The sequence below is a fragment of the Yinghuangia aomiensis genome, from assembly GCF_039542225.1.
In the GTDB taxonomy this organism is placed as follows: Bacteria; Actinomycetota; Actinomycetes; order Streptomycetales; family Streptomycetaceae; genus Yinghuangia; species Yinghuangia aomiensis.
Genome location: NZ_BAABHS010000012.1, coordinates 1 through 229,489, shown reverse-complemented (window position 1 = coordinate 229,489; position 229,489 = coordinate 1). Strand labels below are relative to the sequence as shown.

The 229,489-nt window shown below is 72.6% G+C and carries 207 protein-coding genes and 1 pseudogene; 113 read left to right on the top strand and 95 right to left on the bottom strand.

From position 1 onward, the window contains the following. Positions 1-26: 26 nt before the first annotated feature. From ABEA93_RS18735 to ABEA93_RS18720, 4 genes are all read right to left on the bottom strand, one after another. The gene (locus tag ABEA93_RS18735) at positions 27-2,900 is read right to left on the bottom strand and encodes an ABC transporter permease subunit (RefSeq protein WP_345676738.1); all 2,874 of its coding nucleotides are present in this window, start codon (positions 2,898-2,900) and stop codon (positions 27-29) included. A gap of 1 nt (position 2,901) precedes the next feature. Continuing rightward, positions 2,902-5,154, bottom strand: coding sequence for an MFS transporter (locus ABEA93_RS18730; RefSeq protein ID WP_345676737.1), 2,253 nt, complete (start codon positions 5,152-5,154; stop codon positions 2,902-2,904). A gap of 447 nt (positions 5,155-5,601) precedes the next feature. After that, positions 5,602-6,108 carry a GNAT family N-acetyltransferase gene (locus tag ABEA93_RS18725; protein WP_345676736.1) on the bottom strand — a complete coding sequence of 169 codons (507 nt, stop codon included), beginning with the start codon at positions 6,106-6,108 and terminating at the stop codon, positions 5,602-5,604. Further along, positions 6,105-6,806, bottom strand: coding sequence for a TetR/AcrR family transcriptional regulator (locus ABEA93_RS18720; protein WP_345676735.1), 702 nt, complete (start codon positions 6,804-6,806; stop codon positions 6,105-6,107). Before ABEA93_RS18720 ends, ABEA93_RS18725 begins: the two co-directional genes overlap by 4 nt. Positions 6,807-6,912: 106 nt before the next feature. Between ABEA93_RS18720 and ABEA93_RS18715 the strand changes: the two genes are divergently transcribed. The 4 genes from ABEA93_RS18715 to ABEA93_RS18700 all read left to right on the top strand — a co-directional run bounded on the left by ABEA93_RS18715 (position 6,913) and on the right by ABEA93_RS18700 (position 10,107). After that, positions 6,913-8,082 carry a sulfotransferase family protein gene (locus ABEA93_RS18715; RefSeq protein ID WP_345676734.1) on the top strand — a complete coding sequence of 390 codons (1,170 nt, stop codon included), beginning with the start codon at positions 6,913-6,915 and terminating at the stop codon, positions 8,080-8,082. Next, positions 8,079-9,188 carry a DUF1214 domain-containing protein gene (locus tag ABEA93_RS18710; protein WP_345676733.1) on the top strand — a complete coding sequence of 370 codons (1,110 nt, stop codon included), beginning with the start codon at positions 8,079-8,081 and terminating at the stop codon, positions 9,186-9,188. Before ABEA93_RS18715 ends, ABEA93_RS18710 begins: the two co-directional genes overlap by 4 nt. Positions 9,189-9,274: 86 nt before the next feature. After that, positions 9,275-9,703, top strand: coding sequence for a DnaJ family domain-containing protein (locus tag ABEA93_RS18705; RefSeq protein WP_345676732.1), 429 nt, complete (start codon positions 9,275-9,277; stop codon positions 9,701-9,703). A 14-nt stretch (positions 9,704-9,717) separates the two neighbouring features. Then, positions 9,718-10,107, top strand: coding sequence for a VOC family protein (locus ABEA93_RS18700; RefSeq protein ID WP_345676731.1), 390 nt, complete (start codon positions 9,718-9,720; stop codon positions 10,105-10,107). A gap of 2 nt (positions 10,108-10,109) precedes the next feature. Here the strand turns inward: ABEA93_RS18700 and ABEA93_RS18695 are convergent, their stop codons facing one another. The 4 genes from ABEA93_RS18695 to ABEA93_RS18680 form a co-directional block, all read right to left on the bottom strand. Further along, the gene (locus tag ABEA93_RS18695; protein WP_345676730.1) at positions 10,110-11,669 is read right to left on the bottom strand and encodes a glycoside hydrolase family 31 protein; all 1,560 of its coding nucleotides are present in this window, start codon (positions 11,667-11,669) and stop codon (positions 10,110-10,112) included. A 71-nt stretch (positions 11,670-11,740) separates the two neighbouring features. Further along, a complete protein-coding gene (locus ABEA93_RS18690) occupies positions 11,741-13,081 on the bottom strand; it encodes an ABC transporter substrate-binding protein (protein ID WP_345676729.1) in 1,341 nt (446 codons plus the stop codon). Between the two features lie 110 nt (positions 13,082-13,191). Then, positions 13,192-14,142 (bottom strand): carbohydrate ABC transporter permease, encoded by a 951-nt coding sequence (locus ABEA93_RS18685; RefSeq protein ID WP_425584990.1) that lies wholly within the window; start codon positions 14,140-14,142, stop codon positions 13,192-13,194. Beyond that, positions 14,139-15,023, bottom strand: a complete 885-nt coding sequence (locus tag ABEA93_RS18680; RefSeq protein ID WP_425584989.1) for a carbohydrate ABC transporter permease — start codon at positions 15,021-15,023, stop codon at positions 14,139-14,141. Before ABEA93_RS18680 ends, ABEA93_RS18685 begins: the two co-directional genes overlap by 4 nt. Positions 15,024-15,350: 327 nt before the next feature. Here ABEA93_RS18680 and ABEA93_RS18675 point away from each other — a divergent pair, with 327 nt between their 5' ends. The 6 genes from ABEA93_RS18675 to ABEA93_RS18650 all read left to right on the top strand — a co-directional run bounded on the left by ABEA93_RS18675 (position 15,351) and on the right by ABEA93_RS18650 (position 25,178). Then, positions 15,351-16,400 (top strand): LacI family DNA-binding transcriptional regulator, encoded by a 1,050-nt coding sequence (locus ABEA93_RS18675; RefSeq protein WP_345676728.1) that lies wholly within the window; start codon positions 15,351-15,353, stop codon positions 16,398-16,400. Between the two features lie 184 nt (positions 16,401-16,584). Then, a complete protein-coding gene (locus ABEA93_RS18670) occupies positions 16,585-18,657 on the top strand; it encodes a beta-galactosidase (RefSeq protein ID WP_345676727.1) in 2,073 nt (690 codons plus the stop codon). Then, the gene (locus ABEA93_RS18665) at positions 18,654-19,802 is read left to right on the top strand and encodes an aldose epimerase family protein (RefSeq protein ID WP_345676726.1); all 1,149 of its coding nucleotides are present in this window, start codon (positions 18,654-18,656) and stop codon (positions 19,800-19,802) included. The genes ABEA93_RS18670 and ABEA93_RS18665 overlap by 4 nt, the downstream gene beginning before the upstream one ends. Continuing rightward, a complete protein-coding gene (locus ABEA93_RS18660) occupies positions 19,799-21,700 on the top strand; it encodes a glycoside hydrolase family 5 protein (RefSeq protein ID WP_345676725.1) in 1,902 nt (633 codons plus the stop codon). The genes ABEA93_RS18665 and ABEA93_RS18660 overlap by 4 nt, the downstream gene beginning before the upstream one ends. A 239-nt stretch (positions 21,701-21,939) precedes the next feature. Beyond that, positions 21,940-24,009: a phosphocholine-specific phospholipase C gene (locus tag ABEA93_RS18655; RefSeq protein ID WP_345676724.1), complete on the top strand. Its 2,070-nt coding sequence runs from the start codon at positions 21,940-21,942 to the stop codon at positions 24,007-24,009. Positions 24,010-24,281: 272 nt separating this feature from the next. Beyond that, complete coding sequence (locus tag ABEA93_RS18650) at positions 24,282-25,178, top strand: hypothetical protein (protein WP_345676723.1); 897 nt, start codon at positions 24,282-24,284, stop codon at positions 25,176-25,178. Between the two features lie 68 nt (positions 25,179-25,246). On the opposite strand, the gene ABEA93_RS18645 is transcribed toward ABEA93_RS18650, so the two are convergent. From ABEA93_RS18645 to ABEA93_RS18635, 3 genes are all read right to left on the bottom strand, one after another. Next, entirely contained in the window at positions 25,247-27,541 is a 2,295-nt protein-coding gene (locus ABEA93_RS18645) for an arylsulfatase (RefSeq protein ID WP_345676722.1), read from the bottom strand. 98 nt (positions 27,542-27,639) lie between these two features. Then, positions 27,640-28,335 carry a TetR/AcrR family transcriptional regulator gene (locus ABEA93_RS18640; RefSeq protein ID WP_345676721.1) on the bottom strand — a complete coding sequence of 232 codons (696 nt, stop codon included), beginning with the start codon at positions 28,333-28,335 and terminating at the stop codon, positions 27,640-27,642. Between the two features lie 80 nt (positions 28,336-28,415). Further along, complete coding sequence (locus ABEA93_RS18635; RefSeq protein WP_345676720.1) at positions 28,416-29,852, bottom strand: chloride channel protein; 1,437 nt, start codon at positions 29,850-29,852, stop codon at positions 28,416-28,418. A gap of 263 nt (positions 29,853-30,115) precedes the next feature. Here ABEA93_RS18635 and ABEA93_RS18630 point away from each other — a divergent pair, with 263 nt between their 5' ends. After that, positions 30,116-31,576 (top strand): MFS transporter, encoded by a 1,461-nt coding sequence (locus ABEA93_RS18630; RefSeq protein ID WP_345676719.1) that lies wholly within the window; start codon positions 30,116-30,118, stop codon positions 31,574-31,576. Positions 31,577-31,603: 27 nt separating this feature from the next. On the opposite strand, the gene ABEA93_RS18625 is transcribed toward ABEA93_RS18630, so the two are convergent. Genes ABEA93_RS18625 through ABEA93_RS18615 form a run of 3 tightly spaced genes read right to left on the bottom strand, consistent with a single transcriptional unit; the run spans position 31,604 to position 35,029 of the window. After that, positions 31,604-32,461: a geranyl diphosphate 2-C-methyltransferase gene (locus ABEA93_RS18625; RefSeq protein WP_345676718.1), complete on the bottom strand. Its 858-nt coding sequence runs from the start codon at positions 32,459-32,461 to the stop codon at positions 31,604-31,606. Between the two features lie 46 nt (positions 32,462-32,507). Next, entirely contained in the window at positions 32,508-33,596 is a 1,089-nt protein-coding gene (locus tag ABEA93_RS18620; RefSeq protein ID WP_345676717.1) for a family 2 encapsulin nanocompartment cargo protein terpene cyclase, read from the bottom strand. Next, positions 33,593-35,029: a family 2B encapsulin nanocompartment shell protein gene (locus tag ABEA93_RS18615; protein ID WP_345676716.1), complete on the bottom strand. Its 1,437-nt coding sequence runs from the start codon at positions 35,027-35,029 to the stop codon at positions 33,593-33,595. Before ABEA93_RS18615 ends, ABEA93_RS18620 begins: the two co-directional genes overlap by 4 nt. 397 nt (positions 35,030-35,426) lie before the next feature. On the opposite strand from ABEA93_RS18615, the gene ABEA93_RS18610 reads away from it, so the two are divergent. Next, positions 35,427-36,752 carry an NsdA family TPR-like regulatory protein gene (locus tag ABEA93_RS18610; RefSeq protein WP_345676715.1) on the top strand — a complete coding sequence of 442 codons (1,326 nt, stop codon included), beginning with the start codon at positions 35,427-35,429 and terminating at the stop codon, positions 36,750-36,752. A gap of 39 nt (positions 36,753-36,791) precedes the next feature. On the opposite strand, the gene ABEA93_RS18605 is transcribed toward ABEA93_RS18610, so the two are convergent. Continuing rightward, complete coding sequence (locus ABEA93_RS18605; RefSeq protein ID WP_345676714.1) at positions 36,792-37,634, bottom strand: SAM-dependent methyltransferase; 843 nt, start codon at positions 37,632-37,634, stop codon at positions 36,792-36,794. A 226-nt stretch (positions 37,635-37,860) separates the two neighbouring features. On the opposite strand from ABEA93_RS18605, the gene ABEA93_RS18600 reads away from it, so the two are divergent. Next, a complete protein-coding gene (locus ABEA93_RS18600) occupies positions 37,861-38,076 on the top strand; it encodes a DUF4287 domain-containing protein (protein ID WP_345676713.1) in 216 nt (71 codons plus the stop codon). A 45-nt stretch (positions 38,077-38,121) separates the two neighbouring features. On the opposite strand, the gene ABEA93_RS18595 is transcribed toward ABEA93_RS18600, so the two are convergent. Both ABEA93_RS18595 and ABEA93_RS18590 read right to left on the bottom strand, forming a co-directional pair. Next, a complete protein-coding gene (locus ABEA93_RS18595; protein WP_345676712.1) occupies positions 38,122-40,068 on the bottom strand; it encodes a PP2C family protein-serine/threonine phosphatase in 1,947 nt (648 codons plus the stop codon). A 581-nt stretch (positions 40,069-40,649) separates the two neighbouring features. Further along, a complete protein-coding gene (locus tag ABEA93_RS18590; protein WP_345676711.1) occupies positions 40,650-41,696 on the bottom strand; it encodes a LacI family DNA-binding transcriptional regulator in 1,047 nt (348 codons plus the stop codon). 286 nt (positions 41,697-41,982) lie between these two features. Here ABEA93_RS18590 and ABEA93_RS18585 point away from each other — a divergent pair, with 286 nt between their 5' ends. The 12 genes from ABEA93_RS18585 to ABEA93_RS18530 all read left to right on the top strand — a co-directional run bounded on the left by ABEA93_RS18585 (position 41,983) and on the right by ABEA93_RS18530 (position 55,991). Continuing rightward, positions 41,983-43,629: an ABC transporter substrate-binding protein gene (locus ABEA93_RS18585; protein WP_345676710.1), complete on the top strand. Its 1,647-nt coding sequence runs from the start codon at positions 41,983-41,985 to the stop codon at positions 43,627-43,629. Beyond that, positions 43,599-44,597 carry an ABC transporter permease gene (locus tag ABEA93_RS18580; RefSeq protein ID WP_345676709.1) on the top strand — a complete coding sequence of 333 codons (999 nt, stop codon included), beginning with the start codon at positions 43,599-43,601 and terminating at the stop codon, positions 44,595-44,597. Before ABEA93_RS18585 ends, ABEA93_RS18580 begins: the two co-directional genes overlap by 31 nt. Beyond that, the gene (locus ABEA93_RS18575; RefSeq protein WP_345676708.1) at positions 44,594-45,472 is read left to right on the top strand and encodes an ABC transporter permease; all 879 of its coding nucleotides are present in this window, start codon (positions 44,594-44,596) and stop codon (positions 45,470-45,472) included. Before ABEA93_RS18580 ends, ABEA93_RS18575 begins: the two co-directional genes overlap by 4 nt. Positions 45,473-45,475: 3 nt before the next feature. Continuing rightward, on the top strand, positions 45,476-46,438 hold the full coding sequence (locus ABEA93_RS18570; protein WP_345676707.1) for an ABC transporter ATP-binding protein: 963 nt from the start codon (positions 45,476-45,478) through the stop codon (positions 46,436-46,438). A gap of 65 nt (positions 46,439-46,503) precedes the next feature. After that, entirely contained in the window at positions 46,504-47,313 is an 810-nt protein-coding gene (locus ABEA93_RS18565; protein ID WP_345676777.1) for an ABC transporter ATP-binding protein, read from the top strand. Between the two features lie 279 nt (positions 47,314-47,592). After that, entirely contained in the window at positions 47,593-49,236 is a 1,644-nt protein-coding gene (locus tag ABEA93_RS18560) for an amidohydrolase (RefSeq protein WP_345676706.1), read from the top strand. A gap of 159 nt (positions 49,237-49,395) precedes the next feature. Beyond that, on the top strand, positions 49,396-50,424 hold the full coding sequence (locus tag ABEA93_RS18555; protein ID WP_345676705.1) for an MBL fold metallo-hydrolase: 1,029 nt from the start codon (positions 49,396-49,398) through the stop codon (positions 50,422-50,424). Positions 50,425-50,540: 116 nt separating this feature from the next. After that, positions 50,541-51,266, top strand: a complete 726-nt coding sequence (locus ABEA93_RS18550) for a hypothetical protein (RefSeq protein WP_345676704.1) — start codon at positions 50,541-50,543, stop codon at positions 51,264-51,266. A 174-nt stretch (positions 51,267-51,440) separates the two neighbouring features. Then, complete coding sequence (locus tag ABEA93_RS18545; RefSeq protein ID WP_345676703.1) at positions 51,441-53,096, top strand: AMP-binding protein; 1,656 nt, start codon at positions 51,441-51,443, stop codon at positions 53,094-53,096. Positions 53,097-53,289: 193 nt separating this feature from the next. Beyond that, positions 53,290-54,132: an LppU/SCO3897 family protein gene (locus tag ABEA93_RS18540; RefSeq protein WP_345676702.1), complete on the top strand. Its 843-nt coding sequence runs from the start codon at positions 53,290-53,292 to the stop codon at positions 54,130-54,132. A 132-nt stretch (positions 54,133-54,264) separates the two neighbouring features. Continuing rightward, on the top strand, positions 54,265-55,209 hold the full coding sequence (locus ABEA93_RS18535) for an ATP-binding cassette domain-containing protein (RefSeq protein WP_345676701.1): 945 nt from the start codon (positions 54,265-54,267) through the stop codon (positions 55,207-55,209). Further along, a complete protein-coding gene (locus tag ABEA93_RS18530) occupies positions 55,206-55,991 on the top strand; it encodes an ABC transporter permease (protein WP_345676700.1) in 786 nt (261 codons plus the stop codon). Before ABEA93_RS18535 ends, ABEA93_RS18530 begins: the two co-directional genes overlap by 4 nt. 12 nt (positions 55,992-56,003) lie before the next feature. Here ABEA93_RS18530 and ABEA93_RS18525 read toward each other — a convergent pair whose 3' ends face one another. Continuing rightward, complete coding sequence (locus tag ABEA93_RS18525) at positions 56,004-59,342, bottom strand: AfsR/SARP family transcriptional regulator (protein WP_345676699.1); 3,339 nt, start codon at positions 59,340-59,342, stop codon at positions 56,004-56,006. Positions 59,343-59,551: 209 nt separating this feature from the next. Here ABEA93_RS18525 and ABEA93_RS18520 point away from each other — a divergent pair, with 209 nt between their 5' ends. Continuing rightward, positions 59,552-59,791: a hypothetical protein gene (locus tag ABEA93_RS18520; RefSeq protein ID WP_345676698.1), complete on the top strand. Its 240-nt coding sequence runs from the start codon at positions 59,552-59,554 to the stop codon at positions 59,789-59,791. A gap of 54 nt (positions 59,792-59,845) precedes the next feature. On the opposite strand, the gene ABEA93_RS18515 is transcribed toward ABEA93_RS18520, so the two are convergent. From ABEA93_RS18515 to ABEA93_RS18505, 3 genes are all read right to left on the bottom strand, one after another. Beyond that, positions 59,846-60,160 (bottom strand): hypothetical protein, encoded by a 315-nt coding sequence (locus ABEA93_RS18515; RefSeq protein ID WP_345676697.1) that lies wholly within the window; start codon positions 60,158-60,160, stop codon positions 59,846-59,848. Continuing rightward, positions 60,151-60,759: a hypothetical protein gene (locus ABEA93_RS18510; protein ID WP_345676696.1), complete on the bottom strand. Its 609-nt coding sequence runs from the start codon at positions 60,757-60,759 to the stop codon at positions 60,151-60,153. Before ABEA93_RS18510 ends, ABEA93_RS18515 begins: the two co-directional genes overlap by 10 nt. A gap of 442 nt (positions 60,760-61,201) precedes the next feature. Continuing rightward, on the bottom strand, positions 61,202-61,861 hold the full coding sequence (locus ABEA93_RS18505) for an MSMEG_1061 family FMN-dependent PPOX-type flavoprotein (RefSeq protein WP_345676695.1): 660 nt from the start codon (positions 61,859-61,861) through the stop codon (positions 61,202-61,204). A gap of 393 nt (positions 61,862-62,254) precedes the next feature. Here ABEA93_RS18505 and ABEA93_RS18500 point away from each other — a divergent pair, with 393 nt between their 5' ends. Then, complete coding sequence (locus ABEA93_RS18500; protein WP_345676694.1) at positions 62,255-62,974, top strand: DUF4232 domain-containing protein; 720 nt, start codon at positions 62,255-62,257, stop codon at positions 62,972-62,974. Between the two features lie 224 nt (positions 62,975-63,198). On the opposite strand, the gene ABEA93_RS18495 is transcribed toward ABEA93_RS18500, so the two are convergent. After that, positions 63,199-64,692 carry an MFS transporter gene (locus ABEA93_RS18495; RefSeq protein ID WP_345676693.1) on the bottom strand — a complete coding sequence of 498 codons (1,494 nt, stop codon included), beginning with the start codon at positions 64,690-64,692 and terminating at the stop codon, positions 63,199-63,201. Between the two features lie 142 nt (positions 64,693-64,834). Between ABEA93_RS18495 and ABEA93_RS18490 the strand changes: the two genes are divergently transcribed. Then, entirely contained in the window at positions 64,835-65,806 is a 972-nt protein-coding gene (locus ABEA93_RS18490) for a helix-turn-helix transcriptional regulator (RefSeq protein ID WP_345676692.1), read from the top strand. Between the two features lie 126 nt (positions 65,807-65,932). Further along, entirely contained in the window at positions 65,933-67,411 is a 1,479-nt protein-coding gene (locus ABEA93_RS18485) for an MFS transporter (protein ID WP_345676691.1), read from the top strand. A 45-nt stretch (positions 67,412-67,456) separates the two neighbouring features. Here the strand turns inward: ABEA93_RS18485 and ABEA93_RS18480 are convergent, their stop codons facing one another. Next, a complete protein-coding gene (locus ABEA93_RS18480) occupies positions 67,457-68,269 on the bottom strand; it encodes an aminotransferase class IV family protein (RefSeq protein WP_345676690.1) in 813 nt (270 codons plus the stop codon). 144 nt (positions 68,270-68,413) lie between these two features. Here ABEA93_RS18480 and ABEA93_RS18475 point away from each other — a divergent pair, with 144 nt between their 5' ends. The 13 genes from ABEA93_RS18475 (at position 68,414) to ABEA93_RS18415 (ending at position 78,677) form a co-directional block, all read left to right on the top strand. After that, positions 68,414-69,019 carry a TetR/AcrR family transcriptional regulator gene (locus ABEA93_RS18475; RefSeq protein ID WP_345676689.1) on the top strand — a complete coding sequence of 202 codons (606 nt, stop codon included), beginning with the start codon at positions 68,414-68,416 and terminating at the stop codon, positions 69,017-69,019. Continuing rightward, a complete protein-coding gene (locus ABEA93_RS18470; protein WP_345676688.1) occupies positions 69,016-69,777 on the top strand; it encodes a nucleotidyl transferase AbiEii/AbiGii toxin family protein in 762 nt (253 codons plus the stop codon). Before ABEA93_RS18475 ends, ABEA93_RS18470 begins: the two co-directional genes overlap by 4 nt. 256 nt (positions 69,778-70,033) lie before the next feature. Then, the gene (locus tag ABEA93_RS18465; protein WP_345676687.1) at positions 70,034-71,014 is read left to right on the top strand and encodes a sigma-70 family RNA polymerase sigma factor; all 981 of its coding nucleotides are present in this window, start codon (positions 70,034-70,036) and stop codon (positions 71,012-71,014) included. Positions 71,015-71,021: 7 nt separating this feature from the next. Further along, entirely contained in the window at positions 71,022-71,546 is a 525-nt protein-coding gene (locus ABEA93_RS18460; RefSeq protein ID WP_345676686.1) for a DinB family protein, read from the top strand. An 8-nt stretch (positions 71,547-71,554) separates the two neighbouring features. Continuing rightward, positions 71,555-72,043 (top strand): GNAT family N-acetyltransferase, encoded by a 489-nt coding sequence (locus tag ABEA93_RS18455; RefSeq protein WP_345676685.1) that lies wholly within the window; start codon positions 71,555-71,557, stop codon positions 72,041-72,043. Between the two features lie 161 nt (positions 72,044-72,204). Next, positions 72,205-73,065 (top strand): hypothetical protein, encoded by an 861-nt coding sequence (locus ABEA93_RS18450; RefSeq protein ID WP_345676684.1) that lies wholly within the window; start codon positions 72,205-72,207, stop codon positions 73,063-73,065. Positions 73,066-73,231: 166 nt separating this feature from the next. Continuing rightward, complete coding sequence (locus tag ABEA93_RS18445; protein ID WP_345676683.1) at positions 73,232-73,552, top strand: nuclear transport factor 2 family protein; 321 nt, start codon at positions 73,232-73,234, stop codon at positions 73,550-73,552. A gap of 166 nt (positions 73,553-73,718) precedes the next feature. Next, entirely contained in the window at positions 73,719-74,789 is a 1,071-nt protein-coding gene (locus ABEA93_RS18440; protein ID WP_345676682.1) for a porin PorA family protein, read from the top strand. 112 nt (positions 74,790-74,901) lie between these two features. After that, the gene (locus ABEA93_RS18435) at positions 74,902-75,747 is read left to right on the top strand and encodes a hypothetical protein (protein WP_345676681.1); all 846 of its coding nucleotides are present in this window, start codon (positions 74,902-74,904) and stop codon (positions 75,745-75,747) included. A 175-nt stretch (positions 75,748-75,922) separates the two neighbouring features. After that, positions 75,923-76,285 carry a non-homologous end-joining DNA ligase LigD gene (ligD, locus tag ABEA93_RS18430; protein WP_425584987.1) on the top strand — a complete coding sequence of 121 codons (363 nt, stop codon included), beginning with the start codon at positions 75,923-75,925 and terminating at the stop codon, positions 76,283-76,285. 114 nt (positions 76,286-76,399) lie between these two features. Further along, positions 76,400-77,080, top strand: a complete 681-nt coding sequence (locus ABEA93_RS18425) for a DNA polymerase ligase N-terminal domain-containing protein (RefSeq protein WP_345676680.1) — start codon at positions 76,400-76,402, stop codon at positions 77,078-77,080. Further along, positions 77,077-78,024, top strand: coding sequence for a non-homologous end-joining DNA ligase (gene ligD / locus ABEA93_RS18420; RefSeq protein WP_345676679.1), 948 nt, complete (start codon positions 77,077-77,079; stop codon positions 78,022-78,024). The genes ABEA93_RS18425 and ligD (ABEA93_RS18420) overlap by 4 nt, the downstream gene beginning before the upstream one ends. Next, a complete protein-coding gene (locus tag ABEA93_RS18415; RefSeq protein WP_345676678.1) occupies positions 78,021-78,677 on the top strand; it encodes an HhH-GDP family DNA glycosylase in 657 nt (218 codons plus the stop codon). The genes ligD (ABEA93_RS18420) and ABEA93_RS18415 overlap by 4 nt, the downstream gene beginning before the upstream one ends. A gap of 31 nt (positions 78,678-78,708) precedes the next feature. Here ABEA93_RS18415 and ABEA93_RS18410 read toward each other — a convergent pair whose 3' ends face one another. After that, positions 78,709-79,329, bottom strand: a complete 621-nt coding sequence (locus ABEA93_RS18410) for a LysE family translocator (RefSeq protein WP_345676677.1) — start codon at positions 79,327-79,329, stop codon at positions 78,709-78,711. A gap of 188 nt (positions 79,330-79,517) precedes the next feature. Here ABEA93_RS18410 and ABEA93_RS18405 point away from each other — a divergent pair, with 188 nt between their 5' ends. After that, the gene (locus ABEA93_RS18405; RefSeq protein WP_345676676.1) at positions 79,518-80,564 is read left to right on the top strand and encodes a serine hydrolase domain-containing protein; all 1,047 of its coding nucleotides are present in this window, start codon (positions 79,518-79,520) and stop codon (positions 80,562-80,564) included. Between the two features lie 13 nt (positions 80,565-80,577). Here the strand turns inward: ABEA93_RS18405 and ABEA93_RS18400 are convergent, their stop codons facing one another. Then, a complete protein-coding gene (locus ABEA93_RS18400; protein ID WP_345676675.1) occupies positions 80,578-81,246 on the bottom strand; it encodes an NADPH-dependent F420 reductase in 669 nt (222 codons plus the stop codon). A 108-nt stretch (positions 81,247-81,354) separates the two neighbouring features. On the opposite strand from ABEA93_RS18400, the gene ABEA93_RS18395 reads away from it, so the two are divergent. Further along, positions 81,355-81,747 carry a winged helix-turn-helix transcriptional regulator gene (locus tag ABEA93_RS18395; protein ID WP_345676674.1) on the top strand — a complete coding sequence of 131 codons (393 nt, stop codon included), beginning with the start codon at positions 81,355-81,357 and terminating at the stop codon, positions 81,745-81,747. A 2-nt stretch (positions 81,748-81,749) separates the two neighbouring features. Here ABEA93_RS18395 and ABEA93_RS18390 read toward each other — a convergent pair whose 3' ends face one another. The 5 genes from ABEA93_RS18390 to ABEA93_RS18370 form a co-directional block, all read right to left on the bottom strand. Next, positions 81,750-83,231 carry an MFS transporter gene (locus tag ABEA93_RS18390; RefSeq protein ID WP_345676673.1) on the bottom strand — a complete coding sequence of 494 codons (1,482 nt, stop codon included), beginning with the start codon at positions 83,229-83,231 and terminating at the stop codon, positions 81,750-81,752. 123 nt (positions 83,232-83,354) lie between these two features. After that, positions 83,355-84,899 (bottom strand): proline-rich domain-containing protein, encoded by a 1,545-nt coding sequence (locus ABEA93_RS18385; RefSeq protein WP_345676672.1) that lies wholly within the window; start codon positions 84,897-84,899, stop codon positions 83,355-83,357. Positions 84,900-85,060: 161 nt separating this feature from the next. After that, positions 85,061-85,585, bottom strand: a complete 525-nt coding sequence (locus tag ABEA93_RS18380) for a DUF2231 domain-containing protein (protein ID WP_345676671.1) — start codon at positions 85,583-85,585, stop codon at positions 85,061-85,063. 164 nt (positions 85,586-85,749) lie between these two features. Then, positions 85,750-86,130 (bottom strand): hypothetical protein, encoded by a 381-nt coding sequence (locus tag ABEA93_RS18375; RefSeq protein ID WP_345676670.1) that lies wholly within the window; start codon positions 86,128-86,130, stop codon positions 85,750-85,752. A gap of 128 nt (positions 86,131-86,258) precedes the next feature. After that, positions 86,259-87,191: a formylglycine-generating enzyme family protein gene (locus tag ABEA93_RS18370; RefSeq protein ID WP_486394465.1), complete on the bottom strand. Its 933-nt coding sequence runs from the start codon at positions 87,189-87,191 to the stop codon at positions 86,259-86,261. A gap of 202 nt (positions 87,192-87,393) precedes the next feature. Between ABEA93_RS18370 and ABEA93_RS18365 the strand changes: the two genes are divergently transcribed. From ABEA93_RS18365 to ABEA93_RS18350, 4 genes are all read left to right on the top strand, one after another. Beyond that, on the top strand, positions 87,394-88,965 hold the full coding sequence (locus tag ABEA93_RS18365) for a flavin-containing monooxygenase (protein WP_345676669.1): 1,572 nt from the start codon (positions 87,394-87,396) through the stop codon (positions 88,963-88,965). Between the two features lie 105 nt (positions 88,966-89,070). Then, positions 89,071-91,653, top strand: a complete 2,583-nt coding sequence (locus tag ABEA93_RS18360) for a SpoIIE family protein phosphatase (RefSeq protein ID WP_345676668.1) — start codon at positions 89,071-89,073, stop codon at positions 91,651-91,653. Continuing rightward, positions 91,650-93,812 (top strand): SpoIIE family protein phosphatase, encoded by a 2,163-nt coding sequence (locus tag ABEA93_RS18355; protein WP_345676667.1) that lies wholly within the window; start codon positions 91,650-91,652, stop codon positions 93,810-93,812. The genes ABEA93_RS18360 and ABEA93_RS18355 overlap by 4 nt, the downstream gene beginning before the upstream one ends. A 178-nt stretch (positions 93,813-93,990) precedes the next feature. Next, on the top strand, positions 93,991-94,542 hold the full coding sequence (locus tag ABEA93_RS18350) for a GlcG/HbpS family heme-binding protein (protein ID WP_345676666.1): 552 nt from the start codon (positions 93,991-93,993) through the stop codon (positions 94,540-94,542). Positions 94,543-94,650: 108 nt separating this feature from the next. Here the strand turns inward: ABEA93_RS18350 and ABEA93_RS18345 are convergent, their stop codons facing one another. The 3 genes and pseudogenes from ABEA93_RS18345 to ABEA93_RS18335 all read right to left on the bottom strand — a co-directional run. Beyond that, on the bottom strand, positions 94,651-95,607 hold the full coding sequence (locus tag ABEA93_RS18345) for a cyclase family protein (RefSeq protein ID WP_345676665.1): 957 nt from the start codon (positions 95,605-95,607) through the stop codon (positions 94,651-94,653). A gap of 77 nt (positions 95,608-95,684) precedes the next feature. Further along, positions 95,685-96,125, bottom strand: coding sequence for a family 1 glycosylhydrolase (locus ABEA93_RS18340; protein ID WP_345676664.1), 441 nt, complete (start codon positions 96,123-96,125; stop codon positions 95,685-95,687). Positions 96,126-96,544: 419 nt separating this feature from the next. Further along, positions 96,545-96,964 (bottom strand): annotated as a pseudogene (locus tag ABEA93_RS18335) (family 1 glycosylhydrolase); the annotation flags it as partial. Between the two features lie 211 nt (positions 96,965-97,175). Here ABEA93_RS18335 and ABEA93_RS18330 point away from each other — a divergent pair. Beyond that, positions 97,176-97,415 carry a hypothetical protein gene (locus tag ABEA93_RS18330; RefSeq protein ID WP_345676663.1) on the top strand — a complete coding sequence of 80 codons (240 nt, stop codon included), beginning with the start codon at positions 97,176-97,178 and terminating at the stop codon, positions 97,413-97,415. Between the two features lie 148 nt (positions 97,416-97,563). After that, positions 97,564-98,631: an FAS1-like dehydratase domain-containing protein gene (locus ABEA93_RS18325; RefSeq protein WP_345676662.1), complete on the top strand. Its 1,068-nt coding sequence runs from the start codon at positions 97,564-97,566 to the stop codon at positions 98,629-98,631. Here the strand turns inward: ABEA93_RS18325 and ABEA93_RS18320 are convergent. From ABEA93_RS18320 to ABEA93_RS18300, 5 genes are all read right to left on the bottom strand, one after another. Further along, positions 98,612-99,907 (bottom strand): NAD(P)/FAD-dependent oxidoreductase, encoded by a 1,296-nt coding sequence (locus tag ABEA93_RS18320; RefSeq protein ID WP_345676661.1) that lies wholly within the window; start codon positions 99,905-99,907, stop codon positions 98,612-98,614. The two genes, ABEA93_RS18325 and ABEA93_RS18320, sit on opposite strands and share 20 nt — an antisense overlap. Continuing rightward, positions 99,904-101,907 carry a LodA/GoxA family CTQ-dependent oxidase gene (locus ABEA93_RS18315; protein WP_345676660.1) on the bottom strand — a complete coding sequence of 668 codons (2,004 nt, stop codon included), beginning with the start codon at positions 101,905-101,907 and terminating at the stop codon, positions 99,904-99,906. The genes ABEA93_RS18320 and ABEA93_RS18315 overlap by 4 nt, the downstream gene beginning before the upstream one ends. A 212-nt stretch (positions 101,908-102,119) precedes the next feature. Further along, positions 102,120-103,376: a vWA domain-containing protein gene (locus tag ABEA93_RS18310; protein ID WP_345676659.1), complete on the bottom strand. Its 1,257-nt coding sequence runs from the start codon at positions 103,374-103,376 to the stop codon at positions 102,120-102,122. Beyond that, the gene (locus ABEA93_RS18305; RefSeq protein WP_345676658.1) at positions 103,373-104,614 is read right to left on the bottom strand and encodes an AAA family ATPase; all 1,242 of its coding nucleotides are present in this window, start codon (positions 104,612-104,614) and stop codon (positions 103,373-103,375) included. The genes ABEA93_RS18310 and ABEA93_RS18305 overlap by 4 nt, the downstream gene beginning before the upstream one ends. A gap of 114 nt (positions 104,615-104,728) precedes the next feature. Continuing rightward, positions 104,729-106,087 (bottom strand): hypothetical protein, encoded by a 1,359-nt coding sequence (locus ABEA93_RS18300; RefSeq protein WP_345676657.1) that lies wholly within the window; start codon positions 106,085-106,087, stop codon positions 104,729-104,731. Positions 106,088-106,320: 233 nt separating this feature from the next. Between ABEA93_RS18300 and ABEA93_RS18295 the strand changes: the two genes are divergently transcribed. From ABEA93_RS18295 to ABEA93_RS18285, 3 genes are all read left to right on the top strand, one after another. Next, complete coding sequence (locus ABEA93_RS18295) at positions 106,321-107,274, top strand: SDR family NAD(P)-dependent oxidoreductase (RefSeq protein WP_345676656.1); 954 nt, start codon at positions 106,321-106,323, stop codon at positions 107,272-107,274. 115 nt (positions 107,275-107,389) lie between these two features. Continuing rightward, positions 107,390-107,854 carry a PPOX class F420-dependent oxidoreductase gene (locus tag ABEA93_RS18290; protein WP_345676655.1) on the top strand — a complete coding sequence of 155 codons (465 nt, stop codon included), beginning with the start codon at positions 107,390-107,392 and terminating at the stop codon, positions 107,852-107,854. A gap of 31 nt (positions 107,855-107,885) precedes the next feature. Next, positions 107,886-108,872 (top strand): LLM class flavin-dependent oxidoreductase, encoded by a 987-nt coding sequence (locus tag ABEA93_RS18285; RefSeq protein WP_345676654.1) that lies wholly within the window; start codon positions 107,886-107,888, stop codon positions 108,870-108,872. A 72-nt stretch (positions 108,873-108,944) separates the two neighbouring features. Here the strand turns inward: ABEA93_RS18285 and ABEA93_RS18280 are convergent, their stop codons facing one another. Both ABEA93_RS18280 and ABEA93_RS18275 read right to left on the bottom strand, forming a co-directional pair. Further along, a complete protein-coding gene (locus ABEA93_RS18280) occupies positions 108,945-109,850 on the bottom strand; it encodes an NAD-dependent epimerase/dehydratase family protein (RefSeq protein ID WP_345676653.1) in 906 nt (301 codons plus the stop codon). A gap of 83 nt (positions 109,851-109,933) precedes the next feature. After that, positions 109,934-110,746 carry a TetR/AcrR family transcriptional regulator gene (locus tag ABEA93_RS18275; RefSeq protein ID WP_345676652.1) on the bottom strand — a complete coding sequence of 271 codons (813 nt, stop codon included), beginning with the start codon at positions 110,744-110,746 and terminating at the stop codon, positions 109,934-109,936. A 128-nt stretch (positions 110,747-110,874) separates the two neighbouring features. Between ABEA93_RS18275 and ABEA93_RS18270 the strand changes: the two genes are divergently transcribed. Beyond that, positions 110,875-113,076, top strand: a complete 2,202-nt coding sequence (locus ABEA93_RS18270; protein ID WP_345676651.1) for an ATP-binding SpoIIE family protein phosphatase — start codon at positions 110,875-110,877, stop codon at positions 113,074-113,076. Between the two features lie 50 nt (positions 113,077-113,126). Here ABEA93_RS18270 and ABEA93_RS18265 read toward each other — a convergent pair whose 3' ends face one another. Continuing rightward, positions 113,127-114,035: a LysR family transcriptional regulator gene (locus tag ABEA93_RS18265; RefSeq protein ID WP_345676650.1), complete on the bottom strand. Its 909-nt coding sequence runs from the start codon at positions 114,033-114,035 to the stop codon at positions 113,127-113,129. An 85-nt stretch (positions 114,036-114,120) separates the two neighbouring features. On the opposite strand from ABEA93_RS18265, the gene ABEA93_RS18260 reads away from it, so the two are divergent. Together ABEA93_RS18260 and ABEA93_RS18255 are read left to right on the top strand one after the other, a co-directional pair. Next, a complete protein-coding gene (locus tag ABEA93_RS18260) occupies positions 114,121-115,053 on the top strand; it encodes an EamA family transporter (protein ID WP_345676649.1) in 933 nt (310 codons plus the stop codon). A 48-nt stretch (positions 115,054-115,101) separates the two neighbouring features. Beyond that, positions 115,102-115,302: a hypothetical protein gene (locus ABEA93_RS18255; RefSeq protein WP_345676648.1), complete on the top strand. Its 201-nt coding sequence runs from the start codon at positions 115,102-115,104 to the stop codon at positions 115,300-115,302. Positions 115,303-115,344: 42 nt separating this feature from the next. Here the strand turns inward: ABEA93_RS18255 and ABEA93_RS18250 are convergent, their stop codons facing one another. Beyond that, positions 115,345-116,268: an RNA polymerase sigma-70 factor gene (locus ABEA93_RS18250; RefSeq protein ID WP_345676647.1), complete on the bottom strand. Its 924-nt coding sequence runs from the start codon at positions 116,266-116,268 to the stop codon at positions 115,345-115,347. A gap of 190 nt (positions 116,269-116,458) precedes the next feature. Here ABEA93_RS18250 and ABEA93_RS18245 point away from each other — a divergent pair, with 190 nt between their 5' ends. The 5 genes from ABEA93_RS18245 (at position 116,459) to ABEA93_RS18225 (ending at position 121,463) form a co-directional block, all read left to right on the top strand. Further along, a complete protein-coding gene (locus ABEA93_RS18245; protein ID WP_345676646.1) occupies positions 116,459-116,782 on the top strand; it encodes a cupin domain-containing protein in 324 nt (107 codons plus the stop codon). 128 nt (positions 116,783-116,910) lie between these two features. Next, on the top strand, positions 116,911-117,627 hold the full coding sequence (locus tag ABEA93_RS18240; RefSeq protein WP_345676645.1) for a hypothetical protein: 717 nt from the start codon (positions 116,911-116,913) through the stop codon (positions 117,625-117,627). A 36-nt stretch (positions 117,628-117,663) separates the two neighbouring features. Further along, positions 117,664-118,815, top strand: coding sequence for a CoA transferase (locus ABEA93_RS18235; protein WP_345676644.1), 1,152 nt, complete (start codon positions 117,664-117,666; stop codon positions 118,813-118,815). Then, positions 118,809-120,239, top strand: coding sequence for an amidohydrolase family protein (locus tag ABEA93_RS18230; protein ID WP_345676643.1), 1,431 nt, complete (start codon positions 118,809-118,811; stop codon positions 120,237-120,239). The genes ABEA93_RS18235 and ABEA93_RS18230 overlap by 7 nt, the downstream gene beginning before the upstream one ends. A gap of 3 nt (positions 120,240-120,242) precedes the next feature. Then, positions 120,243-121,463 (top strand): CaiB/BaiF CoA transferase family protein, encoded by a 1,221-nt coding sequence (locus tag ABEA93_RS18225; protein WP_345676642.1) that lies wholly within the window; start codon positions 120,243-120,245, stop codon positions 121,461-121,463. Here ABEA93_RS18225 and ABEA93_RS18220 read toward each other — a convergent pair. After that, positions 121,414-122,895, bottom strand: a complete 1,482-nt coding sequence (locus ABEA93_RS18220; protein ID WP_425584984.1) for an MFS transporter — start codon at positions 122,893-122,895, stop codon at positions 121,414-121,416. The two genes, ABEA93_RS18225 and ABEA93_RS18220, sit on opposite strands and share 50 nt — an antisense overlap. Before the next feature lie 304 nt (positions 122,896-123,199). Between ABEA93_RS18220 and ABEA93_RS18215 the strand changes: the two genes are divergently transcribed. Next, entirely contained in the window at positions 123,200-125,401 is a 2,202-nt protein-coding gene (locus ABEA93_RS18215; protein ID WP_345676774.1) for a SpoIIE family protein phosphatase, read from the top strand. A gap of 57 nt (positions 125,402-125,458) precedes the next feature. Here ABEA93_RS18215 and ABEA93_RS18210 read toward each other — a convergent pair whose 3' ends face one another. Beyond that, positions 125,459-126,973: an MFS transporter gene (locus tag ABEA93_RS18210; RefSeq protein ID WP_425584983.1), complete on the bottom strand. Its 1,515-nt coding sequence runs from the start codon at positions 126,971-126,973 to the stop codon at positions 125,459-125,461. 266 nt (positions 126,974-127,239) lie between these two features. Between ABEA93_RS18210 and ABEA93_RS18205 the strand changes: the two genes are divergently transcribed. The 4 genes from ABEA93_RS18205 (at position 127,240) to ABEA93_RS18190 (ending at position 131,148) form a co-directional block, all read left to right on the top strand. Then, positions 127,240-128,124 carry a helix-turn-helix domain-containing protein gene (locus tag ABEA93_RS18205; protein ID WP_345676640.1) on the top strand — a complete coding sequence of 295 codons (885 nt, stop codon included), beginning with the start codon at positions 127,240-127,242 and terminating at the stop codon, positions 128,122-128,124. Positions 128,125-128,143: 19 nt separating this feature from the next. Next, complete coding sequence (locus ABEA93_RS18200) at positions 128,144-128,791, top strand: TetR/AcrR family transcriptional regulator (RefSeq protein WP_345676639.1); 648 nt, start codon at positions 128,144-128,146, stop codon at positions 128,789-128,791. A 94-nt stretch (positions 128,792-128,885) separates the two neighbouring features. Continuing rightward, positions 128,886-130,424 (top strand): sensor histidine kinase, encoded by a 1,539-nt coding sequence (locus ABEA93_RS18195; protein WP_345676638.1) that lies wholly within the window; start codon positions 128,886-128,888, stop codon positions 130,422-130,424. A gap of 79 nt (positions 130,425-130,503) precedes the next feature. Next, positions 130,504-131,148: a response regulator gene (locus tag ABEA93_RS18190; RefSeq protein WP_345676637.1), complete on the top strand. Its 645-nt coding sequence runs from the start codon at positions 130,504-130,506 to the stop codon at positions 131,146-131,148. Between the two features lie 46 nt (positions 131,149-131,194). On the opposite strand, the gene ABEA93_RS18185 is transcribed toward ABEA93_RS18190, so the two are convergent. Then, positions 131,195-132,115: a LysR family transcriptional regulator gene (locus tag ABEA93_RS18185; protein WP_345676636.1), complete on the bottom strand. Its 921-nt coding sequence runs from the start codon at positions 132,113-132,115 to the stop codon at positions 131,195-131,197. A 70-nt stretch (positions 132,116-132,185) separates the two neighbouring features. Between ABEA93_RS18185 and ABEA93_RS18180 the strand changes: the two genes are divergently transcribed. Then, the gene (locus tag ABEA93_RS18180; protein ID WP_345676635.1) at positions 132,186-133,130 is read left to right on the top strand and encodes a DMT family transporter; all 945 of its coding nucleotides are present in this window, start codon (positions 132,186-132,188) and stop codon (positions 133,128-133,130) included. Here the strand turns inward: ABEA93_RS18180 and ABEA93_RS18175 are convergent. Continuing rightward, positions 133,087-133,890, bottom strand: coding sequence for an enoyl-CoA hydratase (locus ABEA93_RS18175; protein ID WP_345676634.1), 804 nt, complete (start codon positions 133,888-133,890; stop codon positions 133,087-133,089). The two genes, ABEA93_RS18180 and ABEA93_RS18175, sit on opposite strands and share 44 nt — an antisense overlap. A 148-nt stretch (positions 133,891-134,038) precedes the next feature. On the opposite strand from ABEA93_RS18175, the gene ABEA93_RS18170 reads away from it, so the two are divergent. From ABEA93_RS18170 to ABEA93_RS18155, 4 genes are all read left to right on the top strand, one after another. Further along, on the top strand, positions 134,039-134,800 hold the full coding sequence (locus ABEA93_RS18170; protein ID WP_345676633.1) for a class I SAM-dependent methyltransferase: 762 nt from the start codon (positions 134,039-134,041) through the stop codon (positions 134,798-134,800). A 170-nt stretch (positions 134,801-134,970) separates the two neighbouring features. Next, positions 134,971-135,567 (top strand): DJ-1/PfpI family protein, encoded by a 597-nt coding sequence (locus tag ABEA93_RS18165; RefSeq protein ID WP_345676773.1) that lies wholly within the window; start codon positions 134,971-134,973, stop codon positions 135,565-135,567. 250 nt (positions 135,568-135,817) lie between these two features. Next, positions 135,818-137,170: an MFS transporter gene (locus ABEA93_RS18160; protein ID WP_345676632.1), complete on the top strand. Its 1,353-nt coding sequence runs from the start codon at positions 135,818-135,820 to the stop codon at positions 137,168-137,170. Positions 137,171-137,312: 142 nt separating this feature from the next. Beyond that, positions 137,313-138,656, top strand: coding sequence for an NAD(P)/FAD-dependent oxidoreductase (locus ABEA93_RS18155; protein ID WP_345676631.1), 1,344 nt, complete (start codon positions 137,313-137,315; stop codon positions 138,654-138,656). Between the two features lie 15 nt (positions 138,657-138,671). Here the strand turns inward: ABEA93_RS18155 and ABEA93_RS18150 are convergent, their stop codons facing one another. The 3 genes from ABEA93_RS18150 to ABEA93_RS18140 form a co-directional block, all read right to left on the bottom strand. Further along, positions 138,672-139,487, bottom strand: coding sequence for an SAM-dependent methyltransferase (locus tag ABEA93_RS18150; RefSeq protein ID WP_345676772.1), 816 nt, complete (start codon positions 139,485-139,487; stop codon positions 138,672-138,674). 139 nt (positions 139,488-139,626) lie between these two features. Beyond that, positions 139,627-139,779: a hypothetical protein gene (locus tag ABEA93_RS18145; RefSeq protein ID WP_345676630.1), complete on the bottom strand. Its 153-nt coding sequence runs from the start codon at positions 139,777-139,779 to the stop codon at positions 139,627-139,629. 251 nt (positions 139,780-140,030) lie between these two features. Further along, positions 140,031-140,438: a hypothetical protein gene (locus ABEA93_RS18140; RefSeq protein WP_345676629.1), complete on the bottom strand. Its 408-nt coding sequence runs from the start codon at positions 140,436-140,438 to the stop codon at positions 140,031-140,033. Positions 140,439-140,522: 84 nt separating this feature from the next. Here ABEA93_RS18140 and ABEA93_RS18135 point away from each other — a divergent pair, with 84 nt between their 5' ends. From ABEA93_RS18135 to ABEA93_RS18120, 4 genes are all read left to right on the top strand, one after another. Continuing rightward, positions 140,523-142,064, top strand: coding sequence for an MFS transporter (locus tag ABEA93_RS18135; RefSeq protein WP_345676628.1), 1,542 nt, complete (start codon positions 140,523-140,525; stop codon positions 142,062-142,064). Beyond that, complete coding sequence (locus ABEA93_RS18130; RefSeq protein ID WP_345676627.1) at positions 142,061-142,762, top strand: SGNH/GDSL hydrolase family protein; 702 nt, start codon at positions 142,061-142,063, stop codon at positions 142,760-142,762. Before ABEA93_RS18135 ends, ABEA93_RS18130 begins: the two co-directional genes overlap by 4 nt. Before the next feature lie 54 nt (positions 142,763-142,816). Beyond that, positions 142,817-143,437 (top strand): TetR/AcrR family transcriptional regulator, encoded by a 621-nt coding sequence (locus ABEA93_RS18125; protein ID WP_345676626.1) that lies wholly within the window; start codon positions 142,817-142,819, stop codon positions 143,435-143,437. A 143-nt stretch (positions 143,438-143,580) separates the two neighbouring features. Continuing rightward, positions 143,581-144,390, top strand: coding sequence for a DUF1444 domain-containing protein (locus ABEA93_RS18120; protein ID WP_345676625.1), 810 nt, complete (start codon positions 143,581-143,583; stop codon positions 144,388-144,390). 50 nt (positions 144,391-144,440) lie between these two features. Here ABEA93_RS18120 and ABEA93_RS18115 read toward each other — a convergent pair whose 3' ends face one another. Further along, positions 144,441-144,890 (bottom strand): hypothetical protein, encoded by a 450-nt coding sequence (locus tag ABEA93_RS18115; protein WP_345676624.1) that lies wholly within the window; start codon positions 144,888-144,890, stop codon positions 144,441-144,443. Positions 144,891-145,030: 140 nt separating this feature from the next. On the opposite strand from ABEA93_RS18115, the gene ABEA93_RS18110 reads away from it, so the two are divergent. Continuing rightward, entirely contained in the window at positions 145,031-145,222 is a 192-nt protein-coding gene (locus ABEA93_RS18110; protein WP_345676623.1) for a hypothetical protein, read from the top strand. 254 nt (positions 145,223-145,476) lie between these two features. Here ABEA93_RS18110 and ABEA93_RS18105 read toward each other — a convergent pair whose 3' ends face one another. Beyond that, positions 145,477-146,214 carry an SDR family oxidoreductase gene (locus tag ABEA93_RS18105; RefSeq protein WP_345676621.1) on the bottom strand — a complete coding sequence of 246 codons (738 nt, stop codon included), beginning with the start codon at positions 146,212-146,214 and terminating at the stop codon, positions 145,477-145,479. Positions 146,215-146,320: 106 nt separating this feature from the next. On the opposite strand from ABEA93_RS18105, the gene ABEA93_RS18100 reads away from it, so the two are divergent. Next, positions 146,321-146,974, top strand: a complete 654-nt coding sequence (locus ABEA93_RS18100) for a TetR/AcrR family transcriptional regulator (protein WP_345676620.1) — start codon at positions 146,321-146,323, stop codon at positions 146,972-146,974. A gap of 76 nt (positions 146,975-147,050) precedes the next feature. On the opposite strand, the gene ABEA93_RS18095 is transcribed toward ABEA93_RS18100, so the two are convergent. The 5 genes from ABEA93_RS18095 to ABEA93_RS18075 form a co-directional block, all read right to left on the bottom strand. Beyond that, complete coding sequence (locus ABEA93_RS18095) at positions 147,051-148,256, bottom strand: ABC transporter permease (RefSeq protein WP_345676619.1); 1,206 nt, start codon at positions 148,254-148,256, stop codon at positions 147,051-147,053. Next, the gene (locus tag ABEA93_RS18090; RefSeq protein WP_345676771.1) at positions 148,253-148,978 is read right to left on the bottom strand and encodes an ABC transporter ATP-binding protein; all 726 of its coding nucleotides are present in this window, start codon (positions 148,976-148,978) and stop codon (positions 148,253-148,255) included. Before ABEA93_RS18090 ends, ABEA93_RS18095 begins: the two co-directional genes overlap by 4 nt. Positions 148,979-149,064: 86 nt before the next feature. Continuing rightward, positions 149,065-150,396 (bottom strand): peptidoglycan-binding protein, encoded by a 1,332-nt coding sequence (locus ABEA93_RS18085; RefSeq protein WP_345676618.1) that lies wholly within the window; start codon positions 150,394-150,396, stop codon positions 149,065-149,067. Continuing rightward, complete coding sequence (locus ABEA93_RS18080) at positions 150,393-150,983, bottom strand: hypothetical protein (protein ID WP_345676617.1); 591 nt, start codon at positions 150,981-150,983, stop codon at positions 150,393-150,395. The genes ABEA93_RS18085 and ABEA93_RS18080 overlap by 4 nt, the downstream gene beginning before the upstream one ends. A 176-nt stretch (positions 150,984-151,159) precedes the next feature. Next, positions 151,160-152,437, bottom strand: a complete 1,278-nt coding sequence (locus ABEA93_RS18075; RefSeq protein ID WP_345676616.1) for a M20 metallopeptidase family protein — start codon at positions 152,435-152,437, stop codon at positions 151,160-151,162. Positions 152,438-152,781: 344 nt separating this feature from the next. Between ABEA93_RS18075 and ABEA93_RS18070 the strand changes: the two genes are divergently transcribed. From ABEA93_RS18070 to ABEA93_RS18060, 3 genes are read left to right on the top strand one after another with little or no spacing between them, the layout of a single operon-like run. Beyond that, positions 152,782-153,438, top strand: a complete 657-nt coding sequence (locus ABEA93_RS18070) for a response regulator transcription factor (protein WP_345676615.1) — start codon at positions 152,782-152,784, stop codon at positions 153,436-153,438. Beyond that, positions 153,435-154,679, top strand: coding sequence for a HAMP domain-containing sensor histidine kinase (locus ABEA93_RS18065; RefSeq protein WP_345676614.1), 1,245 nt, complete (start codon positions 153,435-153,437; stop codon positions 154,677-154,679). Before ABEA93_RS18070 ends, ABEA93_RS18065 begins: the two co-directional genes overlap by 4 nt. Before the next feature lie 44 nt (positions 154,680-154,723). Next, positions 154,724-155,833 (top strand): FAD-dependent oxidoreductase, encoded by a 1,110-nt coding sequence (locus tag ABEA93_RS18060; protein WP_345676613.1) that lies wholly within the window; start codon positions 154,724-154,726, stop codon positions 155,831-155,833. Between the two features lie 63 nt (positions 155,834-155,896). Here ABEA93_RS18060 and mgrA read toward each other — a convergent pair whose 3' ends face one another. Both mgrA and ABEA93_RS18050 read right to left on the bottom strand, forming a co-directional pair. After that, on the bottom strand, positions 155,897-156,880 hold the full coding sequence (gene mgrA, locus ABEA93_RS18055; protein ID WP_345676612.1) for an L-glyceraldehyde 3-phosphate reductase: 984 nt from the start codon (positions 156,878-156,880) through the stop codon (positions 155,897-155,899). A 147-nt stretch (positions 156,881-157,027) separates the two neighbouring features. Then, positions 157,028-158,503, bottom strand: coding sequence for an MFS transporter (locus tag ABEA93_RS18050; protein ID WP_345676611.1), 1,476 nt, complete (start codon positions 158,501-158,503; stop codon positions 157,028-157,030). A 101-nt stretch (positions 158,504-158,604) separates the two neighbouring features. On the opposite strand from ABEA93_RS18050, the gene ABEA93_RS18045 reads away from it, so the two are divergent. Continuing rightward, on the top strand, positions 158,605-158,982 hold the full coding sequence (locus tag ABEA93_RS18045; RefSeq protein ID WP_345676610.1) for a MarR family winged helix-turn-helix transcriptional regulator: 378 nt from the start codon (positions 158,605-158,607) through the stop codon (positions 158,980-158,982). A gap of 4 nt (positions 158,983-158,986) precedes the next feature. Here ABEA93_RS18045 and ABEA93_RS18040 read toward each other — a convergent pair whose 3' ends face one another. After that, on the bottom strand, positions 158,987-159,868 hold the full coding sequence (locus tag ABEA93_RS18040) for an alpha/beta fold hydrolase (RefSeq protein ID WP_345676609.1): 882 nt from the start codon (positions 159,866-159,868) through the stop codon (positions 158,987-158,989). Positions 159,869-160,001: 133 nt separating this feature from the next. Between ABEA93_RS18040 and ABEA93_RS18035 the strand changes: the two genes are divergently transcribed. The 4 genes from ABEA93_RS18035 (at position 160,002) to ABEA93_RS18020 (ending at position 162,327) form a co-directional block, all read left to right on the top strand. Further along, on the top strand, positions 160,002-160,148 hold the full coding sequence (locus ABEA93_RS18035) for a hypothetical protein (protein ID WP_345676608.1): 147 nt from the start codon (positions 160,002-160,004) through the stop codon (positions 160,146-160,148). Between the two features lie 122 nt (positions 160,149-160,270). After that, on the top strand, positions 160,271-160,660 hold the full coding sequence (locus ABEA93_RS18030; RefSeq protein WP_345676607.1) for an SHOCT domain-containing protein: 390 nt from the start codon (positions 160,271-160,273) through the stop codon (positions 160,658-160,660). Positions 160,661-160,774: 114 nt separating this feature from the next. Then, a complete protein-coding gene (locus ABEA93_RS18025; RefSeq protein ID WP_345676606.1) occupies positions 160,775-161,737 on the top strand; it encodes a GNAT family N-acetyltransferase in 963 nt (320 codons plus the stop codon). 116 nt (positions 161,738-161,853) lie between these two features. After that, positions 161,854-162,327, top strand: a complete 474-nt coding sequence (locus tag ABEA93_RS18020) for a carboxymuconolactone decarboxylase family protein (protein WP_345676605.1) — start codon at positions 161,854-161,856, stop codon at positions 162,325-162,327. Between the two features lie 36 nt (positions 162,328-162,363). On the opposite strand, the gene ABEA93_RS18015 is transcribed toward ABEA93_RS18020, so the two are convergent. After that, a complete protein-coding gene (locus tag ABEA93_RS18015; protein ID WP_345676604.1) occupies positions 162,364-162,579 on the bottom strand; it encodes a hypothetical protein in 216 nt (71 codons plus the stop codon). Positions 162,580-162,655: 76 nt separating this feature from the next. Between ABEA93_RS18015 and ABEA93_RS18010 the strand changes: the two genes are divergently transcribed. Continuing rightward, positions 162,656-163,222: a CGNR zinc finger domain-containing protein gene (locus ABEA93_RS18010; RefSeq protein ID WP_345676603.1), complete on the top strand. Its 567-nt coding sequence runs from the start codon at positions 162,656-162,658 to the stop codon at positions 163,220-163,222. A 55-nt stretch (positions 163,223-163,277) separates the two neighbouring features. On the opposite strand, the gene ABEA93_RS18005 is transcribed toward ABEA93_RS18010, so the two are convergent. Then, positions 163,278-163,595, bottom strand: a complete 318-nt coding sequence (locus tag ABEA93_RS18005; protein WP_345676602.1) for a DUF3759 domain-containing protein — start codon at positions 163,593-163,595, stop codon at positions 163,278-163,280. A gap of 155 nt (positions 163,596-163,750) precedes the next feature. Between ABEA93_RS18005 and ABEA93_RS18000 the strand changes: the two genes are divergently transcribed. Further along, positions 163,751-164,008, top strand: a complete 258-nt coding sequence (locus tag ABEA93_RS18000; protein ID WP_345676601.1) for a hypothetical protein — start codon at positions 163,751-163,753, stop codon at positions 164,006-164,008. Positions 164,009-164,051: 43 nt separating this feature from the next. On the opposite strand, the gene ABEA93_RS17995 is transcribed toward ABEA93_RS18000, so the two are convergent. Then, complete coding sequence (locus ABEA93_RS17995) at positions 164,052-164,798, bottom strand: SDR family NAD(P)-dependent oxidoreductase (protein ID WP_345676770.1); 747 nt, start codon at positions 164,796-164,798, stop codon at positions 164,052-164,054. 230 nt (positions 164,799-165,028) lie between these two features. On the opposite strand from ABEA93_RS17995, the gene ABEA93_RS17990 reads away from it, so the two are divergent. Then, complete coding sequence (locus ABEA93_RS17990; RefSeq protein WP_345676600.1) at positions 165,029-165,661, top strand: TetR/AcrR family transcriptional regulator; 633 nt, start codon at positions 165,029-165,031, stop codon at positions 165,659-165,661. A gap of 98 nt (positions 165,662-165,759) precedes the next feature. On the opposite strand, the gene ABEA93_RS17985 is transcribed toward ABEA93_RS17990, so the two are convergent. Together ABEA93_RS17985 and ABEA93_RS17980 are read right to left on the bottom strand one after the other, a co-directional pair. Beyond that, positions 165,760-168,507: a SpoIIE family protein phosphatase gene (locus ABEA93_RS17985; protein WP_345676599.1), complete on the bottom strand. Its 2,748-nt coding sequence runs from the start codon at positions 168,505-168,507 to the stop codon at positions 165,760-165,762. 78 nt (positions 168,508-168,585) lie between these two features. Beyond that, positions 168,586-169,419, bottom strand: coding sequence for an SDR family NAD(P)-dependent oxidoreductase (locus tag ABEA93_RS17980; protein WP_345676598.1), 834 nt, complete (start codon positions 169,417-169,419; stop codon positions 168,586-168,588). A gap of 255 nt (positions 169,420-169,674) precedes the next feature. On the opposite strand from ABEA93_RS17980, the gene ABEA93_RS17975 reads away from it, so the two are divergent. Continuing rightward, entirely contained in the window at positions 169,675-171,558 is a 1,884-nt protein-coding gene (locus tag ABEA93_RS17975; protein ID WP_345676597.1) for a cytochrome P450, read from the top strand. A 344-nt stretch (positions 171,559-171,902) separates the two neighbouring features. Then, complete coding sequence (locus ABEA93_RS17970) at positions 171,903-172,976, top strand: WD40 repeat domain-containing protein (protein ID WP_345676596.1); 1,074 nt, start codon at positions 171,903-171,905, stop codon at positions 172,974-172,976. Positions 172,977-173,465: 489 nt separating this feature from the next. On the opposite strand, the gene ABEA93_RS17965 is transcribed toward ABEA93_RS17970, so the two are convergent. Continuing rightward, positions 173,466-174,740, bottom strand: a complete 1,275-nt coding sequence (locus tag ABEA93_RS17965; RefSeq protein ID WP_345676595.1) for an acyltransferase family protein — start codon at positions 174,738-174,740, stop codon at positions 173,466-173,468. Between the two features lie 622 nt (positions 174,741-175,362). On the opposite strand from ABEA93_RS17965, the gene ABEA93_RS17960 reads away from it, so the two are divergent. Then, positions 175,363-176,526, top strand: a complete 1,164-nt coding sequence (locus tag ABEA93_RS17960) for a sensor histidine kinase (RefSeq protein WP_345676769.1) — start codon at positions 175,363-175,365, stop codon at positions 176,524-176,526. Further along, positions 176,523-177,194: a response regulator gene (locus ABEA93_RS17955; RefSeq protein ID WP_345676594.1), complete on the top strand. Its 672-nt coding sequence runs from the start codon at positions 176,523-176,525 to the stop codon at positions 177,192-177,194. Before ABEA93_RS17960 ends, ABEA93_RS17955 begins: the two co-directional genes overlap by 4 nt. Here ABEA93_RS17955 and ABEA93_RS17950 read toward each other — a convergent pair. Further along, positions 177,161-178,540, bottom strand: coding sequence for a CynX/NimT family MFS transporter (locus ABEA93_RS17950; RefSeq protein ID WP_345676593.1), 1,380 nt, complete (start codon positions 178,538-178,540; stop codon positions 177,161-177,163). The two genes, ABEA93_RS17955 and ABEA93_RS17950, sit on opposite strands and share 34 nt — an antisense overlap. A gap of 87 nt (positions 178,541-178,627) precedes the next feature. Here ABEA93_RS17950 and ABEA93_RS17945 point away from each other — a divergent pair, with 87 nt between their 5' ends. Continuing rightward, positions 178,628-179,296, top strand: coding sequence for a FadR/GntR family transcriptional regulator (locus ABEA93_RS17945; RefSeq protein ID WP_345676592.1), 669 nt, complete (start codon positions 178,628-178,630; stop codon positions 179,294-179,296). A gap of 58 nt (positions 179,297-179,354) precedes the next feature. On the opposite strand, the gene ABEA93_RS17940 is transcribed toward ABEA93_RS17945, so the two are convergent. From ABEA93_RS17940 to ABEA93_RS17930, 3 genes are all read right to left on the bottom strand, one after another. Further along, the gene (locus ABEA93_RS17940; RefSeq protein ID WP_345676591.1) at positions 179,355-180,020 is read right to left on the bottom strand and encodes an NAD(P)H-binding protein; all 666 of its coding nucleotides are present in this window, start codon (positions 180,018-180,020) and stop codon (positions 179,355-179,357) included. 91 nt (positions 180,021-180,111) lie between these two features. Next, the gene (locus tag ABEA93_RS17935) at positions 180,112-182,217 is read right to left on the bottom strand and encodes an MMPL family transporter (RefSeq protein ID WP_345676590.1); all 2,106 of its coding nucleotides are present in this window, start codon (positions 182,215-182,217) and stop codon (positions 180,112-180,114) included. 218 nt (positions 182,218-182,435) lie between these two features. Next, positions 182,436-182,744 carry a GNAT family N-acetyltransferase gene (locus tag ABEA93_RS17930; protein WP_345676589.1) on the bottom strand — a complete coding sequence of 103 codons (309 nt, stop codon included), beginning with the start codon at positions 182,742-182,744 and terminating at the stop codon, positions 182,436-182,438. Between the two features lie 209 nt (positions 182,745-182,953). On the opposite strand from ABEA93_RS17930, the gene ABEA93_RS17925 reads away from it, so the two are divergent. The 8 genes from ABEA93_RS17925 to ABEA93_RS17890 all read left to right on the top strand — a co-directional run bounded on the left by ABEA93_RS17925 (position 182,954) and on the right by ABEA93_RS17890 (position 191,419). Further along, positions 182,954-183,631: a DedA family protein gene (locus ABEA93_RS17925; RefSeq protein WP_345676588.1), complete on the top strand. Its 678-nt coding sequence runs from the start codon at positions 182,954-182,956 to the stop codon at positions 183,629-183,631. A 1,006-nt stretch (positions 183,632-184,637) separates the two neighbouring features. Next, complete coding sequence (locus tag ABEA93_RS17920) at positions 184,638-185,666, top strand: NrtA/SsuA/CpmA family ABC transporter substrate-binding protein (RefSeq protein WP_345676587.1); 1,029 nt, start codon at positions 184,638-184,640, stop codon at positions 185,664-185,666. Then, a complete protein-coding gene (locus ABEA93_RS17915; protein WP_345676586.1) occupies positions 185,663-186,532 on the top strand; it encodes an ABC transporter permease in 870 nt (289 codons plus the stop codon). The genes ABEA93_RS17920 and ABEA93_RS17915 overlap by 4 nt, the downstream gene beginning before the upstream one ends. After that, positions 186,505-187,329, top strand: coding sequence for an ABC transporter ATP-binding protein (locus tag ABEA93_RS17910; RefSeq protein WP_345676585.1), 825 nt, complete (start codon positions 186,505-186,507; stop codon positions 187,327-187,329). Before ABEA93_RS17915 ends, ABEA93_RS17910 begins: the two co-directional genes overlap by 28 nt. After that, entirely contained in the window at positions 187,326-188,381 is a 1,056-nt protein-coding gene (locus ABEA93_RS17905) for an ABC transporter substrate-binding protein (protein WP_345676584.1), read from the top strand. Before ABEA93_RS17910 ends, ABEA93_RS17905 begins: the two co-directional genes overlap by 4 nt. Further along, positions 188,378-189,475, top strand: a complete 1,098-nt coding sequence (locus tag ABEA93_RS17900; RefSeq protein ID WP_345676583.1) for an LLM class flavin-dependent oxidoreductase — start codon at positions 188,378-188,380, stop codon at positions 189,473-189,475. Before ABEA93_RS17905 ends, ABEA93_RS17900 begins: the two co-directional genes overlap by 4 nt. Continuing rightward, positions 189,472-190,653 (top strand): LLM class flavin-dependent oxidoreductase, encoded by a 1,182-nt coding sequence (locus ABEA93_RS17895; RefSeq protein WP_345676582.1) that lies wholly within the window; start codon positions 189,472-189,474, stop codon positions 190,651-190,653. The genes ABEA93_RS17900 and ABEA93_RS17895 overlap by 4 nt, the downstream gene beginning before the upstream one ends. Before the next feature lie 28 nt (positions 190,654-190,681). After that, on the top strand, positions 190,682-191,419 hold the full coding sequence (locus tag ABEA93_RS17890; protein ID WP_345676581.1) for a class II aldolase/adducin family protein: 738 nt from the start codon (positions 190,682-190,684) through the stop codon (positions 191,417-191,419). A gap of 76 nt (positions 191,420-191,495) precedes the next feature. Here the strand turns inward: ABEA93_RS17890 and ABEA93_RS17885 are convergent, their stop codons facing one another. From ABEA93_RS17885 to ABEA93_RS17870, 4 genes are read right to left on the bottom strand one after another with little or no spacing between them, the layout of a single operon-like run. Then, positions 191,496-192,566: an ABC transporter ATP-binding protein gene (locus ABEA93_RS17885; protein WP_345676580.1), complete on the bottom strand. Its 1,071-nt coding sequence runs from the start codon at positions 192,564-192,566 to the stop codon at positions 191,496-191,498. Then, a complete protein-coding gene (locus ABEA93_RS17880; protein WP_345676579.1) occupies positions 192,563-193,585 on the bottom strand; it encodes an ABC transporter ATP-binding protein in 1,023 nt (340 codons plus the stop codon). The genes ABEA93_RS17885 and ABEA93_RS17880 overlap by 4 nt, the downstream gene beginning before the upstream one ends. 31 nt (positions 193,586-193,616) lie before the next feature. Continuing rightward, positions 193,617-194,567: an ABC transporter permease gene (locus ABEA93_RS17875; protein ID WP_425584994.1), complete on the bottom strand. Its 951-nt coding sequence runs from the start codon at positions 194,565-194,567 to the stop codon at positions 193,617-193,619. A 24-nt stretch (positions 194,568-194,591) separates the two neighbouring features. Continuing rightward, entirely contained in the window at positions 194,592-195,554 is a 963-nt protein-coding gene (locus tag ABEA93_RS17870; RefSeq protein WP_345676578.1) for an isopenicillin N synthase family dioxygenase, read from the bottom strand. Positions 195,555-195,728: 174 nt separating this feature from the next. Between ABEA93_RS17870 and ABEA93_RS17865 the strand changes: the two genes are divergently transcribed. Together ABEA93_RS17865 and ABEA93_RS17860 are read left to right on the top strand one after the other, a co-directional pair. Continuing rightward, the gene (locus ABEA93_RS17865) at positions 195,729-196,364 is read left to right on the top strand and encodes a TetR/AcrR family transcriptional regulator (RefSeq protein ID WP_345676577.1); all 636 of its coding nucleotides are present in this window, start codon (positions 195,729-195,731) and stop codon (positions 196,362-196,364) included. Further along, positions 196,361-198,022, top strand: coding sequence for an FAD-binding dehydrogenase (locus tag ABEA93_RS17860; RefSeq protein ID WP_345676576.1), 1,662 nt, complete (start codon positions 196,361-196,363; stop codon positions 198,020-198,022). Before ABEA93_RS17865 ends, ABEA93_RS17860 begins: the two co-directional genes overlap by 4 nt. A gap of 97 nt (positions 198,023-198,119) precedes the next feature. On the opposite strand, the gene ABEA93_RS17855 is transcribed toward ABEA93_RS17860, so the two are convergent. Continuing rightward, entirely contained in the window at positions 198,120-198,479 is a 360-nt protein-coding gene (locus ABEA93_RS17855) for a BlaI/MecI/CopY family transcriptional regulator (RefSeq protein ID WP_345676575.1), read from the bottom strand. 194 nt (positions 198,480-198,673) lie between these two features. Between ABEA93_RS17855 and ABEA93_RS17850 the strand changes: the two genes are divergently transcribed. Both ABEA93_RS17850 and ABEA93_RS17845 read left to right on the top strand, forming a co-directional pair. Then, positions 198,674-198,859: a hypothetical protein gene (locus tag ABEA93_RS17850; protein ID WP_345676574.1), complete on the top strand. Its 186-nt coding sequence runs from the start codon at positions 198,674-198,676 to the stop codon at positions 198,857-198,859. Between the two features lie 106 nt (positions 198,860-198,965). After that, complete coding sequence (locus tag ABEA93_RS17845) at positions 198,966-200,513, top strand: multicopper oxidase family protein (protein ID WP_345676573.1); 1,548 nt, start codon at positions 198,966-198,968, stop codon at positions 200,511-200,513. Positions 200,514-200,585: 72 nt separating this feature from the next. Here ABEA93_RS17845 and ABEA93_RS17840 read toward each other — a convergent pair whose 3' ends face one another. The 14 genes from ABEA93_RS17840 to ABEA93_RS17775 form a co-directional block, all read right to left on the bottom strand. Beyond that, positions 200,586-201,026: a hypothetical protein gene (locus ABEA93_RS17840; protein ID WP_345676572.1), complete on the bottom strand. Its 441-nt coding sequence runs from the start codon at positions 201,024-201,026 to the stop codon at positions 200,586-200,588. A 160-nt stretch (positions 201,027-201,186) separates the two neighbouring features. After that, entirely contained in the window at positions 201,187-202,578 is a 1,392-nt protein-coding gene (locus tag ABEA93_RS17835; protein WP_345676571.1) for an MFS transporter, read from the bottom strand. 2 nt (positions 202,579-202,580) lie between these two features. Beyond that, entirely contained in the window at positions 202,581-203,264 is a 684-nt protein-coding gene (locus tag ABEA93_RS17830) for a GntR family transcriptional regulator (RefSeq protein WP_345676570.1), read from the bottom strand. Between the two features lie 62 nt (positions 203,265-203,326). Continuing rightward, positions 203,327-204,367, bottom strand: a complete 1,041-nt coding sequence (locus tag ABEA93_RS17825) for a right-handed parallel beta-helix repeat-containing protein (RefSeq protein ID WP_345676569.1) — start codon at positions 204,365-204,367, stop codon at positions 203,327-203,329. Positions 204,368-204,481: 114 nt separating this feature from the next. After that, positions 204,482-205,879 (bottom strand): acetyl-CoA carboxylase biotin carboxylase subunit, encoded by a 1,398-nt coding sequence (locus ABEA93_RS17820; RefSeq protein ID WP_345676568.1) that lies wholly within the window; start codon positions 205,877-205,879, stop codon positions 204,482-204,484. Positions 205,880-205,884: 5 nt separating this feature from the next. Next, the gene (locus ABEA93_RS17815) at positions 205,885-206,604 is read right to left on the bottom strand and encodes an acetyl-CoA carboxylase biotin carboxyl carrier protein (protein ID WP_345676567.1); all 720 of its coding nucleotides are present in this window, start codon (positions 206,602-206,604) and stop codon (positions 205,885-205,887) included. Beyond that, positions 206,601-208,439, bottom strand: a complete 1,839-nt coding sequence (gene accD / locus ABEA93_RS17810; protein WP_345676566.1) for an acetyl-CoA carboxylase, carboxyltransferase subunit beta — start codon at positions 208,437-208,439, stop codon at positions 206,601-206,603. Before accD ends, ABEA93_RS17815 begins: the two co-directional genes overlap by 4 nt. Before the next feature lie 40 nt (positions 208,440-208,479). Then, complete coding sequence (locus tag ABEA93_RS17805) at positions 208,480-208,815, bottom strand: TcmI family type II polyketide cyclase (RefSeq protein ID WP_345676768.1); 336 nt, start codon at positions 208,813-208,815, stop codon at positions 208,480-208,482. 168 nt (positions 208,816-208,983) lie between these two features. Beyond that, positions 208,984-209,466 (bottom strand): SRPBCC family protein, encoded by a 483-nt coding sequence (locus ABEA93_RS17800; RefSeq protein ID WP_345676565.1) that lies wholly within the window; start codon positions 209,464-209,466, stop codon positions 208,984-208,986. Between the two features lie 4 nt (positions 209,467-209,470). Beyond that, entirely contained in the window at positions 209,471-209,728 is a 258-nt protein-coding gene (locus ABEA93_RS17795) for an acyl carrier protein (protein WP_345676564.1), read from the bottom strand. 55 nt (positions 209,729-209,783) lie between these two features. Continuing rightward, a complete protein-coding gene (locus ABEA93_RS17790; protein ID WP_345676563.1) occupies positions 209,784-211,010 on the bottom strand; it encodes a beta-ketoacyl synthase N-terminal-like domain-containing protein in 1,227 nt (408 codons plus the stop codon). Continuing rightward, a complete protein-coding gene (locus ABEA93_RS17785) occupies positions 211,007-212,317 on the bottom strand; it encodes a beta-ketoacyl-[acyl-carrier-protein] synthase family protein (protein WP_345676562.1) in 1,311 nt (436 codons plus the stop codon). Before ABEA93_RS17785 ends, ABEA93_RS17790 begins: the two co-directional genes overlap by 4 nt. After that, a complete protein-coding gene (locus ABEA93_RS17780) occupies positions 212,314-212,733 on the bottom strand; it encodes a cupin domain-containing protein (protein WP_345676767.1) in 420 nt (139 codons plus the stop codon). The genes ABEA93_RS17785 and ABEA93_RS17780 overlap by 4 nt, the downstream gene beginning before the upstream one ends. 164 nt (positions 212,734-212,897) lie before the next feature. Beyond that, positions 212,898-214,121 (bottom strand): SchA/CurD-like domain-containing protein, encoded by a 1,224-nt coding sequence (locus tag ABEA93_RS17775; RefSeq protein ID WP_345676561.1) that lies wholly within the window; start codon positions 214,119-214,121, stop codon positions 212,898-212,900. A gap of 169 nt (positions 214,122-214,290) precedes the next feature. Between ABEA93_RS17775 and ABEA93_RS17770 the strand changes: the two genes are divergently transcribed. Together ABEA93_RS17770 and ABEA93_RS17765 are read left to right on the top strand one after the other, a co-directional pair. Then, positions 214,291-216,168 carry an FAD-dependent oxidoreductase gene (locus ABEA93_RS17770; RefSeq protein WP_345676560.1) on the top strand — a complete coding sequence of 626 codons (1,878 nt, stop codon included), beginning with the start codon at positions 214,291-214,293 and terminating at the stop codon, positions 216,166-216,168. A 138-nt stretch (positions 216,169-216,306) separates the two neighbouring features. After that, positions 216,307-216,696, top strand: coding sequence for a hypothetical protein (locus ABEA93_RS17765; RefSeq protein WP_345676559.1), 390 nt, complete (start codon positions 216,307-216,309; stop codon positions 216,694-216,696). A 75-nt stretch (positions 216,697-216,771) separates the two neighbouring features. Here the strand turns inward: ABEA93_RS17765 and ABEA93_RS17760 are convergent, their stop codons facing one another. The 4 genes from ABEA93_RS17760 to ABEA93_RS17745 all read right to left on the bottom strand — a co-directional run bounded on the left by ABEA93_RS17760 (position 216,772) and on the right by ABEA93_RS17745 (position 219,929). Beyond that, positions 216,772-217,461 (bottom strand): class F sortase, encoded by a 690-nt coding sequence (locus tag ABEA93_RS17760; RefSeq protein WP_345676558.1) that lies wholly within the window; start codon positions 217,459-217,461, stop codon positions 216,772-216,774. Between the two features lie 122 nt (positions 217,462-217,583). Next, positions 217,584-217,910, bottom strand: coding sequence for a hypothetical protein (locus tag ABEA93_RS17755; RefSeq protein WP_345676557.1), 327 nt, complete (start codon positions 217,908-217,910; stop codon positions 217,584-217,586). Positions 217,911-218,210: 300 nt separating this feature from the next. Then, the gene (locus tag ABEA93_RS17750) at positions 218,211-219,245 is read right to left on the bottom strand and encodes a methyltransferase (protein WP_345676556.1); all 1,035 of its coding nucleotides are present in this window, start codon (positions 219,243-219,245) and stop codon (positions 218,211-218,213) included. Between the two features lie 99 nt (positions 219,246-219,344). Beyond that, entirely contained in the window at positions 219,345-219,929 is a 585-nt protein-coding gene (locus ABEA93_RS17745) for a TetR/AcrR family transcriptional regulator (RefSeq protein ID WP_345676555.1), read from the bottom strand. 167 nt (positions 219,930-220,096) lie between these two features. Between ABEA93_RS17745 and ABEA93_RS17740 the strand changes: the two genes are divergently transcribed. Continuing rightward, on the top strand, positions 220,097-221,116 hold the full coding sequence (locus tag ABEA93_RS17740; protein ID WP_345676554.1) for an aldo/keto reductase: 1,020 nt from the start codon (positions 220,097-220,099) through the stop codon (positions 221,114-221,116). 34 nt (positions 221,117-221,150) lie between these two features. Here the strand turns inward: ABEA93_RS17740 and ABEA93_RS17735 are convergent, their stop codons facing one another. Next, entirely contained in the window at positions 221,151-221,456 is a 306-nt protein-coding gene (locus ABEA93_RS17735; protein ID WP_345676766.1) for a GntR family transcriptional regulator, read from the bottom strand. 294 nt (positions 221,457-221,750) lie between these two features. On the opposite strand from ABEA93_RS17735, the gene ABEA93_RS17730 reads away from it, so the two are divergent. After that, positions 221,751-222,554, top strand: coding sequence for a DsbA family protein (locus tag ABEA93_RS17730; RefSeq protein ID WP_345676553.1), 804 nt, complete (start codon positions 221,751-221,753; stop codon positions 222,552-222,554). Positions 222,555-222,563: 9 nt separating this feature from the next. On the opposite strand, the gene ABEA93_RS17725 is transcribed toward ABEA93_RS17730, so the two are convergent. Further along, positions 222,564-223,085 (bottom strand): DUF6529 family protein, encoded by a 522-nt coding sequence (locus tag ABEA93_RS17725; RefSeq protein WP_345676552.1) that lies wholly within the window; start codon positions 223,083-223,085, stop codon positions 222,564-222,566. A gap of 498 nt (positions 223,086-223,583) precedes the next feature. Here ABEA93_RS17725 and ABEA93_RS17720 point away from each other — a divergent pair, with 498 nt between their 5' ends. After that, positions 223,584-224,222, top strand: coding sequence for a carbonic anhydrase (locus tag ABEA93_RS17720; protein ID WP_345676551.1), 639 nt, complete (start codon positions 223,584-223,586; stop codon positions 224,220-224,222). Between the two features lie 124 nt (positions 224,223-224,346). Here ABEA93_RS17720 and ABEA93_RS17715 read toward each other — a convergent pair whose 3' ends face one another. After that, complete coding sequence (locus ABEA93_RS17715; protein WP_345676550.1) at positions 224,347-225,255, bottom strand: IclR family transcriptional regulator; 909 nt, start codon at positions 225,253-225,255, stop codon at positions 224,347-224,349. 255 nt (positions 225,256-225,510) lie between these two features. Between ABEA93_RS17715 and ABEA93_RS17710 the strand changes: the two genes are divergently transcribed. The 3 genes from ABEA93_RS17710 to ABEA93_RS17700 are packed head-to-tail and all read left to right on the top strand — an operon-like array spanning position 225,511 to position 229,121. After that, the gene (locus ABEA93_RS17710) at positions 225,511-227,004 is read left to right on the top strand and encodes an aldehyde dehydrogenase family protein (RefSeq protein WP_345676549.1); all 1,494 of its coding nucleotides are present in this window, start codon (positions 225,511-225,513) and stop codon (positions 227,002-227,004) included. Between the two features lie 20 nt (positions 227,005-227,024). Beyond that, positions 227,025-227,825 (top strand): SDR family NAD(P)-dependent oxidoreductase, encoded by an 801-nt coding sequence (locus ABEA93_RS17705; RefSeq protein WP_345676548.1) that lies wholly within the window; start codon positions 227,025-227,027, stop codon positions 227,823-227,825. A 24-nt stretch (positions 227,826-227,849) separates the two neighbouring features. After that, a complete protein-coding gene (locus ABEA93_RS17700; RefSeq protein WP_345676547.1) occupies positions 227,850-229,121 on the top strand; it encodes a cytochrome P450 in 1,272 nt (423 codons plus the stop codon). Positions 229,122-229,489 lie beyond the last annotated feature (368 nt).

Here is a 229,489-nt window from a genome sequence, read left to right as displayed (position 1 = left end):
GGGACAGGCTGTGGCAAACCCCGCGCTCAGGCGCCCGACGGCGCCGTGAGCCGGTCGTCGGCGGCCGCGCCCGGGGGTGCGGACTCGTCCGATGCGGAGCCGCTCCGGGCGATCGCCCGTTCGTCGGTGCCGAGGTAACTCGCGACGACCTTCGGATCGTTGCGGACGTCACGCGGCAGGCCTTCGGCGATGACCCGACCGGTCTCCAGACAGTACACGCGGTCGCTGATCCCCATGATCAACGGCATGTCGTGCTCGATGACCAGCAGCGACGCGCCGAGTTCGCGGCGGATCTCGTGCAGCAGCGGACCGAACGCCTCGGTCTCCCGCTGCGCGACGCCCGCGGTCGGCTCGTCCAGGCACAGCACGCGCGCGTCGAGCGCGAGGAGCCCGGCCAGCTCGACGATGCGGCGGGTGCCGGTCGACAGGTCGCCGATGAACGCGTCGGCGTACCGGCCGAGGCCGAGGAAGTCGATCAGCTCGTCGGCCTCCGCCCGCTTGGCGCGTTCGGCCTTGACTGACTTGGGCAGCCACAGCGCCGACGACAGCAGCCTGGTGCGGCCGCGTGCTTCCAACGCGATCTGCACGGTCTCCCGGACCGTCAGCTCCGGGAACAGCATCGCCGCCTGGAACGTCCGGCCCAGCCCGCGCGCGGCCCGGTGGGCCGGGGCCAGGCCCGACACGTCGCCGCCGAGCAGCTCGACCCGGCCGGTCGCGGGTACGAACCCGCCGACCGCGTTCATCAGCGTCGACTTGCCCGCGCCGTTGGTGCCGATCAGGCCGACGATCTCGTTCGGCCGGACTTCCAGGGACACCCCGTCGACCGCGGTGATCCCGCGGAACCGGACACGCACGTCGGACACCGCCAGCACCGGCGCGTCGTCCGGCAGCGGGTCCCGTGCCGGGCGCGCGGGAACCGCCGTCGGCCGGGCGTCCGCGGCCTTCGCCGGCTCCTCGCCGAGCCGGGTCTCCGCCCAGGCCAGCAGTGCGTCGCGGGCGCTGTAGCCGATCTGCACGAGCCCGCCGGGGAAGTACAGCAGCAGGAGCAGCAGCCCCAGGCTCGACGCCAGCAGCGGCACGAGCGAGTTGTCCGGGAAGAGCGCGGGCAGGCCGATCACCCACAGCGAGCCCAGCACCGGGCCCGACGTCGCCCCGAGACCGCCGATCACGACGACCGAGACCAGCATCAGCGAGTCTTCCGGCCGGAAGTACGCGTCGCTGTACGGCACGGTCTGCAACGCGCCCGCCAGCAGCGCCCCGCCCAGGCCCGCGACCCCGCCCGCGAGCGCGAACGCCCGCAGCTTCACCCGCGTCGCTCCGACCGTGTACGCGGCCGCCGTCGCCGGGTTGTCCCGCACGCCGATGGTCGTCCGCCCCACGCCCGTGCGGCGCAGCCGCCCGGTGACCGTCAGCACGACGACCAGGACGGCCAGCACCACGTAGTAATAGGAGCGCTGCGAGGTCACGTCGATGCCGAACACGTCGGTCCGGGTGAACGTCGCCAACGGCCGCGTCGGACTGTCGTGGAACACTTCCTGCGTGTACGCCCACTGCGCGCACGCCACCGCGAACGCCGCCGTGCTGACCGCCAGCAGCAGCCCGCGCACCCGCAGCGCCCCCACGCCGATCAGCGCCGCGAGCGCGGCGGTCAGCAGCGACGCGGCGGCCACCGCGGTCGGGAACGTCAGCCGGTCCACCACCAGCACCTTGCCGCCGCCGATGTCGAGGTGCAGGCCGCGGCTCAACGCCGCCGCGGTCAGCGCGCCGATCCCCCCGAACGCCATCTGGCCGAGCGACAGTTGTCCGGCCCAGCCGGTCAGCATCGTGACCGACGCGGCACAGATCGCGTAGGCGACGATCACCGTGTACAGCAGATGCCGCGACGGCTGCGCGACCAGCAGCGGCACCACGACCGCGACCAGGCCGAGCGCGGCGAGCCCGAACCGCTCCAGGTTCCGCACCCACCACAGATTCCGCAGCCGCTCCGGGACCGGCCGCACCTTCGGCGCGAACGAGAACGTGCCCGACTCGGCCTCGCCGCCGCGCCCGGCGACGAACACCGCGGCCAGCACCAGCCCGAACACCACGATGTCGGTGAGGCCCGGCTGGTCCAGCCAGTTGAACTGGATGACCGATTCGAGCAGCCCGAGGCCCACGCCGGCGAGCAGCGCGATCCGGAACGAGTACATGCGGGCGATCACCGCAGCGGCGAGCGCCCGCATCAGCGTGGTCATGCCGAGCACGGCAGGGGCGGTGACCGTGCCGGTGCGCGCCGAGATGAGGATCAGGCACACCGTGGCCACGAGTCCGGCGATCGCCCACACCGCGGTCGACACCGCCTTGGGGCTGATGCCGTTCAGCCGGGCCAGCTCCGGGTTGTCCGCGGATGCCTTGACAGCCTTGCCCAGTGTGGTCCGGCCGAGGAACCAGCCGAGCCCGACGGCCACCAGCGGCACCACGATCAGCACGCCCAACTGCGTCGCGGTGATCTCCACGCCGACCGGATGCCACTTTGCGCTCGACCACACCGGGTAGCTCTTCGCGCCGTCGACCTCCGGGTAGGCCGACACGACGACGAGCGCGAGCTGTGCGACACCGATCGACGCGACCAGCAGGATGACGCGCGGCGCACTGAACAGCCGCCGCACCACGACCAGGTCGATCACCGCGCCGAACGCGGCTCCGGCGACCAGCGAGATCGCCAGCGCGATCCAGTACGGGACGCCATAGCGGACCGCGAGCAGTGCGAACAGCGCGGACCCGACCAGGCCCATGTTCGCCACCGCGAAGTTCACGATCCGCGTCGAGCGGTGCACCAGCACGATGCCCATCGCGAGCAGCCCGATCACCAGGCCGTTGACGACGCCGTCGAAAGCGAGTTGGCGGGTCAGTTCGGGCATGTCAGCCGCCTTCCTTGCCGAGACTGCGATTGCCCAGAAACACCGCGCGGGCGAGGTCGTCGCGTTCGGCGAGTTCGCGGGCGTCGCCGGTGAACCGGACCTGGCCCTTCTCCAGGAACACCGCGCGGTCGGCGATCGACAGCGCGACGTTGAGGGACTGTTCGACGATGATCATGGTCAGGCCGTCCGCCTTGAGGCGCTCGACGATCGCCAGGAGGTCCTGCACGACGACCGGGGCGAGCCCGAGCGACAGTTCGTCGATCAGCAGGACTTCGGGGTCGTGCATGAGGACCATGGCGAGCGCGAGCTGCTGCTGCTGGCCGCCGGACATCGACCCGGCGCGCTGCCCGAGGCGGGCCGCCAGGTCGGGGAACACGTCCAGGACGTAGGCGAGCCGGCCGTCGCGGTGCTCGCGGGTCGCGTCGCGCAGCTGGAACGCGGCCATCTCCAGGTTCTCGCGCACCGTCATGCCGGGGAACACGCCCTTGCCGCCGGGCAGCAGGCGGATCCCGTGGCGGCCGCGCTGCTCGGGGGCCACGTAGGTGATGGTCTTGCCGTTGAGCCGCACCACGCCGCGCGACGGTGTGCCGAGGCCGCAGATCGTCTTGAGGATCGTCGACTTGCCGGCGCCGTTGGTGCCCAGCAACGCCAGGCACTCACCGCGCCGCACCTCGAACCCGACCCCGAACAGCACCTGCACTTTGCCGTATTCAAAGTCGACGCCGTGCACCTGCAAGACCGGCACCCGCTCCGGATCCGCGGCCTGCCGGTCGCGCTCCGCCAATTCCTCGCGGAGTTCGGCGACCACCCGCGACAGGTCGTTCTTGATGAACGACGAGCTGCGGATCAGCATCAGACTGCCGACGAGCGTGGAAGGGATGCCTAGGACCAGAGCGGCCGTGCGCGCGTCGTACGAGTCCAGGATCAGCGCCGACAGCAGCGATCCGCCCGTCGCCCCGATGAAGAAGATGTAGATCGCGGCCAGCGCCGAACCCAGGCCGCGCAGCCGGTACGGCGTCACCGACTGCATCACCGGGCCGACCATCGCGAACGCCGACGACAGCAGGATCATCGGCAGCATCTGCGCCACCACGAACAACGGCGCTGTCGGCATCGCCCACTGCAGCGGCATCAGCACCGCCACCGGAAGGATCAGCAGGCCGACCAGCTTGAGCGCCCGCGCCGGGTCGGTGCGGTACAGCCGGTCGTACCGCGGGCCGACGAACGGCAGCACGGCCAGCACCCCGAGCCCGCCGAGCGTGCCGTACACCCCGCGCTCGAACGTGCCCAGCCCGAAGTGGTCCTCCATCCACAGGTTGGTCAGCACCGGCCCCGTGAACAGCCCGAACCCCATCGCGGCGAACGCCATGACGACGGTCTTCGTGGTGCGGATCCGCAGCAGCCGCGCGAACGCCGCCTCGATCGAGATCGGCATCGGCTTGTCCTGCACCAGGACTTCGCCGAGTACCGCCTTCATCTCGTGCTGCCCACGCGGGGGCTCCGGAAGCCGGAACGCGAACAGCGCGGCAACCGCGGTCGGCACGGCGAGCACGAAGAACGCCCACCGCCACCCCTCGCTGCCGCCCGCCGCGGCGGCGATCCCGCCGACCGCCAGCGGACTCAGCACCGCCGCCAGCCGGCCCGCGATGCCGTTCGTCGCGGCGATCCGGCCGCGCACCCCGATCGGATACGTGTCGGCGTTCAACGACCCGTGCACCGGCATGGTGCTCGACTTCGCCACGCCGACCCCGAGCCGGGCCAGGAACATCAGGAACACGTTCGCGGCGGCACCCGACGCGACCATGAACGCCGAGAACGCCAGCCCCGCCCACCCGGCCACCCGGCCGCGCCGGCGGCGGTCCGCCAGCCAGCCCATCGGCAGCGCACCGAGCACCAGGAACGCGCCCGACGCCGCCGACAGGAACACGATCGCGCCGTCGCTCATCCCGAACGAGTCGCGGATGTCCGGCGCCAGCACGCCGAGCGTGGCCTGCTCCAACTCGTCGAACGAGGACAGCAGCATCAGCGTGAAGAACGTCGCCGACCCGCCCGCCGCCAGGCCCTCGCGCAGCGTCAGCTGTTGCGCGCCGACGCCGGGGAGCAGCTCGTCCGCGAAGAGCACGTCCCGCTCGGCGGCGGCCTGCTCGGCGCGTTCCGCCTCGGCGTGGATGAGCGTCGCGGTCAACGCGGCGGGGGCGGGGCCGGAAGCGCCCGGCGGGGCGGTGCCGGAGGCGGTGCTTTCCGGGGCGGTCACCGGGGGGCCTCGCAAGGACGGTGCGAACCCTGGCAGGCGGAAGGCATGGGTCTCCCAAGGAAGAGGTGATATTCGGTGATGGGTGCGACGCCTGCCGCCGGACGCCACGCCCCCCACCGGGGTGTCCGAGGCGAACGATCCGCGTCGCCCCCGAGTACTGCAGGCGTCTGCGTCGGTAAGTACGCGTGAATCTATGCCTTAGGTTGGATTGGCGAGATCTTGGTGTCAATAGGCGCAGCAAGCGAACGCACATATATACGTGAGTAGCTATGTGGTGCGTCTTGTGGGAGCCTCGTGCGGGCCTGCGAAGGGCACCCGCAGGGCACCGCTCCACCGGCCGGGCGGCGGCGGGGGTGCGGTGCGCGGGCATGCCCGAGTCCCGGCCGGCATCGATCCGCGCCGGTCGTCCGGGGGGTGAAACGGGAGGAGAGCGGGGGGAGGGGGTGCTCAGACCTCGGCGTCGACCGGCGCCGAGCCGGCCGCGCGGGGCGCGCCGGTCAGCCGCAGCGTGATCACCAAGTGGCCGCTGTCCTCGTCGTCTTCGTGGCCGCGGCTCTTCTCGGTGAAGCCGAGGTGCGCATAGAACGCGCGGGCTTTGCCGTTCTCCTCGTACACGTCGAGCGTCACGCTCCGGTGCCGGGCCGCGGCGAACGCCACCAGGGCGCGGCCGATGCCCATGCCCTGCGCGTCGGGGTGCACGAACAGGCCGCCGATCTCCGACCCGAGCATGCCGAGCAGACCGGCCACCCGGCCGTCGGCGGTCTCCGCGACCCAGTTGTCCGCGTGCACGAGGTAGATCTCGCGTATCTTGCGCTCGCGCTCCGGCCCGGCCGGGTCGCCCAGGAACGCGTGGGCGATCTCCGAGGCCCGCGCCCAGACTTCGACCGCACCGTCCGCGTCCTCCGGGCGGTACGGGCGGATCTGGAACGCGTGTTCGGCGGTGCGGTGGGTCACCCGCCGATCCTATGCCGCGCCGCGAAGGCCGCGATCGCCCGGGCGTGCGCATCCGCGGTGCGTGCGAACTCGGCCGCGAAGTCCGGTGCGGCGCGCAGGTCCGCGAGATACGCCGCGGCCGCCGCACGATGCTCCTCCGGAACCCGCAGCAGCGCGTCGGCCGTCCGGTCGGTCTGCGCGGCGAGGTTGCCCGCCTCGGCGGCGCAGAACCCGTGCACCGCCCACACCAACTGCCGGGTCGCCGCGGCCGCGTCGGCGGGGGACAGGCCGAGCGCGGTGAGTTGCGCGGTCCAGCGGGCGGCGACGTCGAGGAGCGGCGCCACCGACGCCCCGGTGGCGAGCAACTCGTGCAGCCGGGTCGTGACCAGCGCGTCCCGGTAGCGGGCCATCCAGTCGCGCACCCGTTCCTCGAGCGGCAACGCGGCGTCCGGAGCCGTGTTGTGACGGCTCATCAGGTGCGCGGCGAGGGCGTCGACGAGGGCATCGCGGCCGGGGAACGAGGTGTAGATCGTCATCGGCGCGGTACCGAGCCGGTCGGCGACCTTGCGGATCGACACCGCGGCGGCCCCCGACTCGGCCAGCACCGCCGCGGCGGCGTCGAGGACCTCGGCCTCGGTGCGGCGCCGCGGCCGGCCGCGGCCCCGCTTTCCCGCGGCCGGGCCTTCGGGGGCGTCCGGAATGCGGTCGCTCGCCGTCACGGTGCCTCCCTTTCCGCCGCGGAAATCCCGGGCGGCTCTTCCCTTCAATTTCCGTATAGCGTACAAGTAATCGCGTCAGTCCGGCCGGATCCCCGCGGAGGCGCACGTGGCGCAGCGCATCGACGACCTGCTCGACCTGGTGGCCGCGGAAACCGGCCTCGACGACTTCGGCGACCCGTCGTTCCGCGACGGCCTCGAACGCGTCCACGACGCCGTCGCGGCCACGGCCGACCTCACGCCGATCGGCCGCGCGGTCTTCGAAGGCCAGACCAAAGCCGCCCTCGCCAACCGCGCCAGAACCGCCGCCTGGGAGCGCGCCCATCCCGGACTCGCCGACGAGCGGGTCACCGCCCCGGTGTTCGTCATCGGCCTGCCGCGCAGCGGCACCACCGCGCTCAGCCACCTGCTCGCCGCCGACCCGGCCAACCGGTCGCTCCTCGGCTGGGAAGCCCAGGACTCCACCCCGCCGCCGGAGACCGCGACCTACCGCGACGACCCGCGGCTCCACGCCGCCCGCGGCGCGCCCAGCGTCCTCGACCGGCTCAACCCGGGCTTCAAAGCCATCCACCACGACCCGCCCGAGGCACCCGTCGAGTGCACGGTGCTGCTCGCCCAGCACTTCGCCAGCCTGATGCTGTCGACGATGTACAACGTGCCGGACTACGACGCCTGGCTGCTCGGCAGCGACCTGACCGCCGCGTACGACCACCACCACCGCATGCTCCGCCTGCTGCAATCCCGATGTCCCGGCCGCTGGTTCCTCAAAGCGCCCGTGCACTGCCACGCGATCGACGCGGTCGCCGCGCGCTACCCCGACGCCCGGTTCGTGGTCACCCACCGGGACCCGTCGGTCACCGTCGCCTCCACGTGCAGCCTGGTCACCTCGCTGTCCGGCACGTTCACCGAAACCGACCACCGCTACACCACCGGCCGCACCTGGTCCGCGAACCTCGCCGCGATGGCGGACCGCGTCGTCGACTTCCGGGACCGCAACGGCGACGAACGGTTCCTCGACATCGCCTACCCGGACCTGGTCGCCGACCCGGTCGGCACCGTCCGCGCCGTCTACACGTGGCTCGGACGCGACCTCGACCCCGCCACCGAAGCCGCGATGCGCGCCCACACCGGCCGAAACCGGCAGCACAAGTACGGCCGCCACACGTACGCCCTCGAGGAATTCGGCCTGGAAGGCGGCGCCGTCGCGGAGCGGTTCGAGGGCTACCGCAAGCGCTTCGGAATCGCCCCCGAGACACGTTCGACCGGAGGACACGCATGAGCACGCCCCGCAACGACCCCGGCCCCCTCGCCGACGTCTGGCACGCCCTGCTCGACGGGCTCCGCGACGCCGAGAACAGCTTCCTCGACCCCGCCCGCGGCGTCTTCGACCAGCGCACCGTCGCCGAGGGCTACCGCAGCCTCACCCACGTCCTGCGCTACGGCCTCGAGATCTACCTCGAAGGCGACCCCGCCGCCCCGCGGTTCCTCCCGCTCGCCGGACCCACCGCGCGGATCCTCGGCGACAACACCGACACCCACTACACGATCGCCCTCGTCGACGGCCGCCGCGACTACGTCGTCACCGGCCGCCGCGGCGACGAGTGCTACCTCTCCTTCACCGTGCACGGTGGCCCCGACGCCGCCGCCCACCTGCGGCAGCGCACCGTCGGCGACCTCAACCACGAGGCCATGCAGGTCGCCGACGACGGAGCCTTCCGCATCACCCTCTCCCGGAACCGCCCGGCCGACGGCGACTGGATCGAACTCCCGGACGACGCCGTGATCGTCATCTCCCGCGAGTACTACTTCGCCAAAGACACCGCCCGCCGGCCCGAATACACCATCGAAGCCGCCGAACCGGCCGCCGGCCCGCTCGTGTTCGACGCCGAACGGGTCGCCGCCGGGCTCCGCGCCACGACGGCCTTCCTCGCCGAGACGGTCCTCACCCAGCCGCAGCGCCCCGTCGCCCCCAACGAGATGGCGGAACCCTTCCGCTTCGGCCGCACCATGCCCGGCTGGGGCACACCCGACAACGTCTACTGCCGGGCCCGCTACGAACTCGCACCGGACGAAGCCCTGGTCATCGAAGGCGACGCGGGGGAGTGCACCTACTGGGGCATCCAGCTGTGGAACTCGTTCATGCAGTCCATGGACGCACCCACCGGCCCGGTCTCCCGCAACACCCGCACCGCCCGGCTGACGCCCGACAACCGGTTCCGCGTCGTCGTCGCCCACGAGGACCCCGGACCGGGCGAACCCGACTGGCTGCCGACCACCGGACTGCACACCGGCGTCGTCTTCTGCCGCTGGCTGCTGCCCAAGCACGAGCCGGAGGCGCCCACCGCCCGCGTGGTGAAGCTGGCGGAGCTGCGCGGCGGCGCCTGAACCGCGCGCCGGGCGTCCCCGCGGCCGGTCCGCCGCGGGGACGCGGCATCATGGAAGGGAACCCCAGCGGTAGGGAGGCCTTCCCCGTGACCGAACGCAAGCCGCCCGGCGTGCCCTTCGAATCGTGGGTCGACCGCAAGATCCGCGAGGCGGAAGAGAGCGGCGCCTTCTCGTCGCTGCCCGGCTTCGGCAAGCCGCTCGCCGCGCTCGACACTCCGTACGACGACCTCTGGTGGGTCAAGGACAAACTGCACCGCGAAGGCGTATCGATCCTGCCTCAGGCCCTGCGACTGCGGAAGGACACCGAGGACGCGCTGATCGAGGCCCGCACCGCGCCCACCGAGCGCGCCGTGCGGGAACTCCTCGACGGGATCAACGAGCGCATCGAGGCGATGCTGCGGCGCCCGCCGCCGGGCCCGATGCTCGACCGCAAGCCCGTCGACGTCGACGCTTTCGTGGCGCAATGGCGCGCCGAGCGCGAAGCGGACAGCGGGGCTCAGGGGCCGCCGCACTGATCCAGGACGCCGGCATGGCCGTCACTGTTGATCATGTGGGCATTCCCGCCCGGGACCCCGAAGCCGCCGGAACCTTCCTGGCCTGGGTGCTGGGCGAGGGGGCCGTCGTCCCGGACGGCCCGCCCGACGAAGAGCCCGGCGACATGTTCTCGCTCGTGCTCGACGGCTGGTCGCTCGCCTTCGTACGCGTCGAGGACCCGGCTCCGCTGCACCTCGCCTTCCGCGTCGCCCCCGCGGCCTTCGCCGCCGCCGTCGCCCGGCTGGCCGACCGCGGCATCGCCTTCGGCAACGACCCCGAGGACCCCGCCAACGGCCGCACCGACGACCCCCTCGGCGGCCCGGGCCGGGTCTATTTCCGCGACCCGGACGGTCATTTGCACGAACTCGTGTCGACGCCGGACTGACGTCAGCCCGCCGTGATCCGGCGGAAGTGCGGGAGCCGGGCCAGTGGTGCCGCGACCGTGACGCGTGCGGGCCCGGTGTGCTCGGTGCCGTCGTCGGCGCGCCAGGTGCCCCGGGGGATGTGGACATCGCGCGTCGTCGCGCCGCGGAGCGTGACGGGGGCGACCAGCAGGTCGTCGCCGATGAGGAACTGGTCGGTGACGTCCTCGTAGCCGCCGTCCGGGTAGGCCCAGGCAAGTGGGCGCTGGACGGGGTCGCCGGTCTTTGCCGAGGCCTCGGCGACGGTGAGGATCTCGGCGCCGAAGGCGGCGTGCAGCCGGGCCGCGTGGCGCACGATCGCCAGGTGCTCGGCGTCCAGGACCCGCCACGGGGCTGCGGAGAACTGCATCATCGGGAACAGCGCGGCGATCTGCGCGTAGCGGACGAACAGTTCCGGGTCGAAGCCCTCGCCGTCCTCGCCCGGCACGAAGCGGAACTCGCCGCCGCCGATCATGTCCGGACAGGTGAATGCGTGCCCGGTGAGGGCCTGCGCGAGCGCGTTCGGGATCAGGCTTTCGATACCGAACCGGCCCTCCCACAGGTGGTACTTGTCCTGCTGCCGCTGCGCGAGCGGCAGGCCCGCGGTGCGCCAGGCCTCGCGGTACTCGTTCAGCGGCCACGCGAGCCCGATGCGGTTCCAGGCGAGCGTGTACGCCTCCGGATCGGCCACCCCGAGACGCCGCCACCACTCCGCGTCGCCGCCGTCGAACTTGAAGCCGTCGATGCCGAACTCGGTGCGCAGCGTGCCCAGCACGCCCTGGAGCCAGGCGACCGTCTTCGGGTTGCCCAGGTCGAGCGCCGAACTCCAGCCGTTCCACCAATGCCCCACCGCCGCACGGTCGCGGTCCGCCGGGTCGCGCAGCAGCAGCCCGGCGTCGTTCAGCGTCCGCGCGGTGGGGGAGTCCGGGGTGACGTAGGGGACCAGCCACAGCATCACCTCGAACCCGAGTCGGTGCAGCTCGGCGACCATCCCGGCCGGGTCCGGGAACCGGCCGGGATGGAAGGTCCAGTTGCCGTAGTCGTTGCTCCACTGGTCGTCGATCATCAGCACGCCGGGTGGGAAGCCCTCGGCGAGCAGGCGTTCGGCGTAGTCCAGCACCTTCTGCTGGGTGGGCTCGAAGACCGTCTCGATCCACAGGTTGTACTGCGGCGCGGTGAACAGCAGCGCGGCCGGCCGGGTGCCCGACGCGGGGTAGTACCGCGCCAGCGCGTCGCGGTACGCGCCCCGCAGGTCGCCGAAGCCGCTGCCGTACTCCACCACCGCACCCGGCCGGTGCGGGGTGACCGTCAGCGCGTCCTCGCCCACCGCGAACGTGAACGTGCCCGTGCCGTGCACCCAGCGGCCCCGGTTCGACAGCAGCAGCGGCATGCCCTGGTTGCCGAGCAGGTCCCGCAGGTCGAAGCAGTATCCGGCGGCATACGGCATGGACCGGCCTTCCGCGGACGCGCCGCCCCACCACCGTTCACCGGGCAGCAGCGGAAGGACCAGCGGCATACCGGGATCGGCGGCGAGGACGGCGGTCATCGGGGAACTCCTACGGGAACCAAGGGAACTACGGGATCACGGGAACTGCGGGAGGAACGGACGGCCGCGGCCTACTTCATCGTGAAACCCTGCTCCTTGCCGTACGTCGTGACGCGGTTCTGCCACTCCGCGAGGCCGCGGGCCACGTCGCCGTCGTTCTGCAGCGCCTGGCCGACGGTGTCCTTGAAGACGCTGTTCGCGTACACCTGGAACGGCAGGTACTGCCACTCCGGCCGGACCGCCTTCGACATGTCGGCGAAGACCTCGTTGGGCTTCTGGCCGGGGAAGTACGGCACGTCCGCGCCGCGGAACGCCGGGTCGTCGAGCAGTGCCTTGGTGGCGGGGAACAGTCCGACCTCGCCGTTGAGCGACTTGACGGCCTCCGGGTCGGCGTTGAGCCACTCGGCGAACGCGACCGACGCCTCCTTGTTCTTGGCCTGCGTGGTGACCGCGACGGACGAGCCGCCGTTCTCCGCGCTCGCGCCGCCCGGCATCGGCGCCGCCGACCACGTGCCCTTGGCCTGCGGGATGTTCTTCTCCAGCACCGCCGGCGCCCAGGCGCCCGCGAGCCAGAACGCGTACTTGCCGGCCGCCATCGACTTCCACCACTCGTCGTTCCAGCTCGGCGTCACGTCGAGCAGCTTGTCCTTGACCAGGCCGGTGACGGTGGACGCGTAGGTCTTGGCGCCGGGGTCGTTCGCGAAGTCGGCCTTCACGTCGGAGGTGCCTTCGACGGCGAACGGCTTGCCGCCGAGCTGCCACATGAAGCTGGTCGACGCGCCCGCGTCGCCCGGGTCCACGAACGTGGCATACGTGCTCGGGTCGGCATCGTGCAGCTTCTTCGCGACCGCGGCGAACTCCTCCCAGGTCTTGGGCGGGGTCGCACCGACCTTGTCGAGGACGTCCTTGCGGTAGAACATCGCCATCGGCCCGGTGTCCTGCGGTACGCCGTAGACGCCGCCGGCGACGTTGACCTGCGACCACGCGGACGGGGCGAACTTGTCCTGGAGGCTGCCGGCACCGTAATCGGCCAGGTTGACCAGGCCCTTGGTGAGCGCGTACTGCGGCAGTGCGAAGTACTCGATCTGCGCGACGTCGGGGCCGCCCTTGCCGGACTTCAGCGCGGCCGTGAGCTTCGTGTACTGGTCCTTCGACTGGCCGACGTTGACCACGTGGACCTTGACCTTCGGGTACTTCTTCTCGAACAGCGCGACGGTCTTCTCGATGTTCGGGACCCACGTCCAGAACGTGATCTCGGCGGGCTTGTCGAGGGCCGCCTGCACAGCGGCCGGATCGGCCTTGCCGCCCGCGTTGTCGGACTTGCCGCCGGAACCGCCGCCGCACGCGGCCAGGGCCAGCGCGAGCACGGCGGCCGTCGTGGCGGTCAGGGCAGGCTTGAGCGAACTACGCATTTCGGATGCTCCCAAGGCAGGGTCGAGCCGGGGTGGGGACAGGGACGTGCAGGGACGTGCGTCGGGGGAGGCGTCGAGGTGCGCCGATCGGGACGGGGCGGCGGGCGGGGCTACTGCTTGACGCCGCCCGCGCTCAGGCCCGACTGCCAGAACCGCTGGAGGAAGAGGAACGCGGCGATCAGCGGCAGGATCGCCAGCAGGCTGCCGGTCAGCACCAGCGGCATCAGCGGCACGTTGCCGACGCTGTTGCCGCCCTGCGCCAAGTCGTTCCACTGGTGCAAGCCGACCGTGAGCGGGAACAGGTCCGGATCGTTGAGCACGATGAGCGGCAGGAAGTAGTTGTTCCAGGTCGCCACGAGCGTGAACAGCAGCACGGTGACGAAGCCGGGGACGAGCGGCCGCAGCGCGATGGTGAAGAAGATCCGCAGCTCGCCGGCGCCGTCGATGCGGGCGGCTTCGAGCATGGCGTCGGGGACGGCGTCGCGGGCGTAGACCTGCATGAGGTACAGGCCGAACGGGCTGGCCAGACTCGGCAGCAGGACCGCCCACGGGGTGTTCACGATGCCCATGTCGCTGAACAGCAGGTAGGTCGGCACCGCGATTGCGGTGGCGGGGATGGAGATTGCGCCGAGCACGAGCGCGGAGAGGAACCGGCGGCCGACGAAGTCGAACTTCGCGAGCGCGTAGCCGCCCATGGTGGCGATCAGCGCTGCGCCGCCGGCGCCCACGACGGAGTACAGGAGTGTGTTGCCGAACCAGCGCAGGTAGATGCCGTCGTCGTAGGTCAGCACGTCGTGGATGTTCGTGAACAGGTGGAACCCGTCGCCGAACCACAGGCCGGGGGAGTCGTACAGGGTCCGGTTCGACTTCGTCGCGCTGACGAACAGCCACACGAGCGGCAGCAGCGCGTAGGCCAGCATCAGGCCCATCACGATCGTCAGCGCCGGGCTCTTGCCGGTCCGCCGCTTGCGGCGGCGGGGCCGGACCGGACGGGCCGTCCCGTCCGTCCGGTTCCGGACCGCGGGGACGGTCGGCGGGGCCTCGGCGGTTTCGGCGCTCACAGCAGGCGCTCCCTTCGGCTGGTCACCAGCTGGACCGTGTACGCGACGACGACCGTCGTCAGACCGAGCAGCACCGCGATCGCCGCCGAGTAGTTGAACTGCCGCCCGTCGAACGCCAGGTTGAAGGCGTACATGTTCGGCGTGTAGTTCGTCGTCACCACGCCGGGCGCCATGAACTGCAGCACGCTCGGCTCGTTGAACAGTTGGAAGGTGCCGATCACCGAGAAGATCGTGGCCAGCAGCAGGGCCGGGCGCAGTGCGGGGAGTTTGATGCTCCAGGCCTGCCGGATGCGGCCCGCGCCGTCCATCTCCGCGGCCTCGTACAGCTCGTCGGGGATGGCCCGCAGGGCGGCGTAGAAGATGAGCATGTTGTAGCCGACGTACGACCAGGTCACGACGTTGCCGATGGACGCGAGCATCCAGCCGGACGACAGGAAGTCGGGCAGGTCGACGCCGAGGAGGTCCTCGATCTCGCCGGCCAGGCCGAACCGGTCGCCGTAGATGTAGCCCCACATGAGGGCGGCGACGACACCGGGCACCGCGTACGGCACGAAGATGCCGATGCGGAACACCCCCGGTGCGCGCAGCCGTCCGCTGTCGATGGCGAGCGCGGCCAGGAGCGCGAGCCCGAGCATCAGCGGCACCTGGACCGCGAAGAACACGGCGACGCGTTCCAGGCCGGCGTGGAACAGGCTGTCCTGGATGGCCTTGCGGTAGTTGTCCAGGCCGGTGAACGTCGTGCCGCCGATCATCTTCTCCTGGTACAGGCTCAGATTGATCGCGTAGGCCAGCGGCGCGACGATGCCGATCACGAAGACGGCGAGGAACGGCATAAAGAACGCGTGGGCGGTGGCGTTGCGCCGGACGGCGCCGCGCTTCACCGCGGCCCCCGGTGAAGTCCCGGAGCCCGGCGGGGCCCCGAAACCGGGTCGACTCTCACGGGAAGTCCTCCGGTTGTCATGTTAGCGCCAACATCGGTGGCGCGATTCGGAAGTGTGTCTACCGGCTACCGGAGTGTCAAGACCCGGAATGCCAACCGTTGTGATGCGGGAAAATGCCCTGTTAGACCGGAAGTTCATGAAGGAAAGGTCCCGCGGTGCGGCGACTTCCCGGCCGCAGGTGAACCTGTTGACCCGATCGGGATGTTTGCGCAAACATGTTGCCGTCCGGTGCCCATCACGGGTGCCGCAGGTGAGAGGATGCGCTCCATGGCACAGGACGGACGGCGGAAGCCCGCCGCGGCGGGACGTACGCGCGCCCCGTCCATGGCCGACGTCGCCGCCCTCGCCGGCGTTTCCGCGCAGACCGTGTCGCGCGTCGCCAACCACCGCACCAACGTCGACGAAGCCACCCGCGAACGCGTGGTCAACGCCATGCGGATGCTCGGCTACCGGCCCAACACCGCCGCCCGCGCCCTCGCCACCGGACGCTTCCGCACCATCGGCGTCATCAGCTTCGACCTCCAGGCCTACGGCAACGCCCGCACCCTGGAATCGATCGTGTCCGCCGTGCAGGACACCGACTATTCGGTCAACATCGTCACCATCAAGGACCAGACCGAGCAGGCCGTCCGCGAAGCCTTCGAACGCCTCACCACCCAAGCGGTCGACGGCATCATCCTCAACGAGGCGCAGATCCTCGACACCCCCGCGCTGCGCCTGCCCAGCGGGCTGCCCGTGGTGGTCAACGACGGCGACGGCACCCACCGGCACGCCGCCGTGCACACCGACCAGGCCGAAGGCGCCCGCCTCGCGGTCCGCCACCTCCTCGACCTCGGCCACCGCACCGTGCACCATCTGGCCGGACCCCAGGACTCGCACCCCGCGCGCGGCCGCGCCGAGGCCTGGCACCGCACACTCAAGGACGCCGGCTGCCCGGTCCCGCCCGTCGTGTACGGCGACTGGACGGCGGAGAGCGGCTACCGGGCCGGCCGCGAACTGGCCGCCCGCCCCGACGCCGGCGCAGTCTTCGCGGGCAACGACCAGATGGCCCTCGGCCTGATCCGCGCCCTCCACGACGCCGGCCGCGAAGTCCCCGGCGACGTCAGCGTCGTCGGCTTCGACAACGTCGCCGAATCGGGCTACTTCCTGCCCCCGCTCACCACCGTCCACCAGGACTTCGAGGAGATCGGCCGGCAAGCCGTCGCACTGCTCCTCGACCAGATCCACACGGGGCGGCCGCCCGAGGCCGCGGTCACCTCGGTCGCGCCGCGGCTCGTCGTGCGCGGCAGCACCGCCCCGCCCGCCCCCGGCGCCTGACCCCGCAGACTCCGCGCCGCCGGGCGATCATCCGGCTCCGTCCGGCGGCGCGGCCCCCTTCGCGGACCCTTCCGCACCCACTGTGTGAGCGCTAACATCCCGTGCCGCGCCTCCTGACACAGCTCCAGCCACGCCTCTCCCAAGCCACCTGTCACGTTCGGAACTCTCTCCCGAGGGAAGCCCCTTGAGCACATCGGAAGTGTCCCCGGCGCAGCGCGTCCACCGGCTCCGCGACCGCCTCGGCGGACTCGGCTTCGGCGGCGACTACAACCCCGAGCAATGGGACGACGCCACACGCGCGGAAGACCTCCGTCTCATGCGCGAGGCCGGCGTCACCCTCGTCAACCTCGCCGTCTTCGGCTGGGGCCGCGTCGAACCAGCCCGCGACGCCTACGACTTCCGCTACTTCGACACCGTCATGGACGACCTCGCCGCACACGGCATCGCCGCCGACCTGGCCACCATGACCGCGTCCCCGCCCGCCTGGCTCGCCACCGAACACCCCGAGATGCTGCCCGTCACCGCCGACGGCACCGTCCTCTCGCCCGGCGGCCGGCAGCACTTCTGCCCGTCCAGCCCGGTCTACCGCGACCGCGCCGTCAAACTCGCCGAAGCCCTCGCCGCGCACTACGCCGACCACCCGGCACTCGCGATGTGGCACGTCGGCAACGAATACGGCATCCACGTCGCCGAGTGCTTCTGCGACGTCTCCGCCGCCGACTTCCGCCGCTGGCTCGCCGACCGCTACGGCTCCGTCGACAAGCTCAACGACGCCTGGTCCACCGACTTCTGGTCCCAGCGCTACACCGGCTTCGCGCAGATCCTGCCGCCGCGCGTCGCCCCGACCTACCCCAACCCCGCCCAGCAGCTCGACTTCAAACGCTTCAGCAACGACGCCCTGCTGACCTGCTTCCGCCTGGAACGCGACGCGCTGCGCCGCATCACCCCCGACGTGCCGGTCACCACGAACTTCCTGGCCGGCCACAAAACCGTCGACTGGTACGCGTGGGCCCCGGAAATGGACGTCGCCGCCCTCGACAGCTACCCCGACCCGCACGGCCCCCACGAGCACATCGCCGCCGCCATCGCCTACGACGCCCTCCGCGGCGCCACCGGCGGCGCCCCCTGGCTCCTCACCGAACAAGCCCCCTCCGCGGTCAACTGGCGTGCCCGCAACGCCGGGAAAGCCCCCGGGCGCATGCGGCTGTGGAGCTGGCAGGCCGTGGCGCAGGGCGCCGACGCCGTCATGTACTTCCAATGGCGCCAATCCCGCGGCGGTGCTGAGAAGTTCCACTCCGGCATGGTGCCGCACGCCGGCGCCGACAGCCGGGTGTACCGCGAAGTGCGCGCCCTCGGCCGCGAACTCGCCCGGGTCCCGGAACTCGCCGGCACGGAGTCGAGCAACGACGTCGCCGTGCTGTTCGACTGGAACGCGTGGTGGGCCCTCGAACTCGACTCCCACCCGTCCGACGCGGTCCGCGCCCTCGAACGCCTCTTCGACCACTACGCCCCGCTGTTCGACCTCGGCGTCGGTGTCGACGTCGTGCACCCGTCGGCCGACCTGACCGGCTACCGGCTCGTCGTGCTGCCGAGCCTGTACCTGCTGTCCGAGGACCACGCCGCCCGGATCGCCGACTTCGTCGCCGCGGGCGGCACCCTCCTCGCCTCCTTCTTCACCGGCATCGTCGACGAGCACGACCGCGTCCACCTCGGCGGCTACCCCGGGCCGCTGCGCGACGTCCTCGGCATCCGCGTCGAAGAGTTCTGGCCCGCCGCGGACGGCGAACCCGTCCCGCTGCGCGCCGCCCCCGGCGGACCCGAACCCGCCGAGCCCGGGTCACTGTGGCGCGAGGACGTCGGCTTGGCCGGCGCCGTCCCCGAACTCCTGTTCACCGGCCCCGACTGGGACGACCGCCCCGCCGCCACCGTGCACGCACACGGCCGCGGCACCGCCCGCTACGTCGCCACCCGCCCCGACCCGGCGGCCATGCGCGACCTCACCCGCCGGGCCCTCGCCGACGCCGGCGTCGACCCCGTGCTCCCCGGACTGCCGCCCGGCGTCCAGGCGGTCGTCCGCCGCGGGGACGGCTACGACGTGCTCATCGTGCTCAACCACACCGAGGAACCGGTCACCGTCACCCTCCCGGCGGAACGCCGCGACCTCCTCGCCGCCGACCGCCCCCTCGTCGCCGGCCTCACCCTGGAACCGCGCGGCGTGGCCGTCCTCGGCACCACCGGGATGGCGGCCGACCGATGACCCCCACCGCCCGCCCGCACCCCGAACTCCGACTGCACCGGGAGCCGTTCGGCACCGCCCCGGACGGCGGACCGGTCGAACGCTGGACCTTCGGCGCGGCGGGCGGCGTCACCGCCGCCGTCCTCACCTACGGCGGCATCCTACAGTCCTGCCGCGTCCCCGACCGCGACGGCCGCACCGCCGACGTCGTCCTCGCACTCCCCACCACCGCCGCCTACGCGGCCGACGACACCTACCTCGGCGCACTCGTCGGCCGCTACGCCAACCGCATCGCCGGCGCCGCCTTCACCCTCGACGGCACGACCCACCGCCTCCCCGACAACGACCGCGGCAACACCCTCCACGGCGGACCCGACGGCTTCCACCGGCGGATCTGGACCGCCGACCCGGTCACCGCCGACGACCGGGTCGGCGTTCGCCTGCGGCTGCGCAGCCCCGACGGCGACATGGGCTTCCCCGGCCGCCTCGACGTCGAAGTCGCCTACACCGTCGACCGGGCCGGGACCCTCGCGGTCGACTACCGGGCCGTCGGCGACCGCCCCACCGTGGTCAACCTGACCCAGCACGCGTACTGGAACCTGGCCGGCGGGGGAGACGTCGCCGGACACCGGCTCACCGTCGACGCCGACGCCTACCTGCCCGTCGGGCCGACCGGCATCCCCCACGGCGGCGCCCCCGCACCGGTCGCCGGAACCCCGTTCGCGCTCACCGGACGGCCCCTCGCCGACGTGTTCCGCGCCGCCGCCACCGACCCGCAGCTCGCCGCCGCCGGCGGCCTCGACCACTGCTACGCGCTCCCCGGCGGCACCACCGCCCGGCCGCGCCGCGCCGCCGTCCTCGACGACCCCGCCTCCGGCCGCCGCCTGGAGACCTGGACCACGGAACCCGGGCTCCAGGTCTACACCGCCAACGGCCTCGGCACCCGCTTCGGCCGGCACGCCGCCGTGTGCCTGGAAACCCAGCGTTTCCCGGACACGCCGAACCGGCCCGACTACCCCTCGGCGGTGCTGCTGCCGAGGCAGATCCACCGCTCCACCACGCACTACCGCTTCACGCACATTGCTCCAACGAACACAGCCACCGGGTCGCCCACGCCGTTGTCGTCCTCCGGCGCGGCGGCCCCGGACCTGCGAAGGACACCGTGAAGAGAACCCTCATCGGGGCCGTGCTGGCCGGGGGCCTGACGGCCGCGGCACTCGCCGTCCCCGGCTCCGGAGCGGCCGCCCAGGCACCCGCCGCACCCGCCGCGGCGAGCGCGCCGCTCGCGGACACCTGGAAGGCGCCGCTCAGCACCCGCGGCCGCTACATCGTCGACGCCGACGGCGACCGGTTCAAACTCAAGTCGGCGAACTGGCACGGCGCGCAAGGCTCGTACACCGGATCGGGCGACATCAACGACCCGGCGAACCACAACGCCGGCGAGAAGTCCGACGAAATGCCGCTCGGCCTCGACCGCGCACCCGTCGCGACGATCCTGTCCGACTTCCACACCCTCGGCATCAACAGCATCCGGCTGCCCTTCTCCAACGAGATGCTGCACGACCAGCGGCCCGTCACCGACGCGTCCGTCGCGGCCAACCCGCAGCTGCGCGGCAAGACCCCGCTCCAGGTGTTCGACGCGGTCATCGCCGCGACCACCGCCGAAGGCTTCGCCGTCGTCCTCAACAACCACACCAACACGTCCCGCTGGTGCTGCGGCCTCGACGGCAACGAACGCTGGAACACCAGCCAGTCCACCGCCCAGTGGGAATCCGACTGGCTCACCATCGCCAAGCGCTACAAGGACAACAAGCGCGTCGTCGGCGCCGACCTCTACAACGAGGTCCGCCGCACGATCACCGACGACGCCAACTGGGGCTGGGGCGACGACCACGACTGGTGGGCCGCCTCCCAGCGCCTCGGCGACCGGCTCCTGACCGAGGCCAACCCCGACCTGCTGATCGTCGTCGAAGGCATCAACTGGCAGGGCATCCCCGCCGACGGGTTCTCCCACTGGCGGCCCACGCTGGAACCCGCCCGCACCCTGTCGCACACCCTCGTCGCGTCGAACAAGCTCGTCTACTCGGCGCACTTCTACGGCTACACCGGCCCCAACCACACCGGCGCGACCGGGACCGGCGAGACCCACGACTGGCGCTACCAGGAACTCTCCCGCGCCGACCTGTTCGCGACCCTGCAGAAGCAGGCGTTCTTCGTCGCCGCGGACACCGGACAGCACTACACCGCGCCGGTCTGGATCAGCGAATTCGGCATCGGCGCCGACGAAACCAACCCGCAGGGCAAAGCCTGGTTCGGCAACTTCGTCGACTACCTCATCGCCAACGACACCGACTTCGCCTACTGGCCGCTCGTCGGCTTCGCCGGGCACAACGCCTGGAACCTCCTCGACTACGACACCGCCGGGAAGCGCTCCGGCATCCTCGGCGGCGGCGACTGGCGCGCCGCCGACTGGAACCGGCTCGTCAACGCACCGTCCACGACCGGGCCAATCCCCGTCACGGACACGTGGGACATGCTCAATCTCGACCACGCGGACGCCGTGCAGTCGCTCCGCGTGCGCTCCACCGGCGACTGGGACTCCGGCGCCCGCAAGGGCGTGTGCCCCGACGGGCAGCGCCTCGTCGGCCTGTCCCACAAGGACGGCCGCGGGCTGTGCACCGACGCGGGCGCCCGCGACCTGACCGCGCCCACCGGGCCGTTCACCGTCGTCAAGGACGAGCGCTTCGTCCAGCAGGGCGACTGGGCGGGCGGCTACACCAAGTTCCAGTGCCCGCCCAACCAGTACCTCGTCGGCTACAGCGTCCGCGGCCAGGCGGTCTCCGGCGCGCTGTGCGGCCCCGCGTCCCGCGCGCTCCCGACGACGGGACGCACCGTCTGGTTCGACCGCGGCGACAACCGCCCGGCCGGGAACCCCGGCGGCGAGTTCGCCTCGGGCAACTACAAGGGCCAGTGCGGCACCGACGAGTACGCCGCCGGCATCGCCTTCACCGGCGCGTACGCCAAGGGCAAGACCCCCGACGCCCTGCTCTGCCGCAAGCTGTAGCGCCCCCGCGCCACCCGTGCACCGACTGAATCACCCCGAAGAACCCTGAAACACCCTGAACCGCCGCGGCGCCGGAGTCTGTCCCCCGGCGCCGCGGCGCCCCGCGAAATTTGCCGCAGGGTTCGCCGGAGGTTCTCCCGCCCGCCGCGCGCGATTCGGCGCCCTGCCGGACATTGAGCGGCGCACCGCCGACCGGCGCACCCGCACCCCCGACGGACGAAAACCGGAGACCCCCTGCCGTGAATGCTGTCAACCGCCGGAGATTCCTCCAGCTCGCGGGCGGCACCGCCGCCCTGTCGGCGCTGTCCGCGCCCATCGCCCGCGCCGCCGCCATCCCCGCGAACCGCCGCACCGGCACCCTGCGGGACGTCGAGCACATCGTCGTCCTCATGCAGGAAAACCGCTCGTTCGACCACTACTTCGGCACCCTGCGCGGCGTCCGCGGCTTCGGCGACCCGCGCCCGGTCACCCTGCCCGGCACCGGCAAGCCCGTCTGGCACCAGGCCAAGAACGGCCAGGAGACCCTGCCGTTCCGCCCCGCGAACAACGACCTGGGCATGGCGTTCCTCCAGGGCACCCCGCACGGCTGGAACGACGGCCACCAGGCCTGGAACAACGGCCGCTACGACGGCTGGATCCCCGCCAAGGGCACCACCACGATGGCGCACCTCACCCGCGAGGACATCCCGTTCCACTTCGCCCTCGCCGAAGCCTTCACCATCTGCGACGCCTACCACTGCTCGCTGATGGGCCCCACGGACCCCAACCGCTACTACATGTGGAGCGGCTACACCGGCAACGACGGCACCGGCGGCGGCCCCGTCATCGGCAACGCCGAACTCGGCTACGGCTGGACCACCTACCCCGAGCGCCTGGAGAAGGCCGGCGTCTCCTGGAAGATCTACCAGGACGAAGGCGACGGACTCGACGCGGCCGGCTCGTGGGGCTGGACCGACGACGCGTTCATCGGCAACTACGGCGACAACTCGCTGCTGTACTTCAACCAGTACCGCAACGCCCGCCCCGGCGACCCGCTCTTCGACAAGGCCCGCACCGGCACCCGCGCCAAGTCCGGCGGCGGCTACTTCGACCTCCTTCGCGCCGACGTGCAGGCCGGCAAGCTGCCCCAGGTCTCCTGGATCGCCGCCCCCGAAGCGTTCAGCGAGCACCCGAACTGGCCCGTCAACTTCGGCGCCTGGTACGTCTCCCAGGTCCTCGACGCGCTCACCTCGAACCCCGACGTGTGGAGCAAGACCGTCCTCCTCGTCACCTACGACGAGAACGACGGCTTCTTCGACCACGTCGTCCCGCCCTTCGCCGCCAACGGCGCCGCCCAGGGCAAGTCCACCGTCGCCACCACCGGCGAGTACTTCACCCCGGTCGGCGGCGACCGCAGCACCCCCGGCCAGTACGGCCTCGGCCAGCGCGTCCCGATGATCGCCGTCTCCCCGTGGAGCACCGGCGGCTGGGTCAACTCCGAGACGTTCGACCACACCTCGATCATCCGCTTCATCGAACAGCGCTTCGGCATCCACGAGCCCAACATCTCGCCGTGGCGGCGCACCGTCTGCGGCGACCTCACCAGCGCGTTCGACTTCGGCAAGACCGAGACCCGGGTCCCCGGCCTGCCCAGCACCGCCCGCTACGTCCCCGCCGACCGCAAGCGGCACCCCGACTTCGTGCCGGTCCCGCCTGCCGACCCCGCGCTCCCCGCGCAGGAAGCCGGCGTCCGCCCCGCCCGCGCCCTGCCCTACGACCTGTCCGCCGACGCCCGCGCCGGCGCCGGCAAGCAGCTCGGCATCACCTTCGCCAACGACGGCACCGCGGGCGCGAACTTCCACGTCACATCCACCAGCCACCCCGGCGCGCCGTGGTCCTACACCGTCGAAGCCGGCCGCAGCCTCGCCGGAACCTGGGACGTCACCGCCGACACCAACGGCGTCTACGACTTCACCGTGCACGGCCCCAACGGCTTCTTCCGCGCCTTCCACGGCCGCACCGGCGCCGCGGGCGCGGAAATCCGGGCCCGCCGCAACGGCAAGAGCGAGAAGATCCAGCTCGTCATCACCAACGAAGGCACCGAGACCCTGCAGCTGGAGGTCAAGGACGCCTACAACGCCCGGCAGAGCGCGTCCTTCCGGCTCCGCCCCGGTCAGCAGGCCGTGCACAACGCCCACCTCGGCGACAGTAACGGCTGGTACGACCTGGCCGTCACCGCGCCCGGCGACCCCGCCTACCTGCGCCGCTTCGCCGGCCACGTGGAGACCGGCCGCCCGAGCACGAGCGACCCGGGCAACGTGCACCGCTGACCACCGGTCCGCCACCCGGTGACCACCTGACCACCTGAGCACTTGAGCACCTGACCACCTGACCACCGGCTCGGCGCCGGTGCTCACCCGACGACCCCCGGCGGTCCGGCCGCGACCGGACCGCCCGGGCCGCCGGACCCCGCCCGGACGGCCCCGGACCGTCCGGGCGGGCCACCCCGGACAGCCGTACCCGGAAGGCACATTCGCGACAGACGGCCGGTCCCGGACGCGCGGCTTTCACCCGGGCACCGGCGCACGCCATGATGATCGCCATGGAACAGACGCAACCCGATCCCGAACCCCTGCGTAGGGGCGCGGCCGCCCGTCTGGCCGCCGCCGGACACCTCCCGGACCCGCGCTGGCAGCGCGTGGCCGAGGTGTTCCCGCGCGAGGAGTTCGTGCCGGGCGTGTGGGTCCCGTACGCGTCCCCGCCGCCGGGCGCCGCACCGCCGCGGGCCGCGGACCCGGCAACCGGGGGCGGCACCGCGGACATCGCCGCGGACACTGCCGCGGACGCGCCGCGCGTGTGGACGTACCTCGACGGCACGGACCCGGCGCACCGCGCCGCGTGGCTCCACGAGGTCTACTCCGGGACCCCGCTCGTCGTCCGCCTTGCCGCCGCCGCGCCGCACGGCGCCGACACCGTCACCGGCGACGTCGAGATCGCCACCGTCTCCGTCACCCGCTACCTCGCCGCCCTCCACGCCCTCGGACTCGCCCCCGGGCAGCGCGTGCTGGAACTCGGCTTGGGCGCCGGCATCGGCGCCGGGATGATCGCCGCCTACCTCAACGGACCGGTCCCGTCCGCGCCCGCCGTCGTCGCGGTGGAAATCGACCCGCACCTCGCCGCGTCCACCACGACCCGCCTCGACCGGCACCGCTACCGCGTCGAGATCCACGTCGCCGACGCGCTCGCGCCCGACCTCGCCACCCGGCTCGGTGCTGTCCCCGACCACTGCTCCGGGATGCCGCGTGCCGACGAACACGGCGACGCACGGCCCGAGTTCGACCGCATCATCGCCACGTTCCCGGTTCCCGAGCCGCCCGCGGAATGGCTGTCCCTCCTCGCCCCCGGCGGCCGTCTCGTCGCCTTCGCCGGCGAACACGGCGACGTCGTGGTGCACGAACGGGCCGCGAACGGGGCACCCGCCCCGGCCGCGGCCCGCTGACGCTCCGCCGCTCTTCCGCCGTCGTGCCGCCTGGCCGCCCGGCGGGCCTCGGCCCGCCGGGTCCCCGGTCAGTCGCTGTGCAGCGCCTGCCGCAGCTCGGTGTCCAGATCCAGCTCCGGCACCGCGGCCGTGTCGATGACGACCTCGTGCAGCACCCCGTTCCACGTGAACGGCACCCGGTAGTTGCGGTCCACCGGAAGCCCGCGGTCGCGCCCCAGCGTCAACCCGGCGCCGCCGTGCTGGAACGCGACCGGCCACGCCCCGCCCAGCGGCACGCTCGCGGTCTCCTTGCCGTCCTCGACCAGGCTCAGCGTCCCGTGCTCACCGCCCTCGGGGCGGAACCGCACGCCGACGCTGCGCCGGCCGGGCGCCAGCGCCGCGTCCGCCGCGACCCGGTCGACCTCGCCGGCCCGCGAGCAGGTGAACGTCAGCCGGCCGTCCTGCGCGTACAGCACGAACCCGCCGGTCAGGTCGCCGAACGAGCACACCACGCCTTCGGCGCCGTCCGCAGGGACCTCGACGTCCGCGGTGAGCGTGAACCCGCCGAACAGCGGCGGCAGCGACTCCTCGTGCACAGGGCTGCCGGCCGGCAGGTAGGTGCCGCGCGGCTGGAGCCCGTACTGCGGGAAGATCAGCGCGGCGAGGCGCTCCTGCATCGTGTCGTCGAGCGGCAGCACGTGGTTGCGCTCCGCCTCGTCGAACCAGCGGTCCTCCAACTCCGCCACCACATCAGGGTGCTGCTCGGCGACGTCGCGGGCTTCGGCGAAGTCGTCGGACAGGTCGAACAGCGACCACCGGTCGGTGGCGAAGTCCCGGCTGCCGAGCAGCAGCCGCTCCTCGTCCAGCACTCCGCGCGACACGTGGTCGGTCGTGGCCTTCCAGCGGCCGTGGATGATCGACCGTGACCCGAGCATCTCGAAGTACTGTGTGGTGCGCGGCGATTCGGCGTCCGGGTCGGTGAACGTGCCGACCAGGGAACGCCCGTCGACGTCCTGCTGGGCGACGCCGTCGACGACGTCGGGCTGCGCGACGCCGCACACGTCCAGGATCGTCGGCATCAGGTCCACCGCGTGGGTGATCTGGCTGCGGATCTCGCCGCGCGCGGCGATGCCGTCCGGCCAGTGCACGATCAGCGGGGCGCGCGTGCCGCCCAGCCACGTGTACCGCTTCCACAGGCGCAGCGGCGTGTTGCCCGCCCAGGCCCAGCCCCACGCGTAGTGCGGGTAGGTGTCGGGGCCGCCCCAGTTGTCGAGGTCGGCGATGTTGCGTTCGGTGGAGTCGCCCATCTTCGACGAGAACCGGTGCTCGTTGACCGTGCCGAGCTGGCCGCCCTCGGCGCTGGCGCCGTTGTCCGACATCAGCATGACGAGCGTGTTGTCGAGGCGGCCGGTGCGTTCCAGGAAGTCCAGCAGGCGGCCGATCTGCGCGTCGGTGTGGGTGAGGAAGCCCGCGTAGACCTCCTGCATGCGCGCGAACATCTTGCGGTCGTCCTCGTCGAGGGCGTCCCACTCCTGGATCCACGGCGGCCGCACCGGGAGTTCGGTGTCCTCGGGGACGATCCCGGCGGCCTTCTGCCGCGCGAAGGTGTCCTCGCGCCAGCGCTCCCACCCGCCGTCGAATTTGCCGCGGTACGGCTCGACCCACTCCGGCGCGACGTGGTGCGGCGAGTGCATCGCCCCGAACGGCAGGTACATGAAGTACGGCTTGCCCGGCGCGGCCTGCTTCTGGTCGAGGATCATCCGCGTCGCGGTGTCGACGATGTCCTCGGACAGGTGGTAGCCGTCCTCCGGCCCGGCCGGCGGCTCGACGTAGTGGTTGTCGCAGACCAGTTCAGGCGCCCAATGGTTGGCGTCGCCCTGCAGGAATCCGTAGAAGCGTTCGAAGCCGTAGCCCAGCGGCCACCGGTCGAACGGGCCGGCCGCGGACCGCTCCCAGCGCGGCGTCAGGTGCCACTTGCCGACGGCCAGCGTCGAATAGCCCGCATCCCGCAGAATCCGCGGCAGGGTCGCCGCCGACTTGGGGACGCGCGCGTTGTAGCCCTGGTAGGCGATCGGCATGTCCACGAGGAAGCCCATGCCGACGGCGTGGTGGTTCCGCCCGGTCAGCAGGCTCGCCCGGGTGGGGGAGCACAGCGCGGTCACGTGGAAGCGGTTGTAGCGCAGGCCGCCCGCGGCGAGCCGGTCCATGTTGGGGGTGGCGATGTCCGACCCGAACGCGCCTATCTGCGCGAACCCCAGGTCGTCCAGCACGATCACCACGACGTCCGGGGCGCCGTCGCGGGGCTTCGGGTCCTCCGGGTAGCGCCGGTCGGCCGCGGAAGCGGTCAGCGTACGGGGCGGCCGGTCGGCGGGGGTGGCGGGCATGGCGGCACCTTTCGGCACGTGCGGCGGATTCGCCGGTTTCGACAGGACGGGAGGAGCTAAGGGGCAGCGGTGGGAAGAACCCGGCGTGGGGCGGGTGGTCACCGGGGCCGGCGGCGGGCGCTCACCGGGGCGGTGAGCACCGCGACCACGGCGTCGACGACACCGTCGGCGTACTCCGCCGGGTCGAGATCGGGCTCGGCATCCGGTCCGGAGACGGCGTCGGCAGTGACGTCCACGGTGGCGTCCGGGTCGGGCCGGAGCCGGTGTTCGAGATCGGCGAGCCCGGCGATGATGAGCCGTCCCGCCAGCTCGCCGCGCTGCCGGGCCCGGGGACCGTGGTCGGTGGGACTCCCGGCGGCCGTGCCGCCGAGCGCGTCCAGGATCAGATGCCCGACCTCCAGGGCGCTGTTCACCGGCCCGACTTCGGACAGCGGCAGCAGTGCCCGGCCCTGGTGGTCGCACATGCGGTTGAGGAACCGCACGTAGTGGCTCCCGGGCGCCGCGGCCTGCTCGGCGAGCGGGACGACGAGCACCTCGACGAGCGCACGCACGTCCCCGGCGGTGCCGGACGCGCGCACCGCGTCGAGGAGTTCGCGGCGCCGCATGTCGATCGCCGAGAGCCGGAAGTCGTAGATGGCCTGCAGCAGCGTCTGCTTGTCGCCGAAGTGGTACTGCGCGGCGGCCACGTTGCGCTGTCCGGCGGCGGCGCCGATCTGGCGCAGCGAGACGCCGTCGACTCCGAACCGCGCGAACAGCCGCTCCGCGGCCAGGACCATGTCGTCACGGGTGCTCACCCGAGCGACCTTAAAACGCGTGTATTAAACCGTCAAGGGCGGGGCGTCCGGCCCCGTCGAGCACGGGCGACTCCGACCCGTCACGGGCGGGCCGCCGCCCCGGCATCCGCCGAGGGCCCGGCCCGGGTCTGCTTCGGCGCCGGCATCAGCCGGTTCGCCGCAAAGCCGACGACGGCCGCCACCACGATGAGCGGCATCTGGTCGAACGCGTCCGGCCCCATCAGCAGCACCGCCAGTACCGCACTCGTCAACGGCAGCCCCGTCACCACCGCCGCGCCCGCCGCCATCCCGAGTGCCAACGCGGGTGTCGGATGCAGCCCCGGCAGACCCGAGCACGCCATCGCGGTCGCCGCGCCCAGCAGCACCGCGGGGAAGATCGGGCCGCCGCGCAGCGAACCCAGACACACCATCCACGCCAACGCCTTGCACACCACCAACGTGACAAGCGCACCCACCGACAACGCGTGCGGAGCGGCCGCGAGCTGCCCGAGCATCGTCTGCCCGGACAGCGCCGCTTCGTCGGGGGAGCGGTCCGTGATCAGCGAATACGCGGCCAGCGGCACGCCGACCGCGCTCGCACACGCCACGGTCCGCCACGCGGTGCTGCCCTGCACCCAGCGCTCGGTCGGCAGCGCCAGCCGGTGCGCGCCGCCGACCACGACCACGATCAGCAGGACGATCGGGATCCCCCACAGGAAATCGCCCGCGTCCGGATTCACGTCCGGCGGCACCTGGGGGAGTTTCAGGCCGCCGGTCGACAGGCCCGTCCAGTTCCCGAACCCGGTGAACACCAGCGCACCGGTCGCGCTCGCGATCAGACACGGCAGCAGCAGCGCCACCATCTGCGGCCCGGCGAGCGCGGCGGCTTCGAGGATCAGCACCGCGGCGACGACCGGACCGCCGAGGATCGTGGAGATCGCGGCGGTGGACCCGGCGGTGGCGAGCAGCGCCACGCCCTTGGGACTCGCCGCCTTCTTCAGCGGCCGCATCGCGAGCAGCGCGAGGCCGCTGCCGAGCGCCATCAGCGGCGCCTCCGGGCCGAGCACCACACCGAGCGGCAGCGTCGCGACCGCGGCGATCACGACGCTCGGCAGTTCGACCGGGCCGATCGGCTTGCCGCCGAGCCCGTGCACGGGAACGTGCCCGCCGCGCCCGGGCATCCGGGTGACGATCGGCGCCAGGATCAGCCCGGCGAGGAAGAGGGCCGGGAGCGGCCACCACCACGGCGCCCGGTCGTAGCCGACCGCGTTCGGCAACTCCTCCCACACCTGGCGTTGGAGCCAGTGCTGGAGCGAGACGAAGAAGAACGACGCGAGCGCGATCGGCACGCCCAGCAGCACACACAGTGCCAGGAGCCCCTGGTAGCCGCGGTCGCGCAGGAGTCGGGAGACCGGATCCCCGGTGTCGCCGTCGGTCCCGGGCGGCGGCGGGGGAGCGGGCGCCGGGCCGGTCTGGTCCGCCGGGTCCGTCGGATCCGTCGGTCCTGGGGCCGGGGCAGAGTCCGCGGGTCGGCTCATGGGCTCCTCGTCGGGTCCGCGGGCGGTGCGGTGCACGGCCCGGCTCCGGAACAGTGCGAGACCGCCCGCCCGAAGGCGGGCGGTCCGGCCGCACGGCTCTCCCATTATTCATGTCATAAGTGATGAATCACCGATATTCGGACTGTCGGGGCGGCGTGTTGAGCCGCCCGGCGCCGCCACCCCGGAGCCGCACCGGACGGTTTGTCATCACGCGATGTCTTCTGCCCCTGTCATCCTCCGCGTCCCTGTGGGAGCGTGCGCGTGTGATCTCCCGTGCCACGCTTTTCGGCCGCACCGACGGCGGCGATCCGACGCGTCGGGCCGCCCCCGGCGCGCCGCCCGCCGTGCGGCCGCGCGCGCTCCTCGGCGCGCTCGTGCTCGCCGCGTCGGCCTACTCGCTGCTGCAAGCCACCGTCGGACCGGCGGTGCCGACCTTCCAGCAGGAGTTCGGCGCACCCACCGGCGAACTCGCGTGGATCATGAACGGCTTCATCCTGTCGTCCGCCGTCGCCACCCCCATCGCCGGACGCCTCGGCGACGTCTTCGGCCGGAAACGGGTCCTCGTCGTCGTGCTCGTGCTGCTCGCCCTGGGTACCGCGGTGTGCGCGCTCGCCACCTCGCTGTGGGTCATGGTCGCCGGGCGCGTCGTCGCCGGACTCGGCGGCGCGGTCTTCCCGCTGTCCTTCGCGATCGTCCGTGAATGCCTGCCGGCCGACCGGGTCGGCCCGGCCATCGGCCTGCTGTCCGCGGTCGTCGGGGTCGGCGGCGGCATCGGCATCGTCGCCACCGGGCCCATCGTCGAACACCTGTCGTACCACTGGCTGTTCTGGCTGCCGCTGATCCTGGTCGGGGCCACCCTCGCCGCGGTGGTCGGGTGCGTGCCGCGGTCCGATCCGCCCGGCAGGTCGGCACGTGTCGACTGGTGGGGCGCCCTGCTGCTGGCCGGCACGCTCGTGAGCCTGCTGCTCGCCCTGACCAAACTCCAGACCTGGCCCCCGGCCGTCGTCGCGGCGCTCCTCGCCGCGTCGGTGCTGCTCGGCGCCGCCTGGGTGTGGCTCGCCGCGCGCGTCCGCGACCCGCTGATCGACCTCACCATGCTGCGGCTGCGCCCCGTGTGGACGGCCAACGCCGCCGCGGTCCTCGCCGGCATCACCGCGTCCACGTCGATGTTCCTGCTGCCCCAGCTCGCCGCCCAACCCACCGGCACCGGCTTCGGCTTCGGGCAGGACGTGAGCGCCGCCGGACTGCTCATCCTGCCGCAGTCGTTCACGATCCTGCTGGCCGGCGTCGTCGCCGGACGAGCCTGCGCCACGCGCGGATCCCGCAGCGTGCTGGTGGCCGGCGCGCTGGTCAGCACCGTCGGCCTGGTCGCCCTCGCGCTGCTGCACGGCGAACTGTGGCAGGCCTACGTCGTCAGCGCCGTCATAGGCCTCGGCACCGGCCTGCTCCAGACCGGCCTGGCCGACCAAGTCGTGCGCGCCGTGCCCGCGGCCCACACCGCGGCCGCCGCGGGCGCCAACATGGTGGCCCGCAACGTCGGCATGACCATCGGCGCCCAGCAAGCCGCCACCGTCCTCGCCGGGGCCTCCGGCGACAACCCCACCAGCGGCGGCTTCGTCCTCGCCTGCGCCTTGGCCGCCGCGGCGGGCGCGGTCATGGTGGCGGTGTCGCTGCGGTCGCCGCGCCTCCGGCCGGCCCGACCCGGGGCGGGGGCCTCCACGTGACCCCCGCCCCGGGCGCCGTCGGCCGGGCTACACCCGGTCGGCCGCGATCAGCAGGTACTGGAAGCTGCCGTTCTTGTACGCCGTCAGGAACGCGTCCTCGATCCCCGTCACCAGCGGCGACTTCGCCCGCAGCTCCCAGTACGGCAGCGTCGCCTCGGTCAGGTCGACCACCGCGGTCGGCACCAGCCGGTTCGCGGCCAGCTCGCGGAAGTACGTGCTGCGCGGGTGGATGTCGCAGATGTAGTGCGCGTTGATCTCGCTGACCGCCTTCGAAGGCAGCCCGTACGTGTCGTTGTAGCAGCCGGTGATGCACACGTACCGGCCGCCGCGGCGCAGCAGCCGCGCGTACTCGGCGAACAGCACGCCGAGTTCCACGTACATCGTGCTCTCGTTGTTCCAGATCCCGTCGAAGGAACCGGTCTCGAACCCGGTGTCCAGCATGTTCTTCAGGTGGAACCGCACCTTGTCGGAGACGCCGCGCTTGGCGGCCTGCTCGTTGGCGAAGTCGACCTGCTTCTGCGAGATCGAGATGCCGTCGACGCCGCAGCCGAAGCGCGCGTTCGCGACGAGGCTGCCGCCGCCGCGCCCGCTGCCGGAGTCGAGGAGCCGCTGGTCGGGGCGGATCGGGCCGAGGTGGTCGAGCAGCACGTCGGCCTGCGCGCACTCGAGGCGGTGCAGTTCGCGGATGAGGCGTTCCTCGCGGCTGTCCTCCGGCCCTTCGAGCACCGACCAGTCGGCGTCGCCGACGCCGTAATGGTGGTGGTAGATGCCGTCGACCTCGCCCAGCCGCAGGTTCACCGGGTTCTTCTCCCGGTTCCAGTAGTCCGCGACGGAGTTCTGGTACGGGCTGGTGAAGACCGCGCGTGGAGCGTCTTGGATGGTCACCGTCGTTCCTTTCGGGGGTGGCCGCCCGGTCCGGGCGCCTGCGTGATCAGCTTCCGTGCACGGCCTGGTACCGCGGGCTGGTGGCGTGCCACTGCTTGCTGCCGCCCATCCATGCCCAGAGCCCGGCCAGGTACCGCTTCAACATCGGCGAGCCCAGCGCGCTCAGCGCGACCGACTCGGCCTCGATCTGGTGCATCAGGTCGTCGTGGATCCCCGCCGCCTTGTCCACCGCCTCCTGAAGCGTCAAACCCTCCTCGGCGGCCAGCAGGTTCGGCAGGTTCGTGTCGGTGGGGTCCTCCTTCGCCATCGAGTACAGGTCGTTGAGGAGGACGTTCGCGGTCCCCGCGTACAGATAGGTGCGCCGCACTCGCGCGTCCGCCGCCTCGTAGGCGGGCAGCTCGTAGCCGCCGACCGGGTCGATCAGCACCATGCACGGATAGAACGCGTTCTCCCAGCGGTGCAGCATGTACTCCCACACCGCCGGACGGCGCCCGGAACTCCGCCACTCGGCTTCCTGGTTGTAGCCGACGAACATCACCGCCAGCTCGTGCCGCAACCGTGCGACCTGCGTCGGCGTCGCGATCGCCGACAGGTTGTCCAGCGCCGAACGGAACGCCCGCAGCACCGGCTCGCGCTGCACCAGACGTTCGAACTCGTGCCCGTAGCCGGCCGGCAGCCGCACCGGGTCGACCACCGCGTGCGCCATCGCCAACCGCGGCCCGAGCAGTTCCGGAGTCGTGTCCTCGCCTTCGTCGACCCAGTGGTCGTCGACCGCCCACTCCGACAACCCGCACTGTGCCGCCACCAGCAACCGATCGGGGTCGTCGCAGTCCGGGTGGGCGAGCATGAACAGCCGCCCGAAGTCGTGCGACCGCAGGCGGTCGAGACGGCCTTCGAAGATGCCGATCCCGGCCGCCCAGTCGACCAGGCGCTCGTTCACCGCCTCGCCCAGCGCGGGATCGTCCCGCACCGCGTCCGGGCAGTACAGCGGAGGAACCCGCAGGCCGCCGCCCGACGCGCCGGAGCCGTCCTTGCCATCGCCGCTGCTGCCGTCGCCGTCGCCGCTCCGCAAGCGCAGTCGCGCGGCCGACGTGCCCAGGCCCGTCGGGCCCGCCAGGGTGCCGGCCGCGGTCACGACCGCGGCGCCGCGATCTCGACGTTCTCCAGCACCCCGATCGCATCCGGCACCAGGATCGCCACCGAGTGGTAGCCGCTCACCAGGTACGAGATCACCGCCTGCTGGTCGATCCCCATGAACCGGGCGTTCAGCCCCGGCTCCACCTCGTCCGGGATGCCGATCTGCCGCAGCCCCACCACGCCCTGGTCCTCCTCGCCCAGACGCAGCGCCAGGATCGAACTCGTGTGCCCGTCGACCACCGGGATCTTGCCGCACGGGAAGATCGGCACCCCGCGCCACGCGGGCACCGCGTTCCCGTTCACGTCCACACTCCCCGGCACCAGGCCCCGCTTGTTGCACTCGCGGAAGAACGCCGCGATCGCCTTCGGGTGCGCCAGGAACATGCGCGTCTTGCGGCGCATGCTCAGCAAGTCGTCCATGTCGTCCGGCGTCGGCGGCCCCGACCACGTGTTGATCCGCTGCGCATAGTCCGCGTTGTGCAGCAGCCCGAAGTCGCGGTTGTTCAGCAGCTCCCACTCCTGCCGCTCACGCAACTCCTCGATGGTCAGCCGCAACTGCTCCTCGACCTGGTTCATCGGGTCGTTGAACAGGTCCGCCACGCGCGTGTGCACGCGCAGCACCGTCTGCGCGACGGACAACTCGTACTCGCGCGGCTCCAGTTCGTAGTCCACGAACGTGCCGCCGATGGTCGGCTCGCCCTCGTGGCCCGCAGTCACCGCCACGTCCGCCTCGCCGCGGCTGTTCGTCGGCCGCCGCCGGTGCGCCAAATACGCGTGGATGTGGTTCTGCAACGACGCCGACCGCTCGAACACCTCCCGGAAACCCGACCACGGCAGCACCATGATCGTGCTCGTCGTCGCCGCCTTCACGGTGAACCCCCAATGCGGGTCCGCCTGCCCGAGCGCCTCCTCGCCCAGCGGGTCGCCGTCCGCCAGCACGCCCAGGACTTCCGTCGTGCCGTACTTGCCGATCCCCAGCCGGTTCAGCTTGCCGTGCGCGATCAGGTACGTCTCCGTCACCGGCGTCCCCGCCTCGACGACCACCTCGCCCGGACGGAACTCGCGCGGCGTACACCGCGCCGCCAACTCGGCCAGCACGTCTTCGTCGTCGTACCCGCGCAACGGCGGGATCTCGGACAGGGTCCGCGGCACGATCCGCACGTCGTCCGCACCGTTCTGCACGAACCGCACCCGGCCCCGGCCCACCGCCAGCGACAACCGGCGGTTCACCCGGTACGTGCCGCCGGACACGTTCACCCACGGCAGCATCTTCAGCAGCCACCGCGACGTGATGCCCTGCATCTGCGGCTGCGTCTTGGTCGTCGTCGTCAGATTGCGGGCCGCCTGCGTGCTCAGGCTGAGCCGGTCCTCCGCCACCTGCCCGTTCGGACTCGCGGACGGCGCGGCAGTGCCGGTCTCGTCGATCGTCATGGTCGAAATCCCCTCGCATTGCGCCAGGACTGGTCGGAATCACACACCACGCGACGGTTCGCCACCGCGCGCTCCGGCGCGCACGCACGCGCACACCGGCGCATGGCGAAACACCACCGGCGTATGCGTCTCTGCGCCCCTTCGGCCGGCGCATCGACGCCGCCAACCGCGTGCATGCCTAGAAAAGAACGCCGCACCCCCGCGGCGGCAGAGCCCACGACTAACCAGCCTGTTGAACGCCCGGCCGCGTTGAAAACCCACCGCCGGGCCGCACCCCGCCGACCGTCCCGAACCCGGCTGAACTCTTCTGAACCCGTCTGAACCCGGCCGAACCACCGGCCGTCGACCACCACCCGGCCCCGGGACCCGGCACCTCGACCAAGGGAGAAACCGCCCCATGGGGGAACGCATCCCCAACGCACGCCTCCGCACGCTCCTCAAGGAAGCCGCGTGGACCGGCCAGGACTTCGCCCGCGCCGTCAACACCACCGGCGCGGAAACCGGCGTAGCCCTCCGCTACGACCGCACCGCCGTCGCCCACTGGCTCGCCGGCTCACGCCCGTCCCGCACCGTCACCGCCCTCGCCGCCGAAGCCCTGTCCCGCCGCCTCGGCCGCCGTATATCCCCCGACGAAACCGGCCTCACCCGCCCCTGCGCCGACCCCACCGCGGAACCTCCGCCGGACCCCGCCGCCGCCCTCGCCGCGCTCGCCGACCCCGCCCGCACCTCGGTGTACGTCGTCACCGAAAGCCGCCGCCTCCCCGCCACCGGCACAGGCCCCACCCCTGCTTCGGCAGCCCTTGCCGCGTCCGGAACCCGGCACGTCGGCCGCGACCACATCGCCGCCGCCGAAGCCCTCCTGCGCAGCCTCTCCCTCGCCGACGACGCCTTCGGCGGCGGCCACGGCCGCCACGCCCTCGCCGGATTCCTCGGCACCGTCGTCACCGACTGGCTCCGCGCCCCCGCCGCCCCCCAGATACGCCACGACCTCCTCGTGAGCGCATCACGCCTCGCCTACCTCGCCGGATTCATGTGCTTCGACGGCTGCCACCACGGCCTCGCCCAGGACTACTACCGCACCGCCGCGGCCCTCGCCCGCGAAGCCGCCGACCCCGCCGGCTACGCCGCCGCCCTCCGCGGACTCAGCGTCCAGGCGTACCACCTCGGCCACCGCGCCCTCGCGCACGACCTCGCCGAAGCCGCCGCCCGCCACAGCCCCGCACTCGCCCCCGCCCAAGCCGCGTTCGTGCACGGCCAACTCGCCGTCGCCCACGCCGGCCGCGGCGACCGCACCGCCGCCTTCGCCGCGCTGCGCACCGCCCGCACCCACCTCGAACGCGCGGGCCGCGACACCGACGTCGTCGCCACCTATCACGCCGCCGCGGAAGCCCACCAGGAAGCCGAAGTCCGCACCGCCCTCGGCGACCACCGCGGCGCCATCGGTGCCCTGCGCACCGCACTCCGCGTCCGCCCCGCATCCGAACGCCGCGCCCGCGCCGTCACCACCGCACGCCTCGCCGAACTCCTCCTCGGCCAAGGCGGCCTCGACCAAGCCTGCGCCGCGTGGCGGGACTTCCTCGACGACTACCCGCACCTGCAATCCGGCCGCCTCGACGCCGCCGCCCGCTCCATGCGGGCCCGCCTCAGGCCCCACCGGTCGTCGGTCGCGGTGCGCGGGATGTGGGGGAGAGTGGAACTGGCAGCGGCGGGGAGATCGCGGTAGCGCGGCCTGCGCGGCGAGCACCCGGCCCGTCCGGGCCGGTCAGCTCCGCAGCTTGCCGACGCCCGCGTACAGCCACTCCGTCCGCTCCTTCGCGGCATCGTCCGGCCGCCACTGCCACGGCCGGACGAGCCCGGGCTCGACGAGGTCGAAGCCGTCGAACAACCGCTCCACCGCGGTCCGCGGCCGGAAGATCATCGGCGAGGTCGCGTTCGCGTACGCGTCCTCGGTCCGCGCCACCGCCTCCGCGGGCGGCCCCTCCGTCGTCAGATGCGACAGCGCCAGATAGCTGCCCGGCGACAGCGCGTCGCGGAACGCCCGCACGATGCCCGCGGGATCCTCGGTGTCCCGGATGAAGTGGAACACCGCCACGAACAGCACCGCCACCGGCCGGTCGAAGTCCAGCAGCCCCGCCACGTCCGGGTGCCCGAGAACCCCCTTCGGGTCCCGCATGTCCGCGGTGACGACCGTCGTGTGCGGATTGGTCGCCAGCAGCGCCCGGCCGTGCGCGAGCACTATGGGATCGATGTCGACGTACACGACCCGCGCGTCCGGGTTCACTTCCTGCGCGATCTCGTGCACGTTGCCCTGCGTCGGCAGCCCGGTGCCGAGATCGAGGAACTGGTCGACGCCCTGTCCGGCCAGGTAGCGCACCGCCCGCTGCAGGAAGTGCCGGTTCTCCCACACGATGTCGAACGTGTCGGGAGTCGCCTCCTCCACCTTCGCGGCCGCGACGCGGTCCACCGCGAAATGGTCCTTCCCGCCGAGGAAGTAGTCGTACATCCGCGCCGGCGTCGGCTTGGACGTGTCCAGGGTCACCCGTTCCCACTCCTCGTCGCTCGCCCGCAGCTCGGGCTGCCATCCCGACTCGTCGCCCGCATCCATCGCCGACCCCCGTCCGCTTACCTTCGGTAACCAACCGACCCCGATCCTAGTAGCGAAAGCCGGTTTCCCGCGGCCGACTACCAAGTCAATCCGGGCATTCGGTTTTGCCGTCGGCCGCCCTCCGACGTGTGGCCCAGGTCACTTCGACGTGTCGATGAGTAAGCCCGCCGCCCGCCGTCTACCTTGCGGAACACGCCACACGACGACCCCCGCAGAGGAGAACCCCATGGCCGACCAGGTGAAGGGCCCCGCGAGCTACTTCCCGTCCATCGAGAAGAAGTACGGCCGCCCCGTCGCCGAGTGGATCGACCTCATCCACTCGTCTCCGTTGACCAAGCACATGGAACTCGTCGCCTGGCTCAAGACCGAGCACGACCTCGGCCACGGCCACGCCAACGCCCTCGTCGCCCACACCTTGGCCGAGGCGAAGAAGCCGAGCTGAAGAGCCGAGCTGAAGAGCCGAGCTGAAGAGCCGAGGCCGCGGTCGTCAGCGGGTTCTCGCCCGGGCGGCGAGCAGAGCGATGTCGTCCTCGGCCGTGTGCGGGGCCAGTCGGGTCAGCACCGAGGCGAGGAGGGCGTCGAGCGGTCCGCCGCCGGGCAGGCGCAGCGCCGTGAGTCCGGCCAGGGACACGTCGATGTCCTGGTCGCGGCGCTCCACCAGGCCGTCGGTGTAGAGCAACAGGGTTTCGTCGGGCACGAGTTCGTGCGTGGTCTGCTCGTAGCCGCCCACGCCGGTGCCGAGCGGCGGACCGGTCGGCACGTCCAGCAACCGGGTCGGGCCCGCCGCGGAAACCAGCGCGGGCGGCAGATGGCCGGCACTCGACACCGTCCACCGGGCCCGGTTCGGATCGGCCAACGCCAGCAGACACGTGGCGGGGCGTGCGGCGTCGTCCTCGGAGATCAGCGCGTCGAGGCGGCGCAGGATCCGGTGCGGCGGCAAGTCCATCGCGGCCACATACCGCAGCGTGGCCCGATAGTTGCTCATGTCCACCGCGGCCTCGACACCGTGGCCCATGACGTCGCCGATCACCAGCAGGGTCCGGCCGAACGACAACCGCACCACCTCGTACCAGTCGCCGCCGACCACCGACGCCGTCCCCGACGGCAAGTAACGCCAAGCCAGTTCGAGGTTCGTATGCGGCTTGCCCGGCTCGGTCAGCAGCGCCTGCTGCAACTCCAGGGCGATGCCCTGCGCCCGCGTGTACCGGCGCGCGTGGTCGATCGCCACCGCGGCACCCGCGGCGACGTCGCGCGCCGTGCGCACGTCGTCGGCACCGAAGCCGCCCGGCGACTCCCCGCCGCGGCCCAGCACCAGCACACCCACCGTTCGCCGGTGCGCGACCAGCGGAACCGCGAGCACGGCCCGCACACCCGCCGACCGGAACACCTCCAACGTTGCGGAGTCCGGTGCCACCGAGCGGAGTTCCTCGTCCGTGCGTGGGTACACCGCGACCGGCTCGCCGCTGCGCAGGCACACGGCGACGGGGGAGTCCCGCGGGTAGCGCACGGCATGGCACGGCAGTTCGAGCGGACCGACGTGCGCGGCGAGCGCCGCGCCGGAGCGCTGGAGGTGCGGCGGCCCGGCCGGTCGTGCGGAACCGTGCTCGGCGGTCTCGGCGGTTCCGGCGGGCAGTATCTCGACCGTCGCGACGATCCCCAGGGCGGGCACGGTGATGTCGGCGAGTTCCGCGCAGGTCGCCGCGACGTCCAGGGTGGACCCGACGCGTTCGGCGACGGCGGCCAAGAGGGTCAGCCGGCGCAGGTGGGCGTCGTCTGTGGTGGCGGAGGGGGTGTCGCGGGGGCGGGCGTGGGTGTGCTCGGCGTCGTGCCGCCGGTGCGGCGCGGGGTGGGGATGCGGTTCCGGGTCGGCGGGGTGCTCGCGGGGTTGGTCGGCGCCGGGCTGTCGTTGCGGCGCGGGAAGGAGGACGGCCAGGACGGCGGGGTGGGGAGAGGCCGACACCGTGGTCCGGGGGTCGGCCGCGGTTGCCGGGAGCCGCCGGAACCGCAGCACCGTCCCGGCGTCGGCGGCGAGTGCGTGGTCGCGGGTGCGGCCGTCGGCCAGCACGGCGCGCACGACGACCGCGGCCGCGGCGAGCGCCGTGTCCTCGATCGGTATCCCGAGCAGTTCGTCCGCCGCCGCGGGCCCGGCGACGCGGACGAAGGCGGCGTTGACGTAGCGCCACCGGCACTCGCTGTCGAGGACCGCGATCGCGGTGCCTGCCGCGTCCGCGATCCGCCGCGCGGGGCCGGCGCTACCGGTGAGCAGGGCGGAAGCGGCGATATCGGCGAGCACCCCGGCATCCCGCGCGGCGTCGGCCCCGGCCTCGATTTTGGTCTCGGCCGCCGCGCCGTGGCCGGCCGCCGGGCGGGGGTGCGGCGGGCTCGCGGCGCCGCCCGGGCCCGGTGCCCGTCGGTGACGGCGCGGGAATCGCATACCGCCCATGATCCCGTCCGGGCGGCGGCGCTGCACCCACGGGAGGGAGTGTCGGATCGCCTGGTTGCCACCTCCGGCCCGCCGGCCCCGGAGACTCGGCCCCCGGATCCCACCCCAGGCAGGGGTCGGCGGGGGCGGCATGCGTTGGTGGCGGGCGGATGGAGGAAAGGAGCGGGACGGGGTGGATGGGGCTTCGGCCTGGGTGTTGCGATGTGGTGGCGAGGTCACCGGCGCAGGGTGGCCGCAGGGGTGCCGGGCGTGGCCCGCGCGGACCCGGCCGACCGTCCTCGGCGGCCCGGCTGTCTCTGACTGACCGTCATGGACGTTGCGGTTTGGACACGTTCGGCTTTGGGGCCGTCGGTGCGGAGTGTGTTTTGCGCCACGGGCCACCCCATCGGCGTACGCCATGTCCACTTGCTGTGTGGCACGGATCACACGGTCGAGCGCGACTGTTTCCGGCGGCTGTGTCGCCCCCGTGGGGGATATGGCTGGTTTGTCGCTCGTGGCTCTGGGCCTTGTTGTCGTCGCTCGGCCCGCGCCGCCGCCGTCGGCGTGGCGCGGGCAGGGGTGAGCCGGCCGGGTTACTCGCGCGTTTTCCGGAGCGACGACGCCCGGACGTCGAGTCTGGTGGGGACGACGCGGCCGGCCGGTTCGACGTTGCCGGATTCCAGGGCGTCGAGGAGAAGTTCCATGCCCGCCGCGGCGATGGCGGACGGCTGCATGCTCAGGGTGGTGACGGGCGGCGCGCAGTGGGCGGCAACGGGGTCTTCGCTGCAGCAGACAAGAAGGACGTCGTCGGGGACCGACAGGCCGTGCTTGCGGGCCACGTCGATCATCAACGGCGGGCTGACCTCGGCCAAGGCGAACAGGGCGTCCGGGGGAGGACCTTCGCTGAGGACCTCGTCGGCGGCCTTCAACACCGCCGCGTTGCCCGGGCGTTGGGTGGCTACGGCGTGCGGCGCGATGCCCCGTTCGCCGCACCAGGCGAGGTAGGAATCCATCGAGCGCTGCGCCCACTGCGAGTCGTTCTGCGGCGCGATGAGCACGATGTCGCGGGCGCCCTGGGCGGCCAGGTGGTCGAGGACGGACCGCATCGCGGCGTCGTAGTCGATGTCGACCCAGTAGCCGCCTTGGCGGCCTTCCACCCGCTGGTCGGTGAACACCGGGATGCCCGCGGCGAGGAAGTCGTCGACCAGCGGGTCGTCGGCCTCCGGGTCGGCGAGGATCACCGCGTCCACCGGCAGGTCCGTCCACTCGTCGCGGGGCGAGCAGTTCGGCAGGAGCACCATCGCGTAGCCGTGTTCCAGGGCCAGTTGTGCGGTGGTGTGGGTGAGTTCGGACAGGTACGGGGACTCCAGGTACGACCACGGCGCTTCGACGTACTCGCGCGCCGTGAAACCGATCAGGCGCGCGTGCCCCGCGCGCAGGAGGCGTGCGGTGGCGTTCGGCCGGTAGCCCATGCGCCGTGCGGTTTCCCGCGCATGGGCGCGGACCTCGGCGGACAGCCGGCCGGTGCCGTTGAGGGCAGCGGACACGGTGGTTTTGGAAAGGCCCGCCTCACGGGCCACGTCCACCAGGCGAACTCTGGGTGGCGCGGCGTGGCGTACCCGACGGTCACGTTCGTTCATGAGCCGGATCCTTACATGCTGACAGGTGCGGAGCCCAACACTCGGCCACCTGGGATGACCTGCTGAGAATCGTTCCCGCAAAGTCTTGTGCGGGACCGTTCCCGCATCAATACTCGCCACCTGTCCGGTTCTCCGAAACCCGGCTTTCCGGTGCCTCGCGGCGGCCACCCGCCGTGTCATCCCTGGCTCTACCTGTCTGTTTTTCGCATTTCTCCAGGCATTCCTCGGCCTTCCGCTCGACCGTTTTCGGCCTTCCATGAAATACCTCACGAAACGGGTGGTTCCCATGCGCATGCTCAGAACAGCCGCACTCGTCGGTGCCATCGCCGTGTCCGCCGCCGCATGCGGCGGCGCTTCCGACAACAACGGCAACTCCGGGCCGTCCGGGGGAGGCAACAGCCCCACCCCGTACCAGACCGTGGCGCTCACCCCGCCCGGCAAGGGCAACATGGCCTCGGCCACCTGGTCGCTGTACGCCGAGCCGCAGACACTCGACTACGTCGCCGCTTACGACTACCCGCCGAACACGGTCCTCGCGAACGTCTGCGAGCAGATGCTCCGCATCACCCCGGACTTCAAGATCGCCCCCGGCCTCGCCGAGAAGTACGAGCACCCGGACCCGCTGACGTGGGTCTACACCATGCGCCAGGGCGTCAAGTTCCACGACGGCACCACCATGACCGCCGACGACGCCGTCGCCAGCATCAAGCGCCACATCGACCCGGCCAACGCGTCCTCGTGGAGCACCGTCTTCCGCGACGTCACCTCCGTCGAGAAGACCGGCCCGATGCAGGTCACCATCAAGACGAGCAAGCCGGACGTCCTCCTCAACGAGCAGCTCGCCGCTTCCCCCGGCACCGTCGAGAGCGCCGCCTTCCTCGAGAAGACGGGCAAGAACTACGGCAACCCCAGTGCCAAGGTCAACTGCACCGGCCCGTACGCGCTGGACAGCTGGAACACCGGCGACTCGATGAACCTCAAGAAGTTCCCGGACTACTGGGACAAGTCGCTCACCCCGAAGATCGACAACGTCAAGCTGGTGTTCATCAGCGACCCGTCGGCACGCACCAACGCCCTTCTGTCCGGCGAGGTCGACGGCGGCTACATGCTCGCGACCAACTCGTACGAGAAGCTCGGCAGCTCCGGCAACGGCAAGCTGTACTTCGGCGCCAACACCGGCGGCTACAACGCCGCGGTCACCAACCTCAACGGCCCGCTCGGCGACGTCCGCGTCCGCAAGGCGTTGTCGATGGCGATCGACCGCAAGGGCATCGTCAACGCCGCGCTCGACGGCTATGGCAAGCCGGCCAAGTCGCTGCTCATCCCCGACGCGTTCGGCATCGCCCCGGAGAAGGGCAAGGCCGCCTCGGCCGCGCTCCCGGAGCTGACCCGCGACGTCGACGGCGCCAAGAAGCTCATCCAGGAAGCCGGCGCCGACGGCAAGAAGATCGTCGTCGTGACGAGCAACCTCGCCCAGGAAATCAGCGTCAGCGCCAACGCCATCCAGCAGGCGGGCAAGGACATCGGCCTGAACGTCGAGCTGAAGTCGGTCGCTCCCGACGCCTACACCGCGCTGTTCACCGACCCGTCCACCCGTGACGGCATCGACATCCTCGTCACCAACTCGTACGACATGACGCCCGACCCGCTGGAAATGCTGCAGACGCTGCACACCGGCGACTTCGGCAACTACGGCAAGTGGTCCAACGAGGAATACGACAAGCTCGTCGACCAGGCCCTCGCCACCACCGACGACAACGCCCGCGCCGACATCGCGCTCAAGCTCCAGGACATCCTGCTGCGGGAAATGCCCGGAATTCCGCTGTTCGAGTCCCCGTACTCGGTCTTCATGAGCAACAAGATCACCGGTGCCACGCCGACGATGGCCATGATGTCCTACCCGTGGGCGGCGCAGCTGGGGTCCGCGAGCTGATGGTCCGCTACATTTCCGGACGCGTCCTGGGCCTGGTGCTCGTGCTGCTGGTGACCTCCTTCGTGGTCTTCAGCGCCGTGCACCTGGCCCCGGGCGACCCCGTCACCTTCCTCATGCGCGGCCGGCCGATCACGCCCCAGACGCGCGCCGCCGTCACCGAGCAGTACCACCTGGACGACCCGTTCTTCACGCAGTACTTCAAGTGGCTCGGCGACGTGCTCACCGGCGACTTCGGCCGTTCGGTCCAGTTCCGCCAGGACGTCGGCCATCTCATCGGTGACAAGCTGCCCACCACCCTGTGGCTCATCGGCTACTCGATGGTCCTCATCTGCGTGTTCGGCATCGGCCTCGGCATCATCAGCGCCCTCAAGCCCGGCATCGTCGACCGCACGGTCCTCATCGGCACCGGCGTCTCCACCGCGACCCCGGCGTTCGCCTCCGGCCTCGTGCTGATCGCGGTGTTCTCCCGGATGCTCGGCTGGTTCCCGTCCTACGGATCCGGCAGCGAGGACGGCTTCGGCGGCCGCATCCAGCACCTCACCCTGCCCGCAATCGCGCTGGCCTTGACCTTCACCGGTCTCCTGGCCCGCGTGACCCGGGCCGCCATGCTCGACGAACTCGGCCGCGAACACGTCGAGGTGGCCCGCTCCCGCGGCGTCGCCGGCGGCGAGGTCGTGCGCAAGCACGTCCTGCGGAACGCCCTCGGCCCGATCGTCACGGTCATCGGCACGATGGTCGCCGGCCTCTTGGTGTCGACGTCGATCGTGGAGACCGTGTTCAGCACCGACGGCGTGGGCTCCCTGCTCATCCGCTCGGTCACGAACAAGGACTTCCCGGTGGTCCAGGCACTCACGCTCCTCATCGTCGCGGTGTTCGTGATCGTCAACCTCATCGTCGACCTCCTGCAACCCCTGATCGACCCGCGACTGAGCCTGACCCAGTCCACGAAACGGCGAGGTGCGTCATGACCGCTGCCACCGCCACGGCCGCCGCGCCCACCCGGCGCGGCGCCACCGCCCGGCTGCGCGGTATCGCCGCGCAGGGCCCGCTGTTCACCGGCGCCGTCGTCGTCCTCGTCCTGCTGACGCTGATGGCGATCTTCGCGCCGCTCATCGCGCCCTACGACCCGAACGCCATCGACCTGGGCAACTCGCTCGCCGGCTCGTCCGCCGACCACCTCCTCGGCACCGACCAGTCCGGCCGCGACGTCCTCAGCCGCCTCATCTTCGGCGCCCGCACCGGCCTCCTCGGGCCGCTGCTCGTCGTCGTCATCTCCACGGTCATCGGCATCGCCCTCGGCATCGTGGCGGCATGGCGCGGCGGCTGGGTGGACAGCTTCCTCTCCCGCACCATGGACGCGATGTTCGCCTTCCCGGCGATGCTCCTCGCGATCCTGTGCGTCGCGATGTTCGACGCGGGCCTCACGGCGCCGGTCATCGCGATGACGGTCGCGTACTCGCCGTACGTCGGCCGGTACGTGCGCAGCGTCGCCGTGCAGGAAAAGGCCCGGCCTTACATCGAGTCCTACCGGGTCCAAGGCTGGTCCGGCTGGGTGATCTGCACCAAGCACCTGCTGCCAAACATCGTGCCGAGTGTCCTGGCGCAGTCCACGATCAACTTCGGGTACGCGCTGATGGAACTCGCCGGCCTGTCCTTCCTCGGCTTCGGCGTCCAACCGCCGACCGCGGACTGGGGCACCATGGTCAACGAAGGCCAAAGCGCCATCATGAAGGACGCGTTCATGCCGGGCCTCGCCCCGTGCTTCGCCATCATCGTCGCGGTCGTCGCGTTCGGAATCGTCGGCGAAGGCATCTCCGACCGGGTCGCGAAGCGGGAGAAGTAGACCATGGCCCTCCTCGAAATCGACAACCTCTCCATCGCGCTGGCCAAAGGCGCGGCCCGGCCGATCCTCGACGAGATCAGCCTGACCGTCGAAGCCGGCGAAGTCGTGGGCCTCGTGGGGGAGTCCGGCTCCGGCAAGTCCGTCGCCTGCCGGACCGTGCTCGGGCTCACGCCCGAGCACGCGAAGACCGGCGGCGAGGTCCGCGTCGGCGACAACGACGTCCTGAGCATGGACCGGGCCGCCCTCAAGCAGCTCCGGGCCAAGCAGGTCGCCATGGTGTTCCAGGACCCGCGCGCATCGGTCAACCCGATGCGCCGGGTCGGGGACTTCCTCACCGAAGGCATGCGCGCCGCCGGCGTCTCCAAGGAGAAGGCCTACGCGCGTGCCGAGGAACTCCTCACCGAGGTCGGCATCCGTGACCCGAAGGGTGCGCTGAAGCGCTTCCCGCACCAGTTCTCCGGCGGCATGCTGCAGCGCGTGGTCATCGCGGCGGCGTTGACGGGCGACCCGTCGCTGCTGCTCGCCGACGAGCCGACCACCGCGCTCGACGTGACGACGCAGGCCGAGGTCATCGGCATCCTGCGGCGGCTCCAGGCCGAGCACGGGACGGGCATGCTGTTCGTCACGCACGACCTGGAACTGGCCGCGGCCATCTGCCACCGGGTCTATGTCATGTATGCCGGGCGGATCGTGGAAACCCGCACGGCGGAGCAGCTGTTCGCGGCGCCGCGGCACCCCTACACCGCCGGACTGCTGGCGTCCACGCCCAGCCTGGAGGAGGACGCGGAACCGCCGCGTCCGATCCCGGGCCGGCCGGTGTCGCTGGCGGAGAACCCGCCCGGGTGCGCGTTCGCGGCCCGGTGTGCGTTCGCCGAGGACCGGTGCCGTGTCGAGACGCCCGTGCTGAAGGCCGACGACGGCGGGGCAGTGGCGTGCCTGCGGGCCGACGAAGGGATTTTGGCGTGAAGGCCGAATCGAAGACGGAAGCCGCGGCGATCGGGACCGAGCCGGCCGCGGTTGCCGGGGAGACGCTGGAAGTCCGCGGACTGTGCCGGTCGTTCGGGGACCACAAAGCGGTGGACGATGTGAGTTTCACGCTGCCGCCGGGCGGGTCGCTGGGGATCGTCGGCGAATCGGGGTCGGGCAAGACGACGACCATTCGCATGGTCGTGGGGCTGGACACCCCGGACGCGGGCAGCATCGCGCTGGGCGGCCGGGAACGCGGGAGGAAGCCCCGCGGGCGCGCCGAACGGCTGGCGCGGGCCCGGGAGATCCAGATGGTCTTCCAGGACCCGTACCTGTCGCTCGACCCGCGGATCACCGTGCGGGACTGCATCGACGAGGTGCTGCGGCTGCACGGCGACCACGCGGACAAGGCAGGCCGGGACGCGCGGGTCGAGGAACTCCTCGACCAGGTCGGGCTCGGCGAGCGGGAAGCCGGGGCGCTGCCCAAGCGGCTTTCCGGTGGGCAGCGGCAGCGTGTGGCGATCGCGCGGGCGCTCGCCGCGGGGCCGCGGGTGCTGATCCTCGACGAGGCCGTCGCGGCACTGGACGTGTCGATCCAGGCGCAGATCCTCGACCTGCTCGGCCGGATCCGGCGGGAACAGGGCATCGGCTACCTGTTCGTCAGCCACGACCTCGCGGTCGTCCGGCACATCACGGACGACGTGGTCGTGCTGCGCAACGGGCGGGTCGTGGAGGAAGGCCGCACGACGGACGTGCTGAGCCGGCCGCAGCACCCGTATACGCGGCTGCTGATCGACTCGGTACCGGGGCCGGGCTGGGATCCGGACCGGATTGCGGAGAGCCGGAGGGCGTTGGCGGCGGTGGAGGGGGGCTGAGCCGGGGGCCGAGTTCGACTCGGCCCCTGCCCGCCTCCTCCGGGCCCTCCCTCTCCCTCCACCGTCTGGTTTCGGTTGGCGTCGAAGGGCCCTCCCCCGCCTCCTCCGCCGTCGGTTGGGCAACTGCTTTGCGCGGTCTGCTGTTCCGACGTGTCGACTCTGCCCGCCGTGTCCGCGTGTTGTCACATCCCTGACCGTCCGGCCTGTGGACGACCACCCCTCGGGGTGAATCTCGCCCTGTTCGTCCACAGCCCGGCTTCTTTCCCTGGAGCACTTACCATGCCAACCCCCGCCGATCTCGTCTTCCGCGGCGGATCCGTGCACACCCTGGACGCGGCGCGCCGCCGGGCCACGGCGGTCGCGGTCCGCGGTGGCCGCGTCGTGGCCGTCGGCCACGACGCCGACGTGCGCGACTTCGTCGGCTCCGGCACCGAGGTCGTCGACCTGGCCGGCCGGGCCCTCCTCCCCGGTTTCCAGGACGCGCACGTCCACCCCGCGTTCGCGGGCATGACCTTGATCCGCTGCGACCTGTCCGAAGCCTCCGGCGCCGAGGACGCGGTCGCGAAGGTCCGCGCCTACGCGGACGGCCACCCCGACGAGGAGTGGATCCAGGGCGGCGGCTGGCTCATGGACTGGTTCCCCGGCGGCACTCCGTCGCGGACCCTCCTCGACGCGGCCGTGCCCGACCGCCCGGTCCACCTTGTCAACGCGGACGGCCACGGCGTGTGGGTCAACACCCGCGCCCTCGAAATCGCGGGCGTCGACGCCGGCACGCCCGACCCGGCCGACGGCCGCATCGAACGCGAAGCCGACGGCTTCCCGCAGGGCACCTTGCACGAGGGCGCCGCCGCGCTGGTCGGCCGGCACCTGCCGAGGGCGTCCGCCGCCGACGGCCTGCGCGCCCTCCTCGCGGGCCAGGCGCACCTGCACGCGCTCGGCGTCACCGCGTGGCAGGACGCCATGGTCGGCTCCGACCACGGCGCGTTCGACGCGCTCCCCGCCTACTTGACGGCCGCCGCCGACGGCACCCTCACCGGCCGCGTGAACGGCGCTCTGTGGTGGGACCGCAACGCCGGCGCGGAGCAGGTGCCGCAGTTGCTGGCGCACCGGGAGCGGAACACCGTCGGGCGGTTCCGCACCCGCACCGTCAAGATCATGCAGGACGGTGTCGCGGAGAACTTCACCGCCGCGATGGGCGACGCCTACTTCGACGGCTGCGGCTGCCGTACCGGCAACAGCGGCCTGAGCTTCGTCGACCCCGAGGCGCTCCGCGGCTACGTCGAGGTCCTCGACGCGCACGGCTTCCAGGTCCACTTCCACGCCGTCGGCGACCGCGCCGCGCGCGAAGCGCTCGACGCGGTCGCGCAGGCCCGCGCCGCAAACGGCATGAACGACCACCGCCACCACATCGCGCACCTGCAGGTCGTCCACCCGGACGACGTGCCGCGTTTCGCCGCGCTCGGGGTGACCGCGAACACGCAGCCGCTGTGGGCCGCGCACGAACCGCAGATGGACGAGCTGACCATCCCGTTCCTCGGCACCGAACGTGCCGCCTGGCAGTACCCGTTCGGGGACCTGCTGCGCGCCGGCGCGGTCCTCGCCGCGGGCAGCGACTGGCCGGTCAGCAGCGCCGACCCGCTGGCCGGCATCCACGTCGCGGTCAACCGCGTGCTGCCGGGCGGGAACGAGCCGGTGTTCCTGCCCGAGCAGCGGATCGACCTGACCGCCGCACTGGCGGCGTACACGGTCGGCACCGCGTACGTGAACCACGCCGAGGACACGACCGGCACGATCGAGGCCGGCAAGCTCGCCGACCTGGTGCTCCTGGACCGCGACCCGTACACGCACCCCGCCGAGGAGATCGCGGACACCCGTGTCCTGGCGACGTACGTGGAAGGCGAAGCGGTCTACACGGCGTCCTGACGCACCGGCAGCAGGAGAACGGGCGGCCTGGGGGACTTTCCCCGGGCCGCCCGCCGATTCCGCCCCGACGCCACACCCCGGCCGCGCACCACCCCCCGGGGTCGCGCACCCCCAAGGCCCGCGCCGGCCCCACCCCACCCTCGGCCTACAGTGGCTTTCATGTCGGCCACCGCACCCACTCCGCGCCCCGACCGGCCCCGGCGCCCGCTGCCGCCCGTCGAGCAAGTCCGGCCGGGACTGTGGAGCATCCCCGTGCCGCTGCCGGCCATCCCGCGCTACGTCCTCGTGTACGTGTTCGAGACCGATGCCGGGCCCTACCTGGTCGACACGGGCTGGGACACCGACGAGGCGTTCGACGCGCTGACCGCCGGACTCGCCGGCATCGGCACGTCCGTCGACGACGTGCAGGGCGTCCTGGTCACTCACGCGCACTTCGACCACTACGGTCTCGCCGGCCGGATCCGGGAACGCTCCGGCGCGTGGGTGTCGCTGCACCCGCTCGACGCCGCCGCGCTCGCCCACTACGAACGCGCCCCGCACGAGCGGCGCGTGGTCGTCCTCCAGGCCGCCGGGGCACCCGACGACGTCGTCGAGGCGGCCGCCCGCGACATCGTCCGCGCGGCGGTCCGGATGCCCCGCCCGGACGTGCTGATGGAGGACGGCGACAAGCCGCACGTCCCCGGCTGGGACCTCACCGCCGTCTGGACACCCGGACACTCGCCCGGCCACCTGTGCTTCTGGGAGGACCGCGAACGGCTCCTGCTGACCGGCGACCACGTCCTGCCCGACACCGTCGTCGTCATGGGCGAAGTCGGCGACGCCGGCCCCGACCCGCTCGCCGACTACCTCGACGCCCTCGACCGCCTCGCCCGCTACCAGCCGGACGAGGTCCTCCCCGCCCACGAGCACCGCTTCCACGGCCTCCACCACCGGCTCGACACGCTCCGCGGCCACCACACCGACAAGCTGACCGCCGTGCGCACCGCACTGCGCGAACTGGGCCCGGCCACGGCCTGGGACGTCGCCGCCGCCGTGACCCCGCGCCGACCCCCGGCCCGGCTGCGCGGCTTCGCACTGCACGCCGCCCTCGTCGACATGCTCGCCTACCTGGCCGCCCTGGAAGCCCGCGGCCTTGTCTCGGGGGAGCGGCGTCCCGGGCGCGGCAGCCGCTGGCGGGCCGTGGACTGACCCGCGTCACCCTGGCTTTCGCCGCGTCCCTGGTCCACCGTGTGATCCGCACGCCGCACGGCCGCACCCTCGGGGCGGCCGTGCGCACCGCGTACGACGCGAAAGGAGCCACCCGCATGCACCCCACCGGCATCATCTTCGCCGCGCTCGACTGCGACGCGGACGTCATCGAAGCCTGGAACCGCTGGTACGACCTGGAGCACACCCCGCCGAACCTGCTCCTCGACGGCGTCCTGCAAAGCCGCCGCTACGTCGCCACCCCCGATTTGCACGCCGCCCGCATCACGGCGCCCGACTCCCCGTTCGCCGCCGGCCGCTCGACCTTCCTCACGATCTACACCCTCGTCGGCGACCCCGGCGCCGCCTTCGCGGGCATGACCGGTCTGCGCGACCGCCTCGTCGCCGCCGGCCGCATGGAGTTCCCCGCCGACAAGAAGACCGTCCGCGACGGCGACGTGTTCACCGGCGCCGTCGCGAGCGGCGATCCCGCCATCAAACTTCCCGCCGAGGAAGTCCCGTTCGTCGGCCACACCGGCATCGTCGTCACCCAGCGCCGCGGCGCCTCCGACGCGGCCCGCGCCCGCGCCGCCCGCCTGACCGGCGTGGACGGCGTCCACGCGATATGGACGCTGGCTTCGGGAACCCGCGCCGACCTCGAACTCGACATCGCGTACGTCGAAGGCGACCCCGCCGAAGCCGCCCGCGCCCTCCGCGCCGCGGAACCGCACCACCCCGACACGGAGATCCTCGCCGACGCGCCGTTCCGCCTCATCGACCCCCTGCACTATCCGTGGGCGGATGCCATCCGGGACTCCGACCTCCCGGCGAAGGTCGGAGGCTGACGCCGGCCACGCACAACCCACCTACACCGCGACGGGGCCGCCGGGACCACTCCGGGGGCCCCGACCGCTGCGCGGGCTCCCCTTCATCATTCCATCGCGCCTCATTGACTGCCGTCATCAACGCGAGATACTTGGCTTCCGGACCCCGATGACGTCCCGGCGAGGTGCCCGCTCATGGAGCTGTCCCCGTCCGCTCATGTCGATACGTTCTGCCGCGACCGCCTGCCCCCCTTCGAGCAGTGGCCGGAACTCCTGTTCGAGCTGCCCGAGCTGGTGTACCCCGACCGGCTGAACTGCGCGGTCGCCCTGCTCGACGACACCGCGGCCCGGCACGGCGCCGACCGCGCGTGCCTGCGCACCCCCGACGAGACCTGGACCTACGCCGACCTGCAACGCGCCGCCCGGCAGGTCGCCCGCGTCCTCGTCGACGACCACGGCCTGGTCCCCGGCAACCGCGTGCTGCTCCGCGGCCCGAACAACCCGTGGCTGGTCGCCGGTTGGTTCGGCGTCCTGCGCGCGGGCGGCGTCGTCGTCACCACCATGCCGCTGCTCCGCGCCCACGAACTCGCCACCCTGTGCGCGATCAGCACGCCCGTGGTCGCCATCTGCGACCACCGGTTCCTCGGCGAACTCGACACCGCCGCAGTCCCCGGCCTCGCCACGATCGCCTACGGCGGCCCCGGCGACGCCGACCTGACCGCCCGCTGCGCAGCCGTCGGCGACGCCGACTTCCCACCGGTGGACACCGCCGCCGACGACGTCGCCCTCGTCGCGTTCACCTCCGGCACCACCGGGCGGCCCAAGGCCACCCTGCACTTCCACCGCGACGTCCTCGCCAACGCCGACACGTTCTCCCGGCACGTGCTCGCCCCACGCCCCGACGACGTCTTCACCGGCACACCGCCGCTCGGCTTCACGTTCGGCCTCGGCGGACTCGTCGTCTTCCCGCTCCGCGCCGGCGCGTCCACGCTGCTCGTGGAACGCGCCACCCCCGAGGAACTCGTCGACCTGATCGACCGGTTCGGCGTCCAGGTGCTGTTCACCGCGCCCACGTTCTACCGCGCGGTGATCGCCACCGGCGCCGCCGCACGCCTCGCCGGACTGCGGCGCTGCGTGTCGGCGGGGGAGGCGCTGCCCGCCGACGTGTGGCACCGGTTCCGCGACGCCACCGGCCTGCGGATCATCGACGGCATCGGCGCCACCGAAATGCTGCACGTGTTCATCTCGGCCGCCGACGACGCGATCCGCCCCGGCGCCACCGGCCTGCCGGTACCCGGCTACCGGGCCGAAGTCCTCGGCGCCGACGGCACCCCCGCCCCCGACGGTGAGCCCGGCCCGCTCGTCGTCAAAGGCCCCACCGGATGCCGCTACCTCGACGACGAACGCCAGGCCGCGTACGTCCGCGACGGCTGGAACTACACCGGGGACACCTATATCCGCGATGCCGACGGCTACTTCTGGTACCAGGCCCGCAGCGACGACATGATCGTCTCCTCCGGCTACAACATCGCCGGCCCCGAAGTCGAAGACGCCCTCCTCGCCCACCCCGACGTCCTCGAATGCGGCGTCGTCGGCGCCCCCGACGAAGCGCGCGGCACCATCGTCAAGGCCTACGTCGTGCTCCGCCCCGGCGTCCCGTCCGGCGACGACACCGCCAAAGCGCTCCAGGCCTTCACCAAAGCCGCCATCGCCCCCTACAAGTACCCCCGCGCCGTCGAATTCGTCGACGCTCTCCCGCGCACCGGGACCGGCAAACTCCGCCGCACCGAACTCCGTGCGTGGGCCGCCGCCCATGCGGGCAACCGGGACACGACCAGCCGGCGAGCCTGACAAGCCCGCCCAGCCCGCACCCTTGGAGACACTTCGTGCACCGCACCCCGGACGACCAGCCGGCGGGCGGAACCCACGGGTCCAATGCGTCCTCGCCGCCCAGCAGCACGGCGACGCCGACCGATGCGCTTTCGTCGGACAGGTTCTTCACGTCTGCGCCACGCGGCCGCCCGATGCCGTGCGTTACCGGGTGATGAATCGTTCCGACTTCCCTGTTGCAAGGCGCGCGACATGCATTAACGTGCGGGGGCTCCCACCACACGGCCTGACCTTCCCCGATGAGGCTTCCTTGAGCATGCCCGCGCACGGTGCGAATCCCTTTGCGGCGAGACCCGATGCCACTCCGGCCCCCTCCGACCCGAACGCTCCGCCGACACCGCCCTACGGTGTAGGCGAAGTCGTCTTCTGCCGCTTCTGCGGTTCCTTTCCCGCAGCCGAAACCACCGTGCGCGGGCACCGCGGCTTCATCATCGTCATGTCCATGGAGCACCTGAACGGCCCGTTCTGCCGTTCCTGCGGACTTGCGACGTTTCGCAAGATGACCGCGAGCACGCTGAAATCGGGCTGGTGGAGCATCGGTTCGCTGCTCCTCGCGCCTCTGACCCTGCTCTGGAACCTCATCCCGTACGCCCGCATCCGGCGGCTCGCGCCCCCGGTCCCGGGCAGCCCCGTCCTGCCCATGCAAGAGGGCAAGCCGCTGACCCGCAGGCCGGTGATCCTTTGGCTGTTGATGCCGATCCTGATCGCGGGCTTCTTCACGCTCGCTTTCCTGCCCGATGACGACGACGATGCTTCCGGCACCGGTAGCGGGCCGCAGGTCGGCCAGTGCGTCTCCGACGCCGGGACCCTGGACAAGCCGAAGCTGAAGGTCGTCCCGTGCACGTCGACCGACCCGCAGCCGATGAAGGTCATGGCCCGCCTCGAAGACACCGCCGACGACGCCGGGTGCCCGACGATGGCCGACATTGCGTACACGATGAAGCGGGGCAGTGACCCGCTCTACACCCTCTGCCTGCTGGACCCGAACCAGCCGTAGGGAATTCCCCTGTCCGGTGCGTCGTCTGCGTCCTCGCAGGCGGCGCGCCGGACAGGCCGCGGACACGCGCAGCTGCCACCGTGTCAGGGCGGTGTCAGAACAGCGTCAGGGCCGGCGAGGAACGTGGTCGTCATGACAACACGATCCGCGATCGCAGTGACCGGGCTGCGCAAGGCGTACGGCGGCAAAGCGGTGCTCGACGGCATCGACTTCGAGGTCGCCGCGGGAACGGTCTTCTCGATGCTCGGCCCCAACGGCGCGGGCAAGACGACGACCGTCAACATCCTCACCACGTTGATCACGGCGGACGCCGGGACCGTGTACGTCGACGGCCACGACGTCGCCACCGCGACCAAGGCCGTCCGCTCGGCCATCGGCGTCACCGGCCAGTTCGCCGCCGTCGACGACCTGCTCACCGGCCGCGAGAACCTCCAAATGATGGCCGACTTGCGGCGGCTGCGCTCCGGCGACCGGCTCGTCGGCGACCTGCTCGAACGGTTCGACCTGGTCGAGTCCGCGCAGAAGCTCGTGTCGACATACTCGGGCGGCATGCGCCGCAAGCTCGACCTGGCGATGACGCTGGTCGGCAGCCCGCGCATCATCTTCCTCGACGAGCCGACCACCGGGCTCGACCCGCGCAGCCGCCGCACCATGTGGGGGATCGTCCGCGAGCTGGTCGCCGCCGGCACCACGATCTTCCTCACCACCCAATACCTCGACGAGGCCGACCACCTCTCCGACCGGATCGCCGTCCTCGACCAGGGCCGGCTCATCGCGGAAGGCACCGCGGACGAGCTGAAGCGGCAGGTGCCCGGCACCCACGTCCGGCTGCGCTTTGCGGACGCCGAGACGCTCGACGCGGCGGCCCGGATCCTGCCCGGATCCACCCGCGACGACCAGGAACTCGCGCTGCGCGTGCCCGGCGACGCCGGCACCGCGTCGCTCCGGTCCCTGCTGGACCGGCTCGACGAGTACGCCCTCAACGCCGAGGAACTCTCCGTGCACACGCCGGACCTCGACGACGTCTTCCTCGCCCTGACCGAGCGCACGACCCACCTGGAGGCGGTCGCAAAATGAGCAGCACTCTCCCGCCGAACCGTCTGTCGTCGTCGTGGGGCGACTCGATGATCATGCTGCGCCGCAACCTCAGGCACAGCATGCGGAACCCCATCACGGTGTTCCAGTCGGTCCTGTTTCCGGTCGTCATGATGCTGATGTTCGTCGAAGTCTTCGGCGGCGCCTTCGACACCGGCGAAGCCGAGTACATCGACTACGCGACGCCCGGCCTCCTCGTGATGGCCATCAGCTACGGCCTCGGCGCGACCTCCGCCGCCGTCAACGACGACATGCGCAAGGGCATCATCAACCGCTTCCGGACCATGGACGTGTCCCGCGCCGCCGTCCTGAACGGGCACGTCGTCGTCACGGCGGTGCGCTGCATGGTGGCGTGCGCGGCGATCATCGCGGTCGCCTTCACGCTCGGGTTCGACCCGCACGCGAGCGCGCCGGATTGGCTCGGCGTGTTCGGGCTCGTGCTGCTGGTGAGCTTCGGCGCGGCGTGGCTGACCGTGGCGCTGGGGCTGGCCGCGAAGACGCCGGAGTCCGCGGGGTTGGCGACCGTGCCGCTGATCATGCTGCCGTTCGTGAGCAGCGCGTTCGTCCCGGCCGACACGATGGGGACGGGCGTCCGGCAGTTCGTCGAGTACCAGCCGTTCACCCCGATCATCGAAACCCTGCGCGGACTGCTCGACGGGCAGCACGCGTCGACCGGGGACACGGTCGCGGCGTTCGCCTGGTCCATCGGCTTCGCGATCGTCGGCTACGCGTGGGCGGTCTCCACGTTCAAGAAGCGGGCGTGACTCCGGCCGCCGTCACCGCGCGAGGGTGACCTCGGCCAATTGCGACCAGTCGGCATCCGCTCCCTCCCGGGCCGCCTCGGCGAACTCCGCGTCGCCGAGGCGGCTTCGGGCTTCCCGCTCGATACGCCGCACATCCGGGTGCGAACTGTCCGGCAGCCCGCGGAGGCCCGTGGCGGCCGCGAGCAGCCGGGCGGCCTGCGCGGGGTCGTCGTCCCGCAGGGCCACGTCGGCGATGCCGACGAGGATCTGCGCGATGAAGGTGGGGTGGCCGGCCGAGGTGGCTGCCCGGTAAGCGACGGCGTGCTCGGCGCGGGCCGTCGCGGCGTCGGGGGCGAGGTAGCCGAGCAGGTGGTGGGTAAGCGCGCGGACGTTCGGCTCGTCCTGGTCGTCGACCAGCGCCATCGCGGCGCGGAGTTGCTCGGACGCTTCCGCGGTGTCGCCGCGCCAGCGGGCGAGCCCGGACTTGGCGAAGGCGAGTTCGGACAACGCGTCGGGCCAGGTGACGCCTTCCGCGTAGCGTTCCCCGTCCGCGATGGCCTTCGTGGCGGCCTCGTCGTCGCCGGCCTGCCAGTAGAGCTGTGCCTGGCGGGCGCGCATCCGGATCACGTCGTCGGCCACCCCGAGTTCCGCCACCAGGGCGATGGCTTCCTCGAAGTATGCACAGGCGGCGGTGACTTCGCCGCGCACCGCGATCCGCTCGGCCAGCTCGGTGAGGGCGAACGACGTCCCGTACCGCTCCCCGAGGGCCCGGAACTCGGCCAGCGCCGTCTCCAGACACGCATCCGCCTCCCGGCCGCCGCGGCCGAGAATGACCCGCGTCTTGCCCGCTTGCAGCCGGGCCAGCGCGCGCGCCCACGGATCCGGATCGTCCAGCAGCGCCTCGAACGCCTCCACCACCGTCTCCGGCGCGTTCAGCAGACGTTCCAGCGGGATGATGAAACCCAGCAGCGGATGCCCGCCGTCCGCGATCCGCGACCTGGCTTCGTGCGCTTTGCGGATCCACTCCGCGGCCTGGTGCTCGTCGCCGCGGCCCGAGGTCAGGAACATGACCATCAGCGCGTACACGGTCGCCCGGACGTCGTCGGTCACCTCGCCCGGCAGCCGCGTCGCCGCGGAAATCAGCTCCGCCGCCTCGGTCTTGTGCCCGGCCAGCCACCAGTACCAGCCCGCACCGCCCGCCAGCCGCATCGCCGCCTGCGCCTCGCCGGCCGCGAGCGCGCCGCGCATGGCCGCGCCGATGTTGTCGTACTCGGCTTCCAACGCCCGCAACCACGTCACTTGCGCGGCCCGGCGCAGCTCGGGCTCGGCACCCTCGGTGAGCGCGATGAAGAAGTCGCGGTGGGCGTGCCGGGCGGCTTCCGCTTCACCCGCACGGCCGAGCTGCCCGGCGGCGTACTCCTTGATGGTGCCGAGCATGCGGTAGCGCGGAGCCGCGTCGTTGTCGGTCCTTACCAGCGACTTCTCGGTGAGCGCGGTGAGCAGCTCCAGGACCTGCCACTCCTCGACGCCGTCGCCCGCGCATACGGACTCGGCCGCCTCGAGCGTCGCCCCGCCGGAGAACACCGACAGCCTGCGCAGCACACTGCGCTCGGCGTCGGTCAGGAGTTCCCAACTCCAGTCGACCACCGCGCGCAGGGTCTTGTGCCGGGGGAGCGCGGTACGGCTGCCGGCGTTGAGGAGGGCGAAACGGTCGTCGAGCCGTCCCGCGAGCTGCTCGGGCGACATGGTGCGGAGCCGGGCGGCGGCGAGTTCGATGGCGAGGGGCATGCCGTCGAGGGCCCGGCAGATCTGGGCCAGGGTGGCGAGGGTGGTGGGGGAGGGGGAGACGGCGAGCGGGTCGCTCGGGTCGCCCGGGGTGCCCGGGGTGCCCGAAGCTCCCGAGGTGCCCGACCTGCCGGACCCGGCCGAACCCGCGGGGGTGCCCGCACCGAAGGCGAGGTCTCCGCGGACCGCCCTGGCCCGGTCGAGGAGCAGCCGGACCGCGGGGGAGTCGGCGATGTCCGCCGCCGTCCCCGCACCCATACCGCCCGCACCCGCTCGCGCGGCCGGCAGGCGAAGGGGCTCGACGCGCCACAACGCCTCCCCGGTGATGCCCAACGGCTCCCGGCTCGTCGCCAGCACGCGCAGACGGCGGCACTCGCCGAGCAGGCGGTGCGCGAACACGGCCGCCGACTCGACGACGTGCTCGCAGTTGTCCAGGATCAGCAGCGCCTCACGGTCACGGATCGCCGCGATCAGACGGTCCGTCAGCTCGGTGTTGGCGCTGCCGCCGAGGAGGGCGTCGCGCAGGCCGAGCGCGGACAGCGTCGCTTGTGCGACGTGCGCCGTCGGCGGAGCGGCTTCCGCCCGGCGGGTGTGCGCCGCGTCCCCGTCCGCGCCGATGGCGGCCAGCTCGACCAGCCACACCCCGTCCGGCAGATCGCCGAGCATCGTGCGCGCGGCCTCCGTCGCCAGGCGGGTCTTCCCGGCGCCGCCGGGCCCGATCACCGTCGTGAGCCGATGCCCGGACACCAGCCCGCGCAGCGCCTCGACATCGGCTTCCCGGCCGACGAACGACGTCAGCTCGGCTCGCAGGTTCGTCTTCCGGCTCTCCGGCTTCGCCCCCAGCTCGCCCCGCAGCAAAGCCACATGCAACGCCGCCAGTTCGGGGGAGGGGTCCACGCCGAGCGCGTCGGCAAGCGCCTCGCGGGCTCGCTGGTACACCAGCAGCGCCTCGCTGCCGCGTCCCGCCGCGACCAGCGCCCGCATCAACGCCGCCACCGGCCGCTCCCGCAACGGATGCGCGGCCACCAGGTCGGTCAGCTCGGTGACCATGTCCGCGCCGCGCCCGAGCGCGACCTCGGCGTCGACGCGCTCCTCGGTCGCGACCAGCCGCAAGTTCTCCAACCGCACCACCGCGGCATCGAAGGCGGCACTGTGCTGCGGGCCGACGTCTTGCAGGGCGGGGCCGCGCCACAGTTCCAACGCCTCGCGCAGCATGCGCAGGCGGGATTCCGTCCGGGGCCGGGGATTGCCGTCGGCGTGAGTCCGGCTCGCCTGCACCAGCCGTTCGAACCGCACCGCGTCGACGTCGTCCGGTGCGACGGTCAGCCGGTAGCCGTCCGTCCCGCCCTCGATGGCGCCTTCCGGCAGCACCTTCCGCAGCCGGGACACCAGCCGCTGCAAGGCGTTCGTCGCCTCGGCCGGGGGCTCGTCCCCCCAGACCCAGTCCACGAGGGCGGCTTTCGACACCGTCCGCCCAGGCCGCAGCGCGAGGGCGACCAACAACCCGCGCAACCGCGCCCCCGGCACGTCGGCCGAACCGCCGCCGTCGATCCGCACCTCGAAGGGTCCCAGCATCCCGATGAACACCCGCCGATTTTGCCACGGAGGCACCGAGCACCCCCTGCCGCACGCGGCAGCCCCGCGCACCGGGTACAAAGAGACCGTTGGGGCACACTCGTTCGGCTCGTTGCGCGGGGTGGGGAGTCACGGTGGGGAACTGCGGTGTATGCGGCGGCGCGCGCCTCGTACCGGTCTACGGCGCCTGCCAAGCCTGCGGTGGAGCGGGCCAATTCGGCATGGGATCCGACAACGGCTACGCCTGCTCGGGCTGCGGCGGCTCAGGCCAGGGCCAGTCGATGCAGCCCTGCCCGGGATGCCACGGCACGGGCGGCTCGGACGGCTACTACACGCCACCCCAGCCGGGCCATACGGGTCCGCGCCGCCCGCTGACGCCGGGCGGGAAGGTCAAGGTCTTGCTCTTCCAGCTGATCCCGCCGGCCGGCTTGGCCGCATACGTCTACTACACGTCGCGGTAGCCCGGGCTGGAGACCACGAGGGCGTGTGACCAGGGGTGCCGACGATCGCGCGTCTCAGCCGCTCTGCGGCGTGAACCGGACACGGACCTGGCGGTTGCGCGGCGTGTGGTCGAGCACCGTGCCGCACACGCGCGTTCCGCACGTGGGTAGTACGCCGTCCGGCAGGTTGGGAAGTTCGTTGAGGCCGAGGGCGTCCGGAACCGAGTCGATGCGGATGAATACGCCGAAGGGCTGCCGGGCGACCACCTCGGCGGTGACGAGGGTGCCGGGTGGGAGCGCCACGGCAGCGGCGGCCCAAGCGTCGCGTGCCTGAGCCGCTGTGCCGTTCCCCGGCCAGGAGTAGCCGGACGCGGCGTGGTCTACTCCCACACCGTCGCTTCGAACATGAGCGCCTTGCGGGTCGGCACCGCGGTGAGGCGGAGGTAGGCGATGCGGCCCTCGTCCGTCTGGAGACAGAGACGGGTGCCCGAGGTCAGCTTGCCGCTGGTGTACGTGCCGTTCTTCTGGATGAGGCTCAGGCAGTCGGCCTTGGTCGGCTCCGGGCCGTCGGGCGACGAGACAGCCATGACGTTGCCGCTCTTGGGCGGGTAGAGGTCCTGGGTCGGCAGCATGAACCCGGTCGTGACGTCGGCACCCTTGTCGGAAGGACCGGGAAACGGCTTGGAGTTGTCCAGATCGACGTAGCTGGAGTCCTCCGTGAGGGTGATCTTCAGCGGCCCCGCGAACACCTTCGCGGGCTGGTCCGCCGCGGGCGGCGTCGCCGCCTTGGACTCGGACCCACCGGAGGCGGACCCGACCCCGGACCCACCGGTCGCGGACGCACCTGAACTCGCCGACTGCGACTGGCTCCCGGCATCCGACTTGGCACCGGAATCCGATTTGGAAGCCAACTGGATGGACACGATGATCCCGACGACCGGGATCACGATCCCCACGACCCACCACGCCCATTTCGGCTGATTACTCACGACACTCCCGCAGGCATTCGTCCAGGCCCGGGGAGCCTACCAATGACACGACGTCAAGGTGTCGACACAAACCGGCGGGCGCGGCGAACGGAGCATCCGACGCGCTGGTCACGCCCTCGTCCGCTTCGGCTTCCGCCGAGCCTGAACGAACGCGGCACCGGCGAGCAGCACGACTGCGGCGCCTGCCGCGCCAGGGTGTTCGTTGCCGTGCTCGCCACCGCGCTGGTCGCGTGGCTGACGACACGCCCGAGAGCCAGGCGAACGAATCGAGGGCGGGCCGCACGCCGAGCCTGTCGGACCGCGCCGAGGTGCTCGACCTGCTCGCGCGCTACGGCCAGTACTTCGACCAGCATCAAGCCCAGGACCCCCGCGCCCTCGCCGACATCGCCGTGTACCCCGCGCCGGAAGGCCTGACGCCGCCGTCGCGGCAGACGGCCCCACGCTACTCGTACCGGTACTTCAGCGAATCCGCCTCCGCCTGCCGGATGTCGGCGATCGTCAGCTCCGGCATGCGCAGTTGTGCCAGCGTCACCTCGGCCGAGGTCGGCTGGGCGTCCGTCGGGAGCCACTCCTCCGGTTTCCAGGCGCCGCTGCGCATGAGCGACTTGGGGCAGTGGGGGTAGACCTCCTCGATCCCCACCACCAGCGCGCTGGCCGGCGGCTTGCCGACGGCGGTCAGTTGCGACAGCAGCTCCGGGCGGGTGGAGACGCAGGCGCGGCCGTTGACCCGGAGCGTCGTGGTGCGGCCCGGGATGACGAACAGGAGTCCGGCGCGCCCGGTGGTGACGACGTTCCGCAACGTGTCCAGACGCTTGTTGCCGGTCGCGTCGGGTATCGCCAGCGTCCGCGAGTCCAAGACGGCGACAAACCCGGCCGGGCCCCCGCGCGGGGAGACATCGCAATTGCCCTCGGCATCGGCGCTCGCGACCAGAACCAGTGACGAGCAGCCGATCAGTGCCCGGGTCTGGTCCGTGAGTTCGGTCATCTGCTTGCGCACGGCCGCGTCACTGGGGAGTGCGTAGGTCTCCCGCAGCGCCTCGGCGTCGGTCACGGCGTCGAGGAGAAGCGAATCGAAGGCGCTGCCGGTGAGGGAAGTCGTCATGTGGTCGACCCTAACCGCGGGTCTTGCGGAGGCCGGTGAGGGGACGGCGTCTCGCGTGGGGCCCATCGGACGCCCGGCGGGACGGTGCGGACGCCGGGACCTCCGTGACGAGGCGGTTACCGGGACGCAGCGCTGAGAGCTTGTTCGCAGGCCAGTTCGATGGGTTTGCCGCGACGGCATTGTTGCTGGTCAGGGGCTTGTCGTGGGTGAGGGCGAACGCCTCGGCGAGCGGGCTGTTGCGTTCTGTGACCGTGTCACTGGTTGGTGACAGCGCTGTCGTGGATCGTCGACGTCGGTTCCCCAGGGGTTCCCGGCGCGGACATAGTGATCATGCAAGCACCGAGAAGCCCGGCTCCACAAAGGCTTCAACTACGCGATACCAAGGGGTTTTTGATGTCCGCCAACCGTCGCCAGACCGTCCTCGCCTCCGCAGCCCTCGTCGCCGGCGCCCTGCTGATGACCGCCTGCCAGGACTCGGACTCCGGCGCCGCGCAAGGGGCTTCGTCCAACGCATCGAACGGTCAGGCGCCCGCCTCGCCCAACACGTCGAACTCGGGCGGAAGCCAGGGCGGCAACAGCCAGGGCAGCCAAGGCGGAAGCCAGGGCGGAGGAGACAACTCCACCGGCAAGAGCAGCAGCGGCGGTCAGGGCACGAGCGCCGGCAACGGCACTACCTCGGGCGGCGGCAGCGGCAAGGCGTCCAAGTGCCGCACCGACGAACTCAAGGTCACCGCGCTCGACAACACCATCAGCGGCGACCGGGACGGCAGTGTCGCGGTCACGTTCAAGAACAACGGCCCCGACTGCTCGATGGCCGGCTTCGCGGGCGTCAACCTCAAGACCGACGCGGGCGACATATCCGCCGAGCGCACCAGCCAGGAACCCGTCTCGATCGTCCTCAAGGCCGGCAAGTCGGTTTCCTTCACCATCAGCTACCCGGTCGAGACGATGGGCGAAGCCTCCGGCCTCCGCATCACCGGCCTGGTCGTGACCCCGCCGGACGAGACCAAGTCCGTGACCATCGACTGGCCCGGCGCCGGCCGGTTCCCCGTCAAGAGCGGCGGCGACCTGGTCAAGGTCGGCCCGATCGGCAGCGCCGGCCAGGGCGGCTGAGCCACAGCCCTTGCCGGACCCGCAAGTTCCGTAGGTTCCACGTGTTCCGTACACCCTCGACACACGCGAATCCGTACCTCCCCACAGTTCCCGAGACCACGCAACGCCGCCACCCCCCAAGTGACGACGACTCACCCGCCCCCGAAGACCACAGGCGCATAGACGCCGAAGCGCCGGACGGACGACCCGCAAAGGTCGACCGCCCGGCGCTTCTCGCATCCCCGTCAGTGCCCGCCGCCCTGCCGCGCATGCTTCGGCAGCAGGAAGCCGAGGGCGAAGGCAAGCGCGGTAAGTCCCAGCGCGATCAGTGCCGTCAGCGACACCGCGTCGAGCGCCGCCTGGCTGTGCATCCGTGCACCGCCCTGGCCGAAGAACACCGTGCCGAAGATCGCGACACCCAGCGCCGACGCGAGCTGCTGCATCGACTCCAGCGCACCCGACGCCGAGCCGACCTCCTCGTCCGCGATCTCGCCCATGATGATGTCGAACAGCGGGACGAAGATCAGGCCCATGCCCAAGCCGTACACCAGGAACGGCGCCACCAGCGGCCAACTCCCCATCGTCGTCGACGCGTTCGCGAAGACGAGGTAGAGCAGTGCGGTCCCGCCGGCCATGATCGCCAGACCGATGTGCAGGATCTTCCGGCCCAGCTTGCCCATCAGCATGCCGCTCGCCGCCGAGCCGATGAACGCGCCGATCGCCCACGACCCCATCGTCAGGCTCGCCCGCATCGCGCTGAAGCCCATGCCGAGCTGCAGGAACAGGCCCACCGCCAGCGAGAAGCCGGTGATCGCACCGAAGAACGCGATGACGAAGAGGACGCCCGACGCGTACGACCGCTTGCGGAACACGCTCAGCCGCACCAGCGGCGCCCGCCCCGAAGCCGCCCGCTGCAACTGCTGGTACGCGAAACCCCCGAGCACCGCCACCGACGCCGCCAGCATCCCGAACATCCACAGCGGCCAGCCCTTTTCGCGGCCCTGCACCAGCGGGTAGACCAGCAGGAACATCCCGACGCCGCCGATCAGTGCACCCGTCCAGTCCAGCGACCGCGAACCCGCCGCGATCGGCCGCGCCGACGGAAGCACCCGCTGCCCGACCAGCAGCGCGAACAGGCCCAGCGGCAGGTTGATCAGGAAGATCATGCGCCACCCGGTGCCGAACACGTCCGCGTCCACCAGCGTGCCCGCCACGATCGGGCCGAGGATCGTCGCGATCCCGATGCACGGACCGAACGCCGCGAACGCCTTGCCCATTTCCTGCGGCGAGAACAGGTCCCGGATCAGGCCGAACGTCTGCGGGATCATCACCGCCCCGCACAGCCCCTGCACCACGCGCGCCGCGATCAGCGCCTCCGGGTTCCACGCCAGCGCACACGCCAGCGACGCCAGCACGAAGCCCGTCGCGCCGATCTGCAGCATCCGCTTGCGGCCGAACATGTCGCCCAGCCGACCGCCGGTCAGCAGCCCCACCGCCATGGTGAGCGTGTACGACGCGGCCACCCACTGCAGCCCGGTGTACGAGGCCCCCAAGTCGTCCCGGATCGCCGGCGCCGCGACGTTGACCACCGTCGCGTCCAGCAGGTTCATCAGCGTGGCCGCCAGGATCGCGAACAGGCCGAGCCACTTGCGGCCGCCCTCCGCGGCACCGGATCCGGCGGACGGCGCACCGGTTTCCGTCTCCGGCCGAACGGCCGCGGAGTCCAGGACTGCGCTCACAGGCGTGCTCCTTCAAGCAAGGGAATCAGGGAGGTGGCGAGGGAAGCGGAGGGAGTCGGTGGCAACCGCTCATCTCCACTGCTTGAACTCTAGGAGTCCAATAGGCAAGCTTCGTTCCTAAAGGAAAGGCAGGCTCGCATTCATGTTGGAAACCTCTGCACGACTGCTGCGTCTGCTCTCCCTGCTGCAGACCCACCGCGACTGGACCGGCACCGAACTCGCCGACCGGCTCGACGTCACCCCGCGCACCGTCCGCAACGACGTCGAACGCCTCCGCACCCTCGGCTACCCGGTGCACGCCACCCGAGGCGCCGCCGGCGGCTACCGCCTCGGCGCCGGCGCCTCCCTGCCCCCGCTGCTGCTGGACGACGAAGAGGCCGTCGCGGTCGCCGTCGGCCTCCGCACCGCGGCCGGCGGCACCGTCTCCGGCATCGAGGAAACGTCGCTGCGCGCTCTCGCCAAGCTGGAACAGGTGCTGCCGACCCGGCTGCGCCGCAGGGTGAACGCGCTGCACGCGTACACCGTGCCGGTGCCCGGACAGGAGGGGCCGCGCGTCGACACCGAAGTGCTCACCGCCATCGCCGCCGCGTGCCGCGACCACGAGCGCTTGCGGTTCGGTTACCAGGATTACGCGGGCAACGAGACGGTCCGCAATGTCGAGCCGTACCGGATGGTCAACTGGGGGCGCCGCTGGTACCTCCTCGCGTGGGACGTGGAACGCGACGACTGGCGGATCTTCCGCGTCGACCGGGTCGTCCCGCGGACCCCGACCGGCGCCCGGTTCGCGCCGCGCGACCTGCCGTCGGAAGACGTCGCCGACTATGTGTCCAAGCGCGTGTCGGCGGCGCCGTGGCAGACCAAGGTGCGCGTCGTCGTCCAGGCCTCCGCGGAGGACATCGCCGCCCGGGTGCCGTGGTTCGCCGGATCGGTGGAGGCGCTGGACGCCGAGACGTGCGTGTTCACGACGGGTTCGAGCGATCCGGCGTCCCTGGTGGCCTGGCTCGGACTCCTCGGCGCCGACTTCACCGTCGAGGACGCCCCCGAACTTGCGGAGCACATGCGGACGTTGGGGGAGCGGATGCTGCGTGCGGCGGCGGCCGCGGAGGGCCGTTAAGCAGGGAGTGAGTCGCGGGGAGGTGAGCTGTCGGTTCGATAACCCGAACATTGGTGTTCGACATCAAGCCGCCGACGGCATACCCTCAAATCGAACACTACTGTTCGACTTCTTGGGGGTTCCGGCATGGACACGCCTGCCGCGCACACCGCACACCGGCACCACACAGGGCATCCGCACCCGGCGGACGACCCGCACCACCCCGCCCCGTCGCCCCGCCGCTGGTGGGTCCTCGCCGTGCTCTGCCTCGCGCAGTTCATGGTCGTCCTCGACGTCACCGTCGTGAACGTCGCCCTGCCCGTCATGGGCGACGAACTCGGCCTCGGCCGCGCCGCGTCCACGTGGGTGGTGACCGCCTACACGCTCTGCTTCGGCGGCCTGATGCTGCTCGGCGGCCGCCTCGCCGACACCCGCGGCCGCCGCGTGGTCTTCCTCACCGGCCTGGCCGTCTTCACCGCCGGATCCCTCGGCTCCGGCCTCGCCGGCAGCGCGACCGCCCTGATCACCGCCCGCGCCGCGCAAGGCATCGGCGCGGCGATGCTGTCGCCCGCCGCGCTGTCGATCCTCACCACCACCTTCCACGGCCCGGAACGCAACAAGGCGCTCGGCGTCTGGGCCGGGCTCGGCGGTGCGGGCGCCGCCGTCGGCGTGCTCGTCGGCGGAGCGTTCACCGACGGACCGGGCTGGGAGTGGGCGTTCTACGTCAACGTGCCGGTCGGCATTGCGCTTGCCGTCGCCGTCCCGCTCCTCGTCGACGGCGGCATCGGGCGCAGCGGCGGCCGCATCGACGTGCCGGGCGCGCTCGCGGCGACCGCCGCGGTCGCCGCACTCATCTACGGACTCGTCCGCGCGGGCGACCAAGGCTGGGGAGACCCGGGCACATTGGCGGCGTTCGCGGCGGGCATCGTCCTGGCCGCCGGGTTCGTGGCGATCGAACGGAGCGTCGCGGAACCGCTCGTCCGCCTCCCCGCACACGGCCGCCGCGCGGTGCTGTCCGGCAACGTCGTGATGCTCGCCGCCACCGGCCTCCTGCTGTCCTTCTTCTTCCTGTCCTCGCAGTACATGCAACGCACGCTCGGCCTCGGCGCCTTCGACACCGGCCTCGTCTTCCTGCCCGTCGCGGTGGCCATCGGCCTCGGCTCCCACCTCGCCATGCACGTCATCGCCAAGCACGGCGGCCGCCCCGCCGCGATCGCCGGCTTCATCCTCGCGGGCCTCGGCGCGCTGTTCCTCGCCCGCGTCCCCGACAACGGCAGCGCGTGGGCAAACGTCCTGCCCGGCTTCCTTGTCGCAAGCCTCGGCCTGGGCGCGACGTTCGTGGCGGCGACGACCACGGCGCTCGCCTATGTCGCCCCGGACGATGCCGGGGTCGCGTCCGGTCTGGTCAACACCGGCCACGAATTCGGCGCGACCCTCGGCATCGCCCTCATGTCGACCGCGGCGGCGTCCAGCCTCGACGCCCGGGCCATGCCGATGCCGACCGGTGGAATCGGCACCGCCTTCGTCGCGGCGGCCGCCGCCGCGGGCACGATGGCGGTACTCGCCGGACTGCTGCTGCCGGGCGGACCACCGCCGGAGACGGACCGGCCGATGTTCGCGCACTAGAACGGGCGGAGCACCGACGGCCGGTCACGTCATGCGGACGGGGAACTACGGAGCTTCGGCCGGCTCGGAGGCGAACGCGCGGTGCAGGGCGTCGAGGAACTCGGGTGCGTCGCGGAAGGCCGTGTCTCCGATGCGGCGCACCGGCACACCCGGCGTCCAGGAGTTCAGCACCGCCGCGCCCGACAGCCCGGGCAGTTCGGCCGCCGTCAGTACCCGGTCCTCCTGCGGCACCCCCAGCTCGGCGAGGCGGCGGCGCACGATGCCCATCGTCGTCCCGCCGAGCATTGGTGCCCGCGGCCACACCACCGACGTGCCGTCCCAGAACGCCAGGTTCCAGATCGACGCCTCGCCGAACCGGCCGTGCCGGTCGACGAACGCCGCGTCGTCGAACCCGTCCGCGACGGCGCGGCGCAGGTAGTACGTCTTGGCGACCTCGCCGACGTGCTTGAGATGCGGCAGGACCCGCTCGTACCCGACCACCGCGAGCGCGAGCGGACCCGCCGGGCCGTCGGAGGGCGGTCCCGTCCGGACCAGGACACGCAGCCCGCCGTCGTCCGCGGCGGTGAACTCGCCGACGGGCTCGTGGACGGTCGCGGTCAGCGAGACGTCCGGTGGGGCTTCGGCGAGGGCGGTGCGCAGGTGGGCGCGGACCAGGTCGTCCGGCAGAACCCGGCCGTACAGTTCGAGCGAAGCGTTGCGGAGGCGGGCGAGATGCAGATCCAGACCGCGCACCCGACCGCCGCGTACCTGCATCGCCGTGAAGTGCGCGTGACCGGCGAAGGCCAGCGGAGCCAGCTCGTCCGCGGTTGCCCGACGGCCGTCGAGGTGGACGACGGGGGAGGGAGTGAGGGCAGGCATGGGGGATTACCTTCCGGGTGCGGAGCGTCCGCTCGCGCGGCGTCTTCGCAACCTAGGACCTCACATTGGTGTGAGGTTCAAGTCGGCGAACCGCCCGCGCCCCCTCCCGGCCGGCGTCGGTGTGACGTTCTAGGCTGACCGGCTGTGGCACGTACCGAATCCCGCGCGGGCGGTGCCGGGGGCGGACCCCGGCGCCGGGCCGACGCCGAGCGCAGCATCGAAGCGATCCTCGACGCCGCGCAAGCCGGCCTTGCCGACCACCCGCAGCTCACCATGGCCGAACTCGCCCGCGCCGCGGGCGTCGGGCGCGTCACCCTCTACACGCACTTCGCGTCCCGCGAAGCCGTGCTCGGGGCGGTGCTCGAACGCGCGGTCGACGAAGCCTCCGCGGCCATCGAAGCCGCCGCGCCCCGCGAGGGCAGCGCGGCGGAGGCGCTGGACCGGCTCGTCCGCACCAGCTGGCGCGTACTCGACCGGCACCGCCGCCTGTTCGCCGTCGCACACGCCGAACTCCCGCCCGCCGACATGCGCCGCCACCACGAACGCGCCCTCGCCCACGTCGAGCAGCTCATCGAACGCGGCCGCGACGAAGGCGACTTCCGCAGCGACCTGCCCACCACGTGGCTGCTCAGCGCCGTCTACAGCCTCATGCACGCGGCCGCCGAGGACGTCAACAGCGGCCAGTTGACGGCAGAGCAGGCCCCGGAAGTCCTGGTCGCGATGATCCTCCCGGCGGTGCGCGGCCGATGAACGACCTCGACTCCCTGGTCTTCGACCACGTCCTCGCGGGCATAGCCGCCTCGCCGTGGCGCGACGACCTGGTGCTGCGCGGCAGCGCGGCGATGCCCGCCTGGGTCGGCGACCGGGCCCGCGTGCCCGGCGACCTCGACTTCGTCGTCGCCCCCTCGGCCGACGGCGGTGTCCACATGCCCGTCGTCGACCTGCTGCGGCACCTCGACGAACAGCCGGAGCCCCCCGGACTGGACCTCGACCTCGAGAACGCCTCGCTCGACTGGTTCTCCGACCTCGACGACGAGGCCTACGGCGACGATTCCGGCATTCGCGTGCGGATCCACTGGGAAGCCGTCGGACGACCCGACGACGAGGGCACCCTCCAAATCGACTTCGCCGCCGACGAGGTCATGCCGGAACCCCCGGTCGCCGCCCGCGTGCCGCGCCGCACCGCCGGCGAGCCGATCGACGTGCCCGCTGCCGGCCCCGGCCTGTCCCTGGCATGGAAACTGCGCTGGCTGGACGCCGACCAAGAGCACGACGGACTCGCCCAGGCCAAGGACCTCTACGACGCGGTCGTGCTCGCCGAGGCCTACCCGGACGGCCTCACTCCCGCACTGATCGGCGCCGTGCTGCCGAGCCGGTTCGCCGCCGACCAGATACCGGGCTGGGACGTGGCGTGGCGCCGGCTCCGGGACCTGGGCGGGCGGTCGATCGCAGGCGACGCGGACGCGTGGCTCGCGCGGCTGCGGCGGGCGATGCCCGACGACCTTTGAGGTAGGGGGGCCACGGCCCGATCACGCTCCTCACGGGCCCTCCCTCCTCCCACCTTCTCTGGGACTCGGCTCGCGTCGAAGGGCCCTCCCCCGCCTCCTCCGCCATCGACGTCGCCGGATCTCACTCCCCAGCGAATGTCGACCATCCGAGTCTCCCCTCCACCCCCACTCCTGTCATCCCACCCCCGCAACCCTGTGGACAACCCGGCCGACCTGGCGTTTGTCACATCCACCCCGCCATCTCCGTCAACCGTGTATGGACGCCATCGCCGCACCCGCCCCCGACGCCGACCGCCCGCATCCCGGCGACGTCTGGCTTGCCGAGCAGTTCGAGACGCACCGCGTCCACCTGAGAACGGTCGCCTACAGCATGCTCGGCTCGCGCAGCGACGCCGACGACGCCGTGCAGGAGGCGTGGCTGCGCGTCACCCGCGCGGACCGGGCCGACGTGGTCAACCTGCGGGCCTGGCTCACCACCGTCGTCGGCCGCATCAGCCTCGACATGCTGCGCACCCGCCGCAGCCGCCGTGAGGACTATCCCGGGACGTCGCTGCCCGAACCGATCGTCCGCATGCACGACGAGCCGGGGCCCGAGGAAGCCGCTGTCGCCGCCGACTCGATCGGGCTCGCGCTGCTGATCGTCCTCGACACGCTCAACCCCGCGGAACGCCTGGCCTTCGTGCTGCACGACGTGTTCGGCATGGCGTTCGACGAGATCGCCCCGATCGTGTCCCGCACCCCTGCCGCCGCGCGGCAGTTGGCCAGCCGGGCCCGCCGCCGGGTGCGGTCCGCGCCGCAGCCGGACACCGACCTCGTCCGGCAGCGCCGCATCGTCGACGCGTTCCTGGCCGCCGCCCGGGACGGCGACTTCGACGCCCTCGTCGGCGCGCTCGCCCCCGACGTCCGCTTCCAACTCGACATCGGCGCCCACCGCCTCGGCGCGCACGCCGCGGCGGCGCACCGCACGGCGCCGGAGACCACGCTGGTCGGCGCGGACGTGGTCGCCAAGCAGATGATCGAGGTGGGCCCGCAGTTCCTCGCGCAGATCACCCCGGTCATCGTCAACGGCAGCGCCGGCACCCTCGCCGGCCGCCTCGACCGGCCGGGCGGCGTCGCGGGCTTCACCATCGTGGACGGCCTGATCGTCCGCATCGACGTCATCGCCGACCCGGAGAAACTGCGCGGAATCGATCTCGGCGGGAAAGCAGGGGAGGAAACGGGGGACACCCGTGCATGATGACCTCATGACCTGGACCGCGCCTGAAGCCGCCCGCCACGACGCCCCCCTGATCTCCGACGAGCGCGCGATGCTCGACGGCTGGCTCGACTTCCACCGCGCGACCTTGCTCGCCAAGTGCGCGGGCCTGACCGCCGAACAGCTCAAGATCCGCAGCGTCGAACCCTCCGGCATGTCGCTCCTCGGCCTCCTCCGGCACCTGACCGAGGTGGAGCGCAGCTGGTTCCGTGTCCGCTTCGACGGCAGCGAGAAACCCGAAGGGCTCTACTACGACGACGACAACCTCGACGGCGACTTCGACGACATCGACACCGCCGACGCGGAAGCCGACTACGCCACCTTCCTCCGCGAGGTCGAGCGTGCCCGCGACACCGCCCGCGGCCGCTCCCTCGACGAGGTCTACCACGACCCCTACCGCAAGACCGACATGAGCCTGCGCTGGATCTACGTCCACATGATCGAGGAGTACGCCCGCCACAACGGCCACGCCGACTTCCTCCGCGAACGCATCGACGGCGCCACGGGAGACTGACCCCTCACATGCGCATCACCACCGCCGAGCCCGCCCACTGGCCCCTCATCTGGCCGTTCTGGCGGGACATCGTCCGAGCCGGCGACACCTACACCTACTGGCCGGACACCGACGAAGCCACCGCCCGTGACATGTGGATGCTCGCGCCGCCAAGCCGCACCGTCGTCGCACTGGACGACGACGGCCGGGTCCTCGGCACCGCCAAGATGAACCGCAACCACATGGGCGGCGGCGCACACGTCGCCGGCGCCAGCTTCATGGTCGACCCGGCCGCGCAAGGCCGCGGCGTGGGCCGGGCGTTGTGCGAATACGTGCTCGACTGGGCGCGCGCCGAGGGCTACCGCGCGATCCAGTTCAACGCCGTCGTCGAGACGAACACCCGTGCGGTGAAGCTCTACGGATCCCTCGGCTTCGCGATCGCCGCGAACCTCCGCGAGGGCTTCCGGCATCCGGAACTGGGCTACGTCGGACTGCTGGTGATGTACCGGATGCTCTGAACCACCCGGGGATCGCCTTTACCAGCCCCATGGCGATCCATGGCGTCCGCCGCGCCCACCACAAACCAAAATGTTGCCAAAGCCTCTCGGGACCCGCTAGCGTCGCGCAGCCCCCGTACCGCTCGCGCACCACCCGGCGCACGTCTCCCGACGAGAACTCCATGCACCACATCACCCGACGCACCCGTGCCGCCGCCGTCGCCGGCCTCGCCTTCGCCGCCGCCACCGCTCTGTCCGCCTGCGGCAGCTCCGGCGGTGCCGGCAGCGCCGCGAAGGCCCGCGACGCCGCCGCGCCCTCAGCCTCCGGGTCGCCTTCCGCCTCGGCCGCCGCCTCCGGCAACGCCGCCTACAGCGCGTCGGAACTCGCGCGCCGCGCCGCCGAGGCGGTCGGCGACGACTCGCTGAACGTCGTGATCGGCGGCGTGATCGAGGACGGCAGCAGTTTGGACGTCACGGGCTGCATGCGCGGCGGCACCGACGCGCGCCTCGTCGGGACGATGTCCGACGGGCACGTCGAATTGGTGATGGTCGACGGCCACGGCTACGTGAAGGCCGACCTCGCGGTGTATGAGGCGATGTCCGACTCGGGCCCGCTGGACGAGGCCCAGCGCGCCGTCATCGAGCGGGCCATGGGCGGCAAGTACATGGACCTGGAAGACGACGACGACACCGACGGCACGACGAGCGTCACGGATCTGACGAACCTCGCCGACCTCCTGCGCGACAACGCGACGGACGCCACGAAGGGCGAAACCACCACCGTCGACGGCCGCGCGGTCGTCCCGCTCGTCGTTCACCCGGACACGGACACGACCACGACGTTCTACCTCCCCGTCGACGGCGAACCGTTCCCCTTCCGGGTGACCGAGCGCGTGGACAGCACCAGCGAGAACACCGTCTTCAGGCTGTCGCACGCCGACGCGCCCTGCTCGGTGACCGCCCCGGACCCCGACGACGTCGTGCCGACCGACCAGATCGAAACGGTCTTGCGGAAGGCCGCCGAGGAACTCGGTCTCTCCTAGCGGCCCGCGTTCGCCCTCGCGGCGACAGTGCCGCCGTTCGCGCATCCGCCTCACCCATTGGGCCCACGTCCTGATGACGCGTCACCTCCCCCGTGCTCGACTGGAAAGTCCCGGCCGCACCACGACCCAGGCCGGGGTTTTCGCCGAATCCCGGGAGTGCACCGCCATGATCGCCACCGCCGAGCTGACCGACCCCACCGTCCGCGCCTTCGTCGCCGCGGTCAACAAGCACGACAAGAACGCGTTCGACGCGCTCCTCGCCCCCGGCGCCACCATGTCCGACGACGGTTCGGACCGCGACCTCGCCGAGTGGACCGACCGCGAGATCTTCACGACCCGCGGCCACATGGACGTCGTCGAAGAAGCCGACTCGGGGCGCTCCCTCGTCGTCGACTACCGCAACGACACGTGGGGGAGCATGCGGACGCGCTGGGAGTTCACCGTCGACGGCGGCAAGGTCGCCCGCTTCGAGACCGGCCAGGCCTGAAACGGCGGGACGCTCGGCATACCCGCCGCGCACCGTACACCGCTCCGCCCCTCCGCATGGCCGATTAGCACATGCGATCACTGAGCGGGCCGGAATGCGCGATTCCGGCCGGGATCCGATGCGCGGCTGATTGGGTCTTCCCCACGAGCACGATGGGAGGCCCCTCATGCGCCGCGCGTCCTGGATCCTCGGATCCGTTTCCTTACTTCTCGTCGCCACCGGAGCGGTGAGCAAGTTCGCGGTTTACGACGAACTGCACAAAATGCCCGACGATGCCGAAGGCACCATGCACTTCCAGGGCACCGTGACCGCCCTCGACCCCGCTGCCATGCAGAAAGGCGACTTCGCACACGCGATCATCCGCGACCTGCCCGTCACCGCCGACCGCAAGGTCAAAGCCGTCAAGACGTCCGGCGGCACGATCGTGCTCAACGACCACACCGACGTGTTCGGCCCGACGAGACAGGTCGTGTCGACGAGCGAGCACCAGTACGCGGTCGACCGCGTCAACCTGCTCGAACGCCCTACTCCCGGCGGCGCCCAAGCCGAACCGCACGTCGGCCTGAGCGCGGGCTTCCCGCTCGATCCGGCGAAGCGCGACTACCCCTTCTGGGACGCCGAGACGCAGACCACTGTCCCGGCGGTCTACTCCGGCACCGAGCACCGCCAAGGCCGCACGGTGTACGTCTACCGCATCCGCACGTCCGGCCCCCTCGCCGACCCGGCGATGAAGTCCGCCCTGCCCCCGGCGCTGCCCAAGGCCGCCCTGCAGGCGCTCGCGCCCGGTGCAGACCTCACCGCGCAGCCGGACCCGGTGCCGCTCGCCTACACCTCGTCCACCGACTTGACCGGCTACGTCGACTCCGAGACCGGGGTGACCATCGCCCTCGACTCCAAGAAGGGCGTCGTGGCGACCGTCCAGGGCGCCGACGTGTTCCCGGTGGCGAACGCCGCGCTGTCCACCACCAAGGCCTCCGAGAAGGACCTCGCGGACACCGCGGCGACCGGCGCGCTCGTCTTCTGGATCATCAAGGACGCCGGGCCCTACGGAGCCTGGGCGCTCGCCGTCGTCCTCGCCGGCCTCGCGGTCTGGCTGGAGCGGCGCCACCGCCGCCAGGCGCTGGTGCCCGCGACCGCCGGAGGAGCCGTGCCGCCGCCGCGGGACGAGGAGCCCTTGGACGAGGAGTTGCCGGAGGAGCCTCCCGTGCGTCTTGAAACTGACGGCCCATCAGTTTAGGTTCGCGAACGCCGGGGCGCGTCAGCACGGCGTTTGGCATGCCAGGCGTCCCCGAGACGGGGACGCACGCATGCAGGACGCAGGCAAGACGCACGCAAGCAGGAGGCGCGCCATGGCATACCAGCCGCTCGAGGTCGGCGGGGTCGACGACTACCCGGTGAAGGTCGGCAGCATGCTGCTGACCCTCGTCGACCCGCACCGCGGGTTCGAGCGCGCGTACAACCGCTGGTACGAGCGCGACCACTACTACGGCGGCTGCATGGTCGGTCCGCACCTGTTCGCGGGCAGCCGGTGGGTCGCCACGCGCGAGCTGAAGGACCTGCGCTGGGCCGCCGAGGACGGCGCGGGCCCCGCGGTCGCCGAGCCGGGCGACGCGGGCAGCTACGTCGGCATCTACTGGGTCGAGAAGGGCAAGCACAAGGAGCACTTCGACGACTGGGCGCGCCCGCAGGTGGCCGCGTTGTACGGGGACGGCCGCGGGTTCGCCGAGCGCACCCACGTCCACACCGTGCTGTTCGACCACCTGGGCGCCTCGTACCGGGACGACGACCCGGTGCCGGTCGACCTGGCCCTCGACCACGGCTACGACGGCATCGTCGCGCTGTGGCTCGACGCCCGCGGCGACCGCACCGCGGCCGACCTGCTGGCGGATCTGAACCGCGACCACCTTCCGGCGCTGCTCAAGGACTCGTCCATCGAGATCGCCTCGGCCTGGGCGCCGTCCCCGGGCGAGGAGGAGGTGCGGCTCAAGCAGCCGATGCCGCTCGGCAGCCTTCCCGGCGGGGCGGGCCGACTGGTGCAGCTGTTCTTCCTGCACGGCGACGTCCGCGACGCGCTGCCCGCGCTGCGCGCCTACTCCGACGCGGTCGCCGCGGCCGGGCTGGCGGACACCCGTTTGGCCGCACCGTTCTTCCGCACCGTGGTCGGTACGGACACGTACGTGAACGAGATCTGGTAAGTAAACCCGCTCGGAGCAGTTAATAGCCTTCACAAACGGGCAACTGTGCTGTCGGCAGGCCCGGTCCTGAACCCCCGAGCAGGGCCGGGTCTGTCCCATTGCTTGTGTTCTGTCGGTGTTCGTGGTCGTCGTCGTCGGCGTTGTTGCCGACGGGCCGGGGAGGCGGGCGGCGTCCATGGCCGAGAAACCCGCAACCGTCCGCGCCGGACGGCACACCGTCGAAATCTCCCGGCCGGACAAGGTGCTCTTCCCCGACGACGGCCTCACCAAGGCCGATCCGCCCGACGACGACTTCGCCCCGGTCCGCGCCGCCGCGGCCGCCACCCGCGAACTCCTCGACGACCTCGGACTCGCCTCCACCGTCATGACCGCCGGCTCCCGCGGCCTGCACGTCATCGTGCCGCTCGACCGGCACGCCTCGCCGACGACCCGTGGGCGGACGCGCCGAAACGCGGGTACCGGCTCACCGCCGCACGCCGGAAGCTGGACGAGCTGCGCCCGGACGCCTGACCCGGACACCCGCCCCGGGGACGGCTGACCCGGACGGCCGCGTCGGCGCATGACCGCACACGAGGCGGGTAGCGGCCGTCCGGCAGGGCTGTCCGGCGCGCCCGGCAGGCGCGTGGACGCACCCCGAATCCGAGGAGGGCCCGTGGCCGCGACCGACGCCCTCGGGGACTACCGGCGCAAGCGCGATTTCGGCAGAACCACCGAGCCCCGCGGCGAACCGGGCGCCGCCACCGACGGGGAACCCGTCTTCGTCGTCCAGATCCACGACGCCACCGCCATGCACTTCGACTTCCGCCTCGAAGTCGACGGCGTCCTCAAATCCTGGGCCGTGCCCCGCGGACCCTCCCGCGACCCGCACGACAAGCGCCTGGCCGTGCCCACCGAAGACCACCCGCTCGAATACCGGGAATTCGAGGGCGTCGTCGACGACGGCGAATACGGCGCCGGCGTCGTCATCGTCTGGGATGAAGGCACCTACCGCAGCCTTGCCACCGACCGCCACGGCCGCGAAGTACCGTTCGCCGACGCCCTCGCCGACGGCCACGCCTCGTTCTGGCTCGACGGCCGCAAACTCCGCGGCGGCTACGCGCTCACCCGCACCCGCGGCGGCGCCGGGCGCCGCGAAGCCTGGCTGCTCGTCAAACGCGCGGACGACCGCGCCGACGACCGCGGCACCCCCGACCCGCTGCGCGCCCGCTCCGTCCGGACCGGCCGCACGCTCCGCCAGGTCGCCGCCGAGGACGGCGGCGCCGCGGACCGCGTCGGCCGGCACGGATGGCGGCGCGGCCGCCCCGGCCGCGGCTCCGGAGGCGGTCGGGGATGATCGCGCAGCCGATGCTGGCCGTGCTCAGCAGCCGCCGCGACTTCGGCGACGACTGGATCTTCGAACGCAAGCTCGACGGCGTCCGCGTCCTGGCCGACTACGACCCCGACCGCGGTGTCCGGCTCGAGTCCCGCAGCGGACGCCCGCTCAACGGCACCTACCCGGAACTCGTCGCCGCGCTCGAACGGCAGACCGGACTCGCCTTCACCGTCGACGGAGAAGTCGTCGCCCTGCACCGGGGCCGCACCGACTTCGGCCTCCTCCAGCAGCGCATGGGCCTCACCAACCCGGTCGCCGCCTTGGCCACCGGCGTCGCCGTCACTTACTACCTGTTCGACCTGCTCGCCCTCGACGGCCACGACACCACCGGCCTTCCGCTGCGCGACCGCAAAACCCTGCTCCGCAAAGCCATCGACTTCCACGGCCCGCTCCGCTACACCACCCACCGCAACCACGGTGGCCCGGAACTCCTCGCCGACGCCTGCTCCCGCGGCTGGGAAGGCCTCATCGCCAAGCGCGCCGACAGCCGCTACACCCACGGCCGCTCCGACGCCTGGCTCAAACTCAAATGCGTCGGCGGCCAGGAGTTCGTCATCGGAGGATTCACGGAACCGGCCGGAAGCCGCGCCGGGCTGGGCGCGTTGCTCGTCGGCTATCACGAGGGCGAAGACCTGCGCTACGCCGGCAAAGTCGGCACCGGCTTCGACACGCGGACGCTCACGTCCCTGCGGCACAGCCTCGACGAAATCCGCATCGAAACATCGCCGTTCGCGGATTCCGTCGAGGAGAAGCGCGCCTTGTGGGTGCGGCCGGTCCTCGTCGCCCAGGTCGGCTTCGGCGAATGGACCCGGGCCGGGCGGCTGCGGCACCCGAAGTTCCTGGGGCTGCGCGACGACAAGAGCCCCGCGGACGTCGTCCGCGAGCGGCCGAAGGGAAGACCATGACCGGCACCACCGCCCGGACCGAGCAACACCGGCGCGTGCAGCTGCTGTTGTCCGAAGCCGGAGACACCTACGCCGCCGACGCCGGCATCAAACCCGCCGACAAGCCCGCCCCGCTGTGGCAGCTGCTCGTGCTGAGCAACCTCGTCTCCGCCCGGATCAGGGCCGCCGTCGCCGTCGAGGGCGCCCGCGAACTCTTCGCCGCAGGCGGCCGGACACCCCACGGCATGGCAGAACTCACCTGGCAGCAACGCGTCGACGCCCTCGGCCGCGGCCACTACGTCCGCTACGACGAAGGCACCGCCACCCGGCTCGGCGCATGCGCCGACCTGGCCCGCGACCGCTACCACGGCGACCTGCGCAACCTCGCCCGCGAAGCCGGCGAACAACGCGACAGGGTCGAAGACCTCCTGACCGAATTCCCCGGCATCGGCCCGACGGGCGCCCGGATCTTCTGCCGCGAAGCCCAGGACGTGTGGCCGTTCCTGCGACCGGTATTCGACGCCAAGGCCCAGGAAGGCGCGGCCCGCATCGGCCTCCCGACCGCCCCCGAGCGCCTCGCGGAACTGGCCGACGGCGACCTGGCCCCGTTCGCGGCGGCGCTGGTGCGGGCGGCACTGGACCGGGACCTGGCCGAGCGGGTGGCGGGCGGCTGAATCCGGCAGGGGCTCCGGCGGCGCTGTGCGGCTAAGGCTGTGCTGCCAAGCGAACACCCAATGCCACCAGCACCGTTCCGGAAACCCGCTCCATCCGGCGGCGGACCGCCGGGCGCTGGAACGTCGCCCGGACCCGCCCGGCCAGCCAGACGAGCCCGAAGTACCAGACCAAGTCGATCAGCGCCCACATCGCGGAGAACAACAGCAGCATCGGCAGCACGGGCGCGCCCGACGGCACGAACTGGGGGAGCAGCGACACAGCGAACACGCCGGCCTTGGGGTTGGCCGCGTTCGTCAGCAGCCCGAGGCGGAACGCGCGCCAATGCGACACCCGGCCGCCGTCGGCTTCCTCGTCGGCCGCGTTCCCGCGGCGCGCCCGCCACAGCGCCTGAGCGCCCATCCAGATGAGGAACGCCGCACCGGCGATGCGCATCACGTTGTACGCGATCTCCGACGCGACCAGCACCGCGGACAGCCCGAACGCCGCCGCCAACCCCCACAGCAGCACACCCGCTTCGTTGCCGAGCACGGTGACCATGCCCGACGTCCGGCCGTGCAGCACCGAACGGCGGAGGATCACCGCCGTACTCGGGCCGGGCACCATGGCGATCAGGCAGGCGGCGCCCGCGAAGGTGAGAAGCGACGTGAGCATCCGGGCCCTCCGGTCGGTGGTGTCGGCGGCATCGGGGGTGTCGGCGGGGGTCGGCGCACCCGAAACGCGTCCGGCGGCACGGCGCGACCCTCGGTATCACGGTCATGATGACCACTCCCGACACGGGGCCGCACCGGATTTGGCGCCGGTGCCACGGGCCGCCGAAGCGTCGGCCATGATTGACCGGCATGACAGACCTAGGCAGGGTTGTGCACGAGGCCGCCGACGCGCTGGCGGCCAAACACGTCGGAGCGGTGGTCGCGGCGATGTCCGGCGACCGGGTGGAGATACGTGGCGTCGGCGCCATGGCGGCCACCGGAGCTTCGGCGGGCCAACCGCCTTCCGGCGACACACTCTTCGAAGTCGGCTCGGTGACCAAGGTGTTCACGGCACTGACCCTGGCCCGACTCGCCGTAGCGGGCGTCGTCGACGTCGAAGAACCCGTCGCCGACCTGCTGCCGGCCGGGACGCCGATACCGTCGCGCGACGGCGAACCGATCCGGCTGTGGCACCTCGCCACCCACACGTCGGGGCTGCCGCGGCTGCCGAAAGGGCTGCTCAAGTCGGTGCTGGTGGGGCGGAACCGCGAGGACCCGTACGCCGACTGCACGGAGGACTACGTCCTGGGAACGCTCGCCCGGACCAAGCTCGCGGCGCGGCCGGGCACGCGCTTTGCGTACTCGAACCTCGGCGCGGGCCTGTTGGGCATCGCGCTCGCCCGGCGGGCCGGGCTCCCGTACGACGAACTCGTGGCACGGGAGATCACCGTGCCGCTGGGGTTGTCGGACACGTCGGTCGCCGTGCCGCCCGCACACGCCGCACGCCTGGCCGCGGGCCACACGAAGCGCCGCAAGCCGACATCGGCGTGGGACATGGCATCGCTGGCGGGCGCCGGCGGCCTGCATGCGACCGCCCAGGACCTGCTGGCCTTCGTCCGCGTCCACCTCGACCTCAAGGCCGTCGCCGACCAGGCCTTCGCGGACGCCCTGCGCCTCGCCCGCTCGCGACAGTTCGAGCTGGCCACCCACCACCACGTCCACCTCGGCTGGATGAGCATGCAGCAGAAGGGCTCCGACACGAAGCGCCTGTACTGGCACAACGGCCAGACAGGCGGCTTCGTGTCCTGGGTCGGCTTCGTCCCGAAGCGGCGCGCCGGAGTCGTCGTGCTGAGCAACACGGCACGGTCGGTGGACCGCACGGGGATGGGGCTGTTGCGGAGGGTCGAGGCGTTGTAGGCCTCGTCCCGCGCTACGCCTCCGGGGCGTCGTCCACCGCTCCCGGGGCCAGCGCGGGGGACGGGAAGGCGTGGCGGGCTTCGCCCCCGGACCACCAGACACCGATCGCGAAGATCGCGGCGGCTTCCAGGAGGCCGGCCCGGTCGAGGCCGCCGCAGGGGATCGGACGGCAGTGCATCGAGGTGACCAAGCCGGTTACCAGTGAATCGGTTTGGGGGTGGTCGCTGCAGAATGGCACAGCCAGGGGTGCCCCCTCGAAGGACGGCCGTGGCAGCGTCCAGATGCTCTCGTGGCAGACGCCGAAGACCTTCGCCACCCGGGATTCCGGCGCGGCCGCGGCGAGGCGAGACGCGACGGAATCCCCGGGGCCGCTGGTTGTCGCCAGGGGACCGGTGGGGCCGGACGCCATCGGGACGGTGCAGTCCAGCAGCGTCCGTCCGGACAGGTCGGCGGCCAGGGCGCCGACCACGTCCGGGGCGGCCGCGGCGGGAAGGGCGATCAAGACGGCGTCGCCGAACGTCGCCGCGTCGGCCAACCCGCCGCCGACGGCGCCGACCACCCGGGCGACGGAGGCGGACGCGTGCGGGTCGCGTCCGCCGACGAGGACTTCGTGACCGGCGCGGACCCAGGCGCCGGCGAGAGCGGCGGCCATGGCGCCGGTGCCGAGAATCCCGAGCTGCATGCTTGCTCCCGAATGTCGCTTGCGGTGCGGCTCGTTGCCGCCTCGCTTCGGAGACTAGAGAGCGCGATGGGCACCGAACGGTAGGTAACGGGCAGGGAAGATGGGGTCATGGAAGCGGATCGGTTGACAGCGGAGCTGGGCGGCGACGTGTTCGCATCGGACTGCCGCGCGCGGATTGCCTTCGACGTGCTGGCCAACCGCTGGGACAGCGTGATCGTGTACGTCCTCGGTGAGAACGGCCCCATGCGGCCGGTCGAGCTGCGGGCGCGCATCGGCGGAGTCAGCGCCAAGGTCCTGAACGAGGCCCTGCGGAGGCTCGAAGGCAACGGCCTGGTGAACCGGCGCCGCTACGCGGAGGCTCCACCGCGAGTGGACTATGCGTTGACGGAGGCGGGTGGTGCGTTGGTCGGGCCGATTCAGGCGATGGGGGAGTGGGCCGCGGTCCACGGGGACGCGGTCGTGGCCGCTCAAGACTCCGCCCAACGCCGTCAGACCGGGTGAACTCATCCCGCCTCCTTCGTATTCGGTGCCCGCAGAGCCACCGCGCCTGCCACCGCCAAGAACACACTCCCCACCAGCAGCGCCCGCCCGAAGCCCGAAGTCGCCGCTCCCGCCGCCGACTCCGTCCCCGCGACCGCGTGCGTCCGTGCCGTCGCCACCGCCGACAGCACCGCCAACCCCAGCGCGCCGCCCAGCTGTTGCGACGTGTTGAGGAGCGCCGCGGCCAAGCCGGCCTTGTCCGCCGGCACCCCCGCGTTGGCGGCCGTCGTGATCCCCACGAACACCCCGCCGAGTCCCAGCGACACGATCAGCATCCCCGGCAGCAGGTCCGCCGCGTACGAGCCGTCCACCGGGATCCGGGACAGCAGGTACATCCCGGCCGCCGCCACCACGGCTCCCGCCGCGATCACCGGACGGGTCCCGATCCTCGGCAGCAGCTGCGACGCGATGCCCGCGCTCACGGCCACTCCCACGCACAGGGGCAGCCACGCCGACCCGGCCTTCAGCGGCGAGTAGCCCAGCACGTCCTGCATGTACAACGTCAGGAAGAAGAACATCGAAATGAATCCGCACATCGCGATCAGCTGGGTCACATTCGACGCCGCCAACCCCCGGATGCGGAACACCGACAGCGGCATCAGGGGATTCCGCGCCACCGCCTCGCACCACACGAACGCCGCCAGCAACGCCCCCGCCGACGTCAGCTCCACCACCGTCGAGGTCGCCGACCAGCCCTGATCCGGGGCTTTCACCAGCCCGTACACCAGCAGCAAGAGGCCCGACGTCGCCAGCACCGTCCCGAGCGCGTCGAATCCGCCGCGCGGCATCCGGCGCCGGTCGTCCGCGATCAGCCGCGGGATCGCGGGCAGCACCAGGACGCACACCGGCAGGTTCACGAACATCACCCAGCGCCACCCGGGACCCTCGGTCAGTGCCCCGCCCAGGAACACCCCGACCGCGGATGCCAGCGCCCCCGTTCCGGCCCACGCCCCCAGCGCCTTGGTCCGCTCCGGACCCTCCGCGAACGACGTGGTCAGAATCGAAAGCGCCGCCGGCAGCATCATCGCCGCGCCCGTCCCTTGCGCCAGCCGTGCGCCGATCAGGACGCCCGACGTCTGCGCCAGGCCGCCCACCAGCGACGCGATGCCGAACAGCACCGTCCCCGCGATCAGCACCCGCCGCCGCCCGAGCAGGTCGGCCGCGCGACCGCCCAGCAGCATCAGGCCGCCGTATGTCAGCAGGTAGCCCGACGGCACCCACTGGAGACTCTGCGTCGACAAGCTCAGATCACGCTGGATCGACGGCAACGCCGTGTTGACGATGGACGCGTCCACGAAATCGAGGAACGCCACCGCACACAGCAGGAACAACGTCAGCTTCCCGCGCCGCGACGCGAGGAACGCGCCGCCGCCGGATTCGGAGGATTCGGACAGCTGGCCGCCCGGGCCGGAGCCCGGCTTCGAGAGATCGGTTTCCACACTCATACCCGGCAGACGGATCCCGCCCGCCGAATGTGACCGCCACCCGAGAAGAACCCGAAACCCCGAAATCCCGAAATCCCGAAGCCGCCGAAGCCGCCGGAGCCCCCGAGGTCCCCGGCCCCCCGCCTACGACGAGTTCGGCGTCCGAGCCTCCGCACCCTTGCGCGACGCCCGCCACGTGGTCGCCCCGTCCCCGGGCTCCCCGCCGTTCAGGAACTCCAGCACGGCAAGCGCGAACAGGAAGGTGAGCGTGATCCCCAGGATCACCAGGCCCGTCGGGTAGCTCCACAGGATCAGCGCGATCGCCGCGCAGGCGAGGAAGGCCCACACGATCCACGTCTTGTACCGGTGCAGCCACACGCCGAACGAGCCGGTGTTGAGGCCCACCGCCGACCGCGCCGTGCCGATGCCGGACTGCCACCCGGTCCGCACCTTGGTGGCCCACTTCCCCGGACCGCTCAGCCACGCGCCCAGCGCCACGATGATGCCGAGCGTGATGATCATCCGCACCGACGCGCGCAGGTACCGCACGAGCGTGTCGTAGACCGCCTCGGCCGCCGGACGGTTCACGTCCGCGGGCAGCCGGTCCGTGTAGATGAGCCGGAACACCGCCAGGCCGATCCCGAGCACCGCCACGCCCGCCGCGATCGCCAGCGACGCCGTGACCAGCGCGCGCCGCCGCCGCTGCGCCAGCAGTACGCCCGCGCCCGCGACGACCACGGTGATGATCGGCAGCCACACGCCCGCGATATCGAGGAGCCTGAAGTACGTCTTGAGCTTCCCGATGTCCTTCGACTCCACGAGCGTGAAGCTGGTGTGCACGTCGGGGATCTTCGCCGCGACGCCCAGGCCCTGGTCGACCAACTGCGTCTTCACCTGGGCGATCACCGGCGCGAGGTCGAGGGACACCGTATCGTTGTTGATCTTGATGCTGGCGTCGCCGCTGCCGGTGAGCGCCTTCACCATCGCCTGATGCGCATCGGTGATGAGCCTGACCCACAGGGTCTGGAACGCGTCGCCCTGCACGAAGTTCTGCACGACGGTGCGCACCAGGCCGTTGATGCCGCTGGTGATCGCGCCGCTCGCGCCGCCGAGGATGGTGTCCAGCCGCGGGCGGTCGCTGGGGGCGATGTCGTTGATGATGGCGTTGACGTCGATGTTCTGCATCACCGCGTCGGTGACCCGGTTGGTGACGGCGTTCTGCACGTCCGGGTTCGACGCCAGCGGCTTCATCGTGGCGACGAACCGGCCGGTGTCGCTGACCTGGCTGTCCACCCATACGGCCGCCGCGGACAACGGTGCCAGCACGGCGGCGATCACGATCAGCAGCGCCGAGAAGAACGCCCGCACGCGGTGCTTCGGACGCTTCTGCGGCTGCGCTTCCAAATCGGCGACACGCGCCCGCAAGGCGCGCAACTCGTCCTGGTCGGACGGGATCTGCGGAGTCGTCGGCGGAACCTGCGGGGGTTGGCCCGCCCCTTCGGGCGGGACCTGCGGGCCCGCCCCTTCCGGCGGAGTCTGCGGCGGCTGCCCCGCCCCTTCCGCGGGAGTCTGCGGGGTCTTGCCCAGCGAGGGCGGCGGTTCCGACGGTTTCGGCGGAACCTGCGAAGGCTTCTCGGGCGGTTCCGGAGGGATCCGCGGGGATGCGTCGTCGGGGCCGTCCGTGGCCATGTCACCCTCCGCGCGGGATCGTGCCGATCGAAGTCGTTCCGACCAGCACAACCCGGCGCGCAAAGCCCCGCAACCGGAGCCGACCCGCGGGCAATTGCGTATCAACCGGGAGAAGTCACCGGCTCAGGACGGGATCGAAGGGCCGGCCGCCCTCCGAACCCTCACATCACCGGCCCGGTACGGTGCCGTGCCCCGGACGTGTCCGCCTGCCACTCCTGCGCTTCCTGGGCGGTGTTCAGGGTGACGCCCACGTGGTACGTCTGCACCAGCATCCAGCCCAGGAACCCGGCCGTCATGGTGGCCAGCAGGCCGCCCGACGACAGCGCCAAGCCGAGGGTGGTGCCGCGGGACGGCGGCGGGCCGTCCCAGTGCTGTACATAGGTGCCGAGTACTGCGCCGAACAGGCCGAGCGCGACGACGTTCATCGCGGCGTGCGCACGGCCGACGCGCTGGGCGCGCGAGCCGCGCGGGATGCCGAACCACAGGTCGGTGGCTCCCGGCAGCGCCGCGAGCAGGGCGCCGCCGACCCCGGCGATGTTCATCGCGATGGCGAAGTTCAGCCAGAACTGCTGCCCGTTCGAGGCGTAGACGGCGAGTCCCACGAGAGTGCCGGTGTAGCCGGCGACGGGATAGGCGACGAGCATCGGGTGAAGGGGATGCCCGGCGATCTTGGCCTTGCTGTACACGCGACGCCTCCTTGCCCGTCCACCCCGCACCGCGGGGGGAAGATGCCAAGTCCGTCGCCTTCCCAGGCTACGACTCCGGGCCCGCGAACCCGCCGTCCGGCGGCACCCGGTCGGCGCGGCGCCGCGCTGCGCCGACCGGGTGCCGCCGGACGGCGGGCACGGGCTCAGCACATGCCGCGGGCCTTCGCGATGTCCGGTTCGCTCTGGTGGATGTCGAACGTCCGGGCGATGGCGTCCTGCGCATGTTTCAACGTGTCCGCGAGCGGCTGGTGCTTCGGGTCGTCCGCCGCGGCGTTGGCGGCGAGGAGGGAGGCCGCGCCGAGCCGGTTGGTCGCGCGGTCGTAGTCGCCGAACTGTCCGCCGGACGGCGGGAGGTCGGGCATTCGCGGAGGCAGCTGCTGCACCAGGGAGCACGCCGTCGCGAAGTCGCTGCGTCCGGACGCTTTCGATCCCCCGTCCGAATCACCGTCCGAGCACCCCGCCAGCACCGCGACCGCGGCCGCCGTCATCGCCAACGCCGCAGCGCCGCCCCGGATCCGCCGCATTGCCGCCCCTCTCGTCCCCGTGGCCCCGTCAGCCGGACAGGCTTCAGCCGGACAGGCTAGGGACCGCGGCGAGAGGCAGGCAACCGTCAGGCCCGCGGCACCAGCCGACTCGCTATGTTCTCAGGTACTCACGCCGCATCCGCCGCGCAGCGGAACCCCGCGTGCCCGCTCGAACTGTCCGGGCTGTTCGCCGTGCGCGCGCCGACGCGGTAGCGCGTGCAGTACGAGTCGTGGCACATGTGCGAGCCGCCGCGGATGACCTTGTCGCGGCCGGCGGCCGGACCCGTCGGGTTCACCGCGTCGGGTTCGTGCGCCGTCGACCACCAGTCGGAGCACCACTCCCACACGTTGCCGGACATGTTGTGGAGGCCGAAGCCGTTGGGTGCGAAGGCGTCGACGGGGGCGGTGCCGCGGTAGCCGTCGGCGGCGGTGTTCTTGGTCGGGAAGCTGCCGCGCCAGATGTTGCAGCGGTACGTGCCGTCCGGGTCGAGGTCGTCGCCCCACGGGTACCGGGCTTGCGCCAGGCCGCCGCGGGCCGCGTACTCCCACTCGGCCTCGGTCGGCAGGCGCTTGCCGGCCCAGCGGCAGTAGGCGTCGGCGTCGTGCCAGGAGATGTGGACGACCGGGTGGTCGCCGCGTCCGTCCAGGCCGCTGCCCGGGCCTTCGGGGGCGTGCCAGGCGGCGCCGGCGACGCCGCACCACCACGGGGTGCGTTCCGGGCGGGGTGCGCCGCGGCGCAGGGCGGCGGGCAGGAACCCGGCGAAGACGTAGGACCAGCCGAGGCGCTCGGCTTCGGTGCGGTAGCCGGTGGCGGCGACGAAGGCGGCGAAGCGGTCGTTGGAGACGGCGTGCGTGTCGATCCGGAACGGGTCGACGGTGACCGTGCGCACCGGCCCTTCGCCGTCGTCCGGGAACCCGTCGGGGTCGTCCGAGCCCATGAGGAACGCGCCGCCGGGCAGGTCGACCATCGTGTCGGGCTTCGTGTCCGCTGTCGTGTCCAGCGAGCGGGCGGCGGGGGAGGGGGCGAGCGGCACGGCGGCGGTGCCGGGCGGGCCGGGCATGACGAGCGGGGCCGCCGCGGTGCGTGCGGGCGCGCAGCACGCCGGGGGAGGGGGAGTGTCCACGGGATGCTCCTCGCGACGGTGGAGTATGTGCTGATGTACATATCACAGGCGCGATGTGGATGACCTGTGCCACGTCATGCGGATGACCCGTGCCACAGGGGGGTGAGATCGGGGCCGGTTTGGCTCCACACTGGGGCGCATGACGACTGGCCGTACGACGACGGGGCGCACGACGACCGGGCGCGAGACGACGCATCGGGACGTGGTGATCGTGGGCGCCGGCCTGTCCGGCATCGGGGCCGCCTACCGGTTGCAGACCGAGTGCCCGGGCCGCAGCTACGCGATTCTCGAAGCGCGCGAGGCGTCGGGCGGCACCTGGGACCTGTTCCGCTACCCGGGCGTCCGGTCCGACTCGGACATGTTCACCCTCGGCTATCCGTTCCGGCCGTGGACCGAGGCCAAGGCGATCGCCGACGGGCCGTCGATCCTGCGCTACATCCGGGAAACCGCCGCCGAGTACGGCATCGACAAGAACATCCGCTACCGCACGAAGGTCGTCGGCGCCGACTGGTCGTCCCGCGACGCGCGCTGGACGCTCGACCTGGAGTGCACCGGTGACGACGGCACGGTCGAGCGGCAGACGCTCACCTGCGACTTCCTGTACTCGTGCGCGGGCTACTACGACTACGCGAACGGCCACACCCCCGAGTTCCGCGGCCTCGACGCCTACCAGGGCACCGTCGTCCACCCGCAGTTCTGGCCCGACGACCTCGACTGGGCGGGCAAGCGCGTCGTCGTCATCGGCAGCGGCGCGACCGCGGTGACCCTCGTCCCGTCGCTCGCCGGCGAGGCGGCGAGCGTGACGATGCTGCAGCGGACCCCGACGTGGATCAGCGCCGTCCCCGGGCGCGACGCGATCGCCGACCGGATCCGCGCCGTCCTGCCGCCGCAGGCCGCGCACCGGGTCGTGCGGACCAAGAACATCCTGTTCATGATCGGCGTCTACCAGTTCTGCCGCCGCAGCCCGCAGGCCGCGCGCCGGATGTTCACCAAGTTCAACACCCGCATCCTGCGCGACGAGCAGGTCGTCAAAGAGCACTTCACACCGCCCTACAACCCGTGGGAGCAGCGCCTGTGCGCGGCGCCCGACGCGGACTTCTTCCGGGCGGTGCGGGACGGCAACGCCGACGTCGTCACCGGCGGCATCGACACGTTCGTGCCCGACGGGATCAAGCTGGCCGACGGCCGCGTCCTGCCCGCGGACGTCGTCGTGACCGCGACCGGGCTGCGCCTCCTCGCGTTCGGCGGCATCGCCCCCACCGTCGACGGCACCGCGGTCGACCTGGCGAAGCAGTTCGTGTGGCGGGGCGCCATGCTCACCGGCCTGCCCAACTTCGCGGTGTGCATCGGCTACACCAACGCTTCCTGGACGCTCCGCGCCGACCTGACGTCGCGCCTGGTCTGCAAGGTCCTCAACCATCTGGACCGGCACGGCTACGCCGCCGTCGAACCCCGCCCCACCGGCCCGCTCGACGAACGCCCCCTGCTCGACCTGATGTCCGGCTACGTCCGGCGCTCGATCGACGCCTTCCCCCGGCAGGGGCACCGCAGCCCGTGGAAGGTCCGGCAGAACTACGTCCTCGACGCCGCGACGACGATGCGCACCAACTTGCACCGCACGCTCCGGCCGATCCGCCGCCCCACCCCGTCCGAGGGATCTCCGCAGGTCACCGGCCGTGCCGCGGCGGCTTCGGCGGGTTCGTCAAGTTGACATCACCCCCCGCGGGGCGTACTCCCGAAGTATGTGCGCGCGAGCAGCATCCGCGTCCCCGTGCCGTGTTCCGCAGCGGCACGGGCCGACGTGCGGGAGGCTCCGATGACCGGGACCAAGCCCCGGCCGGACGCCGCGGGCGCGCGTGTGCCGGAAGCGCCCGAGGCCGCCCAACCCGGGGGGCTCGTCGACGAACTCGACACGATCCTGTCCGAGGGCCTCAGCGAGGCCGTGTACGCGTCCGACGCCTACGGCGGCGTGGTCTACCTGCGGTCGCATGACGGCCGCTCCCTCGTCCTCGCCAAAATCGCCGGACTCGCCGTCTCGCTGCTCGACCCGTGGCGGCGCATCTCGGTCACCAGCCCGCTGCCCACCGCCGCGGCCTACCGCAACGGTCGCACCGTGTTCCTCGCCGACGGCGGAGAAACGATGCGGCGTTTCCCGCAGCTCGCCATCGGCATGCCGTACGCCTTCGGCTCCGCCAACATCCCGCTCCGCTCCGGGCCCGACATCCTCGGCGTCCTGTGCGTCCTGTGGCCCGCGACCCCCGCCGAGGGCCTTTCCGTGCCGCGCAGCCGCCGGCTCCGCGCCGCGACCGTCCGCCTCACCGACGCCCTCGCCGGCTACGCCGTCGGCCACGACATCGCCTACGACGGCCCGGCCACTCCCACCCCGCTCGGCCCGGCGGCGCTCGCCCCCAACCGCGTCGGCCTGTTCGACTGGAACGTCGACACCGGCGACTTCCGCGCCGACGACGAAGTGTGCGCGCTCTTCGGGATGGACCCGCGCGATTTCGACAACCGGGCGGAAACCCTCGCCGGCCGCGTCATCAGCGGCGGCGGCCGGGAATTCCGCAACGCCGCCCGCCGCGCCGTCGACACCGGCCACGTCCTCGCCTGGCGCATGCAGGTCCACGCCGTCGGCGGCGCCCGCCGCATCCTCGAATGGTGGGGCCGAATACCGGACGACCACCCCCGCGCCACCGGACGGCACCTCGTCGGCGCCATCCTCGACCTCGGCACCAGCGCCGCCGCCGCGGAAGCCGTCGAACGCCTGCGCGAAGGCGTCTTCTCCCTCGCCCCGGACGGCCGCATCACCTACGCCAACCGGCGCTTGCAGAGCATGCTGCGCGTCCGCCTCGACGACGTCCTCGGCCGCACCCCCTGGGAAGCCCTGCCGTGGCTCGCCGACCCCGTCTACGAGGACCGCTACCGCGCCGCCATGCTGTCCCAGCAGCCCGGCTCGTTCCTCACCACCACCCCGCACGGCGACCGGCTCGAATTCACGCTCTACCCCGACCCGTACGGCCTCACCGGCACGGTCGCGCCCGCCGACCCCGACGCCCCCGGCCCGCACCCCGCCGTCGTGCCCCGGCCGCCGTCCACCGCGGCACCGCCCCGGCTCGGTGCGATCTACCACGTCCTCGCCATGGCGGGCGCGCTCACCGAAGCCGTCAGCGTCAGCGAAGTCTGCGACGTCGTCACCGACCAGATGCTCCCCGCCTTCGGCGGCCAGGAACTCGCCATCTACATCGTCCGCGACCAGCGCTTCCACCTGGCCCGCCAGACCGGCTATCCGGACGGCTTCCTCGACCCCTTCGAAGGCGTCTCCCTCGACAGCCGCCTCCCCGGCGTCGACGCCCTCACCCGCGGCACCCCGATCTTCATGGAATCCCTCGCCGAACTCGTCGCCGCCTACCCCGACGTCCTCGTCGACGAGATGAGTTCCTGGGCGTTCCTCCCGCTCATCGCCTCCGACCGGCCCGTCGGCACCTGCATCCTCGGCTTCCGCGACCCGCACGTCTTCACCCCCGAAGAACGCTCCGTCCTCACCGCACTGAGCGGCCTCATCGCCCAAGCCCTCGAACGGGCCCGCCTCTACGACGCCGAATTCACCCTCGCCCGCGGCCTCCAGCACGCCCTGCTGCCGCACCGCCTGCCCACCCTCCCCAACCTCGACATCGCCGCCCGCTACCTGCCCGGCACCTCAGGCATGGAGATCGGCGGCGACTGGTACGACGTCATCGAAACCGGCTCCACCGTCGCCCTCGTCATCGGCGACGTCGAAGGCCACAGCGTCGCCGCCGCCGCCACCATGGGCCAACTCCGCAGCGCCGTCCGCGCCTTCACCACCGGCGGGCAGACCCCCGGCGGCGTCGTCTGGCACACCAATCGGCTCCTCAACGACCTCGACCCCGGCCTCACCGCCAGCTGCTGCTACATCCGCCTCGACCCGCACACCGGCCGCGGCGACATCGTCCGCGCCGGACACCCCCCGCCCATCCGGGCCGGCCCCGACGGCACCAGCACCGTCATCGAAACCCACGGCGGCCTCCTCCTCGGCGTCGACCGCGACACCGTCTACCCCGTTACGCCCTTCCGCCTCGACCCGCACGACCTCCTGCTCCTCTACACCGACGGCCTCGTCGAAGAACCCGGCACCGACATCGACGACGGCATCTGCATGCTGCGCCGCTCCCTGCACACCGCACCCGCCGGCACGCCCACGGAAATCGCCGACCGCCTGCTGCACGACGCCGGGCGGCTCACCAGCCGCGCCGACGACGTCGCGCTGCTCGTGGCCCGCTGGACTCCCGGAAAGCACCCTGGAAAGCACCCCGGAAAGCACCTCGGCGGGTCCCCCGAAGGGCCCGACCGGCCTCCCGGACGGGAAGAGGGCACGCTATGACCGGCCCGTATCCGTGGGATCCCAACGCCGGCGACACCGGATCCGACCCGGCGTGGCTGCGCCACATGCTCCGCCAAGCCCCCATCGGCATCGCGATCGTCGACACCGAACTGCGCTGCGTCTGGCTCAACGACACCCTCGAACGCAACGGCGGCATCCCCCGCGAACAACGCCTCGGCAAGCGCCTCAGCGACGTGCTGCCCGGCCTGCCCGCCCGGCAGCTCGAGACGTACATGCGCAACGTGCTCGACACCGGAACGCCCCTCATCGACCACGAGTACCGGGGCCGCACCGCCGCCGACCCGGAACACGAACACGCCTACTCCACCTCGTTCTTCCGCCTCGAAGACCAAACCGGCGCGGTCCTCGGCGTCTGCTACCTCGTCATCGACGTCACCGACCGCTGGAACGCCCGCCACCGCCTCGCCCTGCTCTCCGACGCCGGCGCCCGCATCGGCACCACCCTCGACGTCGCCGCCACCGCGCAGGAACTCGCCGACGCCGCCGTCCCCGCCCTCGCCGACTTCGCCGCCGTCGACCTCCTCGACACCATCCTCCGCGGCGCCGAACCCGCCCCCGGCCCGCTCCGCGGCAGCGTCACACTGCGCCGCATCGGGCAGCGCTCCACCGACGGCGGACTCGCCGAATCCACTTCCGCCACCGGCGAGACCGCACCGATCGCGCCGGGATCGCCCGCCGAACGGAGCCTCGTCGACGGCCGCGCGGTCCTCGAACCCGTCCTCGACCCGGAAACCGTCTCCTGGCTGGCCGCCGACCCCCCGGCCGCGGCCCGCGCCCGGGACCTCGGCATGCACTCGCTCATGGTCATCCCGATCCGGGCCCGCGGCATCACCCTCGGCGTGGCGCACTTCTTCCGGCGCGCCACCCCCGACCCGTTCGAGGGCGACGACCTGATCCTGGCCGAGGAGTTCGTGTCCCGCGCGGCGGTGGCAATCGACAACGCGCGCCGCTTCACCCGGGAGCACGCCGCGGCGCTGGCCTTGCAGCGGAGCCTGCTGCCGCACGCGCTGCCGAAGCAGCCCGCCGTCGACGTCACCAGCCACTACATGCCGGCCGACCCACGGGCGGGCGTGGGCGGCGACTGGTTCGACGTGATCCCGCTGTCCGGCGCACGCGTCGCCCTGGTCATCGGCGACGTCGCCGGGCACGGCGCGCACGCCGCGGCCACCATGGGCCGCCTGCGGGCCTCCGTGCACACGCTCGCCGACCTCGACATGGCACCCGACGAACTCCTCGCGCACTTGGACGACCTGGTCATCCGCTTCGTGGACGAGGAGGACACCGGGTACGACGGCGTCGACACCACGGCGCTCGGCGCGAGCTGCCTGTACGCCGTCTACGACCCGGTCAGCCGGCAGTGCAGCATGGCCCGCGCGGGGCATCCGCCACCCGCGGTGGTGCTGCCCGACGGCGACGTGACCTTCCCGGACCTGCCCGCCGGGCCGCCGCTCGGGCTGGGCGGACTGCCTTTCGAATCCGCCGAGTTCGATCTGCCGGCCGGAAGCCTCATCGTGCTGTACACCGACGGCTTGGTGGCGGACCGGGACCGGGACATCGAGTCCGGGCTGGAGCGGCTGCGGGTGGCGTTGGCCGACCCGGGGCGGCCGTTGGACGACATCACCAAATCGGTCCTCGACACGGTCCCGGTGCATCCGCCGGAAGACGACGTGGCGCTGCTGGTGGCCCGGACGCGGGTTCTGGACACGTCGCGGGTGGTGACCTGGGAACTGCCCGCCGACCCGGCCGTCGTCGCCGAGGCCCGGAACCACACCAACCGGCAGCTGACCGTGTGGGGGCTCGACGACGCGGCGTTCACCACGGAGCTGGTCATCAGCGAGCTGGTCACCAACGCCATCCGCTACGCCCGCGGGCCGATCCGGATCCGGCTGATCCGCGACGACACGCTGATCTGCGAGGTCTCCGACACGACCAGCACGGCACCGCGGCTCCGCCACGCGCGGACGACCGACGAAGGCGGCCGCGGACTCTTCCTCGTTGCGCAGTTCACCCAGCGGTGGGGGACGCGGTACACCCAAGACGGCAAGACGATCTGGGCGGAACAGCAACTGTCGTCGGCACCGACCGGCGCACCGACGGGAATCCCGGGGCCGGAGGGGAATCCGGCGAATCTGCTGTGAGTGCCGCGGCGGCCGGGCACGGTGCCTCGGCTGCCGGGTGACGCCTGGTCCGTCCGGCCCAACCGGCCGTGTCGCTGCCCGGAGGCCGTCGGCGGCGGATGATCCCATGGTCGCACCGGACGGCCGGAACGCGGCCGTCACCGTGCCGGGCCTGGGAGTTTGCGTGAGAAGAACGTGGTTGCTGCGTACGCGTGTCGCCCTCTGCGGCACGCTGGTGGCGGTCGGCCTCGGCATCGCCGCCCCAGGGCAGGCGCTCGGCGGGACGTGCACGCACGGCATGCACGGCTGCTCGGCCCCGGAGGACGGGGGGATCCCAGCCGACGGCATCGTGCAGACGTCGCACCTCACGGAGGATGCCGCGAACACCGCGGCCCGCGCGGCACTCGCCGCCGCGGAAGCGGCCGGGCAGCACGTCAGCGTTGCGGTCGTGGACCGCAGCGGCAACCCGATCGTGATGCTCCGCGGCGACGGCTCCGGCCCGCACACGTTCGAATCGGCACAGCGCAAGGCCTACACCGCGGCGTCGTTCAACGCCCCCACGTCGGTGCTCGTCGACCGCCTGGAGCAGCAGCCGACGCTGGCGGACATCCCGGGCACCCTGTTCCTGGCCGGCGGCCTGCCGATCCAGTACGAGGGCTCGCCGATCGCCGGCATCGGCGTCGCGGGTGCCCCGAGCGGCCTGACGGACGAAATGTTCGCACAGGCAGGCATCGACGCGATCACCAACTGAGTCCGCCGCCCTGCTCTCGACGGCACGAGCGGCCGCCCCGGCTCCCCAGGGTCGGCGGCTATTCCGCGTTGCAACCCCTGCTGAGGGGCCGACAGTTTGTCGGGTTGGTTAGTCGGCTGTGCCTGGCTCGGGTAGTACCGCGTAGGTGCGGACGGTGAAAGTGCCCATGCCTTCCACTGCGGGTGGTGCGGCGTGGAAGCGGAAGTCGGTCGGCGGCAGCTGTTCGAGGCCGCGCAGGTGTTCGACGATGGGGATGCCCGCGGCCAGGAGGGTGGTGTGGGCCGGGCGGGTCGGGGCTGCGGTGTCGTCGATGTTCACGGAGTCGATGCCGACGAGGGCGGGGCGTTGGTCGGCGAGCCAGGCGGCGGCTTCGGCGGTGAGGTGGGGGTGGCCGCCCGCGCCGTAGGCGTCGGTGCCCCAGTGGCGGGCCCAGTCGGTGTGGATCAGGACGGCGCGGCCGGTGACGTCGTACGGCAGCAGGGTGTTGCGGTCGACGGCGGGAGTGTCCGCGCCTAGCGTGCGGATCACCAGGCCGTCGAGGTCGACCAGTCCGTCGAGGGGGAGAGCGGCCAGGTCCGCGCCGTCGTCGAAGCGGTGGAACGGGCTGTCGAGGTAGGTGCCGGTGTTCGCGACCATCGAGATGCGCCCGATGTGGAACTCGGTGCCGGGCCCGTAGTGGGCGCGGGACGCTTCGCGCGACAGGTGGTCGGTGATGTCGGGCCCGGGCAGACCCGGATAGGTGACCATGCCGTGCCGGATCGGGTGGCTCAGCTCGACGATCCGGGTTGTGGCCCGGGGCGACGCGGCGACACCGCGGCCGCCCTTGTGCGGCTCGCGCAGCATCCGCACGTTGCCGATCCGCACGCTGCCGACCATGAGCAGGCCGAGATGGCGTACGAACAAGGCGGCGATGTCGTCGGTACCTAGGTCCGGACCGGGCGCGTCAAGGCGGAACTCCTGAGCCTGCAATCCGCCGCCGTTGGCGAACGCGACGTCGGCGTCGAATTGGACGCGCCACTGTTGCGCGTCGCGGCCGTCCGGCGTGGCGGGCTCGGTGATCTCCATGGCCACGATGGTAGGCCGCGCTCCGGGCAGCGGAGCGCGGCTGGGAGCCGGCGTGCGGCGGGGCGCGAAAGCGTCCGTCAGGAGAGCGCGTTGCGCCGGGCCACCGTGCCCAGGTAGCGGGCACTCGCCTTGGCCTCGCGGCGCTGCGTGGTGCGGTCCACCGCGATCACGCCGAAGGTGGGGCGGTAGCCGAACATCCACTCGAAGTTGTCGAGGGCGGACCAGTAGTAGTAGCCGCGGACGTCGATACCGTCGGCGAGGCAGCGTTCGACGCCTTCGAGCGCGGTGCGGACGAACTCGGCGCGGCGGGTGTCGTCGTCGGTGGCCAGGCCGTTCTCGGTGACGACGAGGGGGAAGCCGAGGGCGGCTGCGCGGCGGAGGACGCCTTCCAAGGCCTGGGGGTAGAACTCGTAGCCCATCTGGGTGAGTTCCGCGTCCTCGGGGTGGGGCTGCATGCCGTTCGGGCCGACGATCGTGCGGGTGTAGTTCTGGACGCCGAGGTAGTCGTCGCCGGCCATGGCCGGGAGGAAATCCTCGATGTGGCGTTCCACATGGCGTCGGCGGCTGCTTCGCTGCCCGGGAGCGGCTGGTAGTCGTTGAGGGCCAGGGTGAGGCCGACTCGGGCGTGCGGACTGACCTCGCGGATCGCTTCGCGGGCGGCGGCGTGGGCGCGCTTGACGATGTCGATGCCGGTGTCGCTGGTGGTGAACAAGAAGATGTTCATCTTGTCGAGGGTTGTGCCGAGGGCGTCTGCGCCTGCTTGCAGGCCCGGGCCGAGCATGTCGGTCAACGCGTTGCCGACTCCGACGGGCGCCTGCGCGTCCGCTGTCCGGTCGGCCCGCGGGTGCGGTTGCGGCATCATGCTGCGGATCAGCGGGGCGATGTTGGCCTCGTTGATGGTGCAGACGTAGGGGATGAGGTCGCCCAGGTCGGTCATGACCCGGCGGCAGTACGCGGCGAACCGTTCGGGTGTCTCCTTGTACTCCCAGCCGCCCAGCTTGATCAGCCAGCGCGGGCTGGTGAAGTGGTGGAGCGTCACCATCGGGGTGATGCCGAACTCGCGGCAGGCCTCCAGGACGTCGCGGTAGTGCGCGATCGCCGCGGCGGAGAAGCGGCCGTCCTCCGGCTCGACGCGCGCCCACTCGATCGAGAAGCGGTAGGACGTGAAGCCGAGTTCCTTGAGCAGGGCGATGTCGTCCCGGTAGAGCCGGTAGTGGTCGCACGCGTCCCCGCTCGGCTCGGCGAAGAACGTGCCGGGCATGTTCTCGAGGACCCAGAAGTCGCTGGCGACGTTGTTGCCTTCGACCTGGTGGGCGGCGGTGGCCGTCCCCCACAGGAAACCTTCGGGGAAGGACATGGGCTCTCCCGGTTGTGACGCGGCGGTGTTGGTGAAAACCGAGTAGACGGTAGGTATTCGCTTCGCGTCAAGCCGGGGCGGCAGGATCGTCGGCGGCCGCGTGGGCGGTGATTGAGTGCTTTGGCGATTCGGCGGCCGGGTGGTCCGGTGTGGCGGTCGGATCATGCGATCATGTGGATTCCGGCTCGGGTGCGGTGGGGAAGGCGGCGGCGTGGCAGGGCGGCATCGAACGGTGGTGCGGCGGGTGCGGCAGTCGCGTAGGGCGATGCCGTGGTGGGCGTTGATTGCCGCGCTGGTCGTCATGGTCGTCGCCGATCGGCTGCTGGTGGCCATGGAAGCCCCGCTGGTGCTGCGTTGGAGTGCCTCGCCCTTGGTGGTGGGCGGTGTGCTGGCGACGGCGGCCGTGGCGCGCCGGAGCGAGGGAGGGGCTGTTTCGCGCGACCGGCCCTGAGGCGCAACGGGCCGAAACGACCGGCGAGTCGACCGGTGAATCGACCCACGGAAGACCGCCTCGTGATCGCTCGATGATTGACATCCTTTCGCCGCACCGTTTCCATACGTGTCGAAAACACGTTTCGGAAGCGTCGTGGGGGAGTGGCATGGACACCGCGGAACTCGATGCAGTGCTGGCGTCGTTCGTCGGCAAGCCGGTCGGCTCGGGCAGCCCGACGGTGGCACCCGATCCGGTGAACCAGCCGATGATCCGCCACTGGGCCGCCGCGTTCGGGGACGGGAACCCGGTCTACACCGACCCCGAGTACGCCGCGAAGTCCCGTTTCGGCACGATCGTCGCGCCCCCGCTGATGCTCCAGACCTGGACGTTCCCGACGCCGCAGCTCGTCGGCATCGCCGAACGCGGCGGCGCCCCCACCGAGTCCACCGGGGAATCGCCGCTCGCCGTCCTCGACCGCGCCGGGTTCGTCGGCACGCTGGCCTCCAATTCCGAGTACGAGATCCACCGCTACCTCGAACTCGGCGAAACGCTGTCCGTCACCACGGTCTTCGAGTCCATCTCGGCGGAGAAGACCACCCGGATGGGCGTCGGCCGCTTCATCACGTGGATCGCCACGTACGTCGACGACGCCGGTGAGGCGGTGGCCGTCCAGCGGTTCCGCATCTTCAAATTCCGTCCGTTGGCCGCCGCCCCGGCCGCGGCGAAGGCGGAAACCCGCGCGGACGCCAAAGCTGATGGCGCCACGGCGGATGCCCCGGAAACGGCGCGGGCGGAACCCGAGCCGACGACCGCGGCGCCCGCGCCCGACGGCAAGATCGCCGTCGGCGCCCCGCTCCCCGAACTCCGCGTCGACGTCACCGCCACCCTGGTCGCCGCCGGGGCCATCGCCACCCGCGACTTCATGCCGGTGCACCACGACCGCGACTACGCCCAAGCGCACGGTTCACCCGACATCTTCATGAACATCCTGTCGGACACCGCTTACTGCAGCCGCTACCTCACCGACTGGGCCGGCCCCGAGGCCGCGGTCAAGAGCCTCGCGATCCGGCTGGGCGTGCCGTCGTTCCCGGGATCGACGCTCGTGTTCACCGGATCGGTCACCGGCGTCGAGGAAGCCGGCGACGAGTACGTCGTCGCCGTCGAACTCCGCGCCGACAACAACCTCGGCCCGCACGTCACCGGCACCGCGACGCTCACGCTTCCGCGGACGTAACCGGACGGACGTCCGCCCCGGCATCGGCACCGAGGTCGGCGCCGGTGTGGGACCCGGCTTCGGACCCGGCCTCGGCACCGGCCCCAGAACCGGCCGCGGACCCGGCCGCGGAACCGGCTTCGGACGCGGCGTCGGACCCGGCCTCGGACCCGAGCCCCGGCCCCACATCCGCCCCGCCGCCCTGCCTCCGCTGCCAGAACGGCCGGTCCGCCCAGCGAGTTTCCGCCCGGTAGTACGCCAGGCGGTTGCGCAAGTACGCCATCGTCACCGTCCGCACGTCCTCCGCATACCGGTCGCCCGCCGCCGCGTCGCCCGACAGCGCCGCGTCGACCGCGCGGCCCGCGCGCAGGCCGGTGTACAGCGCGGTCAGGATCCCTTGCGACGACAGCGGGTCGTAGGCCGCGGCCGCGTCTCCCACCGCGACCCACCCCTCCCCGCACGGCCGGTCGAGGAACGCCGTGTGCGCCGGGGCGCGCCGCGGGCGCAGCTCGGGCGGGAACGGATGCTCGGCCACCCGCGCCGCCGTGTGCGGTGCCGAGGCGAGGCGGGCGCGGAACGCGTCGGGGGCGGCGAGTTCGCAGGCGGTGGCCAGGTCGGTGTCCGTGTAGCGGACCAGGAGACGCCGGCCGCGCGGCAGAAGCGCCGTGTACCACCACCCGTCCGGCGTCGCCTCGACCAGCGTCGACGCGTCCTCGGCCGCCGGATCGCCCGCGTCGAGGGTGAGATGGACGGCGATCAGCCGGTCGAAGCCGCGCCGCCGGGCGCCCGCCGCGACGGCGAACGCCGCCGGGCGGCCCGTCGCGTCGACGATCCACCGGCAGCGGACGTCCCGGCCGCCGTCCGTCCCGCACACCGGGACCGTCCAGCCGTCCTCGGTGCGGCGCGCCGCGGACGGCATCACGCGCCGCTGGACCACGTCGGTCCCGCGCTCCGCGGCAACCGTGCGCAGCGCGTGGTCGAACGCGGGGCGGTCGATGTGCCAGCCGTGCCCGTGCGGGTCGAAGATCGCGTCCGCCGACGCAAGCTCCGGAGAGCCCCACACCGACTGGTTCGCCTGGCACGGCACGTGTCCTTCGTCGCGGAGGACGCTCTCCGCGCCCAGGTCGCGCAGCAGCGGCCGGGCCGCCGCGGGCAGCGCCTCGCCCACGGCCGCCGGGCCGCCGCCGGAGTGCGCGAGCAGCACGCTGCGCCCGGCGGCGGCCAGGGCGAGGGCGGCGGCCGCTCCCGCCGGGCCGCCGCCCGCCACCACGACGTCGTATGCGTCGCGTTCCGTCACGAGGCCGACCCGCCGCCTCCCGCCCCCGCCGGGGGCTTGCCGTTGGCGCGTTCCTCGCCGAGCGGGTCGAGCTTGTCGATGTAGCCCACCGTGATCTCGTCGCCCTCGAACTCGGTGACGTCGGCCGCCGCGGACAGCACCGACTGCATCACTCCGGCGTCCGCGGCCGCGGACTGCGGCACGTGCAGGGTCAGCATGTTGCGGTGCGGCGACACCCCGGTCAGGTCGAAGCCCGGCGTCGATTCGACCTGGATGTGCTTCGGGAAGCGGCCGTCGCCGACGGTGTAGTCGTGGATCTCGACGATGCCGAACTTGTGCCACGACTTCACGGCCTGCGCGAGCTGTTCGGGGTACGTGCCGTGCAGGCCGCGCAGCCACGTCGCCCGCCGGGCGAACGCCGCCTCGCGCGAGTCCGGGACGGCGTCGGTCACCGGACCGCCCTTGTTGACGATCGCGAAGTCGTCGGCGGTCAGCACATGGTTGGGCACGCGCGCGGGCCAGAACGTCGGCATGTACGGGTCGTAGGGCGCGGCCAGCCCCGCCTGCGACTCGTACCCGGAGCGGCAGCTCGCGGTGTCCGTCTGCCACGGGATGGCCATCCACCGGGTCAGGTCACCGGGGCCCTGCGCATGCAGCGGCCCGTCGGCGGCCAGGACCTTCTCCGGGGTCAGCTCCTCGCCGTAGTCCGGCTCCGTCTGCCCTTCCGGGCGCGGCAGGATGCGGAACGGGGCGGCGTACATGGTCGCGTGCCGGATCGGCCAGGTCACCTCGCAGCCCGGGTGGAACGCGTCCGCGAGGCAGAAGTCGAGGGCCGCGCGGTCGAGCAGGCCGGGCTGGTCGGGCACCGGCGCGTCCTCCAGACGCCGCGGGAAGCCCGGCCACGGCGCGGTGTCGAAGTCGCCCTCGGCCCACTTGCGCAGCATGGCGATCTGCGTGTCGGACAGCGTCATGTACTGCAGAGGCGACTTGGGCTTGCTCGCCATGGCGTCGCCGTAGATCCACGGCCACGGCAGCGGGGACAGGCCGTCCCGGTCGTGGTTGCGCATCATCAGGTAGACCTGGCGGCGCAGTTCGAGGTACGTGACGGAGGTGCTGCCGAGCCGCCGCATCATCTCCGGTGCGGTGAACTCCTCCGGTCCGCCGAAGCCGAAGTGCGCCGCGAAGCCCGCGTTCACCCACTGGAGGTCGACGAAGCGCCGCAGGATCGGCTCGATGTCGCGGGCGAACGACACCTTCGGCGGGGCGGAGAGCTGCCCGGTGCCGAGGAAGACGTCGTACAGGAGGTCGTGCAGCGTGCGCACGGTCTTGATGTCCGGCGCGTAGTTCGGCGGTGCGACGACCACCCACGCGGGCTCGACGCGGACGGCTTTGCCGCCGATCGAGACGGCCGCGGTCACCGGGCCGTCCGACGTGTCGTCGTACCAGCCGTCGTTGTTGCCGTACGACGTCGGCGGCACACCCGAAGGCGACGCCGATGTGCCGTGCCCGCCGAGCACCACGAGCCGTCCCGCCTCGTCGGTGTGCATCGAACCGAGCGGCACCGAGACGCCCATGAAGCTGCCGCCGGAGAACTCGACGCTCGACCGCGACGCCGCGTCCAGGACCTTGCGGCCCGGGTCGATGGTCAGCTTGGCGCGGTCCACGCCCTTGTTGCGGCGTACCGAGGAGTGCCCGGCCATGTCGGGGATGTCGAACGCGAGGTTGAACTCGTACCAGGCCGCTTTGCGGTTGGCGACGTGCACACCCCACTCGATGCGCACCGAGGTGTCGGCGGTGGTGAGTTCGCGCACCACGGTGCCGTCGGCCCGGTAGCCGTACAGGCGGAAGCGGGCGGCCTGGCGTTTGACCGCCCCGGTCTTGTCCTTGTGCGAGCCGGGTTTCGTCGGCTCGGGGTCGGGTGTCTCGGGACCGTAGAACCAGCCGTCGGCCAGCGTGCTGTTGCCGACCCGGGCGATGCCGATGGCCGGGTGGATTCGCACGTAGGAGATCTCGTCGCTCAACGCAGGGCACCCCTTTCCGTGCGCCCGACGTGGGGGTATCGCGCGCACCGTCGTCTGCCGCGCGGCCGGGGTGCAGGCCGCGGAGCGGGGGTTCCCGGCCGCGCGCCCTCCACCCTGGCCAAGCACCGGGGCGCGCCACCAGACCGGTTGCCCCTTCCGGGGGACCGGCTTCACGCGTTCGGCGCAGGGAACGCGGCATATGCCGGTGCGGGTCAGCCGATTTCGACGACCCGGGCCCACTCCGGCGGTTTGTCCGGCACGTACTCGGCATCGTCCTCGTTCCACGACGGCGTGCGCGGCCGCCCGAACAAGCCGATCACCGTGCGGCACGCCGGTTTGGCGGAGGGCCACGGCGTCTGCCCGTCGGTCAGCACCACCACGACGTCGGGCTTCGGCCGGGACCGCAGCGCACGGGCGAAGCCGGCCCGCAAATCGGTGCCGCCGCCGCCGATCAGCGCTATCCCCTCGGAGCGGCAGATCGGTGTCACCCGGCTTGCGGCTCCGTCGCACGACAGCACGGACACCAAGTCCCGGCGGCCGCCGACCGCTTGGGCGATGGCCGCGACTTCGAGGAGCGCGCTGCCCAGTTCGAGGTCGGTGACGGAAGCCGACGTGTCCACGATCACGCACACGCGCGGCGGTTGGCGCCGCAGGCTCGGCAGCACCGCGCCGGGCACCGCAGCGGACCGCCGGGCCGGGCGCGCGAACGTGTAGTCCCCGCCGCCTCCGGCTCCCGCCGTCGCGGAACGCACCGCGGCGCCGAGCAGCCGCCGCCAGGGCTGCGGCGGATGGAACACGTCCTCGGCCCACCGCCGCCATTTCCCGGCCCTGCTGCCCGGGTGGCCCCGGATGGCCTCGGCGACCCGGAACCGCACCCCGTCGCGTTCCTGCGCGGTGAGCCCGTGTGCGCCGCCCGGGCCGAGGTCCCACTCCCGTTCGCACCCGTCGGAGCCGCTGCCGCAGTCGAGCCACACCATGCCTTCGGTCCCGCGCCCGAGGCGGAACTGCCGCAGGTAGTCCTCCATCAGCAGCCCGTCGTCCAGACCCAGCATGCTCGGCTGGACGGCGCCGTGCGGGGTGACCAGCCCGTCGCCGAACACGTCGTCGTTGATCTCGAAGTCCGCGGCGATGTTCATCCGGAGCCGCTCCCCGGCGCCGGTCAGGCCGCGCTCCCGCGCGACCCGGTCGCTCCGGGCGTGGTGGTCGCGCAGCAGATGGGACACCTCGTGCACCCAGATCGCGGCCAGGTCCTCGACCGGGGTCTGCGCGACGAACGCCGGCGAGGCGTAGCAGCGCCAGTGCGCGTCCACGGCCATGGTCGGCACCGTCCGCGACTCGACGACGTGCAGCGCGAACAGCGCGGTCGCCAGGTAGGGCCGGGCCCGGACGGCGTGCAGCCGCGCCGTGTACAGCTTGTCGGTGTCCAGCGCGCCGGGCGCGTACGCCGCGACGGCGGTGCGCTCGCTCATCGCGCACCTGCCGCGGTCCGGGCGGCGGCACGGTCGGCGCCGCGGGAGAGCGCGACGGCTCCGGCGAGCTTGTCGATCGTCACCGGGATCTCCCAGCCGTCGCGGCGCAGCGCGGCGAGGGTGGTCGCGGGCACGACCACCACATCCGGCGGCCCGGTTTCGACGGCATGGGCGAGCACGGCCCACGCGGCTTCCCATCGCGCCTTGTCGGGCTTGTTGCGGACGGCCTGCACGACCCCGTCCAGGCAGGCCTGGCGGCGGTCGCCGCGCTCCGGAAGCGGGATCGCGGTCGGGTCGGCGAGCAGCGCTTCGGGGTCGGGCAGGTCCATGCGGTCCATGCTCGCCAGCAGTTCGAGGCCCGGCCCGTCGCCGACGGTGCCGCGGACCAGCAGCGACAGCACGTCGCGTGAGGAGCCGGCGGCGGTCGCGAAGGCGATCAGGCGCAGCGTCATCTCCCAGGTGCGCGGCGACGGCCAGGCGCCGCCGCGGCGGACTTCGCCGCTGGGCAGCCGGTGGACGAGCGTCGGGCGTACTTCGAGCAGCCCGCAGACCGCCCGGCGGGCGAAGTCGACGGCGGACACCAGGCGTTCCGGGTCGAGTCGGGGCAGCGTGGCCCGCGGCCAGGTGCCGCCGAGGCCGCGGATGACGACATCGTGGTCGTGGACCCACGGGAGGTGCACGAACCGGTTCGCGAGCGGCGGGCTCAGCTCCCAGCCGTCGGCCGCCGACGACTGCGGGTTGGCGGCGGCGACGATCCGGACGCCGGGCGGGAGTTGCACGGACCCGACGCGGCGTTCGAGGACCAGCCGGAGCAGTGCCGCCTGCACGGCGGGCGGCGCGGTGGACAGTTCGTCGAGGAAGAGCAGGCCGTGGCCGGCCTCGACGAGGCGTACCGCCCAGTCCGGCGGCGCCATCGGCACGCCGTTCCGGGCGGGATCGTCGCCGACGATCGGCAGCCCGGAGAAGTCCGAAGGCTCGTGCACGCTCGCGATCACCGTGGTCAGCGGCAGGTCCAGGGTTTCGGCGAGCTGGGTGAGCGCCGCGGTCTTGCCGATGCCCGGTTCGCCCCACAGCAGCACCGGCAGGTCGGCGGCGACCGCGAGCATGAGGGCTTCGAGTTGCAGGTCGGGGCGGGGTTCGGTGTCCGTGGCGCGGAGGAGGGAGAGGAGGTCGCCGGCGGTGTCCAGCGGGGATGCGGCGGTGGTCGCGGGGTCGTGGAGCAGAGGGAATGCGGTCATGAGTCATCACCTTGGGAGGTCGCAGGAGCGGTGAGGGCGCGCCGGACGGGCCCGACGCTTCCGAGGCCGCCGGCCGTGGGCCGGATCGGCTCAGGTGCGGAACTGGGTGCGGAACTAGGTGCGGCGCAACAGCGTCCGGTTGCGGCGGATGCGCCGTGGGCCGCCGTGCCCCGCGACGTGGTGCGGGTTCCGTCGGCCGCGCGGCAGGAGCCCCGACCGGTACAGGCCGTAGGCGACCCGCCCGTCCACCGCCGCCTGCAGCGCGTCCCGCAACGGTCCGTCGCGCAGCACCGCTTCGGGCCCGAGCAGGGTTTCCACGACGACCAGAGCCCCGGCGACGTCGCCGTGGTCGAGCCGGGCGCGGACTTCGGCCAGCCGGTCCGGACGGCGGTGCGCCGTGTCGATCGCCCGCAGGCACGGGAGCGGCGGACCGCCGAGCGCGGCCAGGAGTTCCTCGCGGCGGATGGTGTCCGGGTCGTGGTCCAGTGCGGTCAGCACGCCGTCGACCAGCCCGATACGGTGCCGGGCGCCGTTGCAGTCGAGCACCACCGGGGCGCCGGGCTGCGGTACGGACGCGGTGCGGTCCGCGGGGGTGTGGTCGGGGACGAGCGCGGCGGCGACCAGCGGATGCAGGTCGTCGGCGTCGACGAGCCCGGCGCGCAGCAGTTCGACATCGGGCGGTACCCAAGTGGCGGCGTCCGGCAGCACCGGCAGGGCCAGGGCGGCGGCGTCGAGCGGGGCCGCGACGATCCGCGGCTCCGGAGTGCCGTCGCCCGTGGGGTGCACGATCATCCGGCAGCGGCTGCCGAGGCGCACCGCGACCGGACCGGGGGCCAGGCCGGCGGCGGCACGCAGGATGCGTGCTTCGTCCGGCCAGCGCCCGGCCGCATGGGCATCGGGCAACTCGCCCGGCGTTCCCGGGGGATCGTCCCCGAGCAGCGCGTCCGCCCCGGAGCGGAACCGGAGTTCTCCGGCCTGCCGGACATCCCACAGGTGCCGGTGCAGGTCGAGGCGGAAGCGCGGATGGGGATGCGGGTGCGGGTGCGGCGGCCCGGAGGGGGTTCCGTCCCACAGCGCCAGGCTGATGCGCTGTCCGGCGCCGGCCCAGGCCGGGGGAGTGCGGGCCACCAGGGACACCGGCCCGCCGTCGTCGGCGTACCGGGCCAGGACGATGGTCAGCCCGGGCCGGAGCAAGCCGTCGTCGGCGGTCCTCGGCATGTGCCAGCGGAGCAAGTCCGGTGCCATGTTCCGGAGATCGTCGCGCAGGCGGTCCTCGAACCCGCGCCCCCGGGAACGCCGCACGGCGGCGAGGCGGAAATCGACGTCGAATCCCGCGCCCGCGCAGGCCCCGGCCCAGTCGCCGGCCAGGCGTCGCACGGTGGCGGTTTCGATCATGGTGGGCGGCACGGCGAAAGCGCGCACTTGCCGCCAGCGGTCAAGTCGGGGGTTCCCGATCGCGGTCCGGGTGAGCATCAGCACTCACTTCGCGCGGTCGAGACCTCCGATCCGGTGTAGTCGAAAGTCGTCATCGCGGATGACCATAGCGGGCCACGGGGTCTGCTGCCAGGACCTATTCGCCGACCGACGGGAATCGGCGGTCAATGCCGGAGCGGTCGTGAGGCGTCGGCGGGTGTGCGCGGGGTGCTGGCAGTCTCGCCTGCCGACCGCTATATATTTGATTGAGTCTATTAATTGTGAGGTGTCGCGTGGACGCATTGCGCTTTGACGGCCGGGTCGCCGTCGTCACCGGAGCCGGACGCAATCTCGGGCGTGCCTACGCCCTCGCGCTCGCCGCCGCCGGAGCGAAGATCGTGGTCAACGACCTCGGCGTGCCGATCAGCGACACCGACGGCTCCGGCGAGCGGCCCGCGGAGAACCCCGCGTTGGAGGTCGTCCGGGAGATCGAGGCGCTCGGCGGCGAAGCGGTCGCCAACACCGACAGCATCGCCACCGCCGAGGGCGGCGCCGCGATCGTCGAGACCGCCGTCAAGGCGTTCGGCCGCGTCGACATCGTCGTCAACAACGCCGGCGTGGTGCGCAGCGCCCCGTTCGCCGACCTCACCCCGGACCTGGTCCGGCCGGTGCTCGACACCCAGCTGGCGAGCATCTTCCACGTCACCGGCCCGGCCTGGCGGCTCATGGCCGAGCAGGGCTACGGCCGGGTCGTCAACATCAGCTCCGGCTCGGCGTGGTCCGGAGTCCCGGAGTTCGCGGCGTACGGCGGCGCCAAGGCCGGCGTCATCGGCATGACCCGCCAGATGGCCACCGAAGGCGCCCCGCTCGGCATCAAGGTCAACGTGGTCGCGCCGTACGCCAAGACCCGCCCGGGCAGCGGCTTCGGCCCGATCCCGCCCTCCGACGAGCTGAACGCGTGGATGCGGCCCGAGTTCCTCACCCCGCTCATCGGCCTGCTCGCGCACGAGGACTGCCCGGTCACCGGCGAGTGCTTCGCCGCGGGCGCCGGCTACGTCAGCCGGGTCGTCATGACCACCACCCAAGGCCTGTTCGACCGCGGCATGACCCCCGCCACGCTGCTGCGCGACTGGAACCAGGTCATGGAGACCGACGCGATGGCGGTCGTCGGCCACGACGGCGGCGGCACGCTCCACAAGATGATCACGCCGTTCGTCGAGCAGCAGCAAGCCGGCAACGGCGGCTGACGGCCGCGACCGGCCGCGCCGCGCGGCCGGGTCCCGGCGCCCGACTTAGGGTGCCGGAGAAGAGCCGCACGCTCCCGCGCTGCGGCAGATCCGGAACGGAAGGCCGATACCGAGCATGAGCCGCCCCATCGCCACCAACACCACCGTCGACCTGGCCGGGCTCCTGGACTTCGTCCGGCCCCGGCACCGGGCCCTGCTGCTCACCCGGCGCGCCGACGGCACGCCGCAGGCGTCGCCGCTCACGTGCGGGGTGGACGACGCCGGGCGGCTCGTCATGTCCACCTATCCGGAACGCGCCAAGACCCGCAACGCGCGCCGGGATTCCGCGGTGAGCGTGGTCGTGCTGTCCGACGAATGGAACGGCCCGTGGGTGCAGATCGACGGAGACGCGGAAGTCCTCGACGTGCCCGAATCGGTGGAACCGCTCGTCGAGTACTTCCGCAACATTTCCGGCGAACACCCGGACTGGGACGAGTACCGCGCCGCGATGGCGACGCAAGGCAAGTCCCTCATCCGGGTGACGCCGCGCCGCTGGGGTCCGGTGGCGACCGGCGGATTCCCGGCCCGACTCGTCGACTGATATCCAGCCGCGTCTCCCCCGAGGTGAACCCGTGCCCGTCAAGTGCATCAACTTCGAACTGCGGCACCCCGCGGCCTTCGGACGTACCGGCCAAGAGGTGTACGCCGCCGCGCTCGACATGATCGCCTGGGCCGACGAACACGGCTTCGCCCGCGTCACCTTCGGCGAGCACCACCAGTCGCCCGACGGCTACATCTCCAACCCGCTGCTCGTCGCCGCCGCGGTCGGCGGACGCACCCGCACCATCCGGGTACGGATCTCCGCCCTGCTCGCACCCCTGTACCACCCGCTGCGCCTCGCCGAGGAAGCCGCCGTCGCCGACCTGTGCCTCGGCGGCCGCCTCGACCTCGGCATGGCCGTCGGCTACGTCGAAGACGACTTCGACGCCTTCGGCGCCGACTACCGCAGCCGCGGCCGGTTCCTGGAGGAACTCGTCCCGTTCCTCCGGCAGGCCTGGACCGGCGAACCGGTCGAGTGGCAGGGCAAGACCGTGCGGGTGACGCCGCGCCCGGCCCAGGACCCGATGCCGATCTACCTCGGCGGCTCGGTCCGCGCGAGCATCGACCGCGCGGCACGCCTCGCCGACGGCTACTTCCCGCCGATGCCGCAGTTCTGGAAGTACTACCGCCGCGCATGCGCCCGGCACGGCAGGCCCGACCCCGGCGAACTCGCCCCGCGCGGACCGATCTTCCTGTGGGTGACCACGGAGAAGAAGGAAGCGGTGTGGGAACGCCTGGCGCCGCACATCCGGCACCAGATCAACTCCTACGGGGAATGGACCGCATCGGCCTACACCGACCCCTTCGGACCGTTCGTCCCCACCCGCGACATCGCCCAACTGAGCCAAGGCGGCGCTTACGCCGTCGTCGACCCCGACGAAGCGATCGTCCTCGCGACCGGACTCGGGGCCGGCGGCGAACTGCACCTCAACCCGATGCTCTCCGGCATCGCCCCCGACGAAGCCTGGCGCATGCTGCGCATCGTCGAGGAACGAGTGCTCCCGCACCTGCCGCACTGAACCCGCACGTGACCTGTACCGAATCTGCAAGACCCGCACGGACCGGCACGGCATCCGCCGCGGCGGCTACGGTCAGGCGGTCTCCTCCACCACGCGCCGGATCCCGGTGCGCCAGTCCACGGCGCACGGCCCGGTGAACGAGCGGCGGCGCGTGGTGTCCAGCACCTGGCCGCGCAGCGTGCCCGGCTGCGGCTTGACGTCGACCACGGCGTCGAGACCGGTCAGTTCGCCCATGTAGGCCGCCCACTCCTGCACGCTGACCGGCTCGTCGCCGCCCCAGTTGACGATCGTGGCCGGTGTGGACGCGGCGGCGAGCAGCGCTTCGGTCTGCGTGTTGATGTCGTCCTGGTGGATCGGGCTGTACATGCACGGGTCCCAGCGGGTCACGACCGGGCCGCCCGCACGCAGCGCCGCGAGGTGCAGGCCGGGCAGGCCGCCGTTGCCGTAGCTGCCGTACGAGGCGTTCATCCGCGCGATCGTCACCGGCAGGTCGAACGCCCGCGCGCAGTACCGGGCGACGGCCTCCCCGGCGATCTTCGAGAACGAGTAGGTGGCGGCGAAGTTGTGGGCGTCGCCGAGCGCGGCGTCCTCCCCGTACACGTGGTGCGGGTCCTCGTGCGGCTTGAGCACCGACGCGGTCGACATGACCAGCGCCGCCTTCGCCTTGCGGCAGTGCTGCAACAGCAGGCCGGTGCCTTCGGCGTTGACGCGCAGCGCCTCGTCGTAGTCGTCGCCGACGGCGATGTACGCGGCCAAGTGGAGCACGTACGTGAAATCGTCCGGCAGGTCGCCGAACTCGCCGGCCGCAAGATCCACCTGCCGTGTCGTGACCCCGAGCGCGTCCACCCGCTTCCGTTCCCCGGGATTGCCGAAGCGGGCTATGCCCCACACCTCGTTGTCGCGCGCGAGGTACTCGGTGAGCGGGAACGCGATCTGTCCGGCCGGGCCGGTGACCAGGATCTTCTCGCCGGAGAGCATCGGGGGCCTCCCAGGGGATACGGGGCTGTCTGCCGCAGCTATCCGTATCCGGACCGGGTCGACGATTCAAGCCTCGGACGCCGTCAGTCCCCGGCCGGCCCCGGCCCGGGCCGCGCTGCCAGGCTCTCCGGGACGATGAAATCGCGCACCAGTTTCTCGGCGTCCCGCACCAGCGGCCGGATGAGCTTGTAGCGGGACAGCGCCATCGTCCGTGCCACCAGCGGCGTCGTCCGCCGCACCAGCTCCCGGGTCTTGGCGCTGCCCGGAGAGCGGTCGTACACCCAGAACAGCACGATCCCCATCTGGTGCAGCCACAGCAATTCCGGCAGCAGCTCCGTCATCTCCGCGTCGAACTTCATCGACGACCCGGTCACCACCTCCCGGTACAGCGCCACCACCTGCTGCCGCGCCGGATACGACTCGGCGGAGAACGGCGACAGCGGACTGTCCGGATCGGCGGCATTGCGGAAGAACTGCACCGCGAAGCCGTGGTACGGCTCCGCCGCGTCCAGCCACGCGTCCCACGCCACCCGCAGCCGCCCCGCGAACTCGCGGTGCCGCGGCAGCGCCGCGCGGGCCCGCCGCAAGTGGTCGTTCGTGACCTGGTCGTACAGGCCCTGGATCAGGTGTTCCTTGCCCGCGAAGTAGTAGTAGGCGTTGCCGACCGAGATCCCGGCCTCGGCGGCGATCGCGCGCATCGTGGTCTTGTCGTAGCCGCGCTCCCGGAACAGCCGCATCGCCGTCTCCAGGATCAGCGCCCGCGTCTGCTCGCCCTTGGTCGGCGGCGCCCCCGCCCCCGTGCCCTCGCCCGCCCCGGCGAAGGCGCCGCCGTCGGGGGCCGCGTCCGCACCGGGCCGGGCGGAGTCGGGCTCGCGAGGGTCTCGTACGTTGTCCACGCGACGACCCTAGCCGGGTCCGGGACCCGGCCCGCCCGCCGCCGACGGCCTCCCCGATCGGCCCCCTTCGCAGGCTTCACGTGCGGCAACGCGGAATAATTGCCAGCAATCGTCACCATCTCGGGGAGATGGCAGGTCGTGGAATGGGCCCCACTGCCGGATCGGCCGCGTCCGAGGACGGCGCGGCGGCGCACGGCGCGCCCGACGGCGCCGCGGAACCCTTCCGGGCCCGCGACGGGTCCCTCGGTCTGCGCGCCGGTACGGCGGTCGTGCTCGACCAGCACGGCACCGTGCTGTGCGCCACCCACGACGCCGCGTGGCTGCTCGGGCGAAGCCTCGGCATCGCGGAGTTCGCCCGGTACTCCGCGATGCCGACGGAGCCCCGCTCCGGGACCGCGGTGTTCTCGCTCGCGTCCGGGGAATCCGGGAGTTTCCGGTACCACGCCCGTCCGCTCGACCACGAAGGCGGCGGCACGTTCTGGCTCGTGCAGCTCGCCGGGTCCGACGGCCCCGTCGCCGACGAGATGCCCGTCGCGCGGGCCCGCCCGGAGGACGTGGAAGCCCGCAGCGAGCGCCGCGCCCGGCTCGCCCGCGCCGCCGCCCTGAGCATCGGCGCCTCCCTCGACCTCGGGGAAATCGCCGAACGCCTGGCCGACAGCCTGGTGCCCGCGTTCGCCGACCTGATCACCGTCGACGTCCCCGAAGTCGTCCTCAACGCCGACGAACCGCCGCCGCAAGAACAGGCCGCACGCCACCTCCGCCGTATCGCCATCGCGACCCGCGACGGGCGCATCCCGCCCGGATTCACCCGCCCGGGCGAACCGCTCCCCGACATGTCGGGACCCCAGCGGCTCACCCCGATGGCGAGCCGCCCCGTCGTCGCGATGTCCGACATGGCGGAACTCCGCGGGGCACTGCGGATGGCCCTGAGCACCGACGCCCCCGACGACGCCATCGCCCGCCTGGTACCCGCGGGCGCCCACGCGCTCCTGTCCGCGCCGATGCTCGGCCGCGGCCGCTCCCTCGGCATCCTCGCCGCGTGGCGCCTCACCACGCCCGGCGGATTCGACGACGACGACGCCGAACTGTTCGCCCAGATCGCCTCGCGCGGCGCCCTCGCCCTCGACAACGCCCGCCGCTTCGCCCGCGAACACCGCACCGCCGTCGCCCTGCAACGCAGCCTGCTGCCGTCCGGCGCCACCCACACGTCGGTCCTGGAAACCGCGGGCACCTACGTCCCCGCGGAAGGCGAAGCGGGCGTCGGCGGCGACTGGTACGACGTCCTCCCGCTGTCCTCGCTCCGCACCGCCTTCGCCGTCGGCGACGTCGTCGGCCACGGCCTCGGCGCCACCGTCGCCATGGGACGCCTGCGCACCGCCGTCCAGACCATGGCCGACCTCGACCCCGAACCCGGCGAACTCCTCGCCCACCTCAACGACTTGATGCAGGCCCGGTGGACCGCGGGCGAACCGGCCGACCCGGACATCGACGTCGACGCCTACGGCACCACCGTGCTGTACGCCGTCCACGACCCCATCCGGCACACCTGTGTCATGGCCAGTGCCGGACACCCCCCGCCGGTCGTCCTGCGGCCCGGACGCCCGCCCGAGTTCGCCGTGCTCGCGCCCAGTCCGCCGCTCGGCGTCGGCGCACTGCCCTTCGAGGAAGCCGAAATCGACGTGCCGCCCGGCACGTTGCTCGCGTTCTACACCGACGGCGTGGTCGCCCGGCACGGCGCGGATGTGAACGACGGCATGGAAGCGCTCGCCGCCGTGCTCGACGAGTACCGCGAGGCCCCGCTCGACGCCATCGGCCCCGCGGTCCTCGCCCGCCTCGAACCGCCGCGCGGCGACGACGTCGCGCTGCTCCTCGTCCGGACGCACCCGGTGCCGCGGTCGGCGGTCGCCGAATGGGACCTGCCCGCCGACCCGTCCGTCGTCGCCCGCGCCCGCGAACTCACCCTGCACCAACTCGACGCGTGGGGCCTGGACGACCTCGCCTTCACCACCGAACTCGTGGTCAGCGAACTCGTCACCAACGCCATCCGCTACGGCGGCGCCCCCATCGGCCTCCGCCTCATCCGCGACGAAGTCCTCATCTGCGAGGTCTCCGACCCCAGCAACAGCCAGCCCCGCCAACGCCGCGCCCAGGCGACCGACGAAGGCGGCCGCGGGCTCTTCCTGGTGGCGCAGCTGACGTCGCGGTGGGGGAGCCGGTACCGGCGGACGGGGAAGACGATCTGGACGGAGCAGCGGTTGGACGGAGAGCCGGTCGAGTTCCCGTTGGGGGCGGTGGATCTGGTGGGGGAGATCCCGGAGGGGGCGCTGTAGGGACACGCGGCAGCGGCGAGGGCGGCCGCGTGTCCGTGGGCGTCCTCGACTCAGCCGAACCTGGCGATCGCGTCGGTGAGCCGGCTGATGACCAGCGCCAGCGGCGGCCAGTCGCGCCGGCCGAGGAGGGTGGTCGCGTAGGCGCGCATCGTGACGCGCGGCGCGGTCAGGGGGAGGAGGCGGACGCCGGGGCCGGTCGGGCGGCGGGTGCGGAGCAAGCCCACGCCGAGACCCGCGGTGATCATCTCCTCGACCAGGTCGAGGCTGTCCGCGCGGTGCGTGATGCGCGGGGTGAAGTCGGCCAACGCGGCGATGGTGCCGAGGACTTCCTCGTCCGCGGTGTTGCGGGAGTTGACGATCCAGTCCGCGCCGGCGAAGCGGGCGAAGACCTCGGGGCTCGCGGCCGGCGGCGCCGCGGGTCCCGGGTCCGCGGACGCCGGAACGCCCAGGCTCCATTCGGCCTCCCACAGGCGGGTGGTGGCGACTGCGGGGTCGGGGGCGGCGGGGGCGAGGTTGTAGTCGTACGTCAACGCCAGGTCCACGGCGTCGGTGGCCAGCAGATCGAGCGCCTCCACCGGCTCGTGCTCGCGGATCAGGACGTGTACACGCGGATGCTCGACGGCCAGTTCGCGGACCACCGGGAGCAGGTACGTGCTGATCGCGGACTGGAACCCCGCCACCCGCACGGTCCCGTTCGGCTCGGCCCCCGGGCCCAGGTCGCGGCGGGCGGCCTCCACCGCGGCGAGGATGACGACCGCGTGCTCCGCGAGCCGGCGGCCGTACGGCGTCAGCCGGACCCGGCGCCCGTCCGGCTCGAACAGCGTCGCGCCCATCTCCCGCGACAGCACCGCGAGCTGCTGGGACACCGTCGACGTCGTCGTGTGAAGGACGTCCGCCACCGCCCGCATCGACCCCAGCCGGGCCAGCTCCGACAGCATCTCCAGGCGCCGTGTCTCCATGGCGTCAATTGTTCACGATCATCGAACGGATCATCAACAAATGGCACGTGGACGCGAACGGTGGACCGGCGTTCTACTGGCGGGCATGACCTCGAACGATCACGTGGCGCCCACCCGCCATCTCCCGTGGGGACCCGCGGAGAGCGGCGCGATGATGGCGGTTGTGGCGATGCTCGGCGTCCAGCTGGGACTGGCGATCGCCGTACGGATGTTCGACCAGATCGGGCCGCTCGGGATGGCGTGGCTGCGCCTCGTCTGCGCCGGCGCGATCCTGCTCGTCGTGGTCCGGCCGCGGCCGTCCGACTTCACACGCCGCGACCTGCTGGCGTGCGCGCTGCTCGGCGTGGTCACCGCCGCGATGATGATGTTCTTCCTCAGCTCCGCCGCCCGGCTGCCCATCGGCACCGCGAGCGCCCTGGAGTTCCTCGGCCCGCTCGGCATCGCGCTGGTGGCGGCGCGCGGGCGGGCACGCCTGTGGGCGCTGCCCGCGGCGATCGGCGTGCTGCTGCTCACCGAGCCGTGGCACGGAGGCGTCGACCTGGTCGGTGTCGCCTACGCCCTCGGCGCGGCGCTCGGCTGGGCCGGCTACATCCTGCTGACCCAGCACGTCGGGGACAAGGTGACCGGGCTCAAGGGCCTCGCCATCTCGCTGCCGGTCGCCGCGCTCGCGACCACCCCCATTGCGCTGCCGGCCGAGGGCGGCAACCTGACGTGGCAGCTGCTGGGCATCGGCCTGGCCTTGGCCGTGCTGCACCCGGTGCTGCCGTTCAGCCTGGAGCTCCAGGCGCTGCGCCGGCTGACCGCGACGTCCTTCGGCGTGCTGATGAGCCTGGAACCCGCGATGTCCGTCGTCATCGGGTTCCTGGTGCTGCACCAGGTGCCGGGACCGGCGGCGGTGTTCGGGGTGCTGTGCGTGGTGTTCGCGGGTGTGGGGGCGACGCGGGCGGGGGCGCGGACCGCGGAGCCGATCGCGATTCCGGGGCCGCGGGCCGCCGAGCCGGAGCGGGTCGCCGTCTAGGCCGTCCCGCGCGCCGGCTTCCGCGGTCGGCTGCGGGACAATCGGGGGATGCGCGACGTCGAGGACATGGGCGGGGACCCGGTCTGCTGGCTGTCCCTGGTGTGCCCGGAGTGCGGCAAGATCCGCGAGGGTGCCCAGGGGGAGGGGCCGTGCCCGTACTGCGGGGCGGACGAGAACGCGGACGCGGACAAGGGCGCCGACCCGGACGGGGCCCGGGAGAGCGCGGGCGAGCCGGCCCGCGACGAGTGACCTGCGGGGGATCGCAGCTCCCCCGCAGGTCTCCCTTCGGCGTCACTCGGCCCGGCGGCGCGCCTCGTTCGCCTCGCGCACCAGGGCCCACGTGTCCGCGACCGGGCCGACGTGGCGGAGCTTGTCGGGGTTGAGCACGGCGCGGATGCCCTGGACCCGGCCGTCCGCGATGTCCAGCGTCCAGGTGGTGACCACCTTGCCGTCGCGGTCGCGGAAGATCGCGCCGGAGCCGCCGTTGACCGCATGCGGCTCCAGGATCCCGCCGATCCGGCGCAGCGCGTCGCCGAGCGCGACCAGCGTCCGGCTGACGTTGGCTTGGCCGTGGATGCCCCCGCCCCACTGCGGTGCCTTGCCGCCGCTGTCGCCGAGGATCATGACGTCGCCGGCCAGCAGCTCGCGCAGCGCGTCGACGTCGCCCTCGCGGAACGCGTCGAAGAACCGCTCGGCCAGCTCGTCGCGCTCCTTCCGGTCGGCCTCGAAGCGGGGCCGGCCGTCGTCCATGTGCCGGCGGGCGCGGACCGCGAGCTGACGGCACGCGGCCTCCGAACGTCCGACGGCATTGGCGATGTCCGGGAAGCCGAAGGCGAACACCTCGCGCAGCACGAAGACGGCGCGTTCCAACGGCGACAGGCGTTCCAGGAGCAGCAGGGCGGCGGTGGAGAGCGAGTCGGCGAGTTCGGCGGCGCGCTCCGGGTTCTCGTACGGGTCGTCCAGCAGCGGCTCGGGGAACCAGGGTCCGACGTAGGCCTCCCGCCGCACGCGCGCGGACCGCAGCACGTCGATCGAGATCCGGGTGACCACCGCGGACAGGAACGCCTTCGTCGACGTGGGCACCGTCTCCGAGGTCGCGTACCGCAGCCACGTCTCCTGCACCGCGTCCTCGGCCTCCGTCACGCTCCCGAGAATCCGGTACGCGATCGAGAACAGCAGCGGCCGCAGGTCCTCGAATTCCTCGGTCCGATCCACACCCGCTCCTCTCGCCCGCCCGGCCGGCACACGATAGGCCACGGCCGGGAATCCGCGGCGGAGCGCCGCGTCGTGGAAACGGGACGAGGCGGCGCCGGGATCTGTGACATCGGGATTGCCCGGCATGACGCCCGGCATGCCGGGGTACCCGGGCAGGTCAGTTGAAGGCTGTCGGGTTCGGGAGGTCGGGATGGTCGGGCTTGGCGCGTTGGTGCAGGAGCACTTGGACAAGGCCGCGGCGTCGGAGCACGGGCGCAGCGCGCATCTGCTGGTGCACGAAGGTCCGCTGCGGCAGACCCTGATCGCGTTGACCGCGGGGCAAGAGCTGGACGAGCACAATCCGCCCGCGGCGGCGACGCTGCAGGTGCTGTCCGGGCGCGTGCGGCTGGTCGCCACGGACGGCGGCTACGAGCTGTCCGCCGGGGAACTGCGCGCGATTCCGCAGGAGCGGCACGGGCTGGCGGCGCTCGAGGACGCGGCGGTGCTGCTGACCACGGTGACCGGTGTCGACTGAGGTTCTCGGGCGGGCGTGACCCACCCCACAAAAGCAGCATTCTGGAGTAAAGGCCGCAAGTCCGGTGGTTGTGCAAGTTTGAACTTCTCGTTCAGCGTATCCACCGGACTCTCCAGAAGGGCGGCGTCGTGGCCGAGCACGACCACAAGGCCGAACGCAGGCGGGCGAAGAGCGCCGCCGCGCGGAAGCAGGCCAAGCGTGCGGACCGGCGCCGCCGGACGATCCGCATCGGCGCGATCGTGCTGGGCCTAGCCGCGCTCATCGTCGGGTTGACGGTCGCTGTGGTGACCGCGGACTACGGGCAGGCCGAGAACACGGGGGCCAAGCAGATACCGAGCCAGCCCGCGCGCACCGCCGTCGGCCGCGAGACCGCGCCGCCGTGGGACGCGCCCGACCACCCCGTCGCGCACGCCGCGGCCGCCGATCTGCCGATGCTCGGCGCGGAGGGCACCGTCGAGCACATCCACGCCAAGCTCAACGTGATCGTGAACGGCAACCCCGTCGCGGTCCCCGCGGAGATCGGCATCGACCAGGCCTCGCAGCGCCTGAGCCCGCTGCACACGCACGACACCAGCGGCGTCATCCACGTCGAATCGCCGGTCCCGGCCACCTTCACCCTCGGCCAGTTCATGACCGAGTGGGACGTGTCGCTCGACGCCCAGCACATCGGCAGCCTCACCGCGACCAACGGCAACGCCCTGCACTGGTACGTCAACGGCCAGGAGCAGACCGGCAACCCCGCCGCATACGAGCTGAAGGCACACGACGTCATCACCATCGTGTACGGCCCCGCCGACCAGCACGTCGACGTGCCGAGCACGTACGAGTGGCCCGCGGATCTGTAACCCCACGCTCGCGCGGCCTGGCATAGCATGCCGCGCATGGACCGTCCCGCACTCGGGCGTTGGGCGGCGTCGGTCGGGCCCGCTCTCGGGCCGCTCGTCCGGGCCGGGCAGGCGTTCACCGGTCTGACGGGAGTACCCGTCGACGTCGAGGACGCGCTCTTCCGGCGCGCCGCCCTGGCCGGCTACCGCCTCCCCGGACGCACGTCCGCCAACGGTTCCTGCCACGTGCTGGCCTGCGCCGACGGCTGGGCCGCGGTCAACCTCGCGCGCACCGACGACGTCACCGCGGTCCCGGCGCTGCTGGCCCTGCTCGGCGTGGAGCCGGAGTCCGCCGACGACCCGCTGCCGCTGCTGCGCGAGGCCGCGCGGCGGGCACCGGCCCAGGAAATCGCCGACGCCGCCCACCTGCTCGGCATGGCGGCCGCGGTGCCGGGCGCCGAACGCGGCCGGGAGCCGCTGCGCGTCGACCGGCACGGTCCGGCCGGCCCCACTTCGCTGCAAGGCCTGCGCGTCGTCGACCTCTCCGCGCTGTGGGCAGGGCCCCTGTGCGCCCGGCTGCTCCGGCTCGCGGGCGCGCGGGTAACCACGGTCGAGAGCACGACACGGCCGGACGGGGCGCGGCTCGGTTCTCCCGAATTCCACGCCTGGCTGCACGACGGCCACGGCCACCGCGTGATCGACTTCGGATCCGGCGCACTCGCGGACACCGTCGCGGGCGCCGACCTCGTCGTCGAGGCGTCCCGCCCCCGGGCCCTGCGCCGCCTGGGCATCCACGCCGAGGAGTTCCTGGCCGCGCGCCCGGGACGGGTCTGGGTGAGCATCACCGGCTATGGCCGCGACGACGACCGGATCGCCTTCGGCGACGACGCGGCGGTCGCGGGCGGGCTGCTGGGACACGACGCCGACGGCGGCCCGGTGTTCGTCGGCGACGCGATCGCCGATCCGGTGACGGGCATCTATGCGGCCCTCGGCGCGGCGCGTTCCGTGGCGGCGGGAGGCGGGGAACTCGTCGCGGTGGCGATGGCGGGGTGCGCGGCCGAGGTGGCGAGGTGCTCGGCGGGGGCGGCGGTTGCCAGGAGGGCGACGGGGGCCGGCTCCCGGGGCGATCGGGCCGACCGTCGCGGCGCGGACGACGAGAGGACCGCAGAGGCCCCGCACAACTCCGGCGTACTACTCCCGCCATGCTGATCGCCCACGTCGAAGTCGACGGCCGCATCGTCGACGTGCGCCTGGCCGAAGGCCGCATCGTCGAGATCGGCACCCGGCTCGACGGCCCCGTCGACGTCGACGGCCGCGGCGGTGCCTTGATCCCCGGGCTCCACGACCACCACATCCACCTCGCGGCGACGGCCGCCGAAGCGGCCTCGGTCCCGGTCGGGCCCGGCGACGTCCGGGACGCCGACGCATTCGCCGCGGCGCTGCGGCAGGGCGCGCCGGGGGAGTGGGTCCGGGCCACCGGCTACCACGAGAGCGTCGCGGGCGAACTCGACCGATGGCGCCTCGACGCGCTGGTGCCGGACCGGCCGGTGCGCGTCCAGCACCGCACGGGGGCGCTGTGGGTGTGGAACTCGGCGGCGCTGCGGGCGGCGGGACTGCTCGGGCCGGGTGCGGGCGACCCGGCCGCGACGGGTCCGGGCGCCGGGGGCGCGGCAGGTGTCATCGCGGACGCGCTGAACCCCGCGGAAGCCCCGAACCCGGCAAGCCCCGCCGGGGCTGTGGGCCCGCCCGTGGCCGGCCTCGCCATGTCGACCGCCCCCACGTCGCACTCGCCCACCCTCGCCGACGGCCGCTTCTGGCGCCAGGATGCCCGCCTCCGCGACCTCGCCCCGCCCACGTCGCTCGACCTCCCCGCGGTCGGCCGCGCCGCCGCGGCCCGCGGGGTCACCGGGTTCACCAACGCCGATCCGCATCCCGCGCCCGGACTCTCGGCGCTGCTCGCGCCGTTGCCGCAGCGGGTCGTCGTGATGGGCGTCGACGGGCCGGTCAAGTTCCTGCTCGACGACGCGACGCTGCCCGGGCCCGACGAACTGGCCGCGCGGTTCGCGGCCGTGCGACCGGCCCCGGTGGCCGTGCACTGCGTCACCCGCGCGCAAGTCCTCGTGACGCTGCTCGCCTTGGAAGCCGCCGGGCCGGTGCCCGGAGACCGCATCGAGCACGGTTCCGTCCTGCCCGAGGAAACGCTGCCGTGGCTCGGGCGGCTCGGCGTGACCGTCGTGACGCAGCCGCACTTCCCCGTGGAACGCGGCCGCGAGTACGCCACCGACGTCGACCCGGACGACCGGCCGCATTTGTACCGGCTCCGGTCGCTGGCCGACGCCGGAATCCCGGTGGCCGCGGGCACGGACGCCCCTTACGGCACCTCCGATCCGTGGCGGGTCGTGCACGCCGCGGTCCACCGCCCCGACGGGGAACGCGTCGACCCGCGTGCCGCGCTCGGCCTTTTCCTGGGCGACCCCGCGTTCCCCGGCCGGCTGCGCCGAGTCCGGGTCGGCGCGGCGGCGGATCTCGTGCTGCTGCGGGTGCCGCTGCGCGACGCACTCGACGTGCTGTGCGCGGACGTCGTCTGGGAAACATTCGTAGGCGGACAACGGCTCTTCCCACCCAAGGAGTGACCCGTGGACATACCCCCCGACGGCTGCGGCCCCCTCGCGGGCATCACCGTCGTCGCCCTGGAGCAAGCCGTATCCGCACCCTTGTGCACGCGCACGCTGGGGGATTTCGGCGCCCGCGTCGTCAAGATCGAGCACCCGCGCGGCGGCGACTTCGCCCGGTACTACGACGACGTCGTGCACGGCCAGGCCGCGCATTTCGTCTGGCTCAACCGGGGCAAGGAGTCCGTGGCCCTGGACGTCAAGGACCCCGGTGGGTCGGCCGTCCTGCACCGGCTGCTGGAGCGGGCCGACGTGCTGGTGTCCAACCTCGCGCCCGGAGCCACGGCCAAGCTGGGCATCGCGCGGGACGACCTCGCCGCCCGCCACCCCGGCCTGATCGCCGTCGAGATCGACGGCTACGGCAGCGGCGGCCCGCTGTCCGGCAAGCGGGCCTACGACCTGCTCGTGCAGGCCGAGTCCGGGGCCTGCGCCATCACCGGAGTGGCGGGCGCGCCCGCGAAGCCGGGGCCGCCGATGGCGGACGCCTGCACGGGGCTGTACGCGGCGCTGTCGATCATGGCGTCGCTCGTCGGCGCCGGCCGGGGACGGCAGTCCGGGGCCGCGGTCTCGGTCAGCATGTTCGACACGATGACCGAGATGATGGGCTACGCGCTCAACTACACCCGGCATTCCGGCATCGACCAAGAGCCCGTCGGCATGGGCTCGCCCGCCGTGGCCCCGTACGGCGCCTACCGCACCGCCGACGGACACACCGTCGTCCTCGGCACCACCAACGACCGCGAGTGGCAGCGCCTCGCCCGCGAGCTGATCGACCGCCCGGACCTCGCCGACGACCCGCGGTACCGGGACAACCCCGGCCGCGTCGCGCACCGCGCCGTCCTCGACGAGGCGATCGCCGCGTGGTGCGCCGGGCAGGCGATGGCCGACGTGCAGCGCGGCGCCGATGCCGTCGGGATCGGCAACTCCCGCTACAACACCCCCGGCGACGTCGTCGCCCACCCCCACCTGGCCGCCCGCGACCGGTGGCGCACCGTCGACTCGCCCGGCGGGCCGATCCCCGCGCTGCTCCCGCCGCCCGTCGTCGACGGCTGGGAGCCGCCGATGGGCCCGATTCCCGCGCTCGGCGCGCACACCGACGCGGTGCTCGCGGAACTCGGCTACACCGCGCCCGAGATCACCGCGCTGCGAGCGTCCGGCGCGGTGGGCGGGGGAGACCCAGCGTGACCAGCGCCGCGCCGAGGGCCGCGGCGGAGGCCAGGGCGAACGCGATCTGGTAGGCGTGCAAGGTCGGCATCGCGGTGCCGTCGTAGTCCATCGTGACCTGGGTGAGCACGGCCGCGACGGCAGTGCTGCACAGCGACTGGCCGATCGTCCGCATGAGGACGTTGAGGCCGGTCGCCGCCGCGGTCTGCTCCGGCGGGACGGCGTCGAGGATGAGCGTCGGCAGCGCCGAATAGACCAGCCCGGTGCCGACCGAGCACATCGTGGCGCCCAGGGTGATGGTCAGGAGGTGGTCGCTGGTGAAGATCCGCACGACGTAGGCGCCGGAGATGACCAGCGTGCCGAGGACCAGCGTCCAGCGCGCCCCGCGGGCCGCCGAGATGCGGGCCGACACGGGGGACAGGACGACCATCGTCAGGCCGCCCGGCACCAGGCAGAGACTCGCCACGACGGCGGACGCGCCGAGGCCGTACCCGGTGCCCTCCGGGGCCTGCACGAGCTGCGCCGTGGACAGCCAGTTGGCGTAGAACGCGAACCCGGTCAGCAGCGCGGCGATGTGCGGCAGCAGGACGGTGCGCCGGGCCGCGAGCCGCACGTCCACCAGCGGCACCCGGCACCGCAGTTGCTGCCATCCCCACACCACGAGCACCAGTAGGCCGCCGACGGACAGCCCGAGCACCAGCGGGGATGTCCACCCCCAGTCCGCGCCTTTGGACAGCGCCAGCAGGATCCCCACCAGGCCGGTCGCGAGCAGCACCGCGCCGAGGACGTCGAAGCGGCCCGGCGACCGTACCGGCGACGCCGGAACCACCCACCACGACGCCGCGACCCCCAGCAGCCCGAGCCCGGTGGTCACCCAGAACAGCACATGCCAGTCGGCGCGCTCCACGACCACCGAGGCCAGCGGCAGTCCCAGTGCGGCGCCGATGCCGACGGTGCTGCTCATCAGCGCGACCGCGGAACCGATCCGGCGGGACGGCAGGACGTCCCGCAGGATGCTGGTGGCGAGCGGCACGACCGCCGCCGCGCTGCCCTGCAAGGCGCGGGCCGCGATCAGGATGCGGATGTCGGACGTCACCGCGCACAGCGCCGACCCGACGGTCATCGCGGCCAGCGACCCGATCAGCACGGGGCGTTTGCCGTACATGTCGCCCGCCCGGCCGAGCACCGGGTTGAGCACGGCGCCGGTCAGCAGCGTCGCCGTGAGCATCCAGCTGACCGTGGACCGGGAGCTGCCGGTCTGCGCGGGCAGTTCGGGCAGCATCGGCACGACCACGGTCTGCATGACCGCCATGAGGATGCCGCCGAAGGCGAGGACCGGGACGATCAGCCGGGTGCGCAGCCCGCCGGCGTCGGCGGCCGGACCGGCGGGGCCGGGTGCGGCGCCGCTCCGGTCGGGTACGGCGTCGAGTCGGGTCGTCCGCTGGTCTTCCACGCGTGCTCCGGGAGTCGTGCAAAGGGGTGGTGCTGGGGCCGGCGCGGCTCCCGGAGGGCGACCGTATTGATCATGGCGGCGGCGGGCAATGATCGAGGACACAGAATCTGACGGTCTGTCAGGTGACGCTCGGCACACGGCCGACTGCACGGGTGGCCCGGTGCGCGGGTGACGTGAAGGCGGCGTGCGGACGGCGGTCGGGCAGGTCCTATCGGGGGGAATCTGCCGCGCCGGGCGTGCGCACTGTGCCGGGCACCCCCGCGAGTGGAAGAATTGCCCATAAATCTCCCATTTGGTGGTGTCCATGCGACCCGTGTCCCCCGGGAAGCGAGGCTCCGGCGATCCGGTCGACAGCGCCGACGCTGTCGGCATCGCCGACCCGGCCGATGCCGTCGATGCCGCGTTCGACCCGGACCTGGGCCGGGTCGGCCTCTGCCTCGGCGGGGTGCTGAGCCGTCTGGGGGCCTACGGCGGCGGCGTGTACCTGCTCGACGAGCCCGGCACGTCGCTGCTGCTCACCGCGTTCTCCGGGCTGCCCCCGCAGTTCGCCGGGCCGTGGCGCAGCCTTCCGGTGGATGCGCCGACCGCGGTCACCGACGCCATCCGCGAACACGACCTCGTGTGGATCGACGGCGCCGAGGAAATGGCCCGCCGCTACCCGCTCGCCGCGCTCACTCTGCCCTACCACTTCGCCTCGGCGTCCGTGCCGCTGCTCGACGGGCCCGAGGTTCTCGGCGCGATGTTCGTCAACTGGTCCGGCTTCCACCCGCCGCATCTCACCCGTGCCGAGCGCGCCCGGCTCTGGGCGGCCGCCGACGCGCTCGGCCGCCTGCTCGCCGACGCCGCCGCCGCGGGACGCCCCGTCCGCCCCGGCCCCGAAGCACTGTCCTGGCCCGGCGCGCCCCCCGGCGGCGACACCGCCGCCGCCCGCCTCCCCGAAGGGCTCTGCGCCCTGGCCGTCGACGGCTCGATCGCCCTGGTCACCCCGGCCGCCGCCCGGCTCCTGGAGACCCCCGCCGACACGCTCCTCGGCGCGCGCCTGTGGGACGTGATCCCCTGGCTCGACCGCCCGATCTACCAGGAGCGCTACCGGGCCGCGGCGATGAGCCAGGAGACCGGCACCTTCGAGGCCATGCGCCCGCCCGCCACCCGGCTGGTGTTCGACCTGTATCCCGACGCGTCCGGCATCACCGTCCGCATCACCGAGACCGCGCCGCCTCCCGACCCCGCGTCCGGCACCGCGCCGCCGACCACCGTGCCGGAGCCCGCCGAGGACCCGCAGTCCCGCCTCGAAGGGATCTACCACGAGCTGCATCTCGCCGCGGCGCTCACCTCCGCGACCAGCGTCCACGACGTCGTCCGGCTCGTCGCCCACGAACTCCTGCCGATGATCGGCGCCTCGCGGGTGGCGCTGTTCGCCGTCGACGAAGCGGGGCGGCTGGAGATCGTCGGCACCCACGGACACCCGCCGGGGACGCTCCGGTTGCTCGACGGGATCCGCATAGACCAAGGGCATCCCGGGGCGAAAGCCATCATGAGCGGACTCCCGCTGTTCGCCGGCACCCGCGAGGAAATGGACCGGCTCTACCCCGACTACCGCCACCTGAGCCAAGGCGAAGCGTGGGCGATCCTGCCGATGGCGGTCCCGAGCCAGCGCATCGGCGCCTGCCTGCTGTCGTTCGACCGCCCGCACCGGTTCACCGCCGAGGAACGCGCCTCGCTCCTCGCCCTCGGCGCCCTCATCAGCCAGGCCCTGTTCCGCGCCCGCCACCACGACGCCACGCACGGCATCGCCCGCGACCTGCAGCGCGCCCTGCTCCCGCACAGCCTGCCCCGCCTGCGCGGCCTCGAAGTCGCCGCCCGCTACCGGCCGGCCGCGGCCCACCTGTCCGTCGGCGGCGACTTCTACGACCTCATTCGCCTCGACCGGCACCGCGCCGCCGCCGTCATCGGCGACATCCAAGGCCACGACGCCACCGCGGCGGCGCTCATGGGCCAGGTCCGCACCGCCATCCGCGCCCACGCCACCGCGGGCGCCGACCCGCGCCGCGTCCTCGCCCGCACCAACCGGCTGCTGACCGACCTGGACACCGACCTGCTCGCCAGCGCCGCCTACCTGCACGTCGCCCTCGACAAGCGGCGCGTCCTGGTGTCCCGGGCCGGGCACCCCGCCCCGCTGCTCCGGCACCGCGACGGCACCGTCGAGGCGCTGGACGTGCCGGGCGGCATCCTGCTGGGCGTGGACGCCGCCGCCGACTACCCGCGCGCAGCCCTCACCGTCCCGCCCGGCGCCATCATCTGCCTCTACACCGACGGCCTCACCGACCGGCCCGGCGTCGACCCCGACCGCAGCCTCGCCGGCCTCGCCGACCGCCTCTCCCGGGCCGGCACGGCCGATCCGCCGCTCGACGAACTGGCCGAGACCCTCATCGCCGACGCGTCCGGCACGGACGACACCACGCTCCTGCTGCTCCGCCTCGGCCAGGGCCGCCGCCGAAACCGCTAGCCGACCGTGCCGACCCGGCCGACCCGGCCGACCCGGCCGCCGGGTCGGCCGGGTCGGCTAGTCCCGGCGACCGCTCGGCAGCAGCACCCACGCCGCGGCCGCCGTCACCACCAGCACCACGGCCTCAGCCGCGACGCTCACGTGCATGCCCGACAACGAGAACCCGGTTTCGCCGTCCCCGGTGGCCAGCGCGCCGAACGCGGCCACGGCCAGCGCCCCGCCGGTCTGCCGCAGGGCGTTCAGCAGGCCCGACGCCGTCCCGACGCGTTCGCCGGGTACCGCGTCCATCAGCTGCGCGGTGAACGCCGGCACCGACAGCGCACCCCCGATCCCGAGCGGGATCAGCAGCACCAGCACCAGCCACACCGGGGTGTCCGCGGCCAACGGCAGCATCGCGAGCATCGCCCCCGCCATGATCAGCTGGCCCACGACGATGACCGGCCGCCGCCCGAACCGCTCCGCGAGCCGCGGCGACATCAGGTTCGTCCCGCTGATCACCGCCGCCATCGGTGCGAACATCAGGCCTGCCTGCACCCCCGACATGCCGCGCAGCTCCTGGTAGTACAGGCCGAGCAGGAAGATCCCGCCGTAGAACGCCGCGTTGATCGCGAAGCCGAGCATCAGCGGCACCGCGACGAACCGGTCGCGCAGCATCCCGAGCGGCACCATCGGCGCCCGCTGCCGCCGCTCCGCCACCGCGAACCCCACCGCGCCGGCCACCGCCACGAGAGCCGAACCCAGCACCGGCAGCGTCGTCCACCCGGCGTGCCCGCCCTCGATCACCGCGAACGCCAGCCCCGCGAGCGCCACCACGGCCGTCGCCTGACCCCACATGTCCAGCGGTGCCGGACGGCGCGGCGACCGCGGCACCCGGGTCAGCAGCGCCAGGATCACCGCACCGATCGGCAGATTGATCAGGAACACGGCACGCCACCCCGGGCCCTCGGACAGCAGCCCGCCCAGCACCGGGCCCGCGCCCATCGCCAGCGAACCGCCGACCGTCCACAGCGCGATCGCGCGGGCCCGCCGCCGCGGCTCCTCGTACGTCTGCCGGATCAGCGCCAGCGACGCCGGGACGACGATCGCCGCCGCCGCGCCCTGCGCCACCCGGGCCCCGATCAGCGTGCCGATGCCCGGTGCGGCCGCGCACGCCAGCGACGCCGCGGTGAACAGGGCGACACCCCAGCCGTACGCCCGCCGCGCGCCCGCCCGGTCCGCCAGCGCGCCCGCCGACAGCATCAGCGCGGCCAGCATGAGCGTGTACGCGTCGACCACCCACTGCAGCCCGGTCATCCCGCTGTGCAGCGACGAACGGATCGACGGCAGCGCGATGTTCACGGCCGACACGTCCACGGAGATCACCGTGAACCCGAGCAGCGCGGCGATCAGCGCGAAACCCGGGCCGGGCGGAGATCCTGGTGCCCGGCTCGGGGCATAGGCGACCCGATCGCGGCCGTCGTTCCCGGCCACGGCGCCGCCGGACCCGGCCCGGGACTCCGCGGTGGCGGGAGCGGACACAGAAGCCGACGCAGTGGACATTGAAGCGGACATCGAAGAGGACATCGAAGGCATGGCAGGACTCCCGAGCGTGCGACAGAAGACAGGGACGGCGGCCCGGCGGCGGCCGCCGGTACGCGGGCGGCTCCGTCCGACGGATCCGCGGCCCGGTGCCGTGCACCCCCTGGGATCCGGCGGCCGGGCCGCCCGCGATGGCCCCTACTCTTGCGCGGTACGCGCGGGCGCGGGAGGCCGCGTTGTGCCCCGGTGCCGCGTTCCTGGGTGTGCCACAGCCCCCCACGGCCCGCCCGGCGGCGCGCCGGGACTGCGACACTGATCCGATGGCACCAGGCACCGAACTCGGCAAATACCTGCGGGCCCGGCGGGCCCTCGTCCGACCCGAAGACGTCGGCCTGCCCGCGGGCGCGGGCATCCGCCGCACGCCCGGACTCCGCCGCGAGGAACTCGCCACTCTCGCGGGCGTCAGCGTCGACTACTACACGCGCCTCGAACGCGGCCGCGAAACGAACCCGTCGCCCGCGGTCGTCGACGCGATATCCCGGGCCCTGGGCCTGTGCGGCGACGCCCGGTCGCGGCTCCACGAACTCGCCGACCTGGCGTCCGGACGCACCTCCGAGACGCCCGCCGGCACCGCCGCGGGCGGTGCCGGTCCCGGTGACTCGGTCCTGCGGATCCTCGAGGCGCTGCGGCCGCTCCCGGCGTACGTCGTCAACCGGTACAGCTACCTGCTCGCCGCCAACCCGCCCGGCCGCCGCCTGCTGCCCGGCCTGTGGGACCTGCCGCCCGAGCAGCGCAACATGACCCGCTACCTGTTCCTGCACCCGGTCGGCCGCGTGCTCTACCACCCGTGGGAAGAGACCGTCGCCGCGTCCGTGGCCCACCTGCGCGCCATCGGCGGCGCCGACCAGGACTCCCCGGAACTCACCGCACTCGTCGGCGAACTCCTCCTCAAATCACCCGACTTCGCCCGCATCTGGGAGCGCTACGAAGTCCACGAACGGCGCGGCGGCACCAAGTCGTTCCGGCACCCCAAGGTCGGCGAGATGACGCTGTCCTTCGAGGTCATGCAGCTCGCCGGCGCGAGCGGCACCCGCCTCGTCGTCTACAACGCCCCGCCCGGCACCCCGGACGAGGCCGCGATGCTGCGCCTCGAAACGGCGGCCGCCCCGCAGGCCGGGCCGCCGCCAGGTACGGCTGCGGAATAGCGCCGACTAGAGTTCCGGTATGCCACGGGACGGATCGACCACCAGGGAGCGCCTGATCGCCGCGGCTGAGCAGGTCTTCGCCGAACAAGGCGTCGAACAGGCCAGCCTGGTGGACATCCACAAGCTCGCCGGGCAGGCCAACAAGTCCGCCCTGCACTACCACTTCGGCTCCCGCGAAGACCTGCTGCGCGCGGTGCTCGCGCGGCACGTCGCCCGGGTGAGCCCGGTGCGCCGCGGCTATGTCGACGCCATGACCGCCCGGCAGGCCGACGGCACCGAACCGACGGTCGCGGAACTCCTCACCGCACTCGTCCAGCCGCTCGCGGACCAGATGCACACCGAGTCCGGCCGCTACTGCGTGCGCATCGCCGGACACATGCGCACGATCGGCGGCGGCTTCCGCCGCCACGGCGCGTTCTTCCAGGACGCCCCCGAAGAACTCCCGTGGATCTACGACCGGCTCGCCGACCGGCTCGACCACCTGCCGGAACGTCTGCGCATCGAACGGCTCGCCGTGTGGAACGACATGGTCGCCGCGACACTCGCGGACTGGGCGGCGACCGCGGGCACCGAAGGCACGGACGCGGTCTTCACCGCCGACGAACTCGTGGTGAACCTGGTCGACATGGGCACGGCGGCGCTGCTCGCCCCCAGCCGCCTGAGCTGAGGGCCGGCCGCCCCCACGGGTAGTGCCAGCACCACCTCCCCGCCGGGTACCCGCGCACTGTCGGCCCTGGCGCCGCGACCGGAACGATAGGCGCATGTCCAACGCACCAGACTTCGACAGCGCGGGCCCGCCGCAGCCGGTTCCGCCCGGGGACGGATCGGCCGAGACGGCGGCGGCCGGCCCCGAAGCCGGTTCCGGTGCCCGACCCGGCCCGCCGAGCACCCCGCCGCCCGCGCCGCCCACTGTGCCCGCTCTGCCCAGTAAGCCCGCCCGGCCCCGGCGCTGGGCCGATCTGCCGCTCAACACCTCGTCGGCCCCGCCCTGGCCCGCTCTGCGCACCGCGCTCCGCATCCTGCGCGAGCCGTTCCGGGGCCGGTCGCTCGGCGAACTCCTCTTCGGGTTCATCGGCTTCCCGATCGCGCTCGTCTGCGGGCTCCTCCTCGCCGCCCTGCTGTTCGGCAGCACGCTGCTCTCCATCACGATCATCGGCGTGCCGATCCTGTGCGGTGTGATCCTGCTCGGGCGGCCGATCGGCGCGCTGCACCGCGGCCTGGCGCGCGGGCTGCTCGGCAAGGACCTCCCCAAGCCCGCGCCGTTCCGGCCGAAGCCCGGCTTCCTCGGCTGGATCGGGTCGGCGTTCGGGAACGCCGAAGCGTGGCGCGGCATCGCGTTCGTCGTCGCGCATCTGCCCGTGTCGTTCGCGGCTCTGGCATCCGCGTGGACGCTGACCGGGCTCGGCGGCATGCTCATGACCAACCTGATCTGGGCGCCGATCGTCCGGCCCACCCAGGTCGACTCGCACGGCGTCACGCACGACACGCCCTTCGCGTTCGGCGACCACTACTTCGACGGCTGGGGCGAGTCGGTGCTCGTCTCGTTCGCCGGCCTGGCGATGGTCGTCGCCTCACCGTGGGTGCTGCGCGGCATTCTGTCCGTCGACGTCTGGCTCATGCGCGCGCTGCTCGGCCCGACCAAGACCTCCGCCCGCATGCAGGACCTCGAGGAGTCCCGCGCCATCGCCGTGGACGACTCCGCCGCCCGGCTGCGCCGCATCGAACGGGACCTGCACGACGGCGCCCAAGCCCGCATCGTCGCCCTCGCCATGCACCTCGGCCAAGCGCAGGAGAACCTCGACGACGACGATGAGCCCGTCGACGTCGACAAGGCCCGCACCCACGTCGACTCCGCCCTCGGCAGCGCCAAACTCGCCATCGCGGAACTCCGCGACCTCGCCCGCGGCATCCACCCGCCCGTCCTCGACGACGGACTCGACGCGGCACTCGCCACGCTGACCGCGGGCAGCCGCGTCCCGATCGACCTGTACGTGGACGTCGAGCCGCGGCCGCCCGCCGCACTGGAGTCCATCGCCTACTTCTGCACCGCCGAACTCCTCACCAACGCCCAGCGCTACTCCGGCGCCCGGCGGATCGCCATCGACGTGGTGCGCCGCGACGACCGGCTGATCGTGACGGTGTTCGACGACGGGCGCGGCGGCGCGTTCCTGCGCACCGGCGGCGGCCTCGCCGGGCTCGTCGAACGCGTCCGCACCGTCGACGGCACCCTCACCGTGGGCAGTCCCGAAGGCGGTCCGACCGAAGTGCGCGTCGTCCTGCCGCTCCGCGGCCCGGCATGACCCGGCACCACGTCCGCACAGGGCACCACGTCCGAACGCGGCGCAGCACGACGACCCCGAAAGCTGAGACGATCCCGCCATGCGCATCGTGATCGCCGAGGACGCCGCCGTGCTGCGCGACGGGCTCGTCCAACTCCTCACCGACCGCGGCCACGACGTCCCGGCGGCGGTCGCCGACGCGGACGGGCTGCTCGCCGCCGTCGCCGAACACCGCCCGGACGTCGCCGTGGTCGACATCCGGATGCCGCCCACCCACACCGACGAAGGCCTGCGCGCCGCGATCGAACTGCGCCGCACCCATCCCGGCACCGGTGTCCTGGTGTTCTCGCAATACGTGGAGACCCGCTACGCGTCCCGCCTGCTCGCCGAGAACGCCGCCGGAGTGGGCTACCTGCTGAAGGAACGCGTCGTCGACGTCCGCGACTTCGTCGACGCACTCACCCGCGTCGCGGCCGGCGGGACCGCGCTCGACCCCGAGGTCGTCGGCCAACTGCTCGGCGCCGCACGCCGCGTCGCCCCCATGGAGACCCTCAGCCCGCGGGAACGCCAAGTCCTGGGGCTGATGGCCGAAGGCCGGTCGAACGCGGCCATCGCCAAGAGCCTCAAGGTCACCGACCGGGCGGTGGAGAAGCACATCGGCAGCATCTTCACCAAGCTCGACCTGCCGCCGTCGGACGACGACCACCGGCGCGTCATGGCCGTGCTGCAGTACCTCCAGGCCTGACCGCGCCGATCGTCCGGGCCCGCTCCCGGGCGAACCCGCGGCGGCGCTACCCCGCCGACTCGTCCCGCGGATCCGCCGGGATCGCCGCCACCGCCTCCCGCAGCGCCGTCAGCAGCGCCGTCACGAGCGGCTGCGGCCAACGGCGCTCCGCCGTCAGCACCCCGATGTGCCGGACAGGGCGCGGCTGGTCGAGCGCGATGAACGCCAGCCCCGGCTTGTGTGTCGCCAGCGCGATCCGCGGGATGAGGGCGATACCGATGCCGGCGTCGACCAGCGACTGCGAGAACAAGTAGTCCGTGCTCGTGCACACCACCCGCGGCGTGAACCCGGCCATCGCCGACGATCGGGCCAGCGGCTCGCCCGCCGCGCCGCAGCCCTCGATCCAGCGCTCCTCGGTCAGCGCGGTGATCGGCAGCGACCGGCGGTGCGCCAGACGGTGGCCGCGGGGGAGGACCAGCCACATCTGCTCGTCCATCAGCGGTGTCCACGCCAGCCCGGGGAAAGCCGGCACCGTGCCGAAGTGGTAGGCCAGCGCCAGGTCCGCACGGCCGTCGCGGACCAGCGCGGCCGCGTCCGCGGGCTCGGCCTCGGTCACCGTCGGCTCGACCTCGGGCTGCCGCGCCGTCAGCGCGATGAGCGCGGGCGGCAGCAGCGCCTGCCCGGCACTCGTGAACGTCGCCACGTCCAACCGCCCCAGACTGCCCTCCGCCAGCCGGTCGATCCGGGCCTGCGCCGCCGCCAGCTCCGCCGCGACCGATTCCGCCGCCTCCACCAGCACCCGCCCCGGCTCGGTCAGCCGCACCCCGCGCGTACTCCGCTCCACCACCGGCCGGCCCAACGACCGCTCCAACGCCGCGATCTGCTGCGACACCGCGGACGGCGTCATCATCAGCACCGCGGCCGCCTTCGCGAAACTGCCCCGCTCGGAGACCTCCCGCAGGATGCGCAGCCGATGCACATCGATCATCAGATTCCCTTAATGCCCGTGAAGCAGATCGCCACTTCTGCTGTCGATCCCAGCACAGCACGATGAACCCATGACCCGCAAAGCCTGGATCCTCTTCGCCGCCATGTCCGTCCTGTGGGGGACGTCGTACCTGTTCATCAAGGTCGCCGTCGACGAACTCTCCGCCCCCATGGTGGCGGCGTCCCGGACCGGCATCGCCGCCCTCGTCCTCGTGCCGCTCGCCCTGCGCCGCCGCGCCTTCGACGCGCTCCGCGGCCGGGTCCCCACCGTCGTCCTGCTGGCGTTCACGCACGTCGCCGGGCCGTTCCTGCTCATCTCGTACGGCGAGGTGCACATCTCGTCGTCGCTGACCGCGCTGCTCATCGCCGCGCAGCCGATCATCATCGCGCTGCTCGCCCTCAAGCTCGACGCCACCGAACGCGTGTCCGGGCCGCGCGCCGTCGGCCTCGCGGTCGGCCTCGGCGGCGTGGCGACACTCGTCGGCTTCGACCTCACCGGCGACCGGCTCGGCCTGCTCGGCGCGGGCATGGTGCTGCTGGCCACGTTCGGGTATGCGTGCGCGACCCTCATCGTCAAGCGCCGCCTCGGCGACGTCGCCCCGCTCGGCCTGGTCGCGTCCACGATGAGCATCGGCACCGCGGCGCTGCTGCCGCTCGCCGCCGCAACCGCGCCCACGGAGGTGCCGAGCGGCAAGGCGATCGGGTCGCTCCTGGCCCTGGGACTGGTGTGCACGGCCGTCGCGTTCCTCGCGTTCTACGCGCTCATCGCGGAAGCCGGTGCCGGACGGGCCGCGCTCATCACCTACCTCAACCCGATCGTCGCCGTGCTGCTCGGCGTGCTGGTCCTCGGCGAGGACCTGACCCCGGCCACCGCGGCCGGCACCGCGCTGATCCTCGCCGGACCGTGGCTCGCGACCCGGCCCGCGAAGCCGGCCGCCGCCGACCGGGTCGCCCCCGCACACGCCAGGTCCGTCAGTCCTTGTACTCCGGAACCCGCTTCTCCTTCCGGGCGATGATCGCCTCTTCGAAGTTCTGCGTGGTCAACCGGACATACAGCTGCGCGTGGCCTTCGGCGTCCATGTGGGCGTGCATGCTGCCCGCCTCCAGGCCCGACCACAGCATGCGCTTGGTGACCTCGACGCCGACCCGGCTGAACCCGATGATGCGGTCGGCCAGGTCGAGGCACTCGTCGAGGAGCTTCTCCTCCGGCACCACCCGGGACACCAGCCCGATCCGTTCGGCCTCGGCGGCGTCCACGTCCCGGCCGGACAGCATGATCTCGAACGCGCGCGACGAACCGATCGCCCGCGGCAGCAGATAGCTGATGCCCAGCTCGCTCGCCGTGAGGCCGTTGTTGATGCCGGCGGCCCGGAAGTAGGCGCTCTCCGACGCCAACCGGATGTCCGTCGCCACCGACAGGCAGAACCCGCCGCCGATCGCCGGGCCGTTGATCGCGCCGATGACCGGCTGGTGCATCTTGCGCAGCCCGAGGATCACATCGTCGAGAATCTCCATCGACCGGCGCGCGATCGACGTCCGCGTCAGCCCCTTCACCCCCGGGATCCGCCCGGAGCTCTCCAGGTCCGCGCCGGAGCAGAAGCCCCGCCCCGCGCCGGTGATCACGACCACCCGCGTATCGTTGTCCGCGCTGACCTCCTCGAGGGCCTCGCGGAACGGGACCATCACGTCGAACGCCATGGCGTTCATCCGTTCCGGTCGGTTCAGGGTGATCAGCGTGACGTGCGGGCGCGGCTTGTCGATGAGCACGAACGACATGGGGCGGCATCCTCGATCGGTCGGGGAAGAATCCCAGCGGGTCGGGCGTTGTGGGTCGTGGCGGTGTTCTTGATCGTGTCAATGATCAGCGCACCGGTACGGAGCTGCGATGTCAAGAGCGACCCGTGCGCACGTCGGGGAGGCACGAATGGCCGGACGGGCGGACGTTCGGGACGTACCGGCGGAAAGGCAGCACGGCATGCGGGGCGGGCACGTCGATCCGCAGTCCTTCGACTCCTTCGCCGGCGACTACGCCCGCTACTCCGACCTCCACGACCCCCTCGGCGAATGGCTCACCGAAGCCCTCGCCGAGCTCGCCCCCGCGGGCGGCCGCGCCCTCGACGCCGGCTGCGGCTCCGGCCGCCACGCCCACGCCCTCGCCGCCACCTACGACGACATCTTCGCCGCCGACCTCAGCCCCGCCCTCGTCGAGACCGCCCGCCTGCGCCGCCCGCACGCGCGCATCCGCTACGAAGCCCTCGACCTGCACGACATCGCCGACGACCACGGCTTCGACCTGGTGCTCAGCCTGGCGACCCTGCACCACGTGCCGGACCTCGACGCGGCCCTGCGGCATCTGCGCGGCCTGGTCCGGCCCGGCGGGACGGTGATCCTCGCCGACAACGTGGCCGACGTGCCCGCGGCACCCCGCTGGGCCTACGTCACCGGGGCCGCCTACGAGCTCCCGCGGGACATCGCCCGCCTCGGGCGCCGGGACGCGTGGTGGCTCTACCGGTTCCGCACGAGCCGGTCGTGGCTCGCGCATTTGCTGAGCGACCGGTACCTGAGCCGGAGGCAGTTCGAGCAGCGGTACGGGGCGGTTTTTCCGGGGGCGCGGTTCACCGACTTGGGGTTCGCGGCGGGGATGGTGTGGCGGAACGAGGTCGGGGACGGGGACGGGGACGGCTGAGACCGCTTCGGTGCCGGGTTCGGGTTCGGGTTCGGGTTCGGGTTCGGGGTTCGGCTTGGGGTGCGGCGGCAGGCCACCTTGGAGTGATTGGCTGCTGACCCCGGATGGTCGGGCACGTCAGACTGGGCCGGGAACTTTCGGCGGTGTGTGGGGGCTCTGGGGTGACGGACATTCAGGTAGCGGTGGTCACGTTCGACGGGTTCAACGAACTCGACAGCTTCATCGCGGCGGGGCTGATCAACCGCGCGCCGGGGATCACGGCATATCTCGCCACGCCGACACCGGTCGTCACGTCGATGAACGGGGTGGAGGTGCGGGGGCAGCGGCCTCTGGAGTTCGCCGCGGAGGCGGATGTCGTGCTGGTCGGGAGCGGGATCAAGACGCGCGACGTCGTCGCCGACGAGGGGCTGGCTGCCGCGCTGCCGCTCGATCCGGCGCGTCAGCTCGTCGGGTCGCAGTGTTCGGGGGCGCTGGTACTGGCCAAGCTGGGACTGCTCGGGTCGATGCCGGCGTGCACGGACACGACGACGCGGCCGTGGGTGGAGGCGTGCGGGGTGACCGTGCTGGACGCGCCGTTCCACGCCGAGGGCGGCATCGCCACGGCGGGCGGGTGCCTGGCCTCGCAGTACCTCGCCGCGTGGACGCTGACGCGCACGGTGGGTGAGGCGGCCGCTCGGGCGGCGATCGACTACGCGGCGCCGGTGGGGGAGAAGGCGGCGTACGTGGACCGGGTGATGGCGGTGGTAGGCGAGCCCGCGCTGCGGTGACGCGGTGGGTGATGCCTGGACTTGCGCTCTTTGGCTTGACGGCTGACGGCTGACGGCTGGGGTCGCTGGGCTGCATTGCATGCTGTTGCCGGCGGCTCTTTGCCTGCTGCTCTTGGCTGTGGTTCTGTCTGTTGTTCTCTCGGTTGTTTTGTCTGTTGTCCTTCGTCTGCTCCCTTCGGGTTCGGCGTGACCGGGGCCTTGCCAGGTCCGTTGCGTAAATCCCGACACGTCCGCCCGGTGGTGACCCACGATGACCGCGCCCGAGCGCACCGATGCCGAGATATCCCGCCGCGGCGGGGGCGGCCCGGACGACGTGCTTTCCGATGCCGAGGTCGCCCGGATCCAGCGGCGCACCGTGCGGATCCTGGTGCTCGCCCAGGTGGTCGGCGGAGTCGGCGTCGGTTCGTCGCTCGCGGTCAGCGGACTGCTCGCCGAAGACTTGTCGGGGTCGCAGACGTGGTCCGGCTTCGCCGTCACCGCGATCACGCTCGGGGCGGGGTTGTTCGCGCTGCCGCTGGCGCGCGTTGCCGACGTGCGCGGCCGCCGCATGGCGCTGAGCCTCGGCTGGAGCGCCGCCACCGTCGGCGCGCTGGGGGTCATCCTCGCGGCGGTGCTGGGGTGGTTCCCGCTCCTGCTTGCCGCGCTGGTGGTCTTCGGCGCGGGGAGCGCCGCCAACCTGCAGTCGCGCTACGCCGCCGCCGATCTCGCCGACGACCGGACCCGGGCCCGATCGCTCGCCGTTGTGGTGTGGTCCACGACTCTCGGGGCCGTCGTCGGACCCAACCTCAACACGCCGGGAGCCGCCGTCGGGCGGACGCTGGCGCTGCCGGAGCTGGCGGGGCCGTATGTCTTCTCCGCCGTCGCCTTTGCGGGCGGCGGGGCGATCATGTGGGTTCTGCTGAGGCCGGATCCGCTGCTCACGTCGCGACGGATGGCGTCCGCGGCGTCCGCGGGTGGGCCGGGTCCGGAGGCCGGTGCGTCGGCCGCCCGGCCCAAGCAGGCGGGTTCGCTGCGGTCGTCGTGGCGGGTCGTGCGCGCGTCGCGGCCGGCGATGTTGGCGCTGGCATCGGTGGTGCTCGGGCATGCCGTGATGGTGTCCGTGATGGCCATGACGCCGGTGCACATGAAGCACCACGGGGCGAACCTGACGATCGTGGGCCTGACCATCAGCCTGCACATCGTCGGGATGTATGCGTTCTCGCCGCTGGTGGGGTGGGCTGCCGACACGGTCGGGCGGATCCCGGTCATCGCCGTCGGGCAGGTGGTGCTGTTGGCGGCCGTGCTCGTGGCGGGCCTGTCCGGGAGCACCGTGCCGGTGACGATGACGGGTCTGCTGCTGCTCGGGCTGGGCTGGTCGTGCTCGATGGTGGCCGGGTCGTCGCTGCTGGCCGAGTCCGTGCCGGCGGCCGAGCGGCCGCGGGTGCAGGGCGCGTCCGACTTGCTGATGAACCTGTTCGGCGCGGCGGGCGGCGCGGTCGCCGGGTCGGTGCTGGACGTGGCCGGCTATGGAGGTCTCAACGCGGCGGCGGGGTTGATCGTGCTGCCGGTGTTCGCCGTGGTGGCCGGGTATGCGGCGGGGCGGGCGCGGCGGCCGGCCGCGTGAATTGCGGACGCGTCGTGGCCGTGTGATGTGCCGACTCGTCGAGATGTGACCCCCGGGATATCGCCCTATGTTGGACAAATCCGGGCGTTCACTCGGATGGTCCAGTTGTTGTGTCGAGCCGTTTGTCGACGGAGGGCATCCCATGGAGCGATCCCGAGTCCTCGTGGTCGGCGCGGGCTTCGCCGGATTCGAAACCGTCCGGCACCTGGAGAAGCACCTCGGTCCGCAGGAAGCCGAGATCACGCTGATCAGCCCGGGCGGCTACATGCTGTACCTGCCGTTGCTGCCGCACGTCGCGGCCGGGGTGATATCCAGCCGGTCGATCGCGGTGCCGCTGTACCGCATGCTCAAGCGCACGCACATCGTGCCGGGCGGGGCGATCGGCGTGGACCTGGACGCGAAGGTGTGCGTGGTCCGGAAGATCACGGGCGAGCTGGTGAACATCGCGTACGACCAGATCGTGCTGTGCCCCGGAAGTGTGACGCGCTCGTTCGACATCCCCGGGCTCGACAAGTACGGGCGCGGCATGAAGAACCTCGCGGAGGCGGTCGCCTTGCGCGACCACGTGATCGCGCAGCTCGAACTCGCCAACAGCAGTCTGGACCAGGACGAGCGGCGGGCACGCTGCCAGTTCGTGGTGGTCGGCGGCGGCTATGCGGGCGTCGAGACGGCGGCGTGCCTGGAGATGGTGACGTCGTCGGCGCTCGACCACTTCCCGCGGCTCGACCCGTCGCAGGTGCGGTGGACGGTCCTGGACATGGCGCCGCGGCTCATGCCGGAACTCGGCGAGAACCTGGGGCGGGCGGCGCTGGAGATTCTGGCGCGGCGCGGCGTCGACGTGCGGCTGGAGACGAGCGTGACGGCGGTGGGGGCGGACTCGGTGACGCTGACCAGCGGTGAGGTCCTGCCGTGCCGGACGTTGGTGTGGACGGCGGGGGTGGCGGCGAGTCCGCTGATCGGGACGCTCGGATCGGAGACGGTCCGGGGACGGCTGGCGGTCGGGTCGGACCTGGCGGTGCCGGGACGGCGCGACGTGTTCGGGCTGGGGGACGCGGCGGCGGTACCCGACGTGGACAAGGGCGACGGCGCGATCTGCCCGCCGACGGCGCAGTACGCGATGCGGCAGGCGCGGGTCGCGGCGCACAACGTGATCGCGGGGATCAAGGGCGGCGGGTTCCGGGAGTTCCGGCACAAGGACCTGGGGCTGGTGGTCGACTTGGGCGGGACGGAGGCCGTCGCGCGGCCGCTCGGGCGCGAGCTGCGGGGTCTGCCCGCGCAGGCGTTGACGCGCGGGTACCACTTGATGGCGCTGCCGGGGTTCCGGTCGCGGGCCCGGGTGGCGGCGGCGTGGGGGATGCACGCGTTCGCCGGGGACGACTTCATCCGGCTGGGATTCCTGGCAGGCCGGACAGGGGCGTTGTCGGACTACGAGCACACGCACGCGTATTTGTCGCGGGAGGAACTGGGGGAGCAGGTCGGGGGATAGGGCGGGTTCTCCGCGTCAGCGACGTACCGCCGAGATCAGCCCGCCGGGCCGTTCCTCGCGCCGCTCCGGACTGCTCATCGGGCGGCCGTACGCGGCAGCCCGCTCGCGCAGAGTGTGGCTCTCGGCTTCCCAGCCGTGCGCGGCCAGCCAACGCACCGGGTCGTCGGGCATCTCCGAAACCCACAAGGCTGCCGCCGATCCCGGCGCGGCCTCCGCGCCGAACCGCTCGATCACGCCGCGCGAGCCTAGCGTCAGCCCCAGCCGACTGCCGGCCGCCGACTGCGTGCCGATCCGCGCCAGCAGCAACTCCACCGCATCCTCGGGCAGATAGATCAGCAGTCCCTCGGCGATCCATACGGTCGGCGCGGTCGGGTCGTGCCCCGCGGCGGACAGGGCGCGCGGCCAGTCCGCCCGCAGATCCACCGCGACGGTGATCCGTTCGCAGCGCGCGACGGCACCTTCCCGGCGCAGCACCTCGGCCTTGAAGTCCAGCGGGGCGGCGGTGTCGACCTCGAACACCCGGGTTCCCCCGGGCCATTCCATCCGGAACGCCCGGCTGTCCATGCCGGCGCCGAGCAGGACGACCTGCCGGACCCCGGACGCGGACGCCTCGCGCAACAAGTCGTCCAGGAATCTCGTCCGGACGACGATCGAGAACGACACGGCCAACCGGCGGCGTCGCGCGGCCTCGTCTTCCGACAGCGGCGGCGAAGCAGGCCACCGCCCACCGGCGGCCGCGAAAGCCCGCGCCAGCGGGTCGCGGAACAGCGCGTTGTCCCGCTCGGTCTCCAAGGCGCGCACCTTGGCCACTCCCACCGCCGTGGCCCACACTCCCGACGGCCGCGTCTGCTCCTGGTCATCAGCCACGGCACGAGCCTAAAGGGGCGGGTGACGCCGTCCGGGCACAGGGTCCTTGTCACGCAACTGGCCGCAGGGCCAAGCCCGCCGAGTCGCTTTCCACAAAGGCTTCTCAGTCCAGCGCCCCCGGCAACCGCTCCGGCAAGCGTGCGAACGTCGCCTCCGGCTCGGCCGGCTGCGCGGGCGCGCTCATCGCCGCCGTCGGGCGCGGACAGCGGCCGCTCGCGGCGACGCCCTTGAGGTGGCGCCGTTCGGCGTCCAGCACGGCCTGCGGAGCGTGCCCGGCTCGCTCCACCGCTCGCCGCCGGGCGATCTCGTCGCCGGTGCGGCCGGCGACGAAGCCGAGCGGTAAGAGCGTTGCGCGCCAGGCGCGTTAGTGCGCGGTAAGAGTCAAGCGCGCCGGTAGATGGCAGATGCAGATGACCAGATGACAGATGACAAGCGGGCCGCCCCGGGCAGTGGGCGGCCCGCTTGCGTCACCTCCGGCCGCAAGGCCGCAGGATCCCGCGGGACCGGCTAACCGACCGAGTTGTTCGCCCGGTGGCGTCCCGGTCCCTGGGGCGGTCGGCGGCGGGCCTGATCCGCTGGGCGCCGCAGGAAGGCCGCCAGGGGTGCGAGGAAGCCTGCCGGCGATCCTCGGCGGCCGCTCGCGCGGTACGCATCCGGCCCGCCGCCGGGTCGGGTCATGCGCATGAAGCAGGACCCGTGCGTGGGGTCGTCGTCATCCGGTACCACCGGGTCGGCCTCCATCAAGTCGCCCGTCTCGCGCAGGAGGATGCGAAGCCGCGCGAGCGCGTCGACCGGTCCGAACACCACTACGTCCAACCCTTCCACGGAAGGCCTAACGACCCGCGCGTTGAAAGGTTCTGCCTGCGGGCGGGGAATTTCCTCGTCGAGATTTGCCAGCTTGGCAAGGTGCTCCACGGCAGCTCCGAAACCGCGTTGACGGGGGATCCCGTCGACTCCTAACATTCCGACCGTCGGTATGTAAAAGGAAGGACGCCGGAGATGCGGCCACCCCTGCACGACCCCGAACCCAACCTCGGACCCGATTCCGGACCCGATTCCGGACCCGATTCAGAACCCGGTTCAGAACGCGATGCCGAACGCGGAGGAGCCGACGGCAAAGCCGGCTCCGCACTCGTTCTCCTCCTCGCCTGCGGCGGATCGTTCGTCTCCCTGCTCGACGTGACGATCGCCAACCTCGCCGTCCCGGACCTGCAGCGGGACTTCGGCAGCGCCTCGGTCGCCGATCTGACCTGGGTCATGTCGCTGTACGCCATCGCCTTCGCGGCACTCCTCGCCCCCGCGGGGCGGCTCGCCGACACCGTCGGCCGCCGCGGCCTCTACCGGGCCGGCATCGCGGTGTTCACGCTCGCCTCGGCGGCCTGCGCCGCGGCACCGAACCTCGCGACGCTGCTCGTCGCCCGGGCGGTGCAGGGGCTGGGCGCGGCGGCACTGGTGCCCGCCTCGCTGGCCATCGTGCTGGCCCAGATACCGGCCGCCCGGCGGGCGGCGGCGATCGGCGCGTGGTCCGCGTCCGCGTCGCTGGCCGCGGCGCTCGGGCCGAGCCTCGGCGGGATCCTCGTCGACGTGTTCGGGTGGCGCTCGGTGTTCCTGATCACCGTGCCGATCGGCATCGGCCTGGCGCTGCTCACCCGCGTCGCCGCGGACTCGCGGAGCGGCGAACGCACCCCCGATCTCGCCGGGTCCGCGCTGCTGGCGGGCGGGATCGGCGCCCTGGTCGTCGGCGTCTCGCAAGGATCGACCTGGCAGTGGGACGACGCGCGGACGCTCGCCTGCATCGCGGGCGGACTGCTGCTGATCGTCGCCGCGGTGGCCCGCGCGGCACGCCATCCGCGGCCGGGCCTGGAAGTGGGGCTGTGGCGGAGTCGGCCGTACGCCTACGCCAACGTCGTCTCGTTCCTGTTCGGCATGCTGCTCTACCCGTGGATGCTCCTGGGTGTGCTGTACCTGACCCAGGTGTGGCACTACTCCGAACTCCGGGCCGGGTTCGCGATGACGCACGGTGCGGTCGTGTCGGCCGCGGCCGGGCTCGCGGTCGGGAAGCTCGCGCGGGCGGTGACGCCGCGGACGGCGGTCGTCGGCGGGGCGCTTGTGCTCGCGGTCACCGCGCTGTGGCTGGGCCTGGCCGTGCCGGAACAGCCTGCGTTCCTCACGCTGTGGCTGCCGACGGGCGTGCTGCTCGGCCTGGGCATCGGCGCGGTGAGCACCGGGGTGTCGAGCGCGGCGGCGTTGTCCGTGCCGCCGGTGAAATTCGCGGGTGCCACCGGACTGAACCTGACCGCACGTCAGGTCGGCGGGGCGCTCGGCATCGCGGCGCTGGCCACCGTGATGCAGCGCGAGGCCGGGCACGGGACGGACGCGTTCCGGGACTTGTTCTTCATCTTCGCCGGGCTGGCGCTGCTGACCGCGGCGGCGGGGATCGGGCTGGCGAAGGCCGCCGCGGCAGCGGGGGCACCGGCGGATGCGCGGCGGGACGCCGGGGCGGAAGCGCCGGTAGGCGAACGCAAGGAGATGACGGTATGACCACGACGCACATGAGCCGGGGAGCCGAGCCGCTCGCGTACCGCTTGGCCGCGGGTGAGGAAGCCGCGCTGCTCGCCGGGGCGCCCTGGCGGCGGTTCGCGGTGATCGGGGACAGCATCGCCGAGGGCATCGGGGAAGCCACCGAAGGGTTCCCGGATCAGGGCTGGGCGGACTCGGTCGCCCAGGCACTCGAACGCGCTTCCGGGGAGCAGGCGTTCGCGTACCTCAACCTGGGCAAGCGGGATCTGCGGGCCGCGGCGATCCGCGAAACGCAGCTCGGCGGTGCTCTGGAGTTCCGGCCGGACCTGGCCGCGGTGCTCGCGGGCGGCAACGACCTGCTGCGCAGCCGCTTCGAACCCGAACCGGTGGCGGCCGACATCGACGCGATGGTGGCGGCACTCCGCGCGGGCGGGGCGGACGTGGTGACGTTCGGACTGTACGACTGCTCCGGGAGCCCGTACATCCCCGACGAACTCCGCGGCCCGCTGCGCGACCGGCTGCACCGGCTCAACGACCTGACCGCCGCCATCGCCGGCCGGCACGGCGCGGTGCACGTCGACTTCACCAACCACGCGGCGTCCGCCGACCCGTCGCTGTACGGCAGCGACGGGCTGCACGGGAACCGGCGCGGGCACGCGTTCACCGCAGCGCACACGCTGCGCACGCTCGCGGCGGCGCGCCTGGGGCCGACCGGGTAGCCGTCGGTGGCAGCGGTCTCCTCACGTGCGGCGGGGCTGGGGTTCAATAGGTGGATGGCCACCTCGACGAGCCCCCGCACCCGCCGCACGCAGCAGCAGCGTTCCGACGCGACCACCGCGGATCTGCTGACGGCGGCCCGCGACCTGTTCGCGGCCGAGGGCTACGGCGGGACGTCGCTCGACGCGGTCTGCGCGCGGGCGGGCGTCAGCAAGGGCGCGCTGTACCACCACTTCCGCAACAAGGAGGACTTGTTCCTCGGCGTGTATGTGGCCGAGGAAGGGAAGATCGCCGAACAGGTCGCGGCCGCGTACCTGGCGAAGGCCGACGAGGACCTGTGGGACGCGGTCTACGAGGGCTGCAAGGCGTACCTGCGGATGAGCCTGGACCCGGGCGTGCAGCGGATCACTCTGCTGGACGCGCCGGGGGCGCTCGGGGTGGAAGCGGTCGACGAGGTGACCGAGCAGTGCGTGAAGCAGATGTACGTCGGGGTCAAGCGCGCGATCGCGGGCGGGCGGATCGCGCCGCGGCCGGTCGAGCCGCTGGCCCGGCTGCTCTTCGGCGGACTCAGCGAGTCCGCGAAGACGATAGGGCGCGCGGAGGACCCGGAGCGGGCGCAGCGCGAGGCGTTGGAGGAGCTGCGCCGGGTCTTCGACGCCGTGGCCGGGGCGGCGTGACAGCGCCGGGGACGCGGGTCTCCGCGCGGCAGCGCGGAGCATGCTTGCACGGCGGGACGTGGCCCGGGTAGACACAAGGGGTCACACCCGCACCTCGCCGCACGCCCCCGTGTGCGGCGGCCGGCCCCCAGAGGATCCGATCCATGGCGATGTTCCGCCGCAACCGCCCGCCCGCCGCGGGGCAGCCCGCCCAGTACGGCCCGCCGACCGGGCAGCCGGTCGCGGTCGGCGGAGGACCCGGCAGCGGGCCGGGCATGCCGCCCGGTGCGGTCGGGGGTGCGGCGGGTCCCGGCGGGCCGGCGAGCGGGCCCGGCGGCGACCTGCGGCAGATGCTCGCGGGCGCGCCCGTGGATCGCGTCCGCCTGGACCTGCGGCTGGTCGTGACGCGGCCCGGCCCGCACTTGGCGCCGCCCGCGATGGTGTGGCCGCTGGGTGACGAGCTGGTCGCGGTGGCGTGCGTCAAGCTGCCGGACGGGCAGATCGTCACCGCCGAGGTCCCCATGGCGCAGGCGTGGGGCATGGGCGCGGAAGACGTGTGGCTGCAGTCCGCGACGAACCTGCGCGGCGAGCACTTCGCGCGCAGCGAGTTCGACGCCCCCGGTGGCGCGGACATGTACGCGTTCGTCGGCCAGGGCTGGCCGGCCACCGCCCAGCTGACCCGCCTCGGCGAGGCCCTCGGCGCGGACCTGCCCGCGGGCGCCCTCGTCGCGTTCCCCGACGACAACACGCTGATCAGCGTCCCGATCCGCAACCAGCGCATCCCCGAGACGGTGTCCGCGATGTTCGCCACCGGCCACGAACTCACCCGCGGCATGCAGCCGCTGAGCCCCCGCGCCTACTGGTGGCACGAGGGTGTAGCGGAACCCCTTGACGTCCAGTGGCACGGGCAGCAGGCCCACGTGAACGGCTCGGCACGGTTCGGCCAGGTGATGGCGGGGGTGCCGCAGCGCTGACGGCGGGGCGCGGTGCGCGGGCTCGGCACCGAGCCCGCACCCGGCGCGGATCAGCCGGACACCAGCGTCGCGAGCAGCGCCGACAGGCGTTGCGGCTGGTCGAAGTCCCCCTCGTCGGCGTCCCCGTGGTCGATGTCGTGCACCATCGGATCGTCCGGACGCTCGTCGTCGAGGTCGACGACCCAGTAGTACTGCGTCGTCTCGCTGAACGCGATCACCATGAGGGCGCGGTCGTCCGCGATCGGATCTCCGTCGACGAGCTGGGGGAACGTCATCAGGTAGTCGTCCTCGTCGGTGCGCAGGACGTGCCCGGCAGGCCAGCGGACCGCCAGGATCGCCTGCAACGCGGGCGGCACGCGCCGCGGCCCGAGCGGCGTGTCCTCGACCCAGGCGCCCGGCTCGAAGTCCGCGTCGACGGAACCGCCCAGGCGTGCGAACTCCCGCAGCACGTCCGGATGCGGAGCCCGACCGACCGAGGTACCCGACATGTGATCGCCCATCGCTCGTCCGAACGGTCCGGTTGCCGCCCGACCGTAGCGAACCGGTCTGCCACAGCTTCCCGTTGCCGCGCATTGTGGACAGCGTCGAGCGACGGTTACCCGTGCGGCGGCCGACCGGTCGTGTGCCGTTTCATGGAGCGGTGGACGACATCGTGTGGGGACGGCTTTCCGGCGACGCGCGGGCCGAGGTGGATCGCCTGATCCTGGCGGGGCGCAAGGTCCACGCCGTGGCGTTGCTGCGTGAGGCCGCGGGCCCGCCGACGCCGGGGATCCACGCGGCCGTCGACGTGGTGCAGTGGCGGTGGGAGGAACTGGGCTGCCCCGCGGGGTGAGGCCGGCTGCCGACGCGACGCCGGAACCAGCGGACACCAGGCCGATGCCACGCGGTCGCCCCGAGGCGCCGCCGGATGCGGCGGGGGGAGCGGGCCCGGCGCGACCTCGCTCCGCGCGGCAGGCTCTCCCGGGGCGCGTTGCGGCGCGATGAGGATGGCCGCCCCCGTCGCGCCGTCCAGTCGCGCCTCGGCTCCAGCCGGAGCCGGAGCTCGCCGCGCACGCGCCGAAGCCGCCCGGCAGCGTTCCCGCCGCCTTACCGCCCCGTCGCCAGGTTCGCGCCGCCCGTGCAGTCGAAGACCACGCCGGTGACGAAGCCGTTGCCGGCGAGCATGGCGATGGCTGCGGCGATTTCGCTGGGCCGGCCTACCCGGCCGACCGGGGTGGCGGCGGCCATGCCGTCGAAGAACGTGGCCCGGGCGTCGTCGGGCATGCCGTGCCACCACGGGGTGTCGACCACGCCCGGGGAGACCGCGTTGACGCGCAGCGGGGCGAGTTCGACGGCGAGCGGCGGGACCATCGCTTCGAGGGCGCCGTTGATCGCGGCCAGGCCGGACGTGCCCGGGAAAGCGGCGCGGGCCGACGCGGCGGTGACGAAGGTGACCGATCCGTCGCCGCGCAGCGTGGGCAGGGCCGCCTGGAGGATGCGGACGAACGGCCAGAACTTGCCCGCGAAACCGGCTGCCAGGTCGCCTTCCGTGCCCAGGTCCAGGGCGGCGAGCGGACCCGCGCCGGAGGATCCGCTCAAGGCGAGGACCAAGTGGTCGATGGGGCCGTGTCCGGCGAAGAACGCGGCGATCTGCTCGGGGTCGGTGCCGTCGAGCACGTGGCCTTCGACTTTGCCGCCGATGCGCTCGACGGCGGCGTCGAGGCGGGCCCGGTCGCGGCCGGTGACCACGACCTCGGCGCCGTCCGCGGCGAACCGGGCCGCGGCCGCCTCGCCGATGCCCGAGGTGCCGCCCATGACCACGACGTGCTGACCGGTGAAGGACATGGCTGTGCTCCTTATGCCTGGAGGTGCGCTTTGTCGAGACTCACGGTCTCGGCATGACATGAGTGTTGTCGAGACTGCGAGTCTCGTCAACCTATATAGTCCAGGCATGCGCACCGACGACCCCGAACCCCCGCCCGGCCCCGACCCGGCGCAGCCCCGCCCGCACACCGGGCGCCGCCGCAACGACGACGTCCGACGGGCGATCCTGGCCGCCGCCATGCGGCTGCTGCGCGGCGGTGGCGAGGCCGCCAGGCCGGTGACCGTGGACGCCATCGCGCGCGAGGCCGGGGTCGGCAAGCAGACGATCTACCGGTGGTGGCCGTCCAAAGGCGCGGTGCTGCTCGAAGCCCTGACCAGCCACGCCGACGACGTCGTGCCGGAGACCGACGTCGGGAACGTGCGCACCGACCTCACCGCGTTCGTCACCGCGAGCTTCGCGGGCGCGGCGGCCCCCGACACCGCGCCCGTCCTCGCGAAGCTGGCCCGCGAAGCCGCCCACGACGCGCATCTGGCGGCCATGATGGGCGAGTTCACCGAGGCGCGCCGCAACGCGCTGCTGGCGCTGCTGCGCCGCGGCCGCGACCGGGGCGAACTCGCGGCCGACGCCGACCTCGACCTGATGGTGGACCAGGTCTTCGGGGTGCTCTGGTACCGGCTGCTGGTGGGACACACCGAGCTGACCCCGGGCGCGGCGACCCGGCTCGCGGAAACGCTGGTGCGCGGGAACGCGGGAAGCGCCGGGAACGCGGGAGAGGCGTAGGGAGACAGGAAGCGCGGCGGAGGCGTAGGGAGGCGGGGCGGGCCGCGCAACGGCCGACCGCCGCCCCGCCCCTCCCTCACCCCACCGCCAGCGCCTCCGTAGGCGTCAGCCGTGCCGCCCGTCCCGCCGGATACAGCCCGGCAATCGCCCCGACCAGCGCCGAGGCGCCGACCGCCGCCGCCAGCGCACCCGCGGGGATACTGAACGGCCAGTCCTTGGCGGCCGCGTACGCATACGTCGCCGCGCCGCCCAGCACGGCTCCGGCAATGCCGCCCAAGCCCGACAGTGTTACGGCCTCGGTCAGGAACTGCGTGCGGATCTGGCCGCGGTGCGCACCCAGCGCGCGGCGGAGGCCGATCTCCTGGCGGCGTTCCAACACCGCGATCACCATCGTGTTCGCCACGCCCACCCCGCCGACCAGCAAGGCGACCGCGCCGAGCCCGAGGAGCAGCGCGTTGAACGTGTCCTTCGCCGCGAGCTGTGCCGCCAGGGCGTCGCTCGGGCGGCTGACGCGGACCTCGTTGGGGCTCTTCGGGTTGACGGTCGGCGCGAGGACGTCGCGGACTTGTTCGACCGCGGAGTCCGCCGTCCGGGTATAGACGGTCGTCGGATGGCCGTCGAACCCGAGGTAGCGGGTCGCGGCCTGCCAGCCGACCAAGGCACTCGTGTCCAGTTCCGGAGCGAGCGGCACCGGGTCGAGGATGCCGATGACCGTGAACCACTGGTCGCCCAGCCACACTTGTCGGCCCGGCGCGTCGACGCCCAAGCGGTCCGCGGCCTTCGCACCCAGGACCGCCGTGGGGTAGCCCGACGTGGCCGGGTCGAGGAAACGGCCGCTGCGGAGCTGCCCGCCGACGGTGGCCAGGAGGTCCTCGCGGGCCGCGGCGACCTGGATGCCGCCGGTGATCTTCGCGTCGATCCGGTCGTTGCGGCGCACCGCGGCCTTGGTGGCCCCGGTGGCGGTCGCGGATTCGACCGGGCCGATGCGGCGCACCATCGCGTCGGCGTCCACCGGCAGGTCGACCTGGCCGCCCGAGAAGCTGCTGCCGGGCGCGACGGTGAGCAGGTTCGTCCCCAACTTCGCGATGCGCTGCTCGAGTTCCGCCTGACTGGACGTGCCGATGCCGACGACCGCAACCATCGCCGCCACACCGATGGCGATGCCCAGGGCCGACAACGCCGCGCGCAATTTGCGGCCGCGGAGGCCGGACAGGCCGACGACGAGGACGTCCCTCGGCCCCAGCCGCGCGGGGGAGGGAAGGGCTTCGAAGGGACCGGTCACGACGCCGCCTCCGGACCGGAGCCGGCCGGCTGCGCCGCGGACAGCACCGTCCGCCCGTCCTCGCGGATTCGCCCGTCCAGGATCCGCACCCGCCGCGGCAAGGCCGCGGCCAGTGCCTGGTCGTGCGTGATGACCGCGATCGTCGTGCCCTGCGCGTTCAAGTCGCGCAGCAGGTCGACGACGGCCGCGCCGGATGCCGAGTCGAGCGCGCCGGTCGGTTCGTCGGCGAGGACGATCCGGGGCCGGGCCACGACCGCGCGCGCGATCGCGGTGCGCTGCCGTTCGCCGCCGGACAGTTCGTGCGGACGGTGGTCGAGCCGATGCCCCAGTCCCACGCGCCGCAACGCCTCCGCCGCGCGGTCGCGCCGCCCCGAGTGCCCGATGCCGTGGTACAGCAGCCCGTTCGCGACGTTCTCCAACGCCGTCAGGTGCGGGGCGAGGAAGAACTGCTGGAACACGAAGCCGATCCAGCGCGCCCGCACCGCGGACAGCCGCCGGTCGGACAGTGCGGCCACGTCGTGCCCGAGGACCTCCACCCGGCCCGACGTCGGCCGGTCGAGCGTGCCCATCAGATTGAGCAGCGTCGACTTGCCCGATCCGGACGGGCCGACGATCGCCAGCAACTCGCCCTGCCGGATGGTGAGATCCGCATGGTCCAGGGCGGTGAGGCCACCCGCGTACGTCTTGGTCGCCGCACGCAGGGCGATCACCTCGGGCGCCAGATGCTTGCCGTGCGCCGGGTCCGGCTCCCCGAACCCCGGCTCCTCCGCGCGTCGGGCGGTCCGGCGGAACCGGCCCGCGGCCCGCGTCACGACGGCACCCGCACATTCTGCCCCTCGGCCAGCCCGTTGCCGGACACCTCGACGCGGCCGTTCGCGAACAGCCCGGGCGTCACCCCCACCAGGCGCGACGTCCCGGAGGACGGCTCGACGACCTCGACGGCGTAACCGCCTTCGGCGAGCGCGACGAGAGCGTTGACCGGAACGGACAGCACATTCGTACGGCTCTGGCTGGTGAACCCGACATTCACCGGCGCACCGTCCAGCGCCCCGGCTTCGTCGGGCTTGTCGAGGGTCACCGTCACCTGGATCACCGGCTTGCCGCCGCCGCCACCGGGCGGGGCACCGCCGCCGTCGCCCTCGTTCTTCGTCGCGACGGTCCCGATCTCCGCAACCGTGCCCGGGGTCGTGCGGCCGTCCGGAAGACGCACCGAGACCTTGGCGCCCTTGCGGGCCAGCGCCTGCTTGTCCACCGGCAGCGGCACGGTCACCTGCCGGTTCGTGCCGGAGACCGCGGCCACCTCGCCCTGGGCGGGCGCGCCGACCGACGCCTTGAGCGCGGTCACCCGGACCGCGCCGGGCTGCACCACGACCGCCGACGGGTCGACCCGGCCGGTCTGCGGCACACCGAGCGCCTTCTGCCAGCGCTGGACGGCCGCCGCGGTCGCGTCCGTGAACTTGTCGTCGACCTGCAGATCCTTGCCGTAGCCGAGCGCGACCAGGTTGCGTTCCAGGATCCGCACGTCGCTGCCGTTCGCCACGCCCTTGCCGAGCGCCCGCCACAGCGGCGCGTCGCCGACGAACAGCGGCACCGGACGGCCGTTCACCCGGTAGACCGTCGCGCCTTGCCGCACGACGTCGCCCACCTTCGGCAGTTCGGTGAAGATCCGCGGACCGGACAGCCCGTCGTCGGGGCGGCCGGTACCCGGCTGCTTGGTGTCCGGGGTCCGCGACGGCGGCGGCGACGACGCGGTACCGCCACCCGGAGGCGCACTCGCGCCGCCGCCGTCACCCGCACCCGGGGGAATGCCGCCGCCCGACTCGGGCTGCTGCGCGTAGATCGTGCCCGTTCCGGCGAAGCCCAGCACGCCGCCGAGTTCCTCGCTGACCGTCAGATCGCCGCGGACCACCGGCGCCTTCGCCTTCGTCGACTGCGACTGGTTCTGCGTCTTGCCGCCGCCGCCGTCCGGCGCGAACACCACCGCCCCGCCCACCCCGAGCGCCAGCACGGCGGCGACACCGGCGATCGCGAACGTGCGCGTCCGAACGGCGGAACGCCGCGACCGGACGGGCGCGTACTCGGCGGTGTCGTCCGACCCCGGCGCGGGATCCAGGATCCCGCCCGGCCCGAGCCCCGTCACTTCGGAACCGTCACGCTCGGCGCGTCGCCCGAGCCGGGCATGCAGGCTTTGAACGCCGCATCCGACTTGTTCGGGTCGCTCGCGTCCTGGCCGATCGCCAACCCGTTCTGGCCCGGCTGCGGGTCCGGCACGTCCATGCCGTGCTCGCGCAGGCACTTGGCGAGCTTGAGGTCGTTCTCGCGCTGCGCCGCCTTGTCCTTCTCGGACACCTCGCCGCCGTTCGGCAGCCACTGGCGGCACGCGTTGGAGGCGTCCTCCATCTTCTTCATCTCCGCCGAGTCCGCCCCGCCGGCCGCCGGCATCGCCATCACCGCCATGCTGCCGTCCGCGTTCGGGTCGGGCATGTCGATGCCGTGCTCGCGCATGCACCCGGCGTACTTCACCATGTCGCCCTTGTCGCCCGCGGCGGCCTTCGGCGGCGCGGACGAGCCCTTGCCGTCGCCGAGCGACGCGACACCGTCCTTGCCGCCGTCCGACCCGCCCGACGAACATGCCGACAGGACCAGCAGCGACGCGAGGACCGCCGCGCCTGCCCCGGCCGTCGTCCGGTGCAGGCGCGTGCGGTGCCGCGTGGGGAGATTGCGCATCCGTGAATCCCTTCGCCGGCGGACGGCACGCTGCCGTCCGACCCGCTACCGGTTCTACGGAGCAGCCGGTTCGCCGCCGGTTCGCGGCGCGCTAACCGCGCGCTAACCGGCGGCGCGGTGGCGGCGTCCGCGCAACGGGACCGCCGCCCGCGCGCCCGGGTTGCCGCCGACCGGAGTCAGCGCGCGAGCAAGAGCGCCCGCTCGCCGACGCGTTCCCGCGGCCGGACCGGGGTGGCGCCGAGCGCGGCGAACTGCACCGCGGCCATCACGGGTGCCCGGGGGTCGGTATCGAACGTCGGAGTGTGCAGCTTTCGGCGGCTGTCGACCAGCGGCATGCCCATGGGCACGACCCCCAGTTGCGTGTAGTGGATCATGTCCACGCCCGGAATGGCCTTCCGGCCGTTCTCCTCCGGGACCCCCGTGCCGAAGAACGCGAAGTCGTCGCCGCCGCGGGACCCTTCGAACAGCACCACGTTCTCCTCGCCCACCACCGCGCCGAGGATCGCGCGGACCTCGGGCTCCGCGGTGTTGATCACCGGTGGCAGCAGGTCGATGAGGTTGACCTTGGCTCCGGTGTAGCCGTTCTTCCGCAGGATCTTCGCGGCGATCTTCATGAGTTCTCGCGGCGCGGCCTGGTACGTCTTCATGGTCGGGGAACGCAGCGTGGCCAAGCCGTCTCCGTGATCCGGGATGACGTTCATCGTCGTCCCGGCGCTGAAGCGGCCGAAGCCCAGGACCGGACGGTCGCTTTCCGGCACGTTCGCGTAGAGCTTCCGCAGCCCGTCGCGCATGCCGACGATGAGGTCGGCTCCCACCTCGACCGGGTTCTCGCTCTCCTCCGGACGCGCGGTGTGGCCGCCCGGACCGGACAGCTCCAGTTCGACACGGTGCGCGCTGTATTGCGTCGGCCCCTGGCGGACGGCGTACTGGCCGATCCGGATCGTCGGCCAGCAGTGCAGGCCATAGGCTGCCACCGCATGCTCCAGGACGTTGTCCTCCCGGACCATCACGGCGGCGCCGACGCCGTCTTCCTCGGCCGGCCGGAACACGAACCGGACACGGTTGGCCAGTTCCCCGCGGTCGTCAAGATCTTTGAGGACATGCGCCGCGCCGACCAACCCCGCCGTCGTGACGTCGTGGCCGCAGCCGTGATGGACGCCGGCTTTCCGCGACCGGTACTCGACGTTGCGTTTGTCGGGCATTTTCAGAGCGTCGATGTCGGCGCTCAGCACGACGACCTGACCGTCTTTCGGCCCGACTTCCCCGATGACACCCGTGCCGCGACTGCCCCGGACGGGGCTGAAGCCGATCGAGGCCAGCTCCGCCTCGATCTTCTCGGTGGTGCGGTGCTCCTGCCACGCCAGTTCCGGGTGCCGGGCCAGATCCTCGCGGAACTCGCGAGTCTCCTCGGTCCTTGCGAGCGTCGCTTCACGGATCTCGCTGTACGTCGCCATACCGCCGCCTTCCGGTGCTGTGAGGGGGCCTGCCGACTTTGCGCGGGATTATTCGCCCGCCGGGCAGACGATCCCGGGCGTCGCGGCCGCCCTCGCGGTATCGGATTTCATTCCGGCGCCATTGCCGCTTTGGGTTGCGTTCCTGCCACATTTACCTCACAAGTCACACCAGCCCCACCTAATCGCGTGGCGGCCCCGTTCGGCCTAACCACCCGCTAACCAGCCCCGGGGCAGGCTCGGTACCGGTCCGATCGGCACCGACGCCGTGCCGGGACCCGGGTGGGGCCGGGTCCCGGCGGCGGGATGTGATCATGGGACGGATGCCCGGAAACGGAGAAACACGGATGAAACTGCTCGTCGTCGAGGACGACGAAGACTTGGCCGAGCTGCTCGCCGAAGGCCTGCGCGGCCAAGGCTTCGGCGTCGACGTGGCGCGCGACGGCGCCCGCGCGCTGGAACGCGCCGCGGCATCCGCGTACGACGTGATCCTCCTCGACCGCGACCTGCCCGTGCTGCACGGCGATGCCGTGTGCCGCACCCTCGTCGCCACCCGCAACCCGGCCCGCATCCTCATGCTCACCGCGTCCGGAGCGCTCGCCGACCGCGTCGACGGACTCAACCTCGGCGCCGACGACTACCTCGCCAAACCGTTCGCCTACACCGAACTCGTGGCGCGCATCCACGCCCTCGCCCGGCGCGGCGGCGGCAGCACAAGCGGCGGCGTGCTGGAACGCCGCGGCGTCGTCCTCGACCCGCAGCGGCGCCTCGCCGAACGGGACGGACGCCTGCTCCGCCTCAGCCCCAAGGAAATGGTCATCCTCGAACTCCTCCTGACGGCCGACGGCGGCGTCGTCACGCACGGCGAACTCCTCGACGAAGCCTGGGAAGACGCCGTCGACCCACGCACCGGCGTGGTCAAAGTCGCCATGCACGGGCTGCGCCGCAAACTCGGCGACCCGCCGCTCATCGAAGCGGTCCCCGGGATCGGCTACCGGCTGTGAGACGCCGCCTGCGCGGGCTCCCGCGCCCCAACTGGCGGATCCGCACCCGGCTGGCCGCCCTCCACGCCGTGCTGTTCGTGGCCTGCGGCGGCGTGCTGCTGCTCGTGCAGTACATCGCGGTCAACCGCATCCTCGGCGACCACAGCAGCGTCGTCACGTCCGTGCCCGCACCCGCTGCGACCGACGCGGTGCCCGCACAGCCGATCCTGCCCTCGTACCCGGCCGACGGCCCGTCCATGGCGGCCACCACCCAGGCCGTCGCCCTCGCCCGCTTCGTCGACTTCAAATCCGTGGTCCTCGACGCGTTGGTCGGCCAATCGCTCGTCACCCTGGGCGTGCTCACCGTGCTGGCCGCCGCACTCGGCTGGTGGACGGCCGGACGCTCCCTCGCCCGCCTGCACACCGTCACCGCCGCCGCCCGACACATCTCCGAACGCAACCTGGACGACCGGCTCGCCCTCGTCGGCCCGTCCGACGAGATCAAGGAACTCGGCGACACCTTCGACGCCATGCTCGGCCGCCTCGACCGGGCCTTCGCCGCCAACCGCCGCTTCGCGGCCAACGCGTCCCACGAACTCCGCACCCCGCTCGCCGTGCAGCGCACCGCGCTGGAAATCCCCCTCGCCCAAGGCCGCGTGCCCGACGACCTCAAACCGTCCGTGGTACGCGCCCTGCGCGCCACTGCCCGCAGCGAACGCCTCGTCGGCAGCCTGCTGCTGCTCGCCAAGGGCCAGCAGGGCCCGGAGAGCTACCAGGACGTCGACCTCGCCGACCTGACCGCGGAAGCCATCGACACCTACCACGCGCAGGCCGCCGCCGCGGGCATCGTCCTCACCCGCGACCTCGGCCCGGCGCCCACGTCCGGCGACCCGGTGCTGCTCGAACACGTCGCCGCGAACCTCATCCAGAACGCCGTCCGGCACAACCGCCCGGAACCCGGACCGGAAGGCCGCGGCCTCATCCGCGTCACCACCGCCGCCACCCCCGGCCGCGGCGCGGAACTCCGGGTCGCCAACTCGGGCGCGGTCATCGCCGCCGCCGACGTCGAGGCCCTGTTCGAACCCTTCCACCGCGGCGACGCCGCCCGCCTCGCCGGATCCGGCGACACCACCGGATCCGGACTCGGCCTGTCCATCGTCCGCGCCGTCGTCGACTCGCACGGCGGGACCGTCGAGGCGGAAGCCCGCGGCGAAGGCGGACTCACCGTGGTCGTGCGGCTGCCGGGCGCCGCGGACGACTGACCGACGGCCGGGAAGTCCGGCGGGCTTCGCGGTGTTCACCCGGCATGGATGCTTCGGAGCCCGTGCCCGCCCCGCTCGACGCCGTCGTGATCGGCGCCGGACAGGCCGGCCTGTCCGCCGCCTACTTCCTGCGCCGCGCGGGCCTGGACTTCGTCGTACTCGACGCCGACGCCGGGCCGGGCGGCGCATGGCGGCACCGGTGGCCGACGCTGCTCATGGAGTCCGTGCACGGCGTGCACGAGCTGCCCGGCATGCCCGTCCCGCCGGTCGACCCCGCCGAGCAGGCACGGGTGGCCGTCCCCGCCTACTTCGCCGCGTACGAACACGCGATGGACCTGCCCGTCGTGCGCCCGGTCAAGGTCGCCGCCGTCCGCGAGGCGGGGGAGGGGCTGCTGGCCGTCGACACCGACGCCGGCACGTGGACGACCCGCACGCTGATCAACGCCACCGGCACGTGGCGGCGGCCGTTCCTGCCCTACTATCCGGGCGCCGCCGACTTCCGCGGCCGCCAACTCCACACCGTCGACTACGCGGGCCCCGACGAGTTCCGCGGCAAGCACGTCGTGGTCGTCGGCGGCGGAACGTCCGCCATCCACTTCCTGGCCGAGATCAACGCCGCGGGCGGCACCACGACATGGGTGACCCGGCGGCCGCCGCAGTTCCGCGACGACGAGTTCACCCCCGAACTGGGCCGGGCCGCGGTCGCGCGCGTCGAGGAACGCGTCCGGCAGGGCCTGCCGCCGCAGAGCGTCGTCACCGTCACCGGGCTCCCGCCCACCGCGGCGGTCCGCGACGCCCGGGAACGCGGCCTCCTCGACCGCACACCGATGTTCGACCGGCTCACCCCCGACGGCGTCGCCTGGGACACCGCGGACGGCCCCCGCACCATGCACGCCGACGCCGTCCTGTGGGCGACCGGCTTCCGCGCCGCCCTCGACCACCTCGCGCCTCTCGGCCTGCGCGAACCCGGCGGCGGCATCCGCATGGACGGCACCCGCACCGCCGCCGACCCGCGTATCCACCTGGTCGGCTACGGGCCGTCGGCCAGCACCATCGGCGCCAACCGGGCCGGGCGGGCAGCCGTCCACGAGATCACCAGGCTGCTGCGCGACGCCGACGCCCGCACCAGCCGGGCAGCCCCTTCCGCGGCCTGACCCCGGGGGACGCGGGACTCCCGGGGACGCGGGCGCCCCCGGGAGTCCAGGGAGTCCCGGTGATCAGCCCAACAGCCGGTCGATCTCCGCGAGTTCCGCAGCCTCGAAGGCCAGGTTGCCGCGCGCGGCCAGGTTCTCCTCCAACTGGGCGACACTGCTCGCGCCGATCAGCGCCGACGTCATCCGCGCGTCGCGCAGCACCCACGCGAGCGCGAGCTGCGCGAGCGTCTGCCCGCGCTTCGCGGCGATCGCGTTGAGCGCCCGCAGCTTGGCGAGGAGGTCGTCGGTGATGCGGTCCGAGGACAGCGAATAGCCCTGCGTGGCGCGCGAGCCCTCCGGGATGCCGTCGAGGTAGCGGCCGGTCAGCAGGCCCTGGGCGAGCGGCGAGAAGCTGATGCAGCCGACGCCTTCCTCACCGAGGACGTCCAGCAGGTCCGGCTCGATCCACCGGTTCAGCATCGAGTACGCGGGCTGGTGGATCAGCAGCGGCGTGCCCAGCTCGCGCAGGATCCGCACGCACTCGCGGGTGGACGCGGCGTCGTAGGACGAGATGCCGACATACAGCGCCTTGCCCTGGCGCACCGCGTTGTCGAGCGCCCCCATCGTCTCCTCGAGCGGCGTCTCCGGGTCGGGGCGGTGCGAGTAGAAGATGTCGACGTAGTCGAGGCCCATGCGGCGCAGGCTCTGGTCGAGGCTCGCGGTGAGGTACTTGCGGGAGCCGAACTCGCCGTAAGGGCCCGGCCACATGTCCCAGCCGGCCTTGCTGGAGATGACCAGTTCGTCGCGGTGCGCGGCGAAGTCCTCGCGCAGGATCCGGCCGAAGTTGGTCTCGGCGGAGCCGTACGGCTTGCCGTAGTTGTTGGCCAGGTCGAAGTGCGTGATGCCGAGGTCGAATGCCCGGCGCAGGATGGCGCGCGAGTTCTGCAGCGGCTTCTCGTCGCCGAAGTTCTGCCACAGGCCGAGCGAGATCTCGGGCAGTTTGAGCCCGCTGCGCCCGCATCGGCGGTAGTCCATGTTGTCGTAGCGGTCGGCGGCAAAGCCGGTCATACGGTTCGTCCTCCCGGTGCAAACGGCGCGGTGGCGCCGGGCTCATTCTTCCGCCCGGCGCCACCGCGCCCGCATCCGGCACACCGCTTACGGCGGCCTGCCGTCCGCTTGTCCGCCACTAACCGCGCTGTTTCCGCCCAGCGGTGCCTACCGGAGTGCGTCGCGGCGTCCGCGGCGGGACAGCAGCATCGGCACGAGGTTGAGCAGGAGTCCGGCGACCGCGACCCCGGTGACCAGGTTGGCGCCCGGCCGGTAGGAGCCGAAGTCGGTGTCGCCCGGGGTCGCCCCCGAGGTCAGGGCGGTCACGACGGCGAGCACGAGTGCCGCGCCGACCTGTCCGGACGTCTGGACGAGCCCGGAGGCCAGGCCCTGCTCCGAGTCGTCGATGCCTTCGGTGGCCTGCGACATGATCGACGCGAAGCCGAACGCGAAGCCGCCGCCGAGGAGCAGCATCGACGGGAGGATGCTGAACGCGTAGTTCGGCGTGGTGCCGGCGGTGGCCAGGAACCACAGGTAGCCGAGGCTGAGCGACGCCATCGACGCGGCGAGGAACGGCGCGGTGCCGTACCGGTTGATGAGCTTGCCGGTGAACGGCGAGCCGAACGCCACGACCAGGCCGGCGGGGAGCAGGCCGAGCGCCATGCGGAGCGCGGACCAGCCGAGCCCGTCCTGGAGGTAGAGCGTCATCATGAACTGGAAGCTCATGTAGGAGCCCATGAGGGCGACGATGCTGAGGTTGGCTCGGACGACACCGCCGTTGCGGAGGATGCCGAACCGGACGAGCGGGTGCGGGACGCGGCGTTCCACGATCACGAAGGTGGTCAGGAGCGCGGCGGCGAGCACGACGGAGCCGAGCGTGAGCGGTGCGGTCCAGCCCCGGTCGGGGGCGGAGACCACGGTGTAGACCGCGAGCAGCATGCCGCCGCTGAGCGTGACGGCGCCGACCAGGTCGTGGCCGCCTTCGTCGGCGGGCTTGTCGCGGGGGATCAGGAAGTAGCCGGCGACCAGCGCGAGGACGGCCAGCGGCACCGGGGTGAGGAACGTCCAGCGCCAGCCGATGCCGGTGAGCAGGCCGCCGAGGATGAGCCCGGACGAGTAGCCGCTGGCGCCGAACACGGAGAACACCGACAGCGCCCGGTTCCGTGCCGGGCCTTCCGGGAACGTCGTGGTGAGGATGGACAGCGCGGTCGGCGCGGTGAACGCGGCCGCGAGTCCCTTGACGAAGCGGCTGGCGATGAGCAGCGGGCCGCTGTCGACGAGCCCGCCGAGCAGCGAAGCGGCGGCGAACACCCCGAGGGCGATGAGGAAGACCCGGCGCCGGCCGAGGAGGTCGGCGGTGCGTCCGCCGAGCATCATCAGGCCGCCGTAGCCGAGGACGTAGCCGTTGACGATCCATTGCAGGGACGTGGCCGACATGCCGAGTTCGTGGCCGATGGACGGCAGGGCGACGCCGACCATCGACACGTCGAGGCCGTCGAGGAACAGGACAAGGCAGAGCACCGCGAGGACGCCCCAGAGTTTGGGCGTCCACCGCACGTCGGGTGCGGCGGTGGGGGAGGCAGGGGACAGGGTGGCGTGCTCGCGGACGTTCGGGCCCGCGAGAGTCTCGACAGAGTGGGCCATGGCCAAGAACTTATATGCATGCGCATTGAATGTCCACGCATAAAATGCGTGTGCAAAAAATTCACTTGCATGATAAGAGAGGGATGCGCTAGGTTCGCCCCGTGACCACCGATGCCCTGCTCGTCGCGGAATGGCGGGACCTGCTGTCTCGATACAGCAAGGTCGCCCACGAGCTGGACCGCGCCCTCCAGGCGAAGCACGGCCTCACCATGAGCGACTACGAAGTCCTCGACCGCATCGTCGCCTCCGACGACTGCAAGGCCCGCGCCGCGGACATCCTCGCCGACCTGCACCTGAGCCAGAGCGCGCTGTCGCGCGCGGTGGCGCGCATGGAGAAGTGCGGGCTGGTCGACCGGTCGATGTGCGTGACCGACCGGCGCGGGGTGAACGTCACCGCGACCGAGCAGGGGCGCGCGCTCCAGGCCGAAGCGCGCGAAACCCAGCTGGCGGTGCTCAGGGAGTTCCTCGGGGCGGGTTAGCCGCTCAGTTGCCGCCGTCCGTGCCTTGTCCGGTTTGCGCGAGGAAGTCACGCATCACGCGGGCGAATTCCGCGGGTTGGTCGAGCGGGATCAGCGTGTAGCTGTCGGAGATCTCGACGAGCTGTGCCTTCGGGAGCAGTTCGGCCAGGCGGCGGCCGTGCTCAGGCGGCATGACGCGGTCTTCCCGGGCCCAGGCCACCAGGACGGGCCGGTCGAACGCGGCGAGGTTCTCGGTCAGGTCGGTGAGGACGTTTTTGTTCCTGCCCATGGCGCGGAGCATGCGGACGGCGTCCCGGCGGATCGCCTGCTCGCCGAGCACCGGGCGGATCCAGCGGGCCGTTGCGGCGTCGCCGCGTTTGGTGAGCCAGCCGAAGGCGATGGGCAGGCGGCGCAGGGCGCGCAGCCGCATTTGCTGCATGAACAGCCCGAACAGGCGCGGCGGCAGCTTGCCCGTGAACACGACGACCTTGCCGGTCAGGCCGGGCGGGAAGTTGTCGAACGCGTCGCAGGAGACGAGGGCGGCTTGTCCGACCCGTTCCTCGCCTGACGCGAGGACCGCTTGGACGATGGCGCCGCCGGTGTCGTTGCCGGCGAGGGTGACGTCGCGGAGGTCGAGTGCGGCGAGGAACTCGCGTGTGAGAGTGGCGAGTCCGTCGAGGGAGAGGTCGGCGTCGAGGTGCACCGGGAGGGTGTGGGCGCCCAGCGGGAGGGCCGGGACGATGCAGCGGTAGTCGGCGGAGAGGTCAGCCACGACGTCCGCCCACAGGGAGGGATCCATCAGCGCGCCGTGCAGCAGGACGAGCGCGGGGCCCTCCCCGGTGTCCTCGTATTCGACGGTTCCGGCGGACAGTTCGATCTGCTTGCGACCGTGGTGCGTGCTCGGCATGGGGTCCGGCCTCCTCGGTGGCGTACGCCATCGGGCTGCCCGCGGGGGTGGTGAGCGGGCGAGCCCCTCAGGGGCAGTCAAGCACGGGGCGGATGGGGGAGCCCGACGGGGGTGGGGTGTGGAGTTGGCTGCCATGCCCGTGGTCGTCATGGAAGCCCCCGCCGAAACCATCGAGACGTTCCTCGACACCCTCCCGGTCGGCGGCGCCCGCGAACTCCTCGCCCCGCACGGCATCGACGCCGTCACCGTGGAGGCCCTCCGCGGGCGCTTGCTGCACTGACCGGCGACTGCTCCGCACTCCGTCGCGGCGTACCCGGGCAAGGTGCGCCGCGCTGCGCCATGCTGGTAGTGGACGGCCGTTCCGCGGCCGCTCGGGGGTCCCGTGAGCCTGGAGGCCCGGCAATGGACTACCCGCTCCTCAACGTGTTCTGGACCATGTGCATTTTCTTCCTGTGGGTGCTGTGGTTCGTGCTGCTGTTCCGGATCATCGGCGACATCTTCCGTGACGACACCCTCGGCGGCTGGGGCAAAGCCGGGTGGCTGATCTTCGTGGTGATCCTGCCGTTCCTCGGCGTGTTCGTGTACCTGATCGTGCGCGGGCGCGGCATGGGCGCGCGCATGGAAGCCCGGATGAACCAGAACGAGCAGCAGTTCCAGACCTACATCCGCGACGTGGCCGCCGCCCCCGGCAGCAGCACGTCCGACGAACTCGCCAAGCTCGCCGCGCTGAAGAACAACGGCGACATCACCGAGGAGGACTACCAGCGGGCGAAGCACAAGGTGCTGGCCTGACGGCATGCCGGACGGCCGGAGTGCGGCGTCTAGGGTGAGGGTCCCGCGACCGCTGCCGGCCTCCCGCCGGTGCGTCGCGGACCGTCATCCGTTGCACGACCCGGCCGGGAGCTTATGACCACCCCTGCGGCACTGCCCGACGACCTCGTCCTGCGGCCTTTGGCCGACGCCGGCGAACTGGCGCTGTTCACCACACTGCCCTACACCCTGAACCACGAACTCGCCGACGACCTCGCCGCCGGGCGCCGCCGTCCCGAGTGGATGTGGGTCGCGCTCGCCGGCGGGCGGGTGCGGGCGCGGATCGCCTGGTGGGCACCGGAAGCCGGAGGCGCACCCGAACTGCTGGACATCCTCGACCTCGACGACAGCGCCGACGACCGGGTCGCGATCGGTGCGGCGCTGCACCGCGCCGCGTCCGCCGCCGTCCTCGCGGACGTACCCGGCACCCCGCCGGAGTTCATGCGGTTCGTGCCGGGGGAGTGGCGCGACGACCCGGCGGACCGCCGCGCCGTCGAGGACCGCGTCGCCGTCGTCGAAGGCGCCGGAGCCCGGCTCAAGATCGAACGCCTGCGCCTCGAATGGCGTCCCGGCACGCCGATCCCCGCACCGACCGGCCGCCTGCTCTTCCGTCCGCTCCGCGACGAGGAGGAGCTGATCGGCCTGATGGCCGCCGTCATCGACGGCACCCTCGACGCGCACACGCTCGCCGACCTGGCCTCCGGCCTGAGCCCGCGCGCCGCCGCGGAAGCGCACTTCGCCGGGGAACTCGCCCGGTTCCGCACCCCGCGCGACTGGTGGCGCATCGGCACGCTGCCCGACGGCGAGCCCGTCGGCTTCGTCGTCCCGGCGCGCAACAACTACCACCCGATCATCGCCTACGCCGGCGTCGTGCCCGCCCACCGCGGACACGGCTATGTCGACGACCTGCTCGCCGAAGGCACTCGCGTCCTCTCGGCGCAGCCCGACATCCCGCGCATCCGCGCCGCCACGGACCTCACCAACACACCCATGGCCGCGGCCTTCCGCCGCGCGGGCTACGTCACCTTCGAACGCGCCCTCCACTACACCTGGGCGTGACCCGGGCCGGTGTGTCCCAGGTCACGGCATCCGGGCTGTCACACCCCCGCCGAACGCTCCGTCAGTGCGGTGTACCGGCCGAACCGGCCCCCACGCACCACACCGAGGAGTCCGCCATGGAACCCCGCATCAACTACTACGCCAACCCCGTCGCGGCGAAGTTCCAGCGCTACATCAACTCGGCGGGCAAGGTCGTCCAGGACTCGACCCTGCCGACCGCGATCCAGCACCTGGTGCTGCTCCGCGCCAGCCAGATCAACGGGTGCGGCTTCTGCACCGACATGCACGCCAAGGACGCCGTCCACCACGGCGACGAGTGGCCGCGCCTGAACCTGGTCGCGGCCTGGCGCGAGGCCACCGTGTTCACCGAGGCCGAGCGCGCCGCGCTCGAACTCGCCGAGCAGGGCACCCGCATAGCGGACGCCGCGGGCGGCGTCACCGACGAGGCGTGGGCCGACGCGACGAAGCACTTCGACGAGGACCAGCTCGCCGCGCTCGTCTCGCTGATCGCGCTGATCAACGCGTACAACCGGATGAACGTGATCGCGCGGACGCCCGCGGGCTCGTACCAGCCGGGCCAGTTCGGCTGATCCCGGCTGCCCCCCCGCGGGGGGTGCCGCGGAGGTTCAGTCGCCCCGGAGCAGTCCCGCCACCGCCGCGTCCGGCCCCGTCCGGGCCAGGACCGCGGCGGCGGCGGGCTCCGGGACGGGGACCAGGCGGACGGCGACGCTGCCGCACAGGCAGCGCGTGTAGCGGATCTCGCCTTCCGAGGTCGTGTGCCGGGAGATGGTCCGGTGCCAAGGGCCCTCGATGCGGCCGCAGGCGTCGCAATGCTCCGACACGGGCCACCCCTTCCCTGATCGGTAATACTTGCCGGTGGTTCGGTCCTTACCTCCGATGAGCGTATGTAAGGGTTCAATGGACGTCAACGGTTACCGCAGCGACGGGGTCGGCGCCGCCGTCGCCATGGTCAATTTCTGGACGGCCGACGAAGGTGCCGCACCGCCCACCGTCGACGCGGCCCGGGCGATGCTGGCGCCGTACTCGTTCCTCGTGCGCGACGCGCGCGCCGCCGACCTCGGCCCCCTCGCCGACTGGTCGGCCGAACTCCGCCGGGTGTTCGAAGCCGAACGGCTGGAAGACGCCGTCGACCTGGTCAACGGCTTGCTCGACCGGGTGTCGGTCCGTCCCCGCCTCGTCGACCACGGCTACGGCCTGCACGTCCACTACGCGCTGCCCGGCGCCGCCTTCGTGGACCGCGTCCGTATCAACACCGCCATCGGCCTTGCCGCGCTGCTCGCCGAATACGGCGTCGAACGCTCCGGCGTTTGTGCGGAAGAACGCTGCGAACGCGTGTACGCCGACACATCCCGCAACGGCCGGCGCCGCTTCTGCTCCGACACCTGCGCCAACCGCGCGAACGTCGCCGCGCACCGCGCCCGCAAACGCGCGTCCGCGGCATCGCCGTCATCGCACGCGACGTAGGCCCGGCGGGCCTGGTCGGAGGGCAGGATCGGGGGTGCGGGCGGGGCTGGTCGGGTCAGCCGTACAGCTCCCGCAGCGCCGCCGAGTATTGGTCCGTGGCCTGGTGCTTGGCGGCATCCACCGCGTCGGCGTCCATCGCGTGGCTCTGCGCCGTGTGGTCGATGAAGGCGTCGGCCGCATCCGACACGACATGGCAGGCCTTCTCCATCGTCGCGGGCTTGCCGTGCCGGGCCAGATGCCCGCTCCAGGCCAGCGACGACGCATACGCCCCGGCTCGGGCCAACTGCTCGACCGGGATCGGCGTCCCGATCGGGGCGATCCGGCAGGCGTGGTACGCCGCGGCTTCCTCGCTGTCGTCAGCGAACAGGGCCATGATGCTCCTTGCCGTCCTGGTCGGTCCGGAAGGCGTCGTGCCGGGGGCGCGTCGCTTCGTCGTGACCAGCATGCCCGGACAGCATCGGGGCAACCCGTAATGAATCGCAAGGAACCGGGATCGACAGGGTGATTCGCCCGAGGGGAGTGCTGCCGGTGGACGGCGTGGGGGCCATGAACGGCGCGGTCGGCGCGGGTGGCGACATCGAGTGCGTGCTGTGCGGCGAGGACCACGTGCGCCGCTACCGCGTCCCGGGCGGGGACGGCGAAGTGTTCTGGATGTGCCCCGAATGCGAGTCCCTGTGGCGGCCCGGCGCCGACCCGCGCAAATCCACCGAGGCGTACTTGAGCGTCTACCTCGAATCCCGCGGCCTGGACCCGGCCGCGGTGCGGCTCGAACCGGTGGACGGCTGACCCCGGTTCCGGCCGGCACCCGCGGCCGGGTCCGCGCCGTGGGTCAGGCGGTGGCTCCCGCGTCCACGGTGATCGCCGTCCCGGTGATGTAGCGGCCGCCCGGGCCCGCCAGGTGCGCCACCGTCGCGGCGATGTCGTCGGCGTTCATGAACGTCCCCATCGCCGTGAGATCGCGCTGCGCCTGCGCGTGGTCCGCGTTCGCCGGGTTCATGTCCGTGTCCGTCGACCCCGGGTGCACGACGTTGGCGGTGATGCCGCGCGCCCCCAGGTCCCGCGCCAGCCCGCGGACCAGGCCGGACAGCGCGGCCTTGCTCATGCTGTAGAGCGTCACTCCCGGGAACGCCACCCGCTCGGCGAGCGAACTGCCTATCGCGACGATCCGTCCGCCGTCGGGCAGGTGCGCGAGCGACGCCTGCGCGGTGAGGAACGCCGCACGGGCGTGGATCGCCAGGGTGCGGTCGAGTTCGGCGAGGGTGACGTCCTCGACCGGGCCGGACGGGAACACCCCGGCGTTGTGCACCACGATGTCCAGCCGGCCGAGCGCCTCCGCGGCCCGCGCCACCGCATCGACCGCCGACGCCGCATCTGCGGCATCCGACCGGATCGCGATGCCGCGCCGCCCGGCCGCGGCGACGTCCGCCAAAACCTTCTCCGCCTGCTCCGCGCCCGCGTCGCTGACATAGGTGAACGCCACATCCGCGCCGTCCGCCGCCAGCCGTCGCACGATCGCCGCGCCGATGCCGCGGCTGCCGCCGGTGACGAACGCCGCCTTGCCGTCCAGCTCGCTCATGAGGGGTGCCCTTTCGTTCGCGGGCGCGGCGCGGTCGCGCACATGCCCGTATGCCGCCGGACCGAATTCTGTGTCGATCGGCACAGAAACCTTCTCGTGCTGGAAACGCGCCCGTCAAGGCATATATTTAGAGATCGATACAGAAAGCCGTGGGGGGCACGGCACGGATCGGGCGACCGGTCCGCGACGGCGGGACAGCGAGGGGGGAACGACCGGAAGGAGAGGCCGCGATGGCCGGACCCGGACGCCCACGCGCCTTCGACCGAGATGCCGCGCTGCGCAGCGCAATGCGGGTCTTCTGGCAGCACGGCTACGAAGCCACCTCGATGACCGACCTCACGACCGCCATGGGCATCGCCTCGCCGAGCCTCTACGCGGCGTTCGGCTCGAAGGAACGCCTCTTCCGCGAAGCCCTCGGCCTGTACGAGGCCACCGACGGCGCCCCCGGCATCGACGGCCTCAACGCGCCCACCGCATACGGCGCGATCCAGGCCGTCCTCGAGGCCAACGTGCGGCCCCGGACGGCCGCCGGCGAACCCGCCGGCTGCATGTTCGTGGTCTCCGCGATCAACTGCTCGGACGCCAACTCGCCGGTGCGCGAGCTGCTCGAGGAATCCCGCCGCAACCACGCCGGCCTGGTCTCCGGACGGCTCGCCCAGGGCATCCGCGACGGCGAACTCCCGGCGGACGCCGACCCGCACGCCATCGCGGCGTACTACACGGCCGTGCTGTACGGCCTCACGGTCCGCGCACTCGACGGCGCGACAGAGGAGGAACTGCGGGCGACCGTCGCCTTGGCGATGGCGTCGTGGGACGCGGTGCTCGCGGCGTCGGCGCAGCGGCAGCCGGTAAGCGAGCGGTAAGGCGGCCGCGTGGTGGCCGGGCACGCGACCCGGCCACCACGCGGCGCTCGGCAGGTAAGCAGGCATGCCGGTACAGCGGTCGGTAAGCAGGCGTGCCGTTACCAGGTCTCGGCGTCGTCCCACTGGTCGAGCAGCGCGTCCGCGATGTCCTCGCCGGACGGGCCGGAACCCTCCTGGAGGGGGAGTTCCGCCCAGATCACCTTGCCCTGCGCGGTGTACCGGGTGCCCCAGCGGGCGGCGAACTTCGCGACCAGGAACAGTCCGCGCCCGCCCTCGTCGGTCGTCGCCGCGCGCCGCAGGTGCGGGGCGGTGCTGCCCGCGTCGGACACCTCGCAGATCAGCCGGCGGTCGTGGATCAGCCGCACCTGGATCGGCGCGCTGCCGTAGCGGATCGCGTTCGTGACCAGCTCGCTCAGGATCAGCTCCGCGTTGAAAGCGATGTCGGCCAGCCCCCACTCCGCCAGCCGGCGCGCGGACCGGGCGCGGACGGCCGCCACCGCGGCCGGGTCCGGCGGCACGTCCCACACCGCGACCCGGTCGGCGTCGACCACGTGCGTGCGGGCCACGAGCAGCGCGATGTCGTCGCTGGACTTCGGGCCGACCATCGCGTCGATGACCGTCTCGCACGTGTGCTCGGGATCCGCATCCGGCCCCGCGGCGAACAGTGCCGACGCCAGCATGCGCAGCCCGGCGTCCAGGTCCCGGCTGCGGTCCTCGACCAGGCCGTCGGTGTAGAACACCAGCCGCGAGCCCTCCGGCAGGACCAGGTCGACCGACTCGATCGGGAGACTGCCGTTGAGCCCGAGCGGCAGCGACACCGGCACGTCCGGGAACGACACATTGCCGTCCGGGGTCACCAGCGCCGGACCGAGATGCCCGGCACGGGCAATCGTGACGCGGCCGGACACCGGGTCGTACACCGCGTACAGGCAGGTCGCGCCGGTGATCTGCGCGGGATCCGGGTCGTCGTCGTGGGCGGACCGGTCGCGGTCGATGCTGCTCACCAGATCGTCCAGGTGGCCCAGCATCTCGTCGGGCGGCAGATCGAGCCCGGAGAAGTTGTGCACGGCGGTGCGCAGCCGCCCCATCGTCGCGGCCGCGTACAGGCCGTGCCCGACGACGTCGCCGACCACCAGCGCCACCCGCGCCCCGGGCAGCGCGATCACGTCGAACCAGTCGCCGCCGACCCCGGCCTGCGCCGGCAGGTACCGGTAGGCCGCTTCCAGCGCGCCCTGCTCCGGCAGCCCGCCCGGCAGCAGACTGCGCTGCAGCGTGACCGCCATGGTGTGCTCGCGGGTGTAGCGGCGGGCGTTGTCGATCGCGACCGCGGCGCGCGCCGCGAGTTCCTCCGCGAACGACACGTCGTCTTCCTCGAACGGCGGCGACTCCGGGCCGCGCCAGAACGAGGCCAGCCCCAGGACGACGCCGCGGGCCTGCAACGGCACGGAGATCAGCGAGTGCACGCCGGCGGAGAGCAGCCCGCGCGCCCGGTCGGGGTCCTGGGCCCGCCAGTCGTCGCCCGCGGTCAGGTCCGCCCGGCGCACCGCGCGGCCGGAGATGAGCGCGGTCGCCATCGGCGTGGTCGGACCGAACTCGATCATGTCGCCGGTGGGGTGCAGCGGCGGGGCGTCCGAGCCGGGCGCCCAGCGCGCTGCCACGCGCCGCATGCGGGTGCGGTTGCGGGAGGGCTCCTCGCCGGTGAGGACGGCGTCGAGCAGGTCGACGGTGACGATGTCGGCGAACCGCGGCGTGCCGACTTCGGCGAGTTCGTCGGCTGTGCGGGCGATGTCGAGGGTGGTGCCGATGCGCAGACCGGCCTCGTACAGCAGGTTGAGCCGCCCACGGGTGATCTCGGCGCGCCCGGCCAGCGCCTGCAGCTCGGTGGAGTCGCGGATGGTCACGACACTGCCCGCGGAGCCGTACGGCGCGGTCGGCCGCTTGTTGACGGCGAGCAGCCGTTCGCCCGCGGTGTGCACCTCATCGCTGGCGGGGCGGTCGGATTGCAGCAGGGAGGCCAGGCCCGGGTCGAGCCCGAGTTCGGCGATGGCGCGGCCGTCGAGTTCGGGGACGCCGAGGAGGCGGCGGGCCTCGTCGTTGCTCAGCAGGATGGTGCCGTCGTCGCCGATGATGAGGATGCCTTCGCGGACGGCGTGCAGGACCGCGTCGTGGTGCTCGTACATGCGGGTGATCTCGGCGGGGCCGAGGCCGCGGGTCTGGCGCCGCAGGCGGCGGCTGACCAGCGCGGTGCCCCCGGCGGTGAGGGCCAGCGCGGCGGCGGCGCCCCCGAGGACGAGCGGCATCCGGTCGGTGAACATGCCGTTGACGCGTTCCACGGTGAGGCCGGCGGCGACCAGGCCGAGGGGGTTCCCTTGCGCGTCGTGCAGGGGGACGCTCGTGACCACGGCGCGGCCGCGGTCGGTGGGATAGGTCGTGGTGATCGCTTGTTCGCGGGTCAGCGCCTCCTGGAGATGGGGATCCAGAGACCGTTGGCCGATGAGCCGCGGGTCGGGGTGGGTGAGGCGGGTGCCGTCCTTGCCGAGCACGATGATGAAGTCGATGTCGGCGCCTTGCCGTGCCGCTTCGGCCGCGGGCTGCAGGGTCGCGGACGGGTCGGCGCTGCTCAGGGCGGCGGCGGTGCCGGGCGCGTTGGCGAACGATTCGGCGGCGGCGAGGGTGCGGTGCCGGGCGTCGCGGTCGCTGTCCCGCAGGGCTTGCAGAACCAGCGCCACGGCGGCTCCGGCCACCAGCAGCACGACCACGACCGCTTGGAGCAGAAAAACCTGCCCCGCGATGCTGCGGGGGTGACGGGACCGCGGGGCGCGCGGTTGCCGGGAGCGCCCTATCACCAGCCATTTCTAACATTTTGGACATAAAGGTGTCTATGTATGACCACGCATCGTGGTGGGGGTTCACCCGGAGGGGGGTCAGCGGAGGCCGTGGCGGCGGGCGGTCATGCGCTCGACCACCCCGCGCGGCAGCACCCGCCGCAGCGGGAACACCACCGGCGCATTGCTCCCCACCGCGTACAGCGACTTCGGTCGCGGCGCCTCGATTGCCTTCACCACCACCGCAGCCACCGCATCGGCCGACACCCCCGCGGCCTCGTTCGCGTTCAACGCGCTCAGCATCGTGCGGTACTCCTCGCCGAACGGCGAGTCGTCGGCGAGGTACTGCGTGCGGCGCTCACTGATCCCCGTGTTGATCGAACCGGGCTCGACCGTGGTGAGAGCCACCCCGTACGGCGCCACCTCGCGCCGAGCCGCCGTCGTGAAGCCCTTCAACGCCGCCTTGGACGCCACGTACGACGACCGGTAAGCCAGCGGAAAGCTCGCCAGCATCGACCCCACCATCACCACCCGCCCGTACCCGCGCGCCCGCATGCCGGGCAGGACCAATTGCGTGAGCCGCACCGCGCCGAAGACGTTGGTCTGGAACAACCGCCGCACCGCCGCCATCGGCAGTTCCTCGAGCGGCCCGCTCTGGCTCTCGCCCGCGTTGTTGACGAGCACGTCGACGTCGCCCGCGGCCGCCGCGCACGCCGTGATGCCGTCGTCGTCGGTCAGGTCCAGCGCCAGGTACTCGACCCCGTCGATCGGTGCGGCCACCGCCTCGGGGTGCCGCGTCGTGCCGAGCACCCGATAGCCGCGCCGGACCAAGGCCGCCGCCACGGCCGCGCCGATGCCGGACGAGGCTCCGGTGACGAGTGCCGTCCGGCGCGCGGCCGGGCTGGAGGTGGGGCGGTCGACGGAGTCGGGCATGGCAGGCCTTTCGTGCGGTCGCTCGGGACCGGCGGTGGCGCCGGGGTGGTCGGGCCACCTTACGCGCCAGTAGCCTCGTCCCGTCCAGAGCGTCGCCCGCCCATCGCCGCAGGGTGTACACGGCCCCGGTCGGGTGCCAAGGTGGCTGTGGGAAAAGGCTGTTCGCACCAAGCAAGCCGACCGCGAGCCGACCGTGAGCCGACCCGCGATCCGACCCGTGATCGGACTCGTGGCACTCGTGACAGGAGCAACGCGATGGTGTCCGCCCCGCCGCCGCCCGGTCCGCGGCTGCCCGCCTGGCTGCAGACCGCCGTGTTCCTCGCCGCTCCCGCCCCGGCGCTGCGAGCCGCACGGCGCCGGTTCGGACCGGTGTTCCACACCCGGTTCCTCGGCTTCCCGCCGGAGGCGTTCGTCGTCGATCCGGAACTCGCCCAGCTCGTCTACGCGGTGGACGCGGCCGGCACCGGCCGCGCGGGCGAAGTCCGCCGCGGCTTCCTCGAGGGCCTGGTCGGCGCGGACTCGCTGCTGAGCCTCGACGGCGAGCCGTGGTGGCGGCACCGCCGCCTGTTGAGCCCGCCCCTGCACGGCAAAGCCATCGCCGGGTACGGCGACGAGATCGCCGCCATCGCCGCCGCCTCGATCGCCGAGTGGCCGCACGGCCGACCGTTCGCCCTCCGCGACCGTATGCAGGACATCACGCTCGACGTCGTCCTCCGGCTCGTCTTCGGCATCCGGGACAACGAGCGCCTCGCCCGGCTGCGCGTCGCCATCCCCAACCTCATCGAAGTCGGCGGCGCGATCGCCCTCCTCATGCTCCCGCCCGCCGCCCGCGTCTGGACCGAACGCGCGCCGCTCAACCGCATGGGCTTCCTGCCCACCACCCGCTTCCAGCGCGCCCGCGCCGACGTCGACGCGATCCTGTACGACGAGATCGCCCGCCGCCGCGCGCATCCCGAACCGGGCGCGACCGACGTTCTGTCCCGTCTCCTCGAAGCCCGCGACGAGGACGGCAATCCGCTCACCGACACCGAACTGCGCGACGAACTCGTCACCATGCTCAGCGCCGGTCACGAAACCACCGCGACCGCGCTCGCGTGGACGTTCGAGCGCCTGGTCCGTACCCCGCGCGTACTCGCCGAACTGCGGGCCGAACTGGCCGCCGGGGAGAGCGAGGCGTACCTGGAAGCGGTGGTCAAGGAAGCGCTCCGCTCGCGCCCGGTCGTGTACGAGGCCCCGCGCCTGCTCGACGCGCCGCTGCGCCTCGGCGAGCACGAGATACCGGCGGGCTGGTTCGTCGCGCCGCACATCAACCTGATCCACCAGGATCCGAACGTGTTCCCGGACCCGGCGGAGTTCCGCCCCGAACGCTTCCTCGGCCCGGACGCCGCCCGCGCGCAGAAGGCGTGGATGCCGTTCGGCGGTGGCCGGCGCTACTGCGTGGGGGCGCAGTTCGCCGTCCTGGAAATGAAGGTGATCATCCGCGAGGTGCTGGCGCGCGTCGATCCGACCGCGCCGGACCCGGCGCCGGAGAAGCAGATGCTGCGGCATGTCACGCTGGTTCCGGCGAAACTCGCCCGGGTGGTGGCCCATCCGCGCGACGATGCCGGACAAGCGAACGGGCAGCACGACGAAGGGCGGACGGAAAGCGTGGGTACGGGAAACGTGGGGACCAAGCGGCGGGATGTCACGGTCGGCCTGGAGATCGAGGCCGCGCCCGACGAGGTGTGGGCCGTCCTGTCCGACGTGACGCGGATGGGGGAGTGGAGCCCCGAGTGCACGGGCGGCCGCTGGATCGGGCGTCTGCGCGAACCGGTCGCCGGCGCACGCTTCGTCGGCACGAACCGCCGCGGCCCGGCCGTGTGGTCGACCCGCTGCACGATCACCGAGGCCCGCCCGGCCCGCGCCCTCGCCTGGCGGGTCGACGCCGGCCTCCCGATCGCCCGCTGGTCCTTCACGCTCACCCCCACCGACAAGGGCACCTACCTCGAACACTCCTGGCGCGACCAGCGCGTGGGCCCGCTCGGCGCCGCCGCCCGCCTCCTCACCGAAGCGGCCCTCCGCACCGGCCCGCGCGCGGAGCACAACGAACGGACGATGCGCGCGACCCTGGAAGCCCTCAAACTGCACCTGGAAGGCTGACGGGACGCTGAGGCCGACGGGACGGGCGGGCGCGGCGCCGGTCATCCCTTGGTGAAACAGCTTTCCGCAAAGCGAATTCGCGAACGGCAAAGCCAAGCCCGCGGGCGCACCGCCCACCACCGGTGCGCCCGCGGCAAGGCCTGAATCAGGCCATCCCCGCCCGCCGAACTTCCTTATGCCCAAACCGGATTGCTCGTCCCCGCTCTTCCCCTATCCGATCATCCCCCCGCACAATGGCGTTCGTCGCGAGCGCCGACGACGGCAAGAACCGACGCCCGCGCGACGACACGCGCACGGCACAGCATCGGGGCCAACGCACAACCAGCGGCCGGGGGGCGGGCACGATGGGCGTACTGGCGTACTTCGGGTTCCGAGCCAACGGCGGACCGCAGGTCCCCGAACCCGCCTGGCTGGACGACGGCGACCTCCCCGAACTCCCGCCCCCCGTCCTCCTTCGCGGCTTCGCCTCGGTCTCGTCGATCTCCTTCAGCGCCGACGGCACCGCGATGAGCACCAGCCACCTCCGCCGTACCGAACTCGACGCGTTCGACCCCGGCTCCGTCCGCGTCTGGACACTCGGCCAGTCCCGCCCCCGCTTCACCGTCGACGACCCCGACCAGGCCCACGTCGCCGCGCTGAGCCCCGACGGCCAGTCCGTAGCCTCCGACGCCCCCGCCCCCGCCGAACCCCCCGAATCCGGCGCCGACCCCTGCCTCGTCGACCTGTGGGACGCGCACACCGGCCAGCGCACCGGCCGCCTCCACGTGCCCTTCGTGCCCCGCCGGGCCCGCGGCCACGACCCCCACGTCCGCTCCCTCGCTTACAGCCCCGACGGCCGCTTCCTCGCCGCCGCGGCCACCGACCGCAAGGTCTACGTCTGGGACCTCACCCGCGACCGCCCCGTCGTCACCGCCCTCACCGGCCCCCGCCAGTCCGTCGGCGCGGTCGCCTTCAGTCCCGACGGCCGCGTCCTCGCCGCGGGCTCGATGGACCACCACGCCCACCTCTGGATCCGCACCCGCGGCCGCTTCCGCTACCTCGCCCCCCTGACCGGCCACACCGACTGCGTCGACGCCCTCGCCTTCACCCCCGACGGCGAAATACTCGCCACCGCCGGCCGCGACGGCACCGTCCTGCTGTGGGACGTCCTCCGCCGCGCCCGCATCGCCGCCCTGACCGGCCACACCGCGCCGGTCACCGCCGTCTCCTTCGGCGCCGCCGGCGCCCTCCTCGCCACCGCCGCCGAAGACGGCACCGTCCGGCTGTGGCACACCGCCGCCCACCGCCAACTCCGGATCCTCACCGAAGGCCTGGACGGCCCTCCCACCACCGCCTTCACCCCCGACGGCACCCGCCTGATCACCCCCACCACCCCCCACCGAGGCCTCACGGTCTGGGACACCCGAGGCTGGCACTGACCCCTCGGACGCGGCGAGGCCGCACGACTGCCCAGACGAGCCGGTCGGTATCCGCCGCAGGGCCATCCACGCCGGCGCGGGGCGCCCCTGCCGAGGTCCGCAACGACACCCCGGCAGCCCACGTCACCACTTGCCGACGGTGAGACCGAGTCAGAGGGACGACCCCGCCGCCCACACAGGGATGTGATCTCGACCCGGGCGGCGGGACTCGGCTCGGGTGGGTTGTCGCGGTGGCCGCAACTTCGCCTTGGCCGTCGACCCCACTGACCCCACTGACCCCACAGGGCCCCACCGACCCCACCGGTCCGCCGGCCTGGCGCTGACGCGTTTGTGCGTGGGGCGGGCCTCGACCAAGGCGGCGCGACCAGGGCCGCGCGATCCGGCCCGCCGGGGTGTCGCGAAGGCGGCACCTGGGCCCCAGCCGGCGACTTCACCGGCCCGACGGTCCTCGGGTTCAGCGGCCTCGCCGGTCCACGGGTCCCGTCGCCCTCACGGGCTCTCCCGCCGGCCCGACAGCTCCAAACGCCGCGCAGACTCAGCCGACCTCGCGGGCTTGACCAGCTTCACCGACCCCGCAGTCTCCCCGGGCTTCACGAGCCTCACGGGCTTCACCACCTCCACGGCCGCCGCCGACCTCACGGGCTTGACCAGTGTCACGGCCGCCACCGGCCCCGCAGGCTCGACCAGCGTCACGGCCACCGGCGCCACCCCCGCAGACGCGGCCGCCCGCCCCGTCCCCGCAGACCCGTCTGCCCGTACCGCCCTCACCCCCGTCCACCGGTCCCGCAACCGGCACAGCGCCCGATACGCCGGTCGTTCCACCGCCACCGTCACCAGCCAGCCGAACAGCACCCCCGTCGCCAGCATCCCCACCGTCTGCGCGAACGGACCGAACCCCGCGTCCTGCAAGTGCCGCATCACGATGTCCCCCAACGTCTGATGCGTCAGGTAAACCCCGTACGAAATCCCCGCCAGCCACCGGATCACCGGCTGCGCCGCCGACGGCACCACCCCGTCCCAGTCCGGCCCCACCGCCGCCGCCACGATCACCAGCAACCCGGCCGCCACGCCGACCGTCGTCGTCGCGTCCAGCACCTGCAACTGGTGCGCCGCCACGCACGCCACCACCAGCAACGCCCCGTGCGCCCGCCCGATCCGCCCTGACGCCACCGCGTACACCGCCACCCCCGCGACGAACAAGTGCATGCGGTACCAGCCGAGGCCGTCGTAGAACATCCGAAAGGGCTCCGACCCGCCGTACACGCGTTCGGGCCACAGCGCCACCTCGAACACCAGCGCGGCCCACAGCAGCGCCACCCCGGGCACCCGCCGCCACGGCCGCCGGCACACAGCCAGCACACCCGTGAACGCCACAAGCTGGATCGGGATCGTCCAATGCGACGCATCCACGTACGGATAAAGCTGCGGCTTCCACTGCCACAGCATCAGCACGTTCGCCCCCACGTCCGACCACGCCGGCACCCACCACCCGACCGGTGCCGCCTCCCACGACAGGAATGCCGTCAGCAGCACCGCGGCCCAGAACGCCGGCAGCAACCGGAACAACCGCCCCCACCACCACCGCCACGGCTCCTGCCGCCGCACCGCCGCCGCCGCGAAATACCCCGACACCACCAGCAGCAGGCTCGCCCCCACCGGATACCCGAGCGCGAACGTCCGCGGCGCCAATTCCGCATGCCACAACGGCGCCTGCCACGTGCTGTGGAACCACACGACGAGCAGCAGCGCCGCGACCCGCACCACGTCCCAACTCAGCCGCCGCCCCGAAGCCGCCCGGGAAGCTGTACCCCCACCCGAAGCCGCCCCCGACCCCGCCCGAACCCCGCTCACCGGCACCGGCACGAACACCCCGCAACCCCACGTCGGACACACGGCACATCGATCGCAGGCACAGCGGAACAGCTCCCGGAATCGTCACGGGCGACGAAAAAGTCGCATTCTCACGCCGCGCGGCAGTACGCGGCACTCCCAGCGGCAGTCGCGGCAGCGGCACCCGGCCGACCGCCGCACCAACCCGGCCCCGAGCCTCCGGCGGCACCCGCACCGACCGCCCGCGCGTCACACACCCGCCGGACGGGGACCCGCCGAACACCGGCCAGGCACCGGCTCGCCCGACACTCTGCCAGCCCTCCCACCTGCGGGTATATGGGTGTCAGCATGCATAGACACCACCCTGCGGCCCGCGGAAGACTGCCTGGCACGATGGACATCCACAGGCCCGGACCGGTCCCGCACGACCACAGCCCGGGCCCCACCGCACAGCGGCCCACCACGCCGCGGCGCACACCACGGCGGCAGCCGCCGCACCACGGGGAGGACACGGAGGACGAGGGTGCGCACACGCACCACCCGAAAGGCCCAACGCGTGACCCTCTTCTGGCGGATCTTCCTGCTCAACGCCGCGGTCCTCGTCGCCGCCGCGCTGCTGCTCCTCGGCCCGGTCACGGTCTCCAGCCCGGTTCTCCCCGGACAAGCCCTCGTCGTCGTCTCCGGACTCGCCGCGATGCTCGTCGTCAACGCCCTGATCCTGCGGTACGCGCTGGCCCCGCTGCGCCGCCTCACCGGCGCGATGAGCACCACCGACCTGCTGCGTCCCGGGGCCCGCACCGCACTCGGCGGATCCAGTGAAATGGCCGCGCTCGTCGGCGCGTTCAACGCGATGCTCGACCGCCTCGAAGCCGAACGCGCGACCAGCAGCGCCCGCGTCGTCTCCGCCCAGGAGGAAGAACGCCGCCGCGTCGCCCGCGAACTGCACGACGAGGTCGGCCAGGCCCTCACCGTCGTGCTGCTCCAGCTCAAGCACGTGTCCGCGGCCGCCCCGGCCGACCTGCGCGCGGAAATAGCCTCCGCGCAGGAGATCACCCGGGAGAGCCTCGACGAGATACGCCGCATCGCCCGGCACCTGCGCCCCGGCGTCCTGGAAGACCTCGGACTCGGCAGCGCCCTGCGCGCCCTCGCGCACGAGTTCGGCACGTCCGCGCTCACCGTGAGCCATGCCATCGAACCGCAGCTGCCGCCGCTCGGACCGGACGCCGAACTCGCCGTGTACCGGGTCGCGCAGGAAGCCCTCACCAACACGGTCCGGCACTCCGGTGCCGACCGCGCCGTCGTCCGCCTCCACACCGTCGCCACCGCAGTCGGCACCGCGAAGGACGGCACCGTCAACGCCGAAGCGCACGGCACGACCGTCGAACTCTGCGTCCGCGACAACGGCACCGGCATCGGCACCGCCCCCGAAGGCGCCGGAATCCGCGGTATGCGGGAACGCGCCCTGCTGGCCGGCGCCCGCCTCAGCGTCACCGCGCTCCCCGACGGCGGCACCGAGATCCGCCTGCGCCTCACCGCCGCTCCCCGCGACCCGGCACCCACGCAAGCCGACCCGCTACCCGACCCCGGAGCCGGCCCAGCCCGCGCACAGCCGCAAGCCCGAAAGCAGTCCGGAGCCCACAAGCCGACCCGGACCCGGCAACAGGCCCAAGCCCACAAGCAGCCCCCAACCCCCCGCACCGCGAAAGGAGCCGCCTCGTGACCCCGGCCGACCCCTCCGTCCGCCCCACCCGCATCCTGCTGGCCGACGACCACGCCCTCGTCCGCCGCGGCGTCCGGCTCATCCTCGACGGCGAACCCGACCTCACCGTCGTCGCCGAAGCCGAGAACGGGGCCGATGCCGTCGCGCAGGCCCGGCGCGGCGGGATCGACCTCGCCGTCCTCGACATCGCGATGCCGCGCACGACGGGGCTGCAAGCCGCCCGGGAACTTTCCCGCGACCTGCCCGACCTGCGCATTTTGATGCTCACCATGTACGACAACGAGCAGTACTTCTTCGAGGCACTGCGCGTCGGCGCAAACGGCTACGTGCCCAAGTCCGTCGCCGACCGCGACCTGGTGGAAGCGTGCCGCGCCGCGATGCGCGACGAGCCGTTCGTCTACCCCGGGGTGGTGAGCACGCTCATCCGCACCCACCTCGACCGGGTCCGCGAGGGGCATCCGCCGCCCGACCGCGCGGTGACCCCGCGGGAAGAGGAAGTCCTCAAGCTCGTCGCCGAGGGCCACACGTCACGCGAGATCGCCGCGATGCTGGTGATCAGCGCCAAGACGGTGGAACGGCACCGGGCGAACATCCTGCAGAAGCTCGGCCTGCGCGACCGGCTCGAACTCACCCGCTATGCGATCCGGGCCGGCTTGGTCGAGCCGTAGGACGCCCCGTCCGGGCCCTCGTCCTCGATCTGCCGGTTCCGGCCCGCGGCGACGCCGATCAGGATCTGCGGCACCATCAGGGCCGCCATCAGCGCGATCGGAAGGCCCCAGTCGTCGGTCTTCTGGTAGAGCACGCCGATGAGCAGCGGGCCCGGGATGGAGATCAGGTAGCCGGTGCTCTGGGCGAACGCGGACAGTTTGACGATGCCCGCGGCCGACCGGGCGCGCAGCCCGATCATGGTGATCGCCAGCGGGAACGCGCAGTTCGAGATGCCCAGCAGCAGGGCCCAGGCCCACGCGCCGCCCGCCGGGGCGAAGTACAGGCCCGCGTAGCCGGCCAGGCCGAACGCGCCGAGCAGGACGACGATCGGGCCCTGGTTCGGCATCCGGCTCGCGACGCGCGGGATCACGAACGCGAGCGGCACGCCCATGAACATCGTCACGGCGAGGAGCAGGCCCGCCTGGCCCGCCGACACTCCCGCGTCGCGGAAGATCTGCGGCATCCAGCCCATCGTGATGTAGGCGGCGGTGGCCTGGAACCCGAAGTAGCAGGCCAGCGCCCACGCGGTACGGCTGCGCAGCATGCTCGGCCCGGCGGCGGCCATGGCGTCGGTCTTTCCCCGGTCGGCGGCCGCGGTGCCGCGGGCCGCGCGGGCCAGGGGCAGCCAGGGCACCACGGCGATGATCGCGACGATCGCCCACAGGCCGAGGCCGACCCGCCAGCCGCCGCCCACGGCATCGGTCATCGGCACGGTGACCGCGGCGGCCAGCGAGGTGCCGATGGCCATCGCCATCGAGTACAGGCCGGTCATGCTGCCGATCCGGTCCGGATACCAGCGCTTGATGATCACCGGCAGCAGCACGTTCGTCAGCGCGATACCCGCCAGGGACAGCGCACTCGCGGCGAGGAACGCCGCGGTGTTGCCCGCGAACGGGCGCAGCACCAGTCCGGCGGTGATCGCCGCCATGCCCGCGCACACCACCGCGGCCAGGCCGAACCGGCGGGCCAGCCGCGGCGCGGCGATGCCGAACACGGCGAAGCACAGCGGTGGGACGGAGGTGAGGACGCCGGCGACGGTGCCGCTCATGCCAAGCCCGTCGCGGGTCTCCTCCATGAGCGCGCCGAGGCTGGTGACCGCGGGGCGCAGGTTCAGCGCGGCCAGCACGATCGCGACGGTGAGCACCGGGGTGAACCAGCGCGGCAGGCCGGACGTGGCCGCCGGTCCGGCGCCCGCCGGTCCGGGGCGGGCGTCCGCTCCGGTGGCCTGGCGTCGGGGGCCGGGGGCTTCTTCCGGGTTCTGCGGCGCCGGTTCGCGGCGTATCGCGGAGGTCTCGTGCTGGGACATGCCGTCCATCATAGAATCATGGGATGATTGGTTGTCCACTTCGTTCCGGTCGGTCCGCGGCCGGCTGCGATGTCCGCTAGGAGCGCCATGCCTTTGTCCGCACCGCGCCGTGCCGCGCTCTCCGAACAGGTCGCCGCGCAGCTGCGTGCGCAGATCACGTCGGGGGAGTGGCCGGTGGGCTCGCGTATCCCGACCGAGCCGGAGCTGGTCGAGCAGCTGGGGGTGGCCCGCAACACGGTCCGCGAGGCGGTGCGCGCGCTGGCGCACAACGGGCTGCTGGACATCCGGCAGGGGTCTGGCACGTACGTCGTGGCGACGAGCGAGCTGTCGGGGGTGATGCACCGCCGGTTCGCCGGCGCGGACGCCCGGCACATCGCCGAGGTCCGGTCGATGCTGGAGTCGTCGGCGGCCCGGCTCGCCGCGACCCGGCGGACCGCGAAGGACCTGCGTCTGCTGGACACCGCGCTGGCGCGGCGCGACGAGGCGTGGGAGAGCGGCGACGCGGAGGCGTTCGTCACCGCGGACGCGAGCCTGCACATGACGGTCGTCGCGGCCGCGCACAACGACGTCCTGACCGAGCTGTACGCCGACCTGGGGGAGCTGCTGCGCGACTGGCTCCGCGTCGACGTCGGCGCCGACCTGGTGCCGGGCGAGCTGATGGACCACACGCGGCTGGTCGAGGCCATCCGGGCGGGTGACGCGGACGTCGCGGCGGCGGAGGCGGCGTCGTACGTGCACGAGCACGAGCCGGTGTGAGCGGGTCCGGCCCGGGGCACCGGTGGGCACCCCGGGCCGGCAGCCCGGTCCACGAGCGTCAGGTGCGTGCCACCGCCGCGACCGCGTCGCGGATCGGCATCGGTCCCGAGCGGAGTTCGAGCGTCAGCCCGGCGGTGCCCGGCGCGGTCAGCAGTTCGGCGATGACCCCGGCGACGTCCGCGCGCGGCACCGAGGCGCGCGGTACGGGCGGCGCCGCGAGGGTCACCGTGCCGGTGCCCGCGTCGTCGGTGAGTCCGCCGGGACGCAGGATGGTCCAGGCCAGGCCGCCGCGCGCCTTGAGGTCGTCCTCGGCCTGCGTCTTCGCGTCGATGTAGGCCGCCCAGACGGGGTCGCCGCCCGGGGCCGCGGGGGCACCGGCGCCCATCGAGGAGATCTGTACGAAGCGGCCGGTCCCCGCTTCCTCGCATGCGTCCGCGAGCAGCACCGAGCCGCCCTTGTCGACGGTGTACTTGCGGTCGATCGTGCTGCCCGGCCCCGCCCCCGCGGCGAACACCGCCGCGTCGGCGCCTGCCAGAGCCTCCGCGACCGCCGCGCGCGACGCGGTTTCCAAGTCCAGGACGACGGGCGTGGCGCCCGCGGCTTCGATGGCGCCGGACTGCTCGGGTTTGCGGATCAGGCTGAGCACGTCGTCGCCGCGGTCGGCGAGCACGCGGGCGAGGAGGAGGGCGATCTGTCCGTGGCCGCCGGCGATGACGACACGCATGCGCATGTCCTTTCGTTGGGGAATCCTCTCGTGGTTCCCCGGCCGGGGGCCGGCAACCGTGGATCGGGCCGCGGGTCGGCGAGTGCGGCGGCTACCGCACCCGACTGGAGTCCGGCGACCCCACCGCCGTCCACGTCGGCTCTTTCGACAGCCGGCTCGGCCACCACATGTGCCGGTCGAGGTCGACGGTGATCGCGGTGACCAGGATCGACCGGACCACCAGCGTGTCGAGCAGCACGCCCAGGGCGACCGCGAACCCGATCTCGGCGAACCCGGTGGCCGGCAGCGTGCCGAGGACCGCGAACGTGCTGGCGAGGATCAGGCCCGCCGACGTGATGACCCCGCCGGTCGCGGCCAATCCGGTGACCGCGCCGTCGCGGGTGCCGCGTCTCGCGGTCTCCTCGCGGACGCGCGTCATCAGGAAGATGTTGTAGTCGATGCCGAGCGCGACCAGGAATACGAACACGAACAGCGGGAACGCCTGGTCCTGGCCGCTGAAGTGGAAGATGTGCTCGAAGACGAACGCGCTGATGCCGAGGGCGGCCGCGTACGACAGCACCACCGTCGCGATCAGCACGAGCGGTGCGACGATCGCGCGCAGCAGCAGGCCGAGGATGATCAGGACGACGCCGAGCACCAGCGGGATGATCACCCGGTTGTCGTGAGCCGCGGCGCGTCCCGCGTCCAGATTGATCGCGGCGCCGCCGCCGACCTTGGCGTCCGCGTTCGGGACCGCGTGGGCCGCGTCGCGGACCCGGTCGACGGTGTCCTTGGCGGCCTGGCTGTCCGGCCGGTCGGTGGAGACCGCCTGGAAGAACGCGCGGCCGTTCGCGAACGCGGGCGGCGTGGTCGCGGAGATGCCGGGGGTGCCGCGGACCGCGGCTTCGACCGCGGGGATCTGCCCGGCGTTGCCGATGACGGACAGCGGGTCGCCGGTGCCGGCCGGGAAGTGGTCGGCGAGGACCTGCTGGCCGACCACCGAGTCCGGCTTTCCGGTGAAGCTGCCCGCGACGGTGAGGCCGTTGGCGTTGAGCGACGTCAGTCCGAGCGCGCACACGCCGAGCGCGAGTCCGGTGGTGATCCAGATGCGGCGCGGGCGGCGGGCGATCGACGCGCCGATGTGCGCCCAGCGGCCGGTGCGGGTCGGCTCGGCGGTGCCGTAGGCGGGTTTGACCGGCCAGAAGACCCAGCGGCCCATGACGACCAGCAGGGCGGGCAGCAGGGTGAGCATCGCGGCGAGGGCGACGAGGACGCCGATCGCGCAGACCGGGCCGAGGCCGCTCGTCGAGTTCATCTCCGCGACGGTCAGGCACAGCATCGACACGATGACGGTGGCGCTGCTGGCGAGGATGGCCGGGCCCGCGCGGTGCAGGGCTTGCGCCATCGCCTCGTGCCGGTCCTCGTGGCGGCGGAGTTCTTCCCGGTAGCGGGCGGTGAGCAGCAGCGCGTAGTCGGTGCCCGCGCCGAGGACGAGCACGATGAGGATGCCGGCGCTCTGCGCGTTGACGGTCAGCCCGGCGTGCTTGGCGAGCAGGTAGATGACGGCCTGCGAGACGGCGAGCGAGACGCCCGCGGACAGCAGCGGGAAGATCCACAGCACGGGGCTGCGGTAGGTGAGCAGGAGCAGGATCACCACGACGGCGACGGTGGCGGTCAGCAGGGTGCTGTCGATGCCTTCGAACGCTTTGGACTGGTCGGCGCCGACGCCGCCGGGGCCGGTGACGTGGGTGGCCATGCCGAGGTCGCCGGTGTTTGCGACGGACCGCAGTTGGTCGACGGCGGGGGAGAGGTTGTTCCAACCGCTGGTGCCGATCTCGATCGGGACGACGGTCTGCATCGCCTGGCCGTCCTGGGAGACGACCGGTCCGACGACGGGCCCGACGACGTGCGGGGCGGTCGCGAAAGCGGCCGCGTCGCGTTGCGCCTCGGCCTGGTCCTGCGGGGTGATGCCGGACGGCCGCTGGTAGACGACGACGGCGTCGAGGGTCGTGACGGGCTGGAAGGTCTTCTGTTCGTCGAGGACTTTCGTCGACTCGGCGTTGCCGGGCAGCCAACTGGACGCCTGGTTGTCCTCGGCGCCGGACAGTTTGCCGGCGAGCGGACCCGCGACCACCACGAGGAGGAGCCACAGGACGACGACCGCCCACTTGCTGCGGCGGCCGCACGGGAGTGCTGCCAGGGTTCGCGTCGGACTCATGGGGCGTTCCGATCGGCCATCGGTGCCGCGGTGCGTCCGCGGCCGGTTGCTGACGTCGGCGGCCATGTGGGCCGCCGCATGCCCTGCCCCGAGTCCCCGGGCGGTGGGCGGCGGCGCGGTGCGCCGGGGCCCATCCGCCCAGCATGGCACCGGCACGCGTACCGCGCAGCCGGGCGCCGTCAGGCCGAGTGCGGCCCGGACACCGCCTCAGACCCGCTCTAGTCCTTGACCGTGCTGGTGCTCTGGTAGACGAGGTCCTGGTACTCGGGATGCTTGGCGATCCAGCCCGAGTAGAACGGGCAGACCGGCAGGATTTTGGTGCCGGCGCGGCGGGCGTCGTCGAGCGAGGCGCGGACGAGGGCGCCGCCGACGCCGCGGCCTTCGAACGCGGGGTCGACCTCGGTGTGCACGAAGGCGATCACGTCGGGCGTGCGCAGGTAGTCGGCGAAGCCGGCGAGGGCGCCGTCCAAACGCGCCTCGTACCGCTTCTTGTCGGGGACGTCGGTCACCTCGGGTGTGTCCGCCATGGTGTGTCCTTTCCTCCGAATGGCTTGACCGTGGTCGGGCCGGATCTCCGGCGGCCCCCAGCGTGCCACCGGCGGGCCCGAGGGCAAGGGAGCGCCGCGTCGGGTTCTCTCTCAGCGGATTCTCAGCGGCCTGTGGGCATGGTGTGGGGTGTGCCGACCGCGTTGCCGCGGCCGGATGCCTCGCCGTACCCCCGAAGGGAACCCCCCCCATGCCGCCGTCTGCCGCGGGACTCGCCGTCAACGTCCTGGACGCGGGTTCGCTGCTGTCCGCGTTCGGCGCGCTCGGCATCGCCGTGGTGCTGTTCGCGGAGACCGGTCTCCTGGTCGGGTTCTTCCTGCCGGGCGACTCGCTGCTGTTCACCGCGGGCTTGCTGTGCGTGCCGGGGGCGTCCGGGAACGTCCACCTCTCGCTGTGGCAGGTGCTGGTCGCGGCGGTCGGCGGTGCGCTGCTCGGGGCGCAGGCGGGCTATCTGCTGGGCCGCCGCGGCGGCCGCGCGCTGCTCGACCGGTACAAGAACCCGCGCCTGCACGAGGGTGTCGGCCGCGCCGAAGAGATCCTCGGCAAGTACGGCCACGCGAAAGCCGTCGTGCTGGCGCGCTTCGTCCCGGTGGTCCGCACCGTGCTCAACCCGCTCGCGGGCGTGCTCGGCGTCCCGGTCCGCACCTTCACCGTGTGGCAGGTCGCCGGCGGTTTGGTCTGGACGGTCGGCCTGGTCCTGGCGGGCTACGGCCTCGGCAAGTCGATCCCCAACGTCGACCGCTACCTCCTCCCGCTGGTCGCCGTCGTCGTGGTCATTTCCCTGCTGCCGCTCGCCGTCGAACTCCTCCGCTCGCGCCGCCGACGCAACCTCGCCCGCCGCGAACGCAACACCCACCGCGCCACCTGATCCACCCCGCAAAAAAGACGCCTCCGGCCAGGTCGACCCCCCGCGACCTGGCCGGAGGTTCGTGCCCGACCGACTGCGAGGGACCGGAAGGACACCGATCCCCGCACGGCGGAGGGGTGTTGCGCCGCAGGGCCGGCCCGGCCGCCGCTCGGCATCCGGCCAGGGCATCCCTCCTGGCACCCGGCCGGGGCTCCCCGCCCGCGCCGCCCGCTCGCTCCGTGTCCCTATCCGCTTGCCGCGCGTTGCTTCGCCCCCTGCCTGGGCCGCGCCGGCCTGCGCCCGCGCGCCCGCACACCACCGCGCCGCCCGCCCCGCCTCCTGCCCCGCTTGCCCCGCTTGCTTCGCCTCTGGTCTGCGCCAGCGTCGGCCTGGGCCTGTGTCGGCGCGGGCCCGCGTCGGCCTGCCTGCGGCCGCCCGCGCCCGCGGCCCGCGCGCTCTGCCCCTGTCCACCCCCCGCCCCGTCTCCCCACGCGCCCGCGCCCTGCCCCTGTCCACCCCCGCCCCAGCCCCCAGGCCCCCCGCCGGCCCGCGTGCGCCTTCCCGAACCACGCCCGCTGCGGTTTCAAGGGGCCCGTCGGAAGCGAATCCCCTGACCCGAACCGGTTTTCGCGCCGCCTGATAACCCCGTATTGCCGAGTTGTTTCCGGATTCCGGAAAACGGATCCGGAGCCCCGGATTCCGTTGTGGCGCGGCAGCGCGGCTTGTTAGGTTCGGGGCGTGTCGAAGAACCTGCTGACCGGCCTTTCCCCGATGGCTCTGTGTCGTAGCGCACTCTGTCCGTGTTGAACCGGCGTTGATCCGGTGCTGATCCGGCAGGGGCGCTGACCCCCGCCGCAGCCACGGCTTTTCTCTTTCCCCGTCCGCGCGGACGCTTATTTCCGCCGACGGATTTTCGCGGCAACCGATTCCGCCCGCCGGGCTTCCCGTGCCCGTCGGGCCGACCCGGTGCGCCCGCATACCCCGCCCGTGCCCCGCACCCGCTTTTCGTTTCCGAGGAGAATTCCCCATGCCCACGACGAAGTTGCGCTGGTTCCGACGCGCCGGAGCCGCGGTCGCCGCGGCCGCGCTCGCCTTCACCGCGACCGCCTGCGGCGGGGATTCGGAGGCGGCGGACAACGGCGGCGGGCAGACCGTCCTCAAGCTCATCGACCCGGGCAACGCCGGCGTCCTCGCGTACGCGAAGAAGACCGGCGTCCTCGACCGGGAACTCCGCAAGGTCAACGCCCGCGTCGAATGGGGCGGCCACTACGCCTCGTTCACCGCGGCGACCGAGGCGATCCGGGCCGGCGCGGTCAACGTGCAGAGCGGCGCGATCTCACCGGCGCTCGGCTATCTGTCGTCCACGCCCGACATCAAGATCTTCTCGTTCGGCGACCCGGTCACCGACCAACGTGCGGGCGCCGGAGACGGATTGGTCGTCAAGCCGGACAGTCCGATCAAGAACGTGCAGGACCTCGTGGGCAAGCGGGTCGCGGTGAACCGCGCCGGGCACGGCGAGTACCTGCTGCTGCTCGCGCTCGAACAGGCCGGGGTGCCGGTCGACAAGGTCGAGCGCGTCTACATGCAGCCCGACCAGGCCGCGGGTGCGTTCGCCGCGGGCAAGGTCGACGCGTGGGTCGCGATCGTCGACGCGTTCCCCGAGGCGCTCGCCCAGGGCGCGCGGCCGATCTTCCGCGGCCGCGACCTGCCGTCCGACGACCTCAACATCACCGTCGCGTCGAACAAGGTCCTCGCCGAGAACCCCAAGGCCGTCCAGACCTACCTGAAGGTCGTGCAGGACCTGACCGCCGAACTCCGGGCCAATCCCGAGAAGTTCCAGAACGTGTTCGAGGACAAGGGGCCGCGCGCGGCGTCCGGAGCCCGGCTCCAGAACAACCTCGAAACCGCCCGCTACACCAACCCGCCGCGGCTGCCGAAGGCCGAGGACAACGCGAGCATCGAGAAGGTCGCCGCGCTGTTCAAGAAGTACAACGTGCTGCCCAACCCGGTGGACCCGGCCGCCGTCGTCTTCGACTGGTCGAAGGTCCCGGCATGAGCGTCGTGACGAGCCCCCGGCCGACGAAACCCCTGCCCGACACCGACGAGACGGACACGTCCGGCCTCGTCACGCCCCGGTTCCTCGGCGACCGGCCCCGCAGCCGCTGGGTGTCGGTCGCGGTGCGCGCCTTGCTCCCGGTGGGGCTGCTGGCGCTGTGGTGGTGGCTGTCCGCGTCCGGCCGCGTCGACCGGAACGTCCTGGCATCGCCGGAGTCGGTGGTCACGGCGTTCCGCGAACTGTGGGAGACCGGGCAGCTCGCCGACTACACCGAGGCGTCCGCGAAACGCGTGGGCCTGGGCGTGCTGTTCGGGGCGGGCTCGGGACTGCTGCTCGGGCTGGTCAGCGGGTTCTCCCGGCTCGGCGAGGAACTGATCGACACCACGATGCAGATGAAGCGGGTCGTGCCGTTCCTGGCGCTGGTGCCGCTGTTCATCTCGTGGTTCGGCGTCGACGAAACGTTCAAGATCGTGCTGATCGCGGTGTCCGCTTCCGCGCCGATGTACGCGTACACCTACCTCGGCGTCCGCGGTGTCGACCGCAAAGTCGTCGAAGCCGCCCGCGGGTTCGGCCTCACCGGCCCGCGCCTCGCGCTCACCGTCGTCCTGCCCGGCGCACTGCCGAACATCCTCATGGGCCTGCGCATCTCCCTCGGCATCAGCCTGACCGCGCTGATCGCCGCCGAACAGGTCGGCACCACCGAAGGCATCGGCTACCTGGTGTCCCTCGCCCAGCAGTACTACCGGCCCGACTACATGGTCCTGTGCATCGTCCTGTACGCCCTCCTCGGCCTCGCCGTCGACTCCCTGATCCGCCTCGTGGAAAGGACGGCCATGCCATGGCAGCGGCACCTCACGATGCGCTGACCGCCCCCGCCCTCTCCCCGGCGGCGAGCCCCGTCGCCGTCCGGCTCCGCGGGGTCGGCAAGACCTACGGCGGCACCAAGAAGACCGCCGCCAAACGCGTCCTCGACGCCGTCGACCTCGACATCCGCCCCGGCGAGTTCGTCGTCCTCCTCGGCCCCAGCGGCACCGGCAAGACGACCCTGCTGCGCCTGCTCGCCGGTCTGGAGACCCCGGACGCGGGCACCGTCCTCGTGCCGCAGCGGCGCACGATCGTCTACCAGGAGCCGCGGCTGGTCCAGACGCTGCGGGTGCTGCCCAACGTCACGCTCGGGCAGCGCCGCGGCGACGCAACCCGCGATGCGGGCCGCACCGCGCTCGCCGAAGTCGGCCTCGCCGACAAGGAACGCAGTTGGCCCGCCACGCTGTCCGGCGGCGAAGCGCAGCGCGTCGCGCTCGCCCGGGCGCTCGTCCGGCAGCCCGAACTCCTGCTCCTCGACGAACCGTTCGCGGCCCTCGACGCACTGACCAGGCTGCACATGCAGGACCTCGTCGGCGACCTGTACGCCCGGCACCGCCCGGCCGTGCTGCTCGTCACCCACGACGTCGACGAAGCGGTACGCCTGGCCGACCGCATCGCCGTGCTCCGCGACGGCCGCTTCGCCGTCGACGTCCGCGTCGACCTCCCCAGGCCCCGGCACACCGACGACCCGGCGTTCACCGCGCTGCGCCGCCGCCTGCTCGCCGAACTCGGCGTCCACGACCCGGCCCCGCCGGCATCGCAGGCACCGGCCGCACCCGACCCGAAGGAGTCCCGATGACCACGCAGTCCCTCGACACCGTCTGGTACACCCGCTGCCCCGTCCCCACCGCGAGCGGCCTGGCCCTGCACCGCGGCACGCTCGCCGCCGAGTTCACCGGCGACGGGCTCGCGTTCGGAGTGCTGCAGGACGGGCCCGCGGAGCTGGCCCGGCACCACTTCGACCACGAGCTCGTCGGCCTGTTCCGGGAAGGCGGAAACGTCCCGGCACTCGCCGCCCGCTCCGAGGGCGCCCCGAGCCGGCTGATCGGGCTGACGTGGATCGACGAGTGGCAGTCGATCCTGGTCCGGCCCGACTCCGGCATCACCGACGCCGCCGGACTGAAGGGCGCCCGCGTCGCCCTGCCCGCGTGGGCGGACTCCCGCGCCGGCAGCTTCCCCCGCGCGATGGCCCTGCACGGCTTCGCCGGGGCGCTCGCCACCGCCGGGCTCGGCTTGGCCGACGTGCGGTTCGTCGAGGTCGCGAGCGGTACCCGCGGCGGCCCGCCCACCGCCCGGTGGCCCGCCCGGCCCGGCGCCGGGGAGGCTTGGCCGGGGCTCGACGCGCTGGCCGCGGGCGAGGTGGACGCCGTGTACGTCAAGGGCGCCCGGTCCGCCGAGGACGCCGCCCGGATCGGCGCCGTCGTCGCTGTCGACCTCGACGCCGCGGCCGACCGGCGCTTCCGGGTCAACAACGGCACGCCCCGCCCCATCACCGTCCACGAAGACCTCCTCGCCGAACGCGAAGACCTCGTGGTCCGCTTCCTCGTCCAGACGCTCCGCGCCGCGGACTGGGCGGCCGCCAACCCGGACGACGTCCGCGGCGTCCTCGCCGCCGAGACCGGTTCCGGCAGCGACGGCGTCGACCGCGCCTACCGGCCCGGCTTCCACACCGCACTGCACCCCGACCTGTCCGAGGAACGCCGCGAACTGCTGCGCATCCAAAAGGACTTCCTGCTCACGCACGGCTTCCTCGCGGCCGACGTCGACCTCGCCGCGTGGACCGCGGACGAGCCGCTCGCCCGGGCCCGCGAGATCGTCGCCGCCGAACACGCCGGGGAGCTGACCGCATGACCCGCACCCACCACGAGCCCGAGTACCACTGGGCGGTGCCCGTCGCGGGCGACGGCCGCGAGGCGAACCCGGCGCACTGGCCGCGCGGCGGCTGGAACCCGGCCGAACAGCGCACCTTCCGGCCCGCATTCCGCGACGAACGCGGCGACCGGTTCGGCGCGTTCGACTACTTGTCCGCGGTCGGCCGGGCCGCCGACGTCGCCGGGTTCGACGGCGTCACTGTTCCGTACGACCCGGCGGGCGAGGACTCCTGGATCACCGCCGGGACCCTGCTGCGCGAGTCGCGGTGGCTGCGCGTCGGCGCCGAATTCCATCCGGCGTTCGCCACCCCTGTCTATGCCGCCAAGCTGTCCGTCACCCTGCAGCGGTTCACCGACGCGCGCCTCGACTGGCACGTCGTCGTCGACGCGGACGAGACGGCGCAGCGGGCGCTCGGCGACTTCGTGACCGGCGACGACCGGTACGCCCGCGCGGACGAGTTCCTGACCGTCGCGCGCGGCGTGTGGCACGAGCGGGCGTTCAGCTACGAAGGCCGGTTCCACCAGGTCGTCGCGGGCGGGTTCTTCGGCCCGCTGTCCGGTGTGCCGTTCCCGCGCGTGCACCTGACCGGCACGAGCGATGCGGCGCTCGCGCTGTCCGCCAAGCACGCCGACGTCCACGTGTTCGGGCTGGACGCGGACCCCGCCGTGCTGGCCGGCCACATCGCCCGGCTGCGTGCCGCGGCCGGCGCGCGCCGCGACGGCATCGGCATCGGGCTGCGCGTGCCGCTGCTGGTCCGAGAGGACGCCAACGAGGCCGCCGAGGCGCTGACCCGGCGCGCGGGTACGGGCGCGGGCACCGGTGCGGGGCTCAGTGCCGCGGACAACGCGGTCGTGTGGCACGGTTTCGACGCGTTCGGGCACCGTGACACGGCCGGGCTCGTCGGTTCGTACGACGGCGTCGCGGCACGCCTCGCCGAGTACCGGGAAACCCTCGGCATCACCCGCTTCTTCCTCGCCGCCCGGCCCGCCGCCGAGGAGGCCTACCGCATCGGCGAACACCTGCTGCCGCGCCTGCACGCGGCCGTGCCCACCCCCGCGAAGGCGAGCGCATGAGCATCGACATCTACTGGCGTATCGGCATGGGCGGCGACAAGGAGTCGCTGCGCCATCCCGACAAGACCCGCGGCGACTGGGACCGCGTCCGCCCCGGCAGCATCGCCCCCGGCCTCCGGCGGGGCGCACCCGACGGCTTCACCTACCTCGACCACATGGCCGACGTCGCCCGCGCCGCCGAACAGGCCGGGTTCTACGGCGGGCTCCTGCCGTCCTTCCCGATGACCGACGACCCGTGGGCGAGCGCCGCCGCGCTGGCCCGCGAGACCCGCACCTGGCGGTTCATGATCGCCTTCCAGCCCGGGTTCCTGAACCCCGTGCACGCCGCGCGCATGTCCGCGTCGCTGCAGCGCGCCACCGGCGGACGCACCGTCTTCAACGTCATCACCGGCGGCGGCGGACCCGCGCAACTGTGGTGGGGCGACAAGGTCGCGCACGACGACCGGTACGCGCGCACCTCCGAGTTCCTCGACGTGCTGCGCGGCGTGTGGGACGGCGGCCCGTTCGACTTCGACGGCCGCTTCCACCGGGTCGAGGGCGGTGGCCTGCCCGCCCCACTGGCCGCCCAGGACTTCCCGGAGATCTACTTCTCCGGCTCGTCCGCCGCCGCGATCGACGCCGCCGGACGGCACGCCGACTACTACCTGTCCTGGCTCGAACCGTTCGACCAGCTCGCCCGCAAATTCGACGCGGTCCGCGAGCACTGTGCGAAGACCGGCAGCCCGCCGCCCAAGTTCGCGGTCCGCGTCGACGTCCTCGCCCGGGAGACCGAAGCCGCCGCGTGGCGCGAGGTCCGGCGCGGCTGGGAGAACGTCGACGACGCGGCCGCCGACGGCTTCCTCCGCGGCCGCGAAGGCGACTCCGTCGGCGCCGCCCGCACCGGCGGCTTCCTGGCCGGCGCGTCCCTGCGCGACCCCGCCGGATTCACCGTCGCGCCCGGCGTGTGGGGCGGCTTCAGCCTGCTGCGCCCGGGTCCGGCGTTCGGCCTGGTCGGCAGCTACCAGCATGTCGCCGAGCGCCTCGACGACCTCATCGCGCTCGGCGTCGACGCGTTCATCCTCGCCGCCACCCCGCACCTCGAAGAGGCCTACCGGATCGGCGAGGAAGTCCTCCCGCTGCTCCGCGGCCCGCACGACCTCACCGCCCCCGACGCGCCCGCGGCGCTCTCCGCGGTCTGACCACCCCCCGTTCCGGAAAGGCACCCCCGTGACCATCACCGCCCCGCAGACCGGCACCGAACTCTCCGCCGACGTACTGGAATTCGTCGCCAACGCCAAGGCTCAGGCCGAGCACGCCTTCGAGGTCCTCCGCCGCATCGGCACCATCACCGCGAACGGCACCGTCAGCGGCGTCGAGCGGATCCCCGGGCACGACCTCTTCGTGACGCTGACCTACCCGGGGCCGTTCGCCGTCGACCAGAGCCTCACCCCGTCCGTGGTCGGCTTCGACGGCACCGTGCGCCTCGGCGACGCCAACGCCGCCCGCGGCTTCGGATTCCAGCGCGTCCTCGCCGCGCACCCGGACCTCACCACGGTGATCCACGTGCATTCGCCGTACCTCGGCGCGTGGTCGCAGAGCCACCGGCCGCTGCCGATCCGGTACGTGCCCGTGCAGCGTGACACGCTCGCCCGCGAGATCCCCACCTACATCGACCGGCGCGGCTCGCAGGTCGACTTCATCCTCGACCGGCTGACCGAGGAGATCCCGCCGCCCGCCATCCTCGAAGCCAACGGCGGCGCGACCGTGTGGGGCAGCCGCGGCTTCCTCGCCACCGTCGAGTACATCGTGCTCCTCGAGGAAGGCGCCCAGCTCCAGATCCTCGCCGAATCCCTCGGCGGCTCGCAGGAGTACGGGCCCGGCGTGCTGCGCGAGCAGTGGACCCGGTTCAACGGCGGCGCGCTCGGCAAGCGGGCCGAAGCCCTCGGCCTGCTCCCGCAGGAGTAAGCCCGACGGCGTCGCGCGCCACGGCGGCGGGGCCGGCCCAACCCGCCGGCCCCGCCGTCCTGCCGCCTCCCGGAGGTCATCCGGGCGGAGCCGCCGCCGTCCCCGGCACCTGCGCCTCGTCGGGCGCGTGCTCGGGGAAATGGCACGCCACCATGTGCCCGGGTCGCAGCTCCCGCAGCGGCGGCTCCTCGCGGCGGCAGATCTCCTGCGCTTTCCAGCAGCGCGTGTGGAACCGGCACGCGGGCGGCGGGTTCACCGGCGACGGCACGTCGCCGCTCAGCAGGATCCGCTTGGCGCGGTCCCGCCCGCCCGGCTCCGGCACCGGGACCGCGGACATCAGCGCCACGGTGTACGGGTGCATCGGCGAGCCGTACAGCGAGTCCCGTCCGCCGACCTCCACGATCTTGCCGAGGTACATCACGGCGACCCGGTCCGACACGTGCCGTACGACGGCCAGGTCGTGCGCGATGATCACATAAGTCAGCCCCAGCTCCTCCTGCAGGTCGTCGAGCAGGTTGACGATCTGCGCCTGGATCGACACGTCGAGCGCGGACACCGGCTCGTCCGCGACGATCATCTTCGGCCGCAGCGCCAGCGCCCGCGCCACCCCGATGCGCTGCCGCTGGCCGCCGGAGAACTCGTGCGGATAGCGGTTGTAGTGCTCGGGGTTGAGCCCGCACAGCTCCAGCAGGTCCTGCACGGCCCGCTTGACGCCGTTCTCCGTCTTCACCTTCTGAAGGCGGAACGGGGCGCCGACGATCGCGCCGACGGTGTGCCGCGGGTTGAGCGACGAGTACGGGTCCTGGAACACCATCTGGAGCTCGCGGCGCAGCGGCCGTATCGCGCCGCGGCTCAGATGCGTGATGTCGTGGCCGTCGAACTCGATGCGGCCGGCCGTGGGTTCGTCGAGGCGCATGATCAGGCGGGCGGTGGTGGATTTTCCGCAGCCGGATTCGCCGACGATGCCGAGGGTCTGGCCGGGGGCGACCTCGAAGTCGATGCCGTCGACGGCGCGCACCGCGGCGATCTGGCGCTGCAGGACGCCGTGCCGGATCGGGAAGTGCTTGACGAGGGAGGAGACGCGCAGCAGCGGGGCGTCTCCGTCGGCGGCGGGAGCGGGTTCGGGGGACTTGCGCAGGCTCTTCACAGCTTCGGTGCCACCTCCTCGCGGAACAGCCGGGCGCGGGTCTCCGCGTCCAGGTGGCAGGCCACGCGGTGGTCGGGTTGGCCGGTGTCGCGGAGTTCCGGGACGTCCTCGTAGGAGCGGGTGCCGTTGAGCCGGGCGAAGGGGCAGCGGGGGTGGAACGCGCAGCCGCGCGGCAGCCGGATGAGGCTCGGCGGCGCCCCGGCGATCGGCATCAGCCGGTCCTGGATCTCCCGGTCCATGCGCGGCACGGAGCCGAGCAGGCCCCAGGTGTAGGGGTGCTGGGGGGAGTCGAAGACCGCGCGGGCGGGGCCGTTCTCGACGCACTTGCCGGCGTACATGACCAGGACGTCGTCGGCGAGTTCGGCGACCACGCCCAGGTCGTGCGTGATGATGATGACCGCCGAGCCGAACTCCTGCTGGAGGTCCCGGATCAGGTCGAGGATCTGCGCCTGCACGGTCACGTCCAGCGCGGTCGTCGGCTCGTCGGCGATCAGCAGGTCGGGGTCGTTGACCAGCGCCATCGCGATCATCACGCGCTGCCGCATGCCGCCGGAGAACTGGTGCGGGTAGTCGTCGGCGCGCTGGTCGGGCTGCGGAATGCCGACCCGGCGCAGCATCTCCACGGTGCGGGTACGCGCTTCGCGGCGGCCGGCCTTGGGGTGGTGGACGTGGTATGCCTCGTCGATCTGCCAGCCGACCGTGTAGAAGGGGTGCAGGGACGTCAGCGGGTCCTGGAAGATCATCGCCATGCGCCGCCCGCGCAGCCGCCGCACGACGTCCGGGTCGGCGGCCACCAGGTCCTGTCCGTCGAGGACGATGCGGCCGGTGACGTCGGCGTGCGAGGTGCGGTGCAGGCCCATCACGGCCAGCGAGGTGACGGATTTCCCGGAGCCGGACTCGCCGACGATGCCGAGCGTGCGGCCCTGCTCGACGGCGAACGACAGGCCGTCGACGGCCCGGACCACGCCGTCTTCGGTCGTGAACGTCACCTTCAGGTCGTCGACTTCGAGGAAGCTCATGGTGCACCGGGTCTTCCGGTCGGGTGCGCGGCTACTTGTAGCGGACGCGCGGGTCGAGGGCCACGTACAGGATGTCGACCAGCAGGTTCGCCACGACGATGAAGAACGCGGCCAGCGTGGTGACCGCCATGATCTTGGGCAGGTCGTTCTCGTTGATCGCCTGCACGGCGTACTGGCCCACTCCCGGTAGCGAGAAGGCCGTTTCGGTGAGGACCGCGCCGCCGAGGAGCAGCCCGACGTCGAGGCCGAAGATCGTGACGATGGGGGTGAGTGCGGAGCGCAGCCCGTGCCGGACGACGACGCGGCGTTCGCGGAGTCCCTTGGCGCGGGCGGTGCGGATGTAGTCCTCGCCCATCGTCTCCAGCGTTCCGGCACGGGTCAGCCGTGCGTAGAGCGCCGAATAGAGGAAGGCAAGGGTCACCCAGGGCAGGATGAGGTTCTTCGCCCACGCCACCGGATCTTCGGTCAGCGGCACGTAGTGCAGGTTGGGGAAGATCGCCCACTTGTAGCTGAACAGTGCCAGCGACACGAGCGCGGTGAAGAAGATCGGCAGGGACACGCCGGCGAGGGCGATGGTCATCGAGAACCGGTCGAACAGCGAACCGCGGCGCAGTGCCGACAGCACGCCGATTCCGACGCCGGTGACGAGCCGGATCACCGCGGCGCCCACGGCCAGCGAGATGGTGACCGGGAGGCGCTGGGTGATCTGCGGCCATACCGGGAGATGGGTCTTGAACGAGTAGCCGAAGCACGGCACGTCGCAGTGCGAGGCATCGGGCCCGTAGTGGAAGGTGCGGCCGAAGAAGATGCCGTGGATGAACTGCCAGTACTGGGTGTAGAGCGGCTGGTCGAATCCGAGGTTCTTCTTGACCGCGGCGAGCGCCTCCGGGCTGGGGTCGCGGCCGACGTATTGCGCGGCGAGCTGCGTGCTGTGGTGGGTGGCGGTTGCCCCGCCGGCTTGCCGCCGCCCCGGTCCGCGGATCGCGAGTGCTGGTGATTGCGCAGGTCAGGGCGACCCGTCGGCGCGGATCGCGTCGAGGCGGCCGCGCAGGTAGACGTGCGAGTCGACGCCCCGGACGTCGGTGCCCGGATCGCATTCGTAGAAGTAGACGAGCGAGATCAGCTCTTCGTCCGGCAGCTCCGCGGGCGGCGCGAGGACCCGGTGGCGGCCCGCCTTCCAGCGCCCGTCCGTCCAGCGCGCCATGAGATCGCCGACGTTGACGGTGAACGCGTCCGGATCGTACGGGGCGTCCGACCAGCCGGCCTCCTCGGTGAACACTTGCAGCCCGCCGCTGCCCGGCTCGCGGTCGAGCACCGTCACCGTCCCGAAATCCGTGTGCGCGCCGATCCGCGACTGGCCCGGCGCGGGCGGGCCCACCCGGGTGATCGGCGGATACCAGTTGATGTTGAACCCCCACGTCGGATGCGCCGCATGCCGCGCGAAGTAGCCGGGATCGCCGCGCAGGACGTCGCCGAGCAGCGCCAGGAGGCGGTCGGACAGCGCCCGCATCCGTGTCAGATACGCCTCGACGCGCGGGCGCAGCTCCGGCACCTCGCCCGGCCAGGTGTTCGGCAGGAACCATTCCGCGTCGACTTTCGGATCGCCGGTCGGCTCGTCGGCGGCGAAGGACAGCGACTCCTTCATGTCCGGCGGCGAGGCCGCGCCCTCCGCGTACGCGTTCGCCTCGGCACCGGGGCCCAGCCAGCCGCGGTCGCCGACCCGGACCGCGTACCGGTGCTTCGCGTCGTCCGGCAGCAGGAAGAACTGCCGCGCCGCGGCGCGGATCGCCGCTCGCTCCGCCGGATCGATGCCGTGCCCGGTCACGAGGAAGAACCCGGTGTGCCGGAGCCCCGCATCGACGGCCTCGGCGATTCGCAGCCGCTCGTCCGGCCCGCCTCGGTCCCAGGCGGCGAGATCGAGCGTGGGGATGAGGTCCGCCGCCGTGTGCGGGGGAGGGGTGAGAGTCATGAACCCACTCTGCTGCCAGGCTGGTTGGCGCGGAAGCAGCCGCGCCGCGGGGTGCGCCGGACTTCCCCCGCCCGGCGCTGATCCCCCCAGTCGCAGCCTTGTCGATACATGAACGTATCGGATACGTTCATGTATCTAACCGGACCGGGTCCGGCCGAAACGGAGGTGCGTGCGATGACCGCGGCCAAACGCGTGACCGTGCGGCGGGCCGAAACCCGCAGACGACTCCTCGACGCCGCCCTCGACGTGTTCGCCGCCGAAGGCTTCGGCCGCACCACCGTCGAACAAGTCTGCGACCACGCCGGATTCACCCGCGGCGCCTTCTACTCCAACTTCTCCTCCCTCGACGAACTCTTCCTCGCCATGTGGGAGGAACGCTCCGCGGCCATGCTCGACGACGTCCGCACGGCACTCGGCGGAGTCGCCGAAGCCGACCCCGACGCCGCACTCCGCGCCGCCTTCCACGCCATCCCCGTCGACGACGCCTGGTTCCGCGTCACCGCCGAATTCACCGCCCACGCGCTGCGCACCCCGGCGCTGCGCCGCGTCATGGCGGCCCGCGAGCAGGCGATCCTCGACGCGGTGCTGCCCGCCGTGGTCGCCGCGCTCGCCCGCGGCGGGCGGCGCGTCCCCGACGAGACCGCGCTCGGGCAGGCGCTCGTCGCGGTGCACGACGGGACGTCCGCGCAGATCCTGCTCGACCCCGGCGACCCGGCGGTGCGGGCGCGCCGAGAACACCTGTTCTTCGTGGTGCTGAACGCCTACAGCACCCCATCGTCCCCCGATCGCGAGTCCGAGGAGCTGCCGTGAGTCACGACGCCGATGTCATCGTCGTGGGAGCGGGCCTGGCCGGCCTGGTCGCCACGTACGAACTCGCCCGCGCGGGACGCCGCGTGCTGGTCGTCGACCAGGAGAACGAGGCCAACCTCGGCGGCCAGGCGTTCTGGTCGCTCGGCGGCCTGTTCCTCGTGGACAGCCCCGAACAGCGCCGCCTCGGCATCAAGGACTCACGCGAACTCGCTCTCGCCGACTGGCACGGCTCGGCGGCGTTCGACCGGGCGCGGGAAGACCTGTGGCCGCGGCGCTGGGCGGAGGCGTACGTCGACTTCGCGGCGGGCGAGAAGCGCGCTTACCTGCACGGCCTCGGCCTGCGCTTCACCCCGACGGTCGGCTGGGCCGAACGCGGCGGCGGCACCGCCACCGGGCACGGGAACTCGGTGCCGCGGTTCCACCTGACGTGGGGCACCGGCCCCGAGGTCGTGCGGATCTTCCGCGAGCCGGTGCTGGCCGCGGCCGAACGCGGCCTGGTGACCTTCAAGTTCCGCCATCGGGTCGACGAACTCACCGTCGAGAACGGCGCGGTGGTGGGGATCTCCGGCACCGTCCTGGCGCCGGACGCGGGAGCGCGCGGAGTCGCCTCGTCCCGCAAGGCCGTCGGCGACTTCGCGCTGCGCGCCCAAGCCGTCGTGGTGACGTCCGGCGGGATCGGCGGCAACCACGACCTCGTCCGGGAGTTCTGGCCGGCCGAGCGGCTCGGACCGGCGCCCGCGTCGATGGTGACGGGCGTACCGGCCTACGTCGACGGCCGGATGCTCGAGGTGACGGAACGCGCCGGTGCGTCGCTGGTCAACCGCGACCGGATGTGGCACTACACCGAAGGCATCACGAACTGGGACCCGGTCTGGCCCGGCCACGCCATCCGGATCATCCCGGGCCCGTCGTCGCTCTGGCTCGACGCCACCGGCAAACGCCTCCCCGCGCCGCTGTTCCCCGGCCACGACACCCTCGCCACCCTCCGGCACATCGGTGGCACGGGACACCACCACACGTGGTTCCTGCTGACGCGGTCGATCGTCGAGAAGGAATTCGCGCTGTCGGGCTCGGAGCAGAACCCCGATATCACCGGCAAGGACATCAAGCTGGCGCTGTCCCGCGTCAAGAAAGGCGCCCCGGGCCCGGTCCAGGCCTTCCTCGACCACGGCGATGACTTCGTGGTCCGCCGCGACCTGCGCTCGCTCGTCGAGGGCATGAACGCGCTGACCCCGGACACACCGGTGGACTACGCCGACATCGAACGCGAAGTCACCGCCCACGACCGCGAGGTGGCGAACCCGTACAGCAAGGACCTGCAGCTGATGGCCGTGCGCAACGCCCGTGCCTACCTGCCCGACAAGATCACCCGCGTCGCCAAGCCGCACCGGTTCCTGGACCCGGAACACGGCCCGCTGATCGCCGTGCGCCTGAACATCCTCACCCGCAAGACCCTCGGCGGCCTCGAAACCAACCTGGACTCCCAGGTGGTGCGCCCGGACGGGAACGTCTTCGAAGGCCTGTACGCGGCGGGCGAGGTCGCCGGCTTCGGCGGCGGGGGAGTGCACGGGTACAACGCACTGGAGGGGACGTTCCTCGGCGGCTGCATTTTCGGGGGGCGGGCTGCGGGGAAGGCACTGGCACGGGACCTGGGGTAAGCGCGGCCCGGGGCCTGCCGACGACCGGTTGGCGCCCGCTGACGGGCCGGCTGCGAGGGCTGCCGGTGTCGGGAAGTAGTGGTCGGCTGTTCGACCCCTACTCCCCGCCCTCCAACGCCGCCCGCAGCGCTGCCGCGTCGGCGGCGCCGAGTCGGCCGACGAAGCCGACCAGCGCGGCGCGCCGGTCCGCGGACTCCTCCAACGCCTCGGCCATCGCGCGGGCCGTGCGGGAGTCCTTGTCCTCCACCGCGCGGTACGCGAACGCCCGGCCGACCCGGTGGCGGGCCAGCCACTCCTTGGCGACCAGGTTGTTCATCACCGTCATGACGGTCGTGTAGGCGAGGGGTTGCGCCCGCCGCGCGTTGAGCACGGCCACCACGTCGTGCACGACCACCGGTTCCTCGGCGCCCCAGACCACCTCCATGGCCTCGCGCTCCAGGCTCCCCAGCTCGCGCACGCCGCGCCCCTTTCCGTGCTCGCCGCCGCCCGCGGACCCGCGGCGCCGCGGCCGGGCCGGGGCACCCCGGCCCCGGTCCGGACACGATATCCGCGGCGCGCGCCGCCCGAAGACGGGCCGCACCGATAGTTATTATGAGTCGTAGTAATCCCGGCGCGGGCGTCCCGCGGCGGTACGCGACGAAACAGGAGCGCATGGCCGCCCGACAGGAAGCCGCCACCCGGCGGTCAGCCCGCGTCTCCGCGCGGCTGCTGGTCCTGTGCGCGGTCCTCGTCGCCGACAGCGCGGCCGGATCGGCCCGGCGCCGCGGCCCCGCTCCCGCCCCCGCCCTCTTTCCGGGTGCCTTCCTGATACCCCCGCCGCTCGTCCCGCGGACATAGACCCGCCCCCGGCGGCCGCTGTCCGCGTCCGTCGTGCCGGTTCTCGTTCCGTCGTGCCGCGTTGCCGTGGTCGGCCGCGGCCGTATCGCCTCAGGAAGGCGTCCGCATGTCCGTTTCCCGTCGTACCTTCATGTTCTCCGGCCTTGCCCTGGCCGGAACCGGAGCCCTCGCCGCGTGCTCCTCGTCCGGTTCCGCCGTGCGCCCCGTCGCGCGGACCGGGGCCGCCTACCTCAGCCCGGGCGGGCCCGAGGTGCTCGCGGCCGAACAGGCCCGCGGGGCCGGGGCCGTGCGGTCCGTGACGCTTGCCGCCGTCGAGACGGCCGCCGACCTCGGCGCCGGCACGGTCGTGTCGACGTGGACGTACGGCGGCGCCCTCCCCGGCCGCCCGATCCGCGTCACCGCCGGGGAGGTCCTCGATGCCACCGTGGTGAACCAGCTCCCGCAGTCCACCACGATCCACTGGCACGGCCTGCGGCTGCGCAACGACATGGACGGCGTGCCCGGCGTCACCCAGGACCCGATCGCCCCCGGCGGCCGGTTCCAGTACCGCTTCACCGTGCCGGACCCCGGCACGTACTGGATCCACCCGCACACCGGCGTCCAGCAGGACCGCGGCCTCTACGCGCCGCTGATCGTCGACGACCCCCGCGAACCGCTGTCCTACGACGCCGAATGGACCGTCGTCCTCGACGACTGGCTCGACGGCACCGGCACCACCCCCGACGACGTCCTCGCCCGCCTCAGCGGCGGCATGGGCGGCATGGACCACGGCTCGACGGGGGCCATGCCCGGCAACGGCAACGGCGGCGGCAGCGCGGAGTCCCGCATGCTCAGGGGCGCGACGAGCAAAGCGCTCGGCGGCGACCCCGGTGACGTCGCGTACACGCACTACCTCGTCAACGGCCGAGTCCCCGCCGACCCGGACGTGTTCCAAGGCAAGCCCGGCCAGCGCGTCCGCATCCGGATCCTCAACGCGGGCGGCGACACCGCGTTCCGCGTCGCGCTCGGCGACCACACCATGACCGTCACCCACGCCGACGGCCTCCCCGTTCGCCAGGCCGACGCGAAGTCGCTGCTGCTCGGCATGGGGGAGCGGTACGACGTCCTGGTGACCCTCGGCTCAGGCGTCTTCCCCTTCACCGCGTCCGCGGAAGGCAAGAACGCGCTGGCCCGCGCGCTCGTCCGCACCGCCCCCGGAACCGCGCCGGACCCCGACGTGCGGCCCGCGGAACTCGACGGGCAGCCGCTGGTCGCCGCCCGCCTCGCCCCCGCCGAGCATGTCGCCCTGCCCGCGAAGGAGATCGACCGCACCGTCCGCCTCGAACTCACCGGCGGCATGGCGAAGTACGACTGGGGCATCAACGGCCGCCGCTACGACTCCGCCTACCGCGACCCGGTGCAGGCAGGCGAGCGGGTACGCCTGGAGTTCGTCAACAAGACCGCGATGTGGCACCCCATGCACCTGCACGGCCACAGCTTTGCGATGGCCAACCCGGGCATGGGCGGCGCCCGCAAGGACACCGCGGCGATCCTCCCCGGCCAGACCCTGTTCGCCGATTTCGACGCGGACAACCCGGGCCTGTGGATGATCCACTGCCACAACGTCTACCACGCGGAAACCGGGATGATGTCGCTCCTGGGTTACGAGGCGTAGCAACGGCGAAGCGGGGGCGTGCGCCACCCGGCACGCCCCCGCATGTCGCGGCAAGCCGCGGAGACTCCGGCGTCAGTTGACCCGCTCGACGTCGATGATCATGTCGTACACGCCGCCGTTCCCCCGCAGTTGGATCCCCGCGACGCCCAACTGCGGGTTCGCGCCGAGGCGGAAGTAGCCGACGCGGTCGTCGCGGCCCGGGTCGCGGTCCCAGGCCTCGACGGTGAGGGTGTGGTCCGAGTCGTAGTAGAACGTCGGCAGAGAGGCCCCGATGTTCACCGCGAGGTTCGCCGACACGTCGTGCGGGCCCCACACCGTGGACCCGTTCACCTTGAGGTACACCTCGTCGAACGAGTTGTTGTCCTGGGTCTGCTCGATCTCGAACCAGGCGAGGCGGACGGAGTACACGGTCGGCGCCGCGTGCGCGGTGCCGGCGGTTCCGGCGAGCAGGCCCGCGGTGGCGGCGGCGGACAGTCCGGCGCCGAGCAGGGCGCGGCGGATCCTTCGGGGCATGGGGGTCACTCCTGGTCGTCGGGGTGCGCGCGAGCGGAACGGCGGCGGTGCCGCCGTTCCGCTCGGCGAGGCGCTCCGACTCTCCCGCGAGGGCTGTCCCGCCGTCCTGAGCCAGACATCCCGGGTCCGACCCGGGATATCCGTCCTGCCCGACCGGGGGCTACCGGGTAGCCGCGATCGGCCCGTCCGCGGCCTGGTCGCCGTGTCGGGGACCGGGCACCGCGGGGCTCGACGAGGTCACGACCGCCGCCATCGCGGTCCGCGCCTGTTCGCGTTCGCGCAGCACGGCCTTCTTGCGCAGCCGCAGAATCTGCGACAGCCCCACCGCCGCCAGGACGTACACCACGGAGAACGCCGCCCGGTAGTTGTCGCCCGTCGCGTCGAGCAGCACTCCGACCAGAAGCAGGGTGAGCATCGACGCGACGAACCCGCCCATGTTGACGATTCCCGACGCGGTGCCCTGCCGTTCCGGCGGGTTCACCGGCCGCGAGAAGTCCAAGCCGATCAGCGAGGCCGGACCGCACGCGCCGAGCATCGCGCACAGCACCACCAGCAGCCACATCGGCGCGTGGTCGGCCGGCCACGCCAGCGTCGCGGTCCACACCACGAGAACGCCCGCGACCGTGCCGAGTGCCAGCCGCAGCCGGAACGCCGGGTTGCGGCCGATGACTTGCCCGAACACCAGGCCGAACAGCAGGCTGGCCCCGACGACGAGGGTCAGCAGCCAGCTCGCCGTGCCACGCGACAGGCCCTGCGCCTCGACGAGGAACGGCATGCCCCACAGCAGCAGGAACATCATTGCGGGGAACTGGGTCGTGAAGTGCGTCCACAGTCCGAGCCGGGTGCCCGGTTCGCGCCACGACTCGGCGATCTGCTTGCGCACGTACGCGCCGCCGGGATGCCGCGCGGGCGCCGGGGCCTGCCCTTCCGGGTGGTCCTTCAGGAACAGCTGCACCAGCACCAGGACGACCACACCGGCCACCGCACTGCCCGCGAACGCCTTCGTCCAGCCGAGTCCGTGCAGCAGCTGCGACAGCACCAGCGTCGACACCAGGTTCCCGGCCTGCCCGAGCAGGCCCGCCAACTGGGCGATGACCGCGCCCTTGCGCGGCGGGAACCAGCGCGTGCCCAGGCGCAGCACGCTGATGAACGTCATCGCGTCGCCGCAGCCCAGCAGCGCCCGCGAGGCGAGCGCCGTACCGAACGAGGGCGCGAACGCGAAGCCCAGCTGCCCCGCGGTGAACAGCACCGCGCCCATGCTCAGCACCCGCTTGGTGCCGAACCGGTCGACCAGCAGGCCGACGGGTATCTGCATGCCCGCGTACACCAGCAGCTGCAGGATCGAGAACGTGGACAGCGCGGACGAGCCGATGTCGTAGCGCTCGGCGGCGTCCAGCCCGGCCACGCCCAGCGACGTGCGGAAGATGACCGCGACGAAGTACACCGACACGCCCACCGACCACACCGCGACCGCGCGGCGCCCACCCGGCGGATCCACGGGAAGAACGGAAGCGGGCAGGGGAGTGCCCGGCTTCGGAAGCGAAGCGCTCATGGTCAGCGCACCTCGCCGCGCGCGAGGTCGGCGGCCCATTCCACATGCCTGCGGATCACCGAGACCGCCCGCTCCGCGTCCCCGGCGCGCAGCGCGTCGAGGATCTCGGCGTGCTCCGCCAGCGACTTCGCGACCCGCTCCGGGCCCGCGTACATGACCGCGACGCCCATGCGGAGCTGCCGGTCGCGGAGCTGGTCGTACAGCTTGGTGAGGATCTCGTTGCCGCCGCTGCGCACGACCGCCGCGTGGAAGCACCGGTCGGTCACCGATGCCGCGGCGAAGTCGCCGTCCGCGACCTGGCGGCGCTGCTGCTCCAGCAACTCCTCCAACCGGGCGATCAACTGCGGCGACGCGGGCACCGCTTTGCGCGCCGCGTGCGCTTCGACGAGCTGCCGGGTCTCCGCGACGTCGGCGATCTCCTGCGCGGAGACCGGCAGCACCAGTGCGCCCTTCTTCGGGTACAGCCGGATCAGTCCCTCGGCCTCCAACCGCAGCAGCCCTTCCCGCACCGGGGTGCGGGACACGCCGACGGCCTCGGCCAGCTCGCCCTCGGTGAGCAGCGAGCCGCCCTCGTACCGGCGTTCCAGCACGCCGTCCTTGACGTGCTGGTACACGCGCTCGGCCGCGGGCGGCTGCTTCACACGTGGTGCGGAGGGGGACGGCGGAGAGGCTGAGCCGGATGTCATGCGCACAACATAGATACAACAGGGATTCGGGTGACCGGGCCGTCCAGGATGCGGACGATTCGTCAGCAGTTGCCGGCCGGCTCCGACCGCGTGCACGAGTTCCCCAGGTACCGGGTGCCCGAACCGCGAGGGTCCCGCTCCGCAAGGTCGGCCGGCACGTTGTTGCGCACGGTGTTGCCGACCACCGTCTGGAACGACGTCGGCGCCCCGCTGATGCTCGGCGCCATCACGATGCCGCCCGACATCGGCGACGCACCCTGGTTGCCGGTGATCGTGTTGCCGGTGATCCGCACCTGCTGCGCCCCGGTCAGGACGATTCCGGAGCCCTGGATGTAGGCGATACGCGGGTTCGGCGGGCAGTAGCGGTTGTTCTCCACGATGCGGTTGCCGGTGATGTCGAGGTCGCCGGCGACCGGGCTGCTGCTGTCGCCGACCACGAACACTCCCGCGCAGTTCCCGGTCAGCGTGTTCGCGGTGACGCCGAGGTCGCGGCCGCGCCGGATGTGCACGCCGATGCGGTTCCCGCTCGCACTGTTCCCGACCACCTTCGTGCCCTTCGCCGCGGTCGCGTCGCCGACGAACAGGCCCGACTGCGCGTTGTCCTGCGCGGTGTTCCCGGTGAACACGCCGCGCACCGAGAACTCTTCGCCGATGCCGTGCTCGCCGTTGCTCCGCGACCGCACACCCGTGACCGTGAAGCCGTCGGTGTAGCGCCCCATGACGCCGGTCTTGGCGAACCCGGTGACGGTCACGCCGTCGACCCGCACGTTCTTGAGCAGGTTGCCGGAGCTGCCGAACACGCAGATGCCGTAACCGCCGCAGGACGCGTTGGCCCCCGGCACGATCTCCGCACGCCCGGTACGGGGCCCGATCAGCCGGACACCCGACTGGGTGATCGACACGTCGCCCGGATACGTGCCCGGGGCGAGGACCACGGTGCCGCCGGAACCGGCCGCGTCGACCGCGGCCTGCACCGACTGCCCCGGGGTGACGTAACGGACTCCGGAGACGGCCTGGGCGGACGGCGCGGCGAGCACGCCGGAACCGGCCAACGCGGCCCCGGCAAACAGGATTCCGGTGGTGCGGACACGAAAGGGGAACATCGCAAAGCCTCTTCGTCGAGAGTCGAAACAGGTGACACAGCGGGTACGGGCGGCAGGAAGGGACACGGGGCGTGCCGTCGGCACGCCCCGTGCGCATTGCACGTACCGCGCGTCTCAAACGGGTTCTGCGGAAACCACCGGCGTGTCGGGCCGCCGTTCGGCCGCTTCCACGGTCATTGCGTCGACCAGCGCGGTGGTGTGCACACCGGCCCGGAAGTCCGGGTGGGCGAGCGTGCGGCGGAGGAATCCGGCGGTGGTGCGCATGCCGCGTCCGCCGATGCGGAACTCGGCCAGCGTGCGGTCCGCGCGGGCCAGCGCCTCGGCGCGGTCCGGCGCCCAGACGACGGCCTTGGCGAGCAGCGAGTCGTAGTGCGGGCCGACCGTCCAGCCCGGGAAGGCGTGCGTGTCGATCCGCACGAACGGCCCGCCCGGCGGCACGAACTCGTCGAGGGTGCCGGGCGTCGGCGCGAACTCGCGGTCCGGGTCCTCGGCGTTCACCCGGCACTCCACCGCGACGCCGTGCACCACGATGTCGTCCTGGCTCAGCCCGAGCGGCTGGCCCGCCGCGATGCGCAGCTGCTCGCGCACCAGGTCGACGCCGGTCACCATCTCGGTCACCGGGTGCTCGACCTGGAGCCGGCAGTTGATCTCCATCAGGTGGAACTCCCAGGCGGGGGAGACCACGAACTCGAACGTGCCGGCGCCGACGTAGCCGACCGCGCGGGCGCCGCGGACGGCCGCCTCGCACATCGCGTCGCGCACCTCGTGCGGCAGCCCGGGCGCGGGCGCCTCCTCGATGAGCTTCTGGTGGCGCCGCTGCACCGAGCAGTCCCGGACGCCCAAGTGCAGCGCGGTGCCGTGGGTGTCGCACAGCACCTGCACTTCGACGTGCCGGGCGTCGTCGACGTACCGCTCCAGATACAGGCGTTCGTCGCCGAACACGGCCCGCGCATGCGCCCGGGTCTCGTTGTAGGCCCACACCAGCCGGTCGGGGTCGCGCACCACGGCCATGCCGCGCCCGCCGCCGCCCGCGACGGCCTTGAGGATCACCGGATAGCCGACCAGCTCGGCCACCGCGGCGGCCTCCGCCGCGGACGACAGCGCGCCCGAACTGCCCGGCAGCACCGGCAGCCCGGCCTCGGCCATCGCCGCCCGCGCCTCGGCCTTGTCGCCGAGCCGCTGCATGACCTGCGGCGGCGGACCGATGAACACGATGCCGTGCGCCGCGCACACCTCCGCGAAGTCCGGGTCCTCGGACAGGAACCCGTACCCCGGGTGGATCGCGTCCGCGCCGGTCGCCCGGGCCGCCTCGACGATCGCCGGAATGTTGAGATAGCTCGCCTTCGGGGGCGGCGGCCCGATGTGCACCGCCTGATCGGCCAGGCGCACGGCCGCCGAGTCCCGGTCCGCGGTCGAATACACCGCGACACTGCGGATCCCGGCCTCCCGGCACGCCCGCACCACCCGCAGCGCGATCTCACCCCGATTGGCGACGAGTACGGTCGACAGCACCCCGATCAGCCCCCGTCCGCGCCGGGCAGCACCGCGACCAGCGGCTGCTCGAACTCCACCGACTGACCGTCCTTGGCCGCGAACTCCACGACCCGCCCGGCGACGTCCGCGGTGATCGGGTTCATCATCTTCATCACTTCGAGGATCCCGATCGTCTGCCCCGGCCGGACCTCGTCGCCGACCCGCACGAACGGCTGCGCGCCCGGATCGGCCGCGTGGTAGAACGTGCCGACCATCGGCGCCCGCACGAACTGCGGCCCATCGGACACGGGTTCCACCGCACCGGCGGCTTCCCGCACCGGCGCGGCCTCCGCCCGGGCGACCTCCACCGGCGCCGCCGCTGCCGTGACCGGAGCCGCGGCAGGGGCGGGCGCGCCCGACCACTCGATCTCGATGACGGTGTCCCCGGCCGCCAGCCGGAACCGCACCGGCATCCGCGCCTCGCCCGGCTCGGCCGGATGCGCGACCGCGGGCTCCGACGCGGCGACCGCGCCGGGGGAGTGGTGCAGCGTCCGCTTGCCCGGATGCCCGCTCGGGCCCTGCCCCGGCGCATGGCCCGGCGGATGCCCGTGCGCGGCCGCATGCCCGGGGGTGTGGCCGGCGGCATGCCCCGACGCGTGTCCCGACGGGTGCGCGGCACTCGGCGGGTGTGCGCCCGCCGCCTGCCCCGCGGCGGACTGCCCCACCCCGGCATGCGCCTCGCTCGTGCCGTTGTTCGCGCTCATGTCGTCGCTCCTTCGTGGGCCCGCACCAACGTGTGCGCAGCGGGCTGCGAATGGCGGCCCCGGTCCCGCTTGGCGCGCAGGTCGCGCCACGGGCTCGGGCCCGCCTCGGTCCACGCCGCACCGAACCGCGCGAACCGGCGCCGCCGCTCGCGCACCAACTGCTCCCCGGACCGCTCCGCGAGCCCGGCCAACGTCGGCCGCAGCGCCTCGGCCAGCAGCGCCGCCGCGGCGCCCGGATCGGTGTGCGCGCCGCCCGGCGGCTCGGGCACGATGTCGTCGACCACGCCCAGTTCGCGCAGCTCCGCGGCGCCGATGCGCAGCGCCGCGGCGGCCGTCGGCGCGGCCGACGGGTCCTTCCACAGGATCGCCGCGCAGCCTTCCGGACTGATCACCGAGTACACGCCGCGTTCGCTGATCAGCACCCGGTCCGCGACGGCCAGCGCGAGCGCGCCGCCGCTGCCGCCTTCGCCCGTCACCACCGCGACGATCGGCACGCGCAGCCCGGACATCAGCTTCAGGTTCTCCGCGATCGCGACCGCCTGGCCGCCGCGTTCCGCATCCGACCCCGGGTTCGCGCCCGGCGTGTCGACGAGGGTGACCACCGGCAGCCCGAGCTTGGCCGCGAGCCGCATCAGCCGCGCGGACTTGCGGAACCCGGACGGCGTCGCCATGCCGTGCAGCCGCCGCGCGCGTTCCGCGGGATCGGCACCGCCCTTCTGATGGCCCATCAGCATGACCGGGCGGCCGTGCAGGAACCCGACGCCGCCGACCAGGGCCGGGCAGTCCGCGCCGATCCGGTCGCCGTGCAGCTCACGGAAGTTGTCCAGCATGCGGCCCGCATAGTCGAGCGTCGTCGGCCGCCCGGGATTGCGCGCCATGCGCACGGTGTCCCACACGCCCGACGCCGGCGCCGCGGCCCCGTCGCCCGGGGTCGCCATGGCGCCGAACACCACGCACGGATCCTCGGTCTCCGGCGGAAGCGGCTCCGCGCCGTTCCGCGCGGTCAACCCGACCCGCAGCAGATGGCCCAGCATGTCGCGGAGTTCGGCGCGCGGCACGATCGCGTCGACCATGCCGTGCGCGAGCAGGAATTCCGCGGTCTGGAACCCGTCCGGCAGCCGCTCCCCGGTGGTCTGCTCGATCACGCGCGGCCCGGCGAAGCCCATGCGCGCGCCCGGCTCGATCAGGATCACGTCGGACAGCGTCGCGAACGACGCCGCGACACCCCCGTACGTCGGATCCGTGACCACCGACACCGTCAGCACGCCCGCCTCGTCCAACTCGGCCAGCGCCTGCGCGGTCTTCGCCATCTGCATCAGCGACAGCGCGCCCTCCTGCATGCGGGCCCCGCCCGACGCGGTCACCAGCACCAGCGGCACCCCCTCCCGCAGGCTCTCGTGCGCGGCCCGCTCCACGAGCGCCCCCACCGCGCAGCCCAGGCTCCCGCCCAGGAAGCGGAAGTCCATCACCGCCAGCACCACCGGATGCCCGTGCACGCGCGCCCGGACCGCGAGCGCCGCGTCCGCCATCCCGGTCCGCTCGCGCGCCTCGGCCAGCCGGCCGCGGTACGGCCGCTCGTCGACGAACCCGAGCGGGTCCGCCTCCGCGGCCTCCGCCTCCAGCGGCGCCTCCGACCCGGGGTCCGCCAGCTGCGCCAGCCGCTCCCGCGCGGTCAGCCGGGCATGGCCGCCGCACTCCGGGCACACCTGCAGCGCGCGGGCGAAACGCTTCCCGTACACCAGCCGGGCGCAGTGCCCGCACTGCACCCACTCGGCGGGCGCCGCACCGTCCGGTACGGGCCCGTTGTCGTTCTCGGCGATCGTGTCGTCGGCCATCCTGCCCTCCGGCGTTGGGAACGTGCCACGGCGCGGCCCGTCAGCCGCGGGGAGCGCGCTCCCATCGGTAGAACTCGTCCGCCATCGCGTCCTTCGGGCTCCGCCACGTCGCCGGGTCGTACGCGCTCACATGCGCCGAAAGCCGGTCGCTGACCGCCCGGAACTCCGGATGCCCGGCGACCTCGGCGACCGCGGGCCCCGGCGGCCGGTCCGCCTCGATCAGGTGGAAGTACAGGCCGTCGCCGAACCGGAACAGGCTCCGTCCGGTCACCCCGACCAGGTGCGGCAGCTCGCCGCGGTCGGACGCGGCGAAGATGTCCGCGATGTCGTCCGCCGAATCGGGACGCATGCGGGCGACGATCAGACTGCGGTACACGGGTGCGTTCACAACGAATCCTTCGAGAGACCGGCGGCGCACCGCCGGAGCAGCCACATCCGCGGAAGATCTGCGGAAGATCTGCGGAAATCTGCGGAAGAGGGAGGGACCGGGAGGCGGCGGTTCCGGCCGCCCGCGCAGCGCGGACGGCCGGAACCGGGCCGCGGATCAGACGGCCGACGCCGGGGCCGCCAGGCCCAGGTCCTTCGCGCGCTGCTGGATCTTGTCCCGGATGATCTCCATCTGGACCCGCGAATTGCGGTTGATGTTGTCCGTCATCCACGCGTCGTCCACCGGGGCCTCGGGCTTCATCGCGAAGTCCTGCACCCAGTGCATCCGGACCCCGTCCGGCTCCTCGTGGTACTCCCACCGGATGTGCATGAACGCGAACGGCCCGGTCTCCACGCGCTGCGCCCACACGGTGCGCATCGCCCGGTCGGGCTCCCGCTCGGAGATCCAGCTCCAGACCTTGCCGTCCTTGTCCGGGTGCATCGTCAGCCGGAAGGTGACCTTCGCGCCTTCGCGCTCCAGCACCTCGACCTTCGCGTACTCGGTGAACAGGTCGGTCCAGTTGTCGACGTCGTTGGTGATGTCCCAGACGAGGTCGAACGGGGCGTTGATGATGATGTCGTTCTCGGTGTGGCCGGCCATCGGATCAGACTCCAGACGTGATCTGCGCATTGACGAACTCGACGAGCTGCGCCGGGGACTTGCAGGCCTCGGCGTCCTGACCGAGCGGCAGGCCGTAGCGCTGCTCCAGCTCGGAGACGACGGCGATGAGGCCGAGCGAGTCCAGGCCGAACTCGCCGAACTCCGCCTCGGGGCGGATCTCCATCTCCATCGGGTCCGCGGAGATGCCCGCGGACGCCTTCATCAGGTCGGCCAGCTCGCTGTAGGTGAAGGGGCCGTTCACGGCGTTTCCTTTCTGAAGTGGCGGAAGGACTCCCGGTCGTCCGGCGGTCGCCGGATCAGCCGCGGCCCTCGCCGCGCCGGATCACCAGCGCGGAATTGCAGCCCATGAGGCCGCGGCTCAGGACGAGTGCGGTACGCGGCTCGGCACGCCGCGCCCCGCCGGTGACGAGGTCGATGTCGTGCGACGCCGCGAACACGCCCGGCGTCGGCGGCACCACCCCGTGTTCCATGGCCAGCACCGCGGACGCGACGTCCAGCACCGGACCGCCGCAATAGGCGCGGCCGATCCCGGACTTCGGCGCGGTCACCGGCACCGCGCCGGCGTGCGGGCCCAGCGCGTCGGCGATCGCCAGCACTTCGGCGTGGTCGGCTTCCGGCACCGCCAGCGCGTCGGCGAACACCACGTCGACCTCCTCGGGCGCCGCGCCCGCCTCGGACAACGCGATGCGGATCGCCGCCGCCAGCCCGTGCCGGGACTCCGCCCAGCTCCGCGTGCCGGTGAACGTCTGCCCGTGCCCGGCCACCAGGCCGCGCACGGCGGCACCGCGCGCCCGCGCCGCCTCGGCGTTCTCCAGCACGAGCATCGCGCCGCCCTCCGCCGGCGCGAACCCGCACGCCTCGGAGTCGAAGGGCAGGTACGCACGCGCCGGATCGGCCGCCAGACTCAGCTCGCGGTAACCCAGCTGGCACACCATCGAGTACGGCGCGATCGGAGCCTCGGCCGCCCCCACCACCATCGCGGTGGCCCCGCGCCGGATCGACCGGGCACCGTGCGCGATCGCGTCCAGCCCGCCCGCCTCGTCGTCCGCGAGCACCGCGCACGGGCCCTTGAACCCGCCGCGGATCGACACCTGGCCGGTGCTCGCGGCATAAAACCACGCGATCGACTGGTACGGGCCGACGAATCCGGGGCCCCGCCCCCACAGGTTCTGCAACTCGCGCTGCCCGAACTCGCCGCCGCCCGAACCGCTCGCCGTCGCCACACCCACCGCGAACTCCGGCAGGTCCGGCAGCGCCGCATCGGACAGCGCCTGGTCCGCGGCGGCCAGCGCGAAGTGCGTGAACCGGTCGGTCTGCACGAGGAACTTCTCCTCGACCGTGAGGCGCGGATCGAAGTCCTGCACCAGGCCCGCCACCGCGAGCGGCATGTCCGCGCACCCCTCGCGGGAGATCCGCTCCAGGTGCAGCGTGCCCTCGCGGGTCGCCTTCCAGTACACGTCCGTCGAATGGCCGTTCGGCGCGACCACGCCGATCCCGGTGATCGCCACAGGCGCGACGCTCATGACGCCACCTCGCTCCGCCGGCGCTTGTCGGCCGCACCGTCCGGCACGTCCTCGTCGCGGCGCACCATCACCACCGCGGACTGGAAGCCGCCGAAGCCGCTGCCGACCGACAAAACGGTGTCCAACTCGGCTTCGCGGGCCGTGCGGCCCACGTAGTCGAGGTCGCATTCCGGGTCGGGCGTCTCGTAGTTCGCCGTCGGCGGCACCACACCGTGTGCCATCGCCAGCGCGCACGCCGCGACTTCGATCGCCCCGATCGCGCCGAGCGAATGCCCGACCATCGACTTGATCGAACTCATCGGGATCGTCCGGGCGTGCTCGCCGAGCGCGAGCTTCACCGCGGCCGTCTCGTGCCGGTCGTTCTGCTTGGTGCCCGAACCGTGCGCGTTCACGTAGTCCACATCGGTCGGCTCGACCTGGGCCTCGTCGAGGGCCAGGCGGATCGCCTCGGCCATCTCAAGGCCCTCCCGGGTCAGACCCGTCATGTGGTACGCGTTGCCGCGCGTCGCGAACCCGCCGATCTCGCAGTAGATCCGCGCCCCGCGCGCCCGCGCCCGGCCCAACTCCTCCAGCACCAGCACCGCGCAGCCCTCGCCGAGCACGAACCCGTCGCGCCCCGCGTCGAACGGCCGCGACGCCTGCGCCGGGTCGTCGTTCCGCGTGGACGTCGCCTTGATCGCGTCGAAACACGCCACGGTGATCGGCGAGATCGGCGAATCCGACGCGCCCGCGATGTAGACGTCCGCCCGGCCGTCGGCCACCGCATGCGCCGCATAGCCGATCGCGTCCAGACCCGACGTGCAGCCCGTCGACACCGTCTGCACCGGACCCCGCGCGCCGAATTCCTCGGCGACCTCGGAGGCCAGCGCGGCCGGCGAGAACGCCCGGTGCAGGAACGGCTCGGCGGCCTCCGGATCGACGCCCCAGCGGGCACCGCGTCCGCTCACCGCCACATAGTCGTGCTCCAGCCGGGTGGTGCCGCCGACCGCGGTGCCCAGCGAGACGCCCATGCGCCACGGGTCCTCGGCATCCACGTCCAGCGCCGCGTCGGCGACCGCCTCGGCGGCCGCGACCAGCGCGAACTGCACGTAGCGGTCGGCCCGCGCGGTCTGCTCGGCCGACAGGCCGTGCGCCTCCGCATCGAAATCGCACTCCGCGGCGATCCGCGACCGGAACGGCGCCGCGTCGAAGAACGTGATCCCGCGGGTCGCGGTACGCCCCGCGGTCAGCAGGTCCCAGAACGCCGGAACGCCGATGCCGCCCGGGGCCACCACACCGACCCCGGTGACCGCGACGCGGCGCGTCACTGCGCGCCGCCCACGTCCGGATGGGAATCGTGCGGCGCCACCGGCGCCTCGGTGTCCACGTGCCCCAGCTCCGGCCGCGGCGCGAGCGGCGCCAGCTGGAACACCATGCGCGCCTCGACCCGGCCGCTGTTGCGGAACCGGTGCCGCATGAACCGCGGGACCATCAGGCTCTGCTCCGCGTGCAGTTCGTGCGTCACACCGTCGAGGTCGACCTCGAGGGTCCCGCTCACGAGGTGCACGAACTCCTCGGAATACGGGTGGTAGTGCTCGGTGATCGTCTCGCCGGGCGCGACGATCGCCAACCCCATGAACCCGCACGTCGAACCGACGGTCGTGGGGCTGAGAGTGACCCGCAGGTCGCCGCCGCGGCGCCGGTTCGCCGGAACCTCGTCGAGGGTCACGACGCGCGGCGGCATCGCATACTCGATCGGCTCCGGCATCGGGTGTTCGGGGGCACGGGTGGGCTGTGCGGTCATGGCTGCCGCCTCCAAGGGGGCGAGGCGGCGTGCCCGGGGGCACGCCGCCGGAAGGGGGACGAACCCGCGCACCGAACGGGCGCGGGCAAAAGCACCCGGATGCGCTAGCGCGCGTCCGCGGCACGCCGGTCGGTGACCGGCGTCATCGTGCAGGCAGCCCGAAGGCGCGCGAGTCCCGCGTCGCCCGCCGGACCGGCGTCGAAATCGAAGTCGAGCAGACGCGCCAGCGGCGCCGGGCCGCTGCGGTCCACACCCAGCGCGATGGCCGGGTCGGCGTCCACCGGCTCGCGCAGGTCGACGACGCGCACCAGGATGTCCTGCCGCACGTAGATCGAACTCGCGAGCAGCAGCCCGTTGGGCTCGGCGAGCGCCGCCTTGTCGTGCTCGGCCAGCAGCTTCGCGGCTTCCTCGGCGGCACCCCGGCGGACCGGGTAGCGGAAGGCGGCACGGTGCGTCGTGCCGGCCTTCGCCGCGTCGGGGGAGGCTCCGCGGAACGCCTCGGCGAGCGCGGCGCTCATGAAGAACTGCCGTGCGGCCTCGGGGTCGTCCAGGTCGCGGGCCTCGACGAGGAACGGGTTGAGCGCCTCCTCGGCGGCCCGGACCTGCGGCTGCCGGGCGACGTGCGCGAGTGCGGCGCGCATGTCGCCCTGGATCTCGATGGCGCGCACGACCTGGGTGCCGTGCAGGAACACCGACGTCCGGTGCAGCGTCGTGGACGCGTCCACGTGCGGGTCCGGCGGGTCGTAGGCCGCGAGGATCTCCGCGACCTTCGACTCGCTGCCCGGCTTCACGGGGAAGCTGAGGGCCGCACGGGTGATTCCGTCGGCGGACTTCTGCGGGCCGGCGGGCCGGTTCTGCTTCTGCGGCTTCTGCTTCTGCTGCGTCCGGCCGGCCGGCGCTTCGTGCTCCGAATGGCTGGTTTCCCGAGCCACGGCGAAGCGCAGCGACCGGGTGCCGCGGACGCAGCCGTGCAGCGGCTTCACCATTTCCTGGTGCTCGGCGCTGTCCACCCATTCGAGGTACTCGTCGCTGCCCGCCCACTCGCTCGTGATGAGCCATTGCGTCGGGTCCTCGATCGACTGGCACAGCTGGTCGCGCAGATGCCCGGGCACCGCGGCGACCTGCGCGCGGATGCTCTCGTACGCGTCCAGGAACCGCTCCTGCGAGCCTTCGTGGATCTCCAGCATCAGCAGCACGCGCAGCTTGGCGCCGTCGTCGCCGCGGACCAGCCCGTCGGCCGCCGGGCCGGGCTTCGGGCCGGCCGCGGGCGAGCGCGGTGCGGAGCGGTCGACGGGTCGGTCGGTCTGGCTTCGGACCGTGGTGTCCATGTCCATCCTTCGTTGGTGAGCCCCGAGTTCGAGCGTGGACACAAGTTGCGGAACAGGCACCTTTTCCAGGGCATATGAGTGACAAATAGACAAAACGATGGAATGGCCGGGGGATTGGGGGCACACGCAGACGTCAGCTTCGGCGCGCTCCGTGAAGGTGGAGAGACCCATGGCACGACCTGAGAGATCCCGGCCGCGACCCGGCGACCCGTCCGCGGGCGGAGGGCCGACGGAGGAACGGGTGCCCGTTTTGATCGTCGGGGGATCGCTGGTCGGTCTGTCCGCGTCGGTGTTCCTCGGCCGACTCGGCATCCGGCATCTGCTGGTGGAACGCCACGCCGCGACGTCGCATCACCCGCGCGGACGCGGCAACAACGTCCGCACCATGGAGCTTTACCGGACCGCGGGCATCGAGCAGGGCATCCGTGCCGCGTCCGCGGTGCTGGCCGACAACCACGGCATCCTGCAGGCGCGGACGATGGCCGGCCCCGACCAGGAATGGCTGTTCAAGGACATCGACCCGGGTGGCGGCCTCGCCAAGTTCTCGCCCAGCTCGTGGTGCCTGTGCAGCCAGAACGACCTGGAGCCGGTGCTCGCCCGGTACGCCGCCGACCTCGGCGGCGACGTGCGGTTCGGGACCGAACTGGTGTCGTTCGAGCAGGACGAGGACGGGGTGACGGCGGTTCTCGAGGCGCGCGAGAGCGGCGCGCGCTCGACCGTTCGGGCGGATTATGTGATCGCCGCCGACGGTCCGCGCAGCCCGGTGCGCGAACGGCTCGGGATCAAGACGTCCGGGCCGGGCGACCTGTTCCACAACGTGAGCATCACGTTCACGTCGAAGCGGCTCGCCGACTACGTCGGCGAACGCCGGTTCATCGTCTGCTACTTGACGAACCCGGCGGGCGACGGAGCACTGCTGCCGGTGGACAACGTCGAACGCTGGGTGTTCCACGCGCCGTGGCACCCGGAGGACGGCGAACCGCTGGAGGCGTTCACCGACGAACGCTGCATCACGCACATCCGCGCGGCGATGGGCGTCCACGACCTCGACGTACAGATCACCGGAAAGGCGGCATGGCATGCCGCCGAGCGGGTGGCGGAACGCTACCGGGACGGCCGGGTGTTCCTGGCCGGCGACTCGGCCCACGAGATGTCGCCGACCGGCGCGTTCGGCTCCAACACCGGCATCCAGGACGCGCACAACCTGGCGTGGAAGCTGGCGGCGGTGCTGCGGGGGCAGGCGTCCGCGCGGTTGCTGGACAGCTACGAGGCCGAGCGGCGCCCGGTGGCGGTGGCCACGGCGGCGCGCGCGTCGGCGCGGTCGGTGGAGCACAGCCATCCGGGGTACGCGGCGGCCGGGGTGGTGCCGGGTGGGTCGGGTGGGTCGGGTGGACCTGGTGGACCTGGTGGACCTGGTGGACCTGGTGGACCTGGTGGACCTGGTGGACCGCCTGCGGGTGGACGGCCTTCGGGTGGGCCGCCTGCCGGTTCGGGGACTGCGGGTGGGCCGCCGTCCGGTTCGGGTAGCGCGGGTGGGCCGCCTGCGGGGCGGCAGCCCGGGGTGCTGGGGGTCGTGCTGGGCTACCGGTATCCGGTGGGTGCGGTGGTCGGGGCCGCCGAGGATGCCCCGGTGGTGCCGGAGGCGTTCCGTCCGCCGAACGGAGAGCCGGGGACCCGCGCACCGCACGCGTGGGTCGTGCGCGGATCGGACGGGGCCCGGGTGTCGCTGCTCGACTTGTACGAGTCGCGGTTCGTGCTGCTGACCGGCGCGGGCGAGGCCGGGGAAGTTTGGCGCCGGGCCGCGGAGACCGTCGGAGGGCCGGTCGAGGTCTTCGCGGTGGGCGCGGTCGCGGACGGGGCGCCGGACGGCTTGGCCACCGAGGGCGACGTGGACTGGGCGGCGCTGCACGGGGTTTCGGCCGAGGGTGCGGTGCTGGTACGGCCGGACGGGTACGTGGCTTGGCGGGGGGAGGGGGCGGTGGGTGATGAGGAAAAGCAACTCGCGCGCGTGTTGGGGGAGCTGGCGGTGAACGTCGGGCGCGGGTGAAGGACGGCGGACGGCGGGCGGGCTTTACGGCCCGCCCGCCGTTGCGTGCTCCGGCGCCCCACCGCCTCCGGCGGCGGCTGGGCCGGCAGGTAGCGTGATCCGCGTCGTGTCGCGCGGGATCCGAGGAGGGCTGAGCCGGTGCCGGAACACGCGGTTGCGCCACGCACGCTCCTCGCCCCGAGCGAAATCGCGTTGCTGCGGCGGTCGCTCGCCGAGTGGGGCGGTCCGGCCCGATGCAGTGACCAGCTCGCTGTCGGCATGGGGTTCGCGGACATGAGCGACCTGCTCGACCGGAGCCGCAGGCTTCGAGCCGCCCTCCGTGACGACGTTCCCCTCGCCCCGGCAGACTGGGCGCGGACGCTCCTGGCCGCCGAGATCGTCTTCGTCAGCGACCTCGCCGGTACCGGCGTCGAATGGCCCACGACCACGGGTCTCACGGACGAGTCGACGATCCGCACCCTGCGCTCGATCCAGCGCAAGCTGGCGAAGGTGGTCCGTCGTTACTACGGCAAGCACCCGGGCGAGTAGCGGCAAAAGGGTCTCGCCCGACCACGCAGGCCCTCCCGGCACCGGCCGTCCGGGAGGGCGCGCGCGAGGAACCGGTCAGGACGCCCCGGTGTAGTGCGCGAACACCACCACGTTGTCCAGGTAGTCCTTCCGCTTCTTGTCGTAGACGCCGCCGCACGTGATCAGGCGTAGTTGGGCGTCCGGCGTCTTCCCGTACACCCGGTCGTCCGGGAACGCGTTCTTCGGGAACGACTCGACCGAATCGACGCTGAACTTGGCCGTCTTGCCGTCCGCGCGGTCGATGGCGACCTCGTCGCCGGCCTTCAGGCTGCCGAGGCCCCAGAACACCGCCGGGCCGAGCTTGGTGTCCACGTGGCCGAGGACGATGGCGTTGCCGCGGGCGCCCGGGGTGACGCCGTCCTCGTACCAGCCCGCCAGGTTGCGGTTGGTCGCGCTCGGGACGTCGAGGATGCCGTTGGCGTTCAGGCCGAGGCCGACGAAGGGGGCGTCCACGCCGATCGTCCCGATGCGGATCCGCAGGGGCGGGGAGGAGCCGAGCGAGGCCGGCTTGGTCGGGGACGGCGACGTGCTGGGCTTGGCGCTCGTCGCGGCCGAGGCCGCGGGCGAAGCGGAAGCCGACGGGGACGCCTGCGCCGCCGCGGGCTGCGGCGGGCCGCTCTCGCTCTTCAGGTCGTTCTGGATCGCGCACACGCCGAGGAACACCGCCCCGGCTGCGACCGCCACCATCTTGGTCCGCCCCGTGCGCTGGGGCCGTGCGTCGGACACGAGTCCGCCTTTCCGCCGGCGGGTGCCGGCTGTCGGGCCCGCGGCGGGGCCTCCAACGGAACGTGCCGTGGCACCCGTCCGGGGGACGGATGCCACGGCACGCGATTCCGTGCTGCTTCGGGTCAGGCCGCGGCCGGGCCCGAGGAGGTGCGGCGGCGCAGGGCGTACGCACCCAGGCCGAGACCACCGGCAATCAGGACCGCGCCGGTCGCGAGACCGGCACCGTCGTCGAGGATTCCGACGCCGGCGTGCGGACCGCCGTGCGGGCGGCCCTTCTGCTCGCCGCTGTCCTTCTCCATGCCACCGGACTTGTGCTCTTCGCCCGACGACCAGGACTTGCCGCTGTCCGCGGCGCTCGGGCCGGCATCCGCGTAGGCGGCCGGGACGGCCATGGTCAGCGCGGCGAAGCCGAGAGCGGTACCGGCAACGAGGGTGCGTACACGACGCATGATGCGTTCCTTTCGGCGCCCGCAAGACTGCTGACGGGTCATCAGCACTTGGGGATCGGCGGTGCGCCTCTTCCACGGTCCGTCGCGCTGCACGGGCCCGCGACCGCAGTTGCCGTGTTTTGGTGCATTCGGGGCAAGAGTGCCCCTCGTTCAGCGGAAGGAACCCGGTCCTGCGTCACGCGAACGGGCCCGTCCGAGGCGCCCCGACCGCCTCCGACAACCGTGCGGGAAAAGCCAGTTCGGCGCCGCAGCGAGGTGCGTCGCGGAAAGCGGCGCGGACACCTCGCCGCGGCGGCAAGGTCACTCGTCCGGCACGACGCTGTCGAACATGTGCAGCGACGGGTTGATCGACGTGATCTCCCCGGTCGCGAGACCCGCCCGGCCCATCGCGGTGACCAGGCTGTCCCGCGTGTGCTTCGCGCCGCCGACGTTCAGCAGCAGGAGCAGGTCCATCGCGGTGGTGAACTTCGGCGACGAGGTCTCGTCCACGAGGTTCTCGATGACCACGACCCGGGCGCCCGGCTCGGCGGCCGAGATGATGTTCGCCAGCGTGCGGCGCGTGCTGTCCTCGTCCCATTCGAGGAGGTTCTTGACGATGTAGACGTCCGCGGCGACCGGCACGTCGTCGCGCACGTCGCCCGCCACGAGCGTGGCCCGGTCCGCGAACGCGCCGCCCGCCCGCAGCCGCGGGTCCGACTGGGCCACGACCGCGGGCAGGTCGAGCAGGTAGCCGCGCAGGTCGGAGTTCCGCTCCAGCAGCGTGGCCAGCATCATGCCCTGGCCGCCGCCGACGTCCGCGACGGTGCGTGCGTCGCCGAGGTCCAGCACGTCCGCGACGTCCTCGGCGGCCTGCCGGCTGGACTGCGTCATCGCCTGGTTGAACACCTCGGCGGACTCGGGCGCGTCCGCGTGCAGGTAGTCGAAGAACTCCTTGCCGTGCACGTCCGCGAACACGCTGCGGCCCTCCCGCACCGCTTCGTCGAGCCTCGGCCACACCTGCCACGTCCACGGCTCGGTCGCCCACAGCGTCACGTGACGCATGCTGCTCGGCGTGTCCGAGCGCAGCAGGCGCGACGCGTCGTTGTGCGCGAAGCGTCCGTCCGGCTGCTCCGTGAAGATGCCGTGCGACGCCAGCGCGCGCAGGAGCCGGCGCAGCGCGCGCGGGTCCACGTCGGTGCGCTCGGCAAGAGTGTCCGGGGTCTCGGGGTTGGTGCCGAGCGCGTCCGGGATGCCCAGCCGGAGCGCCGCCCGCACGCCCGCGGCCGTCACCGCGCCGAACGCCAGTTCGCGCAGCCGCATGCCCGCAACCTGCTGCGGGGCTGCCGTTTCCACCATGATGTCCGCCTTTCCGGGGAATGTCGGTGTTTCACGACGAAACTGACCATTCCCGCGGGGCGGGGCAGGGCGGTGCGGCGAATGGGTGAGGTGTGCGGGTCAGTTCGGCGCACCCAGTCCCGTGACGAGCAGGCCGACCAGGCGGCGCGCGTCGTAGCGGGGGTTGTCCTCGGCGCCGATGCACAGGTTTCCGGCGCCGCGCATCAGTTCGTACGCGGTGATGTCGGACCGGATCTCGCCCGCTCCGGCCGCGGCGCCGAGCAGTTCGGTGCACACCGGCACGAGCCGGTCGAGGAAGTACGCGTGCAGCGGCGCGAAGCCCGGATCGTCGGACTGCAGTACCGCGGCGAGCCCGTGCTTGGTGGCCAGGAAGTCCACGAACAGGTCCATCCAGCGCCGCAGCGCCTCGTGCGCGGTGGGCGCCTCGGCGAGCAGCGCGGGCCCGGCTTCGGCGCACGCCTCCACCTGGTGCCGGTACACGGCGACGATCAGGTCCGCCCGGGTCGGGAAGTGCCGGTAGATGGTCGCCGTGCCGACGCCGGCCGCGGCGGCGATGTCGCGCACCGGCGCGTCGACGCCGGACGCGACGAAGACGGCGGCCGCCGCGTCGAGCAGGGTTTCCGCGTTGCGCCGCGCGTCCGCCCGCTTGGGGCGGGGGGCGGCGTGCTGCTCGCCGTCGGTCACGGGCCGGTCCTTCCGGGGTCGGGATTGATAAACGGGACAGTGTTCCGTATCGTCGGGATGGAAGCGGGACGATGTTCCGTTTGTTCATTGTGGCAGATCGGGAGCCGGGCGGACCGTCGTCCGCGCCCCGTCCCCGTCACACCCACGGCACAGGGGAGATCACCGTCATGCAGTACCGCACCTTGGGCCGCACCGGCGTCCGGGTCAGCACCCTCGCGCTCGGCGCGATGAATTTCGGCGCCATCGGGCGCACCGGCCAAGAGGAGGCGACCGCGATAGTCGATGCCGCGCTGGAAAGCGGCATCAACGTCATCGACACCGCCGACATGTACGGTCGCGGCGAGTCGGAGGAAATGGTCGGCAAGGCCATCGCCGGCCGCCGCGACGACATCGTGCTGGCCACGAAGGCCGTGCTCCCGATGAGCGACGAACGCAATCACCGCGGGGCGTCGCGCCGCTGGCTGACCACCGCGCTGGACAACAGCCTCCGGCGCCTCGGCGTCGACCACGTCGACCTCTACCAGATCCACCGCTGGGACCCCGCGACGAGCGACGAAGAAACCCTCGGCGCCCTCACCGACCTGCAACGCGCCGGGAAGATCCGCTACTTCGGCTCCTCGACCTTCCCCGCCCACCGCATCGTGCAGGCCCAGTGGGCCGCCCGCGAGCACCACCTGGGCCGGTACGTCACGGAACAGCCCGGCTACTCCGTCCTCCAGCGCGCGATCGAGGCCCACGTGCTGCCGGTCGCCGAGGAGTACGGGCTGGGCGTGCTGGCGTGGAGCCCGCTGGCGTCGGGCTGGCTGTCCGGCGCGATCCGCGAAGGCCGCGACATCGCCACCAGCCGCGCCGCGCTGATGCCGCACCGCTTCGACACCGGCCTCCCGGTCAACCGGGCCAAGCTGGACGCCGTCGAAAAGCTCGCCGCCGTCGCCGACGAGGCCGGCCTGACGCTGATCCAGCTCGCCCTCGGCTTCGTCACCGCGCACCCCGCCGTGACCGCCGCCATCATCGGCCCCCGCACCCTCGAGCACCTGCACAGCCAACTCGCCGCCGCCGACACCGTCCTGAGCGGCGACGTCCTGGACGCCGTCGACGCGATCGTGCCGCCGGGCGTCGACCTCGCGCCGGAGGAGAAGGTCGACACCCCGCCGTCCCTGCTGGACCCGCGGCTGCGGCGGCGCTGAGGCGCCGCCGCGGGGCGCCGATCTCTGCGTCCGCTCAGCCGAGCGCGGTGCGCACCAAGGCGATCAGTTCGTCGTCCGGCACGCCGAGCGAGCGTGCCTGTTCGACCAGTTCGGACACCCGTTCGGACAGTCGGAAGCGCTCCGGGTCCAGGGACGCGGCCACCACCGCGCCACGCCCTCGGCGCAGTTCGATGAGGCCTTCGTCGCGGAGCTGCTGGTAGCCGCGCAGCACGGTGTGCACGTTGACGGCGAGGGAGGCGGCCAGCTCGCGGGCCGCGGGCAGCTTTTCACCCGGCCGGACGCTGCCGTCCGCCAACGCGCGGCGTACCGACGCGGCGATCTGGTCGCCGAGCGGTCGGTGTCGGTGTCGGTGCCGGTGTCGGTGCCGTCCGGCTGCGCGGGCGGCGGCGCCAACGCCGCCGGCAGGGCCTGGACCTCCGGCGGTGTCCCGTCCGGGAGCGTGACCGAGCGCGCGTCGATGCTGCCGCACCTGGTCGCGGCAGGTCCCGGAAGGTCCCCGGAACTCCGCGCCGCGCGCATCCGACTACCTCGGAGGGCCGTCCGCAGACCGCCGGGCGCCCCGGGCCGGCGGCACCCGCCCCGGCTTCGGTACACGGCAGGGGGGATGGACACGATGGGCACGACCAAGCCGGGCAAGAAGGCCGAACGGCGCGTATCGGCGCGCGAACGCATGGCCGCGGAACGGCAGCGCCGGGCCGCCGCGGAGAAGCGCCGGCGGGGGCTGATCGTCGGCGGGTCCGTCGTCGCGGTCCTCGCGATCGCGGCGACCGTCGGCATCGTCGTCGGCAACAGTTCCGGCGGCGGAACCGACGACGTGCGCGGCCGCCCGGTCACCCCGCCGCCCGGCGCGGCCGGTCCCGGACAGACCGTCATACCCGACGGCAGGGCCGACGCGCCCGCGGTGCTGACCGTCTACGAGGACTTCCGCTGCCCGTTCTGCGACCGCGTCGAGAAGACCCTCGGGCCGACGATCCGGCAGCTCGCCGACGCCGGGCGGTTCCGCGTCGAGTACCACATCGCATCGTTCCTCGACGACCGGCTCGGCGGCAACGGCTCGCGCCGGGCCGCGAACGCCGCCGCGTGCGCGCAGCAGGCCGGCAAGTTCCGGGACTACCACGAGGTGCTGTTCGCCAACCAGCCGGACGAGGACGACGACGCGTTCGGCAAGCGCTCCCGCCTTCTCGACCTCGCCGGCAAGGTCGACGGCCTGCGCACCCCGGCGTTCGAAGCCTGCGTGAACGACAGCACGTTCGCGCCGTGGGTCAAAGCCGTCGAAGCGGACTTCGTGGCCAAGGACATCGGCGGCACGCCGACCGTGCTGCTCGACGGGCGCCCGGTGACCGTGCTCGACCGCGGCGGCAACGCCGTGTCCCCGGACGCGTTCCGCGCCCAGGTGGACCAAGCGCTCGGCACGTGACCCGCCGGGTCAGAAGCCCGGCACCTGCTGCTCGTTGAAGTCCCACAGCGCCGCCGTGTACCAGAGCAGGGCGATCGCCACGACGAGGACGCCGCCCACGATCGGGATCGCCCAGCCGGGGACACGGCGGTTGCGGACCACGATGACCTTGGCGGCGAACGCGCCGTACAGGAAGCAGCCGGCAAGCGAGTGGACGGTGACCCGGGTGTCGTACGTGGCCACCCCGTAAGCCCGGATGCAGTGCACCGCAATCGGCAGCGACACCAGGAACGCGGCCAGGCCGCCCACCCGGTGCCCCGTCGCCAGGCGGTGCCGGGCGGCCTGCGGGACCGGCAGCACTCCGTACATCGCCAGCGCGAGAAGGAGTTGCAGGACGGCCAAGCCGAGCAGGGCGGTGCCGAGGTCGGCCTTGAGGTGCTGCGCGTCCGCGAAGCGGCTGCCGAAGAAGCTCGCCGCGTAGTCCGGGGTATGGGCGCGGCCGAACCACACCAGGCCCCCGGTCACCGCCGCCGGGACGAGCGCCCATGCCAACCCCGTGAACCACCGCCACGCGAGGGACGGCGGAGGCGGAGTCGAAGGCGGGGGCGGAGGCGGAGACTGGTCCGGCATCGGCGGCCCTCCCGAAGCCGAGGAGACAAAGTCCGGCCACCACTACCGCAGGCCGGAGAGGCGCCGGTCCACGGGGCGCGCGACGGGGTCACCGGAACGGCGCAGCGGGATACCCCGCGCGGGGGATCCTCGGTGTGTTGCCTGCCTTCCTCGATCGCGCGGCGGACGCAGCGCGTCGGCATGCGCGCTACCCCGGTCCGCGCAGGAACGATCCGCCGCACCGGAGGCCCTGCCTTCGGGCCCCGCAAGCCCGCCACCAGGCATGAGACCTTGCGCACACCCCGCCGGCCGCCGCGCCCCGTCCGCCCAGCGCAGCGGGCCGATGACCCGCGTAAACCTCCAGGTCGGACAAGCAGGAAGGGGTCCGCATGGCGGTCACCCCATGTGCTCGCGGGCCCGTCGCGCCATAAGATCCCGCCCATGATCGACGCGCCCATATCGGACCCGGCCCACGCTTTCGAGGTGCTCCTCGAAGGCAATCAGCGGTTTGTGGCAGGCACCCCCGCGCACCCCAACCAGGACGCCTACCGCCGCGCCGCGCAAGCCCCTGCCCAGACGCCGTTCGCGGTGCTCTTCGGCTGCGCCGACTCGCGCCTCGCCGCGGAGATCATCTTCGACCGCGGCATCGGCGACCTGTTCGTCGTGCGCACCGCGGGGCACGTGCTCGGCCCCGAGGTGCTCGGCAGCATCGAGTACGGCATCAGCATGCTCGACTGCCGCCTCGTCGCCGTCCTCGGCCACGACTCGTGCGGCGCGGTCGCGGCGACCACGCAGGCGCTCCAGGACGGCCTGACGCCGACCGGCTACGTCCGCGACGTCGTCGAACGCGTCACCCCGAGCGTCCTCGCCGCCCACGCGGCCGGCCTCGAGGACCCGGACGACATCGTCGACGAGCACATCCGGCACACCGTGAACCTGCTCCTGGACCGCTCGCGCGTCCTCGCCGAGCAGGTCGAGGCGGGGCAGACGGCCCTCGTCGGCCTGTCCTACAAGCTCGCCGAGGGCGGCGTCCGCACGGTGGCCGCGCACGGCATCGACGTGCCGGTCCACCCGGCGTAGACGGACAGGACACCTCCGGCAGCGAAACGAAGCGCGGCCGACCGGACATCCGGTCGGCCGCGCTTCGTCATTCCGGCGTGCGGCCGGGCTCGCGGTTCGGCGTCGCGAGCCGCCGCCGCACGGGTCAGCGGGGTTCGAGGGTCCGTGCCTTGCCGCCGATGTGGCGGGTGGCTCGTTCCGTTGCCTCCTTGAGGAGTTCGCCGAGCCGGGCGACCTCGTCCGGGGTCAGGTCGTAGTTCGGGCCGAAGACCATGATCTTGGCGACGACGTTGCCGAGGACGTCGAAGACCGGGGCGGAGCACTGCAGCATGCGCACCGGGTGGTCGGCGTCCAGGTCGGTCGGCAGGTATTCGCTGTGGGTGAGTTCGAGGACCACGTCGTCGCGGACCCGGCGGGCTTCCTCCGCGTCCGGGGTGTCCGCCAGGGTGGCGAGGGCGTCGGCGAGTTCCGGGTTGCGGGGGGTCGCCACGGTGACGCTGTAGCCGCGGGTGCGGATGGCGGCGAGCGCGGCGCGGTAGCGGGTGCGGGCCGCCTCGCCGAGGGGGACGGCTGCGGCGTCCAGCCACGCGTCCACGCCCGCGTCGTCGGCCCACGCGACGAGGCCGGTGCCGAACGGCGGGGCCAGGCGGATCGCCTGGCCCACGTGCCCGCGTACCGCGAACGGGGCGCCGTGGTCGAAGACTTCCACGACCCGGATCTCGTCGCCGGTGCGCACGGATACGCCCACGCACGTCCCGGTCTGCCGGGCGAGCGCCTCGGCCTCGTGTCCGGTGACGGCGAGCGCCGAGTTGATGCTGCGGGCCGCGTCGCCGACCGCGATGCACGCGGGGCCGAGGCGGTAGCGCAAGTCGCCTTCGCCGCGTACCGCGTAGCCGCGTTCGGCCAACGCGAGGAGCACGGTGTGGCAGCTGGCGCGCGGCATGTCGAGAATGCGCGCGACCTCGCTGACCGTCATGGCCTCGGCCGGGTCGGCGGCCAGCGTTTCCAGGATGTCCACGGCGCGGAGCACCGCGGGCGACGCCACCAATGGCATGTCGGCTCCTTGACAACCGGCGATCGAATGCCGCTAGGATCGCAGCAGCATCGCTAATATACTATTAGCCGCCGCTCGGGTTGGACTAGTCGGGTCGGATCATTTCGACCCCGATGATCCTCCGTCCGCGGTCTCCGTACGGCGCCACCCCGCACAGCCACTCCCCACAGCCCTCGTCCTGGCCAACCCCTTGGCCGCCGCCCGGGACCGGCCCCGCGTGTCCCCGGCGCCCGCGACGACCCCCGGAGGCCGAACGTGGCGGACCTGCTCGACGCCGCACAGCTGTACCTCGACGGCCGGTTCGCGGACGGCCGCGACCCCGGATTCGCGGTCGAAGACCCCGCGACCGAAGAGGACTTCGCCCACGCCCCGGCCGCCGACGCGGCGCAGTTCGACGCCGCGGTGGCCGCCGCCCGGCGCAGCTTCGACGCGGGCGTGTGGGCGTCCGTCCCGCTCGCCGAACGCGTGCGCCTGCTCGCCGCGATGGTCGACGTGCTGGACGGCGTGCGCGACGACCTGGTCCGGACGGTGATCCGCGAAACCGGCACGCCGGTCCGCATCGCCGGACTCCTGCAGGTCGACATGGCGTTGCAGCAGGCCCGCCAACTTCCGGCGCTGCTGGCCACGTTGCCGGAGTGGGAGCACAACGAACTCCCGCTCGACGGGCACATCGCCGGACCGGCCGGCCACGACGTGCTGATGAGCATCCGCCGGTACGAGCCGTGCGGCGTCGTCGCGGCCATCACCCCCTACAACTTCCCCCTCCAGCCCGCCGTATGGAAGGTCTTCTCGGCGCTCGCCGCGGGCTGCTCGGTGATCCTGCGGCCGAGCCCCCTCGCGCCGCTGTCGGTGCTCGCGTTGGGTGCCGCGGCCGACCGCGCGGGGCTGCCGCCGGGCGTGCTCAACATCCTGCCGGAGCCCGGTTCCGCCGGCGCCGAGCTGCTCACCTCGGATCCGCGCGTCGACTGCGTGTCGTTCACCGGGTCGACCGCGGTCGGCCGCCGGATCGCCGCGCAGGCCGCGCCCACCGTCAAACGCCTTGTCCTCGAACTCGGCGGCAAGTCCGTGCAGTTGTACCTGCCGGACGCGGTGCGCAACGTCGGCGCGGGCGTTGCTGCGGTGTTCGGTGCGCACGCCGGGCAGGCCTGCTCGTCGCAGAGCCGCGTCCTGGTGCCCGCCGAGGCCTTCGACGACGCCGTCGCCCAGGCAACCGCGGTCGCCCGCGCGATGCCGGTCGGCGACCCGCAGGACCCCGCCACCGCGGTCGGCCCGGTCGTCTCCGCGGCGCAGCACGCCCGCATCACCGGCCTGATCGCGGACGCCGTCGACGCGGGCGCCCGCCTGGTCGCCGGGGGCGTCCGGCCCGCGGGGCTCGCGCGCGGCCACTACCTGGAGCCGGCCGTGCTCACCGTCGACGACAACGCCAACCCCATCGCGCAGCGCGAGGCGTTCGGCCCGGTCGTCAGCATCCAGGCGTACCGCGACCTCGACGAGGCCGTGGCCATCGCCAACGACAGCGAGTACGGCCTGTCGGGCGGCGTCTACAGCGCCGACGTCCGCGCCGGACTCGCCGTCGCCCGCCGCATCCGCTCCGGCACCGTGCTGGTCAACCGCCCCGCGGCCAACGCCTACACGCCGATGGGCGGCATCAAGCAGTCCGGCATCGGCCGCGAACGCGGCGTCGCGGGACTGCGCGAATACCAGGAGGTCCAGCACCTCGTGCTCGGCCCGCTCGAAGACCTGCGCTGATGCGGACAACCGCCGGACCGATGGGAGAAGAAGTGCTGCTGGACGGCAAATCCGTGGTCGTCACCGGTGCCGGCTCGGGCGTCGGACGGGCCACCGCGCTCCTGTTCGCCCGCGAAGGCGCACACGTCGTGGCGGCCGACCTGCGCGAGGACTGGGCCGCGGAAACGGTCCGGCTGATCGGCGAGCAACCCGACACCAAGGGCAGCGGCACCGCCGTGCGCTGCGACGTCACCGTGCAGGCCGACGTCGACGCCGCCATCGCCGCGGCCGTCGCGGGCCGCGGCCGGCTCGACGTCGTCGTCAACAACGCCGGCATCGCCACCCCCGCCTTCGGCATGCTCACCGAGGACCACACCGCCGAACAGATCGACAAGCTCCTCGCCGTCAACGTCCGCGGCATCATCTTCGGCTGCCAGGCCGCCATCCGGCAGTTCCGCGCCCAAGGCGGCGGCGGAGTCATCGTGAACACCGGCTCGATCGCCGGCATGGTCGGCTGGGGCGGCACCGTCTACGGCGCCACCAAGGGCGCCGTCAACCAGCTCACCCGCGGCGTCGCCGTGGAATGCGCCAAGGACGACATCCGCGTCAACGCCGTATGCCCCGCCGCGATGCCCGCCACCAACTTCATGGTCCCGGACGCCGCGCACGGATCCCAGGGCATCGGCGACGAAGCCGGCCGCGACGTCGGCTCCGCGCACCCCCTCGGCCGCCCGATCGCCGCCGAAGACTGCGCCGCCGCCGCGCTGTTCCTCGCCTCCGACGCGGCCCGCAACATCACCGGCGTCCTGCTGCCCGTCGACGGCGGATTCGTCGCCCAATAGCCGACCCGGAAGGACCACGCGACCATGACCTCCGACGTCGGCGCCCTCGACCCGACGCGCCTCAAGGAACTCTTCGACCTGCGCAGCGGCGTCAACGAACACAGCGGCGCCGCCTACCACGACGACCCGTATCCCGTCTGGCACCGGCTCCGTGAAGCCGCCCCCGTGCACCGCGGCATCGTCCACGAACTCACCGGCTTCGCCGGACCCGCGGCCTTCCAAGGCCTCCCGCACCCCGAACGCGAGCACTTCAGCGCCTTCTCCTACGCCGCCTGCGACGCCGCGTTCCGCGACGAAACCGTGTTCGTGTCCTCCGAAAGCGCCGCCGACGGCCGCGACTTCGAGCACGGCATCGAAGGCCCCCAAAGCAGCATCCTCTACATGAACGGCAAAGAGCACCGCCGCTACCGCGGCCTCGTGCAGCCGTCGTTCGTCCCGCCGCGCGCCAAATGGTGGATGGACAACTGGATCACCACCACCGTCCACGCCCTGATCGACAACTTCGCCGCCGCCGGACGCGCCGACCTCAACACCGACTTCTGCGCCGCCATCCCCACGCTCACCATCACCGGCAGCCTCGGCATCCCCGCCGCACAAGCCCTCGACCTGCGTGCCTCGATGATCCCCGGCGCCATCGACACCGCCGTCTTCGCGGGCATCGTCGCGCCCGCCGTCGCGTCCCGCCGCGAACAGCCCGGCGACGACCTGCTCAGCGTGCTCGTGGAAGCCGAACTCACCGACGAAGACGGCGTCCACCACCGCCTCTCCGACGCCGAGATCATGTCCTTCGCCTACCTGCTGCTGGTCGCCGGATCCGGCACCACCTGGAAGCAGATGGGCATCACCCTCGCGGCTTTGCTCGCCCGCCCGAAAGTCCTCGACGCGGTCCGCGCCGACCGCGCACTGCTGCGCCCGGCGATCGAGGAATCCCTGCGCTGGACGCCGACCGACCCGATGTTCTCCCGCTACGTCGCCCGCGACATCGACTTCCACGGCATGTCCCTGCCGCGCGGCTCGGTCCTGCACCTGTGCATCGGCGCCGCCAACCGCGACCCCGCCCGCTGGGAGTCCCCGGACGACTACGACCCCACCCGCCCGGCCCGCGCCCACCTGGGCTTCGGCCGCGGCCCGCACGTGTGCCTGGGCACCCACGTCGCCCGTGCCGAAATGGCCGTCGGCATCGGCGCCCTCCTGGACCGGCTGCCGAACCTGCGCCTCGACCCGGACGCGGCACCGCCGAGGTTCATCGGCATGTACGAGCGGGGGGCGACGGAGATCCCGGTGCTGTTCGGCTGAGGGGTACGCAGCCGACGAGGACCGAGTGGAGAAGGACAGCGCCGCGCAGGGCGGAGCCGGTCGGGAGGCAAAGCACCGGCCCGTGCGTGGGGATCAGGGGCCCCCGCGCCGGGCCGGTTTCCGTTTCACGTACGCCCGACGCCCGGAGGAGGTGAGGACACCGGACAGCCAGGCCGGGGTGAGCCGAGGGTGGCGGGAAGAGCGGGACGGGCGGGCGGAGTCGTCATGGCATCCCGCACGGCCTAGACGAGTCTTTCCGAATGCCTGCGGGCATGGAGCGAGGGTGTCCAGGATCCGTTTGTGACGACAGACCTCGACACCCTCGCGATCGCACTGTACGTGAAACTCGACGACGACTGGGCGGACTT

Bases quoted from the DNA above. Each gene is read 5' to 3' on its own strand.
- ABEA93_RS18735 (WP_345676738.1), bottom strand. From the start codon at position 2,900: ATGCCCGAACTGACCCGCCAACTCGCTTTCGACGGCGTCGTCAACGGC.
- ABEA93_RS18710 (WP_345676733.1), top strand. From the start codon at position 8,079: ATGAGCACGCCCCGCAACGACCCCGGCCCCCTCGCCGACGTCTGGCAC.
- ABEA93_RS18700 (WP_345676731.1), top strand. From the start codon at position 9,718: ATGGCCGTCACTGTTGATCATGTGGGCATTCCCGCCCGGGACCCCGAA.
- ABEA93_RS18695 (WP_345676730.1), bottom strand. From the start codon at position 11,669: ATGACCGCCGTCCTCGCCGCCGATCCCGGTATGCCGCTGGTCCTTCCG.
- ABEA93_RS18690 (WP_345676729.1), bottom strand. From the start codon at position 13,081: ATGCGTAGTTCGCTCAAGCCTGCCCTGACCGCCACGACGGCCGCCGTG.
- ABEA93_RS18675 (WP_345676728.1), top strand. From the start codon at position 15,351: ATGGCACAGGACGGACGGCGGAAGCCCGCCGCGGCGGGACGTACGCGC.
- ABEA93_RS18665 (WP_345676726.1), top strand. From the start codon at position 18,654: ATGACCCCCACCGCCCGCCCGCACCCCGAACTCCGACTGCACCGGGAG.
- ABEA93_RS18650 (WP_345676723.1), top strand. From the start codon at position 24,282: ATGGAACAGACGCAACCCGATCCCGAACCCCTGCGTAGGGGCGCGGCC.
- ABEA93_RS18645 (WP_345676722.1), bottom strand. From the start codon at position 27,541: ATGCCCGCCACCCCCGCCGACCGGCCGCCCCGTACGCTGACCGCTTCC.
- ABEA93_RS18635 (WP_345676720.1), bottom strand. From the start codon at position 29,852: ATGAGCCGACCCGCGGACTCTGCCCCGGCCCCAGGACCGACGGATCCG.
- ABEA93_RS18615 (WP_345676716.1), bottom strand. From the start codon at position 35,029: ATGACGATCGACGAGACCGGCACTGCCGCGCCGTCCGCGAGTCCGAAC.
- ABEA93_RS18610 (WP_345676715.1), top strand. From the start codon at position 35,427: ATGGGGGAACGCATCCCCAACGCACGCCTCCGCACGCTCCTCAAGGAA.
- ABEA93_RS18605 (WP_345676714.1), bottom strand. From the start codon at position 37,634: ATGGATGCGGGCGACGAGTCGGGATGGCAGCCCGAGCTGCGGGCGAGC.
- ABEA93_RS18600 (WP_345676713.1), top strand. From the start codon at position 37,861: ATGGCCGACCAGGTGAAGGGCCCCGCGAGCTACTTCCCGTCCATCGAG.
- ABEA93_RS18595 (WP_345676712.1), bottom strand. From the start codon at position 40,068: ATGCGATTCCCGCGCCGTCACCGACGGGCACCGGGCCCGGGCGGCGCC.
- ABEA93_RS18590 (WP_345676711.1), bottom strand. From the start codon at position 41,696: ATGAACGAACGTGACCGTCGGGTACGCCACGCCGCGCCACCCAGAGTT.
- ABEA93_RS18585 (WP_345676710.1), top strand. From the start codon at position 41,983: ATGCGCATGCTCAGAACAGCCGCACTCGTCGGTGCCATCGCCGTGTCC.
- ABEA93_RS18575 (WP_345676708.1), top strand. From the start codon at position 44,594: ATGACCGCTGCCACCGCCACGGCCGCCGCGCCCACCCGGCGCGGCGCC.
- ABEA93_RS18570 (WP_345676707.1), top strand. From the start codon at position 45,476: ATGGCCCTCCTCGAAATCGACAACCTCTCCATCGCGCTGGCCAAAGGC.
- ABEA93_RS18560 (WP_345676706.1), top strand. From the start codon at position 47,593: ATGCCAACCCCCGCCGATCTCGTCTTCCGCGGCGGATCCGTGCACACC.
- ABEA93_RS18555 (WP_345676705.1), top strand. From the start codon at position 49,396: ATGTCGGCCACCGCACCCACTCCGCGCCCCGACCGGCCCCGGCGCCCG.
- ABEA93_RS18550 (WP_345676704.1), top strand. From the start codon at position 50,541: ATGCACCCCACCGGCATCATCTTCGCCGCGCTCGACTGCGACGCGGAC.
- ABEA93_RS18545 (WP_345676703.1), top strand. From the start codon at position 51,441: ATGGAGCTGTCCCCGTCCGCTCATGTCGATACGTTCTGCCGCGACCGC.
- ABEA93_RS18540 (WP_345676702.1), top strand. From the start codon at position 53,290: ATGAATCGTTCCGACTTCCCTGTTGCAAGGCGCGCGACATGCATTAAC.
- ABEA93_RS18535 (WP_345676701.1), top strand. From the start codon at position 54,265: ATGACAACACGATCCGCGATCGCAGTGACCGGGCTGCGCAAGGCGTAC.
- ABEA93_RS18530 (WP_345676700.1), top strand. From the start codon at position 55,206: ATGAGCAGCACTCTCCCGCCGAACCGTCTGTCGTCGTCGTGGGGCGAC.
- ABEA93_RS18520 (WP_345676698.1), top strand. From the start codon at position 59,552: ATGGGATCCGACAACGGCTACGCCTGCTCGGGCTGCGGCGGCTCAGGC.
- ABEA93_RS18505 (WP_345676695.1), bottom strand. From the start codon at position 61,861: ATGACGACTTCCCTCACCGGCAGCGCCTTCGATTCGCTTCTCCTCGAC.
- ABEA93_RS18500 (WP_345676694.1), top strand. From the start codon at position 62,255: ATGTCCGCCAACCGTCGCCAGACCGTCCTCGCCTCCGCAGCCCTCGTC.
- ABEA93_RS18490 (WP_345676692.1), top strand. From the start codon at position 64,835: ATGTTGGAAACCTCTGCACGACTGCTGCGTCTGCTCTCCCTGCTGCAG.
- ABEA93_RS18485 (WP_345676691.1), top strand. From the start codon at position 65,933: ATGGACACGCCTGCCGCGCACACCGCACACCGGCACCACACAGGGCAT.
- ABEA93_RS18480 (WP_345676690.1), bottom strand. From the start codon at position 68,269: ATGCCTGCCCTCACTCCCTCCCCCGTCGTCCACCTCGACGGCCGTCGG.
- ABEA93_RS18470 (WP_345676688.1), top strand. From the start codon at position 69,016: ATGAACGACCTCGACTCCCTGGTCTTCGACCACGTCCTCGCGGGCATA.
- ABEA93_RS18465 (WP_345676687.1), top strand. From the start codon at position 70,034: ATGGACGCCATCGCCGCACCCGCCCCCGACGCCGACCGCCCGCATCCC.
- ABEA93_RS18460 (WP_345676686.1), top strand. From the start codon at position 71,022: ATGACCTGGACCGCGCCTGAAGCCGCCCGCCACGACGCCCCCCTGATC.
- ABEA93_RS18455 (WP_345676685.1), top strand. From the start codon at position 71,555: ATGCGCATCACCACCGCCGAGCCCGCCCACTGGCCCCTCATCTGGCCG.
- ABEA93_RS18450 (WP_345676684.1), top strand. From the start codon at position 72,205: ATGCACCACATCACCCGACGCACCCGTGCCGCCGCCGTCGCCGGCCTC.
- ABEA93_RS18445 (WP_345676683.1), top strand. From the start codon at position 73,232: ATGATCGCCACCGCCGAGCTGACCGACCCCACCGTCCGCGCCTTCGTC.
- ABEA93_RS18440 (WP_345676682.1), top strand. From the start codon at position 73,719: ATGCGCCGCGCGTCCTGGATCCTCGGATCCGTTTCCTTACTTCTCGTC.
- ABEA93_RS18435 (WP_345676681.1), top strand. From the start codon at position 74,902: ATGGCATACCAGCCGCTCGAGGTCGGCGGGGTCGACGACTACCCGGTG.
- ligD (WP_425584987.1), top strand. From the start codon at position 75,923: ATGGCCGAGAAACCCGCAACCGTCCGCGCCGGACGGCACACCGTCGAA.
- ligD (WP_345676679.1), top strand. From the start codon at position 77,077: ATGATCGCGCAGCCGATGCTGGCCGTGCTCAGCAGCCGCCGCGACTTC.
- ABEA93_RS18415 (WP_345676678.1), top strand. From the start codon at position 78,021: ATGACCGGCACCACCGCCCGGACCGAGCAACACCGGCGCGTGCAGCTG.
- ABEA93_RS18410 (WP_345676677.1), bottom strand. From the start codon at position 79,329: ATGCTCACGTCGCTTCTCACCTTCGCGGGCGCCGCCTGCCTGATCGCC.
- ABEA93_RS18405 (WP_345676676.1), top strand. From the start codon at position 79,518: ATGACAGACCTAGGCAGGGTTGTGCACGAGGCCGCCGACGCGCTGGCG.
- ABEA93_RS18400 (WP_345676675.1), bottom strand. From the start codon at position 81,246: ATGCAGCTCGGGATTCTCGGCACCGGCGCCATGGCCGCCGCTCTCGCC.
- ABEA93_RS18395 (WP_345676674.1), top strand. From the start codon at position 81,355: ATGGAAGCGGATCGGTTGACAGCGGAGCTGGGCGGCGACGTGTTCGCA.
- ABEA93_RS18390 (WP_345676673.1), bottom strand. From the start codon at position 83,231: ATGAGTGTGGAAACCGATCTCTCGAAGCCGGGCTCCGGCCCGGGCGGC.
- ABEA93_RS18385 (WP_345676672.1), bottom strand. From the start codon at position 84,899: ATGGCCACGGACGGCCCCGACGACGCATCCCCGCGGATCCCTCCGGAA.
- ABEA93_RS18375 (WP_345676670.1), bottom strand. From the start codon at position 86,130: ATGCGGCGGATCCGGGGCGGCGCTGCGGCGTTGGCGATGACGGCGGCC.
- ABEA93_RS18370 (WP_486394465.1), bottom strand. From the start codon at position 87,191: ATGCCCGGCCCGCCCGGCACCGCCGCCGTGCCGCTCGCCCCCTCCCCC.
- ABEA93_RS18365 (WP_345676669.1), top strand. From the start codon at position 87,394: ATGACGACTGGCCGTACGACGACGGGGCGCACGACGACCGGGCGCGAG.
- ABEA93_RS18360 (WP_345676668.1), top strand. From the start codon at position 89,071: ATGACCGGGACCAAGCCCCGGCCGGACGCCGCGGGCGCGCGTGTGCCG.
- ABEA93_RS18355 (WP_345676667.1), top strand. From the start codon at position 91,650: ATGACCGGCCCGTATCCGTGGGATCCCAACGCCGGCGACACCGGATCC.
- ABEA93_RS18345 (WP_345676665.1), bottom strand. From the start codon at position 95,607: ATGGAGATCACCGAGCCCGCCACGCCGGACGGCCGCGACGCGCAACAG.
- ABEA93_RS18340 (WP_345676664.1), bottom strand. From the start codon at position 96,125: ATGGCCGGCGACGACTACCTCGGCGTCCAGAACTACACCCGCACGATC.
- ABEA93_RS18325 (WP_345676662.1), top strand. From the start codon at position 97,564: ATGGACACCGCGGAACTCGATGCAGTGCTGGCGTCGTTCGTCGGCAAG.
- ABEA93_RS18310 (WP_345676659.1), bottom strand. From the start codon at position 103,376: ATGAGCGAGCGCACCGCCGTCGCGGCGTACGCGCCCGGCGCGCTGGAC.
- ABEA93_RS18305 (WP_345676658.1), bottom strand. From the start codon at position 104,614: ATGACCGCATTCCCTCTGCTCCACGACCCCGCGACCACCGCCGCATCC.
- ABEA93_RS18300 (WP_345676657.1), bottom strand. From the start codon at position 106,087: ATGCTCACCCGGACCGCGATCGGGAACCCCCGACTTGACCGCTGGCGG.
- ABEA93_RS18290 (WP_345676655.1), top strand. From the start codon at position 107,390: ATGAGCCGCCCCATCGCCACCAACACCACCGTCGACCTGGCCGGGCTC.
- ABEA93_RS18280 (WP_345676653.1), bottom strand. From the start codon at position 109,850: ATGCTCTCCGGCGAGAAGATCCTGGTCACCGGCCCGGCCGGACAGATC.
- ABEA93_RS18270 (WP_345676651.1), top strand. From the start codon at position 110,875: ATGGCAGGTCGTGGAATGGGCCCCACTGCCGGATCGGCCGCGTCCGAG.
- ABEA93_RS18265 (WP_345676650.1), bottom strand. From the start codon at position 114,035: ATGGAGACACGGCGCCTGGAGATGCTGTCGGAGCTGGCCCGGCTGGGG.
- ABEA93_RS18260 (WP_345676649.1), top strand. From the start codon at position 114,121: ATGACCTCGAACGATCACGTGGCGCCCACCCGCCATCTCCCGTGGGGA.
- ABEA93_RS18255 (WP_345676648.1), top strand. From the start codon at position 115,102: ATGCGCGACGTCGAGGACATGGGCGGGGACCCGGTCTGCTGGCTGTCC.
- ABEA93_RS18245 (WP_345676646.1), top strand. From the start codon at position 116,459: ATGGTCGGGCTTGGCGCGTTGGTGCAGGAGCACTTGGACAAGGCCGCG.
- ABEA93_RS18235 (WP_345676644.1), top strand. From the start codon at position 117,664: ATGGACCGTCCCGCACTCGGGCGTTGGGCGGCGTCGGTCGGGCCCGCT.
- ABEA93_RS18230 (WP_345676643.1), top strand. From the start codon at position 118,809: ATGCTGATCGCCCACGTCGAAGTCGACGGCCGCATCGTCGACGTGCGC.
- ABEA93_RS18215 (WP_345676774.1), top strand. From the start codon at position 123,200: ATGCGACCCGTGTCCCCCGGGAAGCGAGGCTCCGGCGATCCGGTCGAC.
- ABEA93_RS18210 (WP_425584983.1), bottom strand. From the start codon at position 126,973: ATGCCTTCGATGTCCTCTTCGATGTCCGCTTCAATGTCCACTGCGTCG.
- ABEA93_RS18205 (WP_345676640.1), top strand. From the start codon at position 127,240: ATGGCACCAGGCACCGAACTCGGCAAATACCTGCGGGCCCGGCGGGCC.
- ABEA93_RS18200 (WP_345676639.1), top strand. From the start codon at position 128,144: ATGCCACGGGACGGATCGACCACCAGGGAGCGCCTGATCGCCGCGGCT.
- ABEA93_RS18195 (WP_345676638.1), top strand. From the start codon at position 128,886: ATGTCCAACGCACCAGACTTCGACAGCGCGGGCCCGCCGCAGCCGGTT.
- ABEA93_RS18190 (WP_345676637.1), top strand. From the start codon at position 130,504: ATGCGCATCGTGATCGCCGAGGACGCCGCCGTGCTGCGCGACGGGCTC.
- ABEA93_RS18185 (WP_345676636.1), bottom strand. From the start codon at position 132,115: ATGATCGATGTGCATCGGCTGCGCATCCTGCGGGAGGTCTCCGAGCGG.
- ABEA93_RS18180 (WP_345676635.1), top strand. From the start codon at position 132,186: ATGACCCGCAAAGCCTGGATCCTCTTCGCCGCCATGTCCGTCCTGTGG.
- ABEA93_RS18175 (WP_345676634.1), bottom strand. From the start codon at position 133,890: ATGTCGTTCGTGCTCATCGACAAGCCGCGCCCGCACGTCACGCTGATC.
- ABEA93_RS18170 (WP_345676633.1), top strand. From the start codon at position 134,039: ATGGCCGGACGGGCGGACGTTCGGGACGTACCGGCGGAAAGGCAGCAC.
- ABEA93_RS18160 (WP_345676632.1), top strand. From the start codon at position 135,818: ATGACCGCGCCCGAGCGCACCGATGCCGAGATATCCCGCCGCGGCGGG.
- ABEA93_RS18155 (WP_345676631.1), top strand. From the start codon at position 137,313: ATGGAGCGATCCCGAGTCCTCGTGGTCGGCGCGGGCTTCGCCGGATTC.
- ABEA93_RS18135 (WP_345676628.1), top strand. From the start codon at position 140,523: ATGCGGCCACCCCTGCACGACCCCGAACCCAACCTCGGACCCGATTCC.
- ABEA93_RS18130 (WP_345676627.1), top strand. From the start codon at position 142,061: ATGACCACGACGCACATGAGCCGGGGAGCCGAGCCGCTCGCGTACCGC.
- ABEA93_RS18125 (WP_345676626.1), top strand. From the start codon at position 142,817: ATGGCCACCTCGACGAGCCCCCGCACCCGCCGCACGCAGCAGCAGCGT.
- ABEA93_RS18120 (WP_345676625.1), top strand. From the start codon at position 143,581: ATGGCGATGTTCCGCCGCAACCGCCCGCCCGCCGCGGGGCAGCCCGCC.
- ABEA93_RS18115 (WP_345676624.1), bottom strand. From the start codon at position 144,890: ATGGGCGATCACATGTCGGGTACCTCGGTCGGTCGGGCTCCGCATCCG.
- ABEA93_RS18105 (WP_345676621.1), bottom strand. From the start codon at position 146,214: ATGTCCTTCACCGGTCAGCACGTCGTGGTCATGGGCGGCACCTCGGGC.
- ABEA93_RS18100 (WP_345676620.1), top strand. From the start codon at position 146,321: ATGCGCACCGACGACCCCGAACCCCCGCCCGGCCCCGACCCGGCGCAG.
- ABEA93_RS18080 (WP_345676617.1), bottom strand. From the start codon at position 150,983: ATGCGCAATCTCCCCACGCGGCACCGCACGCGCCTGCACCGGACGACG.
- ABEA93_RS18075 (WP_345676616.1), bottom strand. From the start codon at position 152,437: ATGGCGACGTACAGCGAGATCCGTGAAGCGACGCTCGCAAGGACCGAG.
- ABEA93_RS18070 (WP_345676615.1), top strand. From the start codon at position 152,782: ATGAAACTGCTCGTCGTCGAGGACGACGAAGACTTGGCCGAGCTGCTC.
- ABEA93_RS18060 (WP_345676613.1), top strand. From the start codon at position 154,724: ATGGATGCTTCGGAGCCCGTGCCCGCCCCGCTCGACGCCGTCGTGATC.
- mgrA (WP_345676612.1), bottom strand. From the start codon at position 156,880: ATGACCGGCTTTGCCGCCGACCGCTACGACAACATGGACTACCGCCGA.
- ABEA93_RS18050 (WP_345676611.1), bottom strand. From the start codon at position 158,503: ATGGCCCACTCTGTCGAGACTCTCGCGGGCCCGAACGTCCGCGAGCAC.
- ABEA93_RS18040 (WP_345676609.1), bottom strand. From the start codon at position 159,868: ATGCCGAGCACGCACCACGGTCGCAAGCAGATCGAACTGTCCGCCGGA.
- ABEA93_RS18035 (WP_345676608.1), top strand. From the start codon at position 160,002: ATGCCCGTGGTCGTCATGGAAGCCCCCGCCGAAACCATCGAGACGTTC.
- ABEA93_RS18030 (WP_345676607.1), top strand. From the start codon at position 160,271: ATGGACTACCCGCTCCTCAACGTGTTCTGGACCATGTGCATTTTCTTC.
- ABEA93_RS18025 (WP_345676606.1), top strand. From the start codon at position 160,775: ATGACCACCCCTGCGGCACTGCCCGACGACCTCGTCCTGCGGCCTTTG.
- ABEA93_RS18020 (WP_345676605.1), top strand. From the start codon at position 161,854: ATGGAACCCCGCATCAACTACTACGCCAACCCCGTCGCGGCGAAGTTC.
- ABEA93_RS18010 (WP_345676603.1), top strand. From the start codon at position 162,656: ATGGACGTCAACGGTTACCGCAGCGACGGGGTCGGCGCCGCCGTCGCC.
- ABEA93_RS18005 (WP_345676602.1), bottom strand. From the start codon at position 163,595: ATGGCCCTGTTCGCTGACGACAGCGAGGAAGCCGCGGCGTACCACGCC.
- ABEA93_RS17995 (WP_345676770.1), bottom strand. From the start codon at position 164,798: ATGAGCGAGCTGGACGGCAAGGCGGCGTTCGTCACCGGCGGCAGCCGC.
- ABEA93_RS17990 (WP_345676600.1), top strand. From the start codon at position 165,029: ATGGCCGGACCCGGACGCCCACGCGCCTTCGACCGAGATGCCGCGCTG.
- ABEA93_RS17980 (WP_345676598.1), bottom strand. From the start codon at position 169,419: ATGCCCGACTCCGTCGACCGCCCCACCTCCAGCCCGGCCGCGCGCCGG.
- ABEA93_RS17975 (WP_345676597.1), top strand. From the start codon at position 169,675: ATGGTGTCCGCCCCGCCGCCGCCCGGTCCGCGGCTGCCCGCCTGGCTG.
- ABEA93_RS17970 (WP_345676596.1), top strand. From the start codon at position 171,903: ATGGGCGTACTGGCGTACTTCGGGTTCCGAGCCAACGGCGGACCGCAG.
- ABEA93_RS17950 (WP_345676593.1), bottom strand. From the start codon at position 178,540: ATGTCCCAGCACGAGACCTCCGCGATACGCCGCGAACCGGCGCCGCAG.
- ABEA93_RS17945 (WP_345676592.1), top strand. From the start codon at position 178,628: ATGCCTTTGTCCGCACCGCGCCGTGCCGCGCTCTCCGAACAGGTCGCC.
- ABEA93_RS17940 (WP_345676591.1), bottom strand. From the start codon at position 180,020: ATGCGTGTCGTCATCGCCGGCGGCCACGGACAGATCGCCCTCCTCCTC.
- ABEA93_RS17935 (WP_345676590.1), bottom strand. From the start codon at position 182,217: ATGAGTCCGACGCGAACCCTGGCAGCACTCCCGTGCGGCCGCCGCAGC.
- ABEA93_RS17930 (WP_345676589.1), bottom strand. From the start codon at position 182,744: ATGGCGGACACACCCGAGGTGACCGACGTCCCCGACAAGAAGCGGTAC.
- ABEA93_RS17925 (WP_345676588.1), top strand. From the start codon at position 182,954: ATGCCGCCGTCTGCCGCGGGACTCGCCGTCAACGTCCTGGACGCGGGT.
- ABEA93_RS17920 (WP_345676587.1), top strand. From the start codon at position 184,638: ATGCCCACGACGAAGTTGCGCTGGTTCCGACGCGCCGGAGCCGCGGTC.
- ABEA93_RS17915 (WP_345676586.1), top strand. From the start codon at position 185,663: ATGAGCGTCGTGACGAGCCCCCGGCCGACGAAACCCCTGCCCGACACC.
- ABEA93_RS17910 (WP_345676585.1), top strand. From the start codon at position 186,505: ATGGCAGCGGCACCTCACGATGCGCTGACCGCCCCCGCCCTCTCCCCG.
- ABEA93_RS17905 (WP_345676584.1), top strand. From the start codon at position 187,326: ATGACCACGCAGTCCCTCGACACCGTCTGGTACACCCGCTGCCCCGTC.
- ABEA93_RS17900 (WP_345676583.1), top strand. From the start codon at position 188,378: ATGACCCGCACCCACCACGAGCCCGAGTACCACTGGGCGGTGCCCGTC.
- ABEA93_RS17895 (WP_345676582.1), top strand. From the start codon at position 189,472: ATGAGCATCGACATCTACTGGCGTATCGGCATGGGCGGCGACAAGGAG.
- ABEA93_RS17880 (WP_345676579.1), bottom strand. From the start codon at position 193,585: ATGAGCTTCCTCGAAGTCGACGACCTGAAGGTGACGTTCACGACCGAA.
- ABEA93_RS17870 (WP_345676578.1), bottom strand. From the start codon at position 195,554: ATGACTCTCACCCCTCCCCCGCACACGGCGGCGGACCTCATCCCCACG.
- ABEA93_RS17865 (WP_345676577.1), top strand. From the start codon at position 195,729: ATGACCGCGGCCAAACGCGTGACCGTGCGGCGGGCCGAAACCCGCAGA.
- ABEA93_RS17850 (WP_345676574.1), top strand. From the start codon at position 198,674: ATGGCCGCCCGACAGGAAGCCGCCACCCGGCGGTCAGCCCGCGTCTCC.
- ABEA93_RS17845 (WP_345676573.1), top strand. From the start codon at position 198,966: ATGTCCGTTTCCCGTCGTACCTTCATGTTCTCCGGCCTTGCCCTGGCC.
- ABEA93_RS17840 (WP_345676572.1), bottom strand. From the start codon at position 201,026: ATGCCCCGAAGGATCCGCCGCGCCCTGCTCGGCGCCGGACTGTCCGCC.
- ABEA93_RS17835 (WP_345676571.1), bottom strand. From the start codon at position 202,578: ATGAGCGCTTCGCTTCCGAAGCCGGGCACTCCCCTGCCCGCTTCCGTT.
- ABEA93_RS17830 (WP_345676570.1), bottom strand. From the start codon at position 203,264: ATGACATCCGGCTCAGCCTCTCCGCCGTCCCCCTCCGCACCACGTGTG.
- ABEA93_RS17825 (WP_345676569.1), bottom strand. From the start codon at position 204,367: ATGTTCCCCTTTCGTGTCCGCACCACCGGAATCCTGTTTGCCGGGGCC.
- ABEA93_RS17815 (WP_345676567.1), bottom strand. From the start codon at position 206,604: ATGAGCGCGAACAACGGCACGAGCGAGGCGCATGCCGGGGTGGGGCAG.
- accD (WP_345676566.1), bottom strand. From the start codon at position 208,439: ATGGCCGACGACACGATCGCCGAGAACGACAACGGGCCCGTACCGGAC.
- ABEA93_RS17800 (WP_345676565.1), bottom strand. From the start codon at position 209,466: ATGGCCGGCCACACCGAGAACGACATCATCATCAACGCCCCGTTCGAC.
- ABEA93_RS17790 (WP_345676563.1), bottom strand. From the start codon at position 211,010: ATGAGCGTCGCGCCTGTGGCGATCACCGGGATCGGCGTGGTCGCGCCG.
- ABEA93_RS17780 (WP_345676767.1), bottom strand. From the start codon at position 212,733: ATGCCGCCGCGCGTCGTGACCCTCGACGAGGTTCCGGCGAACCGGCGC.
- ABEA93_RS17775 (WP_345676561.1), bottom strand. From the start codon at position 214,121: ATGGACACCACGGTCCGAAGCCAGACCGACCGACCCGTCGACCGCTCC.
- ABEA93_RS17770 (WP_345676560.1), top strand. From the start codon at position 214,291: ATGGCACGACCTGAGAGATCCCGGCCGCGACCCGGCGACCCGTCCGCG.
- ABEA93_RS17755 (WP_345676557.1), bottom strand. From the start codon at position 217,910: ATGCGTCGTGTACGCACCCTCGTTGCCGGTACCGCTCTCGGCTTCGCC.
- ABEA93_RS17750 (WP_345676556.1), bottom strand. From the start codon at position 219,245: ATGGTGGAAACGGCAGCCCCGCAGCAGGTTGCGGGCATGCGGCTGCGC.
- ABEA93_RS17740 (WP_345676554.1), top strand. From the start codon at position 220,097: ATGCAGTACCGCACCTTGGGCCGCACCGGCGTCCGGGTCAGCACCCTC.
- ABEA93_RS17730 (WP_345676553.1), top strand. From the start codon at position 221,751: ATGGGCACGACCAAGCCGGGCAAGAAGGCCGAACGGCGCGTATCGGCG.
- ABEA93_RS17720 (WP_345676551.1), top strand. From the start codon at position 223,584: ATGATCGACGCGCCCATATCGGACCCGGCCCACGCTTTCGAGGTGCTC.
- ABEA93_RS17715 (WP_345676550.1), bottom strand. From the start codon at position 225,255: ATGCCATTGGTGGCGTCGCCCGCGGTGCTCCGCGCCGTGGACATCCTG.
- ABEA93_RS17705 (WP_345676548.1), top strand. From the start codon at position 227,025: ATGGGAGAAGAAGTGCTGCTGGACGGCAAATCCGTGGTCGTCACCGGT.
- ABEA93_RS17700 (WP_345676547.1), top strand. From the start codon at position 227,850: ATGACCTCCGACGTCGGCGCCCTCGACCCGACGCGCCTCAAGGAACTC.